204 protein-coding genes, 2 tRNA genes, 1 other RNA gene and 2 pseudogenes (1 of these 209 only partly in view) are annotated in these 225,021 nt (G+C 72.0%); 105 read left to right on the forward strand and 104 right to left on the reverse strand.

Going from position 1 to position 225,021, the window contains the following annotated elements; all coding sequences use genetic code 11:
* Positions 1-763 precede the first annotated feature (763 nt).
* The 4 genes from QSK10_RS24965 to QSK10_RS24980 are packed head-to-tail and all read right to left on the reverse strand — an operon-like array spanning position 764 to position 7,919.
* The gene (locus QSK10_RS24965; protein WP_285665422.1) at positions 764-2,608 is read right to left on the reverse strand and encodes a serine/threonine-protein kinase; all 1,845 of its coding nucleotides are present in this window, start codon (positions 2,606-2,608) and stop codon (positions 764-766) included.
* 16 nt (positions 2,609-2,624) lie between these two features.
* A complete protein-coding gene (locus QSK10_RS24970; RefSeq protein WP_285665423.1) occupies positions 2,625-4,397 on the reverse strand; it encodes a protein kinase family protein in 1,773 nt (590 codons plus the stop codon).
* 4 nt (positions 4,398-4,401) lie between these two features.
* Positions 4,402-6,147, reverse strand: coding sequence for a serine/threonine-protein kinase (locus tag QSK10_RS24975; protein ID WP_285665424.1), 1,746 nt, complete (start codon positions 6,145-6,147; stop codon positions 4,402-4,404).
* Positions 6,148-6,170: 23 nt separating this feature from the next.
* Positions 6,171-7,919, reverse strand: a complete 1,749-nt coding sequence (locus tag QSK10_RS24980) for a serine/threonine-protein kinase (RefSeq protein ID WP_285665425.1) — start codon at positions 7,917-7,919, stop codon at positions 6,171-6,173.
* An 85-nt stretch (positions 7,920-8,004) separates the two neighbouring features.
* Here QSK10_RS24980 and QSK10_RS24985 point away from each other — a divergent pair, with 85 nt between their 5' ends.
* A complete protein-coding gene (locus QSK10_RS24985) occupies positions 8,005-8,775 on the forward strand; it encodes an aminotransferase class IV (RefSeq protein WP_285665426.1) in 771 nt (256 codons plus the stop codon).
* Between the two features lie 6 nt (positions 8,776-8,781).
* Here QSK10_RS24985 and QSK10_RS24990 read toward each other — a convergent pair whose 3' ends face one another.
* The gene (locus QSK10_RS24990; RefSeq protein WP_285665427.1) at positions 8,782-9,591 is read right to left on the reverse strand and encodes a GNAT family N-acetyltransferase; all 810 of its coding nucleotides are present in this window, start codon (positions 9,589-9,591) and stop codon (positions 8,782-8,784) included.
* 58 nt (positions 9,592-9,649) lie between these two features.
* Here QSK10_RS24990 and QSK10_RS24995 point away from each other — a divergent pair, with 58 nt between their 5' ends.
* Positions 9,650-10,183 (forward strand): hypothetical protein, encoded by a 534-nt coding sequence (locus QSK10_RS24995; protein WP_285665428.1) that lies wholly within the window; start codon positions 9,650-9,652, stop codon positions 10,181-10,183.
* Between the two features lie 60 nt (positions 10,184-10,243).
* On the opposite strand, the gene QSK10_RS25000 is transcribed toward QSK10_RS24995, so the two are convergent.
* Positions 10,244-10,331, reverse strand: a tRNA-Ser gene (locus QSK10_RS25000).
* A 138-nt stretch (positions 10,332-10,469) separates the two neighbouring features.
* On the opposite strand from QSK10_RS25000, the gene ffs reads away from it, so the two are divergent.
* Positions 10,470-10,563: signal recognition particle sRNA small type (gene ffs / locus QSK10_RS25005), an RNA gene on the forward strand.
* A 28-nt stretch (positions 10,564-10,591) separates the two neighbouring features.
* Positions 10,592-12,577: pseudogene (locus QSK10_RS25010) on the forward strand (DNA polymerase III subunit gamma and tau); the annotation flags it as partial.
* Between the two features lie 756 nt (positions 12,578-13,333).
* Here QSK10_RS25010 and QSK10_RS25015 read toward each other — a convergent pair.
* Positions 13,334-13,981, reverse strand: coding sequence for a TetR/AcrR family transcriptional regulator C-terminal domain-containing protein (locus QSK10_RS25015; protein ID WP_285665430.1), 648 nt, complete (start codon positions 13,979-13,981; stop codon positions 13,334-13,336).
* Between the two features lie 170 nt (positions 13,982-14,151).
* Between QSK10_RS25015 and QSK10_RS25020 the strand changes: the two genes are divergently transcribed.
* Complete coding sequence (locus QSK10_RS25020) at positions 14,152-15,642, forward strand: FAD-dependent monooxygenase (RefSeq protein ID WP_285665431.1); 1,491 nt, start codon at positions 14,152-14,154, stop codon at positions 15,640-15,642.
* Between the two features lie 18 nt (positions 15,643-15,660).
* On the opposite strand, the gene QSK10_RS25025 is transcribed toward QSK10_RS25020, so the two are convergent.
* The gene (locus tag QSK10_RS25025; RefSeq protein ID WP_285665432.1) at positions 15,661-16,290 is read right to left on the reverse strand and encodes a LysE/ArgO family amino acid transporter; all 630 of its coding nucleotides are present in this window, start codon (positions 16,288-16,290) and stop codon (positions 15,661-15,663) included.
* A gap of 873 nt (positions 16,291-17,163) precedes the next feature.
* Here QSK10_RS25025 and QSK10_RS25030 point away from each other — a divergent pair.
* A complete protein-coding gene (locus tag QSK10_RS25030; protein ID WP_285666426.1) occupies positions 17,164-17,484 on the forward strand; it encodes a YbaB/EbfC family nucleoid-associated protein in 321 nt (106 codons plus the stop codon).
* A 12-nt stretch (positions 17,485-17,496) separates the two neighbouring features.
* Entirely contained in the window at positions 17,497-18,093 is a 597-nt protein-coding gene (recR, locus tag QSK10_RS25035) for a recombination mediator RecR (RefSeq protein WP_285665433.1), read from the forward strand.
* A gap of 31 nt (positions 18,094-18,124) precedes the next feature.
* Here recR and QSK10_RS25040 read toward each other — a convergent pair whose 3' ends face one another.
* The 4 genes from QSK10_RS25040 to QSK10_RS25055 all read right to left on the reverse strand — a co-directional run bounded on the left by QSK10_RS25040 (position 18,125) and on the right by QSK10_RS25055 (position 22,817).
* Complete coding sequence (locus QSK10_RS25040; protein WP_285665434.1) at positions 18,125-18,889, reverse strand: hypothetical protein; 765 nt, start codon at positions 18,887-18,889, stop codon at positions 18,125-18,127.
* 981 nt (positions 18,890-19,870) lie between these two features.
* Positions 19,871-20,686, reverse strand: a complete 816-nt coding sequence (locus QSK10_RS25045) for a GNAT family N-acetyltransferase (protein WP_285665435.1) — start codon at positions 20,684-20,686, stop codon at positions 19,871-19,873.
* Between the two features lie 5 nt (positions 20,687-20,691).
* Positions 20,692-21,657 carry a P1 family peptidase gene (locus tag QSK10_RS25050; RefSeq protein WP_285665436.1) on the reverse strand — a complete coding sequence of 322 codons (966 nt, stop codon included), beginning with the start codon at positions 21,655-21,657 and terminating at the stop codon, positions 20,692-20,694.
* A gap of 5 nt (positions 21,658-21,662) precedes the next feature.
* Complete coding sequence (locus QSK10_RS25055) at positions 21,663-22,817, reverse strand: MFS transporter (RefSeq protein ID WP_285665437.1); 1,155 nt, start codon at positions 22,815-22,817, stop codon at positions 21,663-21,665.
* 84 nt (positions 22,818-22,901) lie between these two features.
* On the opposite strand from QSK10_RS25055, the gene QSK10_RS25060 reads away from it, so the two are divergent.
* A complete protein-coding gene (locus QSK10_RS25060; RefSeq protein WP_285665438.1) occupies positions 22,902-23,582 on the forward strand; it encodes a TetR/AcrR family transcriptional regulator C-terminal domain-containing protein in 681 nt (226 codons plus the stop codon).
* Here the strand turns inward: QSK10_RS25060 and QSK10_RS25065 are convergent.
* Both QSK10_RS25065 and QSK10_RS25070 read right to left on the reverse strand, forming a co-directional pair.
* A complete protein-coding gene (locus tag QSK10_RS25065; protein ID WP_285665439.1) occupies positions 23,579-23,959 on the reverse strand; it encodes a hypothetical protein in 381 nt (126 codons plus the stop codon). The genes QSK10_RS25060 and QSK10_RS25065 overlap by 4 nt on opposite strands.
* 26 nt (positions 23,960-23,985) lie before the next feature.
* Entirely contained in the window at positions 23,986-24,711 is a 726-nt protein-coding gene (locus tag QSK10_RS25070) for a metallophosphoesterase (protein WP_285665440.1), read from the reverse strand.
* A gap of 58 nt (positions 24,712-24,769) precedes the next feature.
* On the opposite strand from QSK10_RS25070, the gene QSK10_RS25075 reads away from it, so the two are divergent.
* The 6 genes from QSK10_RS25075 (at position 24,770) to QSK10_RS25100 (ending at position 31,385) form a co-directional block, all read left to right on the forward strand.
* A complete protein-coding gene (locus QSK10_RS25075) occupies positions 24,770-25,315 on the forward strand; it encodes a CGNR zinc finger domain-containing protein (RefSeq protein WP_285665442.1) in 546 nt (181 codons plus the stop codon).
* Positions 25,316-25,570: 255 nt separating this feature from the next.
* A complete protein-coding gene (locus tag QSK10_RS25080; RefSeq protein WP_285665443.1) occupies positions 25,571-27,244 on the forward strand; it encodes an ABC transporter substrate-binding protein in 1,674 nt (557 codons plus the stop codon).
* A 100-nt stretch (positions 27,245-27,344) separates the two neighbouring features.
* Positions 27,345-28,349 carry an ABC transporter permease gene (locus QSK10_RS25085; RefSeq protein ID WP_285665444.1) on the forward strand — a complete coding sequence of 335 codons (1,005 nt, stop codon included), beginning with the start codon at positions 27,345-27,347 and terminating at the stop codon, positions 28,347-28,349.
* Positions 28,346-29,299, forward strand: a complete 954-nt coding sequence (locus QSK10_RS25090; RefSeq protein WP_285665445.1) for an ABC transporter permease — start codon at positions 28,346-28,348, stop codon at positions 29,297-29,299. The genes QSK10_RS25085 and QSK10_RS25090 overlap by 4 nt, the downstream gene beginning before the upstream one ends.
* 5 nt (positions 29,300-29,304) lie before the next feature.
* Positions 29,305-30,360 carry an ABC transporter ATP-binding protein gene (locus QSK10_RS25095; RefSeq protein WP_285665446.1) on the forward strand — a complete coding sequence of 352 codons (1,056 nt, stop codon included), beginning with the start codon at positions 29,305-29,307 and terminating at the stop codon, positions 30,358-30,360.
* A complete protein-coding gene (locus tag QSK10_RS25100) occupies positions 30,357-31,385 on the forward strand; it encodes an ABC transporter ATP-binding protein (RefSeq protein WP_285665447.1) in 1,029 nt (342 codons plus the stop codon). The genes QSK10_RS25095 and QSK10_RS25100 overlap by 4 nt, the downstream gene beginning before the upstream one ends.
* A 24-nt stretch (positions 31,386-31,409) precedes the next feature.
* On the opposite strand, the gene QSK10_RS25105 is transcribed toward QSK10_RS25100, so the two are convergent.
* Both QSK10_RS25105 and QSK10_RS25110 read right to left on the reverse strand, forming a co-directional pair.
* Positions 31,410-32,078 (reverse strand): hypothetical protein, encoded by a 669-nt coding sequence (locus QSK10_RS25105; protein ID WP_285665448.1) that lies wholly within the window; start codon positions 32,076-32,078, stop codon positions 31,410-31,412.
* 11 nt (positions 32,079-32,089) lie between these two features.
* On the reverse strand, positions 32,090-32,635 hold the full coding sequence (locus QSK10_RS25110) for an RNA polymerase sigma factor (protein WP_285665449.1): 546 nt from the start codon (positions 32,633-32,635) through the stop codon (positions 32,090-32,092).
* 220 nt (positions 32,636-32,855) lie between these two features.
* On the opposite strand from QSK10_RS25110, the gene QSK10_RS25115 reads away from it, so the two are divergent.
* The 3 genes from QSK10_RS25115 (at position 32,856) to QSK10_RS25125 (ending at position 34,852) form a co-directional block, all read left to right on the forward strand.
* Positions 32,856-33,590 carry an RICIN domain-containing protein gene (locus tag QSK10_RS25115; RefSeq protein ID WP_285665450.1) on the forward strand — a complete coding sequence of 245 codons (735 nt, stop codon included), beginning with the start codon at positions 32,856-32,858 and terminating at the stop codon, positions 33,588-33,590.
* 125 nt (positions 33,591-33,715) lie between these two features.
* The gene (locus QSK10_RS25120; RefSeq protein ID WP_285665451.1) at positions 33,716-33,991 is read left to right on the forward strand and encodes a hypothetical protein; all 276 of its coding nucleotides are present in this window, start codon (positions 33,716-33,718) and stop codon (positions 33,989-33,991) included.
* A gap of 75 nt (positions 33,992-34,066) precedes the next feature.
* Complete coding sequence (locus tag QSK10_RS25125) at positions 34,067-34,852, forward strand: hypothetical protein (protein ID WP_285665452.1); 786 nt, start codon at positions 34,067-34,069, stop codon at positions 34,850-34,852.
* Here QSK10_RS25125 and QSK10_RS25130 read toward each other — a convergent pair.
* Positions 34,846-35,250: a ribosomal maturation YjgA family protein gene (locus QSK10_RS25130; RefSeq protein ID WP_285665453.1), complete on the reverse strand. Its 405-nt coding sequence runs from the start codon at positions 35,248-35,250 to the stop codon at positions 34,846-34,848. The genes QSK10_RS25125 and QSK10_RS25130 overlap by 7 nt on opposite strands.
* Positions 35,251-35,493: 243 nt before the next feature.
* Between QSK10_RS25130 and QSK10_RS25135 the strand changes: the two genes are divergently transcribed.
* From QSK10_RS25135 to QSK10_RS25155, 5 genes are read left to right on the forward strand one after another with little or no spacing between them, the layout of a single operon-like run.
* Positions 35,494-35,682 carry a hypothetical protein gene (locus tag QSK10_RS25135; protein ID WP_285665454.1) on the forward strand — a complete coding sequence of 63 codons (189 nt, stop codon included), beginning with the start codon at positions 35,494-35,496 and terminating at the stop codon, positions 35,680-35,682.
* Positions 35,682-36,626, forward strand: a complete 945-nt coding sequence (locus QSK10_RS25140) for a hypothetical protein (protein ID WP_285665456.1) — start codon at positions 35,682-35,684, stop codon at positions 36,624-36,626. The genes QSK10_RS25135 and QSK10_RS25140 overlap by 1 nt, the downstream gene beginning before the upstream one ends.
* Positions 36,623-37,039, forward strand: coding sequence for a hypothetical protein (locus QSK10_RS25145; RefSeq protein ID WP_285665457.1), 417 nt, complete (start codon positions 36,623-36,625; stop codon positions 37,037-37,039). The genes QSK10_RS25140 and QSK10_RS25145 overlap by 4 nt, the downstream gene beginning before the upstream one ends.
* A 44-nt stretch (positions 37,040-37,083) precedes the next feature.
* Entirely contained in the window at positions 37,084-37,713 is a 630-nt protein-coding gene (locus QSK10_RS25150) for a hypothetical protein (RefSeq protein ID WP_285665458.1), read from the forward strand.
* A 12-nt stretch (positions 37,714-37,725) separates the two neighbouring features.
* On the forward strand, positions 37,726-38,496 hold the full coding sequence (locus QSK10_RS25155; RefSeq protein ID WP_285666427.1) for an inositol monophosphatase family protein: 771 nt from the start codon (positions 37,726-37,728) through the stop codon (positions 38,494-38,496).
* A gap of 46 nt (positions 38,497-38,542) precedes the next feature.
* On the opposite strand, the gene leuA is transcribed toward QSK10_RS25155, so the two are convergent.
* From leuA to QSK10_RS25170, 3 genes are all read right to left on the reverse strand, one after another.
* Positions 38,543-40,234, reverse strand: coding sequence for a 2-isopropylmalate synthase (gene leuA / locus QSK10_RS25160; protein ID WP_285666428.1), 1,692 nt, complete (start codon positions 40,232-40,234; stop codon positions 38,543-38,545).
* A gap of 225 nt (positions 40,235-40,459) precedes the next feature.
* Entirely contained in the window at positions 40,460-41,110 is a 651-nt protein-coding gene (locus QSK10_RS25165) for an HAD family hydrolase (RefSeq protein WP_285665459.1), read from the reverse strand.
* Positions 41,111-41,123: 13 nt separating this feature from the next.
* Positions 41,124-41,687, reverse strand: coding sequence for a nitroreductase family protein (locus QSK10_RS25170; RefSeq protein ID WP_285665460.1), 564 nt, complete (start codon positions 41,685-41,687; stop codon positions 41,124-41,126).
* Positions 41,688-41,811: 124 nt separating this feature from the next.
* On the opposite strand from QSK10_RS25170, the gene QSK10_RS25175 reads away from it, so the two are divergent.
* A complete protein-coding gene (locus QSK10_RS25175) occupies positions 41,812-42,219 on the forward strand; it encodes a hypothetical protein (protein ID WP_285665461.1) in 408 nt (135 codons plus the stop codon).
* Between the two features lie 99 nt (positions 42,220-42,318).
* Here QSK10_RS25175 and QSK10_RS25180 read toward each other — a convergent pair whose 3' ends face one another.
* On the reverse strand, positions 42,319-43,098 hold the full coding sequence (locus tag QSK10_RS25180) for a hypothetical protein (protein WP_285665462.1): 780 nt from the start codon (positions 43,096-43,098) through the stop codon (positions 42,319-42,321).
* Positions 43,099-43,447: 349 nt separating this feature from the next.
* Here QSK10_RS25180 and QSK10_RS25185 point away from each other — a divergent pair, with 349 nt between their 5' ends.
* The 3 genes from QSK10_RS25185 to QSK10_RS25195 are packed head-to-tail and all read left to right on the forward strand — an operon-like array spanning position 43,448 to position 46,255.
* Positions 43,448-44,713, forward strand: coding sequence for an aspartate kinase (locus QSK10_RS25185; RefSeq protein WP_285665463.1), 1,266 nt, complete (start codon positions 43,448-43,450; stop codon positions 44,711-44,713).
* A 4-nt stretch (positions 44,714-44,717) separates the two neighbouring features.
* The gene (locus QSK10_RS25190; protein WP_285665464.1) at positions 44,718-45,782 is read left to right on the forward strand and encodes an aspartate-semialdehyde dehydrogenase; all 1,065 of its coding nucleotides are present in this window, start codon (positions 44,718-44,720) and stop codon (positions 45,780-45,782) included.
* Between the two features lie 56 nt (positions 45,783-45,838).
* Positions 45,839-46,255, forward strand: coding sequence for a VOC family protein (locus QSK10_RS25195; RefSeq protein ID WP_285665465.1), 417 nt, complete (start codon positions 45,839-45,841; stop codon positions 46,253-46,255).
* Between the two features lie 45 nt (positions 46,256-46,300).
* Here QSK10_RS25195 and QSK10_RS25200 read toward each other — a convergent pair whose 3' ends face one another.
* Positions 46,301-46,939, reverse strand: coding sequence for a pentapeptide repeat-containing protein (locus QSK10_RS25200; protein ID WP_432705373.1), 639 nt, complete (start codon positions 46,937-46,939; stop codon positions 46,301-46,303).
* Between the two features lie 72 nt (positions 46,940-47,011).
* Between QSK10_RS25200 and QSK10_RS25205 the strand changes: the two genes are divergently transcribed.
* Positions 47,012-47,575, forward strand: a complete 564-nt coding sequence (locus QSK10_RS25205) for an alpha/beta hydrolase (protein WP_285665467.1) — start codon at positions 47,012-47,014, stop codon at positions 47,573-47,575.
* Here QSK10_RS25205 and QSK10_RS25210 read toward each other — a convergent pair.
* The 4 genes from QSK10_RS25210 to QSK10_RS25225 are packed head-to-tail and all read right to left on the reverse strand — an operon-like array spanning position 47,572 to position 51,743.
* Positions 47,572-48,063: a GNAT family N-acetyltransferase gene (locus QSK10_RS25210; RefSeq protein ID WP_285665468.1), complete on the reverse strand. Its 492-nt coding sequence runs from the start codon at positions 48,061-48,063 to the stop codon at positions 47,572-47,574. The two genes, QSK10_RS25205 and QSK10_RS25210, sit on opposite strands and share 4 nt — an antisense overlap.
* Positions 48,064-48,104: 41 nt before the next feature.
* Entirely contained in the window at positions 48,105-48,947 is an 843-nt protein-coding gene (locus tag QSK10_RS25215; protein ID WP_285665469.1) for a sugar ABC transporter permease, read from the reverse strand.
* The gene (locus QSK10_RS25220; RefSeq protein ID WP_285665470.1) at positions 48,944-50,497 is read right to left on the reverse strand and encodes an ABC transporter permease subunit; all 1,554 of its coding nucleotides are present in this window, start codon (positions 50,495-50,497) and stop codon (positions 48,944-48,946) included. Before QSK10_RS25220 ends, QSK10_RS25215 begins: the two co-directional genes overlap by 4 nt.
* A 7-nt stretch (positions 50,498-50,504) precedes the next feature.
* The gene (locus QSK10_RS25225; protein ID WP_285665471.1) at positions 50,505-51,743 is read right to left on the reverse strand and encodes a sugar ABC transporter substrate-binding protein; all 1,239 of its coding nucleotides are present in this window, start codon (positions 51,741-51,743) and stop codon (positions 50,505-50,507) included.
* A gap of 147 nt (positions 51,744-51,890) precedes the next feature.
* On the opposite strand from QSK10_RS25225, the gene QSK10_RS25230 reads away from it, so the two are divergent.
* Together QSK10_RS25230 and QSK10_RS25235 are read left to right on the forward strand one after the other, a co-directional pair.
* Entirely contained in the window at positions 51,891-52,892 is a 1,002-nt protein-coding gene (locus QSK10_RS25230; protein WP_285665472.1) for a LacI family DNA-binding transcriptional regulator, read from the forward strand.
* 24 nt (positions 52,893-52,916) lie between these two features.
* Positions 52,917-54,467, forward strand: a complete 1,551-nt coding sequence (locus tag QSK10_RS25235) for a glycoside hydrolase family 13 protein (RefSeq protein WP_285665473.1) — start codon at positions 52,917-52,919, stop codon at positions 54,465-54,467.
* Positions 54,468-54,481: 14 nt separating this feature from the next.
* Here QSK10_RS25235 and QSK10_RS25240 read toward each other — a convergent pair whose 3' ends face one another.
* From QSK10_RS25240 to QSK10_RS25270, 7 genes are all read right to left on the reverse strand, one after another.
* Positions 54,482-57,868: an NACHT domain-containing protein gene (locus QSK10_RS25240; protein ID WP_285665474.1), complete on the reverse strand. Its 3,387-nt coding sequence runs from the start codon at positions 57,866-57,868 to the stop codon at positions 54,482-54,484.
* A 69-nt stretch (positions 57,869-57,937) separates the two neighbouring features.
* A complete protein-coding gene (locus QSK10_RS25245) occupies positions 57,938-59,368 on the reverse strand; it encodes an MFS transporter (protein ID WP_285665475.1) in 1,431 nt (476 codons plus the stop codon).
* Positions 59,369-59,580: 212 nt separating this feature from the next.
* The gene (locus tag QSK10_RS25250) at positions 59,581-61,443 is read right to left on the reverse strand and encodes a DUF6345 domain-containing protein (protein ID WP_285665476.1); all 1,863 of its coding nucleotides are present in this window, start codon (positions 61,441-61,443) and stop codon (positions 59,581-59,583) included.
* Positions 61,444-61,676: 233 nt separating this feature from the next.
* A complete protein-coding gene (locus tag QSK10_RS25255) occupies positions 61,677-63,191 on the reverse strand; it encodes a COG1361 family protein (protein WP_285665477.1) in 1,515 nt (504 codons plus the stop codon).
* Positions 63,192-63,306: 115 nt separating this feature from the next.
* On the reverse strand, positions 63,307-63,972 hold the full coding sequence (locus QSK10_RS25260) for a maleylpyruvate isomerase family mycothiol-dependent enzyme (protein ID WP_285665479.1): 666 nt from the start codon (positions 63,970-63,972) through the stop codon (positions 63,307-63,309).
* A 33-nt stretch (positions 63,973-64,005) separates the two neighbouring features.
* Positions 64,006-64,668: an SDR family oxidoreductase gene (locus tag QSK10_RS25265; RefSeq protein WP_285665481.1), complete on the reverse strand. Its 663-nt coding sequence runs from the start codon at positions 64,666-64,668 to the stop codon at positions 64,006-64,008.
* Between the two features lie 18 nt (positions 64,669-64,686).
* Positions 64,687-65,388 (reverse strand): TetR/AcrR family transcriptional regulator, encoded by a 702-nt coding sequence (locus QSK10_RS25270; RefSeq protein ID WP_285665483.1) that lies wholly within the window; start codon positions 65,386-65,388, stop codon positions 64,687-64,689.
* Positions 65,389-65,480: 92 nt separating this feature from the next.
* Between QSK10_RS25270 and QSK10_RS25275 the strand changes: the two genes are divergently transcribed.
* A complete protein-coding gene (locus QSK10_RS25275; protein ID WP_285665486.1) occupies positions 65,481-66,179 on the forward strand; it encodes a DUF2306 domain-containing protein in 699 nt (232 codons plus the stop codon).
* A gap of 25 nt (positions 66,180-66,204) precedes the next feature.
* Here the strand turns inward: QSK10_RS25275 and QSK10_RS25280 are convergent, their stop codons facing one another.
* The 3 genes from QSK10_RS25280 to QSK10_RS25290 are packed head-to-tail and all read right to left on the reverse strand — an operon-like array spanning position 66,205 to position 70,371.
* On the reverse strand, positions 66,205-66,981 hold the full coding sequence (locus QSK10_RS25280; protein WP_285665488.1) for a class I SAM-dependent methyltransferase: 777 nt from the start codon (positions 66,979-66,981) through the stop codon (positions 66,205-66,207).
* Between the two features lie 40 nt (positions 66,982-67,021).
* Positions 67,022-67,531 carry a hypothetical protein gene (locus tag QSK10_RS25285; RefSeq protein ID WP_285665489.1) on the reverse strand — a complete coding sequence of 170 codons (510 nt, stop codon included), beginning with the start codon at positions 67,529-67,531 and terminating at the stop codon, positions 67,022-67,024.
* Positions 67,528-70,371, reverse strand: a complete 2,844-nt coding sequence (locus QSK10_RS25290) for an AfsR/SARP family transcriptional regulator (protein WP_285665490.1) — start codon at positions 70,369-70,371, stop codon at positions 67,528-67,530. The genes QSK10_RS25285 and QSK10_RS25290 overlap by 4 nt, the downstream gene beginning before the upstream one ends.
* Before the next feature lie 355 nt (positions 70,372-70,726).
* Here QSK10_RS25290 and QSK10_RS25295 point away from each other — a divergent pair, with 355 nt between their 5' ends.
* From QSK10_RS25295 to QSK10_RS25305, 3 genes are all read left to right on the forward strand, one after another.
* The gene (locus QSK10_RS25295; RefSeq protein ID WP_285665491.1) at positions 70,727-71,020 is read left to right on the forward strand and encodes a hypothetical protein; all 294 of its coding nucleotides are present in this window, start codon (positions 70,727-70,729) and stop codon (positions 71,018-71,020) included.
* An 88-nt stretch (positions 71,021-71,108) separates the two neighbouring features.
* Positions 71,109-71,735 (forward strand): pyridoxamine 5'-phosphate oxidase family protein, encoded by a 627-nt coding sequence (locus QSK10_RS25300; RefSeq protein WP_285665492.1) that lies wholly within the window; start codon positions 71,109-71,111, stop codon positions 71,733-71,735.
* 238 nt (positions 71,736-71,973) lie between these two features.
* Positions 71,974-73,293: a dicarboxylate/amino acid:cation symporter gene (locus tag QSK10_RS25305; protein ID WP_285665493.1), complete on the forward strand. Its 1,320-nt coding sequence runs from the start codon at positions 71,974-71,976 to the stop codon at positions 73,291-73,293.
* 505 nt (positions 73,294-73,798) lie between these two features.
* On the opposite strand, the gene QSK10_RS25310 is transcribed toward QSK10_RS25305, so the two are convergent.
* A complete protein-coding gene (locus QSK10_RS25310) occupies positions 73,799-74,575 on the reverse strand; it encodes an isocitrate lyase/PEP mutase family protein (RefSeq protein WP_285665494.1) in 777 nt (258 codons plus the stop codon).
* 143 nt (positions 74,576-74,718) lie between these two features.
* Here QSK10_RS25310 and QSK10_RS25315 point away from each other — a divergent pair, with 143 nt between their 5' ends.
* The 3 genes from QSK10_RS25315 (at position 74,719) to QSK10_RS25325 (ending at position 77,287) form a co-directional block, all read left to right on the forward strand.
* The gene (locus QSK10_RS25315) at positions 74,719-75,249 is read left to right on the forward strand and encodes a 2'-5' RNA ligase family protein (RefSeq protein WP_285665495.1); all 531 of its coding nucleotides are present in this window, start codon (positions 74,719-74,721) and stop codon (positions 75,247-75,249) included.
* Between the two features lie 69 nt (positions 75,250-75,318).
* Positions 75,319-76,803, forward strand: coding sequence for a DNA-3-methyladenine glycosylase 2 family protein (locus QSK10_RS25320; RefSeq protein WP_285665496.1), 1,485 nt, complete (start codon positions 75,319-75,321; stop codon positions 76,801-76,803).
* A gap of 19 nt (positions 76,804-76,822) precedes the next feature.
* Positions 76,823-77,287, forward strand: coding sequence for a methylated-DNA--[protein]-cysteine S-methyltransferase (locus tag QSK10_RS25325; RefSeq protein WP_285665498.1), 465 nt, complete (start codon positions 76,823-76,825; stop codon positions 77,285-77,287).
* On the opposite strand, the gene QSK10_RS25330 is transcribed toward QSK10_RS25325, so the two are convergent.
* A complete protein-coding gene (locus QSK10_RS25330; protein ID WP_285665499.1) occupies positions 77,252-78,187 on the reverse strand; it encodes a pentapeptide repeat-containing protein in 936 nt (311 codons plus the stop codon). The two genes, QSK10_RS25325 and QSK10_RS25330, sit on opposite strands and share 36 nt — an antisense overlap.
* 393 nt (positions 78,188-78,580) lie before the next feature.
* On the reverse strand, positions 78,581-81,580 hold the full coding sequence (locus QSK10_RS25335) for a hypothetical protein (RefSeq protein ID WP_285665500.1): 3,000 nt from the start codon (positions 81,578-81,580) through the stop codon (positions 78,581-78,583).
* A 157-nt stretch (positions 81,581-81,737) separates the two neighbouring features.
* Here QSK10_RS25335 and QSK10_RS25340 point away from each other — a divergent pair, with 157 nt between their 5' ends.
* Positions 81,738-83,030 carry a COG1470 family protein gene (locus tag QSK10_RS25340; RefSeq protein WP_285665501.1) on the forward strand — a complete coding sequence of 431 codons (1,293 nt, stop codon included), beginning with the start codon at positions 81,738-81,740 and terminating at the stop codon, positions 83,028-83,030.
* Between the two features lie 47 nt (positions 83,031-83,077).
* Entirely contained in the window at positions 83,078-84,337 is a 1,260-nt protein-coding gene (locus tag QSK10_RS25345; RefSeq protein ID WP_285665502.1) for an NADase-type glycan-binding domain-containing protein, read from the forward strand.
* Between the two features lie 1,490 nt (positions 84,338-85,827).
* On the opposite strand, the gene QSK10_RS25350 is transcribed toward QSK10_RS25345, so the two are convergent.
* Entirely contained in the window at positions 85,828-86,394 is a 567-nt protein-coding gene (locus QSK10_RS25350; protein ID WP_285665503.1) for a TetR/AcrR family transcriptional regulator, read from the reverse strand.
* A gap of 91 nt (positions 86,395-86,485) precedes the next feature.
* On the opposite strand from QSK10_RS25350, the gene QSK10_RS25355 reads away from it, so the two are divergent.
* The 3 genes from QSK10_RS25355 to QSK10_RS25365 all read left to right on the forward strand — a co-directional run bounded on the left by QSK10_RS25355 (position 86,486) and on the right by QSK10_RS25365 (position 88,838).
* Positions 86,486-87,040 carry a TIGR03086 family metal-binding protein gene (locus QSK10_RS25355; RefSeq protein WP_285665504.1) on the forward strand — a complete coding sequence of 185 codons (555 nt, stop codon included), beginning with the start codon at positions 86,486-86,488 and terminating at the stop codon, positions 87,038-87,040.
* A gap of 219 nt (positions 87,041-87,259) precedes the next feature.
* Complete coding sequence (locus tag QSK10_RS25360; RefSeq protein ID WP_285665505.1) at positions 87,260-87,622, forward strand: YciI family protein; 363 nt, start codon at positions 87,260-87,262, stop codon at positions 87,620-87,622.
* A 361-nt stretch (positions 87,623-87,983) separates the two neighbouring features.
* Positions 87,984-88,838, forward strand: a complete 855-nt coding sequence (locus QSK10_RS25365; protein ID WP_285665506.1) for an oxidoreductase — start codon at positions 87,984-87,986, stop codon at positions 88,836-88,838.
* On the opposite strand, the gene QSK10_RS25370 is transcribed toward QSK10_RS25365, so the two are convergent.
* Positions 88,810-89,127 (reverse strand): DUF6191 domain-containing protein, encoded by a 318-nt coding sequence (locus QSK10_RS25370; RefSeq protein ID WP_285665507.1) that lies wholly within the window; start codon positions 89,125-89,127, stop codon positions 88,810-88,812. The genes QSK10_RS25365 and QSK10_RS25370 overlap by 29 nt on opposite strands.
* A gap of 152 nt (positions 89,128-89,279) precedes the next feature.
* On the opposite strand from QSK10_RS25370, the gene QSK10_RS25375 reads away from it, so the two are divergent.
* From QSK10_RS25375 to QSK10_RS25480, 22 genes are all read left to right on the forward strand, one after another.
* Entirely contained in the window at positions 89,280-90,818 is a 1,539-nt protein-coding gene (locus tag QSK10_RS25375; protein WP_285665508.1) for a zinc ribbon domain-containing protein, read from the forward strand.
* Positions 90,819-90,984: 166 nt separating this feature from the next.
* Positions 90,985-92,508: a phage tail sheath family protein gene (locus QSK10_RS25380; protein WP_285665509.1), complete on the forward strand. Its 1,524-nt coding sequence runs from the start codon at positions 90,985-90,987 to the stop codon at positions 92,506-92,508.
* A gap of 28 nt (positions 92,509-92,536) precedes the next feature.
* Positions 92,537-92,983, forward strand: a complete 447-nt coding sequence (locus QSK10_RS25385) for a phage tail protein (RefSeq protein WP_285665510.1) — start codon at positions 92,537-92,539, stop codon at positions 92,981-92,983.
* Positions 92,983-93,435 (forward strand): hypothetical protein, encoded by a 453-nt coding sequence (locus QSK10_RS25390; RefSeq protein WP_285665511.1) that lies wholly within the window; start codon positions 92,983-92,985, stop codon positions 93,433-93,435. Before QSK10_RS25385 ends, QSK10_RS25390 begins: the two co-directional genes overlap by 1 nt.
* A complete protein-coding gene (locus tag QSK10_RS25395) occupies positions 93,432-93,590 on the forward strand; it encodes a DUF6760 family protein (protein ID WP_285665512.1) in 159 nt (52 codons plus the stop codon). Before QSK10_RS25390 ends, QSK10_RS25395 begins: the two co-directional genes overlap by 4 nt.
* 3 nt (positions 93,591-93,593) lie before the next feature.
* Positions 93,594-96,329 carry a hypothetical protein gene (locus QSK10_RS25400; protein ID WP_285665513.1) on the forward strand — a complete coding sequence of 912 codons (2,736 nt, stop codon included), beginning with the start codon at positions 93,594-93,596 and terminating at the stop codon, positions 96,327-96,329.
* Between the two features lie 13 nt (positions 96,330-96,342).
* The gene (locus QSK10_RS25405; protein ID WP_285665514.1) at positions 96,343-96,780 is read left to right on the forward strand and encodes a phage tail protein; all 438 of its coding nucleotides are present in this window, start codon (positions 96,343-96,345) and stop codon (positions 96,778-96,780) included.
* 1 nt (position 96,781) lies between these two features.
* Positions 96,782-97,537 (forward strand): CIS tube protein, encoded by a 756-nt coding sequence (locus QSK10_RS25410; RefSeq protein WP_285665515.1) that lies wholly within the window; start codon positions 96,782-96,784, stop codon positions 97,535-97,537.
* Positions 97,527-99,308, forward strand: coding sequence for a VgrG-related protein (locus QSK10_RS25415; RefSeq protein ID WP_285665516.1), 1,782 nt, complete (start codon positions 97,527-97,529; stop codon positions 99,306-99,308). Before QSK10_RS25410 ends, QSK10_RS25415 begins: the two co-directional genes overlap by 11 nt.
* A gap of 25 nt (positions 99,309-99,333) precedes the next feature.
* Positions 99,334-99,618 (forward strand): PAAR domain-containing protein, encoded by a 285-nt coding sequence (locus tag QSK10_RS25420; protein ID WP_285665517.1) that lies wholly within the window; start codon positions 99,334-99,336, stop codon positions 99,616-99,618.
* 1 nt (position 99,619) lies between these two features.
* Positions 99,620-100,051, forward strand: a complete 432-nt coding sequence (locus tag QSK10_RS25425; protein ID WP_285665518.1) for a GPW/gp25 family protein — start codon at positions 99,620-99,622, stop codon at positions 100,049-100,051.
* Positions 100,048-101,985, forward strand: a complete 1,938-nt coding sequence (locus QSK10_RS25430) for a putative baseplate assembly protein (protein WP_285665519.1) — start codon at positions 100,048-100,050, stop codon at positions 101,983-101,985. Before QSK10_RS25425 ends, QSK10_RS25430 begins: the two co-directional genes overlap by 4 nt.
* 1 nt (position 101,986) lies before the next feature.
* Positions 101,987-102,547 carry a phage tail protein gene (locus tag QSK10_RS25435; RefSeq protein WP_285665520.1) on the forward strand — a complete coding sequence of 187 codons (561 nt, stop codon included), beginning with the start codon at positions 101,987-101,989 and terminating at the stop codon, positions 102,545-102,547.
* A 10-nt stretch (positions 102,548-102,557) separates the two neighbouring features.
* Positions 102,558-102,944 (forward strand): VOC family protein, encoded by a 387-nt coding sequence (locus QSK10_RS25440; protein ID WP_285665521.1) that lies wholly within the window; start codon positions 102,558-102,560, stop codon positions 102,942-102,944.
* 272 nt (positions 102,945-103,216) lie between these two features.
* Positions 103,217-104,617, forward strand: a complete 1,401-nt coding sequence (locus QSK10_RS25445) for an HNH endonuclease signature motif containing protein (protein ID WP_285665522.1) — start codon at positions 103,217-103,219, stop codon at positions 104,615-104,617.
* Positions 104,618-105,585: 968 nt separating this feature from the next.
* Positions 105,586-106,020: a DoxX family protein gene (locus tag QSK10_RS25450; protein ID WP_285665523.1), complete on the forward strand. Its 435-nt coding sequence runs from the start codon at positions 105,586-105,588 to the stop codon at positions 106,018-106,020.
* A 277-nt stretch (positions 106,021-106,297) separates the two neighbouring features.
* The gene (locus QSK10_RS25455; RefSeq protein WP_285665524.1) at positions 106,298-107,470 is read left to right on the forward strand and encodes an MFS transporter; all 1,173 of its coding nucleotides are present in this window, start codon (positions 106,298-106,300) and stop codon (positions 107,468-107,470) included.
* Between the two features lie 188 nt (positions 107,471-107,658).
* On the forward strand, positions 107,659-108,282 hold the full coding sequence (locus QSK10_RS25460; RefSeq protein WP_285665526.1) for a helix-turn-helix transcriptional regulator: 624 nt from the start codon (positions 107,659-107,661) through the stop codon (positions 108,280-108,282).
* The gene (locus QSK10_RS25465) at positions 108,282-108,935 is read left to right on the forward strand and encodes a Pvc16 family protein (protein WP_285665528.1); all 654 of its coding nucleotides are present in this window, start codon (positions 108,282-108,284) and stop codon (positions 108,933-108,935) included. The genes QSK10_RS25460 and QSK10_RS25465 overlap by 1 nt, the downstream gene beginning before the upstream one ends.
* Positions 108,932-110,947: an ATP-binding protein gene (locus tag QSK10_RS25470; protein WP_285665529.1), complete on the forward strand. Its 2,016-nt coding sequence runs from the start codon at positions 108,932-108,934 to the stop codon at positions 110,945-110,947. Before QSK10_RS25465 ends, QSK10_RS25470 begins: the two co-directional genes overlap by 4 nt.
* A gap of 101 nt (positions 110,948-111,048) precedes the next feature.
* The gene (locus QSK10_RS25475) at positions 111,049-111,852 is read left to right on the forward strand and encodes an eCIS core domain-containing protein (protein WP_285665530.1); all 804 of its coding nucleotides are present in this window, start codon (positions 111,049-111,051) and stop codon (positions 111,850-111,852) included.
* A gap of 166 nt (positions 111,853-112,018) precedes the next feature.
* A complete protein-coding gene (locus tag QSK10_RS25480) occupies positions 112,019-112,390 on the forward strand; it encodes a hypothetical protein (protein ID WP_285665531.1) in 372 nt (123 codons plus the stop codon).
* Between the two features lie 127 nt (positions 112,391-112,517).
* Here the strand turns inward: QSK10_RS25480 and QSK10_RS25485 are convergent, their stop codons facing one another.
* Together QSK10_RS25485 and QSK10_RS25490 are read right to left on the reverse strand one after the other, a co-directional pair.
* Entirely contained in the window at positions 112,518-113,393 is an 876-nt protein-coding gene (locus tag QSK10_RS25485) for a carbohydrate-binding protein (protein WP_285665533.1), read from the reverse strand.
* Positions 113,394-113,455: 62 nt separating this feature from the next.
* Positions 113,456-114,325, reverse strand: coding sequence for a helix-turn-helix domain-containing protein (locus QSK10_RS25490; RefSeq protein ID WP_285665534.1), 870 nt, complete (start codon positions 114,323-114,325; stop codon positions 113,456-113,458).
* 252 nt (positions 114,326-114,577) lie between these two features.
* Here QSK10_RS25490 and QSK10_RS25495 point away from each other — a divergent pair, with 252 nt between their 5' ends.
* The gene (locus QSK10_RS25495; RefSeq protein WP_285665535.1) at positions 114,578-115,180 is read left to right on the forward strand and encodes a hypothetical protein; all 603 of its coding nucleotides are present in this window, start codon (positions 114,578-114,580) and stop codon (positions 115,178-115,180) included.
* A gap of 69 nt (positions 115,181-115,249) precedes the next feature.
* Here the strand turns inward: QSK10_RS25495 and QSK10_RS25500 are convergent.
* Both QSK10_RS25500 and QSK10_RS25505 read right to left on the reverse strand, forming a co-directional pair.
* A tRNA-Pro gene (locus QSK10_RS25500) sits at positions 115,250-115,326 on the reverse strand.
* Positions 115,327-115,399: 73 nt separating this feature from the next.
* On the reverse strand, positions 115,400-116,290 hold the full coding sequence (locus QSK10_RS25505) for a metallophosphoesterase (protein WP_285665536.1): 891 nt from the start codon (positions 116,288-116,290) through the stop codon (positions 115,400-115,402).
* Positions 116,291-116,315: 25 nt separating this feature from the next.
* On the opposite strand from QSK10_RS25505, the gene QSK10_RS25510 reads away from it, so the two are divergent.
* A complete protein-coding gene (locus QSK10_RS25510; RefSeq protein WP_285665537.1) occupies positions 116,316-116,774 on the forward strand; it encodes a GatB/YqeY domain-containing protein in 459 nt (152 codons plus the stop codon).
* Between the two features lie 752 nt (positions 116,775-117,526).
* On the opposite strand, the gene QSK10_RS25515 is transcribed toward QSK10_RS25510, so the two are convergent.
* A complete protein-coding gene (locus QSK10_RS25515) occupies positions 117,527-120,082 on the reverse strand; it encodes a transglycosylase domain-containing protein (RefSeq protein WP_285666430.1) in 2,556 nt (851 codons plus the stop codon).
* Positions 120,083-120,395: 313 nt separating this feature from the next.
* On the opposite strand from QSK10_RS25515, the gene QSK10_RS25520 reads away from it, so the two are divergent.
* Positions 120,396-120,710 (forward strand): WhiB family transcriptional regulator, encoded by a 315-nt coding sequence (locus QSK10_RS25520; protein ID WP_285665538.1) that lies wholly within the window; start codon positions 120,396-120,398, stop codon positions 120,708-120,710.
* Between the two features lie 158 nt (positions 120,711-120,868).
* On the opposite strand, the gene bagB is transcribed toward QSK10_RS25520, so the two are convergent.
* From bagB to QSK10_RS25535, 3 genes are all read right to left on the reverse strand, one after another.
* Entirely contained in the window at positions 120,869-121,981 is a 1,113-nt protein-coding gene (bagB, locus tag QSK10_RS25525) for an ArsA family ATPase (RefSeq protein WP_285665539.1), read from the reverse strand.
* On the reverse strand, positions 121,978-122,952 hold the full coding sequence (gene bagA, locus QSK10_RS25530) for an ATPase BagA (RefSeq protein ID WP_285665540.1): 975 nt from the start codon (positions 122,950-122,952) through the stop codon (positions 121,978-121,980). The genes bagB and bagA overlap by 4 nt, the downstream gene beginning before the upstream one ends.
* 75 nt (positions 122,953-123,027) lie before the next feature.
* The gene (locus tag QSK10_RS25535) at positions 123,028-123,480 is read right to left on the reverse strand and encodes an Rv0361 family membrane protein (RefSeq protein WP_285665541.1); all 453 of its coding nucleotides are present in this window, start codon (positions 123,478-123,480) and stop codon (positions 123,028-123,030) included.
* Positions 123,481-123,578: 98 nt separating this feature from the next.
* On the opposite strand from QSK10_RS25535, the gene sp36 reads away from it, so the two are divergent.
* Together sp36 and QSK10_RS25545 are read left to right on the forward strand one after the other, a co-directional pair.
* Complete coding sequence (gene sp36, locus QSK10_RS25540; RefSeq protein ID WP_285665543.1) at positions 123,579-123,746, forward strand: Sp36 family protein; 168 nt, start codon at positions 123,579-123,581, stop codon at positions 123,744-123,746.
* Entirely contained in the window at positions 123,743-124,198 is a 456-nt protein-coding gene (locus QSK10_RS25545) for a RidA family protein (protein ID WP_285665546.1), read from the forward strand. Before sp36 ends, QSK10_RS25545 begins: the two co-directional genes overlap by 4 nt.
* Before the next feature lie 43 nt (positions 124,199-124,241).
* Here QSK10_RS25545 and QSK10_RS25550 read toward each other — a convergent pair whose 3' ends face one another.
* Positions 124,242-125,105: an NAD(P)/FAD-dependent oxidoreductase gene (locus tag QSK10_RS25550; RefSeq protein WP_285665548.1), complete on the reverse strand. Its 864-nt coding sequence runs from the start codon at positions 125,103-125,105 to the stop codon at positions 124,242-124,244.
* A 66-nt stretch (positions 125,106-125,171) separates the two neighbouring features.
* Between QSK10_RS25550 and QSK10_RS25555 the strand changes: the two genes are divergently transcribed.
* Positions 125,172-125,738: a helix-turn-helix domain-containing protein gene (locus tag QSK10_RS25555; protein ID WP_285665549.1), complete on the forward strand. Its 567-nt coding sequence runs from the start codon at positions 125,172-125,174 to the stop codon at positions 125,736-125,738.
* A 31-nt stretch (positions 125,739-125,769) separates the two neighbouring features.
* Positions 125,770-126,582: an endonuclease III gene (gene nth, locus QSK10_RS25560; protein ID WP_285665551.1), complete on the forward strand. Its 813-nt coding sequence runs from the start codon at positions 125,770-125,772 to the stop codon at positions 126,580-126,582.
* Between the two features lie 1,080 nt (positions 126,583-127,662).
* On the opposite strand, the gene QSK10_RS25565 is transcribed toward nth, so the two are convergent.
* From QSK10_RS25565 to QSK10_RS25580, 4 genes are all read right to left on the reverse strand, one after another.
* Complete coding sequence (locus QSK10_RS25565) at positions 127,663-128,124, reverse strand: hypothetical protein (protein ID WP_285665552.1); 462 nt, start codon at positions 128,122-128,124, stop codon at positions 127,663-127,665.
* Positions 128,124-128,723 (reverse strand): hypothetical protein, encoded by a 600-nt coding sequence (locus tag QSK10_RS25570; protein ID WP_285665554.1) that lies wholly within the window; start codon positions 128,721-128,723, stop codon positions 128,124-128,126. The genes QSK10_RS25565 and QSK10_RS25570 overlap by 1 nt, the downstream gene beginning before the upstream one ends.
* An 11-nt stretch (positions 128,724-128,734) precedes the next feature.
* Entirely contained in the window at positions 128,735-128,995 is a 261-nt protein-coding gene (locus tag QSK10_RS25575) for a hypothetical protein (protein ID WP_285665555.1), read from the reverse strand.
* Positions 128,996-129,674: 679 nt separating this feature from the next.
* Positions 129,675-130,097 carry a hypothetical protein gene (locus tag QSK10_RS25580; protein ID WP_285665557.1) on the reverse strand — a complete coding sequence of 141 codons (423 nt, stop codon included), beginning with the start codon at positions 130,095-130,097 and terminating at the stop codon, positions 129,675-129,677.
* Between the two features lie 65 nt (positions 130,098-130,162).
* Here QSK10_RS25580 and QSK10_RS25585 point away from each other — a divergent pair, with 65 nt between their 5' ends.
* On the forward strand, positions 130,163-130,552 hold the full coding sequence (locus tag QSK10_RS25585; protein ID WP_285665558.1) for a MerR family transcriptional regulator: 390 nt from the start codon (positions 130,163-130,165) through the stop codon (positions 130,550-130,552).
* A gap of 427 nt (positions 130,553-130,979) precedes the next feature.
* On the opposite strand, the gene QSK10_RS25590 is transcribed toward QSK10_RS25585, so the two are convergent.
* Positions 130,980-131,555 (reverse strand): TlpA family protein disulfide reductase, encoded by a 576-nt coding sequence (locus QSK10_RS25590; RefSeq protein WP_285665559.1) that lies wholly within the window; start codon positions 131,553-131,555, stop codon positions 130,980-130,982.
* A gap of 86 nt (positions 131,556-131,641) precedes the next feature.
* Between QSK10_RS25590 and QSK10_RS25595 the strand changes: the two genes are divergently transcribed.
* Positions 131,642-132,283 (forward strand): NUDIX hydrolase, encoded by a 642-nt coding sequence (locus QSK10_RS25595; protein ID WP_432705374.1) that lies wholly within the window; start codon positions 131,642-131,644, stop codon positions 132,281-132,283.
* 44 nt (positions 132,284-132,327) lie between these two features.
* Positions 132,328-133,533: a MarP family serine protease gene (locus QSK10_RS25600; protein WP_285665561.1), complete on the forward strand. Its 1,206-nt coding sequence runs from the start codon at positions 132,328-132,330 to the stop codon at positions 133,531-133,533.
* Here the strand turns inward: QSK10_RS25600 and QSK10_RS25605 are convergent, their stop codons facing one another.
* Complete coding sequence (locus QSK10_RS25605; RefSeq protein WP_285665562.1) at positions 133,534-133,971, reverse strand: DUF4282 domain-containing protein; 438 nt, start codon at positions 133,969-133,971, stop codon at positions 133,534-133,536. It lies immediately after the preceding gene.
* Positions 133,972-134,166: 195 nt separating this feature from the next.
* Between QSK10_RS25605 and QSK10_RS25610 the strand changes: the two genes are divergently transcribed.
* On the forward strand, positions 134,167-134,859 hold the full coding sequence (locus tag QSK10_RS25610) for a Crp/Fnr family transcriptional regulator (protein WP_285665563.1): 693 nt from the start codon (positions 134,167-134,169) through the stop codon (positions 134,857-134,859).
* Between the two features lie 79 nt (positions 134,860-134,938).
* A complete protein-coding gene (locus tag QSK10_RS25615) occupies positions 134,939-135,247 on the forward strand; it encodes a hypothetical protein (RefSeq protein ID WP_285665564.1) in 309 nt (102 codons plus the stop codon).
* Here QSK10_RS25615 and QSK10_RS25620 read toward each other — a convergent pair.
* The 8 genes from QSK10_RS25620 to QSK10_RS25655 all read right to left on the reverse strand — a co-directional run bounded on the left by QSK10_RS25620 (position 135,222) and on the right by QSK10_RS25655 (position 145,600).
* On the reverse strand, positions 135,222-137,357 hold the full coding sequence (locus QSK10_RS25620) for a serine/threonine-protein kinase (protein ID WP_285665565.1): 2,136 nt from the start codon (positions 137,355-137,357) through the stop codon (positions 135,222-135,224). The two genes, QSK10_RS25615 and QSK10_RS25620, sit on opposite strands and share 26 nt — an antisense overlap.
* A 133-nt stretch (positions 137,358-137,490) precedes the next feature.
* On the reverse strand, positions 137,491-138,108 hold the full coding sequence (gene idi, locus QSK10_RS25625) for an isopentenyl-diphosphate Delta-isomerase (protein WP_285665566.1): 618 nt from the start codon (positions 138,106-138,108) through the stop codon (positions 137,491-137,493).
* A gap of 25 nt (positions 138,109-138,133) precedes the next feature.
* On the reverse strand, positions 138,134-141,640 hold the full coding sequence (locus QSK10_RS25630; protein WP_285665567.1) for an adenylate/guanylate cyclase domain-containing protein: 3,507 nt from the start codon (positions 141,638-141,640) through the stop codon (positions 138,134-138,136).
* Positions 141,637-142,380 carry an MBL fold metallo-hydrolase gene (locus tag QSK10_RS25635; RefSeq protein ID WP_285665568.1) on the reverse strand — a complete coding sequence of 248 codons (744 nt, stop codon included), beginning with the start codon at positions 142,378-142,380 and terminating at the stop codon, positions 141,637-141,639. Before QSK10_RS25635 ends, QSK10_RS25630 begins: the two co-directional genes overlap by 4 nt.
* 140 nt (positions 142,381-142,520) lie before the next feature.
* The gene (locus tag QSK10_RS25640; protein ID WP_285665569.1) at positions 142,521-143,612 is read right to left on the reverse strand and encodes a hypothetical protein; all 1,092 of its coding nucleotides are present in this window, start codon (positions 143,610-143,612) and stop codon (positions 142,521-142,523) included.
* On the reverse strand, positions 143,602-143,925 hold the full coding sequence (locus tag QSK10_RS25645) for a hypothetical protein (RefSeq protein WP_285665570.1): 324 nt from the start codon (positions 143,923-143,925) through the stop codon (positions 143,602-143,604). Before QSK10_RS25645 ends, QSK10_RS25640 begins: the two co-directional genes overlap by 11 nt.
* Positions 143,925-144,302, reverse strand: coding sequence for a YbaB/EbfC family nucleoid-associated protein (locus QSK10_RS25650; protein ID WP_285665571.1), 378 nt, complete (start codon positions 144,300-144,302; stop codon positions 143,925-143,927). Before QSK10_RS25650 ends, QSK10_RS25645 begins: the two co-directional genes overlap by 1 nt.
* Positions 144,303-144,373: 71 nt before the next feature.
* A complete protein-coding gene (locus QSK10_RS25655; RefSeq protein WP_285665572.1) occupies positions 144,374-145,600 on the reverse strand; it encodes a S8 family serine peptidase in 1,227 nt (408 codons plus the stop codon).
* Positions 145,601-145,749: 149 nt separating this feature from the next.
* Between QSK10_RS25655 and QSK10_RS25660 the strand changes: the two genes are divergently transcribed.
* Entirely contained in the window at positions 145,750-147,945 is a 2,196-nt protein-coding gene (locus QSK10_RS25660) for an SseB family protein (RefSeq protein ID WP_285665573.1), read from the forward strand.
* Between the two features lie 16 nt (positions 147,946-147,961).
* Complete coding sequence (locus QSK10_RS25665) at positions 147,962-148,339, forward strand: hypothetical protein (protein WP_285665574.1); 378 nt, start codon at positions 147,962-147,964, stop codon at positions 148,337-148,339.
* Positions 148,340-148,349: 10 nt separating this feature from the next.
* Here QSK10_RS25665 and QSK10_RS25670 read toward each other — a convergent pair whose 3' ends face one another.
* From QSK10_RS25670 to QSK10_RS25680, 3 genes are all read right to left on the reverse strand, one after another.
* The gene (locus tag QSK10_RS25670) at positions 148,350-148,844 is read right to left on the reverse strand and encodes a mycothiol transferase (protein ID WP_285665575.1); all 495 of its coding nucleotides are present in this window, start codon (positions 148,842-148,844) and stop codon (positions 148,350-148,352) included.
* Between the two features lie 242 nt (positions 148,845-149,086).
* A complete protein-coding gene (locus tag QSK10_RS25675; RefSeq protein WP_285665576.1) occupies positions 149,087-149,878 on the reverse strand; it encodes a cytochrome d ubiquinol oxidase subunit II in 792 nt (263 codons plus the stop codon).
* A gap of 10 nt (positions 149,879-149,888) precedes the next feature.
* Entirely contained in the window at positions 149,889-151,121 is a 1,233-nt protein-coding gene (locus tag QSK10_RS25680) for a cytochrome ubiquinol oxidase subunit I (protein WP_285665577.1), read from the reverse strand.
* A 201-nt stretch (positions 151,122-151,322) separates the two neighbouring features.
* Here QSK10_RS25680 and QSK10_RS25685 point away from each other — a divergent pair, with 201 nt between their 5' ends.
* The 3 genes from QSK10_RS25685 to QSK10_RS25695 all read left to right on the forward strand — a co-directional run bounded on the left by QSK10_RS25685 (position 151,323) and on the right by QSK10_RS25695 (position 155,911).
* A complete protein-coding gene (locus QSK10_RS25685) occupies positions 151,323-151,730 on the forward strand; it encodes a YciI family protein (RefSeq protein WP_285665578.1) in 408 nt (135 codons plus the stop codon).
* Positions 151,727-152,875, forward strand: coding sequence for an RNA polymerase sigma factor (locus tag QSK10_RS25690; protein ID WP_285665579.1), 1,149 nt, complete (start codon positions 151,727-151,729; stop codon positions 152,873-152,875). The genes QSK10_RS25685 and QSK10_RS25690 overlap by 4 nt, the downstream gene beginning before the upstream one ends.
* A 1,125-nt stretch (positions 152,876-154,000) precedes the next feature.
* Complete coding sequence (locus tag QSK10_RS25695; protein ID WP_285665580.1) at positions 154,001-155,911, forward strand: MMPL family transporter; 1,911 nt, start codon at positions 154,001-154,003, stop codon at positions 155,909-155,911.
* Between the two features lie 152 nt (positions 155,912-156,063).
* Here the strand turns inward: QSK10_RS25695 and QSK10_RS25700 are convergent, their stop codons facing one another.
* The 3 genes from QSK10_RS25700 to QSK10_RS25710 form a co-directional block, all read right to left on the reverse strand.
* The gene (locus tag QSK10_RS25700) at positions 156,064-156,963 is read right to left on the reverse strand and encodes a glycoside hydrolase family 19 protein (RefSeq protein ID WP_285665581.1); all 900 of its coding nucleotides are present in this window, start codon (positions 156,961-156,963) and stop codon (positions 156,064-156,066) included.
* 1,678 nt (positions 156,964-158,641) lie between these two features.
* A complete protein-coding gene (locus tag QSK10_RS25705; RefSeq protein ID WP_285665582.1) occupies positions 158,642-160,966 on the reverse strand; it encodes an esterase-like activity of phytase family protein in 2,325 nt (774 codons plus the stop codon).
* Between the two features lie 791 nt (positions 160,967-161,757).
* Complete coding sequence (locus QSK10_RS25710) at positions 161,758-162,951, reverse strand: FAD-dependent monooxygenase (RefSeq protein WP_285665583.1); 1,194 nt, start codon at positions 162,949-162,951, stop codon at positions 161,758-161,760.
* A gap of 65 nt (positions 162,952-163,016) precedes the next feature.
* Here QSK10_RS25710 and QSK10_RS25715 point away from each other — a divergent pair, with 65 nt between their 5' ends.
* Positions 163,017-163,574, forward strand: coding sequence for a TetR/AcrR family transcriptional regulator (locus QSK10_RS25715; protein ID WP_285665584.1), 558 nt, complete (start codon positions 163,017-163,019; stop codon positions 163,572-163,574).
* Here QSK10_RS25715 and QSK10_RS25720 read toward each other — a convergent pair.
* Positions 163,554-164,174, reverse strand: a complete 621-nt coding sequence (locus QSK10_RS25720) for a GntR family transcriptional regulator (protein WP_285665586.1) — start codon at positions 164,172-164,174, stop codon at positions 163,554-163,556. The two genes, QSK10_RS25715 and QSK10_RS25720, sit on opposite strands and share 21 nt — an antisense overlap.
* A gap of 93 nt (positions 164,175-164,267) precedes the next feature.
* Between QSK10_RS25720 and QSK10_RS25725 the strand changes: the two genes are divergently transcribed.
* Positions 164,268-164,666, forward strand: coding sequence for a hypothetical protein (locus QSK10_RS25725; RefSeq protein WP_285665588.1), 399 nt, complete (start codon positions 164,268-164,270; stop codon positions 164,664-164,666).
* Between the two features lie 61 nt (positions 164,667-164,727).
* Here the strand turns inward: QSK10_RS25725 and QSK10_RS25730 are convergent, their stop codons facing one another.
* The 3 genes from QSK10_RS25730 to QSK10_RS25740 are packed head-to-tail and all read right to left on the reverse strand — an operon-like array spanning position 164,728 to position 167,821.
* Positions 164,728-165,528, reverse strand: coding sequence for a sugar phosphate isomerase/epimerase family protein (locus QSK10_RS25730; RefSeq protein WP_285665589.1), 801 nt, complete (start codon positions 165,526-165,528; stop codon positions 164,728-164,730).
* The gene (locus QSK10_RS25735; protein WP_285666432.1) at positions 165,525-166,661 is read right to left on the reverse strand and encodes a dihydrodipicolinate synthase family protein; all 1,137 of its coding nucleotides are present in this window, start codon (positions 166,659-166,661) and stop codon (positions 165,525-165,527) included. The genes QSK10_RS25730 and QSK10_RS25735 overlap by 4 nt, the downstream gene beginning before the upstream one ends.
* Before the next feature lie 5 nt (positions 166,662-166,666).
* Positions 166,667-167,821 carry a Gfo/Idh/MocA family protein gene (locus QSK10_RS25740; protein WP_285665590.1) on the reverse strand — a complete coding sequence of 385 codons (1,155 nt, stop codon included), beginning with the start codon at positions 167,819-167,821 and terminating at the stop codon, positions 166,667-166,669.
* A 146-nt stretch (positions 167,822-167,967) separates the two neighbouring features.
* Here QSK10_RS25740 and QSK10_RS25745 point away from each other — a divergent pair, with 146 nt between their 5' ends.
* From QSK10_RS25745 to QSK10_RS25770, 6 genes are all read left to right on the forward strand, one after another.
* On the forward strand, positions 167,968-168,987 hold the full coding sequence (locus QSK10_RS25745; protein ID WP_285665591.1) for an endonuclease/exonuclease/phosphatase family protein: 1,020 nt from the start codon (positions 167,968-167,970) through the stop codon (positions 168,985-168,987).
* Entirely contained in the window at positions 168,980-169,633 is a 654-nt protein-coding gene (locus tag QSK10_RS25750) for a response regulator (RefSeq protein ID WP_285665592.1), read from the forward strand. The genes QSK10_RS25745 and QSK10_RS25750 overlap by 8 nt, the downstream gene beginning before the upstream one ends.
* Positions 169,634-169,642: 9 nt before the next feature.
* Positions 169,643-170,074 (forward strand): GNAT family N-acetyltransferase, encoded by a 432-nt coding sequence (locus QSK10_RS25755; protein ID WP_285665593.1) that lies wholly within the window; start codon positions 169,643-169,645, stop codon positions 170,072-170,074.
* Between the two features lie 98 nt (positions 170,075-170,172).
* Positions 170,173-170,418 carry a hypothetical protein gene (locus tag QSK10_RS25760; RefSeq protein ID WP_285665594.1) on the forward strand — a complete coding sequence of 82 codons (246 nt, stop codon included), beginning with the start codon at positions 170,173-170,175 and terminating at the stop codon, positions 170,416-170,418.
* 68 nt (positions 170,419-170,486) lie between these two features.
* Entirely contained in the window at positions 170,487-170,882 is a 396-nt protein-coding gene (locus tag QSK10_RS25765) for a RidA family protein (RefSeq protein ID WP_285665595.1), read from the forward strand.
* A 150-nt stretch (positions 170,883-171,032) separates the two neighbouring features.
* Complete coding sequence (locus QSK10_RS25770) at positions 171,033-171,701, forward strand: aquaporin (RefSeq protein WP_285665596.1); 669 nt, start codon at positions 171,033-171,035, stop codon at positions 171,699-171,701.
* Positions 171,702-171,756: 55 nt separating this feature from the next.
* Here QSK10_RS25770 and QSK10_RS25775 read toward each other — a convergent pair whose 3' ends face one another.
* Together QSK10_RS25775 and QSK10_RS25780 are read right to left on the reverse strand one after the other, a co-directional pair.
* Positions 171,757-172,935, reverse strand: coding sequence for an ABC transporter permease (locus tag QSK10_RS25775; RefSeq protein ID WP_285665598.1), 1,179 nt, complete (start codon positions 172,933-172,935; stop codon positions 171,757-171,759).
* Between the two features lie 34 nt (positions 172,936-172,969).
* Positions 172,970-173,845, reverse strand: a complete 876-nt coding sequence (locus QSK10_RS25780; protein ID WP_285665599.1) for an ABC transporter ATP-binding protein — start codon at positions 173,843-173,845, stop codon at positions 172,970-172,972.
* A 109-nt stretch (positions 173,846-173,954) separates the two neighbouring features.
* Between QSK10_RS25780 and QSK10_RS25785 the strand changes: the two genes are divergently transcribed.
* Positions 173,955-175,091 (forward strand): sensor histidine kinase, encoded by a 1,137-nt coding sequence (locus QSK10_RS25785; RefSeq protein WP_285665600.1) that lies wholly within the window; start codon positions 173,955-173,957, stop codon positions 175,089-175,091.
* Here QSK10_RS25785 and QSK10_RS25790 read toward each other — a convergent pair.
* The 4 genes from QSK10_RS25790 to QSK10_RS25805 all read right to left on the reverse strand — a co-directional run bounded on the left by QSK10_RS25790 (position 175,088) and on the right by QSK10_RS25805 (position 179,319).
* Positions 175,088-176,017 (reverse strand): alpha/beta fold hydrolase, encoded by a 930-nt coding sequence (locus QSK10_RS25790; RefSeq protein WP_285665601.1) that lies wholly within the window; start codon positions 176,015-176,017, stop codon positions 175,088-175,090. The genes QSK10_RS25785 and QSK10_RS25790 overlap by 4 nt on opposite strands.
* A 105-nt stretch (positions 176,018-176,122) precedes the next feature.
* Positions 176,123-177,832, reverse strand: a complete 1,710-nt coding sequence (locus QSK10_RS25795; RefSeq protein WP_285665607.1) for a glycoside hydrolase family 35 protein — start codon at positions 177,830-177,832, stop codon at positions 176,123-176,125.
* 350 nt (positions 177,833-178,182) lie between these two features.
* Entirely contained in the window at positions 178,183-178,740 is a 558-nt protein-coding gene (locus tag QSK10_RS25800) for a DUF6058 family natural product biosynthesis protein (RefSeq protein WP_285665608.1), read from the reverse strand.
* Positions 178,741-178,761: 21 nt separating this feature from the next.
* Entirely contained in the window at positions 178,762-179,319 is a 558-nt protein-coding gene (locus QSK10_RS25805) for a histidine phosphatase family protein (protein ID WP_285665610.1), read from the reverse strand.
* A 73-nt stretch (positions 179,320-179,392) separates the two neighbouring features.
* Between QSK10_RS25805 and QSK10_RS25810 the strand changes: the two genes are divergently transcribed.
* Positions 179,393-180,256: an NAD(P)-dependent oxidoreductase gene (locus tag QSK10_RS25810; RefSeq protein ID WP_285665611.1), complete on the forward strand. Its 864-nt coding sequence runs from the start codon at positions 179,393-179,395 to the stop codon at positions 180,254-180,256.
* A 58-nt stretch (positions 180,257-180,314) separates the two neighbouring features.
* Entirely contained in the window at positions 180,315-180,881 is a 567-nt protein-coding gene (locus QSK10_RS25815) for a hypothetical protein (RefSeq protein ID WP_285665612.1), read from the forward strand.
* A gap of 120 nt (positions 180,882-181,001) precedes the next feature.
* Here QSK10_RS25815 and QSK10_RS25820 read toward each other — a convergent pair whose 3' ends face one another.
* Positions 181,002-181,739 (reverse strand): Fic family protein, encoded by a 738-nt coding sequence (locus QSK10_RS25820; RefSeq protein ID WP_285665613.1) that lies wholly within the window; start codon positions 181,737-181,739, stop codon positions 181,002-181,004.
* A 287-nt stretch (positions 181,740-182,026) separates the two neighbouring features.
* Here QSK10_RS25820 and acs point away from each other — a divergent pair, with 287 nt between their 5' ends.
* Both acs and QSK10_RS25830 read left to right on the forward strand, forming a co-directional pair.
* The gene (gene acs / locus QSK10_RS25825; RefSeq protein WP_285665614.1) at positions 182,027-183,994 is read left to right on the forward strand and encodes an acetate--CoA ligase; all 1,968 of its coding nucleotides are present in this window, start codon (positions 182,027-182,029) and stop codon (positions 183,992-183,994) included.
* Positions 183,995-184,890: 896 nt separating this feature from the next.
* Positions 184,891-185,571: an SDR family oxidoreductase gene (locus tag QSK10_RS25830; protein WP_285665615.1), complete on the forward strand. Its 681-nt coding sequence runs from the start codon at positions 184,891-184,893 to the stop codon at positions 185,569-185,571.
* A gap of 58 nt (positions 185,572-185,629) precedes the next feature.
* On the opposite strand, the gene QSK10_RS25835 is transcribed toward QSK10_RS25830, so the two are convergent.
* The 3 genes from QSK10_RS25835 to QSK10_RS25845 form a co-directional block, all read right to left on the reverse strand.
* Positions 185,630-185,983, reverse strand: a complete 354-nt coding sequence (locus QSK10_RS25835; protein WP_285665617.1) for a hypothetical protein — start codon at positions 185,981-185,983, stop codon at positions 185,630-185,632.
* 26 nt (positions 185,984-186,009) lie between these two features.
* The gene (locus tag QSK10_RS25840) at positions 186,010-186,708 is read right to left on the reverse strand and encodes a phosphocholine cytidylyltransferase family protein (RefSeq protein WP_285665618.1); all 699 of its coding nucleotides are present in this window, start codon (positions 186,706-186,708) and stop codon (positions 186,010-186,012) included.
* A 588-nt stretch (positions 186,709-187,296) separates the two neighbouring features.
* Complete coding sequence (locus tag QSK10_RS25845; protein ID WP_285665619.1) at positions 187,297-188,304, reverse strand: LacI family DNA-binding transcriptional regulator; 1,008 nt, start codon at positions 188,302-188,304, stop codon at positions 187,297-187,299.
* 1,543 nt (positions 188,305-189,847) lie between these two features.
* On the opposite strand from QSK10_RS25845, the gene QSK10_RS25850 reads away from it, so the two are divergent.
* On the forward strand, positions 189,848-190,678 hold the full coding sequence (locus QSK10_RS25850; RefSeq protein WP_285665620.1) for an HAD family hydrolase: 831 nt from the start codon (positions 189,848-189,850) through the stop codon (positions 190,676-190,678).
* A gap of 846 nt (positions 190,679-191,524) precedes the next feature.
* Here QSK10_RS25850 and QSK10_RS25855 read toward each other — a convergent pair.
* The 7 genes and pseudogenes from QSK10_RS25855 to QSK10_RS34330 all read right to left on the reverse strand — a co-directional run.
* On the reverse strand, positions 191,525-191,965 hold the full coding sequence (locus tag QSK10_RS25855) for an Rv3654c family TadE-like protein (protein WP_285665621.1): 441 nt from the start codon (positions 191,963-191,965) through the stop codon (positions 191,525-191,527).
* Positions 191,966-192,191: 226 nt separating this feature from the next.
* Positions 192,192-192,542, reverse strand: coding sequence for a TadE family type IV pilus minor pilin (locus QSK10_RS25860; protein WP_285665623.1), 351 nt, complete (start codon positions 192,540-192,542; stop codon positions 192,192-192,194).
* Entirely contained in the window at positions 192,539-192,712 is a 174-nt protein-coding gene (locus QSK10_RS25865; protein WP_285665625.1) for a DUF4244 domain-containing protein, read from the reverse strand. The genes QSK10_RS25860 and QSK10_RS25865 overlap by 4 nt, the downstream gene beginning before the upstream one ends.
* 28 nt (positions 192,713-192,740) lie before the next feature.
* Positions 192,741-193,406 (reverse strand): type II secretion system F family protein, encoded by a 666-nt coding sequence (locus QSK10_RS25870; protein ID WP_285665627.1) that lies wholly within the window; start codon positions 193,404-193,406, stop codon positions 192,741-192,743.
* Positions 193,406-193,612 (reverse strand): hypothetical protein, encoded by a 207-nt coding sequence (locus QSK10_RS25875; RefSeq protein ID WP_285665629.1) that lies wholly within the window; start codon positions 193,610-193,612, stop codon positions 193,406-193,408. Before QSK10_RS25875 ends, QSK10_RS25870 begins: the two co-directional genes overlap by 1 nt.
* On the reverse strand, positions 193,609-194,448 hold the full coding sequence (locus QSK10_RS25880) for a type II secretion system F family protein (protein ID WP_285665631.1): 840 nt from the start codon (positions 194,446-194,448) through the stop codon (positions 193,609-193,611). Before QSK10_RS25880 ends, QSK10_RS25875 begins: the two co-directional genes overlap by 4 nt.
* A 218-nt stretch (positions 194,449-194,666) precedes the next feature.
* Positions 194,667-196,687 (reverse strand): annotated as a pseudogene (locus QSK10_RS34330) (TadA family conjugal transfer-associated ATPase); the annotation flags it as partial.
* Positions 196,688-196,939: 252 nt separating this feature from the next.
* Here QSK10_RS34330 and QSK10_RS25895 point away from each other — a divergent pair.
* Entirely contained in the window at positions 196,940-197,635 is a 696-nt protein-coding gene (locus tag QSK10_RS25895; RefSeq protein ID WP_285665634.1) for an alpha/beta fold hydrolase, read from the forward strand.
* On the opposite strand, the gene QSK10_RS25900 is transcribed toward QSK10_RS25895, so the two are convergent.
* Positions 197,632-197,997: an ATP-binding protein gene (locus tag QSK10_RS25900; RefSeq protein ID WP_285666433.1), complete on the reverse strand. Its 366-nt coding sequence runs from the start codon at positions 197,995-197,997 to the stop codon at positions 197,632-197,634. The genes QSK10_RS25895 and QSK10_RS25900 overlap by 4 nt on opposite strands.
* Positions 197,998-197,999: 2 nt before the next feature.
* Complete coding sequence (locus tag QSK10_RS25905; RefSeq protein ID WP_285665635.1) at positions 198,000-198,332, reverse strand: STAS domain-containing protein; 333 nt, start codon at positions 198,330-198,332, stop codon at positions 198,000-198,002.
* A gap of 103 nt (positions 198,333-198,435) precedes the next feature.
* Between QSK10_RS25905 and QSK10_RS25910 the strand changes: the two genes are divergently transcribed.
* On the forward strand, positions 198,436-200,736 hold the full coding sequence (locus QSK10_RS25910) for a DEAD/DEAH box helicase (protein WP_285665636.1): 2,301 nt from the start codon (positions 198,436-198,438) through the stop codon (positions 200,734-200,736).
* Positions 200,737-201,166: 430 nt separating this feature from the next.
* Here the strand turns inward: QSK10_RS25910 and QSK10_RS25915 are convergent, their stop codons facing one another.
* The 3 genes from QSK10_RS25915 to QSK10_RS25925 all read right to left on the reverse strand — a co-directional run bounded on the left by QSK10_RS25915 (position 201,167) and on the right by QSK10_RS25925 (position 202,969).
* Positions 201,167-201,349 carry a hypothetical protein gene (locus tag QSK10_RS25915; RefSeq protein WP_285665637.1) on the reverse strand — a complete coding sequence of 61 codons (183 nt, stop codon included), beginning with the start codon at positions 201,347-201,349 and terminating at the stop codon, positions 201,167-201,169.
* Between the two features lie 200 nt (positions 201,350-201,549).
* Positions 201,550-201,732 (reverse strand): hypothetical protein, encoded by a 183-nt coding sequence (locus QSK10_RS25920; protein ID WP_285665639.1) that lies wholly within the window; start codon positions 201,730-201,732, stop codon positions 201,550-201,552.
* Between the two features lie 787 nt (positions 201,733-202,519).
* A complete protein-coding gene (locus tag QSK10_RS25925) occupies positions 202,520-202,969 on the reverse strand; it encodes an NUDIX hydrolase (protein ID WP_285665640.1) in 450 nt (149 codons plus the stop codon).
* Between the two features lie 158 nt (positions 202,970-203,127).
* On the opposite strand from QSK10_RS25925, the gene QSK10_RS25930 reads away from it, so the two are divergent.
* The gene (locus tag QSK10_RS25930) at positions 203,128-203,637 is read left to right on the forward strand and encodes a hypothetical protein (RefSeq protein ID WP_285665641.1); all 510 of its coding nucleotides are present in this window, start codon (positions 203,128-203,130) and stop codon (positions 203,635-203,637) included.
* On the opposite strand, the gene QSK10_RS25935 is transcribed toward QSK10_RS25930, so the two are convergent.
* The gene (locus tag QSK10_RS25935; RefSeq protein WP_285665643.1) at positions 203,600-205,048 is read right to left on the reverse strand and encodes a sensor histidine kinase; all 1,449 of its coding nucleotides are present in this window, start codon (positions 205,046-205,048) and stop codon (positions 203,600-203,602) included. The two genes, QSK10_RS25930 and QSK10_RS25935, sit on opposite strands and share 38 nt — an antisense overlap.
* Positions 205,048-205,749: a response regulator transcription factor gene (locus tag QSK10_RS25940; protein ID WP_285665644.1), complete on the reverse strand. Its 702-nt coding sequence runs from the start codon at positions 205,747-205,749 to the stop codon at positions 205,048-205,050. The genes QSK10_RS25935 and QSK10_RS25940 overlap by 1 nt, the downstream gene beginning before the upstream one ends.
* Before the next feature lie 557 nt (positions 205,750-206,306).
* Between QSK10_RS25940 and QSK10_RS25945 the strand changes: the two genes are divergently transcribed.
* Both QSK10_RS25945 and QSK10_RS25950 read left to right on the forward strand, forming a co-directional pair.
* The gene (locus QSK10_RS25945) at positions 206,307-208,643 is read left to right on the forward strand and encodes a sodium-translocating pyrophosphatase (protein WP_285665645.1); all 2,337 of its coding nucleotides are present in this window, start codon (positions 206,307-206,309) and stop codon (positions 208,641-208,643) included.
* A gap of 806 nt (positions 208,644-209,449) precedes the next feature.
* Positions 209,450-210,439 (forward strand): PLP-dependent cysteine synthase family protein, encoded by a 990-nt coding sequence (locus QSK10_RS25950; protein ID WP_285665646.1) that lies wholly within the window; start codon positions 209,450-209,452, stop codon positions 210,437-210,439.
* Here the strand turns inward: QSK10_RS25950 and QSK10_RS25955 are convergent.
* The 3 genes from QSK10_RS25955 to QSK10_RS25965 form a co-directional block, all read right to left on the reverse strand.
* The gene (locus tag QSK10_RS25955) at positions 210,429-210,632 is read right to left on the reverse strand and encodes a PspC domain-containing protein (protein ID WP_285665647.1); all 204 of its coding nucleotides are present in this window, start codon (positions 210,630-210,632) and stop codon (positions 210,429-210,431) included. The genes QSK10_RS25950 and QSK10_RS25955 overlap by 11 nt on opposite strands.
* A 144-nt stretch (positions 210,633-210,776) precedes the next feature.
* On the reverse strand, positions 210,777-212,600 hold the full coding sequence (locus tag QSK10_RS25960; protein WP_285665648.1) for a serine/threonine-protein kinase: 1,824 nt from the start codon (positions 212,598-212,600) through the stop codon (positions 210,777-210,779).
* A gap of 86 nt (positions 212,601-212,686) precedes the next feature.
* On the reverse strand, positions 212,687-214,453 hold the full coding sequence (locus tag QSK10_RS25965) for a serine/threonine-protein kinase (protein WP_285665649.1): 1,767 nt from the start codon (positions 214,451-214,453) through the stop codon (positions 212,687-212,689).
* An 87-nt stretch (positions 214,454-214,540) separates the two neighbouring features.
* Here QSK10_RS25965 and QSK10_RS25970 point away from each other — a divergent pair, with 87 nt between their 5' ends.
* The 5 genes from QSK10_RS25970 (at position 214,541) to QSK10_RS25990 (ending at position 222,500) form a co-directional block, all read left to right on the forward strand.
* Positions 214,541-215,059 carry a hypothetical protein gene (locus QSK10_RS25970; protein WP_285665651.1) on the forward strand — a complete coding sequence of 173 codons (519 nt, stop codon included), beginning with the start codon at positions 214,541-214,543 and terminating at the stop codon, positions 215,057-215,059.
* A gap of 200 nt (positions 215,060-215,259) precedes the next feature.
* Complete coding sequence (gene topA / locus QSK10_RS25975) at positions 215,260-218,028, forward strand: type I DNA topoisomerase (RefSeq protein WP_285665652.1); 2,769 nt, start codon at positions 215,260-215,262, stop codon at positions 218,026-218,028.
* Positions 218,029-218,283: 255 nt separating this feature from the next.
* On the forward strand, positions 218,284-218,841 hold the full coding sequence (locus QSK10_RS25980; protein WP_285666434.1) for a TetR/AcrR family transcriptional regulator: 558 nt from the start codon (positions 218,284-218,286) through the stop codon (positions 218,839-218,841).
* A 366-nt stretch (positions 218,842-219,207) separates the two neighbouring features.
* On the forward strand, positions 219,208-221,319 hold the full coding sequence (tmk, locus tag QSK10_RS25985; RefSeq protein ID WP_432705367.1) for a dTMP kinase: 2,112 nt from the start codon (positions 219,208-219,210) through the stop codon (positions 221,317-221,319).
* Positions 221,316-222,500, forward strand: a complete 1,185-nt coding sequence (locus QSK10_RS25990) for a DNA polymerase III subunit delta' (protein WP_285665653.1) — start codon at positions 221,316-221,318, stop codon at positions 222,498-222,500. Before tmk ends, QSK10_RS25990 begins: the two co-directional genes overlap by 4 nt.
* On the opposite strand, the gene QSK10_RS25995 is transcribed toward QSK10_RS25990, so the two are convergent.
* Both QSK10_RS25995 and QSK10_RS26000 read right to left on the reverse strand, forming a co-directional pair.
* On the reverse strand, positions 222,497-223,045 hold the full coding sequence (locus QSK10_RS25995; RefSeq protein ID WP_285665654.1) for an alpha/beta hydrolase: 549 nt from the start codon (positions 223,043-223,045) through the stop codon (positions 222,497-222,499). The two genes, QSK10_RS25990 and QSK10_RS25995, sit on opposite strands and share 4 nt — an antisense overlap.
* Positions 223,042-223,596, reverse strand: a complete 555-nt coding sequence (locus QSK10_RS26000) for an alpha/beta hydrolase (protein WP_285665655.1) — start codon at positions 223,594-223,596, stop codon at positions 223,042-223,044. Before QSK10_RS26000 ends, QSK10_RS25995 begins: the two co-directional genes overlap by 4 nt.
* 93 nt (positions 223,597-223,689) lie before the next feature.
* On the opposite strand from QSK10_RS26000, the gene merB reads away from it, so the two are divergent.
* Positions 223,690-224,355, forward strand: coding sequence for an organomercurial lyase (merB, locus tag QSK10_RS26005; protein ID WP_285665656.1), 666 nt, complete (start codon positions 223,690-223,692; stop codon positions 224,353-224,355).
* A 51-nt stretch (positions 224,356-224,406) separates the two neighbouring features.
* Here merB and ddaH read toward each other — a convergent pair whose 3' ends face one another.
* Positions 224,407-225,021: the 3' portion of a dimethylargininase gene (gene ddaH, locus QSK10_RS26010; protein WP_349497711.1), read on the reverse strand. 183 nt of this gene lie beyond the right edge of the window; only the last 615 of its 798 coding nucleotides appear in the window; its start codon lies beyond the right edge, outside the window — the gene reads right to left on this strand; its stop codon occupies positions 224,407-224,409.

Raw genomic sequence — 225,021 nt, forward strand, 5'->3', positions numbered from 1 at the left:
CCCGACCAGGACGCTGTCCTGGACCTGGGCCTCTCTCGGAAGGGGGCTTCGCCTTGGGTTGCGGGCCGTTGTCCACGGGCTTAGGGCATGGTCGGGCTTGTTTTGGGTTGTTCTTTGCGTGCGGTGGTGCCCTTCGTCGGTCGGCCCCGGCACCATAACGACGAACCTGGGGGTGTCAAGACGGTAGAGCGTGTCTTGACACCCCCAGAACCCTCGTTACCGATTCCTTTACGGCCGACCGACGAAGGACCCCACCACCCGAAGCCGACATCTGCGCTATCGCACCAGGGGTGTGGGGCACCCTCCGCTGATTGGGGCGACACCCACCCCACCCACACGCTCCGCCCGCCAACCCACTTGGCCCACCCCGCTCACCAACTCGCTTCGGCCACCCCGCCCGCTCACCCATCTCTGCCCGCCCCACCCACGTCGCCACCGCACCCACATCGCCCGCCCTACCCGCTCGCCCCGCCTACCCGCCCTGCCCCGCTGTGCGGTTCTCACCCCGCCTAGCCCGGCCGCGCCTCACCACCCACGCTCCATCTCGCCCGCCGCCCGTCACCTGGCCGTTTGCCCCTTGTCCCGCCGCCCGGCCCTTGCCCTGTCTGCCCGCACCTCTTCTTCTCCCCACCCTCCCCGCGCCGCGCCGCATCCACCGCGCCACCCCACGCACGCCACGGGGCGAGCCCTTCGGCTCGCCCCGGTCGTCGTTCTGTCGCTCTGCCTGTCGCTCTGTCTCTCGCGCTCGCCGTTCTCCCGGCGGCTACGAAACCACCGTCCAAGGCACCCATCCGCACCCTGTCTTGCTGTCGGCGAAGGTCACCACGGCGTAGGCGTAGCCGTGGTTGATCGACGAGTCCACGGGCTTGGTGTAGTACACCTGCATCTTCTTGATCGCGGTCTTCTCCGCGACCTTCTCGGCGCCGGCCTTGGGGAGGAAGAGGGGGTCGGCTTTGCCGGTCACGTCGGCGATGTCGAGGCCGGTGACGCCGACGTCGCCGAGGCAGTTGATGACGGCGGATTTGTGGCCGTCGTCGTTGCGGACGGGGGTTGTGCCGGTGGCCTGGACGTGGATGACTTCGGTGCCGTGGTTGCGGCCGTCGCAGTAGTTGTAGTCGGAGCGCTTGATTTCGAAGGTGTTCGGGAACTGGGGGTTGGTGGAGAGGTTGAGGGCCCTCAGTTCGGAGCAGGTCCACTGCCAGGTGGCTTCGAACTCCAGGGGTTCGGCTTCTTTGGTCTTGGGGTCGTAGAGCCAGACCTGCACGAACTCCCAGGGTTTGTCGTCTTTCGCGCCCGAGCCCTGGAACTGGATGAGGCCGGCGGCGTCGAGGTCGTTGTCGCCGTCGATGTCGGCGTAGACAGGGGTGCCGGTGAGGACGTACTTGTCGGACTTGCCGTTGACGAGGCGGCCGAACTGTTGCAGCAGGTAGACGTCGGCTTGTTCGAGGTCGATGGACTTCACGCCCTCGTCCATGGGGGCCGCCGATGAGCCGCTGGGGGTGGGGTCGGGGTTGTTGGCGGTGTCCTTTTTGTTCATCAGGGACACGCCGATGATGGCGGCGGCGACGAGGACTGCGACGCCGATGACGCTGGCCACGGCGATGACCATGGTGTTGGGACGCTTCTGTTGCTGCGGCGGGGGTGGCTGGGGTGTCCACTGTGGTTGTGGGGCCGCCATTTGCGGGGCTGGTGAGTGGGGGACGCCGGTGACGGGGGTGCCGGAGACGGGGTAGGCCGCGCCGCCGGACACGGGGTAGGGCGCGGGGGCACCGGAGACCGGGTGGGGTGTTGAACCGACCGCGTTGATCTCCAGGACGCCGGTGGTCACCGGGCGGATCGCGATGCCGACGGCGTCGTAGGGGAGCGCGGGATGCACCGAGGGGACGTGGGGGAGCTCGATCGTGGAGAACTCCGCGTGCAGCTGGGCGGCGGACGGCCGACCGGCGGGGTCGGGGTTCATCGCCGCGCGCAGGAGCCCGGTGACCTGCTGGGGGACGCCGGGCAGGTCCATCACCGGCTGGGAGCGCAGGCCCGGGTTGTACGGGTCGTGCGCGAAGGGCAGCTGGCCGCCGAGGGCCACGTAGGTCGTGGCGGCCAGCGCGTAGACGTCGGTGGCGGGGCCGGGCTGCTGGTCCAGGGGGTTGAAGCGCGGGGGGATGGCGGTGGCGCCCAGTCCGGGGGCGGTGGCGTCGAGACCCGCGAGGCGGGGACGCCCGAAACCGTCGAAGAGGACAGTGGACGGTGCCACCAGGCCGTGCCGCAAGCCGTTCTGGTGCAGGGTGTCCAGGCCGAGGGCCAGCAGGGACGCGTTGCTGACGGCCTCGCCGATGGCGAGCGGGCCGGTGTGGCACAGCCGTTCGGCGAGGGTGCTCCCGGCGGCGTCGACGAGCATCGACGGGCGTCCGTCGGGCCCGACACCGGCCTGGTACACATCGGCGATGTTGGGGTGCGCGGCCAGCTGCCGGATGAGTCCCGCCCAGGGATCGAAGGTGATCGCCGAGACGGGCCGGTGGCCGATGACGCGCATGGCGGGCTGGCCGTCGGGACCGGTCTCGGGGAACAGGGCGGCGGTGTCGTCGGAATAGATGGGTGTTTGCGGCACGGTCATGTCGGGAGCCTTCGGTTCAGGAGACGGTTCCTGGCGGAATCCAGCCACAGCTGACAGAACCATCGACGGCCGTGAGCCGCGCCAGGTTCCATCCCTCATAGTCTGACCCCGGCTCGCCGGGCGCCACCTGTGAGAGTTCGATGTGGGTGTACTGCCCGGTCAGCGGCGGTGCCGCGGGATCGGGCCCGAGGAGGGGCGTGACCTTGCCGACGAGGTCGGTGCCCGCTTCGTGGAAACAGAACCCGGCCGCGCCGGTGCCGGGGGAGAGCTGGACGGGGAAGCCGTTCTTGAGTCCGTAGTGGACGGTGCCGCTCCAGGAGGTCGTGGCGAAGTCGCAGTCGGTGGAGCGGCGGGCGGCGATCTCGACCGCGTTGTCCTTCACCACCGGGAAACCGTCGTCGACGAAGTACTCGCACGGCGTCTCCATGAACGCCATGTACGGGACCTGCCGGACCGCGCCGTCCCTCCACTCCCAGAAGAACAGGGCCCGCTGGCCGCCGTCGGCGATCGCGCGGATCATGACCGCCGCGTCCAGGTCGCCGTCGGTGTCGAAGTCGCCGTACATGGGCGCACCGGCGATCTCGAAGCCGAGGCTGTACCCGAGGGACGGGTCCTTCGCCTGCGCGGTGGCCGAACCGTCGCGGAACTTCGTCGGGGCCAGGCCGGTGGCCAGCCCGTGGGTGTAGCCGGGGACGAAGTCGGCGTTCTGGATGTCGAAGCCGCGGATCCCGTCGGTGGCCGTCGAGGTGGCCGGGGACGGGCCGCCGGCCGCGGTGCCGGGATTCTCGGCGGTGCCGCCCGGCCAGTTCACGGCGGCGACGACGGCCGCGGCCGCGATCGCGGTGGCCACCGCCCCCACGGTGATCTTCAGGGCCAGCCCGGTGCCCGCCTTCGCCGCCGCCCCAGCGGATCCCGAGCCCTGGAGCGCGCCGCCGAGCGCCTGCCCGGCGATCACCCCGGCCGCGGCCGCGCCACCGGCGAGGGCCGCGCCGGAGACGGCGAGGTTGATGGAGACGACCCGGTCGTTGGCCGGACGCACCGGCGCGCCCACCGCGCCCGCCGCCAGCGGTGCCGCGACCGTTGCCGTCACCGGGATCGCGAGCCCGGACAGGGTGGCCGCGAAGGTCCCGGCGGACGGCCGCCGCGCCGGGTCCGGGTGCATCGCCTCGCGCAGCAGGCCCATCAGCCCGGCCGGGACGCCGGGGAGCTCCGGCGGGGTCAGCCGCCGCAACGCCGGATCGGCCGGATTCGCCTCGTAGGGCACGGTTCCGCCGAGCGCGACGAAGACCGACACCGCCAGCGAGTACACATCGGACGGAGGCCCGGCCGCGCCTTCCGGTGCCAGGTAGCGGTTCGGGACGGCGGCCAGCTCCAGTCCGGGCGCCGACGCGTCCAGCCCGGCGAGCCACGCGCGTCCGTCCGGCGCGATGACCACCGTCGAAGGGCTCACCGCGCCGTGCCGCAGCCCGGCCCCGTGCCAGGCCGCCAGACCCGCCGCCACCTGGGCGAACACGGCCACGGCCGCGCCCGGCGACAGCGGCCCGGAGCCCACCAGGGCCTCGGCGAGGGTGGCGCCCGAGGCGTCCACGACGAGGTCGGTGTGCCCGCGCCCGTCCACGCCGATCGAGCGGACGGCGACCAGCCCGGGCGTCCCGGACAGCGCGGTCACGGCCATGCGCCAGGCGGCCAGGGCCGCGCCGGAGACCGGTCGCTCGCCGAGGATCCGCAGCGCCGGGCCCGGAAGCGCGTGCACGCTCGCGGTGGCGTCGCGGTGGAGCGGGGCGGTCATCTGCTCAGGCCTCGATCAGATCGGCGGCGGCGACCCATCCGCAGGTGGCCGAACCGTCGGCGAGCGTCGCCGAGGCGATCACCCACTCGACGGGATCCTTGGTGTCGGGGGTGTACGCGGTGAAGGCGGTGACCTCGCCGACCTCGGCGGTGGTGCGGTCGGGTCCGGTGTGGACACCGAACTTCGGCGCGCCCTCGATGGTGATCGTCCGGCCGTCGTGGATCCAGCGGCAGCGGGTCGCCGAGCCGGGCACCGGCGCGGTCTGGGTGAGCCAGCCGTCCACGACGCCGATGACGAAGGACTCCGGGCTCAGGATCCCGGCGTCCACGCCCTGGCAGCCCTCGTAGGGGTTGGTGGACTTGACCTCGACGCCGAAGCCGGAACCGGGGGCCGGGGTGATGGCGACGACGCCGCAGATCCCGGCGACCGACTGGCTGGCCTTGGTCTCGCGGGTGGCCGGATCCCAGGTGTAGACGACGATCCAGGGCACGACCAGGCCGCCCCGGTCGGCGAGGGTGCGCTGGAGGATCAGGGCGGCGTCGGTGTCGCCGTCCCCGTCGGCGTCGGCGTACACGGGCGGGCCGCCCAGCTGCCAGCGGACGCGCCCGGCGTCCGGGTCGGTGAACTCGTGGAAGCCGCCGACCAGCTCGAACTCGTCCTGCGAATACGGGATCTTGAAGGAGTGGTTGGTGAAATCGACGTCCTCAATGGACGACGGCGCCTCGCCACCGGCGCCCGCCTTGTCGTCCCCGGCGAAGCGGTCCTTGAGGTACCAGGCGGCCACGCCCGCCGCCGCCAGCACGGCGACGACGAGGACCCCGGCGAGGATCTTGCGGCCGGTGCGCTTTCGCGGCCGCGGCGGCGCGAAGCCGGTGCCGGGCGGCGCGGCCGGGACGGGCGGGTTCTCGTCCCCGATGCGCGGCAGCGTCCCGGTGACGGCCTTGTTGACCGCCACGACGCCGTGGTTGGCGGCGCGGACGTCCGAACCGGCCACCACCATCGGCAGCGCGGTGGTGGCCGAGCGGTCGCGGACCTCCACCGTGGACAGCATGTCGCGCAGCAGTGAGATGCTCGGCCGCGTGCGGGGATCGGGGTTGAGGGCCGTGCGCAGGGTGACGATCAGTTCCGGCGGGACGTGCGGAAGCTCGGTGATGCCGCGCCGCCGCAGGTCCGGCGAGGAGGGATCGGAGGCGTAGGGCAGCGGGCCGCCGAGAGCCACGTAGGCGGTGGCGGCCAGCGCGTAGACGTCCGAACCGGGCCCGGGCTCGGCCTCTGGGGCGGTGTACAGGCCGGGACGCGCGGTCTTGACCAGCTCGGGCGCGCACATGTCGAAGCCGGTGAGCTGCGGCGTCCCGTCCGTCGTGTAGAGCACTGTGGACGGACACACGGTCCCGTGCCGCAGCCCGGCGGCGTGGGCGGTGGCGAGCGCGTCGGCCAGCGCGGTGGCGGTGCGGGCGACCTCGTCCACGCCGGGCGGGTGCGTGACCAGCTTCTCGGCGAGGGTGGTGGTGCCGGTTCCGCAAAGGACGTACGGACGGCCGTCGGGGGTGAGCCCGGCGTCGGCGACGGGCGCCAGATGGGCGTGGCGGACCGACTTCAGCCGCGCGGCCCAGTCCAGGAAGGTCTCCGGGCGCGCGGCCGGGCGGTGCCCGACCGTGTAGACCAGCGGGCGCCCGGCGGCGTCGGCGGCCTCGTAGACAGCGGCGGTGTCGTCGCTGCTCAGCCAGCGGATGATCTGGATGCCGTCCATCGCGTCACCGTATCGTCTCGGGTCTAGTCGGCATCGAGCGGAATCCAGCCGCAGGAGACGGTCCCGTCACCGGCGAACAGGCGCGCGACGGCCCAGTTTCCCTGACCGGCTGTGGTGTAGGCGATCGTGGTGAAATCCCCTGGTATTTCAGGGGACGCGGGATCGGGCGCGACGCGCGGGGTGACGGGGGAGAGGAAGTCGTTCGGTTCGTCGCCGGGGGCGAAGTTGCAGCGGTCGCCGGCGCCGAGTTTCGGGGCGGTCTGGGCGAACCAGCCGTCCTGGAGACCGAAGGTGACGGTCTCGTCGGTGAGCGCGTCCTGGGCGGGGCCGTAGCAGCCGAGGGCGGGGCTGGTCGCCTTGAGCTTGGCGGTGACCTGCTTTCCCTCCGCCGTCAGCGATGTGACCTCGCAGATGCCGTCGGCCCAGTTCTTCGCCTGGGCGGGCGCGCCGTCGGTCCACAGGAACGCGGTGAGGTAGGTGTCGCCGGTCTCGAAGCCGTCGCGGCGCAGGGCGACCACGGCGTCCAGGTCGCCGTCACCGTCCAGATCGGACTTCGCGGGTTCGCCGACGAGGGTCCAGGTGTAGGTCTGGAACTGGTCGGCGCCCTGCTTTTCGAAGCGCCCGCCGGTCAGGGTGATGGTTTCGCCGCCGCCGGGTTCGGTGAAGCGCAGGCCGGTGTAGTCGAAGGGCGGCTGGGACGGCGCCGGGCTCACCGGCGGGTTCAGCGCCACATCGCCGCCGTCGCCGCCGTTCCCGAGTGCCTGAACACCGATCACGACGGCGGCCGCGACCACGGCGAGTCCGACGACGCCCACGGCGATCTTGCCGATCAGCGCACCGGCGCCGCCCTTGGCCGCGATCGCCTTCCCGGCACCGGATCCGGCCGTGGTGAGGGCGGTGGCGACCGCCGGTGCGGCGACGACCGCGGCGGCAACGGCGATCCCGGCCGCGGCCGCCCCGGCGACGGCGATGTTGATGGACACGACGGTGTCGTTGACCGGGCGCACCTCGGCGCCCACCGCCGTCGGCGGCAGGGCCGCGATCGCGGGCGCGTCGACGGTCGCGGCCGACAGCACGTCCCGCAGCGTCCCGGCGCTCGGCCGCGCGGCCGGATCGGGATGCAGCGCGATGCGCAGGATGCCGGTGACGGCACCCGGGACGCCCGGCAGGTCGGTGATCTGCTGCCGCCTTAAGCCCGGATCGCCGGGCGCGGCGGCGTACGGGAGGACACCGCCGAGCGCGGTGTAGGCGACCGCCGCGAGTCCGTACACATCGGACGGTGGACCGCCGTCGCCCTCGGGCGCGGTGAACGCCCCGGCGGTCGCGGCGAGACCCATCTCGGGCGCGCGGGTGTCGAAGCCCGCGAGCCGGGCGGCGCCCGCGCCGTCCAGCAGGATCGTGGACGCGCACACCGCGCCGTGCCGCAGCCCCCGCGCGTGCAGCGCGGCCAGGCCGTCGGCGGCGTCGGCGATCGCGGTCAGCACCGCCTCCGGGCCCGGCGGTTCGGTGGTGAGCGCCTCGGCGAGGGTGCGCTCACCGGCCCCGGTGACCAGGTAGGGCCGCCCGTCGGCGCCGACACCGCCACTGTGGACGGTCGCCAGCCGCGGATGCGCGCTCACCTCGGTCAGCGTCCGCGCCCAGGCGGTGTAGGCCGGTTCGTCGACGGCGGCGGCCTTCCCGACGGTGTAGACGAACCGGTGCCCCGCCGCGTCGGCCGCGTCATACGTGGTCGCGGTGGCGTCTTCGGCGAGCCGCCCCAGAATCCGGTCCATCCGACCACGTTATCGGCGGGTCGCAAACCGTGGCGAAGGCCCGGGACTTGACCTTCACACCGGCCTCAAGGCTTAGCGTCGTGGCATGACGATCGCGCACATCAACGGCCGTCCCGCCACCGCCGAGCAGCTCGCGCCCCTGGCCTTCGCCGGGTTCGCGCACTTCACCGCCATGCAGATCCGCGACCACCGCGTCCGGGGCCTCGACCTGCACCTCGACCGCCTGCGAGCAGCCTCGGCGGAGCTCTTCGGGCGCGCCGAACCCGACGAGCTGATCCGCGAATACATCCGCGCGGTCCTGGCCGAGGCGCCCGCCGACGCGTCGCTGACCGTGACGGTGTCCACGGGCGAGTTCGTGCCCGACGCGCCGCTGCGGGTCCTCGTCCGCGCCGGGGACCCCTCGGACGGGCCCGCCGGGCCGCTCGCGCTGGACGTCGTCCACCACGAGCGCTGGATGCCGCGCCTGAAACACGTCGGCGAGGGCGCCAAGACGCACCTGCTGCGCACCGCGAAGGCCCGCGGCTTCGACGACGCCGCCTTCGCCGACGGCGACGGGCGCCTGAGCGAGGCGACGATCTGGAACCTCGCGTTCTGGGACGGCACGAGCGTCCTGTGGCCGCGCGCGGAGATCCTCACCGGCACCACCATGGGCATCCTCCGGCGGCGGCTCACCGTCCCGCAGACCACCGTCGACCTGCGCCCCGGCGACCTCACCGGCCTCGCGGGCGTGGTGATGAACTCGTGGACCCCGGCCGTGCCGCTGTCCCGCGTGGGCGACGTCGAGCTGGCCGACGCCGGAGAGTTCGCCGGGGTCCTGCGCGAGGCGTTCGGGCGGGAGGAGTGGACGCGGGTATGACCGCGCTCAGGCCGGCGTGAGCACGTACGGCGTCGTGGACGCCACCGCGAACAGCCCGAGCCGCCGCAGGATCGGCCTGCTGTCGTCGGAGGCGTCCACGTGCACGTAACGGAACCCCCGCGCGGCGGCGAGCCGGGCGCGGTAGGCGACGGTCGCCTTGTAGACGCCCCTGCCGCGCCACTCCGCCAGGGTCGAGCCGCCGTGGAAAGAGGCGAACTCGGTGCCCGCGTGGAAGCGCACCCAGCTGGCGCACACCACCAGGCCCCCGGCGTCCTCCACGACGATGATCACGGCCGGGTCGCCCTCGTCGCTCACCTCGTGGGCGAAGTCGCCCGGGATCCACGAGCAGTCGACACCCCACACCGCCTCCATGAGCCGCTGGATCCGCACGAAGTCGTCGTGGGCGGTGACCTCGCGGATCCGCAGCCCCTCCGCCAGCACCGGCTCCCCCGCCATGCCCGCCACCTCGCCCACGATCACCGTCTCCCGGTCCTGGGGGGCGAAACCGGCGGCGGCCAGGCGCGCGGGCAGGTCGGCCGGCTCATCGTGCCCGTGCAGCTTCCACTCCACCGGCCGGCCCAGCGCCGTCCAGTGCTCGCGCTGCCGGTCGATCAGCGCGTCCAGATCGCCGCCGGTGAGCCCGCCCAGGTCGCGGTAGGTGAGGAAGCCACGCCCGGCGTGCCGGGTCTTGCGGACCAGCGGGCCGTCCGCGTCGAGGGTGGACTTGTCATCCGGCAGGATCCGGGCACGCAGCTGCTCCTGGTAGGCCGCGAGCAGCGCGGAGGGTGTGGGGCCGTGGTCCAGAACATCGGTCATGGCCGGATGAGATCAACTCGCGCTATCGCCGCGCCATCGTCGGCACTAGCCTGATGCGATGCCGAAGCGGCGCATGTTCGTCATCTTCCACGTGCTCCTCCTGGCCGCGCTCGCCCTGCTGCTCTGGGGCTTCAGCGGGCCCTGGATCGACATCCCCGCCGTCGGCGCGAGCGTCGTGGCCCTGCTCGGGCTCGGCGCCGGCTGGCTCGTCCTGGTCACCCGGACGCGGTCCTGGTGGACGGCCGCCGCGCCCGTCCTCCTCGTCGCCGCGGTGCTGCTGGTCAACGCCGACGTGCCGCGCGAGGTCCGCTGGTCGTGCGGCGCCGGGGCCTTCAACGCGTTCGTCGCCGACCTGCCCGCCCCCGCCGACCCGACCGACCTCCCCGCCTGGGACGGCTTCACCGGCGGGCGCGACTTCGGCTGCTACACGATCCGGGAGGCCTACGCCGTCGAAGGAGGCTACGCCTTCCACCTCGACGTGGGCGGCTTCGTCTACCAGCCGCACGGCACGACCTACTGGACGGCCGTGCCCGGCCCCGCGGGTCCACGGGCGCTGGGGGACGGCTGGTACAGCTTCGTCGACGAGTTCTGAGGACGCGCCACGCCCGGGGCGGTACGGAAAAGGCCCCGTCCGATGGACGGGGCCCTCACGTGGCGGAGGATACGAGATTCGAACTCGTGAGGGCGTGAACCCAACCCGCTTTCCAAGCGAGCGCCATAGGCCTCTAGGCGAATCCTCCGCAGAGGAGAATACATGAGCGCCCGGGTGACCTCGAAAGCGGTTAACGCCGACCGCCGATTACCGCCCACTCGTCCCGATCTTGCGCGACCGGCCCCACACCCGGCACGGCGATCGCCACCGGTGGGGTACTCTGGGCGGCGCCCCTCGTGCGGCGTCATCTTGTGAACCTCCCCAGGGCCGGAAGGCAGCAAGGATAAGCAAGCTCTGTCGGGTGCGCGAGGGGCCCTTCGTTTACGGCCTTCGAAGGAGTGAACCCGCGTGGCCCTGGCGCTCTACCGCAAGTACCGGCCGCAGAGTTTCGGCGAGGTCATCGGCCAGGAGCACGTCACCGAGCCCCTGATGCAGGCCCTCCGCAACAACCGCCTCAACCACGCCTATCTCTTCTCCGGCCCGCGCGGCTGCGGCAAGACGACCAGCGCGCGGATCCTGGCCCGCTCGGTGAACTGCGCCAAGGGCCCGACGCCCGAGCCGTGCGGCGAATGCGATTCGTGTGTGGCCCTCGGCCCCAACGGCAGCGGCGCCGTCGACGTCATCGAGATCGACGCCGCCTCGCACGGAGGCGTGGACGACGCCCGCGAGCTGCGCGAACGCGCGGTCTTCGCGCCCGTCCAGAGCAAGTACAAGGTGTACGTCATCGACGAGGCCCACATGGTCTCCTCGGCCGGGTTCAACGCGCTGCTGAAACTCGTCGAAGAGCCGCCCTCGTACGTCATGTTCATCTTCGCGACCACCGAGCCGGACAAGGTCCTGCCGACGATCAAGTCGCGCACCCACCACTACCCCTTCCGGCTCATCCCCCCGGCGACGATGCGCGGCTACGCCGAGGAGCTCGTCGTCCGCGAGGGCGTCCAGGTCGAGCCGTCGGTGTACCCCCTCGTCGTGCGCGCGGGCGGAGGCTCGGCGCGCGACACCCTGTCCGTCCTCGACCAGCTCATCGCCGGCGCCGGACCCGAGGGCGTCACCTACCAGCGCGCGATCGGGCTGCTCGGCGTCACCGACATCACCCTCATCGACGAGATGTGCGACGCGCTGGCCGCCGCCGACGGCGCGGGCGCGATGCAGGTCATCGACCGCGTGGTGGAGGCCGGGCACGATCCGCGCCGCTTCGCCCAGGACCTCCTGGAGCGCCTGCGCGACCTGATCGTGCTCAACCAGGTCCCGGACGCCGGATCGTCCGGGCTCATCGACGTGCCCTCCGACCAGCTCGAACGCATGACCGGGCAGGCCCTGCGGCTGGGCCCGGCGAGCCTGACGCGCATGGCCGAGATCGTGCACGAGGGGCTCCTGCAGATGCGCGGCACCACCGCGTCCCGGCTCATCCTGGAGCTGGTGTGCGCGAAGGCGCTGCTGCCCGCCGTGGACGACTCCTCGGGCGCGTTGTTGCAGCGCCTGGAGCAGATGGAGCGCCGGGTCGCCGACGGCGTGATCGCGGCACCGGGCGCGGGATACGCGCCGGTCGCCGAGACCGCGCCCATGCCCGCCGCCGCGCCGGTGGCGGCGCCCGGCCAGTCGGCGAGGGACGCGGCGATGGCCGCAGCGGCGGCGGCGACGAAGCCGACGCCCGCTGCTCCCGCGCCGGCTCCTCCTGTGGCCGCCCCCGCCGAGACACCCGCGCCTCCCGCCCCGGCCCCGGTGGCCCCTGCGCCCACCCCGCCCTCGACCTCGGCCGCCGCGTCCAGCTGGGACACCCCCGCCGCCCCGCCCGCACCCGCCGCCGCGGCTGCGCCGGGCGCGTCCTCGGGGCGTCCGGACGCCGCCGCGATCCGCCGCTCCTGGGACTCCATCAAGGACGCCGTCAAGCGCCGCAAGCGCACCGTCGGCGCCTACCTCATGGAGGCGTCGGTACGCGACGTCGAGGGCGACACGGTCATCCTGAGCTTCAAGCACGCCTTCCACGCCACCGCGATGGGCAACGGCCCCTCGCAGCAGATCTTCATCGAGGCCCTCACCGAGGTCCTGGGCGGCAGCTGGAAGGTCCGCTGCGAGACCGGCGGCGGCCCACCCGCCCCCGCCCGCGCGGCGGCTCCCCCGCCACCACCCCCGGTGGCGGCACCCACGCCCCCGGTCCCCTCCCAGCACACCGCGCCGACACCCCCACCGGCCGCGTCGGCACCGCCGCCCAGGCCCGCGCCGGTGCACGACGAGCCCCCGTGGCCCGACGAGGAGCCTCCTCCAGAGGACATGGACGAGTTCGGCGGCGCCAGGCCCGGCGACGTGGACGTGACACCGGTCGGCACCGCCGCCGAGCGCGCGGAACGGCTGCTGAAGTCGGAGTTCGGCGCGGAGACGATGCGGGACTGAGACGGCGGGACTCGCCGTGCCGTAATGCCTGCGGCGCCCGCAATGCCAGCAGTGTCCGGTGCCCGGTCGAGTTCGTGGTGTTCGCCGGTCTCAGCGTCGTCGGCCCGCACGCGCGGGCGTTTCTCCCTTCGGCTCGCCCGCCCCGGCCGGAGCCTTGACCCGGAGCTTCGGTCAGGAGCTCTGGCCCGAAGCGTTGGTCGAGGGCACGAGACGCGGGCGATCTCGCCGCAGTGCGACCCTGCGCATGGTGGCCCGGTTTCACCACGGAAGCGCGGGCGAGCTCGCCGCAGTCTGTCCCTGTGGGGGCGGCCCGTGGCGTCACGCCACCCGCCGGATGACGGCGCATGCCCGCGCCCGACCGCACCGGGTGCACCCGGTGCACTTGCGTGCCATCACACCGACGCCTCACCCCACCCCCCCGTCGCACCGACCGCTCAAGCACGCGCCGGTCCGGCGTCCATCACCCCCTCACCACTTCCTCACACCGCGGATCCCGCGGCTCATCGCGACCGCTCGACCTCTCGCCCGCCCGTCAGGCCAGTCGGGCCCGTCAGGCCCCGTCGGTTCGCCGATTTCGTCTCGCGTGCGCGTGTTTCGCCGCCACACCCGCCGGGTAAGCGCCCACAGTGGGGTGCGGTAAGCGCGGGGAGAGACGTGGCCGCGGCTCTCCCCGCGTGCCATGTGGGTTTCTCGCCCTCGCTAAGCGCTCTCCGCGCCCCGCTCCAGCTGTGCCGCCATGCCGTCGATGATCAGCTGGACGCCGTGGGTGAAGGCCCCGTCGGTGTCCTCCGTCCACAGCTCGTCCAGGGCCGCGGCCGAGAGCGGGAAGCGCACGGGATCGATCGTCAGTGGCGACTCGTAAGGGTTCCCCTCGGTGTAGGTAATACCGATGCGCGCCTGCTCCTCGATGGTGAAGCCGATGACGAAGTGATGCAGCGCCCGGAAGGCGCGGGCGGCTTCGAAGGGCTGGAAGCCCGCGTCGCGCAGGGTCCGCATCGTGAGCTCGGTGGTTCGGTACATCGACTGATGGGTGATGTTGGTGCCCGCGAAGACACGGGCGCCGTCGCGGTACTTGAGCATGCCGCCGCGCAGGCGGCGGGCGGTGTCCAGCAGCCAGTCCTGCCATGTTTCCCCCCGTGCCGGTGATTCGAGGCCGTCGACCGCTTCGACGAACATGATCTCGGCCATCTCGTCGAGCAGTTCCTGCTTGCCCTTGATGTGCCAGTAGAGGGCGGGAGCCCGTACGTCCAGTTCCTTGGCCACGACGCGCATCGTGAGTCCCTCCAGCCCGACCTCGTTGAGCAGGCCGAGAGAAGTGCGGGCGATCAGGCGTGGGTCCAGCTTCACCGTCGTTCGTTCCTCTGTCCGCGAATCACTTGCTCACAGTGTGCTCCCGGGACTTCGCGGACCGCCCGTGAGGTCGCCGTCGAGGCGTTCCCACCTGGGCACTTGACAACTTAACACAGTTAGGGGCATCCTGAACAGCGTTAAATCCTTAACGGTGTTCAGGAGGCGTCATGACATCCACTCCCGTCCTGATCGCGGGCGGCGGCCCGACCGGACTGATGCTGGCCTGCGAGCTGCGGCTCGCCGGGGTCGACGTCACCGTCCTCGAACGCGCCGACGGCCCCACCGGCGAATCCCGCGCGGGCGGCATCCACGCCCGGACCCTGGAGGTCCTCGACCAGCGCGGCCTCGCCGACCGCTTCCTCGCCATCGGGCGCAAGCTCGCCGCCGCGCACTTCTCGGCCATCTGGCTCGACGTGTCGTCCATGCCCACCAGGCACCCCTACCTGCTGATGATCCTTCAGGCCGAGATCGAGCGGCTGCTCGCCGAACGGCTCACCGAGCTGGGCGGCACCGTCCGCCGCGGCGCCGAACTCACCGGCCTCACCCAGGACGCCGACGGCGTCACCGCCGCGCTCGCCGACGGCACCACCGTGCGCGCGGGCCACCTCGTCGGCTGCGACGGCGGGCGCTCGACCGTCCGCAAGCTCGCGGGCATCGCCTTCCCCGGCACCCCCGCCACGATGACCGCGATGCTCGCCGACGTCGTCGTCGATACACCCCCCGAGGGCCGCGTCTTCCAGGTCCGCACCGAGCACGGCGCCTACTCGCTCCTCGACTTCGCCCCGGGCTGGTGGCGCGTCATGACCAACGAGTACGACCGCGTCGCCGACCGGGACGCGCCGATCTCCTTCGAGGACGTCCGGCGGGCCCTGACCCGCATCGCCGGCACCGACTTCGGCATCCGCGACCCCCGCTGGGTCTCGCGCTTCAGCGACGCCGCCCGCCAGGCCGAGCACTACCGCGCCGGGCGCGTCCTGCTGGCCGGCGACGCCGCCCACATCCACTTCCCCGCAGGCGGGCAGGGCCTCAACACCGGCGTCCAGGACGCGGTCAACCTCGGCTGGAAGCTCGCCCTCGTCGCCAAGGGCTTCGCGCCCGCCGAGCTCCTCGACACCTACGAGAGCGAACGCCACCCCGTCGGCGCACGCGTCCTCCAGAACACCCGCGCCCAGACCGTCCTCGGCGCCCCCGGCGAGCAGACGACCGCCCTGCGCGAGGTCATGACCGACCTCATCGCCATCCCCGCGGCCAACGACCGCCTCGCCGCGATGATCACCGCCCTCGACGTCCGCTACGAACCGGGCCCCGATGCCCACGAACTCAGCGGCTACCGCCTCCCCGACCTCGATCTGCGCGTCGGCGAGCGCGAGACCAGCGCCTACGAGCTCCTCCACGCGGGCTTCCCGGTCCTGCTCGACCTGGGCCACGAGGACGGCGAGCGCTTCGCCGAGACCGCCCGGCCATGGCTGGACCGCCTCGACCACGTCACCGCCACCGGCCCCAAGACCTGGGACGTCCCGCTCGTCGGCGAACTCGACGCGCCCTCCGCCGTCCTCATCCGCCCCGACGGCCACATCGCCTGGGCCGCCGACCCCGGCGAGCCCGACCCGGCGGGCCTCCACGCGGCCCTGGAGCGCTGGCTGGGACCGGCGGAGTGAGAGATGCGCTCCGCCGCCTCAGCCCGCCGCGTCGCGGATCGCGTTCACGAACTCCACCAGCAGGATCGCGCTGAACACCAGCAGCACCACCCCCGAAGCCCGGTCGAACCACACCCGCCGCCGGTCGGTGAGAATCCCGCGCAGCCCGGCGGCGGCCACGGCCAGCACAAGGAACCACAACCAGGACGCCGAGACGGTGCCCAGCGCGAAGGACAGGCGGGTGTCCTGCCGCTGGGCGGCGATCGCGGCGCCGATGACGACGACGGTGTCGAAGATGGCGTGCGGATTCAGGAGGGAGACCATCGCGGTACGGGCCAGAACGCCTTTCACCGAGACCACTTCCCGCGCGGTCTCGACCTCACCCGAGGGCTTCGCACGCAGCGAGCGGACGCCCAGGAAGCCCAGGAACGCCGCCCCGCCCACCAGCAGCACGTAACGCAGGCCCGGGACCTTGGTGACCAGCGCGGCGGCCCCGGCCGCACCCGCGACGATGAGGATCGTGTCGCAGCACGCGGCCGCGACCACCGCCCACAGGGCGCGCGGCATCCCGACCGCCAGCCCCTGGCCGAAGACGAAGACGTTCTGCGCGCCGATCGGCACGATCAGGCCCAGCCCGAGGACGAGTCCCGTCAAGAAGGTCGCCGACACCGCTCCTCCGTCCCTCCACACCCCGTGCCCGACGCGCGGAGCATAGCCACGCGCGCGACGCGCGGCGACCGGCATCCGAGTGGGTGGGACACGGGGATGAGCCGCGACGGGAAGAGAGGCCGCTCGCCGCCGGGGTGGGACGGGGCTGGACGGGGCTGGGCCGACCGGAGGCGGCATGGAGTGGCACGGGGTCGGACGGGCACAGAGGCTCGGACGGGCATGGGGCCAGACTGGTGCGGGGCCGGACCGGCACGGGGTCGGGCGGGCATGAGGTCGGGCGGGCACGGGGCCGGACCCGCATGGGGTCGGACTGGTGCGGGGCGGAGCCGGGCCCGGCCGGGAGGTGCTCGCTGGGTGGTGAACCGATGTGGGCCCGTCCCCGCGGGTTCTCTCGGTGACCGTCCTGATGGGACGGCGCGACTCCGGTGTGGAGGCGTCTCTGGCCACCCGACCCGGCTGTCGCCGAGGCCGTGACCGGCCCGACGGGGGCGCGCCCCGCCCGATGGAACACCTCGGCCCTCACCGGCACGGCGGTATGTTCCCGCAGCGGGTGGAGCGGGTGGAGCGGGTGGAGCGGGTGGAGCGGGTGGACTGTGACCCGGGCCGGGCACTCCGGCCGCCACGCTGAGGGCACGCCCGGTTCGGCAGGGCGGTCTCGGTGGAGTGCGTTCCGCGTGAGGCGCACCAGGTGAGACCTCATGTCACCGAGCCGGCGTTCATTCAGACGGCGGCGATGGCGACGAGTGCGCTTGGCACCTCACGCCCTCACGTGTCCCTCACCCGTCCCTCGCGCGCTCGTTGGGTCGTCGGGGGTACCGGATAAGCTGCGGATGAGCGAACATCGACGGAGGGAACCGCGCCATGATGCCCGATATGCAGGGCCTGCTCCAGCAGGCGCAGCAGATGCAGCAGCAGTACGCGGAGGTCCAGGCCGAGCTCGCCGCGGCCCAGGTCGAGGGCACCGCCGGGGGCGGCGTCGTCACGGCGGTCGTGACCGGTGACGGGAACCTCGTGTCGATCAAGATCGACCCGTCCGTCGTCGACGCCGATGACATCGAGACGCTCGAAGACCTCGTCGTCGCCGCCGTGCACGCCGCCAGTGAGCAGGCGCGCAAGGTGGCCGAGGAGAAGATGGGCGCGCTCACCGCCGGGCTCGGTGGCCTGGGCGGCGGCCTCGGTCTTCCCGGCTTCTAGGCGGCGAGGAACGTGTACGAAGGCGCACTCGCCGACCTGATCGAGGAACTCGGCCGTCTCCCCGGCGTCGGCCCGAAGAGCGCGCAGCGCATCGCGTTCCACATTCTGTCCGCCGACGCCCACGACGTCGACCGGCTGTCGGACGCGCTCAAGCGCGTCAAGCAGCTCGTGCGCGTCTGCGAGATCTGCTACAACGTCTCCGAAGAGGAGCGTTGCCGCATCTGCCGCGACGGCCGCCGCACCGACGAGAACATCTGCGTCGTCGAGGAGTCGAAGGACGTCATCGCCGTCGAGCGCACCGGCGAGTTCCGCGGCCGGTACCACGTCCTCGGTGGCGCGATCAATCCGCTGGAGGGCATCGGCCCCGACAACCTGCGGATCCGCGAGCTCATGACGCGCCTGCAGGCCGGTGAGACCAAGGAGCTCATCCTCGCCACCGACCCCAACACCGAGGGCGAGGCCACCGCGACCTACCTCGCGCTGCTGGTGAAGCCGATGGGCATCACCGTCTCCCGCCTCGCCAGCGGCCTCCCGGTCGGCGGCGACCTGGAGTACGCCGACGAGGTCACGCTGGGCCGCGCGTTCGAGGGACGCCGGGTCCTGGACTGAGGCGACGCGGCCGCGACCCGGCCGCGATGCCTCACCCCAGGCGCCACTTCCCGTCCGCGTTCACCGTCACCACCGACGGCCCGGACTTCACCACGACCGTGCCCTCGTACTTCCCGATCTCGTTGACCGCGAGGTTCGGGAAGCCCGACTCCGGGTACTGGACCACCGTGAAGTTCCCGGCGCCGGAGTACGTCGCCTTCCACGTGGTCGCCCCGCCCTCGTACAGGTACACCGCGTCGGAGTCGCCGCCGGTGGACCCGTCCAGCTTCGGCGCCGAGCCGATCGGCGCGATCTTCACCGTCCAGGCGCCGTCGGCCTTGATCTCCAGGAACTTCGGCTCGTTGCCCAGGCCGCGCAGGCCGTAGGCGGTGACACCGGTGTAGCCGCCGATCGTGTTGGCCAGCAGGTCACCGGTCGGCTCGTTCTCGGCGTCGAGGACCGACAGGGAGAAGTTCGCCGAGCCCTTGTGCGTGGCGGTCACGACGGCGGCCTTCCCCGGCAGGGTGAGGACACTGTCGCCGCGGCCCTTCTCGTCCATCGCGTCGAACGTGCCGTACTCGCCATAGGACGAGGAGTCCTCCGGCGGCTCGGCGGCGTCGGCGGGACGCGCCGAACTCGGGCTGTCACCGGCCTGCCCGTTACCGGAGTCGTCGCCGAGGATGCTCTTGGCGAGCGCCCCGCACAGGCACACGACGATCACGACGACACCGCCGAGGATGATCCACTGCTTCGCGCCGGGCTTCTTCTTCACCGGCGGCACCGGAGTGGGGAACGGGGGCGGCACGGGAACTGTCATGGCGACTCCACGGGCTGGGCGGGCGCCGAGGGGCGGATGACGGCGCCGGGTGTCACACGCTATGTCGCGTTCGGACGCCGCGACAGCCGTCATTGCCGCTAACGGGTGACGGACCATCGGCCGGAATCGCGCGCCCGTGGAACCGGTGGCGGCCGGGGGACGGGCAGGGGTTTACGGCACGATCGGCCCGCCGGGCGAGCGGATCGCGAGACCGCACGGTGCGGGCCGTGACCGGGAGCAGGACATGGTGATGCGGACGCGGACGCGGACGCGGACGGCTGCGGCTACGGCTACGGCTACGGCACGAGCGTTCTCAACGGACCCCTCACCGAGAACGGCACCGCGCGAGCCCGGCGTGGCCGACGGCGGTGTTCGGCGAGGTTCTCCCGGCGCCGGACGACGCATACGCGATCACGTACCGCACCCACGTACGCGCCGGCCGTGCCGCCGCCGAGGTCGGGGACCCGCGCGTGAGCCGGTGCCGCTGATCGGGATGGGCCGACGGGATGACTCCGAGGTCGCCGGGGGTGCGGCGAACTTGGCCGGGAGTCCGTCGAGGTGGACGCGATCGCCGCCACGCGAGTCTTCCCGTTCGGAGGAGGCCGTGATCGGCCGGGCGGCGGGGTTCGCCGCGGCCGTCGTGCCTGCGGAGGAGTCCCTCGGCACGAGGCCCGGCCGCCCGGTGAACCAGGCCATGACTGGTGACGGGTCCCGCGCCCGGGTGCACGGGACGGCCGTCGGCCGGACCAGGGCACGGCCGGTGACGAGCACCGCGACCACGTGTGCGCGGCCCGGCCGCCGACCGGACTAGTCCATGGCCGACGACGAGCACCGTGCCCGGGTGTGCGTGGGACGGCCGACGAATACCGCGCCCGGGTGCGCGGCCCGGCGGCCGCCCGGACTAGGCCATGACCGGTGACGAGCACCGCGACCACGTGTGCGCGGCCCGGCCGCCAGCCATGCCCTGAGAGGTGTGAGCCCCTACGCCCCCCACACGTACGGCGTCGTCGAAGCCACCGCCAGCAGGCCCAGTCTGCGCAGGATCGGCTTCGAGTCGTCCGAGGCGTCGACCTGCACGTACTTGTACCCGCGGGCCACGGCCAGGTTCGCGCGGTAGGCGACGAGGGCCTTGTAGATGCCCTTGCCGCGCCACTCCGACAGGGTCGAGCCGCCCCAGAAGGAGGCGAATTCGGTGCCCTCGTGGAAGCGGAGCCAGGACGCGCACACGACGGTGCCGTCCTCGGCTTCGGCGACGACCACGACGGCGGGGTCGCCGGCGTCGGAGACTTCGTGGGCCATGGCGTCGGGGACCCAGGAGAAGTCGCCGCCCCAGACGGCTTCCTGGAGGCGCTGGATCTTCAGGAAGTCGGCGTGTTCGCGGACCTCGCGGATGCGGACGCCGTCGGGCGGGACGGGCGTGCGGGCGAGCCCGGCGATCTCGCCGATGATGACCGTCTCGGGGTCCTCGGGGACGAACCCGGCGGCGGCGAGGCGGTCGGTGAGGTCGGCGGGCTCGTCGTGGCCGTGGGTCTTCCACTCCACCGACAGGCCGCGCCCGCCGAAGTGGGCGACCTGGCGGGCGATGAGGGCGTCGAGGTCATCGCCGGTGAGGCCGTCGAGGTCGCGGTAGGTGAGGAACCCGCGGCCGGTGAGGGGCGTGCGGCGGACGAGGGGACCGTCCTGGTCGAGCGTGGACGCGTTGTCGCTCAGGACGCGGGCCCGGATCTGCTCCTGGTAGGCGTCCAGGAACGCCGCGGCGGCGGGGGTGTCGTCAAGATCTTCAGGGGTGCGGTCCATGGGGGTCATTGGACCACCGTCGCACGAAGCCGATCAACCGGTATACCGGGCACCACGCGGCCGTGGACGCCGACGGTCGTGCGGGCCGCGACCAGCGAGTTGAGCACCGCCTCCTCGACGGCGTCGAGCGCGGCCTCGAACAGCGGGGACAGCGCCGGGTCCGCGACCGCGCGGGGCGCGACGGTGCCGATGGCGAGCCCGTAGTCGCCGCTGCCGTGCGAGTAGGACGCCCCGACGCGCCCGAGCGCGAACACGAGGCGGCGGGACAGGCGGGTGAGCTGGCGGGCGTCGAGACCGGCGTCGGTGGCGGCCAGGATCATGCACGAGCCGTCCTCGGGCGGCTCGGTGACCTCGGCGGGCGGGAGGAACTCGGCGCCGCCCACGCGGAGGGTGCCGCCGAAGTTCGCCTGCACGAGGACGCCGAGGGTGGCGCCGTCCACGACGCGGGAGGCGGTGCCGATCCCGGCCTTGAAACCCAGCGCGGACGTGCCGGTGCCCGCACCCACCGAGCCCTCGGCGACCGGCCCGCCGGAGGCCGACTCGATCGCCGACAGGACGTCCTCGCCGGTCACCGCGCGGGCGCGGATGTCGGAGAGGAACCCGTCGTTGCACTCGCCGACCACGGGGTTGAAGGTGGTGGCGTCGTGGCGGGCGAGCATCCACGTCACCAGCGCGTCGGCGACGCGGAAGGCCGACAGGGTCGAGGTCAGCAGCACCGGCGACTCCACGACGCCGAGTTCGGCGACCTGGGTGTAGCCGACGAGCTTGCCGAAGCCGTTGCCGGCGAACACGCCGGCGGGCCGGGGACGGTCGGGGGTCGCTCCGGTGACCAGGGCGGTCACGCCGGTGTGGACGTGCGCGCCCCGCCGGACGGTGGTGTGGCCGACGGTGACGCCGGGCACGTCGGTGATCGCGTTGTGCGGTCCGGGGACGCCCGCGAAGCGCAGGCCGAGGTCTCGCGCTCTGCTCATTGCGATCACCGTACGCTGCCGCGCGCCAGGACCGCCGTCGCCGCCGCGCCCGCGGCCGTGACGCCCGCGGCGATCGCGAACGCCACCGGCAGGCCGGGGCCGGGCACGATCAGCCCGTACAGGCCGATGCCGAGGGCGCCGCCGAGCTGCTGGACGGTGTTGTACACGCCCGCCGCCGCGCCCAGGCTCTCCGGCGGGGCCTTGGTCCCGAGCGCGGCCAGCGCGGGCAGTGCCGCCCCGGCCCCGAGACCGGCCACGATCAGCCCGCACGCCAGCACCGAGTACGCCGGGCGCGGCCCGGCGCCCCAGGACAGCACGAGCCCGGCCGCGATCACCAGCAGGCCGGTGGGCACGAACAGCCGCACCGGCGCGCGGTCCATGAGGCTCCCGGCGACCGGCCCGGCGAGCATGATCGGGACGACGGCGGGCAGGAACGCCAGGCCCGCCTTCAGCGGCGACCAGCCCAGGTCGTCCTGGAAGTACACCGACACGTACGCGAACAGCGCGAACGCCCCGGCCTGCACGGTGAACGCGCCGATCAGCCCGGTGCTCAGCCGCAGCGTGAGCGGGACGCGCCCGCCGCGCGATGGGGGGACGTCCGGGATGCGCGTGGCGAGGACCGCGCACACCACCGCCACCGGCAGGTTCAGCCAGAACGCCCACCGCCACGACAGTCCCGCCACCAGGACGCCGCCCAGCACCGGCCCGGCGACCACGGCCAGCCCCGACACCGCGCCCCGGATCCCGAAGGCCGTGCCGCGCGCGCGTCCCCGGTAGCAGGCGGCGACCAGCGCCAGGGTCGTGGCGAACAGGACGGCCCCGGCGAAGCCCTGGACGGCCCGCGCGGCGATCAGGAACGCCGCCGACCGCGCCAGCCCGCAGGCCAGGGACGCCGCGGCGAACAGCGCGATGCCGCCCAGGAACGCCCGGCGGTGCCCGAGCCGGTCGGCGAGCCGCCCGGCGGGTATCTGCAGCAGCGCCATGGTCAGCACGTACGAGGTGACGACCCACTGGAGGACGCCCAGGTCGGCCCCCAGGTCGTCGCCGATCGGCGGCAGCGCGACCGTCGTGACGGTCGCGTCCAGCATGAGCATGAAGACGGCGAGGCAGATGGCGGTGAGCGGCCACCAGTCCGTGCGCGTGCGGGTCTCGGTCAGCATGACGACTCCCTAGCAGTGTTAGAGGCAAGCTAACACTGCTAGGGAGATCGGCGCAATGGTAGGTTCCGCGTCAGGAGGTGGGTCATGTCGGGCAAGTTCGGTGCGGCCTGGGAGAGCGGACGTGAGGCCGCCCCCCGCCTCGGCCGCGACGAGATCGTGCGCGCCGCCCTCGAACTCCTGGAGTCCGGCGGGCTCGACGGGTTCTCCATGCGCAAGCTCGCCGTGGCGCTCGACATCAAGTCGCCCTCGCTCTACTGGCACGTCAAGAACAAGGACGAGCTCTTCGACCTCGTCATCGACACCGTTTTCGGGCGCTGCCCGCTGCCCGGCGACGAGGACGTGCCCTGGCCCGAACGCGTCAAGGACGTCGGCATGACATGGCGGCGGGTCCTGCTGAACCACCCGGCCGCGGCGCGGCTGCTGCCCAGCCGCATCCCCAGCGGCCCGAACGCCATGCGGCTGGCCGACCACGTCGTCGGCATCCTGCTGCGCGCCGGGTTCGACGCGAAGACCGCCTCCTACGGCTACCTGACGCTGCACTTCTACGTCACCGGTTTCGCCTGCCTGGAGGTCGCCTACGTCGGGGGCGCCGCGCCGGGCACGATCAGCCTGGACGACTACGCGGGCATCCTGGCCGGCCTGCCGAGCGAGGACTTCCCCAACCTGGCGGCGGTCTCCGGCGACCTGCTCGCCGGGCACCTCACCGCCCGTTTCGAGTACGGGCTCGGCGGCATCGTCGACAAGCTCGCCAAGGAGCTCGGCTAGAGCCCGGCGGCGTCCAGGAACCCGTCCAGGCCGCCCATCACCTCGGGGTCGTTCAGCGCGATCATGCCCAGCACGGCCAGCTGCGGAGCCAGCGTCCACGGGCCGCCGTCGCCGTAGTAGGCGACGACGAACTCCATGACGATCTCGGTGTCCACGCCCGCGTCGACGTGCCGGTAGTAGGCGTTGGTCTCGACGGCGAACCGCCGGCACTCCTCCAACGTCGGGACCTCCGTGCCGAGCCTGCGCACCAGCATCAGCGCGCTGAACCCGGCGATCGAGCGGGCCAGGACGTCGTCGCCCAGCCGCGCCCGGATCGCCCCGGCGGCGGAGTGGTCGTGAGAGAGGTACGCCTTGAGGAACTCGCGCCCGTCCGACATGCGCGAAGCATAGGGCGGGCGCGCCCTCAGACCGTCCGCCAGTGCGTCATCACCCGGCCGTCTTCCACGACGTGGTAGGCGATCCCGGGAGGCGCGTCCAGCGTCGTGATGCTCTCGCCGGGCTCCCAGTCCAGCCGCAGCGTCGAGACCACGCCCGGCGCGATCAGCAGCGGGCGACCGGCGAAGGTCGAGGCGGCGGCGGTGTGGGTGTGCCCGGTCAGCACCGCCAGCACCTGATCATGTCCACTCAGGACGGCGGCCAGCTCCTCGCCGTTCTGGAGCATCCACTGGTCCACCCGGGTCTGGTGCATCCGCACCGGCGGGTGGTGGAACGCCACCAGCGTCGGGACCTCCGGCCGCTCGGCCAGCCGTGCGCCAAGCCACTCCAATGTGGACGCCGACAGCTCGCCCTCGTCGACGCCCTCGATCAGCGAGTCCAGCGCCAGGATCCGGTGCCCGGCCACCTCGTGGTCGGTGTTCAGGAAGCCCTCGGGCCCGCCCAGGACCTTGCGGTAGCCCTCGCGGCGGTCGTGGTTGCCCGGCAGGTGGATCACCGGGAACGGCGAGTTCCGCAGCAGGTCGGCGATGATCTCGTACTCGGCGGCCTCGCCGTGGTCGGCGATGTCGCCGGTCAGCAGGATCGCGTCCAGCGGGCGCTTGAGCGTGTACAGGTGGCCCAGGACCGCACGGACGCGCTCGATCGAGCGGGGATCGCCGTCGACGTGGGTGTCGCTGATGTGGGCGAGCAGCATCACGTTCTCCTAATGCTTAGGTTTGCTCTAATCATTAGGGACTGTAGGCTGCCGAACCATGGACCGCAACCTCGCCCTCGAACTGGCCGACACCCTCGTCCACGACGGGAACGGCGGTGTCGCCGACGAACTGGCCGATCCCGCCGCCCGGGACGCCTGGCTCGCCGCGCACCTGCCCGGCGCCCGCGTCGCCGTGGCGGACCTGCGCGCCCTGCGCGGGCCGGTGCGCGCGCTGCTGGCGCGGGCGGTGACCGGCCCGCCGTCCAGTGCCGACGCCGCCGGATCGCTGCCCACCGTGGACGCGGCCGTCGCGGCGGTCAACGCCGCCGCCGCGCGCGTCCCGGTCGTCCCCGTGCTCACCTGGGGCGAGGAGCCGGTCGTCGCACTGTCCACTCCGGACGGCGACGGGCTCGCGGCGGTCGCGCGCTCGCTGCTGGCCTTCCTGGCCGGACCCGACCGGGCGCGGCTGCGGGCCTGCCCGGCGCCGCGCTGCGTGCGCTACTTCCTCAAGGGCCACAACCGGCAGAACTTCTGCAAGGCCGCCTGCGGGAACCGGGCCCGGGTGGCCCGCCACTACGAGAAGCAGCGCGCCGCCACCGGGTGAGCACGCTCGCGAGCTGGCTGTCCACTGTGGGCGGCCGATTCCGGTTTCGGCGGCCGTGGCCAAGATCGACGTTACGCTCCGGGATCATCGCCCACGGTGATCGTCACAATCCAATATCAGATTGGAATGCGGTAGTTCACACCCGGTGCGCATCCCACTAACGTCCACTTAGACCACACCGGATCGGCCGATGATCTTCTGCGACGAGGTCCGCCGTGAGGGGCACAGTCACGCGAGACACAGTGAGGTGACTTGATGAAATCCCGCAAGCTCCGCGGCCTGTTAGCTCTGGCCTCCGTCACCGTCTTGGCGCTCGGCACGGCCGCGTGCGCCAAGAGTGACCGGGACGACGGCGGATCGGGCGACAAGGACACGTTCGTGTTCGGTACGCCCGGCAGCCCCAAATCCCTCGACCCCTCCCTGGCCACCGACGGCGAGACGTTCCGCGTCACGCGGCAGGTCTTCGAGACGCTGCTCAAGCACGAACCCGGCGGCACCAAGATCGTGCCCAGCCTGGCCGAGAGCTACGAGCAGTCCCCGGACGGTCTCATCTGGACGTTCAACCTGCGCTCGGGCGTGAAGTTCCACGACGGCGAGGCGTTCAACGCCGCCGCGGTCTGCAAGAACTACGAGCGCTGGTACAACTGGACGGGCACCTACCAGAACACCAACTTCTCCTCCTACTGGCAGGAGCTGTTCGGCGGCTTCGCCAAGAACGAGGACGCCAAGACGCCCGCGGCCAACTTCAAGTCCTGCGCCCCCCAGGGCGACCTCAAGGTCGTCATCACCGTCGACCACTACTCGGCGACCCTGCCCGGCGCGTTCACGCACGCCTCGCTCGGCCTGCACAGCCCCAAGGCGATCGAGAAGTACACCGCCGAGGGCAACCCCACCGGTGAGGCCGGCAAGTTCAACTACCCCGCCTTCAGCCAGACCGCCGGGACCGTGGCCGGAACCGGCCCCTTCAAGTACGCCAACTGGGACAAGGGCGCCCAGGAGGTCACCCTGGAGGCCTTCGACGGCTACTGGGGCAGCCCCAAGGCGGGCGTCAAGAAGCTGGTCATGAAGACCATCAAGGACGCCAACGCCGGACGCCAGGCCCTCCAGTCAGGTGACATCCAGGGCTACGACCTCGTCGCGCCCGCCGACGTCTCGCCCCTCAAGGACGCCGGATACCAGGTCCCCACCCGCGGCGTGTTCAACCTGCTCTACCTGGGCATGCAGCAGGAGGCCGAGCCGCTGCTGCAGAAGAAGGAGGTGCGCGAGGCCATCGCGCACGCCATCGACAAGCAGTCGATCGTGACCTCGAAGCTGCCGCCGGGCGCCAAGGCCGCCGACCAGTTCATGCCCGACACCGTCGAGGGCTACTCCACCACGGTCCCCAAGTACGACTACAACCCGGAGAAGGCCAAGGAGCTGCTCAAGGGCGCCGGAGCCGACAAGCTCAGCATCGACTTCTGCTACCCGACCGAGGTCAGCCGCCCCTACATGCCCTCCCCGCCGGAGATCTTCGAGATCCTCAAGGCCAACCTCCAGGCCGCCGGCATCACCGTCAACGACAAGCCCATGAAGTGGGCGCCGGACTACCTCGACGCCACCGACGCCGGCAAGTGCCCGCTGTACATCATCGGCTGGACCGGCGACTACAACGAGGCCTACAACTTCATCGGCACCTGGTTCGCCGTCTACGACGGCGGCTGGGGCTTCAAGAACGAGAAGCTGTTCGCCGACATGGCCACCGTCTCCAAGGAGCCGGACAAGGCCAAGCGCATCGAGCTCTACAAGGCCCTCAACGACGAGATCATGACCTACCTGCCGGGCGTGCCGCTGACCAGCTCGCCGCCGTCGATGGCGTTCGCGCCCAACGTGAACCCGCCGACCACATCGCCGCTGACCCAGGAGAACTTCGCCGAGGTCTCCTACAAGTAGGAGCCACGGCACGCCGCCCGGGCGGGCGTCCACATCGGACGGCCGTCCGGGCGCTTTCGGCGAAACGGCGGCCCGCTTCCCAGCCCAGTGGAGGGCGCACATGGTCCGGTACATCGTCCGGCGACTGCTCCAGCTCATCCCGACCCTGTTCGGGCTCTCGCTGCTGCTGTTCGCCTGGCTGCACAGCCTCCCCGGCGGCCCCGAGGCCGCCCTCCTCGACGTCCGCGCCACCGCCGACACCCGCGCGCAGGTGCGCCGCTCCCTCGGCCTCGACGAGCCACTGTGGATCCAGTACGGGCGCTTCATGAAACGCCTGGCGCAGCTCGACCTCGGAGACTCCTTCAGCACCGGGACGCCCGTGGTCGAGGAGTTCGGGCGGCGCTTCCCCGCCACCGTCGAGCTCACCGTCGCCGCGATGATCCTGGCCATCGGGCTCGGCATCCCCCTGGGCTACCTCGCCGCCCGCCGCCACGGCCGCCTGCTCGACATCCTCACCGTGTCCGGCTCGCTGCTGGGCATCTGCATCCCCATCTTCTTCCTCGGCTTCCTGCTCAAGGCGCTGCTGGCCGTCAAGCTCGGCTGGTTCCCGTCCCTGGGCCGCCAGACACCCGGCCTGGACGCCACCCGGGTCACCGGCTTCTACGTCCTCGACGGGGTCCTCACCAGAGAGTTCGACGCGTCCTGGGACGCCTTGAAACACCTGGTCCTGCCCGGCATCGCACTGGCCTCGATCCCCTTCGCGATCATCGTGCGGATGACCCGGGCCAGCGTCCTGGAGGTCCTCGGCGAGGACTACGTCCGCACCGCCGAGGCCAAGGGCCTGCGCGAGTCGACCGTGCGCCGCCGCCACGTCCTGCGCAACGCGATGCTGCCCGTGGCCACCTCGATCGGCCTGCTCACCGGCGGCCTGCTGTCCGGCGCGGTGCTCACCGAGACCGTCTTCGCGTTCGGCGGCATCGGCTCCTTCCTCGCCGAGGCCATCTCCAACCGCGACTACCCCGTCCTCATGGGCTTCATCATGATCATCGCGGTGCTGTACGTGCTGATCAACCTCGCCGTCGACCTGTCCTACAGCCTCCTCGACCCCAGGGTGCGTGTGCGATGAGCGCCAAGACCGACCGCATCGACCGGCTCGCCGAGCTCACCGCCGCCCGGGCCGACGAGGGCGGGCACGGCCTCTGGTACGAGGCCTTCAAACGCCTGCGCCGCAACCCCATGGCCATCGCCGGGGCCGTCATCGTGCTCGTCTTCGTGCTCATCGCGATCCTCGCCCGCGTACTGGCGCCCTACGAGCCCGACGCGCAGACCTGGCTCGGCGAGACCAGCACCGCCACCATGACGTTCCCCGGCGCCCGCGCCGGCAACCTCCTCGGCGTCGACCACCTCGGCCGCGACATGCTCAGCCGCCTGCTCATCGGCTCCCAGCAGTCGCTGCTGGTCGGCGTGGTCGCCACCGTCCTCGGGTTCAGCGCCGGGGCCCTCCTGGGCGGGGTGTCCGGGGCGTGCCTGGGGCTGTTCGGGACCGCCGGGCGGCGCGTGGACGCCGTCCTCATGCGCTTCAACGACATGGCCCTCGCGGTGCCCTCGCTGCTGCTGGCGGTATCGGTGGCCACCCTCCTCGGGCAGAGCCTCATCACCGTCATGATCGCCGTCGGCGTCACCCAGGTCCCGGTCTTCGCGCGGCTCCTGCGCGGCTCGATGCTCGCCCAGTCCCACAGCGACTACGTGATGGCCTCGACCGCCCTGGGCGTCCGCAAGAGCCGGATCGTGCTCAACCACATCCTGCCCAACTCGCTGGGGCCGGTCCTCGTCCAGGTCACCCTGAGCCTGGCCACCGCCATCATCGAGGCCGCCGGGCTGTCCTTCCTCGGCCTCGGCGGCGTCGACGCCGCCCACCCCGAGTGGGGCTTCATGCTCGCCGAGTCCCAGCAGTACCTGTCCGGCGCGCTCCGCTTCGCGGTGTACCCCGCCACGGCCATCATCGTCACCGCGCTCGGCTTCACCCTCCTCGGCGAGGCCCTGCGCGAAGCCCTCGACCCCAAGCTCAGGAAGTAGGCGACATGGCACTGCTGGAGGTGGAGGACCTCGCCGTCACGTTCCACCGGCGCGGTACCGAACCCGTGCGGGCGGTGGACGGGGTGTCGTTCACCGTGGCCGAAGGCCAGGTCGTCGGCCTGGTCGGCGAGTCCGGCTGCGGCAAGAGCGTGACGTCCCTGGCCCTGATGGGCCTGCTCGCCAAGCGCGGGGTGACGGTCACCGGCTCGGCGCGCTTCGAGGAGGCCGACCTGCTCCAGATGTCGCCCTCCTCGATGCGGGACATGCGCGGGGCGCGCATGGCGATGATCTTCCAGGACCCGCTGTCCTCGCTGAACCCCGTCGTCCCCATCGGCCTCCAGGTCACCGAGGTGCTGCAACGCCACCGGGAGCTGCGCGGCGACAAGGCGCGGGCCGAGGCCGCCGACCTGCTGGACCGGGTCGGCATCCCCGACCCGACCCGGCGGCTGAAGGAGTACCCGCACCAGCTGTCGGGCGGGATGCGGCAGCGCGCGCTCATCGCCATGGCGGTGGCCTGCCGTCCCCGGCTGCTCATCGCCGACGAGCCGACCACCGCGCTGGACGTGACCATCCAGGCGCAGATCCTGGAGCTGCTCAAGGACCTGGTGGCCGAGGAGGGCACCGCGCTGATCATGATCACCCACGACCTGGGGGTCGTGGCGGGCCTGTGCGACGAGATCAACGTGATGTACGCCGGGCGCGTCGTGGAGGCCGCCTCCCGGCGTCCGCTGTTCGCGCGGCCGGTGCACCCGTACTCGGTGGGCCTGCTGGCCTCGATCCCGCGCCTGGACGCCCCGCGCGGCGAGAAGCTCACGCCCATCCCCGGCTCGGTGCGCGACAACATCGCCTGGGCCGACGGCTGCGCCTTCGCCCCGCGCTGCACCCACGCCGTCGAGGCCTGCGTCGAGGGGCCGCCCGAGCTGACCCGCACCTACACCGGCCACGCCTACCGCTGCGTCAATCCCGTCTCGCGCGAGGAGGCCGAGGCGGTGGCCGCCCCGGCGGTGCTGCCCACGCCGTCCCTCACCGAGGCGACCCCCTCCGAGGAGGAGAGCTCGTGAACCTGCTGTCGGTGCGCGACCTGAAGGTCCACTTCCCCATCCGGCGCGGTGTGCTGTTCGACCGGGTCGTCGGGCACGTCTACGCCGTGGACGGGGTGTCGCTGGACGTGGCGCGCGGCCAGACCTACGGCCTGGTCGGCGAGTCCGGCTGCGGCAAGACCACGCTGGGGCGGGCGCTGCTGCGGCTGGTGCCGATCACCTCCGGGCAGGTCCTGTTCGACGGGACGGACCTGGCCGCGCTGTCCTCGGAGGGGATGCGCAAGGAGCGGCGGCGGCTGCAGATGGTCTTCCAGGACCCGATGTCGAGCCTCGACCCGCGCCAGAACGTGGAGTCGATCCTGTCGGAGGGCCTGGCCACCCACAACATGATCGGGGACCGCAAGGCCCGCCGCGCGCACATCCGCAAGACCCTGGACGCCGTCGGCCTGCCGTCGAACGCGCTGGAGCGCTATCCGCACGAGTTCTCCGGCGGGCAGCGGCAGCGCATCGGCATCGCGCGGGCGCTGGTGCTCGAACCCGACGTGATCATCGCCGACGAGCCGGTCTCGGCGCTGGACGTGTCGGTGCAGGCGCAGGTGATCAACCTGATGGAGGAGATCCAGGAGGAGCTCTCGCTGACCTACGTGGTCATCGCGCACGACCTGGCCGTGGTCCGGCACATCTCGGACGTGGTGGGGGTGATGTACCTGGGCGGGCTGGTGGAGGAGGCGCCCTCGGACGTCCTGTACGTCTCGCCGAAGCACCCGTACACGAAGGCGCTGATGTCGGCGGTGCCGGTGCCCGACCCGGAGGTCGAGGAGAGCCGGGAGCGGGTGCTGCTGCGCGGCGACCTGCCGTCCCCGGCGAATCCCCCGGCGGGGTGCCGGTTCCACACGCGCTGCCCGTGGCGGCAGGAGACCCGTTGCGACACCGAGCGGCCGGAGCTGCGGGTGGTCGGTGAGGGGCACAAGGTGGCGTGCCACTGGGCGGAGAAGATCGAGGCGGGGGAGATCGGTGTGCGGGAGGACGCGGTCGTGACGGGGTAGGGGCCCTCTACCCCGCGTCCGCGGTCAGCCGGTGGAGGCGCCGGTGCTCGGAGCCGCCGAGCCGGGGCTCTCGGCGGGTGGTCCGCCGGGCCCGGGGTCGGCGCGCTCGATGTTGATCTCCATGCCGGGGACGATCACGCAGGGCGCGACCGGGCCTTCGACCACGGTGATCTTGTTGCTGAGCGTGGTCCCGCCGTCGAGGTGGATCACCTGGAGCTCCCAGACGAGGGTCTGGCCGGGCCGCAGGTACTCGGGGCGGATCCGCCAGAAGTCGTCCTCGCCGTCCTCACCGGGCTCGACGGCCCACAGCGGGCCCGGCGGGGTGAACGGGTCGCCGACCTCGTTGCCGCGCGGGTGCGCGCACCCTTGCCCGTTGTCCAGCCAGTCGACCTCGGCGGGGACGCCGTAAGACTCCAGCTTGTTCTCGAAGCCCTCGATGTCGGCGGGCGTGAGCGCCCACTTGTCGAGGGCGATCTTGATGGAGCCGTCGGGCTCGCGCTCAACGGCGTAGGCGGCCCCGCCGCCGACCTGCGGGAGGGCGACGGCGGTGACGCCGGCCAGCGCGGCGGTGGCGAGCCCAGCGCCGAGGAGCCAGCGGCGGCGGTGGCTTCGGGGCGCGGCCGGGACGGCGTCCCGGGACGCGATGTCCTCCTTGAGGGCGGTGAGCAGCTTCTCCTGGAACGGGTCGGTCATTCTCTTTCCCTTCACACGTGGACCGGGACGAGCGCGGTCAGCGTCTTGCGGGCGCGGTGCAGGCGGACGCGGGCGGCGGTGTGGGACATGCCGAGCGCGTCGGCGGCCTCGGCGGAGGTGAGCCCGTCCACCGCGACCAGTTCCAGCAGCGCGCGGGTCCTGTCCGGCAGGGACGCCATCGCGGCGAGCGTGTCGCGGGCGGTGCGCTCGGCGTCCAGGCGCTCCTCCATGCGGGTCAGGCCGTCGCCGTCGAGCAGACGGCGGCCCGCCAGCCGCCCGGTGGCGGCCAGGTCGCGGCGGACCCTGCGGTGGTGGTCGGCGACGACGTTGCGGGCGACGCCGTAGAGCCAGCCGGTGACGGTGCCCTTGCCGGGCCGGTAGGTGTGCGCGGAGTCGATGACGGCCAGGAACACCTCGGCGGTCAGGTCCGCCGCGGTGTACGGGTCCCCGACACGCCGGGCGGCGAACCGGGCGACGCGCTCGTAGTGCTCCCGGTAGAACACTTCGAACGCCGCCGGGTCGGTGCCGATGCGGCCGGGGGCGGCCTCTGCGGTCAACGTGCCCTCCTTCCTTTAACGGTTTTTCAGCTACGGGCCGGGGTTCGAACAGTGCTTCGTACGGCGACCGCGCGGTGTTACACACGAGGTCAAGATCAACCTTCCGGACGATGCGTTACCGGCCGCGCACCCGAAATCGGTTTCAGGGCTGTTGCGCGCGCCACGTTTGGCCCTATGCTGGCCCCCGGGACCAGCCCAAGGTCTTCGCGGGAGGTGTTGGATGCGCTCCAAGGACGCGCTCATCGCGGGTGCGGTAGCCGTGGCCGCGTTCGGGTCGGTGTTCGCCGGCCTGAGCCTGATTCGAGGCGAGTTCCGCGACAACACCGTCGACATGTACCGCGATTACGACTCCGGCGAGGCCGGCGGCCGTGACTTCGCGCTGCCCGATCACGGCAACGAGATCCCGCCCAAGGCCGAGGCCCCGGCGCCCTCGGCGGAGCTGCCGCTCGTGGACGGCGCCTACACGCTGCGCCCGGCGCATTCGCTGATGTGCCTCACCAGCGGTCTGGTCGACGGGCGGACGCTGCTGATCCAGCGCGACTGCGTCCCGAAGACCGACAAGAAGGACGGCGAGAAGGACGACAAGGCGAGCGCGCCGCCGGAGGTCCCGAAGGTGCCGCTGCCCACGATCCAGCTCACCGAGACCGGCGGTGGCAGCTACCTGCTGCAGATCGCGGCGGCTCCGGGCACGTGCATGACGGTCGACTACGGCATCGGCGAGGAGGGGCGGCTGATCGGGCAGCAGGCCTGCAATCTGGGTCTGTACCACCAGCGTTACGTCCTGACCGCGGTCAAGGGCCCGGTGGCGGGTGGTTTCCAGATCCGGCCCGAGCACTCCGACCTGTGCCTGACGGTGCCCGGTGCCAGCACCGATTCCGGCGTCGCGCTGATCCAGTCCGCCTGTCGGGAGGACGCGCCCGACCAAGAGTTCATGGTCGATCCGGCGATCGTCTGAAACGCCCGCCCGACAAGGCATTTCCCCTGTAAAGCGCTCTGCGCTGTCATACCCCGCGCCTACACTGAGCGCAACCCACGGGCAATGTGCAGGACATGTGGGGATAGCTGGTGGGGAGGACGGCCATGTCCACAGAGGAGCGCGGGGGAGCGCGATGGCGGCGGCGCTGGTCGGCGTTCGTCGCCGACCGGCGGGAGGCGCTGCGTGCGCGTAGCGGCACCGATCCGGTCGAGGACCTCATGCCCGACACGGTCCTGGACCGGCCGTGGATGGACCCGCCCTCGGTCCGCTCGGGCCGCCGGGGGCGTGAGCTGATGCGGCGGTTGCGGGCTTTACTGCGCGGCCGTGTCCCTTCGGCGCTGCTGCCGTTAGCCGCCCTGGCGCTGACCCTCTCGTCCTGATTCGTCCGGGCGGGGCAGCGGGGGAACCGTGCGAATCCTAGGCTCGGTGCGGTCCACCGTGCCGAAAGGACGAGCATGGAGAACACCCCTCCCGCCGCCCCCTTCGCGTCCCTTGTGGACGCACACCGGGCCGCCCGCCCGGCCGCGCCCGTCACGCCCGCGCCGGCGCCCGTCACACCGGTGAGGATCCGCGAGCCCAAGCCGCCCAGGCCGGTCAAGGTCCGCGTGCCCAAGCCGGTGAAGGTCCGTGCGCCCGAGCACCCGAAACCCGTCGCGCCACCGAAGGCGCGCCGCCCGTCCCCGCTCCGCCGCCTCTCGCCGGACACCGGCACCTCGGCCGCCCTCGGCTGGGCCCTGCGGTCCCTGGTCCTGGTCGCCGCCCTCGGCATCACCATCGCCTTCGCCGCCACCATGGGCGGCGACAACGGTGACGGCGGCCCGCCCGACGCCGGGCGCACCGTCGAGGAGAAGCCCGCCGGGATCCAGGTCGGCGGCCCGAACGGCACGCCGAGCCCCAGCGCGACGCCCGGCGGCGCCGACGAGAAGACGAAGAACACCGGGAACGACGGCTCGCCCGGCGGTCCCGGCGACCCGGGCCAGGACCCGCCGAAGCACACCGACCCCGGCGGCACCGATCCCGGCCCCGACCCGGGCGGCGACGGTCCCTGCACCGGCCGCAAGTGCACCTTCGTGCCCAACCCGCCGACGCAGGACCCGGAGCCCTACGACCCGGATCCCGAGCCGTACCCGAACAACCCCGAGCCCTACGACCCCGATCCCGGCTACCCCTACGACCCGGGCCCGACCGGCGGCCACCTGTGCCAGGTCGACCCGGTGATGGGCACGGTCACCTGCTACTGACGGTCCTCATGAACCCGCCCGGTCCCTAGAACCGGGCGGGTTCGCCGTGCCAGGAGGTGCGCGCCGAAGGCCACGGCGGCACCGGCGGCGTACCAGAGCAGGTCCGGCGGGTTGAACGTCGAACCCAGCACCAGCCGCGCCAGGGCGTTCCCGGCGAGCCGCGCCGGGACGGGGGTGAGCTGGAAGAACTCCACCGCCCAGGAGAACCCGAGCGCGATGGCCGCCGTGATCCACGGCCGCGTCCCGGGCGCGATCACCAGGACCAGGCAGTACACGAGGACGGTGTAGAGCGCGACCCCTGAGTACTTGGCCGGATCGCCGTCCAGCGCCGCGCGGGCGCCGAGCCCGGCGAGCAGAACGCCGAATGCGGCGGCGAGTGGGAGAAGGCGGGCGCGCATCCGGCGAACTCTAGCGCGCCGGTCCGTCTATCCGACCGGAGGAAATCGCGCCAGGAGCCATTCCGGCGCGGTGGGCGGGTTTCGCCATCTGAGATTTCACTCTGGGTGTCGGACAGATCTACGACCGTCATGACCTGCGGATCTTCCCTACTCTGAGGTGCGAATCTGTACCGAAACCGGGGGCCGGAAATGCGGGATGAGACCGGGCAGATCATATGTTCGCTCAAGGACCTGGCGGGCGCGGTGCGCGCCGCCCTGTCGCCCACCCACTCGCCGCTGTCCTTATTGCGCGAGGAATGCGGATCCAGTCAGAGCGACGAGCTGCCCGTCGCCGTCTCCTGCGCCGCCTCGGGGGCCGAGGCCGTCGGGGACGCCGCGAAGCGGCTGGGCGAGGCGGCCCGCGCGCTGCGCGAGTGGCTGGAGGTGTACTGATGCCCTGGAGCCGGGTGCGCCAGGCCGTGGACGGCGCGGCCGAGGCCTTCGACCACCTCGCCGGCGTCCTCAAGGGACGCCTCGACGACACCGCCGGGGTGCGGGCCGACATCCACGAGCTGTTCGGGACCTCCTCCTCGGAACTGACGCTGGAGGCCAAGGAGCAGACCGCGGTCGCCGCGACGCGCCTGTCGGCGGCGGCCGAACGCTACGAACTGGCCGCCGGACAGTGCCGCGCGTACCTGGAGTGGGCCGATCCCGGCGGGTTCGGCGGATCGGTCCGGGGCCTGGGGAAGGCGGTGACCTTCGGCGAGCCGAGCGGCGGCAACGGCCCGGCGGGTTCGCCGCCCGCCCGCCGCGCGCTGACCGACGTCACCGAACCGCGCATGCGGGTGTTCGTCGAGCAGGGCGAGGACGGCATGGCCGACCTGCTCGACCGCGACGACGGCATCGTCGGCGAGCGGCTGCGGTACCTGGAGGCGGGCGGGCACGCGGTCGGGCGGCACGGCGGCCAGGTCACCGGCGAGCAGCTCCAGGCGCGAGCGAGCGAGGGCCTGGACCCGATGAACGGCAGTACCACCGACTGGTACCACGGGCTCGAACACAACATGCCGCGCCACGCGACGGCGTTCACCTCGAACGCCGCTCTCGTCTTCGCCGAGGCCGCCGCCGCGCATTCGCGGGTCGCGCGGGCCGAGCGGGCGGCGGCCGACGCCGAGCGGCTCGACTACATCTACGTCATCCTGCCCGCGCGCGAGGTCTTCGGCGACCGCTTCGCCCGGCACATGCACGGCTACACCCGGAAGGGCGGACCGACGCGGCCGGCTCCGACGGAGCGGACGGTGTTCGGCGAGTCGACCAAGATCGTCACCCACTACAAGCGCGAGGCCCCGGGGGAACCCTGGGTGCCCGTCAGCTGTTTCCCGAAAGCGAGCAGGACATGACCGAACCCGAGCACGGACTCAGCCCACGCCTGCTGCGCTTCATCGAGGCGTACAACGTGGACGGGAACGTGATGATGCGCGAAATCAACCACGACATCTGGCAACCGGTCTACAGAGGACTCGCCGAGGAGTTCGAGGCGGCCGTCCTGGGCGAGCGCTTCGACACCGACAACTGGGGCGTCTGCTACAACGGCGGCCTGTACGAGACCGACACGCGGTACGTGGACGGCGACGTCCGGCTGTTCTGGAAGGCGATCTTCCCCGGCCGCCCGTTCCCCGTGGGCGACCCCGAGCTGCCCATGACCCCGACGTTTCCCGACCGGGACACCCGGTTCTGGACCGAGGACGGCATCGAACCCCCTAAGCCCCACCGCCGGACCCCCGTGGATGAGTCAGGGGACGCCTCCGGGTGATCACCGATGGTCCCCGGCCGCCGTCCCTTCATAAGCTTCCGGTCATGACCACCACCCCGGCACCCCTCCCCGGCCGCTCCCTCGCGATCCCCGCCTCGTTCGCCCTGATCGCCGCGCCCGCCCTGTGGCTCATCGGCTGGATCGTCATGCGCGTCAAGGGGCACGAGGGCCCCGGCGCCGCCTGGACCGGCGCCCACGCCATCTGGGTCTTCGCGGTCCTCCTGTTCGGCGCCGCCATCGTCGTCCTGCACCGGACGGTGAAGGCCGAGACGATCGGCGTGAAGGCCATCGCCGTCACCGGCCTCATCCTCGGCCTCCTCGGCGCGGCCAGCCTGCTCGGGCAGCTGTGCCTCGACCTCTACGTCGGCCTGGAGGCCTCCACCCGGGAATCGGCCTCCGCGCTCTACGACAAGGTCTTCGACACCCCCGGCGTCGAGCTGGTGTTCTTCCAGATCGGGCCGTCCATGCTGTTCGCGGGCTTCCTGATCCTGCCGATCGTGGCCGCCGCCCGCCGGGCCGTCCCGCCCGCCGCCGCGGTCCTCGTCGGCTCCGGCATCGCCCTCATGGTCGCCGGACGCGGCTTCGACGGCGTCCTGCGCCTCACCGAGGGCCTGGGCATGCTGGTCATGCTGGCCGGGCTCGTGATCGTGGTCCGGGCGGGCGCGAAGCGCTAGCCTCCACCCATGATCAACCTCTCCGACTCCGACGTCGCCCTCGCCGCAGCAACGGCGGGGGCGGCCGTCGTGCGCGACATGTACGGCACCCGCCTCGACCGCGTCGACAAGGGCGGCGGCGACTTCGCCACCGCCGCCGACCTGGCCGCCGAGCAGGCCATCCTGGACGTGATCCGCCGGGAACGCCCCGCCGACGGGTTCCTCGGCGAGGAGAACGGCCAGATCGGCGACGCCACCGGCCGCCAGTGGCTGGTCGACCCCCTGTGCGGAACCCTCAACTACGCCGCCGGGATGCGCGTCGTCGCCGTCAACGTGGGCCTGAGCGGCGGTGCCTCGGCGGTCGCCGACCCGTTCGGCGGCGAGGTCTACTACACCGACGGCGTCACCGCCCGCGTCCGCCGCGGGGACGCCGACGAGGTGCTGGCGCCGAGCGCGGCCAACGGCCTCGTCGAGTTCAACCTGGACGCGCCGTTCCCGTCGGCGCCGGCCTTCCGGGTGGCCCGGGTGCTGGCCGACACCCGCTTCATCGAGCGGTTCCGGCCGCGCGTGGTGTCCTCCACCCTCGCGGTGGCCTGGGTCGCGGCCGGCAAGCGCGCCGCCTACCTCAGCGACGGCGGCGACCTGACCGCCTCGGTCCACTTCGCCGCCGGGCTCGCGGTGTGCCGCGACGCCGGATGCGTCCTCACCGACCTCGACGGCGAGCCCCTCGGTCCCGGGGCGCGCGGACTCGTCGCGGCCGCCGACGCCGAGACGCACGCCGCCCTCATGGAGCTGATCGCGTGACAGGAGGGGCCGAGGGGGTGCGTCCCCTCGGCCCCTCCCACCGCGCTTAGGCGGCCGCCGCCCGGTTCACGGCGCTGGCGACCGCGCGCATCGAGGCGGTGACGATGTTCCCGTCCACCCCGGCGCCCCAGAAGACGGTCCCGTCGACCGCGCACTCCACGTACGCGGCGGCCTGGGCGTCGCCGCCCGCCGCCATCGCGTGCTCGGCGTAGTCGAGGACCTCCACCTGGACGTCCACCGTGGACAGCGCGTCCACGAAGGCCGAGAGCGGGCCGTTGCCCGTCCCGGTCACCTTGTGCTCCACCCCGCCGACCGCGATCGCCGCCGAGACCACCACGGTCCCGTCGGCGGCCGTGGTCGAGGAGTGCTCGCCGATGACCACCCGGCGCGCCGGGCGGTCCAGGTACTCGGCGGAGAAGATCTCGTACATCTGCGCGGGCGTGACCTCGCCGCCCTGCGCGTCGGTGTGCGCCTGCACGACGTGGGAGAACTCGATCTGCATCCGGCGCGGCAGCTCCAGCTGGTACTCGGTCTTGAGCAGGTAGGCCACCCCGCCCTTGCCCGACTGGGAGTTGACCCGGATGACCGCCTCGTAGCTGCGGCCGACGTCCTTGGGGTCGATCGGCAGGTACGGGACGCCCCAGGTGAAGGCGTCCACGGGTACGCCCGCCTTCTCCGCGTCGCGCTCCAGGCGGTCGAAGCCCTTGTTGATGGCGTCCTGGTGCGAGCCGGAGAACGCGGTGTACACCAGGTCACCGGCGTAGGGGTGCCGCTCGTGCACCGGCAGCTGGTTGCAGTACTCCACCGCGCGCCGGATCTCGTCGATGCGGCGGAAGTCGATCATCGGGTCCACGCCCTGGCTGAACAGGTTCAGGCCCAGGGTGACCAGGTCGACGTTCCCGGTGCGCTCGCCGTTGCCGAACAGGCAGCCCTCGACGCGGTCGGCGCCGGCCATCAGGCCCAGTTCGGCGGCCGCCACGCCGGTTCCCCGGTCGTTGTGGGGGTGCAGCGACAGGATCACCGAGTCGCGGCGGGGCAGGTGGCGGTGCATCCACTCGATGGAGTCGGCGTAGACGTTCGGGGTGGCCATCTCGACGGTGGCGGGCAGGTTGATGATGAGCGGCCGCTCCGGCGTCGGGTCGATGACGTCGATGACGGCCGAGCAGATCTCCAGGGCGTAGTCCAGCTCGGTGCCGGTGTAGGACTCCGGCGAGTACTGCCAGCGGATGTCGGTGTCGGGGGTGACCTGCTCGGCGTACTTCATGCACAGCCGCGCCGCCTGCGTGGCGATGTCGGTGATGCCGTCGCGGTCCAGCCCGAAGACCACCCGCCGCTGCAGCTGCGAGGTCGAGTTGTAGAAGTGCACGATGGCGCGCTTGGCGCCGCGCAGGGACTCGAAGGTCCGCGCGATCAGGTGCTCCCGGCACTGCACCAGGACCTGGATGGTGACGTCGTCGGGGATCAGGTCCTGCTCGATGAGCTGGCGCACGAAGTCGAAGTCGGTCTGGCTGGCCGACGGGAAGCCGACCTCGATCTCCTTGTAGCCCATGTCGACCAGCAGCTGGAACATGCGCCGCTTGCGCTCGGGCGACATCGGGTCGATGAGGGCCTGGTTGCCGTCGCGCAGATCGACCGCGCACCACTGGGGCGCGCGGTCGATGCTCCTGGACGGCCAGGTCCGGTCGGTCAGGTCGACGGCGAAGGGCGCGTCGTACTTGACGTAACGCGCCACCGGCATCGGGCTGGGCTTCTGGAATGTGGCGGACAAGGCGGTGCTCCTCGGCATTGGTCGGGATCGGTTCACCGGCGTGCGGGACCTCCGCGACGGGATGCCGGCTCAGCGAGCCCCGTCGCGGCGACCAAGGAGGAGAAGTCCATGCCACATGACGGTCGCCAACGCTACGCCGACGTTCCGTGCGCCACCATCGTCCCGGGTGCTACTCCCACATCCCGGGACGATGGATCACAGCTCGGGAAGGAGGCCGATGACCTCGCGCATTGATCCGACGACGATGTCGGCGCCCGCGTCGGCGAGCCTGGTGGCGGGCACGAGAGCCGCGTGCCCGATGACGTACATGCCCGCCGCCTTGGCGCCGGTGACGCCCGCGACGGAGTCCTCGATGACGACGCAGTCATCGGGGGACACGCCGTGCTTCTGGGCGGCGTGCAGGAACAGGTCCGGAGCGGGTTTGCCGTTGGGGACCGTGACGCCCGAGTGGATCCACTCGGTCTCGAAGTGCTCGTCGAGGCCGGTGACGTCCAGGCGCAGCGCGATCTCGCCGGGGGTGCCCGAGGAGGCGATGCAGTACTGGATCCCCTCGCGCTGGAGGGTCTCCAGCAGCTCCGGGACGCCGTCGACCGGGGTCAGCTCGGCGCGCAGGATCGCGTCGAGGGCGTCCCAGTAGTCCTCCACGAAACGCTCGGGGAGGGCGCGGCCCAGTTCGGCCTCGATGTCGGGCACGCAGTCGCTCATGCGGCGGCCCATGTACTTGTCGACGCAGTCCTGGAAGGTCACCGGCAGGCCGACGGCGGTGATGTGCTCGGCGAAGACGCGGTTGGACAGCCGCTCGGAGTCGACCAGGACCCCGTCGTTGTCGAAGACGACGAGCTTCACAGCACGACTCCCATCACAGGACGATCTGGGTGAGCGGGAGGCGCGCGCGGGGCGTGCTGTCGGGGCCGCGCAGGTCCTCGGGGAGCTTGGCGGGGTCGTCGGCGCGGCCGATGGCGGCCACGACGCGCGGCTTGAGGCGGGCGTCCAGGCCGAACTCGGCGGCGAGCTTGTCGGCGTCGAAACCGGCGAGCTGGCGCACGGTGAGCCGGTCGGACAGGGCCTGGACGGTCAGGTGCGCCATGGCCTGCCCGAGGTCGTAGTCACTGTGCCCGAGCGGGCCCTTGTCGTTTTCGAGGGTGCGGACGCCGACCACCAGCAGCGAGGCGTTCTTCGCCCAGCCCACGTTCCAGTCGGTGAGGGTCGCCAGGACCCGGTCGAACTCGGGGGTGTCCTTGCGGGCCACGATGAAGCGCGAGGGCTGCGAGTTGCCGGCCGAGGGCGCCCAGCGGGCGGCCTCCAGCATCGCGGTGATCTCCTCCTCGCCGACCCGGTACTCCGGGTCGAAGGCGCGCGTGGAGTGGCGCTGCGCGAGCAGGTGGTGCAGGGGGACGGAGGTGACCGCGTTACGGTCGGGCATCGGTACTCCTAGCTGGGTTAACACGTGCCCTTCCATCCTGCCGCACCCCGTGTGAACCCCGTGCGGCCGGAACCTGTGGGCTTGCCGACAGCCGTGCGTCACGGAAGGCGGCTACGCTGCCTCGGTGACCTCTGTGACTCCCACCCCAGTCGGCGCCTGGCAGGTATCCGTGTCCGGCGAGGACGCGCCCCGGCCCACGCTCCTGATCGCCTTCGGTTCCGACGGCGTCGTGACCTTCCAGTCCAGCGCCGAAGAGGGCCTGTCCGGCCTCGGGAGCTGGAAGTGGGAGGCCGGCCACGACTTCACCGCGACCCTGCGCGCCATCGCCGAGGACGCCTCGGCGGCCCTCGACGGCGAGGAGGACGACGAGTCGGAGATCGTGGAGCTCTTCTACGAGTACCGTCTGCGCCTGTCGCTCAAGGGCGACGACCGCTTCGAGGGCGAGGCGGACCTCACGGCGAGCTACGCCGACGGTGAGGAGCTGGACGACGAGGCCGACCCGGGCCTGAAGATCGTGGGCGCCCGCTTCTGAGGCGGCGCGAACGTGGCACGGGACCGGCGCGCACCGGTCCCGTTCTTCTTTCCGCGGACGCCGCGCCGCTTCCGCCGCCGGGACCCCGGACGGCCGTGATCACCGCGCCGCGGCACTCCGCGACGGGCCCGGCTTCGCGCTCGGCGAGGGACTCGGGCTCGGCTTCGGCTTGGGCGGCGTCTTCGTGCCCAGCGGCGCGCCCTCGGAGACCTCGGCGGGCAGCGTGGCCGTCGGCGCGGCCGGCAGCGGATCGCCGACGATGCGGATGGTGCCGAAGTACACGTTGGCGGCGGTGAGCGTCCCGTCCTCGGCGAAGCAGTACAGGCCCGTGGAGATCGGCGCGGGCAGCACCACCGCGTTCGACTCCACCGAGAAGCAGGCGCCCCGGGCGTCCTTCGGCTTGTCGTCGGTGTCGATCGACAGGGGCGCGTTGCGGTCCAGGAGCACGTCCAGCCAGTCGGTGAACAGGTGCTGCACACGCGGGTCGGCGCCGTCGGGCACCGTGCCGGTGGCCGCGGCGATCCGCACGCACTGCTGCGGCCCGCCCGACAGCACGCACTGGAAGAAGCCCTGCGCGGTCCACAGGATGCTCACGTCGGCCCCACCGCCCAAAGCGCCACCGGGCACGTCGACGCGCCACGTGCCGTCCGCGGCGAGCAGGACGGTCAGGGTGCGCTCCCGGCCGCCGGACCGCCACAGGTAGCTGGCGGTGTAGTGGCGGTCCTTCGCGAGGGCCACCATCGCGACCATGGCCGCGCGGGGGGACGAGTGCCCGGGCGCCGCCGAGGACTCGGCCGGGGCGGGCGCGGGGGGCGGGGTGCAGGCCGTGAGGCCGAGCGCCAGGGCGGCGACGGCGATGGTGAGGCGGCGTGTGCGCATGTCAACCCCCAAATGACCGAAAGGCCACTATCGCACCGGTTCGTGGGTAAGTGGGGGAGGCGGCCGGGGCCGTTCACCCGGACGGGCCGGGGCCCGCCGGAAGCGCGTCACGCCGTCCGTCCCATTCACTGAGCGCACGACCCGTGGAACGACCCCAAAACCTTCTCCCCACCAGCCCCTTCACCACACGAAACCCCGCCGCCCACCCATGTGGTCGAACGATCTCAATGTGCCCCACACCTCCCCGTTACTCACGCGATTCGCCCAGGCACAGCAGGTACGCTGACCCTCGCCGACGCCACGACGACGTGGCCGTACCGGACCCACCCGCGACAGCAGAGGAACCCAGGTGGCTCTCGTAGTACAGAAATACGGCGGCTCATCGGTCCAGTCGGCCGAACGCATCAAGCGCGTCGCCGAGCGGATCGTCGCCGGGCGCAAGGCCGGGGACGACGTCGTTGCCGTCGTGTCCGCGATGGGCGACTCCACCGACGAGCTGCTCGATCTGGCCGCCCAGGTCTCGCCCCTGCCGCAGCCGCGCGAGCTGGACATGCTCCTGACGGCCGGTGAGCGCATCTCCATGGCCCTGCTCGCCATGGCGATCAACAACCTCGGCTACGAGGCGCGCTCCTACACGGGCTCCCAGGCCGGGGTCATCACGACGTCGGCGCACGGCAAGGCGCGCATCATCGACGTGACGCCGGGCCGCATCCGCAACGCCCTCGACGAGGGCGCCATCGCCATCGTCGCCGGGTTCCAGGGCGTCGCGCAGGACACCAAGGACATCACCACGCTCGGCCGCGGCGGGTCAGACACCACCGCCGTCGCGCTGGCCGCCGCCCTGCACGCCGACGTCTGCGAGATCTACACCGATGTGGACGGCGTGTTCACCGCCGACCCGCGGATCGTCCCGGACGCCCGCCGCCTGGAGACCGTCACCTACGAGGAGATGCTCGAACTGGCGGCGTGTGGCGCGAAGGTCCTCAATCTCCGCAGCGTGGAGTACGCCCGCCGGGAGCGGCTGCCGATCCACGTGCGTTCCTCGTACTCGAACAAGCCCGGCACCATGGTGTCCGGTTCAATGGAGGACCTCGACATGGAGCAGGCCCTGATCACCGGCGTCGCGCACGACCGCAGCGAAGCCAAGATCACCGTCCTGGCGGTGCCGGACGCCCCCGGCGCGGCCGCCGCGATCTTCAGCACGGTCGCCAACGCCGAGATCAACATCGACATGATCGTGCAGAACGTGTCGACGCAGGGCACCGGCAAGACCGACATCTCCTTCACGCTCCCGAAGGACGACGGCGCCGCCGCCATGGCCGCCCTCCAGCGCATCCAGGCCAAGACCGGCTTCGAGGGCCTCCTCTACGACGACCACATCGGCAAGGTCTCCCTCGTCGGCGCGGGCATGCGCTCGCACCCGGGCGTGGCCGCGTCCTTCTTCGCCGCGATCGGCGAGGCCGGGGTCAACATCGAGCTGATCTCCACCTCCGAGATCCGCGTCTCCGTCGTCACCCGCGACACCGACCTGGACGCCGCCGTCGCGGCCGTCCACCGCGCCTTCGACCTCGGCGGCGAGGAAGAGGCCGTCGTCTACGCCGGAACCGGAAGGTAGAGACATGACAAAGCCCGTCATCGCCGTCGTGGGCGCCACCGGCGCCGTCGGCACCCAGATGCTGGCCATCCTCACCGAGCGCGCCGAAGCCGGTGTCGGGGACGTGTGGGGCGGCGCCCGCCTCATCGCCTCCGCCCGCTCCGCCGGGCGCAAGCTCTCGGTCTTCGGCCGCGAGGAGACCGTCGTCGCCCTCACCCCCGAGGCCTTCGACGGCGTCGACGTCGCGCTCTTCGACGTGCCGGACGAGGTCTCGGCCGAATGGGCGCCCATCGCCGCCGCGCGCGGGGTCGTCGTCATCGACAAGTCCGGCGCGTTCCGGATGGACCCGCAGGTCCCCCTGGTCGTGCCCGAGGTCAACCCCGACACCGTCACCGACCGCCCCAAGGGCATCATCGCCAACGCCAACTGCACGACCCTGGCCATGATGCCCGCCCTGGGCGCCCTGCACCGCGAATGGACCCTCACCGGGCTGTACGCGGCCAGCTACCAGGCCGCCTCCGGCGCCGGGCAGGCCGGCATCGACGCCCTGTACGACCAGTACGCGGCCGTGGCCGGCAACCGCGAGCTCGGCCAGGTGCCGGGCAACGTCCGCGAGGCCGTCGCCGACGACGAGACCTTCGGCGCGCCGCTGGCGATGAACGTCGTCCCCAAGGCCGGATCCTGGAAGGAGGACGGCTGGACGAGCGAGGAACTGAAGGTCCGCAACGAGTCCCGCAAGATCCTCGGCATCCCGGACCTGCGCGTGTCCTCCACCTGCGTCCGCGTCCCCGTCATCGTGGGCCACGCCCTGGCCGTGCACGCCACCTTCGCCTCCGAGGTCGACGCCGACGCCGCCCGCAAGCTCCTTGAGGCCGCCCCCGGCGTCACCGTCATGGACGACCCGGCCGCCGGGATCTACCCCACGCCCATCGACGCCGCCGGAACCGACCCGACCTACGTCGGCCGCATCCGCCGCGCCCTGGACGACCCGCGCTCGCTGGACATGTTCATCGTCGGCGACAACCTCCGCAAGGGCGCCGCCCTCAACTCCGCGCAGATCGCCGAACTGGCCGTGGCGCGCGGCCTGTAGGACCACCTGGAAAAGACCGGCCCTCGGGCCGGTCTTTTTCGTGCCAGGATCGGGCGATGAGAACGCAGATCACCTTCGACTGCGCCGACCCGCACGCCCAGGCGGCGTTCTGGGCGGCCGTGTACGGCACCGCCGTGGAGGACCACTCGGCCTTCGTGGACCAGCTCATCGCCGACGGGCGCATGCCCGCCGACTTCCGGATCGTCATCGGCGGACGGTCGGCCTTCCGCGACGTGGCCGCCGTCTCCGACCCGGACAAGACCGAGCCGCGCCTGTACTTCCAGCGCGTGCCCGAAGGCAAGACCGCCAAGAACCGCGTGCACCTCGACGTCCACGTCGACCCGGCGGAGAAGGACGCCGAACGCGACCGGCTCATCGCCCTGGGCGCGGCGTTCGTGGAGAGCCACGCCGACCGGGGACCGCTCACGTACGTGATGCGCGACCCCGAGGGCAACGAGTTCTGCCTGCACTGAGCGTGGGAACCGGCCCCACCCTCCCGGAGTGGGGCCGGTCGCGTATCACCGTACGCGCAGACCCAGGGCTTCGGCGATCACCACGGCCTGCGCGCCGGAAATTGTCGCGTTCTTCAGTTTCACCGTAAGGGGATCGAGGGCGGTGAGATCGCTGTCACGCAGGTCGGCGCCGGTGAGGTCGCTGGAGTGCAGCATCGCCCCGGACAGGTCGCAGCCGGTCACCACCGCCTTCTCCAGGCGGGTGCCGGTGAAGTCGATCTCGCGCATCCGGACGCCGGTGAAGGAGCATTCACGGAGATCGGCGCCGGGCAGCGCGACGAAGGACCAGTCGCCGCCGTTGACGCGGATCGGGCGCAGCTCGCCGCGCACGAACTTGCTGCCGGTGAGCTTGCAGCCGTCGAAGACGGCGTCGAAGAGGTTGACGCCCTTGAAGGTGCAGCGCAGGAACGCGCTGTCGGTGTGCGCCGAGGCATTGAACCTCACGTCCAGGAACGTGCAGTCCTCGAAGACCACGCGCCGGGTGGACGCCTCGGTGAAGTCGACCCGCCGGAACAGGCAGTTGCGGTAGGTCTCGTCGGCCAGCTCCTCGCCGTAGCGGTCCTCGCCGTCGAAGTCGATCTCCTCGTGAACTGTCACCGGCGCAGGGTAGCCCCGGGCTGGGACATCCCCGTCGCGCGGACGCATCCTCATCCCCGGATTCCCGACACCCTAAGGAAAGGGGTCACACGCGAGCCGCGCTCTCGTTATCGTGTGCCGATGAGCAGGCACTGGACCGGCGATCCCCACCGCCACCTCGTCCTGGCCCCCGGCCGCAACTACACCGCTGACGCACCGCTCCTCTGGTTCGCCCGCGTCACCGCGCTGGACGCCGGCTGGTCGGTCACCGACCTGACCTGGGACCAGGAGCTCCTCGCGGAGAAGCCGGTGGCCCACGTCAACGACGTCGTCACCGCCGCGCTGGACGAGCGCCCGGCGGGGCTGACCGTCGTCCTGGCCAAGTCGGTGGGCACGATGGCGGTCTCGGCCGCCGCCGACCGGGGGCTCCCCGGGATCTGGCTGACGCCGCTGCTGACCAATGACCACGTCCGCGCGCAGCTGCCCGACCTGCGCGGCCCGCAACTGCACGTCGGCGGCACCGGGGACCCGGTGTGGGCCCGGGAGCACGTCCCGGGCCATCACCAGGTCCTCGAAGTGCCCGGCGCCGATCACGCGCTGCACGCGCCGGGCGACACCGCGGCGAGCCTGGAGATCCTGCGCACGGTCACCGAGCGGGTGGCGGCGTTCCTGGAGACCTGCCGGCACGGGACGGCCACGGCCTAGGCCGTGCGGACCATCCACAGCGTCGTCTCGCCGTCGTCCTCGACCCAGGAGCCGGCGTCGGTGTAGCCGATCTTGCGCAGCAGGCGCACCGAGGCCTCGTTCTCCGGGGCGACGGTGGCGTGGACGGCGTCCAGGCCGAGGGTCTCCAGGCCGTACTTCGTGATGCCCTCGGCGATCTCGGTGCCCAGGCCGCGTCCCCACGCGCCGGGGACGATCGCGTAGACCAGCTCGTGGCCGTCGACGTGCTCGTCGGGGCTGGGCTTGAGCTCACCGTGGCCGACGAAGGTCCCGTTCTCCCAGATCGCCCAGATGTCCCAGTCGGGTTTGGTCGCCGGGTCGAAGCCGCGCCGGAAGACCTCGCGGATCGGCCGGGCGGGGACGCCCATCCAGCGGGTGACCTCGGGATCGCCGAGGAGACCGGCGAAGTGGTCCTCGTCGGCGGGGGTGTAGGGACGGAATTCCAAACGGCCGGTACGGAAATCGCTCATGGGCGGACGCTACCGCCCGCCCATGAGCGGCGTCCTGTCGTTTATCCCTTGACCGCTCCCGCGGTGAGGCCGCCCACGATGTAGCGCTGGAGCAGCTGGAACACCGCCACCGTCGGGATCGCCGTGAGGAGGGTGCCGACGGCGAAGATGCCGAAGTTGGCGTCCCGGTTCTGCTCGTTGATCAGCCCGAACAGGCCGATGGCGAGGGTCTTGGACTCCGGGTCGGTCAGGAACACGTTCGCGATGAGGAACTCGTTGATCGTGCCGATGAAGGCCAGCAGCCCGGTCACCGCCAGGATCGGGGTGACCAGCGGCAGGATGATCCGGAAGAACACCTGCGCGTGCGAGGCGCCGTCCATGACCGCCGACTCGTCCAGTTCCTTGGGGACGGTGTCGAAGAAGCCCTTCATCAGCCAGGTGTTCACCCCGAGCGCGCCGCCCAGGTAGACCAGGGTCAGGCCGCTGAGGGTGTTGAAGCCGACGCCGGGCCAGACCTCGGAGACCTTCGAGAAGGCCAGGAACAGCGCGACGATGGACAGGAACTGCGGGAACATCTGGATCAGCAGCAGCGCCATCAGGCCCACGCGGCGGCCCCGGAACCGGTACCGGCTGAAGGCGTAGGCGGCGATGGCGGAGATGAACACCGAGATGAACGCCGCCGACCCGGCCACGATGAGGCTGTTGAGGTACCAGTGCCCGAAGGAGGTCTTCGCGAACAGGTCGCCCACATTGGACAGCGACACGCCGTCGGTCGGGACGAGCCCGGTCGAGGAGAGCGTCCCCTGTGGATTGAGCGCGGCCGACACCACGAAGACGATCGGCAGCAGCGAGAACACCACCGCCAGGATCGCGACGAGATGCCGCCACCAGTCGCGGCCCTTCATCGGTACACCTCCTCTTGCGCGCGGGTGCGCCGGAAACCGATCACCGACACGGTGGCCACGATCAGGAAGATGAACACCGAGCAGGCCGCGGCGAAGCCGTACTGCGCGCCTTGGCCGCCGAAGGCGAGCCGGTAGGTGTAGGTGATCAGCAGGTCGGTGGCGCCGACCTGGGAGCTGCCGGGCGCGAAGGGCGCGCCGCCGGTGGTCAGCTGGATCGCGTTGAAGTTGTTGAAGTTGAACGCGAAGGACGAGATCAGCAGCGGCGTCAGGGACACCAGCAGCAGCGGCAGGGTGACCCGCCGGAAGCTCTGCCAGGGGGACGCGCCGTCGATCTTGGCGGCCTCCAGGGTCTCGCTCGGGATCGACTGGAGCGCGCCGGTGCAGACCAGGAACATGTACGGGTAGCCCAGCCAGAGCTGGACGAGGACGACCGCCGCGCGCGCCGTCCAGGCCCCGTCGAACCAGCCGACGTCGAGCCCGAGCAGCGTGTTGATGAGCCCGAAGTCCTTGTTGAACATGTCGCGCCAGACCAGCAGCATCGCGAAGGCGGGCATGGCGTAGGGCAGCACCAGCAGCGTCCGGTAGACGGCCTTGCCCTTGAGGCGCTTCTTGTGCAGCGCCAGCGCGCAGCCCAGGCCGAGGGCGAAGGTCACCAGCACGGAGGCGAAGGCGAAGAGGAAGTTCCACCACAGCACCGACAGGAACGGCCCGCGGACGCGCTCGTCGGTGATGACCCGGGTGTAGTTCTCCAGCCCGACGCTCACCCGCCAGCCCTGCGGCAGCACCTCGCCGTCGGCGGCGGTGAAGTAGCCGGTGTCGCCGTCGGCGGTCCAGGTCTTGCCGGTGGCCGGTTCGCGGACGCAGTCGCAGGAGGCGTCGTAGGCCCGCGAGGCCACGCCCTGGTAGGCCTTGGTGAGGCCGTTGGAGCGGATGCCGCCGCCGTCGACCGGGACGGCCAGGGCGGTGATGTCGGCGCTGCGCCCGGCGGCCTGCGCGGTGGTGAGGACGGTGTAGCCGTCGGCCTCGGTGATCTTCCCGGAGAGTCCCTTGTGGACGGCCGTGGCGGGCAGCTCGCGCAGCCCTTCGGCGTCCCCGGCGAAGAACTTCCCGGTGGCCGGGTCGGAGAGGATGAACACGAGGTCCCCGTCGCCGTCGGTGGCCACGGCCAGGTCGTAGACGGGGGAGTCGGGCACCTGCGTGACCGAGGCGGTCTCGATCGCCGTGATGGCGTCGTCCTTGGTGCCCCGGTGGCCGTCGCCGAAGTTCGACGTCGAGGTGGCCACGGTGTAGAGCACCGGCGCGACCTGGAAGACCAGCAGCAGGATCGTGCCGGGGACCAGGTACTTCAGCGGCAGCCGCTTGGGCGAGAGGTAGATCCAGAAGAGGAGGGCGGTGGCCAGAGCCACCGCCCCCACTCCGATCCATGCCCGTGCCCCGATGAGGGGCACGATCGCCCAGACGGCCAGCGCGGCGGTCAGACCCAGCAGTGCGATCTTGACGAGGAGCCCGGTGAGGCTCGTGCCGCGAAACTCCCGACCGACGGTTGTCATGGGTCCGCTACTTCTTGATGGCCCCGGAGATGGCGGTGGCCGCGCCGTTCACCGTCTCCGTCACGTCGGATCCGCCCACGATGGCGGCCTCCGCCTTGCCGAAGGGGTCCCACACGGCCGACATCTCGGGGATCGACGGCAGCGGCTTCGCGCCCGCGCCGGCGGCCTGGAACTTGGCGATGTCGGGGTCGGCGGCCTTGACCTCGTCGAACGCGGCGGTCAGCGCCGGGGGACGCGGGTCGGCGGTGTAGAGGGCCTTGGCCAGGTCCTTGCCGGTGACGTAGTTGGTCACGAACTCCTGCGCGACCGCCTTGTGCTTGCCCTTGGCGGCGACGAAGAAGCTCTGCACGCCCAGGAACGGGGTGGCCTTGTCCATGCCCTTGAAACCGGGGATGGGGGTGATGTCGTACTTGATGCCCGACTTCTTCACGTCCGCGATCGCCCACGGGCCCGAGACCAGGTAGGCGGTCTTCTTGGAGGTGAACAGCGGGGTGGAGTTCTCCGAGCCGATCGAGGTCTTGAGGACCCCGTCCTTGCCGAGCGCGGAGATCTTCTCGAAGGCCTTCACCGACTCCGGCTTGCCCACGCCCAGGTCGGCGGGGTCGTAGTCGCCATTGGCCTTCTCGCCGAAGAGGTAACCGCCGGCGGAGGCGTAGAGCGGGTAGGCGTGGTACGCGTCGCCGTTCTGGCCGACCTGGAGCGACAGCAGCTCCTCGGTCTTGCCGTCCTGCTTGAGCTTCTTGGCGTCGGCGACCAGGTCCTCGAAGGTCGCGGGGGCCTCGGGCGCCAGCTCGGTGTTGCGGATGAGCGCCAGGTTCTCCATGGCGTAGGGCGCGCCGTAGATCTGCCCGTTGTAGCTGACGGCCTTGAGGGCGTCGGCGTTGAAACCGGCCTTCTGCGGGTCGGTCAGCTGGACGGGGTCGATCGCGCCGTTCTGCACGAGGTTGCCGATCCAGTCGTGGGCGCCCACGACGACGTCCGGGGCGTTGTCGCCCTGGGACGCGGTGACGAAGTTGGCCTGGAGGTCCTTGGAGACCGCCTCGACCTTGACGGTGACGCCCAGTTCCTTCTCGAACTGCGCCTTGAAGGACTCCAGCACCGGCGCCCGCTTGTCGTCGGCCCAGATGACCAGGCCGGGCTCCTTGGCGGACGCGTCGTCGCCCTTCTTGTCGTCGCCCGCGCCGCACGCGCTGACCGCCAGGGTCAGCATGGCGGCCACGGCGACGCCCACGATCTTCGCGCGCATCGTCTGTCTCTCCGTTGAGGGGGTCGGTCACCGCTGGGGGACCGGTGACCTAGGGTTCTGTCGCCGAACGTTAGCAAGAGATTTCATAGATCGAAAGAGATTGCAAGAACTTTGTTTTCGCGTTTCATAGCGGTTACAGTGCCGGGTATGCGTACGCGACTGGCCGACATAGCCCTGCAGGCCGGGGTCAGCGAGGCCACCGTCTCGCGCGTCCTCAATGACAAGCCGGGCGTGCGGACCGAGACCCGGCAGGCCGTCCTGACGGCCCTCGACGTGCTCGGATACGAGCGTCCGCCCCAGCTCAGGCGCCACTCGGCCGGTCTCGTCGGCCTGGTCATCCCCGAGCTGGAGAACCCGATCTTCCCCGCCATGGCGCAGACCATCGGCAGCGCGCTCGCGGCGGTCGGCTACACCCCCGTCCTGTGCACACAATCACCCGGCGGCGTTCCCGAGGACGAATACGTCGACATGCTGCTCGACCGCAATGTTTCGGGCATCATGTTCGTCTCGGGCCTGCACGCCGACAGCAGCGCCGGCCACGAGCGCTACCACAAGCTCGCCGACCGGGGCCTGCCGATGGTGTTCATCACCGGCTACGTGCACGGCCTGCCCGCGCCCTGCTTCTCCTGCGATGACGCCGCCGCCGCGCGCATGGCCGTGTCCCACCTGGCCGCCCTCGGCCACGAGCGCATCGGCCTGACCTCCGGTCCCGAGCGCTTCATCCCCGTCCAGCGCAAGATCGTCGGCTATCGCGACGCGATCCGCCGCTTCGGCGGCGACGAGATGATCGAGCTGTCCATGTTCGGCGCCGAAGGCGGCCACGCCGCCGCCCTGCGCCTCATCGACCGGGGCGCCACCGCGATCCTCTGCGGCTCCGACCTGATGGCCCTGGGCGCGATCCGCGCCTGCCGCGAGCGCGGCCTGTCCGTCCCCGGCGACATCTCCGTGGTCGGCTACGACGACTCGCCGCTGATCGCCTACACCGACCCGCCGCTCACGACGCTGCGCCAGCCCGTCCGGCAAATGGCCCTGGCGGCCGTGCACGCCCTCGTCGACGAGATCAACGGCCAGGCCGCGCCCCACTCCGAGTACCTGTTCTCGCCCGAACTCGTGGTCCGCGCCTCCACCGGCGCCGCCACCCGACCGTAGTTACCCCCGGAAGGACGACCCCTCGTGACCATCGGCAAGGAATGGTGGCGCAACGCCGTCATCTACCAGGTGTACCCCCGCAGCTTCGCCGACGGGAACGGCGACGGCACCGGCGACCTGATCGGCGTCCGCGACCGCGTCCCGTACCTGGCCCGCCTGGGCGTGGACGCGATCTGGCTGTCGCCGTTCTACACCTCGCCCCTGGCCGACGGCGGTTACGACGTCGCCGACTTCCGCGACGTCGACCCCCGCTTCGGCACCCTCGCCGACTTCGACGCGATGCTGACCGCCGCCCATGAGGCCGGCATCAAGGTCATCGTCGACATCGTCCCGAACCACTCCTCCTCGGCACACGAGTGGTTCCAGGCGGCCCTCGCGGCCGGGCCCGGCTCTCCCGAGCGTGAGCGCTATATCTTCCGGGACTCCCCTTCAAAGAGCGGCCCCGACGGCCCCCCGAACGACTGGCAGTCGGTCTTCCACGGCTCCGCCTGGACCCAGGTCGACGATGGTCAGTGGTATCTCCACCTCTTCGACTCCTCGCAGCCCGACTTCAACTGGGAGAATCCCGAGGTCCGTGAGGAGTTCCTGGGCGTCCTGCGCTTCTGGCTCGACCGCGGCGTCGACGGCTTCCGCGTGGACGTCGCCCACGGCCTGATGAAGGAGCCCGGCCTCCCCGCCATCGGCACACCGCAGAGCATCGAGATGCTCGGGACGACGAAGTCGCCCTACTTCGACGTCGACACCGTCCACGAGATCTACCGCGACTGGCGTCCCGTCCTCGACTCCTACCCCGGCGACCGCATGGCCGTCGCCGAGGCCTGGGTGGAGTCGCCCGAGCGCCGCGTGATGTACGTGCGTCCCGACGAGCTGCACCAGGCCTTCAACTTCGACCTGCTGATGGCCGAGTTCACCGCCGCCGACTTCCGCAAGGTCATCGACGCCGAACTCGCCATCAACGCCTCCGTGTCCGCATCGGCCACCTGGGTCCTGTCCAACCACGACCGCCCCCGCCACGTCACCCGGTACGGCGACGGCGCCCTCGGCCTGGCCCGCGCCCGCGCGGCGACCCTGCTGATGCTGGCCCTGCCCGGTTCCGCCTACGTCTACCAGGGCGAGGAGCTCGGCCTCAACGAGGTCCTCGACCTGCCCGAGGACGTCTTGGACGACCCGACCTGGAAGCGCTCCGGCGGCACCGACCGCGGCCGCGACGGCTGCCGCGTCCCGCTGCCCTGGGCGTCCACCGGGTCCTCGCTCGGTTTCGGTGCGGGCGGCTCCTGGCTGCCCCAGCCCCCGGCCTGGGCGGCGATCTCGGCCGAGGCGCAGGACGGCGTGGAAGGGTCCACTTTGGAGCTCTACCGCGCGGCGATCAAGGCCCGGCACGAGAACCCGGCGGGTGAGTCGATCGAGTGGCTGCCGGAGACGGACGGCGATGTCCTCTCCTTCAGCAACGGATCGGTGCGCGTGACGGCGAACTTCGGATCCACGCCGGTGCCCTTCACCGGGGACGCGATCGTGTCCTCGGCGCCCATTGTGGACGGAATGCTTCCGGCGAACGCGACGGCGTGGTCGCGTTAGTCCTTCGGGAAATGTCAGCCCTCCTGGGAAGTAGGGACCGCGGGGTCTCCGGGACAACCGGGGACCCCGCAGGTTTTGGTGCCGGGGCGGGCGAAGGAGAGGTGGGCGAGCACGGCGGCCACCCGGGCACGGGCCTCCGGGGTGAGTTCGTTGCTCGTGAGGTATTCGCGCAGGGCGGCGATAGCGGGGTCGCGGAGGTCGGCTTTCAGGTAGCGGCGCACGGCCATGTTGGGTTGGTCGTATTCGATCTGTGGATCGGCGAGGGCTTCGGGAAGGTGGGTTGCACCCTCGCTCGTCACGGTGTCGTCCCACCAGATGAACGTGCTGCCGAGCACGGCCCGACGCCGGAGCGCGGGTGTCAGTCGCGACAGTGGCAGGCCCTGTGCGACCAGGTTCGCGACTCGGTTGTGGATGTCGTCGGCCGGTCCGGAGATCGACGACGCAATGGCGTGCGCGAGATCGGGATCGGCCGTGATCAGTGCGCTGGCCAGGCGCAGGCGGGAGTCGTCGGAGAGGGACTCCCATCGCTCGCGGGCCAGGTCGATCGCCTCATCCGGAGCACCGGCGTTGATGAGTGTCTCCAGGGCATCGATGAAGGGCTCGGGCCCGGCTCCCACGACGGCCCGGCGCGCGAGATCGGCGGCCAGCTCCGCCCGGCCCTGAGCCAACGCGGCTTCGGCGAGTGCCGCGAGAAGCTCGGCGTTCTCGGGATGCCGTGCCAGCAGGCGGCCGAAGACCGCAGGGCCTTCTTCGTCGATCTGTGACCAGAGACCAGCGGCTTCGGCGACGGTGGCCGGCGGGGTGCTGTCCACTGCCAGAAGCCCGGAGATGAGACCGGCGGCCTGCCTCGACGCACCGGCCCGATGCAACGCGGTCGCGATCGAAAGGAGTGTCTGCACCGACATGGAGTCCCGTGCGGTGGCGGCCCGGACGATCGCGTCGGGGTCGCCTCCGGCGGCCGACCAGGCCCGGCAGGCGGCTCCGACCTCATCGGAACTGGCCGCCGGATCGGCGGCGACTCCTTCGGCGACCCTCTCGGCGAGGTCGTGGTGCCCGGCTTCGTTGAGTCCAATGGCGAGGTAGGTGCGGGCACCGGGCTCGGCCGGCCGTTCCAGCAGCGGCTCCAGGCCCGCGCGTCCGCGCAGACGCACGGTGATCACCGCCAGCTCTTCGAGGTAGCTCGTGGTCGGGCCGATGACGGCCATGACCGCGTCGAGCAGCCGATCGGCGTCCTCGGTCGCACCGAGATCGCACATCTGCTGGAGAGCGGCGCACATCGTCGCCTCGTCATGCTCCGCGATGGCCTGGTCGACGCACTCCTCCAAGAGACGCAGGGCTCGCGCGATGTCACGGCCGGGCAGGTCCTCGGCCATGGCCTTGGCGATGGGCACGCGGACCGCGATCGGAGCGTGCGGAAGCAGGCCGGTCAGCTCGGTGGCCACCGAGCCGAAGTCGGTGATCCGGCCGAGAGCGAGCAGCGCCTGGACACGCCGGTCGACGGGAAGCTCGCCGTGATCGGCGAGCCGCCGCAGCCGCCGCGCGGCGATCTGGTTGCCGTACAACCCTCCCAGCACGTCGAAGAACACGACGTCCTCGGTGAGGGCGTGCCGGACGGCCTTGTCGATCACCGCGCCGGTGACCTCTTCGCCGAGGTCGAGGCCCTCTCCGATGAGCTGCACCGCCAGACGCCGCCGCTCGTCGGCGAGCAGCAGCGAACGCAGATCGCCGCCGTGCAGCCGGTGCCAGGACAGCACCGTGAACAGCAGCAGGTTGTCATCGCGGTCCTTGTTCTCCCGGACCCACGCGGTCACCGCCTCGGGATCGGGCCCGATGGCGGCGGCGAAACCCAGTCCCGACAGGTATTCGGCGAAGGAGTGGTGCAGGAAGCGCACGTCCTCGTCGTCCTGCACGAACAACCCCGTCGCGGTGAGCTGCCGCCGGGCGGCCTTCTCGTAGACCTCGCGGTGACCCGAACCGGTCCAGTTCTCCGCGATCCATTCGGCCGCCGACGCCAGCAGCGGCTCGTCCTGGATGCGCGCCCGGCCCAGGCGCTCGATGAGGTGCGCGCGCTGCTCGTGCAGCCACACGTCCAGCTCGCCCCGGGCCTCCGAGCGTCGTCCACTGTAGTCATCGTCGATGAGGTAGCGGACGACCGTGCGGTACAGATCCAGGCGGTTGGTGGGCAGTGCCCTCCCGGGGTCGCGGGTGCTGACCACGGCTGCGATGGTGGCCAGCAAAGGGTTCCGGACGAGTTCGCGCAGCCTGCTGTCCTGTACCTGGTGCAGGTAGCGGTCGGCGTGTGCCTTCCAGTGGTCCTGGGAGTGCGACAGGTTCTGCGCGCCGAACCAGTTGGCGGCGAAGGTCTCCAGGTCCTCGCGCCGGAACGGCACCATCTCGTAGGCCCCGACGCTCTCACCGCGCAGGGGCGCCAGTTCGGCGCTCTCCAGCATCCGCGTCCCGATGACGAACCGGTACTGCTCGCTGACCCGCGCGTGATGCGCGAGGGTGCCGATCAGCTCGCGCCGGGCCTCGGCGTCGGTGATCTCGTCGAGGCCGTCGACGAAGACCAGCCAGCGCACTCCGTGCACCCTCCCGCGCAGCAGTTCGGGCGAGAAGCTGGACATGAGCCGCGAGCCGAGGGTCTTGCGGACGGCTTCGGCGAGCTCCTCGTCCCAGGGCCGTCCGCCGGTGAGGTGGCGGGCGAGTACCCGCAGCGGCATCACCGGTGTCCGGACGGCGCAGTCGCGCGGGGACAGGTCGCCCAGCCAGATCCGGGACAGCAGTTCGGTCGTGTAGTACGAGAACGTGGTCTTGCCGCTGCCGGCCTCGCCGGTCAGGAGCAGGTGGGTGCTCCGGTTGAGGGCGTCGAAGGCGGAGGTGTTCTCCACGGTGGCCGCGACGGGCTTCTTCTCGCGGAAGCGCTTCGGCCGGTCCTGCGGTGGTGGTGCCTCCATCCGCGCCTGAACCCGTTGCCGCACATAGATCGTGGTCAGCGCGGGCGCGTTCACCGCCAGCTCGCGGTAGGGCAGCAGCCGGGCCTCCTGCCGCTGGGCCTGGAGGAGCCGTTCCACGTCGGGGTCCAGGATCTGCGGGATCAGGTGCCAGGAGTCGATCCGGGAGGCCTCGCGGGCTTCTTTGGCGGCCGCGAGCTGGATGGCCTCGGCGGCCCGTCGCCAGAGCCATTCGCCGGTCTCGCGGTCATCGAGGGTGAGGCCGATCATCCGGATGAGCTCCAGGTCCACCGTCCCCTCGGCGGCGTGCAGCCGGTAGATCTTGGCGCGCATCATCGTGAAGTACTCGGTGGACGCGACGAACTGCCCGACCCCGTCGTACCCCTCGCGCTCCAAGGCTCCGGCGAACCAGTGCGCCAGTGGCTCCAGCTCAGGGATCACGTCACCCATGCCGTCCACGGTAACGAAAAGGCGGCCGTCCCCTTTGGAGGGATGGCCGCCCGGCCGGATTCGCTTCGACTACACCGCCAGGGCCACCGCCTCGGTCGCGGTTTCGACCCGGCGCTTGTGCAGCAGCCGCGCCAGGCCCGCTCCCAGCAGCGTCACCGCTCCCGCCGCGAAGGCCGCCGTCGACAGTCCCGAGGCGATGTCGGACGCCGGAGCCGCGCCGTGGACGTCGATCCCGCTGTTGGCCACCGCGACCAGCACCGCCAGGATCACCGCGCCGCCGATGAACTGGGCGGTGGAGGCCATGGCCCCGGCCACGCCCTGTCGGTCGGCGTCCACTTCGGACCCGGCGGTCATGAAGATCGGCGGGAACGCGGTCCCGGCGCCCAGGCCCCAGAGGGCGATGCCGGGCAGGAGCGTCCAGTAGGAGCCCTCGGCGGCCATCGCGGTGCCGAGGACGGCGAAGGAGGCGGCGACGCCGATCATGCCGATGGTGATGGACGCCCGGGTCCCGTGGCGGCGGACGATGGCGGGGGCGATCTTGGACGCGGCGAGCATCGAGAGCATGGACAGCGGCAGGAAGGCCAGGCCGGCCCGCAGGGTCGGGAGGCCGAGGACGTTCTGGATGTAGCCGGTGAACAGGTAGTACTCGGTGCCGATGACGCCCATGAAGATGAACACCACGGCCATCGCCACGACCAGGGACCGCTTGCGCAGCAGGCCGAGCGGCATCAGCGGGGAGGCCGAGCGGCGCTCGATCCACACGAAGACCGCTAGGAGCGCGGCTCCGGCCAGCAGGGCGCCCAGGCCGTTGACGCTCACCCAGCCGTGCTCGGGGCCGGAGACCAGCCCGAAGACGAGGAGGGTCGCGCCGATGGTCGCCACGATCGCGCCGGGGACGTCGAATCCCTTCCGCGAGGCGGTGACCGGGCCGTCGGCGTTCAGGAGGCGGGGTGTGGCCAGCAGGGCGAGGGCGATCACCGGGACATTCACGAACAGCACCCACTCCCAGCCCAGGAAGCTGGTCAGCACGCCACCGCCGAGGGCGCCGACGGCCGCGCCGGAGCTGCCGGCCATGGACCACACCGTGAAGGCGCGGACGCGGTCCTTCTCGCCGAACTCGGTGTTGATCAGCCGCAGCACCGCCGGGGTCAGCAGCGCGCCGCCGAGGCCCTGGACGGCCCGCGCGGCGATGAGGACGCCGGGGGTGGGCGCGAGTCCGCCGACCAGGGACGCCAGCCCGAACAGCGCCAGCCCGGCGGCGAAGACCCGCCGCGCGCCGAGGCGGTCGGCGGCGCGTCCGCCGAACAGGAGCAGGCCGCCGGTGGCGACGGTGTAGGCGGAGATGACCCACTGGAGGTTCTGGGACGTGAAGCCCAGCTCGCGCCCGATGGAGGGCAGGGCCACGAAGACGATGTCGAAGTCGACGGCGATGAGGAACTGGCTGGCCGCGAGGAGGGCCAGGCGCAGGCCCGTCCGGTCGCAGGTGGGGATGGTGGTCATGGCTGGTCCTCGGTCTCGGCCGGTGCCCTTGGGGCACTTTCTGTAACAGGGATGACCGTAGGTGTCCGAGGGGCGGGGGCGTAAGAAGGCAGATTTTTGTGACTCCGGCACAGCGATGTGTCCGTCCTGGTAGACGGCTCGCACTGTGACCGGGGACACGCGGGCGGCCCCGGTCGGTGGGACCGGGGCCGCGATGGGAGGAGGGATGAAGGTCAGACGGTTCCGGTGATGGACCACCAGATGCCGGTCGGCTGGATGTCGGGTCCGGTCGGGCCCTGTCCCCAGTAGTAGTCATTGATGTTGGTGACCCAGTTGCGGGCCACGGGACCGAAGGAGCGGTAGACCACGCCGTGCGGTTCCTTCAGGATCGCCATGGTCGCCCAGGCGCGCTGGACGGTGTAGGCCGGACGCAGCGTCCACCACAGCCAGCGGATCGGGAACAGGTAGCTGGCGAAGGTGCCGCCGGTGCCGCCGCCGACGCAGTAGGCGTTGGTGTGGAAGCCGTTCATCATGTGCAGGCCCTTGAAGGACCGGCCCCAGCGGCTGACGAAGTCGTAGGGGCTGCCCACGCCGCGCAGGACCTGGCAGGACTCCAGTTGCAGCCACTCCAGGTTGTAGGTGTCGCCCCACTTGGCGTCGTAGGGGGTGATGTTGTGGTCGGTCACGTTGCTCTTGAAGGTGAACGAGTAGGGCGAGCCGTGGCCGGTGTACCACTGGATGTCCACTGTGTCCACGTACCGGTTGTCCCAGCCGCCGCCGACGGTCGGGTCGCGGAAGTCGATCTCCCACGCGTTGTAGCCGCGCCAGTCGAAGGCGACCGTCTGGCCCTTGGACAGCATCACGTTGCGGAACCCGTTGGCCGAGTCCTGCGCGCACTGCCATTCGTCCACCGTGTTCTCGATGCCGGCGGTGCCGAGGGCGAAGGAACCGCCGCCGGGCGAGGACAGCCCGGTGAACTGGCCGTCGGTGTCGGCCGGGACCGACAGGGAGGCCACCAGGCCGTTGGCGTCGGTGACTTCGAGCGAGACCGTCTCGGTCTTGGCCGCGGTGTCGCGCGGGACGCGCTTGTAGGACACCGACTGGCCGGTGTTGCTGGACAGCACCGTCGTCGAGGAGCCCCAGCGGAAGGTGTAGGGCGCCGTCCCGCCGGAGACGCTGGCCGCGCCGGAGACGGTGTCGCCCTGGCGGTTGAGGCTGACCTTGAAGGTGGGCCCGCCGCCGGTGATCGCCGGGACGGTCTTCGGGGCCTGCGTGCCGTCGGAGTTGTCCACCGGGCTGCACTGGTACTGCGGCAGGACCTCGGTCACGGTGCCCTTGCCGTCGGCCTGGCGGGAGCTCAGTTCGGGACTGAGGTAGCTGAGCACGGGCGTGTTCTGCGCGGCGCCGCCGTAGACGGCCGCGCAGGCGCGCTGCGCCTCGTCGGCGGTGATGATCGCGACCTGACGTCCGGCCGCCAGCCGCCGCAGCGACTCCGAGAGCTCGGTGATCGTGCCGTCGGGGGCGAACGTGACGCGCAGACTGGCGCCCTGGCCCGCCAGCGGCAGGTTGCCCAGGACCGCGTCGAAGCTGACCGTGGTGTCGATCGGGTAGGAGCCGATGACCTTCCCGGCGTCGTCGGACAGCGTGAACGTGGAGTGCGTGACGCGCGGCTTGAGCGTCAGGCCCTCGCTCTTGAGCGCGATGTCGGCCAGCTTCTGCGCCCGGGCGAGCGCCTGCGCGTCCGGCAGCGGCTTGATCGCCTTGACCGCGTCGAGGTCGACGGCCTCGTCCTGGGTGGCGTTGCCGCCCTCGTCCTTGCCGGAACCGACGACCTTGTGCGGGACGTACTGGAACTTGTCATTGTCGGCATAGGAGAACGCGCCGTTCGGGTACAGCGCGTTGCCGATGCCGAACGTGTCGGCGAGTCGCTGGCCGTCGGCGACCGTCAGTCCCTCCTGGACCACGGAGTAGACGGTGGCGGTGAGCGCGGTCGGGGCCGCCTGCCCGGTCTGCGCCAGCGATGCCACCAGGATCGCCGCGGTCAGCCCGGCTAAGCCGAGTTTGGCCGGAGAGTGCTTGTGGGCTAAGGGTTTCATTGCATCCCCCATCGAAGGGTATCGATGTTGTCGAGGGGGACGATACGCACGGCATCCGGCCGGTCACCGTTGGCGCGGGCAGCCGGTGGGGCATGGGGGCGGGTCGAAAGGGCAGCGCTATTCACAAATAGGGGGATTCGCACGGTGACGGTGGGTGAACTTCCCGCCGTGGCGCGAGGTGCCGGTACGTCCACTGTGTACGGCCCGGGACCTTGGTCCCGGGCCGTGTCACGTCAGTCCTCGACCGAGCCGTAGAAGGCCGGGTTGCCGCGACGGCGGAAGCGCCGCAGCGCGAAGAAGCCGCCCACCGCCAGCACGGCGCCCGCGCCCGCGATGAGGGCGGTGTTCACGCCGGTCTTCGCCAGGCCGCCACCGGTGCCCGACTCGGCGCCCTCGAAGGCGATGACGGCGGTGTTGTCGGAGGTGGAGGTCTCCTTGGCGGCCTGGGACTCGCCGTGCCAGCCGTAGCCGACCGCGACCTCGCCCTTCTCGGCCAGGTCGACCTTCTTCACGTTCACCTCGACGGCGAATTCGGCCTTGCCGCCCGCCTTGAGCTCGATGTCGACACCGCAGACGACGTCGCCGCGACGGTCGCCGCCGTTGCCCTCGGCCCACCGGGTGCAGCCTTCGGGCAGCGACACCGGCTCCACGCCCTTGGGGAGCGTGAACCACAGCGCGGTCAGCGGGCCGCCGCTGCGGCCGTCCCACACGGTGGCGGGACCGTTGTTGGCCACGGTGAGCGTCACCGTGGTGCGCCCGGTCTTGGCGGGAAGCGTCGCGCCACGGGCGACGAAGTTCGCCTTGTTCACGCCGGTGACCTGGAAGAGGTTCCCCTCCCAGAAGGAGCCCTCGCCGTCGAAGACGAGCTGCCCGGGCGCGTCGGCGGGCGCGGAAGCCGCCCCGACGACGCTCAGTTCGGGGCCGGTGCCCGTGGTCGGGAGACCGTAGTCCTCGGTGCTCCAGTGCACCCAGGTGTCGATCCCGCCCGGCGCGAAGACGTCGGCGCTCACCGTGTAGGTGAACGGGGCGGAGAGCCGGTAGGTCTCACCGGGCTTCAGGGCGACCGGAAAGCGGCAGGTCACCGAGTAGGGGCTGACACCGCAGTTGGAGTACCCGCCCTTCGGGGTCAGACCGATGAACCGCAGGTGGAGCACGGGGTTGTAGATGGTGTGCTCGCCGGTGTTGGTGACGGTGACGCCGAAGCTCACCTCGTCGCCGATGGCGACATCACCGCCCGGCGCCTCGCCGATGCCGAACCGGACCGGCTCGGCGACGGTGAACGAGCGCTCGCCGGAGGCCGCGGTCGCGCCGTCACCGGCGATCGCGACCTTGATCGAGCCCGTGCCGGTCACCCCGTCGAAGGGGGTGAAGCTCAGGTCGGGGTCCCAGTCCCAGGTCAGGGTGCCGTCGGAGTACTTGACGTCACCGATGGCGCAGGTCCACACCGCCCCGGCGGCCTCACAGGCGTCCCGGCCGCTGTCGGTGAGCTTGAACGAGCCGAGATCGGCCAGGCCCGAGGCGTCCACGGTCATCACGACGTCTCCGATGACACCGCTGCCGGTGGTGTCGGCACTCCAGAAGAAGTCGTCCTCGAAGGTTCCCGAACCGGTCTCGATCCGGATGTCGTCGGTCTGCACGCTCAGGGTGGCCGTGCCGGCCGCCTGCGCGGGGGAGGCGAACACCGCGAGGGCGGTGACCGTCCCGGCCGCCGTCAGGCACGCGGCACGGCGAAGGGTATCGCGAAGCAAAGGGGCACTCCATGGTGAAAGGGCACACCGCGCCGGGCACGGCACGGTACTCGGATCACGCGTGGGGGCCGATCCCGGTTGCGGCCCGGGCGCATCGTGACCGGGCCGTGATCGGCTACTCCGTCAGGTCCTTCTCTGGCATCTCGAAAGCGTGCAGCCGCTCGATCACCCCACCCGCGTCCCCGTCCCACCCCATCCCCAGGAACTGCGCCCGGCTGCGGCGGCCCATCAGCGCGCGGGCCAGCTCGTACGGGTCGGCGGTCAGGCGCAGGGACGGGGTGCCGGAGCCGATGGTCCAGCTGGCCAGGCCCGAGTCGAGGACGACGGTGGGCAGCTCGGGTGCCCACTTGTGGTTGAGGTATCCGGCGGTGAGGTCGGCCGACCAGGTGCAGGCTTCGGGGGAGCGGTCGGCGGGGATCGTGAGGGCCCCGGCGATGTCGTTGCGGTGGGTCCAGGCGTCCTGGGCCATGAGGAGGCCCTTGCCGTCGGCGAGGATCGCGTCGATGGCGGGGCCGCCGGCGTCCCACTCCGCGCAGATCTCGGCGAGGGTGAGGTCGGCGCGGTCGGCGACCTGGCGGGCGGTCCAGTCGGGGGACGCCTTGCCGCGCAGGGTCCCGGTGCGGACGTCGGTGCAGATCCCGGCCAGGTGGGCGTAGGTGTCCTTGACGGTCCAGCCGGGCAGGGCGGGGACGGGGGTCAGCTGCGCCCGGATGTCCAGTGTGGACGCCAGGTCGATGAGGCCGCGGCGGGCGGTGGCGTACATCTCTACGGCAGTCGTCATAGCGCGTAACTTAACGACCATTAGGTCGCAATGCTATGTGCCGTTCGCCACGGCGTCGACGGCGTCCTGTACCGGCAGGTCACCGGAGGTGAGCTCCAGGGTGAGCCCGGCGGTGGCGGGACTCTCCAGAATGGACAGCAGGACGGCGGCCACGTCGGCGCGGGGCACCGAGCCGCGCGGGACCGACGGCAGCAAGTGGACGCGCCCGGTCGGGGGGTCGTCGGTGAGCGCGCCGGGGCGCAGGACCGTCCAGTCCAGGTCGCGGGCGCGCAGGTCGTCCTCGGCGGCGGTCTTGGCGCGCAGGTAGGCGGCGAAGATGTCGTCGGTGCCGGGCGGCGGTTCGGCACCGGCGCCCATCGAGGAGATCTGCACGAAACGGCGCACTGAAGCCCGGTCGCAGGCCTCGGCCAGCAGCGCCGAGGCGGCGCGGTCGACGCTGTCCTTGCGCTCGGCGCCCGAACCGGGCCCGGCACCGGCGGCGAAGACCACCGCGTCGGCGCCGGCGAGGAACTCGGCGACGGTCATCGCGTTCGCCTTCTCCAGGTCGCACAGGACGCCCTTGGCCCCGGCCTCGGCGAGGTCGTCGAGGTGGTCGGGGTCGCGGACGAGCCCGACGGCGACGTGCCCGTGCTCCGACAGCAGCCGCTCCAGCAGCAGGGCGATCTTCCCGTGGCCTCCGGCGATGACGACGCGCATGAGGTCACCTTCGCACAATCAGGCGGCCCGGATGAACGATTCCACGCCGTCCAGCAGCAGCGAGAGCCCGAACAGGAACCGCTCCTCGGCGTCGCCGGGCGCGGGCGGGGCGGTGAAGTCGATGGCGTCCATGACGGCCATGAGCTGCGGGAAGTCCCCGGCGCGACCGCGCTCGCGGAGCATCTCGGGGGTGAACATCGGCCGCCGGGCCTGGTCCTCCTCCGCGATCTGGTCGCCGACCACGCCCCGGACCTGCGCGTTGACCACCAGCAGGACCAGGAAGCGCAGCTCGGGCGGCAGGGGCATCGAGGACGCCGCGCTCAGCCCCGCCTCCAGCCAGCCCAGCTCGCGCGGGCCCATGACGCGCGGCCGCGTGACGACGTCCAGCAGCCACTGGTGGCGGAAGAACGTCCGGTGCAGCGCCAGCGCCCACCCCGTGACCGCCTCGCGCCACTCGCCGGGGAACCCGGGCGCGGCGCCGACGGCGGTGTCGATCATGAGCGCGATCAGCTCGTCCTTGCCGGGGACGTAGCGGTACAGCGACATCGTGCCCGCGCTCAGGCGCTTGGCCAGCGCGGGCATGGTGAGCGCGCCGATGCCCTCGGCGTCGGCGAGGGCGATGGCCTCGGCGGTGATCTGCTCCAGGCTCAGGCCGGGGCGGGGGCCGCGCGCCGGGGGGCGCGCGCCGTCCCACAGCAGGCCGGTCATGGCGTCGCTCATGCGGGCATCCTACGGGCTTGCGGAGTTACTGCGTATGACATACGCTGCATCCGTCTAATAGTGCGTATCCAATACGCAATTTGGGGGTCGTGATGACTTTAAGCAAGCGCTGGTGGCGGCGGCCGTGGGTCGCCCCGATGTTCGTGGTCATGGTGGCGTTCCTGGCGTTCTCACTGCCGCCCTACCTGATGGGCGGCTCGCGGCTGCCCCTGCGTGAGGGATTCGCCGCGCACAAGATCCTGCTCGACGTCCACATCGGATTCGGCATGATCGCGCTGATCGCCTGCGGATTCCAGGTGTGGCCGTGGTTCCGGGGCAAGTACCCCAAGGCGCACAAGATCATGGGCCGCGTCTACGTGCTCGGCGGCGTCCTGCCCGCCGGGCTCATGGCGCTGGTGGTCTCGGTGACCGCGCTGACCGGACCCGTCGGCCGCATCGGCAACGTGATGCTGTCGCTGCTGTGGCTGTTCATGACCTTCCGCGGCTACAAGTCGGCCCGCCGCAGGCAGTTCGGCGACCACCGCCGGTGGATGATCCGCAGCTTCGCGCTGTGCACGTCCATCGTCCTCAACCGGGTCTGGATCATCCTGCTGCTCATCGGTCTGCAGCCGTGGCTCGACACTCACTACGGCGGCAGCATGGACGCCCTGATCGGCGACGCCGCCCAGGCCTCGATCTGGCTGTCCTGGACGGTGAACCTAGCGCTGGCCGAATGGTGGCTGGACAAGGGGAAGGGCAAGGCCCGCGAGAAGCGCGGCGCGGTCCGCGAGACCGTCGGCGCCGCGAACTGAAACCGGGTGCCGGGACGGACCCCGCTCAGCGCTTGACGGCCGCCAGCCACCAGCGGCCGGGCTCGCGCAGCGGCAGCGGTCCGTCCCGCTCGATGCGCGCCTGGATCTCCGTCCACGGCCCGCTCGCCGGATCGAAGCCCGGGAACACCCACCCGGTGAGCCGCACGTACCAGATCAGCGGCGCCACGTCGGCGAACCACGTGGTCACCGTCCCGGCGCCGCCCTCCACGGTGTACAGCCGCGCCCGCCGCAGCTGCCCTACCGCGAGGTCCCGCTCCCACCCGCTCGGCGCGGGCGGGGTGAGCCCGAGGATCCGCGCCATACGGTCGATCCACACGTCGTGCACCTGCTGGGTGACGAACACCCCGCCCGGCTTGAGAACACGGGCCACCTCACCGGCCACATAGGACTCATGGCGCGCGTTGACCACGTCGAAGGACGCGTCCCGGAACGGCAGGAACGCCGTCGGCGGCTTGTGTTGTTTGACGTTGTCCGGCGCGGCGTCGACCCACACCACCGGCACCCCCACCGGCCGCAGCCGCTTTGCCGCCACCGGGACATTCGGCGCCCACCCCTCGGTCGCCACCACCAGCGGCGGACGCGCCGGGGCGAGAAGGCGCGACAGCCACTCGCCCCCACCGGTGCCCAGGTCGAGGAGCGAGTCGGCGGTGGAGGCGAGATCGGCGACGATCGCGGGGTAGTCCCACGGGTGCTCGGTGCGCATGCGATCGCCCCAGCGGGAGAAGTCCCAGCCGGAGATGTCGGCGGTGAGGCCTTCGGTGATGAGGTCGGCGGTGGTCATGGGCGCAGGCTAGGACGCGTGCCGGGACACCGCGAGCCGCTTACGGGAGCGGGACCCGGCGGTGGTCCTCGCCAGGGGCGGCGAAGGACAACCCGTTCTCGTCGAGCGCATTGAACACCGTCACCCCGGTGTCGCCGAAGTCGAAGCGCACCGCGACGGTCCCATCGGCCAGGTACCGCCCGCCGGAGTCGAAGACCAGCAGCTCGACCGCACGAAGCACACGGCCGACGAGCGCGGTCAGACACGGCTCGGCGTCAGACCGCCACGACAAGCGCGACTCACTCCACCCGATCGGCGCGGAGACGTCGGCGAGGTTCCAGGTGACGGAGAGCTCGTCGAGCTTGAAGTGGTTCAGCTCGACGCGCTCGCCCTCGAAGTCGAAGATCACCGGGCCGTCGGGGAACCAGGCGTCACGGTCGGTGTTCCACACCAGCCACGCGGCCGTCAGGCGGCGCCCGGCCAGGGCGGCCAGGCGTTCACCGTGGTCGCGGCGTACCTCGGTGCCGGGCCGCCACACGGGCTCGTACCCGGCGATGCCGTAGAAGCTCACTCCACGTCCAGCTCCGCCAGGATCTGCCCGTACCTCCCGCGCGCGTCACTGGCCGCCGCCCGGTTCCCGCCCCGCTCGCACGACTCGATCAGCAGCCGCCAGCCCTCGTCGTGGTAGCGGTCGACGCTCACGCACCGCTCCGCCGCCACCGCGGCAGCGGCCGCGTCACCCGCGGCGAGCTCCATCGACGCCAGTCCGGCGGCGGTGTCGGCGGCCGCGCGGCGCAGGTCCTCCCGCTCACGCACGACCCATTCGGCGGCGCCGTCGCCGGGCAGGAGCTCGCCGGTGTAGGCGAGCAGGACGGCCCGCAGGCCGCCGGGGGTGCGGGTGCGGCGGGACTCGGTGACCGCGCGGCGGAACTCGACGACGTCGCAGTAGCCGTCGGCGGGCAGCATCAGGCGGTAGGAGTCGCCTTCGCGGACGACGATGCGGTGCGCCCCCCGGTCCACGCCGGGTTCCAGGAGCCGCCGCAGCGAGGACACCGCCACGTGCAGGCTGTGCGTCGCCGCGGCCGGGGGCAGCGTCGGCCAGAGCGCGTCGACGAGGACGTCGCGGTGGACGGGGCTGCCGGCGTGGATGGCCAGCAGGCGCAGGAGGGCGCGGGCGCGGGGTTTGACGGCGGTGAAGTCGAGCGGGACGCCGTCGCGGAACGCCTGGAAGCCGCCCAGGCACAGGATCGCCAGGGGCGCGCGGTGCACGTGGGACGGGGTGGGCTCGGCGTCGGGGGGCGCGGCGAGCCAGCGGTCGACGAGGACCTGCGGCAGCCCGCACTCCACGGCCAGCAGCCGCGCGCGGTCCACGTACTCCACGGCGAGGGGGTCGCAGCGGGCGGCGGCGATGAGGGCGGCGACCTGGGCGCCGGGGGATCCGGCGGCGCGCGCGGTGGCGATCGCGCGGTGCGCCTCGACGTCGGCGTCGGGCAGGTGCGTGGCGACGGCGGCGAGGGCGTAGAGGGCCTGGGCCCACGATTGCAGGACCCCGGCGTCGAGGCGCCCGCAGCGGTCGACGAGCTCGGCGAGGGCGGAGGCGTCGGCGTCGGGCGATCCGGCGCGCATCAGCCAGCCGATGCCGGTGGCCACGGCCGCGCCCCAGTCGTCGCCGTCGCGCGCGCATTCCTCGCCGACGCCGACGGCGATCTTCGCCGACTGCTCGGTGCCGTCGAAGGCGACGGCGGCGCGGGCCATGCGCGCCAGCCACGGGTACTGGGCGCGTTCGGCGTCGGCGGCCAGTTCGGCCAGGCGGGCCGTGCCGGCCTCGGTGTCGGAGGTGATCAGCTCGATCGCCTGGCAGATGCGCAGGGCCAGGCCGGTGAGGTCGCCGCCGTCGGGTTCGATGGCCGCCAGGACCAGCGCGGCCTCGCCGAAGCGCCCGGTGAGGCAGTGGGCGAGGACGCGCACCAGCGGCCCGTAGGGCGCGGGGACGCGCTCGGCCTGCGCGGCCGCCATCGCCGGGTGCCGCTGGGTGGCCGCGCGCAGGCGGTTCACCCAGTGCCCGCCCTGGGGCGCGGCGGGGCCGGGCATCCACACGCTGACGCGGGAGAGGGCGGCGCGGGAGTGGGCGCGCCCGTCGTCGTCGCCGAACAGGGCGGCGCCGCGGATGAGGGTGTCGGCGGCGGCAGAGAGCTGGCCGCGGCTGAACAGGTGCTTGCCCTCGGCCAGGCGCAGCCACGGGTCCTCGGCGACCAGCCACGCGGGCAGCACGTCGCGCCACGGCTCGACGCCGTCGTCGACGATGCCCGAGCCGATGCGCGACAGCAGGCGGCGGACGGTGGTCCAGTCCTCGGCGCGCGCGTAGGCGCGGGCGGCCTCGGTGAGCGCGCCCTCCTCGACCAGCAGTTGCGCGGCGCGCGAGTGGTGGCGGCGCGCGGCCTTCTCGCCGATGCCGTCGGAGAGGGACGCGGCCAGGTGCGAGCGCAGGGCCTCGTGGTAGCGGTAGGTGCGTCCCCCGTCGGGACTGGTGGTGAACGCCTGGAGCCGCTCCAGCTCGGCGAGGTGCCGCGCGGAGTCGTGGCGGCGCAGCAGCTTGTCGCAGCGCGCGGCGGTCAGCACGTCGAAGACGCTGGTGCGGACGAGGAAGTCGCGCAGTTTCACGGGCAGCTCGGCCAGCACCGTCCGCGCCAGGTACGCGCGGACGAGCGTGGCGCGCCCGTCGAGGGCGGCCACGGCCTCGCGGCGCTCGGCGAGGGTGCGTCCCCGCGTCGACAGGTGGAACAGCTGCAACCCGGCGACCCAGCCGCCGATGCGGCGGTCGAGGGCGGCGATGTCGGCCGGCGGCAGCGGCGCGCGGTAGACGATCCGCAGCAGCTGCTCGGTCTCCCAGCTGCGGAAGCGCAGCTGCTCGGCGTCGAGGATGACCACGTCGGCCAGCTCGTGGCGGGCGAAGTTCAGCCGCGGCATCCGGCGCGCCGCCAGGATGAGGCGCAGGCGCGGCGGGAGCGTGGCGATCAGCCGGTCCAGGACCTGCTCGGCGGGTGAGTTGTCCAGGCAGTGGACGTCGTCGAGGACCAGCAGCAGCTGCTCGTCGCCGGTGGCCTCCACGGCGCGGACCAGCTCGTCCACGTCGCTCTCGTCGCGGGGCGGCGGGAGCTCGCAGGGCAGTGCCCGGCGGATGTCGGCGACCAGGCGCGCGGCGTCGGCGTGCCCCGGGCCCAGGCCCAGCCAGCCGACCGGACCACCGGTGTTGGCGCGGAAGTAGTGGGCGTAATGTGTCAGCAACGTCGTCTTGCCGAACCCGGCGGGCGCGGTGACCAGCGCCAGCGGCGCGGTCCGGACCGCGTTCAGCTGGCCGAGCAGACGGCCGCGAACCAGCCCGCTGGATTCGCGGTGCATGACGGTGTGCATCGCCCTCCTCCCTGCGCGGCCGAGCCGCCGTCCTCCCCGACAGGAATGAAGCAAGGCCGGTGGTCAACGGTCAATGGAGGGCAGCCATTGTGGACCGACCGGTCCGCTCCCGAGAGTAGCGAAATAGATACAAGATCGCCGTACCCGAACGGCCATCCAAAGCTACCGGATCGTACGCCCATCGTGCACTGGTCAATCTCCGTCGCAGTTCACGGATTGCCTGGTCAGAGACGGTTTCCGCTTACAACTCTAAAGATCCACAAGGGACTTGACAACCGGGTTATCCGTCCGGACGCCCACTTCGGGGTGGCGACAATCCGCCGTGATGTCGGCGAAACGCCCCTATCATTCGCTCATGAGTGGTGAACTGGAGACCCTGTCCACCGAAGAGCTGCGCGAACGCGCCTTCAAGCTCGCCCGGCGTCGCCTCGACCTGGGCTTCTTCTGGGACGTCATCGAGCATCTCCCGCATTCCTTCAACGCCGAGACCGACGGGTCGCCGGGTTCGGTCGGCTCGATCATCGACAACATCGTGGAGAGCTGGCAGGAATTCCACGGCCACGGCAACTACGGCGAGGAGGAACCCCTCGTCCGGGCGGCCTTCATCGACTACATCGAGAAGCACGAGAAGGACCCGAAACCCATGTGAGCACCGCGTCCCATGTGATGATCTCCCTATGGCGCCCCCACCCCGGCGCCCACTAGGGTCGAATCGTCGCCGACCCCGGGAGCGCGCCATGGGCGAGTACGCCGAGATCACCTCCGTCGAGGAGTTCCGCGAGCTGCACGGACTCCCGCAGGGCCGCGCCGTCGCCAAGGAGCACCACCGCCTCTTCGACGTCGACCGGGAGTGGCTGGCGGCGTCCCCGTTCTGCCTGATCGCCACCAGCGACACCGAGGGCAACTGCGACGTGTCCCCGAAGGGCGACCCGGCGGGCTTCGCGCACGTCCTGGACGACAAGACCCTCGTCATCCCCGACCGGCCCGGCAACAAGCGCGGCGACGGGTTCATGAACATCCTCGCCAACCCGCACGTCGGCCTGATCTTCGTGATCCCCGGGCGCATCGAGACCCTGCGCGTCAACGGACGCGCCCGGCTGCTGCGGGACGCGCCCTTCTTCGACGACATGATCGTCAAGGGCAACCGGCCGACCCTGGCCATCCTCGTCGAGGTCGAGTCGGTGTACTTCCACTGCGGCAAGGCGTTCCTGCGCTCGGACATGTGGAAGCCCGAGACCTGGAACCCCGACGTCCTGGAATCGCACGCCAGGCTCACCAAGCGGGTCATGGACACGCCCGAAACGGTCGAAGAGCTCGAAACCTACTACGGTGACGTTTACCTGGAGAAGCTGTACAAGGCCTGAGGTCCTTGAGGTGCTCGTCACCGCCCCTTGGCGGAACGCGAAAGTTCCCCTACGCTTACCGACCGTGAGGTACACCGTCATTCGTGTCTGGCTGGTGCGCCGCCGACACGTGGACAACTGCCTCGTCACCGGCGTCGCCTGTAGCTGATCGCGCCCTTTTCCACCGCGCTTGATCGCTCGACCACGCCCTTTTTCACTTCGCCGCGCCCTCGCGCGGATCCTCCCTGGAGTCACTTCCATGCGCGCTCTCCTCAAGAGAGTTCCGTTCTCCGTACAGCTGCTCGTCGGTCTCCTCCTCGGCGCCCTCCTCGGTTTCGTCGCCCGTCAGTACGACGTGTCCTGGCTGGCCACGACGCTGACCGAGATCGGCCGCTACTTCGTCGTCCTGCTCAAGCTCGCCGTCCCGCCGCTGGTCTTCACCGCGGTGGTCATCTCCATCGCCAACCTGCGCAAGCTCTCCGGAGCCGCGCGCCTGGTCGGCAAGACGCTCCTGTGGTTCGGGATCACCTCGCTGCTGGCCGTCGGCGTCGGCATCGGCCTGGGCCTGCTCACCGACCCCGGCAAGGGCGTGACCCTCGGGACGGCCGCGGCCAAGCCCGAGCACGTCGGTGGCTGGACGGACTTCCTGACCGGCATCATCCCGACCAACATCGTGGAGTCGTTCACCGAGGTCAACGTCCTCCAGATCGTCTTCCTCGGCATCGTCGTGGGCGCGGCCACCGTGTCCGTCGGCGACAAGGCCGCCCCGTTCCTGCGCCTCACCGAGTCGGTGCTGGAACTGGTCCAGAAGGCGCTGTGGTGGGTCATCCGCCTCGCCCCGATCGGCACCCTCGGCCTCATCGGCAAGGCCGTCTCCACCTACGGCTGGGACCTCCTCAAGCCGCTGGCGACGTTCTCCGCCGACGTCTACATCGGATCGCTCATCGTCCTGCTGGTCATCTACCCGGCCCTGCTGCGGTTCGTGGGCGGCGTCAACCCGATCACGTTCCTGAAGAAGGCCTGGCCGGCCATCGAGCTCGCCTTCGCCTCCCGCTCCTCGGTCGGCACGATGCCGCTGACGCAGCGGGTGACCACCGAGCGGCTCGGCGTCCCGCGCGACTACGCGTCCTTCGCGGTGCCCTTCGGCGCCACGACCAAGATGGACGGTTGCGCCGCGGTCTACCCGGCGCTGGCGGCGATCTTCGTGGCCCAGGTGTTCAACGTCGACCTCGGCGTCACCGACTACCTGCTGATCGCCTTCGTGTCCGTCATCGGCTCGGCCGCCACCGCGGGCCTGACCGGCGCGATCGTGATGCTGACCCTCACCCTGTCCACCCTCGGCCTGCCGCTGGAGGGCGTCGGACTGCTGCTGGCGATCGACCCGATCCTGGACATGATCCGCACCGCGACCAACGTGACCGGCCAGATGGTCGTGCCGGTGCTGGTGGCGCGCTCGGAGAAGACCCTCGACCTGGCCGCGTTCAACGCGCCCAGCCAGGACCTGGACGCCGAGCCGGCCGAGCCCAAGGCGGAGCCGAAGCCCGTCGTCCGGGAGCCGGAACCGGCCTTCGGCAGCTAGCCGCACGGCCCGGCCACCCCGGTGGCCACGACGAACGAAGAGCGGGACGGCCAGGGGCCGTCCCGCTCTTTTCGTTTCGCGGGAAGGGGGTCTGCGTTCCGAGGGGCTGGGGGACCGTCGCCCAGACCGCCGTGTACCGCCACACCGCCACCGGGTTCTGCGTTCCGAGGGGCCGGGCAACCGTCGTGCGACCGCTTCGGCGGCGGGCCCGGATGCCGCGCCCGAGGCGGTCCGGCACCCGAAGCGGGCTTCGAAATCGGGCGCGGGCACGAAAGAGCGGGACGACGGTGCCTTCCCGCTTCTTTCGTTTCGCGGCAGGGGGTTCTGCGTTCTCAGGGGGCGGGCGACCGTCGTGCGGCCCCTTCGGCATCCGGGCCCGGATGCCGAGCCCAAGGGGGTCCGGGGCGAAAGTGGGCCTCGAAGCCGGGCGCGGGCGCGAAAGAGCGGGACGACGGTGCCGTCCCGCTCTTTCGTTTCGCGCTCGCGTTCCCCGGCGGGCTCGCGCCTAGCGCGCGTTCAGCTCGCCGTAGTTGATCGCGTCGGCGACCGAGTCGTAGGTCCCGGACGCCGCCAGCTCCAGCGCGGCCTTACGCGCCACCGCGTAGGCGGCCTGCGCGACGCCCGAGCCCAGGCTCACGCGCGCCACACCGACCGAGGCCAGCTCGGCGACCGTCGGCGAGCCAGGCCCGACCAGCACGTTCACCGGCGCGTCGATGCCCTTCACGAGGGTCTCGATGACCGCCAGGTCACCGGTGCCCGGCACGAAGACGCCGTCGGCGCCCGCCGCGATGTAGGCGGCGGCGCGGGCGAAGGTGTCGTCCAGGTCGCCGTTGCCGCGCAGGAAGGTGTCCACGCGCGCGTTGATGAACAGCTCCGGCGAGACCGAGCGCGCGGCGGCGATCCGCTCGGCCATCTCCTCGATGGCCAGCAGCGCGGTGTCACGGCCGTGCCCGGCGTCCTCGATGTTGATCCCGGCCGCGCCCGCGGCCACGACGCCCCGGATGGTCTCGGCGACGCCCTCGGCGTCGTCCCCGAAACCGCCCTCGATGTCGGCGGTCACCGGCACGTCGACCACGGCCACCACGCGCTCGACCACGGCGATCGCGGCCGCGCGGCCCAGGTCGTCACCGTCGATGGCGCCCAGGCTCCAGGCCACGCCCGCGCTGGTGGTGGCGATCGCGGGAACACCGGTGGCGGCGACCACGCGCGCGGAACCGGCGTCCCACGCGTTGGCCAGGAGAAGCGGCGTGCCGGGGACGTGGAGCTCGCGGAAATTCGTCATGGGCGCAAGTCTCGCCGCCGGGACGCGGGTGCGCTGGCGAAAATGCGACATCAAGAGTGAGAAAGCGAACACACGTGCGATCGGGGTCGTAGATCTAACGACCGACGGCGCCGCGAGGTGACGGGGGCGTCTATCGTGCGCGCATGAGCGAAGACCAGCCCGGGTACCGCGCCGGTGACACGGCCCTGCTGATCAGCCTGCCCGAGGCGCACGAGGTGATCGGCCCGTGGGTCGCCGAGACCGGCTCGGCCGGTGTCGACGCCCACGTGACGGTGCTCGTCCCGTTCCTCGACGCGGGCGAGATCGACGACGGCGTGCTCGCCGAGCTGCGCGGCCTCTTCGCCGCGCACCCGGCCTTCGAGCTCTCTTTCGCCGGCTTCGGGCGCTTCCCCGGGGTGCTCTACCTGGTCCCGGAGCCCGCCGGGCCCGTCCACGCGCTCACCACCGCCGTGGTCTCCCGCTGGCCGCAGTGCCCGCCCTACGGCGGGATCTTCGACGAGGTCGTCCCGCACCTGACCGTCGTGCACGGCCGGGACGACGCGACCCGCGCCGCCGCCGAGGCCGCCCTCGAAGCCCGCCTGCCCGTCCGCGCCCGCGCCGAGGCGGTGGACCTCCTGGTCTTCGACGGCGAGCGCTGGCGCCCGCGCGCCCGCTTCCCTCTCGCCACCGGTTAGCGGAGGGCCCTCCACCGCGGTGTCGCAATCTCGCCAGCCATCGCCCCTGCCACGCGCGATGCTTGGCGGGTGCCAGACACGAGCGTCCACCAGGACACCGAACGCTGCGTCCGGGCCGTCCAGGCCAAGGACGCCCGCTTCGACGGCTGGTTCTTCACCGCCGTCACCTCCACCCGCATCTACTGCCGCCCGTCGTGCCCGGCGCGGCCGCCGAAGGTGGAGAACATGCGCTTCTACCCCAGCGCCGCCGCCGCGCAGCAGGCCGGATTCCGCGCCTGCAAGCGCTGCCGCCCCGACGCCAGTCCCGGCTCGCCGCGCTGGAACGAGCGCGCCGACCTGGTCGCGCGCGCCATGCGCCTGATCGCCGACGGCGTCGTCGACCGCGAGGGCGTGCCCGGGCTCGCGCGGCGGCTGGGCTACTCCGTCCGCCAGATCGAGCGCCAGCTCCTCGCCGAACTCGGCGCCGGTCCGCTCGCCATCGCCCGCGCCCAGCGCGCGCAGACCGCGCGGCTGCTCATCGAGACCAGCGCGCTGCCCTTCGGCGAGGTCGCCTTCGCGGCCGGCTTCAGCAGCATCCGCACCTTCAACGACACCGTCCGCGAGGTCTTCGCGCTGACCCCCACCGACCTGCGGACGCGCTCCAGCAGCGGCGCCAAGGGCACCGCCGGGCTCCTCACGCTGCGCCTGCCCTTCCGCGCGCCGCTGACCCCGGACAACCTCTTCGGCCACCTCGCCGCCACCGCCGTCCCCGGCGTCGAGGAGTGGCGCGACGGCGCCTACCGCCGCACCCTGCGCCTCCCGCACGGGCACGGCATCGCCTCCCTGAAACCCATGCCCGACCACGTCCAGTGCGTGCTGTCCCTGACCGACCTGCGCGACCTGGCCATCGCCATCAGCCGCTGCCGCTGGCTGCTGGACCTGGACGCCGACCCCGTCGCCGTCGACGAACTCCTGTCCCGCGACGAGGTCCTCGCGCCCCTGGTCGCCAAGGCCCCCGGACGCCGCGTGCCCCGCACCGTCGACCCGGCCGAGTTCGCCGTCCGCGCCGTCCTCGGCCAGCAGGTCTCCACCGCCGCCGCCCGCACCCACGCCGCCCGCCTCGTCACCGCCCACGGCGACCCGGTCGACGACCCCCACGGCGGCCTCACCCACCTGTTCCCCTCGGTGGCCGCGCTGCGCGAGATCGACCCGGAGTCCCTGGCCATGCCCCGCAGCAGGCGCGCGACCCTCCGCGCCCTCATCGACGCGCTCGCCGAGGGCGAGGTCGACCTCGACCCCGGCGCCGACTGGTCCATCGCGCGCGCGAGACTGTCGGCGCTGCCCGGATTCGGGCCGTGGACGGTGGAGTCGATCGCGATGCGCTCCCTCGGCGACCCCGACGCCTTCATCCCCGGCGACCTGGGCGTCAAGGTCGCCGCCGCCGAGCTGGGCCTGCCGTCCTCGCCCGCCGCGCTCACCGCCCGCGCCGCCGAGTGGCGACCCTGGCGCGCCTACGCCGTCCAGTACCTGTGGGCCACCCAGGACCACGCGATCAACCACCTCCCGGAGGACTGACGTGACCAGACACGCCACAGTGGACAGTCCAGTGGGGACGCTCACCATGGTCGCCGACGGCTCCTCGCTGATCGGGCTGTACATGGAGGAGCAGCGCCACCGGCCCGACCAGTCCGTCTTCGGCCACTACGAGGACGAGGGCTTCGAGGACGTCAAAGAGCAGCTCGCCCAGTACTTCGCCGGCGAGCGGGTGTCCTTCGACCTCGACCTGGGCCTGCGCGGCACCGAGTTCCAGGTGCGCGTGTGGCACGAGCTGCTGACCATCCCCAGTGGAGCGACGCGGACCTACGGCGAGCTCGCCGCGGACCTGGGCAACCCCAAGGCGTCCCGCGCGGTCGGGCTCGCCAACGGCAAGAACCCGATCAGCATCATCGTGCCCTGCCACCGGGTCGTGGGTTCCACCGGCGATCTGACCGGCTACGGCGGCGGGCTGGCGCGCAAGCGCTGGCTACTCGACTTCGAACGCGGGGCCGGGCTGTTCTAGCGGACTGAAGTAGCCGTCTTGGACGGTCCAGCCGGTCGCGTGGACCCGGTCGGGCCGCGCGGCCGAGGCGCCGGTGAGCTCGGCGGGGACGGGCAGGTACAGCGAGTCGAGGAACCCGGCGGCGGTGAGGTCGAGGACGCCGTCGCCGACGGTGACCTCGTGGAAGGACACCTCGCTCTGGAAGCGCGCCTCGGCCAGGCTCGCGCCGTGCGCGAAGACGGCCCCGGAGAAGTCGGCGCGTCCTCCGAAGGTCACGCCCTCGAAACCGGCGGCCTCGGCGAAGACCGTCCCCGCGAAGACCGCCGAGGCGATGGTGGCCTCGCCGAAGTCCACTCCCGGCAGGACGGCGCCGGACAGGTCGACCTCCAGTCCGGGCCAGTCGAGCGCCCGGCGCTGCACGAGCAGCAGGATCGACCGGCGCAGGTCGGCTTCGGCGGGATCGACCCGGTCGGCACCCCCGTCGCCGCCGCCGAGCGGTGCGATGACGGACGCGCCGGTCTCCACCGGTGCCGGTCGCCGCAGGTACGCGCACCACAGGCGCATCGCGTCTCCGCGCATGCGCGGCTCGTCCATGGCCACCCGGTCGACCGCCTGTGCCCCCGCCAGCCGTGTCACCGGGTCGGCGGAGCCGAAGAGCTCCACGGCCCGCACCATGTGCGCCTCGGCGTCCCGCCCGGCTCGCGCCGCGCGTGCCCGGCGGGACAGTCCCGCGGAGGCGATGGCCGCGGTGACGAGGCCGCTGGCGATGGCGATCGCGGAGATGGCGATGGTGGCCCACCCGAGTCCGGGGAGGCCGGCGAGCAGCCATACGAGGAGCCAGACGAGCACGGCGAGGCACGCGGGGCCGAAGATCACGTTGGTGAAGCCCTCGTCGTCATCGTCGTGGTCGTGGTCGGTCATGAGACCAGGGTGCCATCCGGTGGTGAATGGGATGGGCGCATGCCGCAGACGACCACGGGCCGCGGGCTGAGAAGCGAGGGTGACTCTCCACGCGGGGGAGCGTGAGGGTTTTGATCGGGTGGGGAAGCTGGGCGCGCGCGTGCGGCGGCGCAACCAACCCCCAGAGCCACGAATCACCGTGTGCCGAAGAACAAAGCCCGCCTCCGGCTCGCGAAGAGTGCTTTTGGACCCGGGGTCCAGGGGACGGAGTTCCCTGGTGGGGGTCCAGGGGGCAAAGCCCCTTGGGCGCCAGGCGGAGCCGCAGGCAGACCACGGCCGCAAGCCTCAAACACCCGAAAAGGAAACGCCGCCCGGTCTCCCGGGCGGCGCTCCCTCACTGGCTCTCAATCCGTGTCAGTGCCTGCCGACGAAGTCGGGCGGCCCCTGCACTCCCGGTACCACCTGGAACGGCGTCTTCACCGGCCCGAAGAGCGGTCCGCCGCCGTGGTTGGCGAGCAGGTCCGGCTTTCCGGCGCGTTCCCGGTTGAACACCAGGATGCCGGTGGTGAAGGTCCCGTCCTGTTTGACCTGGACGGATTCGAAGGCGCTGTTACCGCTGCTCCAGCGGAAGGTCACCGTGGATCCGGCGGGGAAGTCCTTCCCCGTGACGGTGGTGACCCGGCCGGGGCGGCTGAGGGTCGGGTTGAGGTTGATGATCGGCTGGACGATCGACACGTGCGCGGTCGACACGTCGTTGACCGGGTTGGGGTCGGTGCCCTCGACCACGTGGATCACACCGATCACGTCGTACGAGGCCGCGGCCGTCGTCCCGACGTAGTAGGTGATGGTGATCGACGCGCCCGCGGCCAGGTCGCCGAGGTTGCACGGCGGCAGGTTCGGGGCGCATGGGGCGGGGTCGGAGATGAGCGGCGCCGGCTGGCTGACCGGGAAGTCGACGTCGAAGCTGACGCCGTAGGCCTTCACGGGGGAGCCGTTGGTGATGGTGAACCGGATCGCCACGGGGCTGCCGCCGACGTGTCCGGGCGACGGGCTGACCGTGCTGGTCACCGCGATGTCGGGCGGGGACAGGACGGTAACGGTCGTCGTCGCGGAGTTGTTGGCGGTGTTGGTGTCGACCATCGGGCTGGACACGACGCCGGTGACCGGCTGGGCCCCGGGCTGGATGCCCTTGACCACGACCGCGATGTTCCACTCGCCCTGCGAGGCCATCGCGGGCCTGGTGCAGGTGAAGGTGACGGTCTCACAGACACCGCCGCCGTCGGACGAGAAGGACTGCGGTGCGAGACCGGCCGGGAACGTGAGCTTCACGGTCGGCACCGCGGTGCCGGTGCCCAGGTTGCGGACGACGAACCGGACCGTCGTGGTGCGGTTGAACTCGATGGTCGGGTTGTCGGCGGTGGCCAGGATCTGGAAGTCGGCGATGTTCTGCCAGCTCGGCTGGGTCGGGTAGTCCCCGGCACCGACGACCTGGACCTGCGCTCCGCCGACCGCGGGAATCGTGTACAGGTAGTTCGCGCCCGCGCCGGAGCCCTGGTAGGCCAGCCGCAGACCGTCCGGCGACCAGGCCGGGTCCTGTCCCTGGACGGCGGTGCCGCCGACGGAGGTGACCGCGTGGGTCACCGGGTCGACGTACTGCAGGACGCCGTTGCGGGAGAACGCGATCTGGTTCGGGTTGGTCGGCGACCAGGCCGGCCCGAGGTCGCGGCAGCCGCCCTCACCGCACGCCGAGTCGTCGGTGAGGACGGTCGGCGGGGTACCGGTGTTGAACGGGAAGACCGAGGACATCAGGTCGTTGTCGTTGCGCGGGTAGTGGGCCCGCGCGGTGGTGGGCGGAGCCGCGGTCAGGATCGGGCCCTCGCCCGGCCACTGGCGCAGCACGTAGTCGGCAACGAACGCCAGGGCGCCGTTTCCGGGCGACCAGGTGGGCTCGCCGTAGAAGGTGTAGCTGTACGGGTCGGACGTCACCGGGAGCTCGGTCCGGTTGCCCGTCGCCAGTTCCACCACGGCGATGGTGCTGACGCGTACGGGAACCTCGTCGTTCTCCAGGTCCTCGGCGTACAGGAACTCCCGCGCGTAGGCCAGGTACTTGCCGTCCGGGGACCAGGACGGGTCCACGTACGTCTCGTTCCATGCCGGGCGCGGGCCCGGGACCAGGGTCTCGGTGTTGTTGTCGAGGTTGGTGATGACGATGTCGGCCTTGTACTTGCCGCCCCGGCTGTAGGCGAGCTTGTGTCCGTCGGGCGAGTAGGACGGGCCGTCCTCCTTGGCGTCCCAGCGGGGCGAGAACTGCCGGTCGTCGGTGACGTCGGTGCGGACGGTGTGCAGGACGGAGGTCTCCACGCCGACGGTCTCGGTGGTGAAGGCGTTACCGATCTGCTGCCCGGAGAACGGGCGTCGCTCGTTCTCCTTGGGGTTGTCCGACACCGCCGTGACGGTCGGGATCTCGGCGTCCATCTTGTAGTAGAAGACGGACGTGTTGGCGGTGGTCGTCTGCGCGCCGGGCGCGGTGAACAGCAGTCCGGTCTCCTGACCGGCCACGTCCACGGCCCATTCGGCCTCGTAGGAGTCCTTCTGCCAGGTCGGGTACATCATCCGGTAGACCGTCGAGTCGCCTTCGTTGATGTAGGCGATCTCGGTGGTCTGGACGACGGTCCCGGACGCGAGGGTGCGCTGCCAGCGGTTCTTCGCGGTGAACGCGATCGATCCGCTCCACTGCCCCCACGCGGGCTGGCCGTCGAAGTACGGTCCGGAGGTCAGCCGGGTCAGCACGCTGCTGGACAGCTGGATCTTCCAGATCTGCGTGCCGGGCGCGGGGTCGTCCCGGGTGAACGCGAGGGACAGGCCGTCCGGCGACCAGGTGGGCCAGCTCTCGTCGATGGTCGCGGTGTTGGTGACGTTGCGCAGGCCGGTGCCGTCGACGTTGACGGACCAGATGTCGCGCTTGCCGCCGGGCGCGTCGAGGCGGTCGAAGGCGATGAACCGGCCGTCCTGGGACAGCGCCGGGTCGTCGATCTTCTGCGTGCCGGTCTCGGTGAGCACCTTGCGGGGCGCGGCCACGCGGTCCCAGACCCACAGCTCCGCCGGTCCCCATTCGGTCGGGCGGTGGATCCAGGTGATGAGCCCGCCGTGCGAGTCGGCGTTGCTCGTGTCGACCGGCGGCGAGGTGTCGGCGGGCAGGAACGAGGCGGTGCTGGAGCCGTTCCGCTTCGCCAGGTAGGTGAAGTTGTTGTCCACCGAGCTGTACGCCAGACGTCCGGGCGTCGGTGGATCGAACGCCACCGGCCGTGCGTCGTACGGTTGTGGTGGCGGCTCGGCGACCACGCCGGGCACGATGATCAAGGCGAGTGCGGTGGTCAAGGCCACGGTGGTCGCCACGTCGAGACGGACGCGCACGCCTATCCTCCATTCATGAAGTGAGCTCACCCGTAGCGTCACCTCAGTCACTCATGGGCAGTAAGCCGTTCGGGCAACCGGAAGGGCAGAACGATCTGCCTGTACGTGTTCCCCTAGGGCGCGGACGTGTAAGGACCCCCGTCTCTACCGTCGGCCCATGACGACGCAGGCTGCCCTCCTGGCCACCGAGCTCGACGTGACCCCGGGCGAGGCCGCGAGCCTTACCCTCAAGCTGCGTAACACCGGTACGATCGTCGAGGGATACCGCTTCACCGTCGTCGGTGCCGCTTCCGCGTGGACCCGCGTGGAACCCGCCGAGATGACGCTGTATCCCGATACCGAGGGCGAAGCGCGCATCATCTTCGACCCGCCCCGGACGTCCGACGTCCGCGCCGGCGCGGTCGCGTTCGCCGTCCAGGTCACCCCGCAGGAGCAACCCGAGACCGCCACCGCGCCCGAAGGTGTCGTCACGGTCCTGCCGTTCTCGGAGACCACCGCGGAACTGACGCCGCGCACCGCCGGGGGGCGGTTGTACGGTCGCACCGAAGTCGCGGTCGACAACCGCGGTAACGTGCCCGTCCGGTTCCACGTCACGGCCAAGGACGCCGACGACAATCTGCGCTTCGAATCCCGGCCCGACGAGCAACCCGCCACTCCCGGCCAGGCGGTGTTCCACAAACTCTCCATCCGTGCGCGGAAGCCGCGCTGGCGCGGCCCCGCCCAGACCCTGCCCTACGCCGTCGCGGTCACCACCCTCGACGACAAGGGCGAAGAGACACACCCTCCGGTGGTGCTGGACGGCTCGCTCGTCCAGAACGCGATCCTGCCGCGGAACCTGTTCCGCTGGGTCATCGCGCTGATCGCCCTGGCCGCCCTGCTGGGCGCCGGCTGGCTGTTCCTGCTGAAGCCCGCGGTCACCTCCGCCGCCCAGAACGCGGTGGAGACGCCCGTCGAGCAGCTCAAGCAGGAGGTCGCCAAGGCCAAGGAGAACGCCGACGACGCCAAGAAGGGCGTCGACGAGATCAAGGCGACCCCGCCCGTGGTGCCCTCGGCTCCCCCCACCAGCAAGCCGCCGGAGACCACCACCGCGCCCTTCTCCGGTCGCGTCGAGGTCGCCGCCAACGGCAACGCCGCCGCCACCCAGTCCTACACGGTGCCCGAGAAGACCACGTTCACCCTGACCGACCTGCTGATCATGAACCCGCAGGGCGACCAGGGCCGCGTGGACGTCGAGATCAACGGCGTGGTCGTGCACACCCTGTCCCTGGCGAACTTCCGCGACTGGGACAACCACTACGTCACCGGTCTCCAGGTACCCGAGAAGAAGTCGATCGTGCTGCGGCTGACCTGCACCACGCCCGGTCCTCGCCTCGCCGGAACCAGCAGTGACCAGTGCCGGACCTTCCTCAGCTTCTCCGGCACGACCGTGACCAAGAAGCCGGCGGCGTAGCTCACCGCGCCTCCGGTGATCACGTCCCCACTAGCAACGGAGGCACGATGACCGCCTGTCCCACTTGCGGCGCCGCGGTTGCCCAGGACGACCAGTTCTGCGGCAACTGCGGCGAGTACCTCGACTGGGGCTCATCCGCGTCCCAGCAGCAGCCCGCCGCGCCGACGCCCGCCCAGGCCCCCTACCAGGCGCCGACGCAGGCACCCGTCCAGCAGCCGGTGTACCCGCCGCCGCCCGCACAGCAGACCGGGTACGCCCAGCCGCCGGCCCCGCAGCCCGGGTACCCGACGCCTCCGCCACCCGTGCAGGGCCTGATCCCGCCGGCCGTCGCGTCCAGGGTTCCGGGCGTGCCGCAGCCGCCGTACGGGCCGCCCCAGGCGCCCTACCAGCCGCCGCAGCCCGTCCAGCCCACCCAGCCCGTCCAGGGCGGGCCCCAGGCGCCGGTGGAGCCACCGCCCGTCCAGCCCGGCAAGGTCCCGGACACGCCCGTGCGCCGGATCATGCCCGAACGCCGCTCACCCGACGCGCAGCCCTTCGAGCTGCTCTCCGAGGGCGAGGTCCGCTGCGGCCCCTGCGGTGCCGTCAACCCCGACACCCGCAAGTTCTGCAAACGCTGCGGCGCCGAACTCAAGACCGTCGACACCGTCGTCGAGGAGAAACTCTCCTGGTGGCGGCGCCTGTTCCGCCGCAAGCGCGACCCCGAGGACCCCCGCAAGTGGCACGCCGCCGGCACCCGCCGCTCGCCCCGCCGGATCCGCATCATGCGCATCATCGGCATCATCCTCGTGCTCGGGCTGATCCTGACCGCCGTGGCCCTCTGGCCCGCCCGCTCGGTGGTCGACTCGGTGATCAACACCGTCAAGGACCGCTTCACCTCGCACGTCCCCGTCGTACCCACCGAGGTGCGGGCGTCGTCCAGCGGCACCAACGCCAAACCCGAGTACGTCATCGACGGCGTCGCCGACCGCTTCTGGGCACCCTCCGGAGCGGGCGTCGACGAGTGGGTCGAGGTCCAGTTCAAGGAGCCCGTCCGGCTGACCAACATCGTGGTGTCGTCGGGATCCTCGAAGACACCCGAGGACTTCCGCGCGCAGGGCAGACCGAACAAGGTGACCTTCACGATCACCTCGAAGGACGGCAAGGTCACCACGGAGGAGAAGGAGATCCAGGACCAGCCCGACGCCCAGGACTTCGAGTTCGGGATATCGGACGTGGTGACGATCCGGATGACGATCAACAGCACCTTCGGGTACGAGGCCGGGAAACAGGTCGCCGTGGCCGAACTGGAGTTCTTCAAACGGAAGTAGCGCGGCACGAGGACATCGCGCCCCGGGCCGCCGGCCATGAGAACGCCGCGGCCCGGCCGCCGGGGGGACGGGGACGGGCACGCGGTGGAGTGACGCGATGTGAGCTGAGGGACGAACGGCCCCGCCATCGGCGGGGCCGTTCGTTCTTGGGGGCGCGCCTGGGTGTGTTTCGGCGGACGGGCCGCGGGGGCGGTGGGGCGATCGCGGCGGCCGCCGGGGCCGGGTCTCGCGACCGTGAGCGTTCCGGCCGCGGGGGCTCGGGCGCGGGTGTCGGCCGGAGGGGCGGCGGTGGGGATGGCGAGCGCGTGGGGGTGCGGCTCGCAGGCGCTTCGCCCGCACCAGACCAGGGCTTCGCTCTGGACCCACCAGGGAACTCCGTCCCCTGGATCCATGGACCCCTGGACCCCGGCTCCCAAGAGACCTCTCGCGAATCGCCGGTTCCGGCCGCACTCGGCTTGCGAGTGGAGGGCTTGCGGGTGGAGGGCTCGCGGTGTTCTCGCCCGGGGCCGCCAGGAGATGAGCGGCCGGGGTGAGGCCGTTGATGCGGGTGGGTGCGATCGTCACAGCCCACCCCACCCCAGCCCACCCCGCCCATCACCTCACCGCGCCCGGCCCCGCCTCCCCGGTGTACTCGCCACCGCGTCCTGGCGCGAGCCGCTGCCGGGCAGGCGCGCCGGTGGGCTGGTTTGTGGGGGTGAGGCGTTCGTTGCTTCATGCCGCTCTGCACTTCGTGGCGTGTCCGCCGCCGCGTTTCGGTGTGGGCCGGTGCTGGGCTGGTGTGCGGGTGGGTGGGATCGTCACACCCCACCGCCGCCCGTCACCTCGCCGCGCCCGGTCCCGCCTCACCTCCGCGGTGTGCTTGCGCCGCGTTTTGGTGTGGGCTGGCGCTGGGCGGGTGTGCCGGGGCTGTTTGTGGGGGGTGGGGTGTTCGTCGCTTCATGCCGCTCCCTTCACCTTCCGGCGTGTCCGCCGCTGCGTTTCGGTGTGAGCCGGTGCCGGGCGGGTGAGCTGTGGCGGGCCGGTTCGCGCAGGTGGGTGTTCCTCGCTTCATTCCGCCCTTCCCCGGTGTGCTTGCCGCTGCCCGGCGGGCGTGCCGGTGAGCTGCCGTGAGCCACGGTGACACGTCCCGGTGGCGGCCGGGGCGGCCCGTCAGGGGCATCGGGGCGGCGTGCGGTGACTCCCTCCTCGTGGGCTCATCCCGCCGTGCCTTGCCCGGCCGGTTCACCACCTCCGTGTATCGACGAGCCGCTCCCGGGCGGGTGTCGCCGGTGGGCCGAGACGGGTACGTCTGCAGGGCGGGATCGTGTCGCCCGACCCGCCCTGCCGTGTGATGGGGTGAGCCGTGAGTGGGCAGCCGCGCCGGTGGATCCGTGGCGTGCTGCCGGGGTGTGCCACGTCGGCGTTGGCCGGGTGGGCTTCCGAGTTGCGCTGCCCGCCGCGTCGAGCCGGGTTGTGAGGGCAGGGTCGGGGCGCGGGTCCATCACGCCCCGTCAGCTCGCCCGTTCGAGGGCTCGTTTCACCAGGTCCGCCGCGTACTTCTCGTCCACTCCGCCCACGCCGAAGAGCACGCGGGTGTACATCGGGGCGAGCACGTGGTCGAGGATCTCCACGGTGGTGATCACCGGTTCGCCGCGGTCGTGGGCGCGGGTGAGCATGGTGTTCAGCTGGTGCGAGCGGGCTTCGACGAAGGCGGCGCGGGCGGTGGTGCCGGCTTCGGAGAGGGCGGCCATGAGGCGGGGGATCGCGGGACCGGCGGGGCCGGTGATGTCGCGGGCGACCTGGGCGGCGTAGGCGGTGAGGTCGCCGGGCAGGTCGCCGGTGTCGGGGAGCGGTGAGCCGTCGGTGAGGCGGGCGAGGGCGACGTCGATGAGCAGCGCGTTCAGGTCCCCCCAGCGGCGGTAGATGCTGGTGTCGGCGACTCCGGCGCGGGCGGCGATGTCCTTGACGGTGCAACCGCCGTAGCCGCGCTCGGCGATCAGCTCGGCGACGGCGGCGTGCACTGCGGCGCGGACGCGGGCGCTGCGGCCACCGGGGCGCCGGGCGGGTTCGTTCGTCACCCCTCCAGCTTAAAGCCGCCCACTCTTGCGTTAAGGCCCGGCGGATTGTACGGTCACTAACGCAGTCTCGGACAGCTTTAAGGAGCCCGTCGTGATCATCGACCGGATCGACCGCGCCCTCGACATGACCTCCGCGATCGTCGCGGGCATCGACGGCGGTCAGTACGCCGACGCGTCCCTCTGCGCGGGCTGGACCGTCCGCGACGAACTCAACCACCTCGTCGGCGGCATGCGGATCTTCACCGCGCGGCTCACCGGCACCGACCCCGGCGGCGAGCACCACGACGACTGGCTCGGCGACGAGCCGGCGAACGCGTTCCACCTCGCGGCCGAGGCCGACCGGGCGGCGTGGCGGCGTCCGGACGCGCTGGAGGGCGTGATCGAGCTGGGCTTCGGCGCGGTCCCCGCGCCGGCGGCGGCCGCGATCCACCACACCGAGGTGCTCGTGCACGGCATCGACCTCGCCCTGGTCACCGGGCAGGAGAAGCTCGTGGACGACCAGGAGTGCGAGCGGCTGCTCGGCGAGATGCGCGCGATGGACTTCTCCATGTTCCGCAACCCCGGCATGTTCGGGCCCGAGACGGCCGTCGCCGACGACGCCCCCGGGCACCGGCGGCTCCTGGCGTTCCTCGGCCGCGCGGTCTAGCCGGAGACCCGATCCGGCGGCGGACGCGGTCAGCCGCGACGCCACTCGGCCGGGGCTCCGGCGGGGGACACGGTCCGGCCCGGGACGCCACCCGGCCCGGGATCCGGTCCGGCCGGGACACCGTCACGCCGGGGACCCGGGCGCACGGGGCGTGTCGAACCCGCCGCCTCGGCTCCGTCCCACTGATGACACCCTCGCGTCAGTGCGGAAGGAGCCGGCATGAAGTTCGTCGCGATGATCTACGGCAGTCGGGAGAAGTGGCGGGCGATCCCCGCCGCCGACTGGGCCACCGAGATCGCCAAGCAGGAAGCGTTCAACGCGCGCTACCGCGCCACCGGCGAGCTGATCGCCGCCTACGGCCTCGCCGACGCCGCGATGGCGAAGCTGGTCCGGCGGGAGAACGGGCTGCCGGTGGTCACCGACGGCCCGTACATCGAGGCCAAGGAGCACATCGCGAGCTTCTACCTCTTCGACGTCGACTCGCCCGAACGGGCACGAGAGATCGCGGCGGACATGCCCTGGGCGGACGTGGACCCGGTGGAGCTGTGGCCCGTCATGCACGGCATGGCCGAGGACGTCTAGGGCCGGGAGGACGGGCTGCCGGCACTGAGCACCGCCGCGCTGTCGATCCGCGTGGCGGGCGCGTCGGCGACTCTGAGACCCTGGAACTCTGAGACCCTGGACGTGGCCCCCGGGACCGGCCATCTCACGCCGGATCGGTTTCGCGGGAGCCGGGAGGGCTTTCAGTCACCCGCCGCCCGAGGCGCACGGGCCGAGCCGCTCACGCCGAGCCGAGTCGCACCGGCCGAACCACTCGGGCGCGATCCCTTGGACCGGCCGCGAAAACACCCCACCCTCTATCTTGAATGTAACCCCTCCTCTCACGCGCCCGATCCGGGGTACTCCACCCTTCTCACCAGGTGATTCGCCTAGCGTTGCGACCATGACGCACCCCGGACGATTCGCGCTCGGCGGCGACCTTGAGGTCTCCCGCATCGGCTACGGCTCCATGAAGCTCACCGGCTGGCCGGACGCCTCTCGCCGTCCCGACCGCGACACCGCGCACGCGGTGCTGCGGCGGGCGGTCGAGCTGGGCGTCGACCACATCGACACCAGCTTCTACTACGACCACGACGGTTTCCGCGCCACCGACCTGATCCGCGAGGCGCTGCACCCCTACCCGGCGGGGCTGCGCATCGTCACCAAGGTCGGCCCGATCATGACCGGGCAAGAGGGCGACGCCGACGACGGTCTCGCCCCCGGCAACCTGCGCAAGGCCGTCGAGTGGAACCTCGCGTCCCTGGGCGTGGACACCCTGGACGCGGTGAACCTGCGCGTCGACGGCGTCAACCCGCTGCCCGGCGGGACGCTGGAGCGCCCGCTGACCGACCTGCGGGAACTCCAGGAAGAGGGCCTGATCCGGCACGTCGGCATCAGCAACGTGCCCTTCGAGCGCTTCGAGCAGGCCAGGCAGTTCGCCGACATCGCGTGCGTGCAGAACTTCTACAACCTGGCCGTGCGCAAGAGCGAGAAGATCATCGAGGTGTGTGAGGCCGAGGGCATCGCGTTCGTCCCGTTCTTCCCCGTCTCCCGTTTCAACGACGAGATCACCGAAAAGGTGACGGCGGTGGCCGCCCGGCACGGCGCCACGATCCAGCAGATCGCCCTCGCGTGGCTGCTGCGGCGCTCGCCGAACATCCTCGTCATCCCCGGCACCGGCTCCATCGCGCACCTGGAGGAGAACGTCGCCGCGGGCGACATCGAGCTGACTAGCGCCGACCTCGCCGAGCTCGGCTGATCCGCACCACCCCGGCGTCGAGGTCGATCTCGTCGGCCCCGGCGCCGGACTCCTCGTCCTCGCGCATCATCGTCATCGACTTGCGCTGCTGGAGCTCCTGCTCCTTCCCGGGGACGATCGCGGCGTGCAACTGGTCGAAACCCGTCGAGGAGATCTGACCGGCCCGCTTGGAACCGCGCCAGGGAATCCAGCGGGTCTTGCCGGCCTTCACCGCCAGCTGGTCCAGAATCGCCAGCACGGTGAGGAGAAGGACCAGACCCGGAAGGCTCATCGCGAAGAACGCCGCCATCCATCGAGCGTAGCCTTGACGTGAGGGCAATCACAGGGGCAAACGGTGCTGCCCGATGGGGACGCTCATGGCGCACCCGAGGTCGCATCATGCGGCCTGACAAGGGCGTACACCCGGAGGGATCCTGCGAGAAAGACCCCCTGGGAGCAGCGATGGCGAATGTCTGCAGGCAGTGTGGACGGCACAATCCGGACGGGGCGCAGTTCTGCGCGAACAGCGACTGCGGCGCGTTCCTCGGCTGGGAGGCCGACGACGCCACGCCCGGCCCCGTCAGCGTCAACGCCGAGCCCCTGCGCACCGCCGCCCCGCAGAACGCCGCGGCGGGCATCAACCTCTCCGACACCACGCTCCAGGTAGAGCCCGGCGCCACGGTGGAGACCACCGCGACCGTCCGCAACGGCGGCAGCCAGGTCGAGGAGTTCGTGCTCATCGTCGTCGGCCCCGCCGCGCCGTGGGCGACGATCGAGCCCGCGCGGCTCCAGGTCTACCCGGGACAGGCGGCGACCGCGGTCATCCGCCTGGCGCCGCCGCGGCGTCCCGACACCCAGCCGGGGACGGCGTGGTTCACCGTCCGCGCCGCCTCGACGCTGCACCGGGGCCTGACCGCCGACGCGCAGGGCAGCGTCACCGTCGGCGCCTACCGGGAGCTGAGCGCGACGCTCACCCCGCAGCAGGCGCGCGGGCGCGGCGCCACCGCCCACACCGTCGAGGTGACCAACACCGGCAACGTCATCGAGCCCGTCCGCCTCGTCGGCTCCGACCCGACCGGCACGCTCATGTTCGACCTCGGCCCCGACGAGCGGCAGCTCCCGCCCGGCTCCCAGCGGGTCGGCTTCCACGTCCGCCCGCCCGGCAAGTGGCTCGGGCAGTCCAAGCGCTACCCGTTCAATGTCATCGTCGTGCCGCGCGAGCCCGCGCAGCCGATCCGGCTGGACGGCGACCGCGAGCTCATCCCCCGCATCGCCGGGTGGGTCCCGAAGGCCGCCGCCGGGCTGGTGGCCATCGCGCTGCTGCTGGGCGCCTACCAGTTCGTGCTCAAGCCGCGCCTGGCCGCCGACCCGACGCCCGGCCCGAGCGTCTCGACGCCCGCGCCGACGCCGGACGCCTCGAAGGCCCCGTCGGCCTCGCCGAGCGCCTCCCCGTCGCCCTCGGCGAGCAAGTCCCAGGGCCCGCCCCCGTTCGCCGACCCCAAGGTCACCAACGCGAACTGCTTCAACTACCCCGCCGAGCACCTGACCATCACCGACCAGGGCGCCACGGGGTGGACCCTCGACGAGAGCGGCTCGGGCACGCTGCTGACCTTCGACACCCAGGCCGACGCCGAGGCCGGGCTCCAGGTGGCCTCGCGCTACCAGAAGCTGTGCTGGATCGGGGCGAACAACACCCGTCCCGATCACTCCACATACGTCGTGGAGTACTGGCTCGGCCAGGACCCCAAAGTGCCCTTCCCACCGGAGAACGGCGCGTGCACCGCCTATGACAAAAAGGCCGTGCACTATCAGGCGGCCGGCGCCAACGGCTTCGCGCTCTTCGCCGGCGAGCAGCAGCTCCTCGGCGGCTTCCTGGACACCGAGCAGGACGCCAAGGACGCGGTGACCGTGGCCTCCGCATACAGCAAGCTCTGCGCGATCGGCCAGTGGAACGTGCGTCCCGACCACTTCGAGTACGTCACCTACTACTGGATTCCCTGAGCATCCGTTTCATGCCGGAACGCCCGCCCCGGACATTCGGCGGGCGGCCGCTCCAACATGCCCCATTGGGCACAAAAACGTTCCCGCACACACCGTCCGGTGGCCCCTGACAACAAAGGGGAGTCACCGGACGATCAATCCGAGGACACCTAGACCAGGAGGCAGCATGCCTACGTACTTGTCGCCAGGCGTGTACATCGAGGAGCAGGAGGCCGGGTCGCGCCCGATCGAAGGCGTTGGCACCGCTGTCGCCGCGTTCCTCGGGTTCGCCACGCAGGGCCCCTTCAATACACCGACCTTGGTGAGCAACTGGACGCAGTACACCCAGATCTTCGGGGACTTCGCTGCGGACTGCTACCTCGGCCAGGCGGTGTACGGCTACTTCCTCAACGGCGGCGGCAACGCCTACATCGTCCGGATCGGCGGCAACGGCCAGTCCGACGGCGCCGCGGACGCCTCCGGCCCGCAGGCGGCGCTCGGCAGCTACCGCGTGCGCGGCAAGGCGCTCCCGCCCGGCACGAACGTCACCGTCGAGATCACCGAGCCCGGCGGCGAGGACAAGCCCGCCGACCGCTTCAACGTCAAGGTCTCCCGCGACGGCCGTGTCGTCGAGACCTTCGAGAACCTGACCTTCCGCCGCGGCAAGGAGAACGTGGTCAAGGTCATCGCCGAGCAGTCGAAGACGATCACCCTGGAGGAGACCGCCACCGTCACCACCGCCCCGGCGGCCGGGACCGTGCAGCTGGTCGAGCCCGCGGCGGCCCCGTCGCTGCCCGCGCAGGTCGCCACCGACGACTACGTCGGCGACGTGTCGGACCGTTCCGGCGTCGGCGGCCTGGAGTCGATCGAAGAGATCACCATGGTGGCCGTCCCGGACCTCATGAGCGCCTACAACCGCGGCGCGGTCGACCTGGAGACGGTCAAGGCCGTCCAGCTCTCCGTCATCGCCCACTGCGAGGCGATGGGCAACCGCGTGGCGATCCTCGACCCGCCGCCCGGGATGAACGCCCAGCAGATCAAGGACTGGCGCGTCGACTTCGCCGGCTACGACTCGAAGTACGCCACGCTCTACTACCCGTGGATCAAGGTCTTCGACCCGGCCAGCGGCAGCAACGAGTTCGTGCCGCCGTCCGGCCACGTCGCCGGCCTGTGGGGACGCACCGACGCCGCCCGCGGCGTCCACAAGGCCCCGGCCAACGACGTCGTCCGCGGCGCCGTGACGCTGGAGAACACGCTGACCCGCACCGAGCAGGAGCTGCTCAACCCGCTCGGCATCAACTGCATCCGCTCCTTCCCCGGCCGCGGTATCCGGGTATGGGGCGCGCGGACCCTGTCGAGCGACCCGGCGTGGCGCTACCTGAACGTCCGCCGCCTGTTCAACTACCTCGAAGACTCGATTCTGCGCGGCACCCAGTGGGTCGTCTTCGAGCCGAACGACGACGCTCTCTGGTCGCGCATCCGCCGCACGATCTCGGCGTTCCTGGTCGGCGAGTGGCGCAAGGGCGCGCTGTTCGGGCTCACCCCGGACGAGGCGTTCTACGTCAAGTGCGACCGCGAGAACAACACCGCCGAGAGCATCGACGCCGGCATGGTCATCTGCGAGATCGGCGTGGCGCCCGTGAAGCCCGCCGAGTTCGTGATCTTCCGCCTGTCGCAGTTCTCCGGCGGCACCAGCGAGGTCAGCGAGTAACCCCCGCGTTTTCGAAAGGTAGGCGAACATGGCTCTTCCAGACCTTGACTCCTCAGTCGGCCACAGCTTCGGGCTTGAGTTCGACGGCGTCATGATCAAGAACATCACCGAGATCAGCGGCCTGAAGATGGAACAGGACGTCATCGATCTCAAGCAGAACACCGCCGACGGCAAGTACGTCATCAAGAAGCTGCCCGGCCGCCCCAAGGCCGGCGAGGTGACGCTGACGCGCGGTCTGACCGCCGACAACAGCTTCGAGAAGTGGGTCGAGTCGGCGCACTTCGGGAAGATGGCCGACGCCCGCAAGGGCGGCTCGATCATCGTCTTCGACTACGAGGGCATCGCGATCAAGCGGTACACGCTCACCAACGCGTGGCCGAAGAGCCTGGAACTGAACGCCCTCAAGGCGGGCGACACCTCCGTGCTCACCGAGAAGCTCGTCATCACCTACGAAGAGATGAAGCCGGCCGCCTGATGAAGCGCACGATCACCGCACCCCAGCAGGCGTTCCAAGGGGACGCCGACACGTCGATGGAGTCCGCGCCGGTCCGTGAGCCGCTGCGCACCGAGTTCGCCTTCACCCTGCCCCGCGGATACGTGGCCGCCGACGGCACCGTGCACCGGCACGGCGTCATGCGCCTGGCCACCGCCCGCGACGAGCTCGTCCCCCTGCGGGACGACCGGGTCCGGGAGAACGCGGCCTACCTCACCGTGGTGCTGCTGGCGCGCGTGATCACGTCCATCGGCGACGTCGACGACGTGCACGTGGGGGTCATCGAGAACCTCTTCGCCGCCGACCTGGCGTTCCTGCAGGACATGTACCGGCAGATCAACAGCGAAGGGCACACACGCGCGGCGGTCCGCTGCCCCGAGTGCGCGCACAACTTCGAGGTCGACCTGTCGGGCAGCCGCCTGGGGGAATCATGACGTACGCGACCAACCGGCTGCACGCGGAGATCGCGTACGTCGCCTACCACTTCCACTGGGGTCTCGACGAGATCCTCGACATGGAACACCGCGACCGGCTGGAGTACGTCCGGCAGATCGCGGACCTGAACAACCGGATCAACGGAGGGCGGTGAACCATGCGGTGGCCCTGGTCGAAGAAGGAGCACACGGAGGCTGAGGCGCCGTCGCCGCCCTCCGCGCCTCTCCCCGAGATTCGCGCGCCGCGCGGCGAGTGGCGCTCGCTGCCCGCCGTCCAGCGCGTCGTGGAGAGTCACCCCACGGTCAACCCGCCGGCCGATTTCGCCGCCGGGCTGACCACGCGCCGCACCACGGCGTTCCTGGGCAGCCTCGGGCACACCGTGTCCGGCTCGGCGCCCGGGGGAGTGGTGTCGGTGCAGGCCATCCGGACCTCGGACGTGTCGGACCTGCCGGTGCTGCGGGCGCTGCCCGCCGCCGACGAGTCCCGGCCCGCGCCGATGGTGCAGCGCTCCTTCGCCCCTTCGCCGTCGGCGGTCCTGCCGATCGCGCAGCCGCCGACGGCGGGCGTGGAGACACCGGCCGCGTGGGAGCTTCCGGTGGTCTCGTCCGGTTCGGACACGGCCGCCGCCACCGACGCCCCGGCATTCGCCGACGAGCCGGTCGCGCCGACCCTCGGCGGCGACATCTCGTCGTCGGCGCCGGAGCCGTCCACGGACGCGCCGGTCATCACCCACGAGTCCGCGCCGATGCCGGACACCCCCGTGGTCACCCGTCCCGTCGGCGGGCCCGTCGGGCCGCCCATCGTGCAGCGCAGCACGACCAGCATCGACCTGCCCTCGGCGCCCGCCTCGCGCCGCCGCGGCGGCCTCGGCCCGCCCATCTCCTCCAGCGTGGACGGCGCGCTCCCCGAGCACGCCGCGCCCTCACCCGAGGTGGCCCCGACACTCGGGACGGCCGACCCTTTGGGCGGTGAGACGGTGCAGCGCGCGGTGGCCACCCCGGTCACGCCGCCGCCCGTCGACCAGCCCGTCGTGCGCTCCACCCCACCCGTCGCCGAGCCGCCCGCGGTGCAGCGCCTGGCGCTGCCGGGGACGCCGGTGTCCGCGCCGGAGAGCACCGGCCCGTCCAGCTTCACCGACTTCGTGGCGGCGGCCTCGGCCCCGTCGGTGTCCACACCGGACACTCCCTCCTCCCCGGCGGCCGAGACCGCGCCTTCGGCGCCCTCCGTGCCGGACACCTCGGCGCCGCTGACCTCGGCGAGTCCGCTGACGGTGGCGCGGGCCGTGGACACGTCCACTTCTTCGCCTTCGATGTCCGTTTCGCCGGGCTCGGACACGTCCTCGGCCACCGGCGGCCCGGACCTGCCCGACCTCACCGTCGCCCGCTCGGCCGCACCCGGTACGCCGGCCGACTCGCCCTCGGTGAGCACCTTCGCGCCGCCGCCCGGCGCGCGCACGTCCGTCCCGGACGCCCCGGCCGTGTCCGGCGAGCCGGAGTTCGGCACCTCCTCGCCCGCGACCGAGACCGCGGCGGAGGCCACCGTGGACGCTCCCACTTCCGAAGGCCCCGCCTTCTCTGAAGGCTCCGTCTCCGCCGAGAGCCCCGCCGCCGAGAGCACGCCGTCCGCCGGTGAGCCCGAGGTCGTCGCCCAGCTGATCGGCGAGCGCGGCATCACCCCGCCGTCGGCGGGCGACTCCGCTTCCTCCTCGCCGGTGGGCGAGTCCGCGGTGAGCGCCGACGGGTCCGTGGGCCCGACCGTGCAGCGCAGCGCCGACACGCAGGCGGCCTCCCCGGCGCCGCTGTCGGCCCGGTCGTTCGCGCAGGACGGCACGTCCTCGCCCGCGAGCCTCCAGCGGCTCACCCCGCCGAGTGGCCCGGCCGCGTTCGAGGCGTTCGCGCCGGGCGCCGGTCCCGCCACCTCCTCTTCCTCGCCCTCGGCGGTCTCCCCGGCCTCGCCGGTGACCTCGTCGGCACCCCTGACGGTCGCGCGCTCGGTCGCGTCGCCGTCGGCGGAGCCCGCCTCCGGCGCGGCCTCGTCCGCCTCCTTCGCGCCGCCGGTCGTGGCGCGGCTGATCGGGGACCGCGGCCTGCCCGCGTCCTCGGCGGTCGCCAACCCGATCTCCTCGGCGGTGCGCCCGAACGACGGGGGCGACGGCGGAAGCGCCGCGACCGGCGGCTCCCCCGTGGCCGCCACGAGCGACGCGACACCCGTCGTCGTCCCCGTCTCCTACGGCGGCCCGCAGCTGTCGGCGCAGACCTTCACCACCGGTGGTTCGAACCCGGGCGGCTCGTTCACCGGTGGCAACTCCACGGCGTCCGGTGTGTTCGGCGCGGCCTCGCCGTCGTCGTCCTCGTCGCCGCAGTACGGGCCGGCCTCGGTGCAGACCTTCAGCGGCGGCTGGACCTCGTCCGGCTCGCTCACCCTCGCCGCGGGCAGCGGTGGGGCCACCGGCAACGGCGGCTCGATCAGCGTCCTGGGCGCGCCCTCGGCCGGTGCTTTCGGGAGTGGCGCGTTCTCCGGCGGCCCGGCCCCGGCGCCCTCGGGCGGCGCGGGTCCCCTGGTGCAGCGCGCGGCCTCGGCGCCCCCGGCGATGCCGATGGCCTCGCCCCCGCCGCCTCCTCCGCCGGTGGTGACCGAGGCTTCGCAGCCCTACTACGTCCAGCGGGCCGACGACGCCGCGCCGCCCCCCGCCGCCGACCCCCCACCGCCCGCCGCCGCCGAGCCCGCGCCCTCGGCGCCCGCCGCCCCCGCCCCCGGTGCCCCCGGGCAGGCGCAGGGAGAGGCACCCGAGGTGCTGCTCGCCAAGCTGTACGACCCGCTGCTGCGACGTCTGCGCGCCGAACTGCGCCACGACCGCGAGCGGCGGGGCATCGTGACCGACCTGTGGCACTGAAAGGAGCCGTCCCATGGCAGCGGACACCGAAGCGGTAGCGGTGAGCTTCGTCGTCAAGATCGACGACGAGAACCTCGGCGCGTTCAACTCATGCGACGGCCTGGGCGTGGAGTTCGTGATGGAGCAGCGCGAGGAGGGCGGCAATAACGGATACGTATGGCAGCTGCCCACCCGCATCAAGTACTCCAATGTGAAACTCAGCCGCCCGGTGACCAAGGCCTCGGCCAAGGTCACCAAATGGATCGCCAGCATGGCCAACGGCGTGAAGCGCAAGACGGCGACCATCGAGGCCCGCACGCTTGAGGGAACCGTCATCTCCACGTGGTCCCTGGTGGACGTGGTCCCGGTGCGCTGGACGGGCCCGCAGCTGTCGGCGGAGTCGCCGAAGGTCGCCACCGAGACCCTCGAACTGGCCCACCACGGTTTCCTCGCCCCGGGTTCGGGAGGCTGACATGTCCGGTCCGGTCACATTCACGTCCGCGGGAGGCGGCGGCGGAGCGCCGTCCAGCCTCCAGCGCGCCTACCTCGAACTGCGCGAGCCGCCCGCCGACGGCAGCACCGCCCAGCCGGGCGGGCCCATCGGCCAGATCCACTTCCAGTTCAACCCCAAGGAACTGAGCCTGTCCAAGAACGCGAAGTGGAAGCGCGACGCGCAGCGCAACGCGAAGAAGTCCGGGCCGCCGGAGTTCACCGGCTCCGACCCGGCGAAACTGACCTTGGAGATGTTCTTCGACGCCACCGACAAGATGGACGACAAGGTGGTGAAGAACGTCGAGAAGCTGTTCAACTGCTGCGTGCCCACCGACGCCTCGCGCGCGGCCAAGAAGGGCTCCCCGCCGTGGGTGATCTTCCACTGGGGACCCATGACCAGCTTCCCGTCCTACGTCGCCTCGGTGACCGCGAAGTACACCCTCTTCACCCCCAGCGGCACCCCCGTCCGCGCGGTCTGCACGGTCAACCTGGAGGAGATCTCCGGCGAGCAGGGCGGACAGAACCCCACCTCGGGTTCCCGCACCGCCCGCCGCGCGCACATCGTCACCGCCGGGGACACCCTCCAGTCCCTGTCCTACCGGACCTACGGGAACGCGAACCTGTGGCGGGTGATCGCCGAGGCGAACGAGATCACCGACCCCATGCGCATCCCGGTCGGCACGCGGCTCCTGGTGCCCGCGGCCGACGAGCTCCCGGATGGTGACAATGGCCAATGAGAGCTTCGCGAACACCCTCATCGTCGAGGTCGAAGGGACCGCCCTCCCCGCGGATGTGGCGTCCCTGCTGACCTGGGCGTGGGTGGACGCGTCACGCAACCTGCCCGACACCTGCGCGCTCCGCTTCCGCGACCCGCAGCGCGTCGCGCTGGAGAAGGGCAAGTTCAAGGTCGGCGCCAAGATCGCCGTCAAGGTCAACACCGCCGAACCCGGCGGGCCCAAGCCCCTCATGCAGGGCGAGATCACCGCCATCGAGCTCGACCTGGACGCCCACGGCAGCTTCACCGAGGTCCGCGGCCTCGACCTCGCCCACCGCCTCTACCGCGGCAAGCGCGTCGTCGCCTACCCCGACATGGGGCTCGCCGACGTCGTCCGGCAGGTGTGCGGCAAGGCCAGCGTGCCCGTGGGCACCATCGACGCCGTCTCCGGCGTCGGCGGCAAACCCAACACCCAGTTCTCCCAGGACAACGAGTCCGACTGGGAGTTCCTGTCGCGCCTGGCCGACCTGGTCGGCGCGCAGATCTCCTGCAGCGAGGGCAAACTCGACTTCAAGCTGCCCAAGCCGCCCAGCGAGGCGCCGCCGCAGTCGTCCTCGGCGACCACCGACCCGCTGGTCCTGGAGGCCAGCCGCAACCTGCTGTCCCTGCGCGCGGCCGTCACCGCCGCCGAGCAGGTCCCCAGCGTCGAGGTGCGCGGCTGGGACTTCGAGCACAAGCAGGAGATCACCGCCACCGAGACCCCGAAACTGGCCGGGACCGAGGCGTCCGGCGTGGACCCGACCGGCTGGGCCGGCAAGTTCAAGGCCCCGCCCTACCTGTCCACCTCCGCCGCCTACCACAGCCAGGGCGAGGTCAAGGCCGCCGCGAAGGCGCTCGCCGACCAGCTCGCCACCGCCGCCGCCGAACTCGACGGTGTCGCCAAGGGCAACCCGAAGCTGCGGCCCGGGCAGGCGGTCAGCCTCGCCGGCGTCGGCGATCCCTTTGTCGGCAAGTACACCCTGACCAGCACCCGCCACCTGTTCACCGAGTCCGCCGGGTACACCACGGCGTTCACCGTGTCGCACCGGCAGGAGCGCTCGTTGTACGGCGTCATCCAGGGCGGCAAGGCGCCCGGCGGGGCCGCGACCGGGCTGATGCCCGCGATCGTGTCCGACGTCCGGGACCCCCTCAAGCTCGGCCGGGTCAAGCTGACGTTCCCGTGGCTGTCGAAGGACTTCACCTCCGGCTGGTGCCGGACGGTGCAGCTGTCGGCGGGCAAGGACCGGGGTTCGTGGCTGCTGCCCGAGGTCGGCGACGAGGTCCTGGTCGGCCGCTGCGACGGCGACATGGACACCCTGTACGTCCTGGGCGGCCTCCACAACGGCAAGGACGTCGTCCCGAAGCTGTCGGCGCCCGGCATCGACGACGGCAGCGGCGAGATCAACGTGCGCGCCCTGGTGTCCCGCAAGGGGCACCGCATCGAGCTGGTCGACGGCAAGCAGGGCGAGGGCATCCTGCTGTCCACCGGGGACAAGAAGATCTTCCTGAAGTTCGACGTGTCCGGCAAGAAGATCGAGATCGAGAGCCCCGGCGAGATCAGCGTCAAGGGCGTCGGCATCAAGATCGACGCGCAGAGCGGCAACCTGGAGATGAAGGGCGCTCAAGTCAAGATCACCGGCCAGCAGTCGGCGGAGATGACCGCCACGCAGGTCAAGGTGAACGGTTCCGGGCAGGCGGAGTTCTCCGCGGGCGGCCCGGTCACCGTCAAGGGCGCGATCGTCCGCATCAACTAGTCCCGGCATAGAGAGGAGTACGGCGATGCCCATGGCGGCCCGCGTCGGGGACCCCACCGGTCACCCCGGCGTCATCACCGGACCCGGCGTACCAACCGTGCTCATCGGCGGCAAACCGGCGGCCGTGGTCGGCGACCTGCACACCTGCTCGTTCCCGCCCCCGCCGCCGCACCCCCCGACGCCCATCATCCCGCCGGGCTGCCCGACGGTCCTGATCGGCGGCAAGCCCGCCGCGCGCGTCGGCGACATGTCGGCGTGCGGAGCGCCGATCCTGCCGCCGGGCTGCCCGACCGTCATGATCGGGGGCTGAGATGGCCGAGGAGTTCATCGGCGCGGGATGGGCCTTCCCGCTACGGACCGATGCCACCGGCTCGATGGCCCTGGTCAGCGGCGACCGGGAACTGGTGGAGGCCATCCACCTGATCCTGGCCACCGCGCCGGGCGAGCGGCCCATGCGGCCGGAGTTCGGCTGCGCCATCCACGATCTCGCCTTCGCCCCGGCGGACGCGGCCACCGCCGGGCGCATCGCCTACGAGGTGCGCATCGCGCTGGAGCGGTGGGAGCCGCGCGTGACCCTGGAGGACGTCGTCATCGACTTCGACGAGGTCGACCAGGGACGGCTCCTCATCGAGATCATCTACTCGGTTCGCGGCAGCAACGACCCGCGCAACCTGGTGTTCCCCTTCTACATGATCCCCTCGGAGGAGACCGCGGAGATGCCCGCACAGGACGGTGAGCGATGAGTCTGCCCGTACCCAACCTCGACGACCGCAGGTTCCAGGACCTCGTGGACGAGGCGAAGCGGATGGTGCAGCAGCGCTGCCCGGAGTGGACCGACCATAACGTGTCCGACCCCGGAGTCACGCTCATCGAGACCTTCGCGATGATGGTCGACCAGCTGCTCTACCGCGTCAACCAGGTCCCCAGCCTGCACTACCTGAAGTTCCTCGACCTGATCGGCGTGAAACTGTTCCCGCCGACCGCCGCGCGCGGCGACGTCACCTACTGGCTGTCGGCGGCGCAGGAGACGGTGGTCCAGGTGCCCGCCGACTCGCAGGTGTCGACGCCGTTCACCGAGACCGAGCAGCCGGTGGTGTTCCGGACGGTCAAGGAGCTCGACATCGTCCCGTGCAGCCTGGCGCACATCCTCACCCAGTCCAATGGCGCGCGGCCGGTGGAACGCACCGGCGACCTGCTCGCCGGGACCGGCCTGTCGTGCTTCCAGACGCAGCCGACCGTCGGCGACGCGGTGATCTTCGGGCTGTCCGACGCGGTGCCGAACTGCGCGGTCCTGCTGCGCATCGAATGCAACGTCGAAGGCGTCGGCGTCGACCCGCGCGACCCGCCCCTGGCGTGGGAGGCGTGGAACGGGCACGGGTGGTCGGCCTGCGAGGTCGACCGCGACACCACCGGCGGTTTCAACAAGGCCGGTGACGTGGTCCTGCACGTGCCCGAGACGCACGCGCCCTCCGTCGTGGACAACCGCCGCGCCGGCTGGATCCGCTGCCGCCTCGTCGCGCCCGCCGAGGGACAGCCGTTCTACCAGCAGCCCCCGCGCCTGACCTCGGCCACCGCCAGCACCATCGGCGGGACCGTCACCGCGATCCACGCCCAGGTCGTCCGCAACGAGATCACCGGCATGTCCGAGGGCGTTCCCGGGCAGCGGTTCCCGCTCGCGCACAGCCCCGTGGTCGCCTCCGAGCAGCCGTTCAACGTGGACGTGTCCGGTGTGGACGGCTGGCAGGAGTGGACCGAGGTCACCTCCTTCGCGCGCTCCGGGCCCGCCGACAAGCACTTCACCGTCGACCGCACCTCCGGCCAGCTGCACTTCGGGCCCGCCGTCCGCGAACCCGACGGGAGCTTCCGCCACTACGGCGCCGTGCCCGCCAAGGGCACCGCGATCCGCGTCCAGGAGTACCGCACCGGCGGCGGCCGCGCCGGCAACGTCGCCCGCGGGATGCTGCGCGTGCAGCGCGACCCCGTCCCGTTCGTGTCGACGGTGACCAACCGCCGTCCCGCGACCGGCGGCGTCGACGGCGAATCGGTCGAGGACGCCTCGATCCGCGGCCCGCTGCTCCTGCGCACCCGCGAACGCGCCGTCACCGTCGACGACTACGAGCAGCTCGCCGCCGAGGCCGCCCCCGACCTCGCGCGCGTGCGCTGCGTCCCCGTCGCCGAGGACCCCGGCGCCGTCCGCCTGCTGGTCGTGCCCTCGGTCTCCGACCCCGGCGACCTCCAGCTCAACCAGCTCGACCCCGCCGAGGACACCCTGGCGCGCATCGCGTCCTTCCTCGACGAGCGGCGCTGCCTCGGCTCGCGCATCTCCGTCGAACCCCCCTACTACCAGGGCGTCACCGTCGTCGCGCAGATGCGCGCCAAGCGCCGCAGCTCGCCCGAGGCCCTGCAGACCCGCGCCATCCGCGCGCTCTACAAGTACCTCAACCCCATCGTCGGCGGCGCCGACGGCCGCGGCTGGCCCTTCGGGCGGCCCGTGCAGTCCGGAGAGATCTTCTCGGTCCTCCAGCAGCTGCCCGGCGTCGAACTCGTCGAGGACGTCCGCCTCTTCGGCGCCGACCCCGCCACCGGCAAGCGCGGCTCCGCCGTCCAGCGCCTCGACCTGACCCCGCACGCCCTGGTGTTCTCCTACGGGCACCAGGTCCGGGTAACGGAGGAGTGACATGAGAGCCGGAATCCCGGGCCTGACGACTCCCCACCCCATCGGGGAGTCGCTGCCCGCCGTCTACGCCGAGGACGAGTTCGCCCAGCGCTTCACCGCCGCGCTCGACGACGTCCTCGCGCCCGTCTTCGCCGTCCTCGACAACTGGCCGTCCTACCTGGACCCCGCCATCGCGCCCGAGGACATCGTCGACTGGCTGGCGACCTGGGTCGCGCTGCCCATCGACGACAGCTGGAGCATGGAACGCCGCCGCGAACTGGTCGCCTCGGCCGTCGAGCTGCACCGCTGGAGCGGCACGAAGAAGGGCCTCGCCGAACACGTCCGCCTGCTCACCGGCGGCGACGTGGAGATCACCGACAACGGCGGCTGCGTCTACTCCCGCACCGCCAACGGGCCCCTCCCCGGCACCGCCACCCCCGGCATCGAAGTCCTCGTCCGCGTCACCACCACCGCCGCCGTCGACGTCGCCCGCCTCTCGGCCACCGTCGCCGACGCCGTCCCCGCCCACGTGCCCACCAGCATCCGCGTCGTACCCACCGGGAGGGCCTCGGTCCCCGGGTAGCGTCGGGGACATGCGCGTATCGGACATCGTGATCGACTGCCCCGACCCGGCCGCGCTCGCGCGGTTCTACTCGGGACTCCTGAGCGGGCCCACCACCGGCGGAATCGCCGGTGAGATCGTCCGCGAAGAGGACGACTGGGTCACCGTCGACCTCGGCGGCGGCCCCCGCCTGGCCTTCCAGCTCGCCCCCGGCCACGTCCCACCCGCCTGGCCCGACCCGTCCCGGCCCCAGCAGTTCCACCTCGACCTGGAGGTGGACGACATCGACGAAGCGCGCGCCCTGGCGGAAACCCTGGGCGCGCGCTTTGTAGAGGAGCACGTGGGGGAGCGGGGGTACGGGTTCGTGGTGATGATCGACCCGGCGGGGCACCCGTTTTGTTTGTGCAGGACGGAGTAGGGCGGGGCGGTCCGTCCCACCCCGGCCCTCGCCTCGCGAGTGCGCGGCGTCCGTCCGGCGCGCCATCCCACACCCTCCTGCGGCCCGGCCCGTCCGTCCACTCACGACGAACGGCAGCTGAACCATCCTCAAGCGCCGTACGAAATGCGGCTTATTGACGAGATCGGCCGGATCTGTCAGGATGTCGGAGAAGCCCCGCTCATTGGCGCACCGCCGTATCTCGCGCGGACACGCATCACCGGGAGTCCCTTCACCCTGGCATTGGAGCGCTCATGCTCGCGCCGCTCTTTCCCGCCGCCGTCTCCCTGCCCGATCTGCTCTCGCGCATCTCCGGCGTCCGCCGCGAGGAGGGCTCGATCCTCGCCGCGCTCTCCGTCGTCCACCGCCGTGGTGATCTCGCCGCCGAGGGTTTCCCGTCGCTGTCCACCTGGCTCATGGTCCACGCCGGACTGTCCAGCGCCAGGGCCCGCTCCTGGCAGCGCGCCGCGACCGAGATGCCCTTCCTCCCCGCCCTCGCCGAGGCCCTCTCCCGCGGCGAGATCTCCATCGAGCACGCCCTGCCCGTCTTCCACGCCACCGCGCGCGGCCACCGCGAGACCTTCACCCGCGAACTCGCCGAGCCCGTCCCCTCCGACTACGTCCCAGGCCATCGCCTCCACACCCTCGACGAGGTCTTCGCCGACATCGCCCGCCACGAACTCCCCGGCACCGTCGCCGCCGCCGTCAAGGAACTCCTGTCCCGCATCGACGAGGAACGCCAGGCCCGCGAGTTCACCGCCCGCCTCGACCGCCGCCACGTCAGCCTCACTCCCACCCTCGACGGTTCCTGGCACCTCGCCGGGCACCTGGACGACCTCGCGGGCGCCACCGTGTCCGCCGCCCTCGACTCCCTCACCCGCCCCGACGGCGAAGGCGACCGCCGCACCGCCGGCCAGCGCCGTGCCGACGCCCTCCGCGAACTCGCCGAGAACCCGCCGCCCGACCTCACCGGACCCCGCCTCACCCCACCCACCGTCGTGGTCACCATCGACCACGAAGCCCTCGTCACCAAGGTCTCCGCCCTCCCCGACGCCGGACTCCACGACCGCGCCCTCACCAACCCCTGGGCCGACCTCGACGGCACCCCCATCCCGCCCGCCATCGCCCGCCGCTTCGCCTGCGACGCCCGCGTCCTCCCCGCCGTCCTGAACGGCGACGGACGCGTGCTCGACCTCGCCCGCACCCGCCGCCTCGTCTCCATCGCCCAGCGCCGGGCCCTGTCCATCGAGCAACCCACCTGCGCCTTCCCGCACTGCACGGTGTCCTGGCGCCGCTGCGAGGCCCACCACATCCATCCCTGGAGCGAAGGAGGCCCCACCACCCTCGACAATCTCGCCCACCTCTGCCCCAACCACCACGGCACCGCGCACGGCGAGGCCTGGACCTTCACCCGCATCACCGCCCCCGACCCCGAACGCGGCCACACCCCCGGCGATCTCCTGTGGACGGAGACGACCAGCGGCCGCGAGTTCACCGTCGCCCCCCGCCGCCACAAACGCCGAAAACCCACGGCACCCCCGAACCGCAGCGCGGCGACCCGGCCGAGCCCGCGCTCGATGGGAGGCGCGAGACCACCACGGGAGCGGCCACAAGAGACGGTCGCGGAGGGGCGGAAGGAGTCTGCGAAGTCATGAGGAGCTTGGAAACCCGCCACCCGAGCCACGCACGCACCCGCACCCGCCGCCAGCCACCAGCCGGACGACCCGCCCCGCCCGCCCACCCGAGTACCCGGCCGCCCGGCAACTCACCCACGCGTCCGGCTCCGCCCGCCTGCTCGCTCGACCGAGGCCCACCACCGGCCAGCCCACCCGCCCGATTCCCGCCCACCCGATCCCGCTCGCTCGACCGCTTCCCTGCCCACCCGCCGACCCCGGCAACCTGCCCACCCGGTTCCCACCAGCCACTCGCCCGGGGCCGACCGCCTCCCTTCCCATCCGCCCAGTCCCGCCAACCCAACCGCCTGATCCCCGCTCGCCCGGCGGAGACCGACTGCTTCCTTTCCCAACCGCCCGATCCCCGCCAACCCGCGCCCGGCCGAGGCCGACCCGGTGCCGTCATGTCGCCGGGGCGGTGAGGGCGTTCGAGCCGCGCACTCGCCCGCGTATCCGGGCACCCGGCATGCACTCGTTCGCGCACGGGATCCTGCGGCCCGCGTCTCGTGGTCGTGGCCTCGACACGAGCACGGGGTGGACCGAGAGGGGTTACCCGCAAGCCGATCCTGTCGGGCACGAAGCCCGAGCAGCTTCCCCATCCGCCCAAGCCCATCTCACCCAAGCCCGCCCCGCCCAAGCCCGGCTCGGCTCGGCTCGGCTCGGTTCGGCTCGGCTCGGCTCGGCTCGGCCGAGCATCGTCCGGCACTGGCACTGGCACTGGCACTGGCACCCGCACCGGCACCGATTCCGCCGCAGCGGCCATCGGGGCAACCCGCTCCGCGCCGCGGTTCCTCTGCCGGAGGCCCGTCGCGTCGGCCGTGTCCATTGTGTCCATAGCGGCCGCCGTGACCCGCACCGCTGTTCGCCCGGTCACATTCCCTCGCTCCGGCCGGTCATCCCGGTGGCCGCCCGTTCGGGCCGGTCTCGTCTCAGCGACCGGAGATCACCGCATGACATCCCGTCCCTTGGTCCGCCGACTCGTCACCGTCTTCTACTGGATCATCGCCCTGGAGTTCCTCGTCGGGGCCGTCACCAAGTACTGGCCCGGCACGGGGCCGCTCGGGTCCGATTACGCCGCCAAGTTCACCGGGTGGGGATATCCGGCGTGGGTGCGCTTCCTCGTCGGATCGATCGAGCTGGTGTGCGCGGTCCTGCTGGTGATCCCGAACCGGCGGGCGAGGTTCCTCGGCGCGGGTTCGCTGGTGCTGCTGCTCGTCGGGGCCGTGACGACCCACATCGTCAACCACGACCCGGTCTCGGAGAGCACCGCCGCTCCGCTGCACCTGGTCATCACCGCTGTCTTCGCGCTGGTCAACTGGCCCGCGCACTGGACCGACCTGCTCCCCGGGCGGCGCGGACGGGTGGGCGCCGCGACCGGCGGCTGACACCGGAGCCTGGCCGGGTGGACGGCGCCGGGTCCGCGAACGCACCCGCGCCGGGCCGTGGGGACGCACGCGGCCGCGCGCCGCCGAACGCGGCAATCGCCGTGGCCCCTCTCGCGACGACACTCTGATGGGCGAGATGGAGGTGGGTGTCCCGAGCCGTGTCACCACGGCGTGAGCCGCCCACCCACCCCGGCCGTTTCCCGACATCACCCTCCCCGCCCACTCCCTCGTCGCATCCCCGCCAGCCGTCACCCTCCACCCCGGCTTCCCTTGCGGTATGCCGAAACCACGGATCACCGTCGCCGCGCTCGCCGCCGGGATCTTCACGATCGTCACCGTGGAGATCCTGCCGATCGGGCTGCTCCCGTCGATCGCCGCCGATTTCGGCGTCGGGGAGGGCACGGCGGGCCTCGCCATGACCATGCCGGGGCTCGTCGCGGCGGTCGCGGCGCCGGTGGTCACCGTCGCCACGCGGCGGTTCGAGCGGCGGGCGATGCTGGTGGCGTTGTTGTCGCTGCTGGGGGTGGCGTGCGGGGTGGCGGTGGTGGCGACGTCCTTCTGGGCGCTGCTGGGCTCGCGGCTGCTGGTGGGGGTCACGATCGGGGGCTTCTGGTCGATCGGGACGGGGCTGGCCCCTCGCCTGGTGCGGGACGGGGGCCGCGCGACGGCGGTGATCTTCGCGGGCGTCCCGGCGGGCTCGGTGCTGGGCGTGCCGCTGGCGACGATGCTCGGCGAGGCCGCGGGATGGCGGACGTCCGTCGCGCTGCTGGGGGCGTTGAGCGGGGCCGTCGCGGTGGTCATCGCGCTCGCCTCGCCGCGGCTGCCCGCGGAGACGCCGACGAGCGCCGCCGTCCTCGTGCGGGCACTGCGGAGGAGCCCGGTGCCGCTGGCGGTGACGGTCCTGGTGGTCCTCGCGCATTTCGGCGCCTACACGTATGTGACGCCGTTGCTGAAGGCCGAGGGGGCCGCGGCCGGTCCGCTGCTGCTCGTCTACGGCGCCGCGGGGATCGCCGGGAACTTCGCCGCCGGGGCGCTGGGGCACCGCCCGGGGGTGTTCGCGGGGGCGGCGGCGTCGATCGGGTTGGCGGCGTTGGCGTTGCCGCACGTGCCGCCGGTGGCCGCGCTGGTGGTGTGGGGGTTCGCCTACGGGGCCGTGCCCGCCTGTTCGCAGCACCTGTTCGCGGCGCGGGCGCCGGGAGAGGCGGCGACCGTTCTGTTCACCGCTTCCTTCCAGGCGACGATGGGGGCCGCCGCGGCGCTGGGCGGTCTGCTCGTGGACGCCGCGGGCCCGGCGGCCGTCATGACCGCCGCCGCGCCCCTCGCGCTGGCCGCCGCGATGCTCGCCGGGCGCGCCGGGTTGGGGCCGCGCGGGCAGAGCGGGGGTGTACCCCTCGTCCGAACGGTCAAACGCGAGCCGCCCGTTAAGGCAGTCAAGGCTACTGGCGGGTAGCTCACACCGGCCTCACGCCACCCGACGAAACCGGGACGAAAAATCACCCGATCGGCTGTATCTGGCGCGATTCCTGCCCGAAAGTGCCGCCCGATGGGGCCCGGAGAGTCCGCGTTGAGTGCACGGATAGTCCGTGAGGGCATTCTGACTCCCTGGCTATGTATGAACGATCTGCCGGGGAGGCGAACATGAGCCGGGTTTCGGTCTACCTACAGGCGAACGACCCGATCTGCCGGGCGGGGCTGGCGAGCCAGCTGCGCCCGCGACCTGAGGTCCTCGTTCTCGATGAAGAAGAGTCGGCGCGCGCGGAAGTCGGCGTCGTAGTGAGCGACACCGTGGACGCCGAGGCGCTGCGGTCGATGCGCGCGCTGCGGTGCCTGGGGATCCCGCGGCTCGTCGTGGTGGCGGGGCGCATCGACGAGGCGGACCTCGTCAATGTCATGGAAGTGGGTGTCGCGGGGGTCGTGCGGCGGGCGGAGGCCACCGCCGACCGTCTCGTCTCGGTGATCACCTCGGCGGCCGTGGGCGAGGGCGCGGTCCCGCCGGACCTGCTCGGCCGGCTGCTGACCCAGGTCGGCCGCCTCCAGCGGCAGGTCCTCGGTCCGCGCGGGCTGGCCTTCTCCGGCCTCGCCGACCGGGAGATCGAGGTGCTCCGTCTCGTGGCCGAGGGTCTGGACACCGCCGAGATCGCCCGCAAGCTCGCCTACTCCGAGCGCACCATCAAGAACGTCCTGCACGACGTCACCAGCCGGCTCCAGCTGCGCAACCGGGCACACGCGGTCGCTTACGCGCTGCGGAACGGACTCATCTGATGATCCACGAGGTCGACGAGGCGTTGCGAACGCTCATCCGGGACGAAGCGCTGCGGGGAACCGACATCGAGGTGGCCTTCGAAGCGCCCACGAAGGACTGGGCGGCCCGGCGCAACGCGCCGACCGTGAACCTGTACCTCTACGACATCCGCGAGGACCTGCGACGCAAGTCGCGCGGCATGGTCAACGAATACAACACCGACGGGACGGTCGCCGCCCGGCACCTCCCGCCGCGATACGTCAAGCTCTCGTACCTCCTGACCGCCTGGACGCAGCGGCCCGAGGACGAGCACCGCCTGCTGTCGCTGCTCCTGCTGGGCTTCATCAAGTACGAGGCGATGCCCAAGCACGTGATGGGCGGCAGCATCGCCGAACTGGGCATGCCCGTGCCCATGACCGTCGCCCTGCCCCCGCCCGAGGACCGCGCGTTCGCCGACGTGTGGACCGCCCTCGGCGGCGAGCTGAAGCCCTCGCTGGACCTGGTCGTCAGCACGCCCGTCACCGGCGTCCGGTTCCCCGCCGCGGGTCCCGCCAAGGCCGGTGTCAGCCTGCACGCCGACGGCGACGAGCCCGTCCACCACTCACCCGTCGTGGGCACCGAAGAAGAAGAGGAACCACGCGTGGCGATGCGCCGGGAACGGCGGGTCCCGTGACCGTAGCCGGACGCGCGCTGCTCCAGCGCCTCATCGCGCTGGAGCAGCGCATTCGCGCCGCGGTGGCCGCCCGGCGCGCCACCGACCCCAACCCGGACGACCCGTTCCGGGGCCTGTACCTGTCCGACGCGGCCGTCGACGAGCTCCTGGAGACCCCGCGCGACCCCTACCAGGGCGGCGACCCCGACGACACCGGCGACCCGGCCTCGCGCCTGGCGCTGCTGGCCAAGGGCGCCGGGCTGTCGGCGCTGGACGTCGACCTGCTGCTGGTCGCGCTCGCCCCCGACGTCGACAGCCGCTTCGAGCAGTTCTACGGCTACCTGAACGACGACGTCACGCGCCGCCGCGCCACGGCGGGCCTGGCGCTGCGGCTGTGTGGGTACACCGAGGCGGACGCCACGGGCCGCGCGCGGCTCGACGCGGGCGCGCCGCTGGTCCGCACCGGCCTGCTCAATGTCGACGAGCCGGACCGGCCGTTCCTGTCGCGGACCCTGCGCGTGCCCGACCGCACCGTCGCGCACCTGCTCGGCGACGACCGGGCCGATCCCGACCTCGCCGGGGTCCTCGCCGGGGACGACCTGACGCGCCTGCCGTCCACGCCCGACTCCGAGCGCCTGGCGCGCGCGGTGGCCACCGGGGTGAACCTGGTGTACCTGCGCGAACGCACCGGCGCCAGCGGCCTGGCGTGCGCGGCGGCGGCCTTCGAGGCCAACGGCCTGAGCGTCCTGGGCGTGGACGCCGAACGGCTCGCCACGCTCTCCGAGGCGCCCCAGCTGATCCGCGCCGTCGTCCGCGAGGCCGTGCTGCGCGGCGCGGGCGTGGCCTGCGGCCCGGTCGACGGGCTCGTCCCGACGAGCATCCTGGAGGCCTTCGCGGGCGTCCCGGTGCCGCTGGTCCTCTACGGCACCAGCGGCTGGGACCCGCGCTGGAGCCAGCGCCCGCCGCTGCAGTCCGACGCGATGCCGCTCACCGCCGTTCAGCGCGCCGACATGTGGCGCGACGCCCTCCACGGACGCACCGCACCGCACGTGGACGCCGCGGCGGCCACCGCGCACTTCGTCCTGGGCGCCCTGGCGGTGCGCCGCGCGGCCGATGCCGCCGACATCGCCGCCCGCGTCGAGGACACCACCGTCGACATCGACCACCTGCGCTACGGCGCGCGCGGCCAGAACGCCGCCGGGCTCGAACGTCTCGCCCGGCGCATCGAACCCACCGTCGACTGGGCCGACCTGGTCCTGCCCGAGAACGTGCTGGCCGGCCTGAAGGAACTCGCCGCCCGCGCCCGGCACCGCGACACGGTGCTCGGCGAGTGGCGGATGCGTCCCGGCGGCGGTCGCGGTCGCGGCGTCACCGGCCTGTTCGCCGGCGACTCCGGGACCGGCAAGACGATGTCGGCCGAGGTCATCGCCACCGGGCTGGGCCTCGACCTGTACACCGTCAACCTCGCCACCGTGGTCGACAAGTACATCGGCGAGACCGAGAAGAACCTGGAGCGCATCTTCACCGAGGCCGCCGGCGTCAACGGCGTCCTGCTCTTCGACGAGGCCGACGCGATCTTCGGCAAGCGCTCCGAGGTGCGCGACGCCCACGACCGCTACGCCAACGTGGAGAGCGCCTACCTGCTCCAGCGGATGGAGACCTTCGACGGGCTGGCGATCCTCGCCACGAACCTCCGCGCGAACCTCGACGAGGCCTTCACGCGGCGGCTCGACGTGGTGGTCGACTTCCCCGTCCCGGACGAGAGCCTGCGCCAGCGCCTGTGGGAGACCTGCCTCGGGCCGCGCGTGCCGCGCGCGTCCGACGTCGACCTGGGTTTCCTGGCGAACAACTTCGAGCTCGCCGGCGGGCACATCAGGTCGGCGGCGGTGACCTCCGCCTACCTCGCGGCGGAGGCGGCCAGGCCCGTGGGCATGGCCGACGTCATCGGCGCCGTCGCCCGCGAGTACCGCAAGCTGGGCCGCATGTGCCTGGAACGCGAGTTCGGCCCGTACATGGAGTACGCCGCCGTCTAGCTGCCCTTTCGTGCAGTGCCTTCGGCTCCGGTGCCCCTTGCGTCACCGGAGCCGCGGGGCCACCCTGGAAGGTGGAGACACGCGAGGACAGGGGCTTCACGATGCGTGGCAGCGAACACGGACACGACCACGGCTTCGAGACCGAGCACAGTTCCCGCCCCAAGGGCGACCACCTCGAAGCCACTCCCGACACCGAACTCCTCGGCCAGGCCGCCGCGGCCGGGCGCCGTGACGTCCTCGGCCCGCCCGGAATTCTCGGCCTGCAGCGCCTGGCGGGCAACGCCGCCACCTCGGCGGTCATGGAAGAGGAACGCTCTCCCGTGCACGACGTGGTCAACTCCGGCGGCGGCAGCTCGCTGGACAACGAGACCCGCTCGGACATGGAGGGACGCTTCGGCACGTCCTTCTCCGACGTCAAGGTGCACACCGACGGCGCCGCGCACGCCTCGGCGAAGTCGGTCAACGCGCAGGCCTACACCGTGGGCAACAACATCGTCTTCCAGAGCGGCAACTACAACCCGGGCAGCGACGCCGGACGCCACATGCTCGCCCACGAGCTCACCCACGTCGTCCAGCAGCGCAGCGGGCCCGTCGACGGCAGCGACGCCGGCGGCGGCGTGAAGGTCTCCGACCCCGGCGACCGCTTCGAGCGCGAGGCCAGCGACAACGCCGACAAGATGATGGCCGAGCCCTCGGTCCAGCGTTGCGGCGACGGCTGCGGCCACGACCACGGCGGCGGCGAGAGCGTGCAGACCTACGTCCCCTCGGCCACGGTGCAGCGCGAGGGCGGCGAGGAAGAGGAAGAGACCGCCCAGACCTACGTGCAGCGCGAGGAAGAGGAAGAAGAGACCGCGCAGACGTACGTCCAGCGTGAGGAAGAGGAAGAGGCGCCCGAGCAGGCGTGACGACCGTCCACCGGCCGCGCGGACGCCCGCGCGGCCCCGTGCCGTGCGCTCGCCCGTCCGGGCGGCCCGGACGGTCCCCAATCGCTGCCCTCGGCGGCCTACCCGCGCTTGCGTCCCGTGCCCACAATGGATGACCACGAGACCCGCACCCCGCGAGGAGGAGCACGTGGCACCCAAGCCGATTCGCCGTGAGAGCGCCGATGCCGTCAAGATCCCGGCGAACCGCTGGCACCGGGTGGAGTGGGGTGGCGACGCGGTGAACGGCCCCGCGCTCTACCACGCCCTGTTCGCCGCGACCCTCCAGGACGTGACGCCCGGCTCGCAGATCCAGATCCGGACCTTCCACACCGCCGACGGGGGCAAGAGCGACCGCACCACCGTCGAGCGCATCGCCACCGACGGCGCCACGTTCATCGACATGTCCGCCGCCGAGGAGCTGCCCGAGGGGGCCGCGCTCGGGTTCGAGCTGCTCGTGGTCGACGCGGCGCACTCAACGGTGACGCTGGAGCGGGTCGCGCTGACCGGTTACCACTGGTAGAGCACACGTAGAAGGGCCGCCCTCGTCGCACTCCCATCTCAAGGGCGTGAGGACGGCCCTGCCCATCTTGTCGATGGGCACGAGAAGGGCCGCCCTCGTCGCACTCCGAGGGCGGCCCTGACCACCCCTAAACGCGCCGCCACAGCGCGGGGGTCGAGGGAGGCTCCCAGCCGACGATCGCGGTGTGCGCGATCTGGCACACGTAGGACGCGCCGCCGTAGGTGACCGTGTCGCCCACCCGGTACGAGGTTCCGGCCTGCCAGGTACCACCGGGAGCCGTCGTGGGGCCCGTGGTGGGGCCGGTCGTGGGCCCGGTGGTCGGCCCGGTGGTCGGACCGGTGGTGGGCCCGTTGACGCTCAGCACGAAGTCGAAGGCGCCGGTCTTGCCCGGGTTGCCCGGCTGCACGTTCATCAGCAGCCGCGAGTCGAAGATGGTGTCGGTGGCGTTGCGGGGCTCACCGGGGAAGTACAGCTGCGTGGTGAGGATCGGGCCGCCGGGCGCCTGGACCTTCACGTGCACGTGCCGCGTCCGGCCGGGGTAGAGGCCGGGGATGATCGTGGTGAGCTCGTAGCGTCCGTCCGGGCCGGAGAACATGTGACCGCGGAACCGGTAGGTCACGTTGTCGTAGTTCCCCGCGTTGTCGGCCTGCCAGAAGTCCAGCAGCGCGCCGGAGATGCGCTGGCAGTTGCGCCCGAAGACGTACCCGCTGATCACCAGCTTCGTGCCCTGCCCGTCGGTGATGTTGGACCGCAGGGGCGAGTTCGGCTTGAAGTAGGGGCCTTCGGTCTGCGAGATGGTCCGGTCGCCGTCCTGGCACAGCGGTGTCGGGTCCAGGGTCTGCCCGTTCGGGGTCTTCTCGCCGGAGAAGGCCGGCGCGGCGGCCATCACGATGGGCGCGGGCAGCGCGACCATGGCGGCCTTCAGCAGCGTCTTGCGGCTCATGCCCGAGCGGGGCTCGGCCGCCGATTCCTCCGCCTGGGCGGGCGTCTGCGAATCGTCCATCACGTGTCTCCTTGCCGGGGGATATCGGGCGGGTCGCCGGGGGATATCAGGCGTGATGAACGCTATTCGACGCTCTCGTCCGGGTCGATGGACTCAATCCGGGGAACGTGGTGATTTCCGATGGTCTGCCGACGGTAGTCGCCGGGGCTGACACCGGTCTCGCGCCGGAAGAAGCGGCAGAAGTAGGCCGGATCGGTGAACCCGAGGCTGCGCGAGACCTGCCCGACCGACATCTCGGTCCCCCCGAGCAGGCGGCGCGCCTCCAGGACCCGCTCCTCGCGGATCAGCTGCCCCGGCGTGCGCCCGGTGACGGTCTTGACGACCTCGGTCAGGTAGCCCACCGAGACGCCCAGCCGCGCCGCGTACGCGCCCACCGACGTCGCCGTCCCGAGGATGCGCGTGAACTCGCGGACCACGACCGTCGCCCGGTCGGCCTTCCCCGGCACGCACGCCTTGCCGGGCACCCGTCCGGCGCGCACGAGGAAGACGTGCAGGTACGCCTGGAGCACGGAGAGGAAGTCGGCCTCCCGCCGCCGGTGCTCCTCCTCCATCTGCGTCATGATCGCGGCGAACTCGCCCGCCTCGCCCGCCGACAACCGCAGCCACGGCGACAGGCCCTGCCACAGGTCCCGGTCGGCGGGATGGTCGATGAGGAAGGCGTCGGTGAACAGCAGGACCCGCCCGTCCAGCCCCGAGGCCTGCCAGTGATGCACCTGCCCCGGCGTGATGAACCCCAGGTGCGGCGGCCGCAGCCGGTGCCCGGCGAAGTCGATGACGTGCGCGCCCTCGCCGCCGGTGACCAGCATGACCTCGTAGAAGGTGTGCCGGTGGGGGTAGTCGGCGCGCGATAACGGCCCGATGGTGTCGAAGGTGCCCACCGCGACCGGTACGTCGATGTCGGGGACGCAAAGGCGGTGCAGGGGGAGGTTCATGCCGGGGACCTCGGAATCGACGGACGCCTTTGGCTGATGGGGACGGGGTCGGAGTGACGGGGGACCGGGTTGCGAAAGATTCTGTCAACGAGGTTCAAGGAAGAGGTGGACGGGCGCAAGAGGGGTGGATCACCGAATGTCCCGGCCCCGGCGCGCACACCACCGTGCCGCCCGGGTGGACGTGGCGCGTAGGTTGGCGGCGACGCGAGCCCACGCGTGCCCTCGATCGCCCCGTCGGAGGAGTGCCCACCCGTGCCCTCGGTACATCCCCGCTCGCCCGGTTCCACGATGCTCACCGTCGCCGGGTGCCTCAGCGTGCTCACGGCGGTGCCCGCCTTCATCGCCCTCGCCGGGGTGTGGGGATCGGTGCCCGTCGCCGACTCGCCGATCCTCCAGGTGCTCTTCGCCGCGCACCTCCTGGTGAACCTGCTCCCGCCGGTGGCCGGGATCGTCACCATCGCGCTGGCTCGATCGTTGAACCGGGTGCGGTACCTGATCCTGGCCATCACCCTGACCGCCGCGTCCCTGCTCGCCACCGTGATCCCGACTCCGATGGCATCCGGGCTTCCGCCGGCCGGTTGCGCATCGCTCATCGTCTCGGTCATCGCGCTCGCCCTGACCGGGCGGTTGACCGAGCGCGCCGCCCCGGCCGTCGGGCCGTACGGGGGTGAGTTCACCGTGCCCGCCGTGGCCCCTCCGGCCATCTCCGGCCCTGCCCACGCGCCCGAGCCCACGGCCGCGCCGCGGCCCGGAGCGAGCCGTGTTGGCATGGGCGCCGTCCCCGGCCCCCTCGACCCGGCCGCGCCCATCCGCCTGCGCCCGGCGTCCCCACCGTCCCCGCGCGACCGCGCCTGAGCCCCGCCCACCCGTCCCCGGGCAAGCGAAAAGGCCAGGTCATCTGACCTGGCCCTTCATTCCTTACAGTGGTCGGGATGGCGGGATTTGAACCCACGACCCCCTCGTCCCGAACGAGGTACGCTACCAAGCTGCGCCACATCCCGGTATTGCCGACAGCACCGATTTCATGCTGCCGGGCAATAGTAGCGGACGCCCGAAGGCCCCCGCCAACCGGTATCACCCACGTGGAACCAGTGTGAGCACGCTCGCCTCGGGCGGGCACGCGAAGCGCACGGGCGCCGTCGGGCTCGTCCCCATTCCGGCCGAAACGTGCAGGTACGACTCGCCGTGGCGGTGCAGGCCCTTGACGCGCGCGCGGTCCAGGTCGCAGTTGGTGACCAGGGCGCCGTAGAACGGGACGCACACCTGGCCGCCGTGGGTGTGCCCGGCGGTGATGAGGTCGAAGCCGTCGGCCTCGAAGGCGTCGAGGATGCGCAGGACCGGCGCGTGCGTCACGCCGATGCGCACGTCGGCGTCGGGGGACGCGGGACCGGCCACGGCGTCGTAGTCGTCGAGCTCGATGTGCGGGTCGTCGACGCCGGACAGCTCCACCGAGCGGCCACCGGCCTTGACGGTGGTGCGGGCGTTGTTCAGGTCGACCCAGCCGCCGCCGGTGAGCAGCGCGCGCAGGTCCTCGGTGGGCAGGGCCGTGCCGGGGCGGTTCACCTTGTGCTTGTTGAAGTAGCCGAAGGGGTTCTTCAGCACCGGCCCGAAGTAGTCGTTGGAACCGAACACGAAGGCGCCCGGGTAGTCGAACAGCGGCTCCAGCGCGCGCGCCACGCCCGGGACGGCGTCCGGGTGGGCGAGGTTGTCGCCGGTCAGCAGCACCAGGTCCGGGTCCAGCGCCGCCAGGGACGCCGTCCAGTCCTGCTTGAGGCGCTGGTTGGGCGTCATGTGCAGGTCGCTGATCTGCAGGACGCGCAAGGGCTCGGCGTCCGGTGCCAGGACCGGCACGTCGAAGCGCCGGAGGGTGAACTTGAGCCGCTCGTACAGCGACGCGTAGGCGAGCGTGGCGGCCCCGGCCGCGGCGAGAACCGTCGCGGCGGCGATAACCCTGCGCTTTCTCATGGCTTACAGGGTAGTTTCGTCACTCATGAGCACGAGCAAGGGGCAGCTGGAGACCGATCTGCACACGGCCATGAAGGCCCGCGACGAGCTGACCACGTCGACCCTGCGCATGGCCCTCACCGCCATCCGCGTCGCCGAGGTCGCCGGTAAGACCGCGCGGGAACTCTCCGACGACGAGATCCGCCAGGTCCTGCTGAAGGAGGCCAAGAAGCGCCGCGAGGCCGCCGAGGCCTTCGCCGACGCCGGCCGCACCGAGAAGGCCGAGCTGGAGCTGGCCGAAGAGGGCGTCCTGCTGCGCTACCTGCCGGCCCCGCTGACCGAGGACGAACTCGCCGCGCTCGTCGCGACGACCATCGCCGAGGGCGGCTTCACGGGCATGGGCTCGATGGGCCAGGCGATGAAGGCCGTCCAGGCCGCCGTCGCCGGACGCGCCGACGGCAAGGCCGTCTCGGCGCTGGTCCGCGCGAAGCTCCAAGAAGGCTGACCCCGCGGGCTGACTCCGCGGGCTGACCCCGCACACCACGGTGCCGCATGAAGCGGCACCGCACGAACACGCCTGACGGCCCCGGTCACCCGACCGGGGCCGCTCGCTGTCGCCGGACTTCCGGTGTGCGCGCCGAAGACCGCGCCGGACGCGGGTGCCGCTGTGACGCCCGCCTTCGAGCGGGGGAACGCCCGGCGGCGGAATCGGTGCGATCGAGGGAGTCCCGCCCCCCATCGCGCCGGTGCCGCGGCGACCGCGCGCGCGGCACACCGGGACGCGGCGAGAGCGCACCGGCCCGGATCACCCGGTCCGCCGGTCGTCCCCGACGATCGCCTTGCCCGGGCACGACGCGTCACGCTGGCCGCGCCCGTTGGTGCGCGAGGCTCGCGGCACCGCGAGCCGGTGCCCGGCGGGACCCGCCCGCACACCACCGCATCGTGGCCGGATCACCCGGTCCGCCGGTCGTCCCCGGCGATCGCCTCACCCGGGCACGACGCGTCACGCTGGCCGCGCCCGTTGGCGCGCGAGGCTCGCGGCACCGCGAGCCGGTGCCCGGCGGGACCCGCCCGCACACCACCGCATCGAGGCCGGATCGTCCACCCCACCGCGCGTCCCGCCCACCGGCCCCACCGGCGATGCCGCCAGGAGCGCGGCCCTCACCCGCCCTCCATGCGCAAGGGGCTCCCACCCACGCGACGGCCCCGGTCCGAAGACCGGGGCCGTCGCGTCGTTCTCAGCCCGAGCGAGCCGTCCTACCCGTGCCCATGCCCGTTGCCGGGACCGTTGTTGTCGTTCGGCGGCGGGCAGAACCAGGTTCCGCAGTCCGGTAAGTTCGGCCCGTCGTCATCGTCGTCGCCGGGATTGTCCGGATCGCCTGACGCGGGCGGGTTCTTCGGGCGCTCGCCGGAGCTCTTGAGGAGCTGGATCGTCGAGCCCTTCGGCGCGCGGTCGCCGGGAGAAGCGGCGTAGATGGTGCCGGTTGGGCAGTTCGACAGGTCGCCGTTGACGACCTCGACCTTGAAGCCCCGGTTGGTCATCTTGGCCGTGGCGTCCTCGACGGAGTCGCAGTTGACGCTCGGGACGTCGGTGGGGTCCTTGCCGACGATCATCTGCTCCGAGGGCGTCTTGAACTTCGCCTCGGGCAGGTCCTTCACCGCGGCCGACAGGATCTTCTCCGACACGTCGTAGTGCGGCGCCGTGGGGACGTAGAACTCCTTCGGCACGTAGTCGGGGTCGGTGTGGAAGGTGGCCAGGGCGGCGTTCGGGGTGAAGCCGGCGAACCAGAGGGACCCGTTGTCGGTGGTTCCGGTCTTGCCGGCCACGTCGCGGTTGCCCGGCAGGGACAGGGGCCCGCTGAAGGTGCCGCCGTTGCACTTGGAGGTCGAGGAGTTGCTCATGACCGGGCAGCGGGCCGCGTCGGTGGTCGCGCGGGCCACGTCCTGCGAGATCACCTGCTGGCACTCGGGGTCACCGGCGGCGACCTTGTTGCCGTCGCGGTCGTAGAGCTCCTGGATCGGGGTGGGCTTGCAGTACTTGCCCTCCGCGCCCAGGGTGGCGTAGGCGTTGGCGACCTCCATGGGGGTCGTCGCGGCGGTGCCGAGGGTGATCGAGCCCCAGGTGCCCGGCTCCTGGCACTGGAGGGTGTTGCCCTCGAAGTCCTTCAGGTTCTGGCAACCGGGCGTCGCGTGTTCCTTGTCGACGTTGTTGTGCCAGGTGATGCCCATCTTCTCCCACGTGCGGATGACCTTCTCGGCGCCGAGGCGGTCGATGAGCTGGGCGAAGTAGGTGTTGATGGACCGGCCGAAGCCCTGCCACATGTTGGCGCGGATGTCCATCCACTTGGGGTTGTCGTTCTTCGGGCACCACTTGTACTCGCCGCTGGGCAGCTTCTGGCCGCAGGTGCCGCTGCCCTTCGGGTCGTATCCGGCGCCGTACTTGAAGGACGCGTACGGCGACTTGTTGTTGAAGGTGGTGTTCAGCGGCATGCCCTGTTCCAGGGCGGTGACCATGGTGAACATCTTCGCCGTGGAGCCGATCTGGTAACCGCCGACGCCGTCGTCGTTGCTGGTGAACAGCGGGACGGTGGTGTTGGGGTAGGTGCCCTTGAAGCCCTTCGCGGCCAGCCGGGGATCGGAGTGCGGCCCGTTCTTGGAGGTGTCCAGGCTGTAGGTCCGGTTGACCGCCATCGACCGCACGCGGCCGGTGCCGGGCTCGATCACGACGGTGCCCAGGACGCGGTGGTTGCTCTTGTCCTCGTCGCGGAGGATGGCCTTCATCGCGGTGGCCTGGAGGTCGGGGTCGAGCGAGGTGACGATCTTGTAGCCGCCCTGCTTCAGCCGCGCCAGGCGCTCGGTCTCACTGGAACCGAAGGCCGGGTTCTTCTTCCACCAGTCCTTGAGGAAGTCACAGAAGAAGCCCCAGTCGTTGTATTTCTGCGGGACCTCGACGCACTCCGAGGGCGGCGGGTTCAGCTTGAACTCCAAGGGGGTGTTGCGGGCCTCGTCGGCCTGCTCCTTGGTGATCTTCTTGGTCTCCACCATGCGATCCAGCACGTGGTCGCGGCGGGTCAGCGCCTCGGTCTTGTCCTCTTTGGACGGATCGTAGGCGCCGGGCGCCTGCACCAGACCGGCGATCAGCGCGGCCTCGCCGATGGTCAGATCCTTGGGGTCCTTGGAGAAGTAGGCGCGGGCGGCGGCGTGAATGCCGTAGGCGCGGTTGCCGAAGAACGCGATGTTCAGGTACCGGCTGAGGATCTCGTCCTTGCTCAGTTCCTTCTCGATCGCCATCGCGTAGCGCATCTCGCGGATCTTGCGGGCCGGAGTGTCCTCTGTGGCCTCGAAGATCTCCTCGTCGGTCTTGGCGTTGTATTTCAAGACATTCCGCACATATTGCATGGTCAAAGTGGACGCGCCCTCTTGAACTTGGCCTCCGGCGCTATTTGCCAGCAACGCGCGCACAACCCCATGGGGGTCTACTCCGTTGTGCTGATAGAAGCGGCTGTCCTCGACGGCGATGATCGCGTCCTTCATGACCTGAGGGACGTCCTCAGAGTTCACGTTGACACGACTCTCGTCGTAGAAGGAGGTGATGAGCGTCTTGCCGTCATTGGCCAGCACCTCCGTCAGGAGGGGGATCGGCTCCACCTTCAGCTCGTCGGGCAGGTCGTCAAAGGATTCGGCGCCTGCCTTGGCCGCCAGGCCGGAAACGGCCACGGCGGGAAACGCCGCCGCCGCAACGACCAGGCCGGCCAGCAGTCCGCACACCAAAAGTGATGTGACGTTGTTGAGCAGGCTGCGGTCCCGGGGCATCCACTTCACCGCCTCAGAGTACGTGACCCGCACCCGGCCTCTGCCGGGCCGCGGGAGGGGTCCACAAGGGCCCATGACAGTGACGCACAGGCCCTCACCGGGGGTTGTGCCTTCAGGGTAGCCGTAACCGCATCGTGATCATATTGCCGCCAAGGGGTAGCCATATCCGCGCAGAGCGGGTACTGTCCGAATCCGACAGCAACAGTGTGTAACTGATCGACTACACATCCGTTCGGGGTGGGAAAGCCGAAGGGTGTTTACGTCATCAGACCTGGGGGCAAGAGGTACGAAACAAGAAGGTGGGGATGTGCCGATGGAGTTGTTGGTCGACTGGGCGAGTCAGGCCGCGTGCCGGGAAGGCGATCCGGACGCGCTCTTCGTGCAGGGAGCTGAACAGAACGCGGCCAAGAAGGTCTGCCGCGCCTGCCCTGTGCGGATGGAGTGCCTGGCGGACGCTCTGGACAACCGCATCGAGTTCGGGGTCTGGGGTGGCATGACCGAGCGTGAACGCCGCGCTCTATTGCGCAAGCACACCGATGTCCGCAGTTGGCGTCGCGTCTTCGAGAAGGCGCTGACCGAGGAGGCCACAAAGAAGGGTGGCCGCTCCCTCACGCCGAGCGGTTTCTAGTTTTCGTACACCGGTTCCAAATCACGACCACGCCGCTCGACTCGGGTACCCGGCATTCCGAGTCGGGCGGCTTTCTGCATCCACGCGCATTCTTCCCGTGCAATTCTCATCGCGCGAATTGCGTGGGAAAACCCGACTAGCACGATTCCGGGACCGGGTCAACCGGCGGCGAGCAGGTCCCCGATGTCGCGCAGGGCCGCCAGATCGTGGACGTCGCCGGCCTGCGCCTCCACCCGCGTCACCGGGATCTCCGGATGCGCGGCGGTGAAGCGGGCGGCCACCCGGGCCTCGCGGTCCACCTGCGCCACCAGGTCGGCGTGGATGCGCAGGACCCCCGACGTCACCGGCGACAGCTCCGCCTCCTCCAGCCCCTCGGCCGCGCCGAGGCTGCGCTGCACCGACAGCTCCGGCACCGCGGTGGTGTGCACGCGGTTGAGGACGAGCCCCGCCAGCGGCATCCGCTCCTCGGTGAGCCGTCCCGCGAAGTACGCGGCCTCCCGCACGGCGTCCGGCTCGGGCGTGGCCACCACGAGGAACGCCGTCTCCCGGTCCTGGAGGACCTTGTAGGTCTGGTCGGCGCGGCGGCGGAAACCGCCGAAGGTCGAGTCCAGCGAGGACACGAACGTGCCGATGTCGGTGAGCAGCCGCGCGCCCAGGATCTTGGCGATCGTGCCGGTGAAGAACGACGTCGCCGCCGTCATCACCGAGAACACGCTGCGCCCGCCCTTGGCCGGGGCCAGCAGCAGCCGCAGCATCTTGCCGTCCAGGAACCGGGCCAGGCGCTGCGGCGCGTCCAGGAAGTCCAGTGCGGACCGTGACGGCGGGGTGTCGACGACGATGAGGTCCCAGCGGTCGGCGGCCCGCAGCTGCGCCAGCTTCTCCATCGCCATGTACTCCTGCGTCCCGGAGAACGTCGAGCTCATCGCCTGGTAGAAGGGGTTGGCGAAGATCTCCTGCGCCTTCTCCTTGCTGGTGTGGGACAGCACCACCTCGTCGAAGGTGCGCTTCATGTCCAGCATCATTGCGTCGAGCCGCCCGCCGGTCGTGCGGTCCACCGTGCGGGGCGTGTTCGACAGCTCGGTCAGCCCCAGGGACTGCGCCAGCCGCCGCGCCGGGTCGATGGTCAGCACCACCGCCTCCCGCCCGTGCTTCTCGGCGGCCCGCAGCGCCAGCGCGGCCGCGGTCGTGGTCTTGCCCACACCACCGGACCCGCAGCACACGATGATGCGGACGCTCCCGTCGCCCAGCAGCGCGTCGATGTCCAGGCTCACCCCTGGCTCCCCTCGTCGGCCGTCATGAGGATGCGCGCGAGCTGGTAGAGGCCCGACAGGTCGATGCCCTCGGCCAGCAGCGGCAGTTCCACCAGCGGATACGGCTCGCCCGACAGCTCCGAACGCAGCCCCGCCTCCAGCTCCAGGCGCGTCTTGTGCGCCCGGACCTCGTCCAGCAGGCCCGTGACCACCGCCTTGTCGGCGGGCAGCCCGGCGGCGGCCAGCCCGCGTTTCAGCTCCGCCTGGGTGACCTTGGCGCCCTCCAGCGGATCGGTGCGCACCCCGTTCAGGATGATCGAGCCGACCGGCATGCCGTGCGCGGTCAGCTCGGTGATCGCGTCGGCGGTCTCCTGGACGGGCATGTCCTCCAGCAGCGTCACCACGTGCACCGCTGTCGTGGCCTTCGCGCGCAGGATCGCGGCCACGCCCTCGCTGTGGGTCTTGATGGGACCGACCTTGGCCAGCTTCGCCGCCTCCGCCGTCACGTTCAGGAACCGCGTCACCCGGCCCGTCGGCGGCGCGTCCAGCACCACCGCGTCATAGGCGCGGCGGCCGTTGACCATGCGCGTCGTGGCCTCCTTGACCTTCCCGGTCAGCAGGATGTCCCGCAGGCCCGGCGCGATCGTGGTGGCGAAGTCGATGGCGCCCAGCTTCTTCAGCGCCCGCCCGGCCCGGCCCAGCTTGTAGAACATCGCCAGGTAGTCCAGCAGCGCCTCCTCGGCGTCCACCGCCAGCGCGTACACCTGCCCGCCGTCCGGGCCGCGCGCGATCAGCCGCTCCTCATAGGGCAGCGGGGGGACGTCGAAGAGCTGCGCGATGCCCTGCCGCCCCTCGACCTCGACCAGCAGCGTCCGCCTGCCCCCCGAGGCCAGCGCCAGCGCCAGGGCCGCGGCGACCGTCGTCTTGCCGGTACCGCCCTTGCCGGTCACGATGTGCAATCGCCGGGACGGGAAGGACGCGGCTGGGGTCACCTGCGGTCTCCGTCGTAACTCGGGCGGACGGCTGATGCGACCGCGTGGACATCAGGCCCAAGGCTACGACGCGGATCAGCCCGGCGTCGCGAACCCGCACACGTACCAGCGGGGGGCCTTGATCACAGTGAAGGTCCACGTGCTCGCCTCCGTGCCCGCCGACGTGGCGCTCGACACGTCGGCGGTGACGGTGGCGTTGCCGCCGCGCTCGCCGGTCGTGAGCACCTTGTCCCAGGTGATCGCGATCTTCTCGCCGGTCTTCTGCTCCTCGGCGGTGATCGCCTCAAGGTTGGCGGTGAAGTCGGAGTCGCGGATGTCGGGGCACACGTACCGGCGCGCGGCCTGCGGGTCCCGGTCGGCCAGCAGCGCGGTGAGGAAGCCGTCCACGGCGTCCTTCGGGCTGGCCGGGCCCCGGTCGGCGAGATTGTCGATCAAGAGGTAGCCGCCCACCGCGGCGAGCGCGCAGAACGCCAAAAGCGCCGCGAGTATCGCGTAGACCCCGCCTTTCGGCTTCGTGCCGGGCTTCATCTGGTCCTCCCGAGGGCAGCCTAACGCTCTGCCGGGTTTAACGCGTCAGCCTCCGGGAACGTGACGGGCTGCAAGAACGCTTCGGTATCGTTCGCCGCATGCAGAAATGGGAGTACTTCACCGCGCCAGTGCTGGTGCACTCGACGAAGATGATCCTGGACAACTTCGGCGAGGAGGGCTGGGAGCTGGTCCAGATCGTCCCCGGGATGAACCCCGAGAACCTCGTGGCCTACTTCAAGCGCCCCAAGGGTGAGGAGAGCAAGTGAGCGTCCGCGACAAGCTCGCCGAACTCGGCCTGGAACTCCCCAAGGTCGCCGCGCCCGTGGCCGCCTACGTGCCCGCGGTCCGCACCGGCGACTACGTGTACACCTCCGGCCAGCTGCCCTTCCGTGACGGTGAGCTCCTGCGCACCGGCTACGTGGGTGGCGACGTGTCCCCCGAGGACGCCAAGGAGCTGGCCGCGGTGTGCGCGCTGAACGCGCTCGCCGCCGTCGACTCGATCGTCGGTGTGGACAACATCGTGCGCATCGTCAAGGTCGTCGGCTTCGTGGCCTCCGCGCAGGGCTTCACCGGTCAGCCGGGTGTCATCAACGGCGCCTCGGAGCTGCTCGGCAAGGTCCTCGGCGAGGCGGGCGTGCACGCCCGCAGCGCGGTCGGCGTGGCGGAGCTGCCGCTCGGCACGCCGGTGGAGCTGGAGATCGTCGCCGAGGTGCGCTAGCCCTCGGCCATGGGCCCCGGCCGCGATGGCGGCCGGGGCCTTTTCACGCTCGCTGACCGGCGTCCAGCAGCCACGTGTTGATCGCGATCGCCGCCGCGGACCCCTGCCCGGCGGCGGTGATGACCTGCGCGCGGGGGTCGATCACGTTGCCCGCCGCCCACACGCCCGGGACGCTGGTGCGCCCGGCGGCGTCGGCGGTCCCGTCCCAGCCGAGCGCGACGAGCACCTCGTCACGTGGGACCACACGCGGCGGCACGAACAGCGCGGCGCGTGGCACGACGCGCCCGGCGACGCCGACGCCGGTGAGGGTGCCGTCCTCGACGACGACGCCGTCCACAGGCCCGTCCACAACCGTCACACCCCGCCCGGCCAGCCGCGCGCGGGCCTCGCCGGGCAGCTCGGCGTCCCCGGCGAAGAGCATCACGTCGCTCGACCACTGGGTCAGCAGCAGCGCCTGGTGCGCGGGATCGGCTCCGCCGGCCAGCACGCCGATCGGGCGGTCGCGCACCTCGTAGCCGTGGCAGTAGGGGCAGTGCAGGACGTCGGTGCCCCACCGCTCGCGCAGCCCCGGGACGTCCGGCAGCTCGTCCTTCGCGCCGGTGGCGACCAGGACGCTGCGGGCGCGCAGCACGCGCGCGTCGCCCAGGACGAGCGCGAAGCCCGGCTCGGCGGCCGTGACGTGCCCGTCGATGATCTCGGCGCCGTAGCCGAGGACCTCCCGGCGGCCGATCCGCAGCAGCTCCGCCGGCGACTCGCCGTCCCGCGAGAGGAAGCCCTGCATGTGCGCGGCGGGCGCGTTGCGGGGCTTGCCCCCGTCCACCACCGCGACGCGGCGGCGGGCGCGGGACAGGACGAGCGCGGCCGAGAGTCCGGCGGCCCCGCCGCCGATGATCACTGTGTCGTACATGCGGCGAGCCTGCGCCGCTCCGAAAAGAACGGCAAATGCCGTTGCCGAAAGCGGGATGATGGGCGCATGGACTTCGCCGAGACCCTCGCCGCCGTCGGGCCCCGCCTCAAGGCCCTGCGGACCAAACGCAACGTCACCCTCGACGACCTCTCCCGCACCACCGGCATCTCTCGCAGCACCCTCTCCCGCCTGGAGAACGGCCGGCGCCGCCCCAGCCTGGAGCTGCTCCTGCCGATCGCCCGCGCCCACCGCGTCCCCCTCGACGAGCTCGTCGGCGCACCCGAGACCGGCGACCCCCGCGTCCGCCTCGCCGCCCGCGAGGTCGGCGGACGCGCCGTCATCCCCCTGACCCGCGCGCCCGGCGCGCCGAAGGTGTGGAAGTCGGTGATCCCCGCCGGGCAGACCGTCCCCGACCCCCGCGCCCACGAGGGCTACGAGTGGCTGTACGTGCTGTCCGGACGGCTGCGGCTCGTCCTCGGGCGGCACGACCTCGTCCTCACCCCCGGCGAGGTCGCCGAGTTCGACACGCGCATGCCCCACTGGTTCGGCAGCACCGGCGAGGGCCCCGTGGAGGTCCTGAACGTCTTCGGCGCCCAGGGCGAACGCATGCACGTGCGCGCCCGGTCGACCTGACCGTGTCGGTGCGGGGCCTTAGGCTGGCGCCATGGCGAAGCGGTTCGAGAAAGAGACGCGGCTCGGCCGCGTGCGGAGGGCGCGCCGCATCAACCGCGTCCTGACCGATACGCACCCCGACGCCCACTGCGAACTCGATTTCACCACCCCGCTGGAACTGGCGGTGGCCACGATCCTGTCGGCGCAGACCACCGACGTCCGCGTCAACCTCACCACACCCACCCTCTTCGCGAAGTACAAGACCGCCGCCGACTACGCCGGCGCCGACCGGGCCGAGATGGAGGAGATCCTGCGGCCCACCGGCTTCTTCCGGGCCAAGACCAACTCGCTCATCGGACTCGGCCACGAACTCGTCACCCGCTTCGACGGCGAACTGCCCCGCACCCTGGCCGAGCTCGTGACCCTCCCCGGCATCGGCCGCAAGACCGCCAACGTGGTCCTCGGCAACGCCTTCGGCGTCCCCGGCATCACCGTCGACACCCACTTCGGCCGCCTCGTCCGCCGCTGGGGCCTCACCGATGAAGAGGACCCGGTGAAGGTCGAGAAGATCATCGGCGAGATGGTCCAGAAGAGCGAGTGGACCATGTTCTCGCACCGGGTGATCTTCCACGGCCGCCGCGTATGCCACGCGCGCAAGCCGGCCTGTGGGGCCTGCACCCTGACGAAGGACTGCCCGGCGTACGGGACCGGGCCGGTGGAGCCGAAGGCGGCGGTGAAGCTGCTGAAGGGGCCCCGGGTGGCGGAGCTGGCGGAGGCGGCGGGGGTGGAGGAGTACCTGCCTGAGGCGGACCGCGTGGATGGCGCGGGGGGTTCGGGCGGCGCCGGTCGGCCGGACGCGGGGTAGCGCTGGCTGAACTTGCTTGGGCTCGGGCTGGCGTCTTGCCTCACTGCGCTTCGCCGTGCCGCCGCACCGGCTTGCTTTCTTCACACTGGGGTCCGCCTCGGCCCCGGTCTGCCGCGGATGTGCCCGCGCCATGCCATCTCGCCGCGGCGGGCTCGCCCTTTCACCGGGCTCGCACTGATTCGCTCCGCCCTGCCTCACTGCGCCTCGCCGGGCGCGTTTCCGCGCTGTCGCACTGACTCGCGCTCTTCACGCCGGGCCCGCCCCCACTCCACCGTGGATGGGCTCGCGCCGCACTGGGCCCCACCTAGCGCGGGCTCACTGGCCCCAGCCCGCCGTGCGTGGGCCTGTGCTGTGTCGGCTCACTCCGCGCTGCTCCGCCCCGCCGGGCTCGCCTTCCGGGCTGGGCTCGTGCTCGCTCGCCGGCGCTGCTCCACCCCACGCGCCATGCCGCCCCACCCCGCTCTGCGTGTGCCCGCGCCATGTCCCACCTCGCCGCAGCGAGCCGGCCCTTTCGCCGGGCCCGCGCTAACTCGTCCGGTCCTGCCGCACCCCGCCTCACTGCGCCTCGCCGTGCGTGTTTCCGCGCCGCCGCACCGCCACGCTCTCTTCACACCGGGCCCGCCTCAGCCCCCAGCCCGCCGCGCATGTGCTCGTGCCGCACCGGGTCTCACCAAGCGCGCGTTCACTCAGCCCAGCCCGCCGTGCGTGGGCCTGCGCTGCGTCGACTCACCCCGCCTCGTCCTGCGCTGCCCCGCGCACCGGCTCGGCTTCCCGTGCCGCGTCCGTATCCGCTGATCCCATCGCGTCCCGCCTCACCTCGCCGCGTCGGAGCGCCTCCCTGCCAAACCCGTCGTGCCACGGTCGTCCCCCCGCGGCCTACCCTCCGGCGCGCCGTCAGCCCCGGCCTCGCGGCGTCCGATGCCGTGTCCTACTACGCCATCTCGGCCATCTCGGCGAATCCTGTTCGGCCCACAGGGTAGGCAGTCCCGGGTTCGCCTCGCCGCCTCAACTCCGTACGCCCCACACTGTCCGGCGTACAGAATTAGTCACCCGCCGCCACCAGCCCCACCCCGTCCGCGCTCACAGCCCCGAAGCCCACTCCAGTGCCGTCTCGCCCGCCGCCGCGGCGTGGTCGCGGGCTTCGTCGGCGCGGGTGGTGGCCGACTCCAGCAGGGACATGGCCTCGCGGGCGGGTTCGGCGGAGGTGCCGTCGAAGGCCTCCTTGAGGATGGCGAGGACGGCGTCGATCTCCTGCCGGACTCCGGTGATGCGCGCGGCGGCGTCCTTGGCGGTCGCGGTGGCCGCGTAGGCGATCGCCTTCACCGCGCCGATCGAGGGCGTCCCGTCGGCCAGCGCAGTGGGAGTGGGCGGGGTCGTGCGGGGCGGCTCGGCGCGGCGGCCGGGGGTGAGCGCGCCGGCGAACACCGCGGCACCGAACGCGGCGGGCGCGATGCGCGTCCCCGCCAGGTACGGCGCGTGCCGGGGGACGGGGCGGGTCGAGTCGGTGGGTCGGGGGATGGGGCCGGAGTTCCGGTCGCGCATCAGACCGGCTCCACGATCCCCGCGCCCCACGCCACGATCTGCGGCAGATACGAGGCGATCTCGCGGGCGAAGTAGCCCGGGCCGTCGGCGCCGTCGGACGCGCAGGTCACGCAGCCGTCCCAGATCGAACCGTCCAGGTAGGAGAACGCCCACACCGTCCGCGCCGGGAAGGACAGCTCCATCAAGACCTCGCCGTCGCGCGACAGCAGGCACATCTCGCGCCGCTCGGGCAGGTTCCCGTACGCGTCGGCCGTCGGGACGAGCCGGTAGGAGCGGCAGAAGCGCTCCACGGCGGCGTCGTCGGCGAAGTCGGCCTCGACGAGGACGCCCTCGCGCAGTAAAACGTCGACCTCCGGCGCCGGATCGGCGACCGGCGTGCACCGGCGCACCAGGTCCTCCAGCGCCGCCCGGTCGAAGGCGTGCGCGGCGTGCAGCGAGGGTTCGAGATGCGCGGTGTTCCAGACCAGGACCTGCGCCTCGGTGAACTCGCCGACCTTCGGGCCCGCGTGGATCTCGAAGTACGCGGGCTCGGAATCCTCTCGCCGCCAGTCGTAGTAGGGGCCGAGGTACTTGCCGACCGCCATGATGATCCCGCCCATGTGACCGCCCCTCACAGCAATCCCCGGTATCCCCGTAACCGGTCGGCCGCCGTCGAGACCAGCCGCGCGACCTCGTCCAGCCCCAGCGCCGCCGCCGTCGCCCGGGAAGCGGCCGTCGCGGGCGCGGGGGAGGAGGAACCCTCGCCCGCGGCGGCCAGCGGAGCCGCGGCCCGCCCGCGCAACTCGACGGCCACCCGCGCCGAGAGCGCGGTGAGCTGCGTCAAGCGCGACTCGGCACCGTCGAGAGTGCGGAGCAGGCCGTCGACGTCCATGCGTGCCTCCAGTGGGGCGTGTGCAGGACGTTACCGCTTGATCACGGGATGCGCCAGATGGGCGGGAGGGGCGGGTTTGGGATGGGCGGACGGGGTGATGGCGGGCCGGGCGAGGACACGGCGGCGCGACTCCCGGCGTCGTGCGGGTCGCCCGAAGCGGGGAGGCGAGGCGGGGGCTGGCGGCACGGGGGGATGAGCGACGGGGGCCGTCCGGTCCGCTCTCGGCGAGATTTGGCATGTTCGTGCCAAAAAGCCCTTCCGGTCCGAACTCGCCGCGACCTCCTGGCGGCACGGCGCACGGCGCGGCTGACCTGGGCGAACGCTCATCGGGACGGAGCCGCGCCGTCGCGGGATTCGGACACGGCGTGTTATTTGGCGTGATGGTGCGGAAAACGCGTTCACGAGATCGGTTCGGGTGTCGGGCGAGATCCGGTCCGGTTGGCCCCCGGGGAGACCGGGGGCCGGGCTTGAGAAGGCTCGGGGGAGGGCCTGGGGAGGGCCCGGCGGCCCGGGTGGGTGAGTGTGTCGGGCGGCCCCGGGCGGGCTGGACGGCCGTGTGTCGAGCAGCCCGACCGGGCCAAGTGGACAGGGCGGAACGAGCGGGCCGTGCGGGCCGTGCGGACAGGGCGGAACGAGCGGGCCGAGTCCGGGCCCTCCGGTCCTTCCCGAGGCCGACCCCTCAAGCCCGGCGCAGCGCCCGTCGTCCCAGTGCGTCGCGGACCCCCGGTACCGCCTGCGCCACTCCCCACGCGATCTCCACCGCGAGGAATCCCCACAGCAGCCCCGGCGCTCCCTGCGCCAGCGCGTAGGCCATCCACAGCGAGAACAGCGCGCGGGCGGACGCGTCGTACAGGCCGTGGGCGGGCAGGGTCCGCCGCAGTCGCAGGAGGGCCCAGACCACCACGACCGAGCCCATCAGGTTCGCGTACAGGGTCTGCATCGGCTCCAGAGGAGGGAAGGCGCCGAGTCCGAGGGCCTCGCTCGCCCAGGTGAGGAGGCGGTGGGCGAGCGCGTAGGTCCACGGCGTCGCGAAGGCGGCGGTGATGACGAGGTCGTACCAGGCGCTGGCGCGGACGAGTCGCAGGTAGGCGGGAGTGTGCACGTGAAGCCTCCGTCGAGTGTGGAAGGACGGCTCACGCTAAAGGGTGGAGTACGCTCCAAGGTCAAATGCGCATCGGAGACCTGGCCGCCGCGACCGGCCTGAGCAGGGACGCCATCCGTTTCTACGAGAAGGCGGGGCTCCTGGACAGCGCCCGCCTGGGCAACGGGTACCGGGACTTCCCGCCCGAGGCGGTGCCGTGGCTGCACTACGTGCGGACGGCCCAGACCCTCGGATTCACCCTCGCCGAGATCGCCCGGCACGGCGAGCGGCTGCGCGATGCGCCGGACCGCGAGGAGGGCCTGACGGCGCTGCTCGCGGAGAAGATCGCGGTCATCGACGAACGGGTCGCCGGACTCCTGGCCCTGCGCGCGGACCTCGCCGAGCGCGTCGGCAGCGGCTGCGCGCTGCGGCCCGGAGAGGCGATCGTGCCGGACGCGGCGAGGCTGCTGCGGTAGGACGCCGGGACGCGCGTGGATCGCGGCGCGGACGCCCGGGCCGGTCGGGGACGCACCCGGCGCGGTGAGTTGGTGGGATGCAATGGAGGCCGCCCACTGCCCTGCCGGGCCACGTCGGCCCGCCCTACTTGGCCGCGCAGCCCCGCTCGGGTGGGCCGGGACTTGCCGAGCGTGGCGGGTGGATGGGAGGCAGTGGTAGGCGGATCAGCTGGCTCACCGCCGTGCCGGGCTACATCGCCCTGCGCAACGCCGCCCCTGCACTACTTGGTCGGGCGCCCTCGCACCGCACCTTGTGGGGTCCTTGGCCGCGCCGCCCCGCCTCCCCGCGGCCTGCCGCGCCCGGTCAGGAGGGCCAGGCGAAGCCACCCGAACAGGCGTGGACCCGAGTGCCGCCCAAGCCCCGAGCCCCCTCCCGAAAAGCCCGCCCCTAAACCCCCACCCGCACCCCAAGGTGCTCCGCCACCAGGTCCGCCAGTCCCTGCCGGGTCAGCGGCGTCCCGTTGTACACGTGCGCGACCGTCCCGTCCGCGCGCAGCAGCACCGTCACGGGGAGGGTGCGCTTGCCGGTCAGGGCGAGGAGTCTGCCGTCGGCGTCGTGGCGGGAGGGGAACGTGATCTTGAAGTCCTCGGCGGCGAAGCGTGCGGCGGAGGCGGTGTCGCTGGTGTCGACGCCGAGGACGGCGACTTCGCCCTGGGCGGCCTTGTAGAAGGCGTCGACCTCGGGCAGCTCGGTGCGGCAGGGCTGGCACCAGGACGCCCACAGGTTCAGCACGGTGGGCATGCCGTTGGCGAGGGGGGTGGCGGTCTGGTCGCCGCCGAGGCAGGGGAGGGCGAGTTTGCCGATGTCGTCGCCGGGCGGCAGGGCGCCCGAGGGGGCGACGCAGGGTACGGCCCAGGTCGGCTGGGGGTCGTCGGGAGCAGAGGAGGGAGTGTCGCCGCCGGTGCCGCACGCGGTGAGGGTGAGGGCCAGCGCGATGACGAGGGCGACGGCGGTCTTACGCATACCGCGACGGTACCGCCGGGCCCGGGAGGGGGCGTCGGGCGCATGCCGGGCGAGGGGGCGGCGGCGGGAGTACGCTTCCTCCGGTGATCGACGCGCGTGAGCTTCCCGGATGGTGGCATCCGCTCGCCGACAAGGCGCGGGTCGCCGATGGTGAGCCGTGGTCGCGGCTGGTGCCGCCGGTGGGCGAGGGCCGGGGGTCGGCGGTGCTGATCCTGTTCGGCGAGGGCGCCTATCCCGGCATCGAGGGCCCGGACGTGCTGATCTGCCAGCGGGCCTCGGGCATGAACAATCACGCGGGGCAGCCCGCGTTCCCGGGTGGCGCGACCGAGCCGTCGGACGCCGACATGATCGCCACGGCGCTGCGGGAGGCCAGCGAGGAGGTCGGCCTGGACCCGGCGAGCGTGGTGCCGGTGGCGACGCTGCCGGAGGTGTGGCTGTCGGTGAGCTCGTTCCGGGTGACGCCGGTGCTGGGGTGGTGGCGCGAGCCGCACCGGGTGCACGCCGCGGAGCCCGCCGAGGTCGCCAGTGTCACGAGGGTCCCGGTCAGTGAACTGGTGGACCCGGCCAATCGCGTGCGCGCCAAGCATCCGTCGGGCTACGTGGGCCCGGCGTTCGAGGTTCGCGACATGCTGGTGTGGGGTTTCACCGCCGGCATCCTGTCGGCGGTGCTGGACCTGGCGGGCTGGTCGCGTCCGTGGGGTCCCGGGAGGCTCGTGCCCCTCTCCTGAATGGCGGGTGGACCGTACCCTGGTCTAAACGGAGGAGGCACTGGGTGAACGGCGGCACTCTGGTCGACATCGTGATCGTGCTCCTCGCGCTGATGTTCGCCGTGAACGGCTACCGGCAGGGGTTCATCGTCGGGGTCATGTCCTTCGCCGGGTTCTTCGGCGGCGCGCTCATCGGCGTCAACCTCGCCCCCTACCTCACCGGCTGGTTCGAGGCGCCCGTCACGCGGGTGATCGTCGCGCTGGTGACGGTGTTCGGCCTGGCCATCGGCGGGCAGGCGGGCATGGCCACCATCGGCGCGCGCGTACGGCAGTCCATGCGGCGCAACGGGACGCGGACCGTCGACCACATCGGCGGCGCCATCGTCAGCCTCTTCGCGGTGTTCCTCGTCGCGTGGATGGTCGCCACGCCCCTCGCCTACAGCTCGATCCCGGGCCTGGCCGCGGCGGTGCGGAACAGCTCCATCGTGCCCATCATCAACGAGGCCGTCCCCGAGCCGGTCAAGGGCGTGTACGACGCGCTGCGCCGCACGGTCGACACCAACGGCTTCCCGGACGTCTTCGGCGGGCTCGGGCCCTCCAACCCGCACGACGTGGCCGCGCCCAACGACGCGCTCAAGAAGGACCCGGCGGTCCTGAACGCGCAGCCGTCGGTGCTGAAGATCCTCGGCGAGGCTCCGCGCTGCGACCGCCGCATCGAGGGCAGCGGATTCGTGTTCGCCCCCGAGCGGGTCATGACCAACGCGCACGTGGTCGCCGGAACCGACAGCCTGGTCGTGGAGACGGCCAAGGGGTACATCCCCGGCCGCGTCACCGTCTACGACCCGCAGCGCGACCTGGCCGTCATCTACGTCCCGGGCCTGGACGCGCCCGTCATCGACATGGCCTCGCCCGACCGGCCCGCCGCCGAGGGCGAGGACACCATCGTGCTCGGCTACCCGCTGGACGGCCCGTACACCGCGACGCCCGCGCGCATCCGCTCCTCGGGCCCGGTGCGGGGCCCGAACATCTACGACAACGGGCAGGTCACCCGCGACGTGTACGCGCTGCGCGCGCTGGTCAAGTCCGGCAACTCCGGCGGCCCCCTCATCGGCACCGAGGGCGACGTGCGCGGCAAGGTCTACGGCGTGGTGTTCGCCGCGGCCGTGGACGACCCGGAGACCGGCTACGCGCTCACCCTCGAAGAGGTGACGCCGGTGGCCGACGCCGGCCGCGGCGCCACCGCCAAGGTCGGGACCGGAGAGTGCACTTAGCTAGCCGCGAAGCTTCTTCTGGTTCACCTCGGTCGACGACGCGAGGAACTCCAGCAGCATCCGCAGCCCGAAGATGAGGAACGCCGTCATCGGCGCGCCCGCCACCAGCGCGACCACACCGGCCAGCGGGGTGCCCGCGAACCCGGCGATCACGCTCACGAGGAAGCCCACGACCAGGGCGACCAGGCCCAGGATGTAGGTCATCGAGAGGAGCGTGCGCGGGGAGTACTCGGCGAAGGTGAAGTCGAACAGGACCGTCATCGCCGTCTTCGGCGCCGCCTGCGGCGGCTGCTGCGGGACGTAGGCGTACTGCCCGGTGGGCGGCGGGGCGCCGTAGGTGGTGCCGTACTCGGCGTGCGCCTGCTGCGGCGGGACGTATCCGGTGGGCTGCTCGGGGACCTGAGGCTGCTGCGGAGCGGGTTCCTGGGGGTAGGTCATGCCCGCATCCTGCCACGCTGCCGCCAGCCGCCCGTTACCGCCGGTTCTCACCACAAGGGACGGAGGGGTGGTGAACACCCAGCTCACGCCCTCCAGCAGGGGGTGAACGAGAAAGATCGGCGCGTCCCGGCAAGTGGGCCCGTACATGCGCATAGACTCGACACGCGTCAACAGTGAGCGCAGTGGAGGTCCGCGATGGATGAGGTACTGGCCCGCGCAGGGCTCTTTCAGGGCGTAGACCCCGAGGCGGTCGACGCTCTGACCAAGGAGTTGGAGCACATCGAGGTCCGCAAGGGCCAGACGGTGTTCAATGAGGGCGAGCCCGGGGACAGTCTCTACATCGTCCTCAATGGGAAGATCAAGCTGGGGAGGCGCGCCGCCGACGGCCGCCAGAACCTGATCGCCGTCATGGGTCCCAGCGACATGTTCGGCGAGTTGTCGCTGTTCGATCCCGGTCCCCGCACCGCGACCGCCACCGCCGTCACCGACGTGCGGCTGGCGCGACTGGGCAAGTCCTCGTTGCGCCCGTGGATCACCGACCGGCCCGAGATCGCCGAGCAGCTGCTCCGCGTGATCGCCCGTCGCCTGCGGCGCACCAACGACTCGCTGGCCGACCTGATCTTCACCGACGTCCCCGGACGCGTGGCCAAGAGCCTGCTCCAGATGGCCTCGCGCTTCGGCACGCGCGACGGCGGCGTCCTGCGCGTCACGCACGACCTGACGCAGGAGGAGCTCGCGCAGCTCGTCGGCGCCTCCCGCGAGACGGTCAACAAGGCCCTCGCGGACTTCGCCGCGCGCGGCTGGCTGCGGCTGGACGGCAAGAGCGTCATCATCATGGACCCGGAGCGCCTGGCGCGACGCGCGCGGGTGTTACGGCTGGAGCGGTAGCTTCCGCTGATCGGCGAACGGCGGCCTTCCGGGGCCGCCGTTTTCGCGCGCCCGGACCGCGCGTGCCAGACTCGTCCACATGGGACTCGCCCAGGACCTCGCCGCCGGGCTCACCGCCGCCCGTGAGGCGATGCGCGACGTGCGCGGGCAGAGCCTGGCCGCCGCCGAGCGGCTGGCCGAGGCGCGCGACCGGCTCGCCGCGCTGACCGACGGGACCGCCCGGCAGGAGCCGCTGCGCGCGCTGGCCGCGCTGGAGCAGGCCGGGGAGCACCTCCGGCAGGGCGCGGCGGCGGTGGGGCGCTGCGATGAGGCCGTGGGCGGGTACGTGGCCGGCGCGCTGGGATTCCACGCCGGCCGGCCGCCTACTTCACCAGCGTCGGCGCCGTGAGGGTCTGGTCGGGTTTGCGGGCGATGCAGTAGAACGTCTTGTCGCCGCCCTCGAAGGCCTGCGTGGACGGCGGCAGCACGTCGGTGGTCCAGTCGTCGAGCTCGGCGGCGGGCACGAACTCCTTCAGCACGTCCTTCGTGCGGCAGGCCTTCTGGATGAAGTCGACGGCCGCGACGTCCTTGTAGACCGGCGCGCTCAGGTTGTCGGGGAGCTTGCCGGTGGCGTAGGCCTCCCAGGCGTGCTCGGCGGTGCAGGCGGCCTCGGTGGCCGAGGCGGCGCCGGAGTCGGCGATGGCGAAGTCGTTGAAGCAGGTGGGCTTCGGGACGCAGCCGGTGCCCTGCGCGGTGACCGCGCACTGGGCGCCGCCGTTGGGGGTGTTCCCGGCGGTGTCGGCGGGCTCGTCCTCGCTGAAAAGCGACACCACACCCCAGACGATGAGGATCAGGACGACGAGCGCCACCGCGCCGGTGATGATGAAGAACTTCGCGCGCCCGCCCTCCTCGTCCTCGCCCTTGCGGCGGTCGAGGCGGCTGCGGACCAGCTCCTTGCCGGGGATGCGCAGGCGGGAGCGCGCGGGTGCGTCGGGCCCGTACCGGGTGGGCTCGGCGGCGAAGGGCGACTCCTCGGGTGCGCGGAACCCGCCCGAGGGCTCGTGGACGTCGGAACGCGGGAACCCGCCCGACGGGTGCTGCGGCGGCGGGTAGCCCGGCGCGTCGGGACGCCGGAAGTCACCCGAGGGCTCCGGCCCGGGATAGCCGCGCGAGTGCTCCGGCGCGGGGAAGCCGCCGGAGGGCTCGGGCGGGCGGAACGCCTCGGTCGGCTCCGGACGCGGCGGCGCCGGGGAGCGGAAGCCCCCGGAGGGCTCGTGGACGTCCGGCCGGGCGAACCCGCCCGAAGGCTCGGGAGGCGGGGCCACGGGCGAGCGGAACCCGCCCGAGGGCTCCGGCACGGCGGGCGGCGCGGGGGAGCGGAAGCTCCCGGAGGGCTCGTGGACGTCCGGGCGCGGCTCCGGGATCCGGAACGGGCCGGACGGCTCGGGCGGCGCGGCCGGGCCGGGCGGTTCCGGCGTCCGGAAGGGCCCGGTGGGCTCGGGACGCGCGAACCCGCCCGAGGGCTCCGGTGAGGCCGCGGCCACGGGGAACACCGCCGTCGCCGCCTCCGCCGGGGACCGGAACGCGCCGGAGGGCTCGGGCACCTCCCGCGCCTCGGGGATCGGGAAGTCGCCCTGCGCGGGGGGACGCGGGGACGGCCGCTGGGGCGGGGCGGTGGGCTTGGCGAGGGGGACGCTGTCCAGCATCTCCCGGAACTGCTCGGCGGTGGGCCGCCCGTCGGGGTTGGACGTCATCGCCGCCCGCAGCATCCCCACCAGCAGTGCCGAGGCGCCGGTGACGTCGGGGATGGGCCGCCCGAACAGCTCCATGACCTCGCGCAGGTCGGTGATGTCGCTGCTGAACCGCGGGGGATGCCCGGCCAGCAGCGCGTACAGCGTCGCCGCCAGCGAGTAGACGTCGCTGAACTGGCTGGCGGGCTTCATCTGAAGCGTCTCAAGCGGCGCGTAGGCGGGCGTGAGGTGCCCGATGGTCGCGCCGTCGGTGCGCAGGGCCGCGTCGGTGACCACGGCGAGCCCGAAGTCGGCCAGCACCGGGCGACCGTCGCGGCGGATGAGGATGTTGGCCGGTTTGATGTCGCGGTGCAGGACACCGCGCTCGTGCGCCCCGGCGAGGGCGTCGGCGAGCTGCATGCCGATGTCCTTGACCTCGGCGTCGCTGATGGAGCCCTCGGCGTCCAGGCGGTCGGCGTAGGAGCCCTCGCACAGCTCCATGACCACGTAGGGGCGGCCGTCGTCGGTGACGCCGGCGGCGAACAGGTCGACCACGTTCGGGTGGCCGGACAGGCGCCCGGCGGCGCGGACCTCCTGCTCGAAGCGCGCGCGCTGCTCGGGCTGTGCGAAGGGCCGCTTGTCGATGCGGAGCGCGACTTCACGTCCGCCGGAGACCTGGTGCGCCCGGTAGACGGTGGTGTAGCCGCCCCGGGCGATGACCCGCAGGTCGGTCAGGTCCGGTAGGTCGGGGACGTCACCGGCGCCGGGGGACCAGAATTGTGCGCTCACGGAGGCAAAGGTAGAGCACGGCGACCAGATCATGTATCCGCCGTTTCGACTCTTATGGGGAGCATCCGTCGCGAAGGGGCGCCTTAAGTTTTTCTCATCAACGCGCGCTCCCCCGAAGCGGTGAAACCGGAGGTTACCGGGGGTGTCCGGGGGTTTCGGCGGGCGACCATCCGGCCGCCGTGGGCAGCTCCCGCGGGTCGGCCGACGGCCACCGCAGCGGGTCGGGTCCCAGGGCCGCCAGCAGCGGCACCTGCTCGGCGCACCACGGGGAGATCGCGCGGTCCCCCGACAGCACCGAAGCCGAGAACTCACCCCACGGGACCCACTCCCAGCCGTCCACCTCGTCGGCGGAGGGCACCGGGTCGGCGTCGGTGACGGTCATCGTCACCGGGCACATCTCGTTCTCCACGACCCCGTCGGGCATGACCGCGCGGTAGCGGAAACGCGGCAGCAGCAGCCGCACCTCACCGGCGGACAGGCCCAGCTCGTCGTCCAGGCGGCGGCCGACGGCGAGGTCGATCGCCTCACCGGGCGCCGGATGCCCGCAGCAGGAGTTCGTCCACACGCCCGGCCAGGTCTTCTTGTGGTGGGCGCGCTGCGTCACCAGCAGCCGCCCGGCGGTGTCGAAGACGTAGCAGGAGAACGCCAGGTGCAGCCTGGTGTCGGCGTGATGCGCCAGCCGCTTGGGGAGGACGCCGATGTCGCGGCCCTCCTCGTCGAGCAGGACCACGGACTCCTCTATGGGGGGCATGCGACCACGGTACGTCTTCGCCGGGCTACGCGACGGCGTGGCGCGCGCCTTTCAGCTTTTCGAGGAGCCGCTCGGCCTCCGCGCGATGGCTGCGCTGCTCGGTGGAGTACGTCAGGCGCACCGCCTCCTCGGCGGCGTCGACGGCGTCGGCGTGCGAACCGGTCGCCTCCAGCGCCTTGGCGTAGGACAGCTGCGCGGCCACCTTCGACGAGATGTCCTCGCCGGGGGCGTCCACCGCCCGCTTCGCCCAGCCCAGGGCCTCACCGGCGCGACCGTCGGCGCGCAGCACGTCGGCGTAGCGCGCCACCGCGTGGCGGCGCGGGTACAGCAGCGTCGGCGCGCCCAAGTGGGCGGCGATGTCGCCGTACAGCCGCAGCGCGGCGGTGTTGTCGCCGTGCGCGCGCTGCGCCTCGGCCAGCAGCGCCAGGGGGCCGGTACGGGCCGATTCCAGCACGTCGAAGGGCACCGCCAGCTCCAGCGTGGACAGGGCCGCGCGCTCGGCGCCGTCGGCGTCACCGGCGTCCAGCAGGCAGTGCCCGAGGACCGTGCGGGCCATGCCGATCAGCAGCGGATGCCCGGTCTTCAGGCCGTAGATCTCGGCGTCCAGGGCCAGCTCGCGGGCGTGATCGGACTCCGCCAGGCTGCGCGCCACGACCGCGCGCACCACCAGCGCGAACCCGCGCCCCCAGTCGTCGTCGACCCGGTCGAAGTCGCGGTAGGCCTTGCGCGCGGCGGTGTCGGCGTCGGTCAGGTCGCCCAGCTCGGCGGCCGCGTACGCGCCCACCGCCCGCAGCGTGCCCACCGCCCACGTGTCGCCCACGCGCTCACCGAAGGGCAGGAACGCCGTGGCGAGCTTGCCCGCCTCGTGCAGGCGGCCCGCCAGCAGCCGCGTGAACGCCGCCGTGCCCCGCACCCACGCGCGCCCGATCGGGTCGCGCAGGGACGCGATGCGCCGCGCGGCCTGCCCGAGCGCGTTGTCGGCGGCGTCGAAGTCACCGCGGCTCGTCGACACCCACGCCAGATGCTGGAGCGCCCACGCCTCACTGCGCACCGAACCCGTCGCGCGGCCCACGTCCAGGGCCTCGGTGAAGCGCGCCTCGGCCTCCCGCAGGCGGCCCGAGACGTAGTCGAGCATCCCCAGCCGCACCAGGACGTCGGCGCGCACCGTCGGCAGCTCCGCCCGCTCCGACAGGTCACCGGCCGCGCGCCAGATCGCCGCCGCCCGCAGCGGCTCGCCCAGGGACCGGTAGATGCGGCCCGCCAGCAGCAGCGTCAGCGCCGCCACCCGCGGCTCGCCCGGTATCGCCGCCACGAAGTCGCCGTCCAGGGACAGCCCCAGGTCGGCGGTGATCTTCTCGACGTCGACCATCGCGTCCTCGGGCCGGTCCAGGCGCAGCAGCGCCCGGCCCCGGATCAGCCGGTCGCCATTGGACAGCGGCAGCAGCTCGGCGGAACGGTCGATGAGCGCGGCGGCCTGCGCCGGCTCGCCCTGCGTGATGGCGCGCTCGGCGGCCCGCCCGTAGGCGGCCACGGCCAGGCCCGCCACGTCCCGGATCGGGTTGTCGGGGGCCAGGCCCAGCTCGTCGGCCAGCGCCAGGGCACGCGTGGCGTGCGTGGCGATGAAGTCGTCGGCGGCGTCCTCGCGCAGCGTGCCGCCCGGCGCCCCCGCCGCCGCCCACCGTGCCAGGCGCGCGTGCCGCTCGGCGCGCTCGCCCATCGCCAGGCCCAGGTAGGCGGCCTCGCGCATGAGCGGCGTGACGAAGCGGTACCCGCCGGAGTTGCGGCGGCGCAGCATGCCGCGCGCGAACAGCTCCTCCAGGTGGTGCTCGTCGGTGTGGTCGTGCAGCGCCGACAGGGCACCGTCGGGGATGGTGTCGCCGATGACGGCGGCGTCGCGCAGGACCGTCTTCGTCTCGTTGGGGAGGGCGTCGATGCGCGCGGCCAGCACGCGGGCCAGGTCGGTGGAGACCAGCTTGCCGGTCAGCGAGCCCGGCGCCAGGCGCCACTGCCCGTCCACCTCGTAGAGCAGGCCCTGCTCGGTGAGCAGCGCGACGAGCTCGGCGAGGTAGTACGGGTTGCCCTGGACGGCGCCCAGCAGGCGGTACTCGTCGTCCTCGCGCAGCTTCCCGCCGCACAGCGCGCCCAGCAGGCGCGCGGCGTCGGCGCCGCGCAGGGGCGGCAGGGTCTGCGCCTCGGCCTCCGAGATGCGCGTGAGCACACCGGCGTGCCGGACCAGCTCCGGGCGGCCCAGCAGCAGCACCAGGACCGGGCCCTGGAGCCGCGCGACGGCCGCGCCCAGCGCGTCCAGCGCGTCGGGGGTGGCCTCGTGCAGGTCGTCGACGATGAGCATCAGCGGCGACTGCGCGGCCAGCAGGTTGAACAGGTCGGCGACCGCGGCGGGCATCGCCTCGGTGTCGTGGTGCTCGGGACCGGGACCGCCGGGCCGCGCCGACTGCTCCGTCGGCGCCGGGGCCAGCCCCAGCAGGGCCAGCAGGAGGTCCACGGAGAAGATCGCCGGGGCCGGTTCGTCGCCCTTGCGGTGCCGCTCGGCAAGGCGGCGCAGCCGCTCGGCGACGGTGGCGCGGTCGTCGTCGGGGGACACGCCCACCGCGCGGCGGACGAGGTCGGCCAGCGGCCCCAGCCTGCGCCTGCGCCCGTAGGCGGCGGCGCGGACGGCGACCACGCGCACGCCCCGCGAGGACGCCCGGCGGCCCACCTCGATGCCGAAGCGGGTCTTGCCGAAGCCCGCCTCGGCGGTCAGCACGAGGGTGCGCGGCTCACCGCGGTCCACGACCTCGGCCAGGCGCCCGGCGACGATGCCCAGCTCGGCCTCGCGGCCCACAAACGGGGCCTGGTCGCCCAGGCCGGTGCGCGTGCCCGGGGCGTCGTGCAGGCCCAGGAGCTCATAGGCGGGGACCGGGTCGCGCTTGCCCTTCAGCCGCAGCGGCTCCAGCTTCCGCCAGGACGCGACGTGCTTGGTGGCGGCGACGGTCTCCTCGCTGCTGTAGACGGTGCCGACGGCGGCGGCGTCGGCCAGCCGCGCGGCGGTGTTCACGGTGTCGCCGATGACGGTGTACTCCACCGAGGCCTGCATGCCGGCCACGACCAGGCCGGTGCGGATGCCCACGCGCAGGCCGAGCGGCAGGCCGCCGCCCTGCTCGGCGTCCAGGACCCGGCGCACATTGCGCTGCATGGTCATCGCCGCCCGCACGGCGCGCTCGGCGTCGTCCTCGTGCGCGACGGGGGCGCCGAAGACGGCCATGATGCCGTCGCCGGTGAGCTTGTCGACGTGCCCGCCGTGCTCGGTGACCGCCTGCGCGCACACCGCCAGGACCCGGTCGGTGACCACGCCGACGCGTTCGGGGTCGAGGTCCTCCGACCACGCGGTGAAGTCGGACAGGTCCCCGAACAGCACGGTGCACACACGCCGCTCGGTCTCCGGGAGGGAGGCGACCGGGGACAGTGGCGCGCCGCAGCTGTGGCAGTAACGGCCGCCGGGGACGACGACGTTTCCGCAGAAAGGACAGGTCACGGTCCCCCCAACTCCTTTCCGGGGTCGATATGTTCCCGGTCACGGTGATCTTGGCCGCGTCGAAGGTACTCCAGCTGAGCCCGCACCGTCGCCTCCGCCGCGGGCCACACCGAGCGGTCCACCTCGGCATATACGACCCGGACGACGTCGATGGCGGTCTCGGCACCGGCGTCCAGGGCCGCCCGGACCTGGTCCAGCCGCTGCTCTCGGTGGGCCCGGTACTGCGCGCAGACCGCCGCCAGGGAGGGCAGAGTGGGCCCGTGACCTGGGAGAACGCTCCGGTCGCCGTATCCGGCCAGCAGATCGAGGCTGGCGAAGTAGGAGGTCAGGTTCCCGTCGGGCCACAGCACGACCGTCGTGCCCCGCCCCAGGACGGTGTCACCCGTCAGGACGGCGTCGGCGCCGACCAGGCAGACGGAATCGGCCGTATGGCCGGGTGTGTGCCGGACGATCAGCGGCAGTCCCGCTTCATTCAGCGTCTCGCCGTCTCGTAGCGGTTCGCCCCCGTTCGCGCACCATTTCGCGTCGAACGCCCGCACCGGGACGCCCAGCCGCTCACCCAGCGCCGCCGCCGCGTCGGTGTGGTCGGGATGCCAGTGCGTCGTCACGACCAGGGCGATGCCCGCCTCGGCCGTGATCGCCGCCAGGTGCTCCGGCAGCCCCGGCCCGGGATCGACCAGGATCGCCGTCGCCGAGCCCGGGGCCCGCAGGACCCACGTGTTGGTGCCGTCGAGGGTCATCGGACCGGGATTGCCCGCGCGCAACAGACGCGCCCAAACGGGCGCGTGAGGGGCTTCGGGGTGGCCGGATGTAGCGGGGGTCACGTCGAGAAATCTACGTGGCGTCGCTGACAGTTGGCTGGGATCGGGCTGGGAGTCGCTCAGTCCTCCGGGTCGTCCTTGTCGGCCCGGTTGGAGTAACCGACGTCGGCCGAGGACTTCACGACGTCCTTGGCGCCGGTGAGCTCACCGGAGTCCCAGACCTCCAGGACCCGCTCCCCGATGGTCGGCTCGGCGGCCGGCTCGGGACGCGGACCCAGCGGGCCGTGGACCTCGATGTCCTCGGGCCTGGCGTCCGGCGACAGCGCCCGCCAGGTCACCACCTCGTCGGAGCGCGCGTAGGCGGGATTGCGGCCGAGGGCCTCCCAGGTGGTCACCTCGCTCGCGTCGAACGCGGGCCTCGCGCCGGGGTTGCGCATCCCGCCGTCGAGCCGGGACACCGCCGAGCGTGCCTCGTCGGCCTTGCCGGTGAGCGCCTTCAGCTTCCCCGACCAGGCGGAGACCGCCTCGGCGAGGCGCTTGAAGAGTGTGCCGAAGCGGCCCAGGACGTCGGCCACGATCTTGATGACGGCGGTGATGGCCGCCGCGATCGAGCCGCCCGCCGTGGGCACCGCCAGCGCCAGCGCCGGGAACGCGATCTCGATGATCTTGGTGATCGCCCAGGCGATCAGGTCGATGACGAGCGAGCGGATGGTGGCGACGATGACGCCCGCCGACTCCACCGCGTTCGCCATGCCCCCGGCGAGCCCCGCGACCGCCGACCCGGCGGCGCCGCTGGCGGCGGCCGAGCCCGCGTGGGCGGCGGCGGCCTTACCCGTCCAGCCGGGCACCGCCTTGGACGTGTCGGCGGTGGCCTGGCCCAGCTCCTTGGCGATGTTGGCCCAGGTGGTGACCAGCGACTTGATCGCCAGCGGGTCGCCGGTGACCTTGTCCAGGCCGTCCCGCAGCGGCGCGATGTGCTCGATCAGGAAACCCAGCCCGGCCGAGACGATCGACTCCAGCGGGTCGATGGCGAAGTCGAGGACCTCGATGCCCACCGCCCCGGCGCCCACGATCGCGTTGGCGGCGTCGAAGTCCCCGCCGTCGCGGACGTCATCGGCGATGCCGAGCAGGAACGACACCCCCGTGTCGAGGAAGCCCGCGCCGGTGGTCAGCTCCGGCTGATCGCCGGTCACCACGAGTTCATCGCCCATGGTGACTCCGGAACTTGCGCTTCTGGGCCTCCTCGGCCTCGTCGTAGGTGTCGGCGACCCGGCCCAGCGCCTCCGGGATCGCCTGCGCCATGCTCGCCAGCGACTTCATCGCCTCGGCGACCTTGGCGAAGGACTCGGCCAGCTCGGCGGGCTTGCCCCACGCGTTCAGCAGCGGCCCGTACATCTCCGGGTTCCCCACCTGTGCGGTCGACATCGCCTCGGCGGCCTTGTCGAAACGCGCGGTGACGGCGGTGCGGAAGCGGGCGGCCTCGCCGCGCACGGCCTGCGACTCCACCTTGAAGTCCCCGGCCATCACCAGCTCCGCTTCGTCTCGTCCTCGCGCGGCATGAGCTCGTCGAACAGCTCCAGCGCGGCCGGGCCGGAGATCTCCGACAGCACCTCCCGCGAGGCCCGGGTGGCCTCGGCGACGGCCCTGCCGTAGGTCTCCATGAGCGCCGACGCCAGCTGCATCTGGGTGAGCGCCCTGGCCCGCACCCCGAACTCCACGCCCGCGAGCAGCCCGGTGGCGCCCACGGTGACCGTGACGGCCTTGTCCCGGCTGGACACCGTGACGCTCGCGGCGGCCAGCTCGCGTCCGGCGCGATCGGCCCGCTCCCGCATCTCCCGCGCCATCCGGTCGAACTCCCGGGACCAGGCACCGGGATCGTCGGCGAAACTCGGCAGCGACATGGCGCTCCTTCCCCATGAATCACCCGACGCTAACCAAACCGGGTGGGAAGGCGCTGCCCCGAGGGGTGAAATCAGTACGGACCGGGCGTGCGCCGGTGCCCCTGCCGCCGCAGCACCACCAGCGTCGTCGTCAGCGCCGCCGCCGCGACCACCGCGACCGCCACCAGCAGGACGTACGGGGTCGCCCCGGGCCCCTCCGCCGCCGCTGCCGCAGGGGCCGCCGAGTCCGGCGCGTCACCGGCCGGGGGAGCCGCGCCCGTCGCCGAGGCGCCCGGATGCGTCCCGCCGCCGCCGTCGGTGGCGGCCAGCAGCGGGTTCCCGGGCACGTGCGGGACGTCCACCGACAGCGCCGCCGCCGGGTTCACCCGCCCGAAGCCGAAAACGTCGTCGCGACCGGGTTTGCCCAGGTCCGCGGCGGTGAAGATGAGCCGGTTGATGGTGTCGGCGGCCGAGATGCCCTGGAACCGCGACTTGATCATCGCCGCCGTCGCCGACACCAGCGGCGCGGCGAAACTCGTGCCCTGGATGTCCCAGTAGCCCTGCGGGTGCGCGCTGGTCAGCCCGTCGGCGGGCGCCGCCAGCACCGTCGCGGTGCCGGTGAGCGCGCCCGACCAGAACTCACCGTCGGGCGCCAGGCCGCTCACCGCGACCACACCGGGCATCCGCGCGGGGAACCAGACGCCCTGCGCGTCGTCCTTCTGTGGATCGACGTTGCCGGTGCAGGCCACCACGACGACCTCGCGCGACAGCGCGTAGTCGATGGCCTCGCCCAGCTCGGTGGACTTGCCCACACCGCCCAGGGACAGGTTGATGACGTTCGCGCCGTGGTCGACGGCCCAGCGCACCGCGCGGGCGACGATGCCCGCGTCGTCGTAGCGGTTCTCCTTGTCCAGCACCCGGACCGGGAGGATCTGCGCGTCATAGGCCAGGCCGACCACACCGTCGGGATCGTTGTTGCCCGCGATCAGCGCGGCCACCGACGTCCCGTGCCCGACGGGGTCGAAACTGCCGTCGCCGCCCGACCCGTCGGCGCTCTCCACGAAATCGGCGCCCGGCAGGACCTTCCCGCGCAGGTCGACGTGGTACTTGTCGACACCGGAATCGACCACCGCCACGATCGCGCCGCGACCGGTCGACAGGGCCCACGCGTCACGGGCGTGGAGGGCGTCCAGCTGCCACTGCTTGTCGCGCACGCTGTCGGCGTGAGCGGGGACGGGCGCGACGAGGACGAGCAGCACGGTGGCCAGGGCGCCGAAAAGCCCGTTGGTCACACGGCGTCCCTTGCGTACGGTCCCCATCGGGTAGATAGTGGCATGCCCGTGCACGTTTCGTCCCGTGCACCGTTGATCCACCGACCGTGTGGCCGATCGTAGGGTGTAGTGACAATGCGTGTTCGCTGTACCGTGATGGCGCGACACCATTTATTAGTACTGGGGAGACGGCGGCCATGACCTGGGAGCCCGCTACCGACACCGAACGCCGGATGCAGGACGTGCTCCGGCAGGGCGACCAGGAGAGCTACTTTCTGCTGCTGTCCGGTGTCGATCTGTTCATTCCGGTCGCGCCGGGAAACTCCGCGTGGGCGACGTGGTCCACCGAGGACCGCACACACGTCCTCGCCTTCACCTCCGAGGCCGCGCTGAGGTCCTGCCTGCGTGAACACGCCGGTCAGCACCGCCGCGTGCGGCTCGAAGAGCTCGTGCACGGCTGGCCCGACGACGAATGGTGGCTGGCGGTGAACCCGGGGCTGCCCATCGAGGGCTACCTCCCCGCGTGGTTCGTCGCGCAGGTCGCCAAGGGCGACGTCTCGCTGCCGCAGGAGGAGCAGCCGGAGCCCGAGCCCTCCGCGTTCGGGGGATTCGGCTACGACGGATATCGCGCGCCCGCCGAGCAGTCGTCCTTCGGGCCGCCGCCGGTCGCCCGCGAGGACGCCCACCCCGAACTCGCCCACCGCGAGTTCCCCCGCCGTGAGCCCTCCCTCCGCGAGGACCCGCGCCGCGAGGAATCCTTCCGCGACGACTTCCGTCGCGAAGAGCCCCGCCGTGAGGACTCCTTCCGCGAGGAGCCCCGCCGCGAAGACTCCCGCCGTGAGGACACCGGGACTCTGCCGCGCCGGGCGAACCCCACGCCGCGCGTCGACGAGGACTACCACTACGGGCAGAACCGGACGCCGACCTTCGGTCCCGCGCCCGAGCCGGTCTACGCGCCCGAGCCCGACTTCGGCTCCGGGTACGCCCCCGAGCCCGACTACCGCGTCGAGCCCGCCTACACACCCGAGTACCAGGTCCCGGAGCCCCGGGTCCGGGCCGAGGACTCCTACGCCGACTACGCCCCGCCGCCGGCGCAGCCGGAGCCGGAGCGCGAGCTGCCGTTCCGCAACGGCGGCTACAGCGCCGAGCCCGGCTACGCGCCCGAGCCCTCCTACGAGGCGCCCGCCTACAGCCCGGAGCCCCCGGCGTACGCGCCACCGGAGCCGGCCTACCAGCCGGAGCCGCCGTACCAGGCCGAGCCCGCGTCCTACCAGCTCGAACCGGCCGCCTACGCGCCCGACGCCTACAGCCCGCCGGAACCGGCCTACGACGCGCCGGACGCCTACCTGTCCGAGCCTTCGGCCCCCTCGCACGGCGTGACCTCCGAGTCCGCCTACGAGGAGCCGAAGACCTACGGCCCGACCGGTCCCGGCAGCGAGGACGTCGAAGGCGAGCTGGCCGCCGCCGGAGCCGCCGGTGACACCCCGCGCTTCCTGCGCGCGCTGCTGTCCGGCTGGGTCTACGTGCCGCTGAACGACGGCGCGCCCGAGGGCGTCCGCCCCGGCGATCCCGGGTTCCGCTGGCGCACCGACCTGATAGACGGCGCGTACAGCCTGACCGTGTTCACCTCCCCGACCCGCATGGCCCGCCGCCTCGGCCCGTGCGAGTTCGTGAAGGTCACCTTCGTGCGCGTCGCCCGCAACTGGCCCGACCGCTCCTACAGCCTGGCCATCAACCCCGGCACCGAGGTCGGCGCCAACATGCCCGGCACCCAGATGCAGACCCTGCTCGCCTGGGCGGACAAGAAGGGCCTGCTGGACGCCGCCGAGGACATGGAGCGCGCCGCCGACCCCTACGCCGGCCGCCGCGACGAGTCCCTGTCGGCGGGCGGGTTCCCGCCCGCCACCGGCCAGCAGCGCAAGCTCGGCCCGACGCTGATGCAGAAGCTGATCCCGGCCGCGCAGGTGCCCTTCTACCTCCAGCGCGGCTACGACCGCGTCGCCGGTTTCGTGCACCCCGCCGAGGACCTGTCGGCCTTCGACGCGCCGGAGACCCTGCGCGCCTCCCTCGGGCTGCCGCACGACGGGGCGTCCGACGTCTACGTGATCCGGTGGATCTCGCATCGCGCCGACCTGTACCGGATCCCCTACGGCGGCAACAACGAGGACGAGATGCGCCGCATGGAGGGCTGGGTCATCGAGCCCGGGCCCTTCCGCGGCAACGGTTTCGCGCCCGGTGAGAACGGCGCGGTGGTGGCCGAGTTCAAAGTGGACTCCATCCGCCTGCCGCACGGCGCGACCATGCACCGCCTGTCCTCCATCGACGGCGACACCCTCGTCGCCTCGTACGACGCCGACCAGCAGACCTGGCTCACCGCCGAGGAGACACTATGACCTTTCAGGAGAACCGGTGACCCCTCCGGCCCATGTGGACGGTTACATCGCCCGCTGGCGCGACCGCGAGTACGAGGCGAGCCCCGACGGCGATTACATGCGGCTCTACACGCCCGATCCCGAGGACGGCTTCGGCGAGGTCGCCCCGGGCCGGTTCCGCCGCAGCGTCCCCGCGCCCGAGGTCGAGGACTTCTACTACCTGCGCACGGTCTGCAAGTGGCGCGGGGAGCCCTTCCACGTCATCGGCGAGACCGGCAACTGGCTGCGCCTGGAGTACGTCGGCGGGCAGGAGCCGGTCGCGGCCGCGCTCGGGCTCGACCGCTACGACGCCGGGGTCTACCAGGGGTGGGCCCTGCGCGACGAGGTGACCGAGCTGCACCAGAAGCAGGTCTGAGGCCCGCCTCCTAGGTGAGCACCAGGTACTGCCTGCCGTCGATCAGCTCGCGGACGGCGTCCAGGTGCCCGGCGTGGGTGGCGGTCTCGGCCATCACGTGCAGGACGGTGCGCCGCAGCTCGCGGGCCGGGAAGTTCGGGAACAGCTCCACCGGCCACCACTTCGGGAAGGCGTCCATCGCGGTGGCGGCGATGATCGCGTCGGCTCGCGCGGCCTCGTCCTCGTACAGGGCGAGGATCTCCTCGGCGGGGGTCTCCGGGCCGACGGTCCAGCCCTCGGCGCCCTCGTAGAGTTCCACGTCCTCACCGGCGACGGCCTTGCGGAACCAGAAGCGCTCGACATCCACGGCCAGGTGCTTGACCAGGCCCAGACAGGACCAGCCGGATGGCAGGACGCCCCGGCGCAGGTCGGCGTCCGAGAGGCCCTCGATCGCCTCCAGGACGTGGCCGCGCTCGGCGCGCAGCTGCCGCAGCAGGGCCTCGGTCTCGGTCATCGCGGTGGGCATGGTCGCTCCTTCGTCTCGGCTTTCGCCGGAGGATAACGGCGGGCTGCGACAGATCGGGTCACCCGCGCGCACGGAGTCCGCTCGCGTGCGCGCGGGGAGCTTCCCGCGTGGTGTGGCGGGGAGGGGAGCCCTGCCGGGGTGCCCGTAAAGGGGGACTCCACCCTCCCCGCAGGCCGGATAAATCGGTACCCGACCTGGCCCACCGCGGCCCACTAATCGCGGCGGGGGTCCACGGGCTCTTTCTACCGTCCGGGGTGTGAAACTGGCGTGATGTCACTTTCCGGAACCGCCCGGGCACGGAGCAGCCACCACATGCCCACCTGGGCGGCCAGGACCAGCGGCGTGATCACCAGCAGCGCGGGCACCAGGACGGCCAGGGTCTCCGGGTCCGCGGCACCGTCCACGAGGGACAGCCCGCGTCCGGTGGCGATGCCGGTGAGGACCATCGCCGCCGCGGTGAGCGCGAACAGCACGCGCCCGCCGACGCGGCCCGACAGCTGCCGGACGCGCGTCCCGACCGCGCCCTCGCGGGCGATGCGCAGCCCGGCGTAGCCCAGGCCGTGCGCGGCGAACAGCAGGACCACGAGCCCGGCCAGCAGGAGGCCGATCCCGCCGGGCCACTCGCCGCCCGTCCACAGCAGGAAGACGCCCCAGCTCAGGGCCACCACCCAGCTGCCGAGGCAGATGAGGACATCGCAGAACCCGTGCCACGCCGGCGATGCCGCGCGTCCCCGCGTCCACAGCCCGACGTCGCGGGCGATCCAGCCGAGCAGCAGCGTGACCACGGCCGGGAACGCGCTGGTGAGCATGCGTCCCTCCAGCTCCGGGAAGCAGCCGATGAGGACCCCGGCGGCGGCCACCAGCCACACCTCGTGGCCGAGGAAGAAGGGCACGATGCCCCGGACGACCTGGCGGCGCTCCGGCGCGTTCTTCGCCAGGAACGGCATCATCATGCCCAGGCCGATGTCGGCGCCCCCGAGGATCAGGTAACCGAGGGCGTAGAAGCCCAGCAGCGCGATCGCGGCGTGTTCCATGTCTTCTCCCTCAGACCGTGACGACGGCGTCGTCGACCGGGCCGCGCTTGGCCGCCCGGGTCAGCAGGACGATGTTCAGCACGATCAGCGCCGCGAACAGCGAGCCGAACGCGATGAGGCTGAAGCGCATGTGGCCGGGCGAGACGTCCGACACCGCCTCGGAGGTCTTGAGCAGACCGTTGATCACCCACGGCTGGCGGCCCATCTCGCGGAACACCCAGCCGGAGATCATCGCCAGGAACGGCCACGGGACGGCCATCATGAGCAGCACGTGCCAGGCCCGGAACCGGTGCACCAGCGGGCGGAAGAAACTCAGCAGCAGGCTCAGGCCGCCGAACATCAGCAGCGGCATGAACAACACCATCATCACGATCCCGGCGGTCTTGACCGCGCCGACCGGCGGGATGTAGTCGCCCGGGCCGAACCTGGCGACCGCGTCGGCCTGGAGCTCGGCGAGCGTGGAGTCCGAGCCGCTGAACGCGGCCGCCTTCATCGGCTGGTAGCCGTGCAGAGCCGACAGCTGGAGGCCGCCGAAGGTCACGGTGAACATCAGCGCGGGCACCACCATCCCGATGCCCAGCCGCAGGGACCGCGTGAACAGCCGGTGCTCGGGCGTCCGCTTGAACAGGTGGTACGCGCTGACCCCGGCGACGAAGAAGCCGCCCACGACCAGGGCGCCACCGAGGATGTGGAAGAAGGCCATGATCGCCGCCGGATTGCCCACCACCGCGCCGAAGTCGGTCAGCTTGATCTTGTCGCCGTCCATGGCGTAGCCGAGCGGGTTCTGCAGGAAGCCGTTGGTCACCAGGATCCAGAACGCCGAGGCGTAGGCGGTCAGCGTCACCACCCAGATGAAGCCCAGGTGCACCCAGCGGTTCACCTTGTCCCAGCCGAAGATCCACAACCCCAGGAACGTCGACTCCACGAAGAACGCCACGATCGTCTCCAGGGCCAGCGACGCGCCGAAGACGTTGCCCGCGTAATGCGTCAGGCCCGACCAGGACAGCCCGAACTGGAACTCCATGACCAGGCCGGTGACGATGCCCATCGCGTAGTTGATGACGTACAGGCGCCCCCAGAACCTGGTCATCCGGGTGAACGTGTCGCTCTTGGTGACCGTCGCGATCGTCTGCATCAGGGCCAGGAAGGTGGCCAGGCCGAGGGTGAGGGCGACGAACAGGAAGTGACCGCCGGCGGTCAGTGCGAACTGCCAGCGCGCCAGGTCGAGGGTCTCGGGGCTCATGCGGTCGATCGTGCGCGCGGGGTTCGGGGCCGCGCATCGGATGAGAGATGGGGTTCGGCGTACAACCCCGGTTGAGGCGCACCGCTTCGGATACCGCGAAAGTTGCGGAGAAAATCTCGCCGGAGCGTGTCGAGAAACCGTGAGCGGCTCCGTCCCAGCCGCGAACGAGGCCAGAATGGCCCTGACCCAGAGGAGATCGAGATGGCCAAGTACCTGCTGCTGAAGCACTACCGGGGCGCCCCGAAGGCGGTCAACGACGTGCCCATGGACCAGTGGGAACCCGACGAGGTCACCGCCCACATCCAGTACATGCGCGACTTCGCCACCCGCCTGGAGGGCACCGGCGAGTACGTCGACGGGCAGGCCCTGTCCCCCGAGGGCACCTTCGTCCGCTACGACGGCGAGGGACGCCCCCCGGTCACCGACGGGCCCTTCGCCGAGACGAAGGACCTCATCGCCGGGTGGATGATCATCGACGTCGAGACCTACGACCGCGCGCTCGAACTCGCCGCCGAACTGTCCGCCGCGCCCGGCGCGGGCGGCAAACCCATCCACGAGTGGCTCGAAGTGCGTCCCTTCTACGGCGTGACCGCCACCGCCACCGAGTGAACGACGCGCTGCTGCGGGACCTCGTGCCCGCCGTGATCGGCGTCCTCGTCCGCCGCGGAGCCGACTTCGCGGCGGCCGAGGACGCCGTCCAGGACGCCCTCCTGGAAGCCGTCCGCGTCTGGCCCGAAGACCCGCCCCGCGACGCGAAGGGCTGGCTGATCACGGTGGCGTGGCGGAAGTTCCTCGACGCCACCCGGGCCCAGACGTCCCGCCGCCGCCGCGAGGAGGCCGACGCGCTTCACGAGGCCGTGGCCCCCTCGCCGCCGTCCTCCTTCGACGACACCCTCCAGCTCTACTTCCTGTGCGCCCACCCGTCCCTGACCCCCGCCACCGCCGTCGCGCTCACCCTCCGCGCGGTCGGCGGCCTCACCACCCGGCAGATCGCCGAGGCCTACCTCGTCCCCGAGGCGACGATGGCCCAGCGCATCAGCCGCGCCAAGCGGACGGTGTCCGGCGTGCGGTTCGACCAGCCCGGGGACGTGGGGACAGTGCTGCGCGTGCTCTACCTCGTCTTCAACGAGGGCTACTCGGGTGATGTCGACCTGGCGGCCGAGGCGATCCGGCTCACCCGCCTCCTGTTCGCGCTGGCGCCGGAGCCGGAGGTCGCCGGGCTGCTGGCGCTGATGCTGCTGCACCACGCGCGGCGACCGGCGCGGGTGGTCGGTGGGCGCTTGGTGCCGCTGGCGGCGCAGGACCGGTCGCTTTGGGAGACCCGCATGATCGCCGAGGGGGTCGAGATCCTTCAGGCGGCCCTGGCGCGGGACCGGCTCGGGGAGTTCCAGGCGCAGGCGGCGATCGCGGCCCTGCACGCGGACGCGCGGACGGCGGAGGAGACGGACTGGGGGCAGATCGTGGAGTGGTACGACGAGCTCGTGGGGATCACCGGGAGCCCGGTGGCGCGGCTCAACCGGGCGGTGGCGGTGGGGGAGGTGGGTGGAGGGAGGGCTGGGTTGCTGGCTTTGAGGGGGGTGGATGCTTCGCTGCCGCGGTATGCGGCGGTGGTGGGGTACTTGCGGGAGAAGGAGGGGGATTTGGTGGGGGCGCTGGAGGCTTATGGGGAGGCGGTTCGGGTGGCGGGGAATTTGTTGGAGCGGGAGCACTTGCTGCGGGAGGTGGCGCGGGTTGGGGGGAGGGTTCGGGGGTGATTCTTGGCCTGGCCTCGGCTGCAGTCCCAGCCCGAGCCCGAGCCCCAGTCCCAGTCCGAGCCCCTGCGCCAGCCCGAGCCCCTGCGCCAGCCCGAGCCCCAGCCCCAGCCCCTGCGCCAGCCCCAGCCTCAGCCCCAGCCCCAGCCCCAGCCCCAGCCCCAGCCCCAGCCCCAGCCCCAGCCCCAGCCGTCGCGAGCCTCGCTATCACACCCCCTGTTGCGCCACCTCTCCCGTCGCCCTCACCCCGAGCCCGTCTCCCCGCGCTTCTTGCCTTCCCCCCACGGGTCGCCCTCGCCCGATCACCTGCATCGGCGCTATTTGACGGTCGCCGTCTGGTCAGGGGTTTCACCCCTAGGACCCGACCAGGGGTGCGGCCCCTGGACGCCGGACCTCTCTCGGGAGGCGTCTCCTCCTCTGGCCGGCCATATCGACGCTGAACGCAGAACCCGGGGGTGTCAAGACGGAAGAGCTGTCTTGACACCCCCAGAACCTGCGTTCTCAAGAACACGTCTGGCCGACCGACGGAGGATCCACCTCTCCTATCCCGAGACAGCCCCCGCACAAGCTGGTCCCGGGCCCGTGTTGTCGTGCGGCCTGCGGCTTGTCTTCGGCCCGGCTCTAAAACAACAAGCTCCGTTTGGTGCCCGGGTTCTGACCCCGTAGCCAGCCAGTCACCTACCCGGCTCAGTTCCACCGCCCTTGCCCTCGCCTCCACCTGCGCGTCGCCCCCCCACCCCCACCCCCACCCCCGCACCCGCTTCCAACCTCCGCCGTCCCGCTCGGGTTCGTCACGTCACCCCGCATCACTTTCGTTCCCCCTAGGTGCCGTTCGTACCTCCGCTACGACGAGGGGTGTACGAAACCCACTAGTGCCGCAACCGGGTTCGTACGGGCATTCACCACCGCAGGGCGATGTATTCGGGCAAGCCGTCGGCCGATGGTGTCGTCATGAGCAGTACATCGACCCTCAGTTCTGCACCCACTCGTCGGCTCGGTCGCATGGAGCGGCTGGCGGGGTGGGCCATGCGGCATCGGCGGCTCGCGCTTTTGGCGTGGGTGGTCGTGGTTGCCGCCATTACCGTCGCGGCGCAGGTCGTGGGCGGGGATTATCGGGATGACCATTCGTTGCCGGGGACGGAGTCGCAGGCGGTGGCCTCGGTGTTCGCCGAGAGCGGGCGGCCGGATGTGGCGACGGTGACGGTCGTGGTGGAGTCGGATGATCTCGCCGGGGCGCGGTCGCGGGTGGCGGCGATGCTGGCGGAGGTGGACGGCTTGCCGCATGTCGCGGACGTGACCGATCCGTTCGCCGATCCGCACGCCATCTCCGACACGGGCCGGATCGCTTATGCCACGGTGACTTTGGACGCTGCGGCGCGCGACATCGGCTATGACGATGCGCGGGCGATCATCGACACCGCCACGAAGGCCGAGGGGGCCGGGTTGCGGGTGGAGTTGGGCGGCGACGTCGTGCGCTCGGCCGAGGCGCCCGCCGGGGGTGCGGCCGAGGGGGCGGGGATGCTGGCGGCGCTGGTGATCCTGCTCTTCATGTTCGGTTCGTTGCTGGCGGCGGCGGTGCCGTTGCTGGTGGCGGTTTTCGCGGTGGGGAGCACGCTGGGGCTGATCGCGTTGGCCTCGCACGTTTTCACGCTGCCGAGCTACATCGTGCCGCTGATGATGCTGGTGGGACTGGGCGTCGGCGTGGACTACGCGCTGCTGATCTTCACGCGGTTCCGCGGTGAGATCCGCAAGGGCGCCACGCGGGACGAGGCCACTCGTGTCGCGGTGGACACCGCGGGCCGGTCGGTGCTGTTCGCCGGGGCCACGGTGATCATCGCGTTGCTGGGGTTGCTGGCGCTCGGACTCGGTTCGCTGCAAGGAGTCGCGGTGGGTGTCGCGCTGACCGTGCTGGTCACGATGCTGGCCTCGGTGACGCTCCTTCCCGCGCTGCTGACCGTCCTCGGTGGACGGATCGAGAAGGCGATCCGCAAGCGGGCCGACCGGGATCACGGACGCCGGTGGCGGGCGTGGGCGGGACTGATGCAGCGGCGTCCGGTGCTGCCGCTGCTGCTGGCCGTCGGTGTCCTCATCGGACTGTCGGCGCCCGCGCTGGCGATGCGGCTCGGCTTCGCCGACGCCGGCACGGAGGCGGCGGCCTCGACGTCCCGGCAGGCCTACGACCTGCTCGGTGAGGGCTTCGGGCCGGGTGTGAACGGGCCGCTGATCGTGCTCGCCGACGGTGACGGCGCCGCGGCCTACGCGCTCGTGTCCGATGTGGACGGCGTGGCCGACTCGGTGCCGCCGCGGCCGATCTCGGCGAATCGCAGCATGATCCTGGTGTTCCCCGACAGCGAACCGCAGTCGGCGGAGACCGCGCGGCTGGTCGACCGGCTGCGCGAGGCGTCCGGCGGGACGTACCTCGTCGGCGGCGCCACGGCGGCGGCCGTCGACTTCGCCGCGGCGGTGAGCGGGCGGATGCCGCTGTTCCTGCTGGTCGTGGTGGGACTGAGCGCGCTGCTGCTGATGGCGGTGTTCCGCTCGCTGCTGATCCCGGTGAAGGCCGCGATCCTGAACCTGCTCAGCATCGGGGCGTCCCTCGGGGTGGTGACACTGGTGTTCCAGCAGGGCTGGTTCGGTGTCCCCAAGGGACCGATCGAGGCCTTCGTGCCGGTGCTGATCTTCGCGATCGTCTTCGGGCTGTCCATGGACTACGAGGTCTTCCTCGTCTCGCGGATGCACGAGGAATGGCGCCGCACGGGAGACGCGCCCCACGCCGTCCGCGAGGGCCTGGCCACCACCGGCGGTGTCATCACCGCCGCCGGGGCCATCATGATCGTCGTCTTCGGCGCCTTCGTGCTCAGCCCGGACCGGATGCTCCAGCAGTTCGGGCTGGGCCTGGCGGTGGCGGTCCTGCTGGACGCGGTCGTCATTCGGTGTCTGGTGGTCCCGACGGTGATGCGCCTGCTCGGGGCGCGGGCCTGGTGGCTGCCGCGGTGGCTGGACCGGATTCTGCCGAGAGTGGCACTGGAGAAGGAGTGAGCGAGGAGTAAGCAGAGGAGAGGGAGGGCGAAGGCCCGGGGCGCGCACCCCGGGTCTTCGAAACACCCGGGTCCAGATCGGACGGAGCCCTCGCGCGGCGTTTCCGGTGGGAGCACCGGAAAGGCGCTCCCACCGTCCGTCCACTCAGGACGTCAGCAGTACAGGTTCGCGCCCGGGTCGACCCCGAGCGTCGTGGTGAAGGCCCGGTACCGGTCCACCCGGCTCTGCACCTGCGCGGGGTTGCCGCCGTTGCATTCGAGGGAGCCGTTGATGCTGCGGATCGTCTCGCCGAAGCCGCGCCCGTTCACCATCGCGTTGTGCGCGGTCATCGTGCCCGGCCCGTTCTGGGTCATCCAGTACCAGAGCGCCGTCTTCCAGGCCACGGCCGCATTGCGCTCGACCTGGTAGGGATCGGCCAGCAGGTTGATGCCGAGCGCGTCCCCGGCCGCCTTGTAATTGAAGTTCCAGGACAGCTGAATCGGCCCGCGCCCGTAGTACGCGGCCTGCCCCGCCGGGCATCCGTAGGGCTGGGAGGCATCGCAGTAGTGCGGGTAGTTCGCCGTGTTCTGCTCGACGATGTAGTACAGCCCGCCGGTCTCATGCGAGACGTTGGCCAGGAACGCCGCCGCCTCCTGCTTCTTCAGCGTGTCGCTGCCGGTGCCGGCGAATGCCGGGAACGCCTGCATCGCGGTGGTGAGTCCACTGTAGGTGTAGAAGGGATTCCGGTTGGGGAACATCTGGTTGAACTGAGCCTCGCTGACCACGAACCCGCCCGGAGTCCCCGGATCCGGGTCGCCGCCCCCACCGCAGGTTCCCTTGTCCTCCCACACGCCCCACTGTCCCGTCGTCCCGGGCTGCTCGCCCTGCGTCCACCACTTGGCGCGCCAGTTGTGACTGCCGTACGAGACGACGTTGTTGCCGACATAGACCGCGGAGGAACTCCACGCCGCCGCGCAAGCCGGAGCGGCGGACGCGCTGGCCGGCACGACTAAGGCCGCGACTCCCGCGACCAGGGCGACGGCGAGGACGCCGAGGGTGCGTAACTTCGACATCGGTGTCACTCCTAAGAGTATTTATGGATGGATTCTTTAGAAAATAGCAACGCCGGAGGGGCGGAACAAGGGTTAACACGGGCTAACGCGCCGTTTCTGGACGGCGGGAGGGTGGGGATGGGGTGGGACGGCTGGTGCTGCACGCGGACTGGACCGAGCGCGAACCCGAACCCGAACCTGCACCCGAACCCCGGGCACAGCCTGGAGCACTGGCCCGAGGTGGCAGCCTCGCACTCGCACTCGCGCCAGGCTCAGCCTGAGTCGCGCCATGGCCCTGGGCCCGAGGCACGGCCCCGGCCCAGCCCCAGCCCCGGAGTCTGAGCCGGAGTCGGCGTTGGAGCGCGCATCGGCACCTCACCCCGGACCCCGGCTTGAGCCTCACCGTGAGCGTGAGCCCGAGGTGCGGCCGGGCCGCTCCCGAGCCCGCACTCCCGCACCCTGCACCCTGCACCCGCCTCAGTCTGAGTCGCGCCATGAGCCTCAGCCTGAGGCGCGGCCGGGCCGCTCCCGAGCCCCCCCACCCCCCGCCCGCCTGAGGCGCAGCCGTGCTGCTCCCGAGCCCCACCCCCACCTCCACCCCCGTGTGAGCCTCACCGTGAGCGTGAGCCCGAGGCGCAGCCCGGGCCGCTCCCGAACCCGAGTGCACACTCGCACCCGCCCCAGCGTGAGCTGCGCCATGAGCCTCAGCCTGAGGCGCAGCCGGGCCGCTCCCGATCCCCGTCCCTACCCCCGCCCGCCTGAGGCGCGCCATGAGCCCCAGCCTTTGGCGCGAGCCCAACCCGGCCCCCGTGTCCGTTCGGGGGTTCTGGCGGCTTCTGTTGCGGTGCGCGCCGGCATGTGCGATGCGGCAGCGCAGCGAGTTCGCGGGCGGGTACGGGGCCGGAGATCCCGCCCGAGTCCGGATCTCACGGCCGCCGACCCGCCCCAAGGCCGCCCGCACACGAACCTCCCGTCGGCGGAGCCTCTCCACGTGCGGCCCTTGCCGCCCTGTGGCCCGATCCCCGATCCCATAGGGCGGGGTGGTGGTTGTTCTGGCGGCTCGCCGGTTCGCTTCACCCCGGCGTGCGCACCGACACCCGCACTCGGTTCCGGGGTGGCGACTACGCGATGCCACAACTGGCAGCACGCCTGGCCGCGCTGGACACCTGACCGCCCTCGACACCTCGGCGCCTCGCTGCGGGTGAGGCTCGCCCGCAGGCCCCGCCGAGTCCGAGGAGCAGCGTCTCGCCTCCTCGTCCCGGCGCCTATCTGAGCCTTCGCCCGATGCGTGCGTCCGCCAGCCCGGTGGTCGGGCCGTCTCGACGTTGATGGGCCTCGCATATGGCCTCCGCCGGTCGGGAGCCCCAGCCTCAGTGCGCCTCCCCTCGCCTCGACCCGCGTCTCGGAGCCGCCATGGCGGTGCCCCGCTTCCGGTGGCGTGGCGCTGAGGCCTCGGCGTGCTCGGCCGCGGTGTCCGTTCGTGTGCCCGGGCTCCGTCCGTGCGTCGTGGCGGGCACGGGTTCGGGTGCGAGCCGCCCGCCGACTCGATCCGCCGCGCCCATCGGCACCGCGGGCACACCGTCGACATGGGCGGCGCTCCCAGCTCGTACATCGCCGTGAAGCCACCGAACCGCCCGGGAAAGCACGCCCGCCCCGGCGTGAGCGCCGGGGCGGGGAGGGTGGGGTCGTGCCGGGCCGGTTACCAGTAGCCGCGGATGCGGCGGCGGCGCGCCAGGAAGAACATCCCGCCGCCGACGATCGCCGCGACCACCGCGGTGAGGGCGATGAGGAAGGCGTTGGTTCCGGTGTGCGCCAGGTCGTCGCCGTCGTCGCCTCCGCCGGGGCCGCCGAAGAGCTTCGAGGCGCGGCCGAGGCGCATGAACAGCGTCTCGCCGGTGGCCTCGGAGACCGCGTCGTTGTCGGTGACGGCGAAGACGTCGCCGTTGCCGGAGATCGCCAGGCCCTCGACCTTGTCCTGCGTCCAGCCGTGTCCGGCGGTCATGCGGGGGAGGAGGTCCACGGCGAGCTTCTTGGACACCGCGGGCAGGGTACCGTCGGCGACGGGGGTGACGGTGGAGACGTCCACTTTGTACACGCGCTTGACGGCGGCGTTGGGGCCGCGCTGGTTGTCGCGTTCGATGACGAGGAGCGTCTTGGCGTCCAGGGCGGTGATCTCGCTGAGGCCCACGGTCACGCCCTCGGCGGCTTTGTCGAGCTCGTAGGACACCCAGGTCCACTTCTTGGCGGCGACCTCGTAGCGGCCGAGGCGGGTCGCGGTCTCCTTGCCGACCGGACGCTGCAGCGCCACCCACACGACCTCGTCGGCGCCGGTCCCGATGGCGGTGACGCCCTCCAGGCCGTTGTCGCTCATGCCCGCGGCGATCGCCTCGGGGAGCGGGATCTCCTCTTCCACGTCGCCCTTGTGGTTGACGCGGACGAGGAGGTTCGGGACCTGCTTGGACGGCTTGCCCTCGCTGGCCAGCCAGAAACCGCCGCCGGGCCGGGCGAAGATGCCCTCGCCGTCATAGCCGACGGGCTTGCCGTCCTTCAGGACGGGGATCGAGGCGTCGATCAGCGCGGGCGTCGCCGACACGTCGATGCTCAGGATGCTGGTGCGCTTGTAGGCGGAGTCGGTCACCGCGAACAGGCGGTTGCCGTGCGCGGGGTCCGCCGACAGGCCCGACAGGGTCCCCCACGGCAGCGGCTGCGGGCCGCCGGCCTTTGCCACGATCGACGGGAACGACGGGGCTTTCTTGCCGAAGCCGTACAGGGACACCGTGGAGCGGATGCCGTGCGCGGGGTCCTCGGTCTCGCTGGACACGACGAACAGGTCGCGGCCGGGGACGGCGACCAGGCCCTCGGGGCCGTTGGTGACCGGCAGGATCTGCGTGAACACCGGCGACGACGGGGTCGTCATGTCGTAGACGGCGACGAAGTTGCCGCGCTCGGCGCCCACGAACAGGTACGGCTTGCCGCCGAAGGTCGCGTACGCGATGCCCTCCGGTTCGACGCCCTTCTTCGCGGAGCGGTCCTCCGGGTAGAGCCCGTGCCGGATCGCCTCGTGTTCGAGGGAGGCGCCGGCGGTGTAGACGACCTTGCCGGAGGTGTCGAAGACGGTGAAGTCGCGCGAACCCCCCTTCCAGTCGCCCTCGTTGGCGGTGGCGATCAGGCCGTCGCCGACCCACGTCACCGCGTCGGGCTCACGGCGGGCCGTGAGCGTGCCGGACGGGTCGATGACGCCGTCCTTCTTGGTGTCGACGCCGTTCAGGGTCACCGAACCGGCGGAGAAGTCACCGGTGACGGCGGCCTTGGCCACGTCGATGAACACGATGTGGTTGTTCTCCTGGAGCGTCACCGCGGCGATGCCCTTGGAGTTGATGGAGACGTACTCGGGCTCGGGGTCCTGCGGCGCGATGTCGGCCAGGCCGGTCACCTCGACCTTCTTGAGCGAGTAGTCGTCCAGGTTCACGATCGCGACGAACCCGGCCGGGAGCTGCGGCAGGTCGCCCCCATTGAGTTCCTCGTCGCGCTCGTTCTCGATGGCGATCACCGCGTACTTGCCGGACTTGTCGACCGCGATCGAGTCGGGCTGCCCACCGAGCTGCACCGTGGTGAGCTTCTTGTGGCTACCGGCGTCCAGGACGACGAGCTCGCCCGCGGTGTGGACCTTGTCCGCGCCGGTGTTGACCACGGCCAGGATCCGGTTGCCGGTGGCCGCGACCGAGGTCGGCTCCCCGTTCAGGGGCAGGACCCCGCCGGGCTTGGGCTTCCCGGTGTCGGTGATGTCGACGAAGCCGAGGCGCTTGCCCGGGCTGTCGGAGTAGACGAGGGTCTTGCCGTCGGGCGTGACGGCGGAGATCTCGGCGGCCGTGGTCTGCGAGGCGTCGGAGTTCAGGTACACCGGGAACGTGGCGAGCCGGTCGAAACCGGCGGTGTCGGCGGCCTGGGCGGCGGACACGGGCACGATGGCGCTCGCGGCGATGCCGGTCGCACCGGCGAGCAGCATCATGAGGGGCCGGGTCAAGCGGGGCAGGGGCAAGAAGGGTCGTCGCACATGGTCTGTTTAGTGAAACCCGGAAAGCGGGCGGTGAACGACGGATTAACGAACCGGCAAGCGAGGGCGGTGACCTCGGCGAACTCCGGCATTAGGGTCGGCGGTGACGGCTGGGATGAGGGGGACGGGTGCGGCGCAATGGGGTGAGGCGACGCCGGGCCGCTGATCCGGCGAGCCGCCGGGCCGAGGAGCGACCGGGCCCGCGGGCCAACTGGGGGCGCGAGAAGGCGGGTTTCCCAGCACCAGCCACCAGCCACTGGGCCGCCGGACCGCCGAGCTGCTGGGCCACGGGTGTTCGAGCCGCCAGGCCACCGGGGCACCTGGGCACTGGGCCGAGCCAGTGAGCCGGAGTGGCAGCGTGGTGGACGGTCGTAGGGCACGGCCGTGTGGTGATGCGGCAAAGGGCGATCGCCGACCGCACGGGACGGCACCGCCGCAGACAGATGGAGCAGGTGTCCGAGGCCCGCCGCGCACGTGGAGTCTGCGCGGGCGTTGCCGCGGCGGACTCTCGGTTGGCGAACGTACCGGCCGAGCTGCTCCGGAGCGCGCCATGCCGAATGCCGATGCCCGGAGCCGGATCACCACGGCGCCGATGACCCGACGCGCCCGGACGACGGGCGCGCTCGTCACGATCGGCGTGCCCGATCCGGTCACACTCGGCTGGGCTGGGCTGGGCTGGGCTGGGCTGGGCTGGGCTGGGCTGGGCTGGGCTGGGCTGGGCTGGGCTGGGCTGGGCTGGGCTGGGCTGGGCTGCCCCCGCCTCAACGGCGATCGCCGTTGACCCCGGTGTACGCGGGGATCGCGTGTGCGGTCCCGCACCTCTCCAGCACCGCCGCCGCGCGGAGCACGCCGGACTTCACGACCCCATTCCGCACCCTCCTTCCGAATCCGCTGCGCGGCACCATGAGCCGCACGTTCATCCCGATCTCCTGCTTGCGGCGGACCAGGGGCCGCATGCCCTCCTCGTACGCCCGCAGCGCCTCGCCGAGCCCGCGTCCGGGCACGGCCAGCTCACCGGCGAGCCGGTAGGCGCCGACGAGGGCGAGTTCCGCGCCCGCGCCGGAGGCGGGCGAGGCGCACCAGGCGGCGTCGCCGACGAGGACGACGTGGCCGCGCGACCACGTGTCCATGTCGACCTGGGCGAGGGCGTCGAAGTAGAACTCGGGATCGGCCAGGGCCATGGCCAGCAGCCGGTCCACTTTCCAGCCCACGCCGGTGAAGGCGTTCCGGATGAGCGCCTTCTGCGCCTCGACGTCACGGTGGCCCACGGCGATCTCATCCTGGGCCCGGAAGATGAAGTACGCCTTGGCGCCGTGATGCCGCGCCGAACGCCACACCCCGGCCATGCGCCCGGGTGTGTTGTACATGGTCACCCAGGCGTCCTCGGCGAGGCCGGGATCGGCGTCGGCGAAGGCGAAGTAGTGCCCGCGGTGGCGGACGTGCTCCGCCGAGTCCCCGAAGGCGAGCCCACGCGTGTTCGAGTGCATTCCGTCGGCGCCGACCACCAGGTCGAAGCGCTCGGCTTCGCTCGCCCGGCCGTCGGTCGCCGGGCTTCTCGACAGCGTCACCTTAACGCCGTTCAGGTCCTCACTCACATCAACGATCGACTCCCCGAATCGATACGCGACGCAGGTGGTGGCCTCGTGGAGGAGGCGGACGAGGTCGCCGCGGGGGATCTCGACGCCCTCGCCGGCCGCGAAGGGCATGCGGGCGACGGTCCGGTCGCGCGCGTCGACGAACTTCATCCCGCGCACGTCGGTGGCGTGGGCGGCCACGGACGCCGTCAGCCCCATCCGCTGGATCACCTCGGCCGCCGCGCCGCGCACGTCCACGCCGTTGCCGCCGGTCCGGACGCCGGGCGCGCGCTCGACGACGGTGACCTCGTGTCCCGCCCGCGCCAGCCAGTACGCCGTGGTCAGGCCCGCGATGCTCGCCCCTGAGATCAGCACGCGCATGCCGAACTCCCTTCCGCTAAACTGGAATCCGTATTCCAGTTGAGTATGTGGAAGGTGCGTTCCAGATGTCAAGCCCCCGTCGCGCCGACGCCGTCCGCAACCGCGCGCTCGCCCTGGAGGCCGCCACCGCGCTACTGTCCGAGCCCGGCGCGACCCTCACCGTCGAGGCCATCGCGGCGCGCTCGGGACTGGGCGCGGGCACGGTCGTTCGCGCCTTCGGCGGCAAGGACGCCCTCATCGACGCGGCGGTGGCGGCGCTGCTCGCGCCCGTGGTCGCCCGCGCCGGCGAGCTCGCCGCGTCGAAAGCGCCGGGGGAGGCCCTGCGCGCCTTCCTCGCCGAGCTGATGGACTTCCAGGCCGCCCACCACGGCCTCAGCGCCGGGCTGGACGGCCTCGACCTGCCCGGGACCACCGCCCGGCGAGCCGATCTCGAAGCCGCCGTCGGCGATCTCATCGCCCGCGCGCAGCGGGACGGCGAGCTCCGCGACGACCTTCCCGTCGGCGCGCTCACCGTCCTCATCGGACGGACGGCCTTCGCGGTGGCCCGCGACGGATCGCCGGAACTCTCCGCGGCCTACCTCACGGTCCTGTTCGCCGGACTGTCACCCGTGCACGGACGCTAGCCGCTCCAGTGCCTCGTCCAGGTAGTCGGCCAGCTCGCGCGCGGCCGCGTCCAGGTCCCCTGTGGACAGCAGCTCCAGCAGTCGCTCGTTGCGGGCCAGGTAGGGCGCGTGGAAGTCCTCGGGCGTGGCGATCCCGTGGAACGCCAGGCGCAGCTCGGCGGCCAGCCGCGCCACCAGGGCCCGGTGGAAGTCGATGTTGGCCGAGGCCACGCCCGCCCAGTCGCCGGACGCCGCCCGCTCCCGGGCCCGCTCGACGGCCGCGCCCATCGCGTCCAGCCCGCCGGTCCCGCGCACGGCGGGCAGCTCGATGACCCGCCGCAGCCGGTAGATGTCGCGGACGTCCTCGGCGCTGGGCCGCCGCACGAACACGCCCCGGTTCAGTTCGTGGACCAGCAGCCGCTCGTGCGACAGCATCCGGAAGGCCTCGCGCAAAGTGTTGCGGGAGACGCGAAGCGCGCGGGTCAGCCGGTCCTCGGGCAGCCGCTCGCCGGGCCGGACCGAGCCGTCGGTGACGCGGGCGCGCAGCAGCCGCGCGATGCGCTCGGGCGCGCTGTCGCGGGCGGCCTCGTGCTCGCCGAGGGCGGCGATCCAGTCGCTCAAGTGGACCTCCTGCGGGCATTGTAGGTCTTGAGGATCGTTCTACGATCCCCTACGGTCGGTCCGTCCATAATGGAACCTTCGACGGAGGCGGCAATGGGCGTTTCGGTGCGCTACGCGCGTTTCTATCCGATCAGCGGCCTCGTGCTGGGCGGCCTGTCTTTAGTGCTGAACCTGTGGGTCCTGCTGCTCGGCGGCGGGCTCACCTCGTTCTGCGCGCTGATTCCCGGCGCGCTGTTCTTCTACTTCGGCGTGACCGGCTGGAAGAAGGAGTACTTCTCCTACTACCGGGGCACGATCACCGTCGGGGCGATCCTGGGCCCGATCACCCGCGAGATCCCCAGTGGGCGCGGCGGGACGATCGTGGTCCGCGACGGGCGCATCCGCCTGCTGCGGGACGGAAAGGAGCGCGGCGCGGGCGTGGCGAAGTGGGCGTCGTACACCCCCGACTGGGACAAGGCGGTCGCGGCGATCCGGAGCGAGACCAAGGGCTGAACCGGGAATGGCGCGGCCCCGGATACGGGACCGCGCCATTCCCTCCAGGGTGGACACAGGTCTAGTCGACGAACTCCCGGTAGGCGGCCGCGGTCTCGGCGAAGACCTCCGCGCCGGGCCGCGCCCACAGCTCGTCGTTGAACAGCTCGACCTCGATGGGGCCGTCGTACCCGGCGGCCAGCACGGCCCCGGTGATCCGGCGCAGTTCCACGCAGCCGGTACCGAGCTGCCCGCGCCCGGTGAGGACGCCGGCCGGCAGCGGCGTGGTCCAGTCGGCGACCTGGTAGGACGCGATGCGCCCGGCCGCCCCGGCGCGCTCGATCGCCGCGTACAGGCCCGGATCCCACCACACGTGGTAGGTGTCGACCACGACGCCGACCTGCCGGGACGGGAACGGCCCGGCCAGGTCGAGGGCCTGGTCCAGTGTGGACACCACGCAGCGGTCGGCGGCGAACATCGGGTGCAGCGGCTCGATCGCCAGCGTCACCCCGGCCTCGCCCGCGTAGGGCGCCAGCTCGGCGAGCGCGTCGGCGACCGTCGCGCGGGCCCCGTCGACGTCCCTGGATCCTTCGGGGATCCCGCCGGATACCAGCACCAGCACGGACGTGCCGAGCGCGGCGGCCTCGTCGATGGCGCGGCGGTTCTCGGCGATCGCGCCGGGGGACGTGAAGAAGCCGCCCCGGCACAGGGTCGTGACGGGCACGCCGGTCGCGGCGAGTTTGCGGACGGTGCGCTCCAGGCCGTACTCGGCGACGGGCTCGCGCCACAGGCCGATCCCGGCGCCTTCGCGGGCGCAGGCCTCGATGGCCTCGCCCTGGTCCCAGAACTTGGCGGTGGCGTGGTTGAAGGAGAACCGGCTCATCGGGCCACTCCGGCCACGGTGAGCAGGGCGCGCATCTTGGCGGCGGCGGCCTCGGGGTCCGGGTAGAGCCCGGCCTCGTCGGCGAGGACGAAAAGCCGTGCCAGGTAGGGGATGTCGCGCGCGTTCTCCAGTCCGCCGACCATGCGGAAGGCGTCCTGGTGCCCGGCGAGCCAGGCCAGGAAGACCACGCCGGTCTTGTAGTTGAAGGTGGGCGCGGCGAAGGTGTGCCGGGCGAGCGGGACGGTGGGGTCCAGGATCGCGCGGAATCCCGTGGCGTTTCCGGCGTCCAGCTCGCGGACGGCGGCGGACGCGTGCGCGGCCAGCGGGTCGAAGATGCCGAGGAGGGCGTGGCTGTAGCCGTGCTCGTCGCCTTCGATGAGTTCGGGGTAGTTGAAGTCGTCGCCGGTGTAGCAGCGGACGCCCGCGGGCAGCCGGCGGCGGAAGGCGATCTCGCGCCCGGCGTCCAGGAGCGAGATCTTCACGCCGTCCACTTTGGACGCGTGCGCGGCGATCAGCTCCAGCAGCGTGCCGGCGGCCGTGCCGAGGTCGGCCGAGCCCCAGTATCCGGTCAGGGCCGGGTCGAACATGGGCCCGAGCCAGTGCAGGATCACCGGGCGGGTGACCTGCGCGAGGAGGCGGTCGTAGACGGTCAGGTAGTCCTCGGGCCCGCGCGCGACGGAGGCCAGGGCCCGGCTGCACATCAGGATCGGGACCGCCCCGGCGGCGTCCACGACGGCCAGCTGCTCCTCGTAGGCGGCGATCACGTCGTCCAATGTGGACGCGCCGGTGAGCTGGTCGGTGCCCGCGCCGCAGGCGATCAGCCCGCCGTGGGCGCGCGCCTCGGCCGAGGAGCGCTCGATCAGCTCCCGGGTCGCCGCCCAGTCCAGGCCCATGCCGCGCTGCGCGGTGTCCATGGCCTCGGCGACGCCGAGCCCGTGCGACCACAGGTGCCGCCGGAACGCCAGGGTGGCGTCCCAGTCGAGCACCGCCGGGCGGCCGGGTCCGTTGTCCGCCAGGGGATCGGCGACCACGTGCGCGGCGGAGTAGACCGTGCGGGACGCCAGGGGCCCGGCCCCCGGCGCCGGGGCGGTCTTCCCGCCGAGCGTGTGGAGCGTCCCGTCCGGCAGGCGCACCGCCGTCACAGCGACAGCTCCGGCAGCTCCAAGCGGCGGCCCTGCGCGGCGGCGGCGAGGCCGACCTCGGCGAGCTGGACGCCGCGCGCCCCGGCCAGGAAGTCGTGCGACCAGGGGGCGTCGTCGACGACGTGGCGCAGGAAGTTCTCCCACTGGACCTTGAACCCGTTGTCGAAGTCGTCGTTGTCGGGCACCTCCGTCCACTGTGCCCGGAAGTCGTTGGCCTCGGGGATGTCGGGGTTCCACACCGGCTTCGGCGTCACCGAGCGGTGCTGCGCCCGGCAGCGGCGCAGGCCCGCGACCGCGCTGCCCTCGGTGCCGTCCACGTGGAACTCGACCAGCTCGTCGCGGAAGACGCGGGTGGCCCAGGAGGAGTTGATCTGGGCGACGGTGCCGTCGGCGAGCTCGAAGATGGCGTAGGCGGCGTCGTCGGCGGTGGCGCGGTAGGCGCGCCCGGACTCGTCGACGCGCTCGGGGATGTGCGTGGTGACGTGCGCGGAGACGGCGGTGACGGGCGCGAAGATGTGCTCCAGCACGTACTGCCAGTGGGCGAACATGTCCAGCACCATGCCGCCACCGTCCTCGGCCCGGTAGTTCCAGGACGGGCGCTGCGCCGACTGCCAGTCGCCCTCGAAGACCCAGTAGCCGAACTCGCCGCGCACCGACAGGACGCGGCCGAAGAAGCCGCCCTCGACCAGGCGCTTGAGCTTGCGCAGGCCCGGGAGGAAGAGCTTGTCCTGCACCACGCCGTTCTTGACGCCGGCGTCGCGGGCCGCGCGGGCCAGGGTGAGGGCCTCCTCGACGGTGGTCGCGATGGGCTTCTCGCAGTAGACGTGCTTGCCGGCCTTGATGGCGGCGGTCACCGCGGCCAGCCGGTGCTGGGTGGTGAGGGAGTCGAAGTACACGTCGATGGACGGGTCGGCGAGCACCGCGTCGAGGTCGGTGGTGTGGTGCTCGATGCCGTGCCGCGCGGCGATCGCGGCGACCTTGGCCTCGTTGCGGCCGACGAGGGTCAGCTCGGGCCAGATGACGCTGCCGTCGGCCCGGGCGACGCCCCCCTGCTCGCGGATGGCCAGGAGCGACCGGACGAGGTGCTGCCGGTAGCCCATGCGGCCGGTGACGCCGTTGACGGCGATGCCGACGGGGACGCGAGAGGTCATGAGGGGCCTTTCGTGAGCAATTTGGAAAGCGCTTTCACGCCGGTGTGGAGGGTAGCCGGGCGGGTCGCGAGAGGTCAAGGGCAACCTTCACGGCCCGTCACCGCGTCCTACCAGTGCCCACCCCTGACCGCCCATCAGGAGAACAGATGCCCGCCCCTGAGAACGCCGCTGTCACACCCTTCCGCCACACTCGGGATGGCGGCGCGGGCCGTCCGCCAAGAGCGGCCCGCCCGTCCCTCACCGCGCTGCTCGCCGTCCCCGTCGCCCTGACCACGCTGTTCGCGCTGGTGCGCCTCACCGGCACCGAGGCCACCTGGCCGCTGCGCATGGCGGTCGCCTACACCCCGTACCTGGCCGCCGCCGCGCTCGTCCCGCCGCTGCTCGCCCTGGCCCTGCGGCGACGGCGGCTCGCGCTGGCCGGATGCCTCGCGCCGGTGGTGCTGGCGGCGCTGCTGGTACCGCGCGTCCTCACCGACGGCGCGGTGGTCGGCGTGCCCCTGCGCGTGGGCAGCGCGAACCTGTACTACGGGGAGGCCGATCCCGCGGCCGTGGTCGCCTTCGCGCGCGAGGTCGACGTGCTCTCGGTGCAGGAGCTCACCCCCGAGGCCGCCGACGCCCTGGACGCCGCCGGGCTCGGCGAGGTCCTGCCCCACCGCGTGCTCACGCCCGGTCCCGGCGCCACCGGCACCGGGCTGTACGCGCGGCGTCCCCTCACGCCCGCCGACGCCCCGCCCGGCCGGTTCGCGATGACCGCCGCCGTGCTGGACGGGGTGGAGTTCCTCGCCGTGCACACCTCCGCCCCCTACGCCCCCGGGCTCGTGGACGACTGGCTCGCCGAGCTGGCCGCCCTGCCGCGAGCCGACGGCGTGCCCCGCGTCCTGGCCGGCGACTTCAACGCGACCCTGGACCACGCCGCCCTCCGCGCCCTCCTCGACTCCGGCTACACCGACGCCGCCGAGGCCACCGGCCACGGCCTCACCGGCACCTGGCGTCCCCACTCCGGCGACCACGGGACCGTCCTCGGCCTCACCCCGCCGCCGGTGGCGCTCGACCACGTCCTCGTCTCCGGGCTGGGCGTGGCGTCCCTGCGCTTCGCCGATCTGCCCGGCGGCGACCACCGGGTGCTCGCCGCGAGCCTGGCGTTGCCAGACTGGGCACATGATTAAGGCGCTGCTCGCCGATGACCAGACCCTCGTCCGGGCCGGATTCAAGTCCATCCTGGAGGGCGAGCCCGACATCTCCGTCGTCGGTGAGGCCGCCGACGGGGAGCAGGCCGTGGCGCTGGCCAAGCGGCTGCGGCCCGACGTCGTCCTCATGGACATCCGCATGCCCAATCTCGACGGGCTGGAGGCGACCCGCCGCATCGTGGCCGACACCGACGTCCGCGTCATCATCCTGACCACCTTCGACCTCGACGACTACGTCTACGGCGCGCTTCGCGCCGGGGCGAGCGGGTTCCTGGTGAAGGACACCGAGCCGATGGAGCTGCTGCACGGCATCCGCGTCGTCGCGCGCGGGGACGCGCTGCTGGCGCCCTCGGTGACGCGGCGGCTGATCGGGGAGTTCGCGCTGCGCGTCAAGCAGCCCGATCCCTCGCCGCGCCTGAACGCGCTCACCGACCGCGAGCGCGAGGTCATGGGGCTGGTCGCCGAGGGCCTCAGCAACGACGAGATCGCCGCGCGGCTCGTGCTGTCCCCGGCCACCGCCAAGACCCATGTCAGCCGGATCATGACGAAGCTGGACGTGCGGGACCGCGCCCAGCTGGTGATCCTGGCCTACGAGTCGGGCATGGTCCGTCCGGGTTGGACGTAAGCTCGCCGAATGTCTTTCAAGGACGCAGTGGTGATCTCCACCGATCCCGCCGACATCGACCTCGACTGGCTGCACGAGCGGCTGTCCACCGACACCTACTGGGCGACCGGGCGCACCCGCGAGCGCGTCGAGCGCGCGGTGGCCAACGCGGTCCCGTACGGGGTCTTCCTGGACGGGCGGCAGGTCGCCTTCGGGCGCGTGGTCACCGACAAGACGACCTTCGCGTGGCTTTCCGACGTGTTCGTGGACCGCTCGGCGCGCGGTAGGGGCATCGGGAAACTGCTCATCGACCGCATAATGACCGATGTGGAGGAATGGGGCCTGCGCCGTATGGTGCTCGCCACCGGCGACGCCCACGACCTCTACCGGCGCTACGGGTTCGATGCCCATCCCAAGCCCGAGCAGTGGATGGAGAAGGTCTGGCCGGGCAATCCGGCATAGCGTGAGGGCCGTCACAGGTGTGAGTCCTGAGTGGGGCGTCGTTCCGTTGTTAGGAGGGTGGCCGGACCCGACGGCCGCTCGCGGACGAAGGAGTGCCCATGTTCGTTTGTGCCGATGTCGCCGTGCGCCGCGCGATCCTCGCCGAGCTGGTCGCCCCGGCGCGGCCCGGGGGGTACTTCCAGTACCGGGTGCGCGACGGGGTCCTCTACCGTCGCGAGTGCGCCGGCGCCTCCGGTGGCTTCGCGCCGGTCCGCCCGTGGGAGCCGCTGGCGTCCACGCTGCGGCACCCACTCGACGCCGGCCGCGGCTTACCTCCCGTGGAGCCGGAGTGGGCCAGGACGTGACCCGTCCCTCAATGCTTTGTGGACGTCATTCTGGACGGGTAATGTCCAGAATGACGAAAGGAGCCGTCATGGCCCTCCGGATCGAAAACCCCACCACCCTCCACGACCCCCGCCCCTTCGGCTACTCCCACATCGCCCACGTCTCCGGCGACCTGGTCCTCATCGCCGGGCAGTACGCCTCCGACGCCGAGGGCCACCCGGTCGAGGGCGACTTCGCCGCCCAGGTCGAGCTCGCCTTCGCCAACCTCGGCAAGGCCCTCGAAGCCGCCGGGCTCGGCTACGAGCACGTCGCGCAGCTGCGGACCTTCATCGTCGACCACGACGTGTCGCCGCTGGAGGTGCTGGGGCGGAAGATCGGCGAGATCTGGGGCGACACCCCGCCGGTCCAGACCCTGCTGGGCGTGGCGAAACTGGCGCTGCCCGGGATGCTCTTCGAGGTGGACGCCACCGCCGTGCGGCCGTAGGGCGGTCGCGAGCCGGAACGGTGCGCGCACTGTCACTTTTGGACAGTCGGTGACAGACTGGAGGGGAGGTCGCACGGTACGCCCACGGTCGCCCGGCCGGTTACCGCGCGTCCTCGTTAGAACCGGCGCGTTCTACCCCGGAGGTGGACCATGGGTCCGAACTCAATCTCGCGCCTTTCAGCCGAAGGGCTCGGCACACTCCTCCTCACCTACACCCTGGCCTTCGCCAGCGCTGGCGGCGTCGACACCGCCATCGCCTCCGCGGGGGCCCTCGCGTTCCTCTACTGGCTGCTCGCCGGCGCGTCCGGCGCGCACTTGAACCCGATCGTCTCGCTCTCGCTGGCCGTGCGCGGCAAGCTCGGGTGGGTCGACGCGGCCCTCTACACCGTCGCGCAGCTCGTCGGCGCGCTCCTCGGCGGCCTGCTCCTGTGGGCGTCGGCGGGCGACGCGGTCAAGCCCGCGTTCCTCGGCACGTCGGGCGAGGTCGCCTCGGGCGACCTCGTCAAGGCGCTCGTCGGCCTGGCCATCGGCGCGTTCCTGCTCGTCGGGGCCTACGTGGCCTTCGAGGGCGCCGAACGGCTCCTGGCCGGACTCGCCGTCGGCACCGCCTTCGGCCTGGCCGCGCTCACCGGCGCGACGGGCGTCAACCTCGCCAAGGTCGTCGGCGCGGACCTGACCTACACCATCTCGGGCGGCTCGGTCGCCTGGGCGTCCATCTGGGTCTGGATCGTCGGTCCCCTCGTCGGTGGCGTGCTGGCCGCCTTCGCGGTCCCGTGGGTCACCTCGCAGATCCCGTCGGCCACCGCCGACGCCGAATAGCGCAAAAAAGTAGAGAGGGACCCCTTCGCAGGGGCCCCTCTCCGACGTCCGAAGCTCAGCCGCGCAGGGCGTCCATGAGCTTCACGCGCGAACCCATCCGCCACACCGCGCGCCGGTAGATCCGCGCGCCCAGCGCCAGCGTCCCGACCACCGAGGCCGCCAGGATCACCGCGCTCAGCAGCTGCTGCCACAGCTCCACCGAGCCCGAAGCGCTGCGCATCGGCATCATCATCGCCGAGAACGGCGGGATGTAGGACAGGACCGTGGCCAGGGTGCCCTTCGGGTTGGACGCCGACAGCAGCGCCGCCAGGTAGCAGCCCACCATCAGCATCGTCAGCGGCGTGATCGTGGAGTTCGAGTCCTCCTGCCGCGACACCAGCGAGCCCAGCCCGCCGGCCATCGAGGCGAAGAACGCGTACCCCAGGATCCACCAGCCGAGGGTGCCCATCAGGACCGCCGTCGTCCCGGGCGGCAGGTCCGGCATCAGGCCCGAGGCGTTGGCCGCGCCCAGGCCCGCCGCCAGCAGCACCAGGACGTTGATCAGCCCCAGCACGCCCAGGCCGATGATCTTGCCGCCGAGCAGCTGCCACGGCCGCAGCGTCGACAGCAGGATCTCCACGATCCGGCTCGACTTCTCCTCGATGACGCCCATCGCCACGAACATCACCGGGTACATCAGCATGAAGAACAGGAAGATCACCAGGATCGTCGCCACGCCCATGCGCGCCGAGGCCTCGTCGGCGTCCTCACCGACCGACTCCTGCTTCAGCGGCGCCACACCGGCGGTGGCCTGCGCGATCTGCGCCGGGTTGAGCCCGGCGGCGTCGAGGGCCTTGGCGGTGGCGACTTCCTTGTAGGCGGTGTCGATGGTCAGCGACAGCTCGGTGGAGACCCCGCCGTCGGTGATCATCGTGCTGGCGTCGATGACGGCGGCGTCCACGTCGCCGTTCTTCACCGCCGCCTGAGCCGAGGCCGCGTCCGGGTACTCCTTGACCTCGATGGCGGCCGAGTCGCCGGTGATGGACGGCGGCTTCACCGACTTCAGGGCCGCGCTCATCGCGGCCGAGTCGGAACCGGCCACACCGATCGTGTAGGAGTCCGGGCCGCCCAGCAGCTTCGGCAGGAACGCCAGCACGATCACGGCGATGGCGCTGACCAGCAGGCTGATCAGGTAGCCCTTCGAACGGCCGCGGACGGAGATCTCACGCCTGGCGACCAGCAGCAGGCCCTTCACGCGACCGCTCCCTTCAGGATGGTGGGACAGGTGCTCATGCGACGGCCTCCCGGAAGATCTCCACCAGCGTCGGCTCCTGCCACCCGAAGTGGCCCACGCGCCCGGCGTTCATCGCCGCCTTCAGCACCGCCTGGTCGTCGGTGGTCTCGATGAGCAGCGCGTCGTCGTCGGTGCCCACGACCCTGCCCGGCAGCCCCTGCTCCCAGCCCGGCGCGGCGTCGGCGACCTCGACCTTGAGGATGCGGTGGCCCTCGCGCCGCCGCAGCTCGTCGACGGTGCCCACGGCCACCATCTTCCCGGCGGCGATGATGCCCACCGAGTCGCAGATGCGCTCCACGAGGTCCAGCTGGTGGCTGGAGAAGATCACCGGGACCCCGGCGGCGTTGCGTTCGGCGAGCACGTCGGCCATGGTGTCCACCGCGAGCGGGTCCAGGCCGGAGAACGGCTCGTCCAGGATGAGGACCTCCGGGTCGTGCACCAGCGCCACCGCCAGCTGCACCCGCTGCTGGTTGCCCAGCGACAGGTCCTGGACGTGGTCACCGGCCCGTTCGGACAGCCCCAGGCGCTCCAGCCACGACGCGGCGGCGCTCTTGGCGGCCGCCGGGGTCATGCCGTGCAGCTCCCCGAAATAGGCGACCTGGTCGCCGATCTTCATCTTCGGGTAGAGCCCGCGCTCCTCGGGCATGTAACCGAACCGGCGGCGGTCGTCGAAGGCGAGGGCGTGGCCGCCGAAGCGGACCTCACCGGCGTCGGCGTTCAGCACGCCCATCGCGATGCGCATGGTCGTCGTCTTGCCCGCGCCGTTGGCGCCGACGAACCCGAACATCTCGCCGTCGCGGACGGTGAAGGTGACACCGTCCAGCGCGACCTTCGCGCCGTAGCTCTTGCGGAGCCCGTCGATCTCCATCATGGATACACATTGACACGCCGATCTTGACGGCGCGTCTTCCTTGCGGAGGTAGTACGTCCCCCCTCACGGAACGAGACGGGGTCCTCCTGCCGGATGAGAAACTTCCCAGATGGTCGTCTGGAAGCTTCAGGGTCGCCTCGCCGACGCCGCCATCGCCGCCGGTGTCGGGCTAGCCGTCCTCATCGTCGCCCTCGTCGGCCTCGGCTACGACGCCCCCGAGGCGAACGGGTGGCTGGCCTGGCCTCTCATCGTCATCTCGGCCGCCGCCCTGTACTTCCGGCGCTCCCAACCGCTGCCCGTCGCGCTGGTGACACTGGTCTGCTGCGCGCTCTACTACCCGCTGACCGGCCCCGACGGGATGATCATCCTGACCTTCCTGGTCGCCCTCTACACCGTCGCCGCCGACTACTCGCTGCTCGCCGCCAGCGTCCTGGCCGCCGCGCCGCTGCTGGCGATCATCCTCGTCGAGGCCCGCTCACAGCTGCGGCACCTCGACGACGTCGCGATCTTCATGCTCGCCGGCTGGCTCGTGGCCATCATCGCCGCCGGCGGCGTCGTCCACAATCGCCGCGCCTACCTCGCCGAGGCCGAGCAGCGCACCCTCGCCGCCCGCCGCGTCCGCGAGGAGGAGGGACGCCTGCGCGCCAGCGAGGAGCGCCTGCGCATCGCCCGCGAGCTGCACGACGTCATCGGCCACAACATCTCGCTGATCAACGTGCAGGCCGCCGCCGCCCTGCACCGCCGCGAGTCCGGGCAGGCCCTGGACGCGCTCGCCGCGATCAAGGACACCAGCAAGGAGACCCTGCGGGAACTGCGCGCGACCCTCGGCGTCCTGCGGCAGGTGGACGAGGCCGCGCCCGTCGCGCCCGCGCCCGGCGTCGGCGACCTGCGCGCCCTCGTCGAGCGCACCGCCGCCACCGGCCTCCACGTCGACCTCGACCTGCCCGGGGGCCCGCCGCTACCGGCCGAAGTGGACCTGGCCGCCTACCGCATCGTCCAGGAGTCCCTCACCAACGTCACCCGCCACTCGGGCGCGACACGCGTGAGCGTGCGCGTCACCCGCGACGAGGACGCCGTGCGGCTGGAGGTCGCCGACGACGGCCACGGCCCCGGCGAGGCCACCCCCGGGCATGGGCTGCGGGGGATGGACGAACGCGCGCGAGCCCTCGGCGGCAGCTTCAGCGCGGGCGCCGCCGAGGACGGCGGATTCCGGGTGTCGGCGGTGCTGCCGGTGCGGCGGGACTAGATCTCCTTCACCCAGCGCAGGATCTCGCCCGTCACGATCTCCGGGGCCTCCAGGTGCGGGAAGTGCCCCACGTCCTCCAGCAGCCGCCACTCGTAACGGCCCTTCACGTACCGGCCCGAGCCCTGCGCCGTCCGGGGCAGCACACAGGTGTCGAACGCGCCGTGCAGCTGAAGCGTCGGCGTCATGATCGGCTCCTGCATGAGCCGCACGAACCGCCGCCCGGCCACCCGGATGCCCGTCCGGAACACCCACCGGTAGGCCTCCAGCGCGCAGAACGACACCTGCGGGATCTGCATCGCCTCCCGGCACCGGCGGGAGTACTCCACGAAATCGGCCGTGCCCGCCCACCGCGGGCCCGCCCAGTCGCGCAGGAACCGGCCCACCATGCGCGCGCCGTCCTTGGTGATCACGTGCTCGTAGCGCGGGATCTGGAAGCGCAGGATGTGCTTGGACGCCGCCAGCTGACCCCGCGGGTCCACCGCCAGCGCCGTCCGCATCCGCAGCGGATGCGCGGCGCCGACCACGATCAGCCGCCGCACCATCTGCGGATGGAACGACGCCGCCGTCCACGCCAGCAGCCCGCCCAGGTCGTGCCCGACGATGACCGCGTCGCGCTCGCCGAGGGCGCGGATCAGCCCGGCGACGTCGCTGGCCATCGTGTACGCGTCATAGCCGCGCGGCGGCTTGTCGCTGGCGCCATAGCCGCGCAGGTCCATCGCCGCGACGCGGTAACCGGCGTCGGCGAGGGCCTCCATCTGCTTGTGCCACGTCCACCAGAAACCGGGGTAGCCGTGCAGCATGAGGATCAGCGGGCCCGTGCCGAGTTCGGCGACGTGGAAGCGGCTGCCGTTCGCGTTGACGAACCGGTGCCGCCAAGGTCCGTCGATGAGTACATCCGACTCGTCGAATGTGGTGGCCCGCGTCATGGTGAACAGCCTACGAACGCGCGACACGCCTGTCCTGAGAAGAGGCTGAGAGGAGGCTCACCCCGGAACCGGTGAGCCGTCCCCGTCTGTGCGCATATGCGCAGGTCAGCCCAGGTCCGGGCCGCTCTCGAAGCGCACGCGCTTGTCGGCGACGTCCGTAGGGTGCATTTCCAGGACGACGACCTCGTTGCGGCCCCGCTTCACCAGGGGCCACGGGGTGTAGAGGGTCTTCTGCGGCCCGGCGTTCCAGTAGCGGCCCAGCAGGAACCCGTTCACCCAGACGTAGCCCTTCACCCAGCCCGGCAGGGCGAGGAAGCCGTCGGCCGGCTCGGCGGCGTCGAAGTGCCCGCGATGGAAGCCCGGGCCCGCTTCGCCAGGAATGTCAGACCCCCACGGTAGACCGGAGATGTCGTCGAGTTCCAGGACGCGCGTCTCCCACCCGTGGAGCTGCTGCAGGCGGTGCCGGACGCCCGTGACGCCCTTGTGCTCGCCGACGAAGGGGCCGTAGTTGACGCGGCCCATCGACTCCACGATCAGTTCGAGCGTGGCCGACTCCGAAGGCGAGGTGAGGTCCAGCGAGGTGTTCCCGTCGCGCTCCAGCACGGCCAGCTCGACGCCGTCCAGGTGGACGAGCGCGCGGTCGTGCAGGCCGTCCACGGTCAGCGTCTGCGTCTCGCGCGGTCCGCGCAGGTCGTGGCGGTAGACGACGACGCCGTGGTCGATCCCGAGCTCCTCGAAGGTGAGGGGGACGGGGGAGACGCGCGGCTCGCCGGTGAGCGCCGCCCGCAGGGGCAGGCTCTCGGCGAGCTCCACCGCGCCCGCGGGCAGGACGGGGGCGGGCGCGGGCGGCTCGGCGTCCAGGGGCAGGTGGCGGCCGATGACCTCGCGGAACAGGCGGTACTTCTCGGTGGCCGCGCCCCGCTCGTCGATGGGCGCGTCGTAGTCGTAGGAGGTGACGGTGGGCTGATAGGTCCCGTCGTGGTTGGCGCCGGCCCAGGTGCCGAAGTTGGTGCCGCCGTGGGCCATGTAGATGTTCACCGACGCGCCCGCGTCGAGCATCTCGGCCAGGACGCCGGCGGCGTCCTTCGGGTCGCGGGTGTGGTGGGGCTCGGTCCAGTGGTCGAACCAGCCGTTCCAGAACTCCATGCACCACGCGCGGTCGTCCGGGCGGCGCTCCTTCAGCTTGGCGAAGGCCTCGGCGGGCCGGGAGCCGAAGTTGACGGTGGCGGGCACGCCGGGCACGGTCCCGCCGGTGAGCATGGCGTCCTCGGGCCCGTCGGAGGTGAACAGCGGGACGTCGATGCCGCGCGCCTTGAGCCCGTCGGCGACGTGCCGGAGGTAGCCGAGGTCGCTGCCGTAGGAGCCGTACTCGTTCTCCACCTGCACGGCGAAGACGTTCCCGCCGCGGGTGACCTGGTGGGCGGCGATCTTCGGGACGAGCACGTCGAACCAGGCGTCCATCGCGGCGAGGTAGCCGGGGTCGACGGTGCGCGGCGCGCGTCCGGGCAGCCACACGGGCAGGCCGCCGTTCTCCCACTCGGCGCAGATGTAGGGGCCGGGACGCACGATCGCCGCCAGGCCCTCGTCGGCGGCCGCGCGCAGGAAGCCCTCCAGGTCGGCCAGCCCGGTGAAGTCGAAGACGCCCCGCCTGCGCTCGTGGAGGTTCCACGGCACGTAGGTCTCCACGGCGTTGGCGCCCATCGCCCGCAGCATCCGCAGGCGGTGCGACCACTGCTGCGGCAGGACCCGGAAGTAGTGCAGGGCACCCGACACGATCAGACGGTTCGGGTCGGAGAAATCAGCGGTAGTCAACACGATCGGACACTGTACCGATGTTCCCCCGCACGTCAACGGGGCCACGGGGAACCCACGGGGCAAAAAACGTGAAAAGGGATCAGGCGTGAGGGTTCCGTACCGGTAGGTAACGGCGTACAAAGAGAGATGCGGACCTCGCGCAACGTCCCCGGGACACGTTCCCAGACTGTTGAAGTGGAGCTCCGTGCACGGCCGCCAGGTACCCACGCGCGACCAGCCGCGGGAGGCGCGATGTGCCGGTGAACCGACAGTGGTGCCGGCACTCGATAAGAGCGCACGCATGGTAGCCAGGAATGGACGTGCCACGCGAGACGGCGCCCCGGGAACATCCGGGGCGCCGTCGTCTCGTCCTAGACCCCGTACTGCGCGCGCACACCCTCGATGAGCGTCGTCCGCGAGGTCGCCCGCCCGAACCGCCGCACGTCGTAGTCCGGCGCGAACGGCGGCTCCAGCGCGTCCAGCTCCCCCACGGCCCGGCCCAGCTCCACCAGGTCCGGCTCAACGCGCTCCAGCTGCGCCTCGATCCGCCGGACCAGCAGATGCTTCTGCATCATCGTCCCGGGCGTCACCGAGCGCACGCACACGAACTGGCCCGACAGGTACAGGTCCCAGTCGTCCTCGCCGACCGAGGACACGAACAGCTCGCGCAGGCCCTCGCCCAGCAGCCCGGGCAGCGCGAGATAGTCCGGGTGCACCATCTCGGCGCCGTCCGAGCGCAGGTAACCCGGCAGCGGCAGCTCACCGGCGAGCATCCGCGCGCGCAGGCCGTCCGGCGTCTCCTCACGGCCCTCGCAGACCTGCTCAAGGGTGCGGAACCACTCGCTCACATAGGCGTCATCGGCTTCGGTCATCGGGTGGTCGCCGTTGATCTCGCGGAAACGGGCGGCGACGGCGGTCTTCAGATCCATGCCCCGACGCTATGGCCGCCCTCATTCGCCGCCCGCCGAAAGATGCCCGGTGTAGGCGATCCGCACCGGACGCAGGTCCTCGATCGTGGTGACCGCCCCCGGTGGCATTCCCTCCTCCAGCAGGAGTGCGGGCACCCCTTCGTCGCCGACGAGAGTGCGCAGGAGATCGACCGTGACGCCACCATGCGCGGCCGCGATCACCGTCCCCTCGGCCTCGCGCAGGAAACCCAGGAACCGCTCGCCCGCCGCCCGCGAGGACTCGCCCTCCGCCGGGACGTGATCGCGGTCGGCGGTGCAGCGCGCCCAGTCGGCGAGGAAGTCGCCGATCGGGCGCGTCCCGTCCCAGTTCGCGCGCTCCCGCAGCCGCTCGTCGAGCCGCACGTCCAGCCCGAGCTTTGTTGCGAGCGGCGCGATGGTCTGCCGCGCCCGCAGCAGCGGACTCGACCAGAGCGTCACGCCGGGCGCCGTGGAGAAGTGGCGGGCCACCGCCTCCGCCTGGGCGAAACCCGCGTCGGTCAGCCCGGGATCGCCGGGGACGGGCAGTTTGGAGCCGTGCTGCACGATGTGCACGATCGTCATGCCGGTCAGTCTGCGGACGTCCCGGGCCGCACGCGAGGCGATTTCGCCGCACCCACCACCAAAGGAGCCGCGCATGTCCACCACCATCGGCCTCATCGGCACCGGCTACATGGGCGCCGGAATCGGCCGGGCCCTCCGCGAAGGCGGCGCGCGCGTCGTCGCCACCGTCGCCGGGCGCTCCCCGAGGTCCGGCCACCTGGCCACCGCGGCCGGAATCGAGCTGCTCCCCGGCCTCGACGACGTCCTGGCCGCCGCCGGCGTCGTCCTCTCGATCGTCCCGCCCGACCACGCGGCCACCGCCGCGCGCGAAGCCGACGCGGCCGCCCGCCGCGCGGGCGCGTCCCCGCTCTACGCCGACCTGAACGCCGTCGCGCCCGGCACCGTCCGGGCCATCGAATCACTGATCGCCCTCGACGTCGTCGACGGCGCGATCTCCGGCGGCCCGCCGAGCGCCCCCGGCGGCACCACCGTCTACCTCTCCGGGGCCCGCGCCGCCGAGCTCGCCGGGCTCCCGTGGGGCGGGACGGTCGTCCCCGTCGTCGTCGGGCCCGAGGTGGGCGCGGCCAGCGCGGTCAAGATGTGCACCGCGAGCGTGTACAAGGGCCTGGGCGCGCTCATGGCCAACGCCCTGTCCACCGCGGGCCACTACGACGTGGCCGATCACGTCATCGCCGACCTGCGCGGCGGCGTCGGCGACCCCGTCCGCAAGGTCGCCGTATCCGCCGCCAAGGCCCACCGCTTCGTCGGCGAGATGCTCGAAATCGCCGCCACCCAGGAGTCCGCCGGGCTCTCCCCGGACCTCTTCCGCGCGATCGCGGGCGTGTGGCGCGCCGTCGACGGCACCGAGCTGGCCGCCGGCGAGCCCGAGGACGTCCCCGGCGAGCTCGACGCACATCGGGTGATCAGGGGACTGCGGACGCCGCGCGCCACCTCGTAGAGTGGCGCGGCGGCCGTAGGCTGCGCCCGACCCCCTCCTCCGGCGACGAAAGACCCCCATGGAAGCGAACACCCTCGCGGCCGCCGACATCGACATGTCGAGCAGCCTCTTCAACGGCATCCTCATCGGCTACGCCGTCTGCGGCATCATCTTGATCCTGCTGGCGGCCATCGGCGGCAAGGCGAGCGCGGGCAAGCGCTGGACGCTCGGTGTCGTGGGCGCGATCATCCTCGCGATCGTCTCCGGATACGTGATCTTCGACTGGCACACCATGTGGATCCCCTCCGGCAAGGGATTCCTGTGCGTGACCATCGGCCCGATCGCGCTGATCATCTGGGGCATCGTGGGCCTGTTCAAGGCCGACGGGCACGACTCGTCCATCCCGCCCACGCAGCCCCCGAACGCGCAGCAGTGGAACGCGGCGAACCCGCAGGCGCAGCAGTGGGGCGCGCCCCAGCAGGCTCCGCCCCAGCAGTGGGGCCAGCAGCCGCCTCCGCCGCAGTACCCGCCGCAGCAGTACCCGCCCCAGGCGTACCCGCAGCAGCAGCCCTACCCGCCGCAGTACCCCCAGCAGCAGCCGCCGCCCCAGCAGTGGGGCCAGCAGCCGCCGCCTCCGCCGCGCTGATCACCCGAGAGGAGACAGATGATGCTCAAGCCCTGGCACATCCTGACGGTGCTGTGCGTCATCGGGGTGACCGCGATCGTGGCGGGCCTGATCGTGATGATCGTCAAGCGCAAGAGCTAGTCACCCGACGCGGGCGCAGACGGTCTCCATGACCTCGCAGCCCTCCTCGACGGCCGCGGCGTAGTGCCGCAGCCAGGACCGCACGCCGTCGCCGGTGCCGGTCGCGAACGCGTTCACCGAGCCGAGGTACTCCGGCTCGCGCGCGGCGTGACCGGCGTCCACGGCGATCAGCCCGCGCGGGTCCAGCCCGCGCACGGCCAGCACCAGTTTCGCCGCCGCCCGCGCGACCACCCCGTTGCCGCCGTCGAAGGCGCCCAGCGCGATGACCTCGGCCTCCACCACGGCCGCGAGCAGCAGCGCGGGGGCCTCGGTCTCGGTCGCGGCCAGCTCGCACAGCTGCGTGAACCGCGCCGCCCCGGCTTGCGTGAGCGCCGACGAGGGACGCCCGAGCCCGGCGTCCGGAGCCACGCCCCGCGCCGCCAGGACGTGCAGCCGCGCCAGCGCCTGCCTCGGGGCCTTCTCCCAGACGCCGACCAGGTTCGGCAGCTCCGCCGCCACCCGCAGGGCGCCCTGGACCACCGGGTCGGTCACCGTCCCCGAGCGGACCTCCTCCACGTCGTAGGCGGCGCCGTCGAGCGCGGCCGAGGCGACCGCGTCCAGCAGCGAGACCTCCGTGGCGACGGTGGCGCCGTGCTTGCGCAGCGTCCGGTTCCACAGGGCCTTGTCGACGCGCGCCCGCGCGGCGTCGAGGGCGGGGGAGACCTCGGGGAGGTCGAGCAGCGGAGTCAGCGCGGACATGCCGCGACGTTACCGCCCGGTACACGGGACGGGGCGGGTGGCGTCGGCCGCGCCTCCGGCGTCACACGCGTCACTCTTTACCATCGCGCCCCGAACCGGCCCGGGCCAATCGGGACGAATCCAGTTGATCTTGCACGTTGATGCTCGATGGCGAGCGCTACCTGTCACCCATGTGCAACCTCCGTGCTATCCGTGCTCAGGCGGGGCGCGCTAGTGTCATGGGTCATACGACGGACATCACGCCGATCCGCCGGCGCACCGCAGCTCGACCAAGGGAGCCCGCTGACATGACCGACACGCCGCAGGAGACCCTCGCCAACCTCCTCACCGAGACCCGGCGTTTCGACCCGCCCCCGGCGCTCGCGGCCACCGCGAACGTCACCGCCGCCGCCTACGAGCAGGCCGCCGCCGACCGCCTCGGCTTCTGGGAGCAGGCCGCGCGCCGCCTCCACTGGGGCACCGACTGGGAGCAGACCCTCGACTGGACCAACCCGCCCTTCGCGAAGTGGTTCGTCGGCGGCGAGCTCAATGTCGCCTACAACTGTCTCGACCGGCACATCGAGGCCGGCAACGGCGACCGGGTGGCCATCTACTGGGAGGGCGAGCCCGCCGGCGACGAGCGCGTCATCACCTACGCCGAGCTGCTCACCGAGGTCAAGAAGGCGGCCAACGCGCTCACCGACCTGGGCGTCGTCGCCGGTGACCGCGTGGCGATCTACATGCCGATGATCCCCGAGGCCGCCGTGGCGATGCTGGCCTGCGCGCGCATCGGCGCCACGCACTCGGTGGTCTTCGGCGGCTTCTCCGTCGACGCCCTCTCGGGCCGCATCAACGACGCCACCGCGAAGGTCGTCATCACCGCCGACGGCGGGTACCGCCGGGGCAAGCCGTCGGCGCTGAAGCCGACCGTGGACGAGTCGGTCGCGCTGTGCCCGTCCGTCGAGAAGGTCCTCGTGGTCCGCCGCACCGGCGAGGACGTCGCGTGGACCGACAAGGACGTCTGGTGGCACGACGCGGTGGGCTCCGCGTCGGAGGACCACGAGGCCCAGAACTTCGGCGCCGAGCACCCCCTGTTCATCCTGTACACCTCGGGCACCACCGCCAAGCCGAAGGGCATCCTGCACACCTCCGGCGGCTACCTGACCCAGGCGTCCTACACCCACCACGCCGTCTTCGACCTCAAGCCGGAGACCGACGTGTACTGGTGCACCGCCGACATCGGCTGGGTGACCGGGCACTCCTACATCGTCTACGGCCCGCTCTCCAACGGCGCCACGCAGGTCATGTACGAGGGCACCCCCGACACCCCCCACCGCGGCCGCTTCTGGGAGATCGTCCAGAAGTACAAGGTGACGCTGCTGTACACCGCGCCCACCGCCATCCGCACCTTCGCCAAGTGGGGCGACGACATCCCCGCCCAGTTCGACCTGTCGAGCCTGCGCGTCCTGGGCTCGGTCGGCGAGCCGATCAACCCCGAGGCGTGGATCTGGTACCGCGACAACATCGGCGGCGGCAAGACCCCCATCGTCGACACCTGGTGGCAGACCGAGACCGGCTCCATGATGATCTCGCCGCTGCCGGGCGTCACCTCGACCAAGCCGGGCTCGGCCCAGCGTCCCCTCCCCGGCATCGCCGCCGACGTCGTCGACGACGAGGGCAAGTCCGTGCCGAACGGCGGCGGCGGTTACCTCGTCCTGCGAGAGCCGTGGCCGTCGATGCTGCGCGGCATCTGGGGCGACGAGCAGCGCTTCATCGAGACCTACTGGTCGCGTTTCGACGGCATGTACTTCGCCGGTGACGGCGCCAAGCGCGACGACGACGGCGACATCTGGCTCCTGGGCCGCGTCGACGACGTCATGCTCGTGTCCGGCCACAACATCTCGACCACCGAGGTCGAGTCGGCCCTGGTCAGCCACCCCAAGGTGGCCGAATCGGCCGTCGTCGGCGCCACCGACCCCATCACCGGGCAGGGCATCGTCGCGTTCGTGATCCTCGTCGGCTCCGCCGAACCCGACGACAACCTGACCACCGAACTGCGCAACCACGTCGCCCACACCCTCGGCCCGATCGCCAAGCCGCGCCAGATCATGCTCGTCCCCGAGCTGCCCAAGACCCGCTCCGGCAAGATCATGCGCCGCCTCCTGCGCGACGTCGCCGAGCAGCGGTCCCTGGGCGACGTGACGACGCTGCAGGACTCGGCGGTCATGGAGCTGATCGCCTCGGGCATGAAGACGGCGAAGTCGGACGACGAGTAGGACCCTTTGTAGGACGCCGGGTAGGACGCGGAGTGACTCGCGGGTTTCGGCCCGCCGGGTGACTTCGGTGGCTTCGACGGCTCCGACCGCCTGAGCGGCCGGTGTGACTCGTGGGCCGCGCACGGGGATTCCCGTGCGCGGCCTTTCGCTTGCTTTCTCAAGCGGGTCGCTCGCGTGAGGCCGCTGCGACGCGACCACCCCGGTCTCTTGCGTGCGAATCGGCCTACGGGCCCCGGCGTGCGCGAGACCGGGGCTCGTGTCCTTTCGGGCCGCCGCTCGTTGATCCAGATGAGGCACGCGGCACGACGCCCGCACCGTGACGGTGGGGCGTCGGCATCCCGGCACGCGTCGCCGTCTCGGCCGTCTGACGTATCCGTGAGCGCGCTGTCCCGTCATCGCCTGTGGTGGGCCTCGTCCCACTGTGTCAGGGCGGCACCGTCCATACTCGACACTCGCTGATCGGCGCCTCCGCCGAGCCGTTCGCCACACCTGGGTCCCGGGCTCGCCGGTGGTCGCCGTCTCGGCCGCCTGGCGCGCTCCTTGCGAGCGCCATCCCGCCATCGCCCGTGGCCTTGCCGTGTCAAGTCGCGGCACCGTCCACACCCGACACCTTCCGATCGCCCCCCGTGCCAGGCCGTGTGCCGCACCCGCGGCTCCGCCGACAGTCGACGCCGGTCGTCACTGTCACGCCCGTCCGGCCTGTCCCGTGGGCGCGCCGCCCCTCCATCGCCTGTGGCGGAGAATCGTCCGCCGCGTGGTCCATGTCGTGCCGTCACCGTCCACATCCGCGCTGCCCGCCCGCCACACCACCGTCCGCTCCCCACACCCACCGAGCCGCACACCACACCCGCGCGACCTCGCCGTCCCGTCCGGCACCCGGCTGGTTCGATCACCGCATGGACTTCGAGGGACTGAACGTCGCCGTCACCGGCGCGGGCCGTGACACCGGGCACCTCCTCGCGACGGAGTTCGCCCGTCGTGGCGCGCGCGTCTTCGCCGGGGCCCGCTCTCTCTCGGCCGCCGAGGAGACCGCAGCCACGACCGGCGGCGAGGGCTTCGCGTGCGACCTGGGCGATCCGGCGTCCGTCCGCGCCTTCGCCGAGGCCGTCGCCGCCCGCACCGAGCGGCTCGACGTTCTGATCAACAACGGCGCGCCCTACCTTCACGGCGACCTGCTCGACGCCTCCGACGAGGACATCGCCGCCACCATCACCGCCGGGGCCACCGGCACCGTCCTGCTCACCCGCGCGCTGCTGCCGCTGCTGCGCGCCTCGGCGCGGCCCGACATCGTCACCCTGGTGTCCGCTGCCGGGGAGCCCGGGCAGCACAGGTCGCGGGCGCACCCGGCGTTCTACGCGGCCAAGCACGCCCAGTCCGGCTTCACCGAGATCCTGTCCGACCGGCTGCGCGCGGAGGGCGTCCGCGTCATCTCGCTCTACCCGCCGGACTTCGTCCAGCGCGGCGAACGCGTCACCGGCGCCGCGCTGACCGCCGCGTCCGTCGTGGACTGCGTGCTGTTCGCGGTGGGACAGCCGCGCGACTGCTTCATCAGGGAGTTCCGCTTCGAGCAGGTGTGAGACCACCTGACACGGACGTGAACACGGGCGAGTCGCCGCATCTTGCGCGGGTGGCACCTCACCCCAGCTGCAGCGCCGCCCCGCACACCGGGCAGTACGCGACCGTGGCGATCGAGTTGACCGCCACGTCGCAGGCCTGGCACGTACCTTGCGTCCCCACGCCCGGCTGCGTCACGTACCGCGCGTCGGGCCAGGCGACGAGCGCGATGTCGGCCTCGGTCGACTGGGCGCGCTCGGGGCGTCCCTCGGCCCACACGGTCGCCTCGGCGAGGACCATGGTGGTGCGCATGTCGCCGGTCTCGGTGAAGTCCTGGTGCCTGGGCAGTACGCGTGACAGCACGTAGATCAGCGCGCGCGGATCGAGCGCGGCGAGCTGCTCGGCGAGGGCGTCGTACGGGTGCGGAGCGGACATGCGCGGATCGTATCGGCCGCGCGAGGCTACCCGCGGGTCTCGATCTCGTTGGCGCGTGTCAGGTCCTCGGCGAAGTCGACCTCGACGACCCCGAACGCGGAGATGTCGACCGGGCGGATGCGCACGCCCTCGGCGATCGCGCCCTCCAGCCCGGCCTCGAAGTAGTCGGTGTCCTCGACCAGGTCCAGGTGCCGGACGACCGTCGCGCGATCGGCGGGCGCCACGTAGTTGATGCCGACGGCCTCCCCGAGCCCACCGGTGACCTGCTTGGAGAGCGCGTCGATGAAGCCGTCCGCGCCGAGGGTGTACTTGACCTCCTCGTCGGCGACCTTCTCGGTGTTGACGCACACGAAGCTGCCGCCGTCGCCGATCACCCGCACCAGCGACGGCAGGAGGCCCGGCTCGAACACGACGTCTCCGTTGAACCACAGGACACCGCCCTCGGGGGCCAGCCGGAACGCCTTCAGCAGCGACTTGGAGGTGTTCGTCTGGTCGAAGAGCTCGTTGTACACGAACACCGCCTCACCGGCGGCGGCCTCCATGATCTGCTCCATCTTGAAACCGACCACGATCGAGATGTGCGCGTCCGGGAACGCCGCGGTGATGTGGTCGAGCTGCTGCCGGAGGATGCTGCGGCCGTCCGCGAGCGTCGTCAAGGGCTTCGGGTGGGGACGCCCGAGCCGCGTTCCCATGCCGGCGGCGAGGATGACGACGTTCAATGCCATGCGGATCTCCCAGCGGGTGATGGTGAAGCGGTGATCCACCACGCTACCCGGCGTTCACCCGGTCCCCGGGGTCCCGGACCACCCGTGGCCCGGCCGAAGATGCCGCAGGACATGGGGACGCCGTGCCCGCACCGGGCCCGGCGCTACCGGTGGCCCGGCCGAAGATGCCGCAGGACGCGAGGACGCCGTGCCCCGGCACCGCGAGTGGGCTGGTGGTGCCGTTCGACATGCAGATGCTGCGCCTGAACCGCACTCCGGTACTACCGGTGGCTCGGCCGGTGGCGCCGCTGGATATGGGGGTGCTCCACCGCACTGTGCCCCGGCACCACCAACGGCCCGGCGGTGGTGCCGTTGGATCGGGGGTGCTCCACCCCACCGCACCCCGGCACCACCAACTGCCCGGCCGTGGTGCCGCTGGGCATGGGGTGCTCCGGTACCAGTGCCGGTGGTGGCCGATCGGTAGCGCGGGCGGACTTGGCGATGCCATGGCATCGCCTCACCACCGGCGGCCTCGGCTCACCGGCCTCGTCCCGCCTCGCTCACGACCGTCCCATGCCGCCTCGTGGTCGCGGGGCCGTCGCGGTCGCGCTATCCCGCGTCCAGCACTCGCACCGAGTCGCGCACGACCAGTTCCGCCGGAGCGTCCACGACACCGTCGTCCGGGCCCTCCAGGGCCAGTCTCAGGGCCTCCTCGCCCATCCCGGCCAGTGGCAGGCGGACGGTGGTGAGCGCGGGCGAGAGGTCGGCGACCACGGGCACGTCATCGAACCCGGCCACGGACACGTCGTCGGGCACCGCGATCCCGCGCTCCCGCAGCGCCGTGCAGAAACCCGTCGCCATCACGTCGCCGGTCACGAACACCGCCGTCGGTCCCGGCGTGAACTCGCGGCCCGCGCGGTAACCGCCGTCCCGGCTGAAGTCGGCGTGCAGGACGACCGGCGCGGGCAGTCCCGCCAGGCCCTCCGTGAAGCCCGCCAGCCGGTCGGCGACCGTCAGCAGGCTCGGCGGTCCCGCCACCACCGCGAACGACCGGTGCCCGGCCGCCACCAGGTGCTCGGCGAGCTTGCGCGCGCCCGCCCGGTTGTCCGGCCGCACGACCGCGCCCGGCAGCCCGTGCTGCCCGACCGTCACGACCCTCGCCCCACCCGCGCGCAGATCGGCGAGCTCCGCCGCCAGCGCCGCCTCGGCGTCCTCGTCGCTGGTCCGCGAACCCACCAGGATCGCCGCCTGCGGACGATGCGCGCGCAACGCGGCCAGATGCTCCGCCTTGACCCGCGGATCGTCCCCCGTGTCGGCGATGAGCACCCGCACCCCCTTGGCGTCGGCCGCGGCCAGCACCCCACCCGCGATCGCGGCGAAGTACGGGTCGGAGACGTCGTGGAGCAGCAGCGCCACCGTCCCCGAACTCTTCCGCGCGAGCGCCTGCGCCTGCGCGTTCGGGGTGTACCGCAGCTCACGAGCGGCCGCGAGGACCTTCTCGTGCAGGGTCTTGGTGACGCGATGCCGGGAGCCGTTCAAGACCCGTGACGCGGTCGCCGGGGAGACCCCCGCGAGTGCGGCCACGTCCGCGAGCCGGGCCTGCCGCTGGTTGGACATCTGCGCAAGTTAGCACCCCGCCGCGACATGACGGGCATGACCGCAGGTGAGCTGCGGACGGGAAGGGCCGGCGCACCCACGACGATCGGCCCGCGGCACGGATCCGGCCGTCGCTTGACCGCATGGTTCACCGCGGTGCCGAACCGGCCATCGGCCCATCGCTGGGTTCGCCAAGGTGCCCATGCCGCCACCGGCTGATCGCTGGGTTCCTCAGGGTGCCCATGTCGCCGTCGCGTGACCGCTCGGCGCGCCGCAATGTCGATCCGGCCGTCGCGCGATCCCCGGGTCCGCCAGGGCGCCCATGCTGCCACCGGCCGATCGCTGGGTTCGCCAAGGCGCCCATGCCACAGTCGCGTGACCGCTCGGTTCACCAGATTGCCCGTGTTGCCGTCGCGTGACCGTTCGGCGCGCCGCAGTGTCGATCCGGCCGTCGTGCGATCTCTGGGTTCGTCAGGGTGCCCGTGTCGCTGCCACATGACCGCTCGATTCGTCGCAGCATCGATCCAGCCGCCGCCCCATGACCTGATCTACGGCGGCTGGTCCGTCGCAGCACCGATGAGGCCGCCTCATCACCTCGCCGCCGTCCCACCACGCTCGGGCGCACCCGCGATCCCATCGGCCGACGCCATGCCGTGCTCTCGCCACCCACGCCGCGCCTTCGTTGCACCGCGACCCGCCTCCCGAGCGCTGCTTGCGGGGCACCCACCTCCAGCAGCTCGGGGAGTGCGGCGGCGTGGACGGCCGCGACCTGCCTCCCGCTCTGCTCACCGCGCCACCACAGCGCGCCCACCGCACATGCCGCTCCGCCGAGCGGCCTTCGGGAACTCGCCGTGCCGGCAAGGCTCATCCCATCGCGCATCGCGCATCGCTCGGATCATCACGGCGCCGATGTGGCCGTCGCGCGACCGCCCGTCCGCCGTGGTGTCGATCCGGCGGTCCGGCCGTCGAGGAGTGCCATGGGGTCGTCGAGTCGTCGAGTCGTCGAGGCCATGAGGCCGTTCGTCCCATGGCCGCACCATGAGCGCGTCCCGCCGCCCATGTCCGTCGCGTGCTCGTGCGAGCGAACGCGGCGGGGCCGGGGCCGGTGTCGCCCCCGCTCGTGTGCTTGGTCTCGGAGGGTCGCCCGGAGGCACCGGCGGTCGGGGAGCGCGGGCGAGGCGGCGTCCATCGGCTCGGCTCGGCCGTCGAAGATCGAAAACATGATCTGCGCCACTTTTCAGTGACTGATGACCCTCTGTCTACAAAGGAGTCACAGGTGGGTGATCTTGGCCGGAGTCGGCCGGAATAGAGGACGGCCCCTATCGGGGGGGAAGACAGGGGCCGTCGGGGGGTCCGGCTCCGGGGGGGATGCGAGCCAGACCCGCTCAGCGGCCACGGGGGGAGGCAACCGCTGAGGGTTCATGCACGCGGCTCAGGTTGGAGATGAAACCGCGTCACTTGTGTGTACCACAAGGATGCCCGAAGATGCACCCCGCCGTCGACCCGTGAGCGGGTACGTGGCACGGCACACGGCCGTTTGTCTACCCCTCATAGACTCTTCGCCATGGCAGGTAGCGCCGCGTTCTTCGACCTTGACAAGACGGTCATCACCAAGTCGAGCGTTCTCGCGTTCGGCAGACCTTTGTACCAGGGCGGCCTGATGAGCCGCGGTGCGGTGTTGCGCGCTGCGTACGCCCAGCTGGTCTACAAGATCGCCGGTGCCGACGAGGACCAGATGGCCCGTACCCGCGACTATCTCGCGAAGCTGTGCGCGGGCTGGCCGGTGGAGCAGGTCAACCAGATCGTGGCCGAGACCCTCCACGACCTGATCGACCCGTACATCTACGCCGAGGCGGCCGCCCTCATCGAGGAGCACCAGGCCGCCGGACGCGACGTCATCCTCGTGTCGGCCTCCGGCGAGGAGATGGTCCGCCCGATCGGGCAGCTCCTCGGTGTGGACGACGTCATCGCCACCCGCATGGTCGTCGCCGACGGCCGCTACACCGGCGAGGTCGAGACCTACGTCGCGGGCCCCGTGAAGGCCGAAGCCATCACCGCCTTGGCCGCCGAACGCGGATATGACCTCTCGGAGTCGTACGCCTACTCCGATTCGGTGACAGACGTACCCATGCTGGAGACGGTCGGACATCCGACAGCCGTCAACCCCGACCGCGGACTCCGCAAGGTCGCTGCCGAACGCGACTGGCCGATGGTGACCTTCAAGCACCCCATTTCGCTGCGGAAACGCTTCGCCAGCCTCCGCGAGAAGCCCGCCATCCCGACCGCGACCCTCGCGATCGGCCTGGGAATCGCCGTCGCGGTGGGGCTGATCTGGTACGGCAAGCGACGCAAGGCGGCGAGGCTCCGCGCGACGGCCGCCTTAGGGACGGCCTGAACGGCGACCAGAACGGCGAACAGAGGACGATTCGCTCACCGACCTGATGCTGCAACGCCGGACTGGCGTGCAGCGATGCAGGTCAGGAAGGGGTGCTCCCCGTGCGCGCGGGGATGAGCCCCCATGCGGGTCATCGTCGGTCGCCATCACGCAGTGCTCCCCGTGCGCGCGGGGATGAGCCGGCGTACACCGTCCGCAAAGGCGTCGACCGGACGTGCTCCCTGTGCGCGCGGACGGGCTCGCGTGTACGGAGTGGGTGGGCCACGAGGCCGGGTGCTACCCACTGCTGTGGGGTGGGCCGTCGATCTCGGCGCTGAGGTGGCGGCCATGCCTTCGCCGTCGGCGCGGGCGTGAGCCCTCACCAGCCGCGATCTCATTGCTGCGTACCCGTGCCCCCGTGTGCGTGGAGTGTGCCCCGAAGGCGACCTCACGGCGGCTCGATCGCCTCATCTCGGCCTCGGTGCGATCGTGCCCAGCACCGTCGGCCGCCTTCGGGGGTTGGCCCGCGCGGCGCCCTTGGGCGTGCTTGGCGGGATCGTCGTGCCGGAGCTGCCGGCGGGTCGCCTGGATGTCTCCGGCCGATCCTCCCGTGGGAGGCGTGACCCAGACTCCGGCGGCGCGGCGGTCCTGTCCGTGCGCTCGATCGTCCCAGCCCTGGCGGTGTGCCCTCATGGGCGCCGCGCGGGGGTTCATGCGCGTCCCTGAGGCGGGGCGCGGCTCCCCTGGCCCGGGATGCGGGCGGGCAGGGGGCGGAGGGGTGTTCTCCGCGAGTGGTGGCGTGGCGGGCTGACGGGGGTGGGTGCGGTCACCTGGCTCCTCTCGGCTCACGGCCGTGTCTCATGCGGGTCATGTCTCGGTCGCGGTCTCCGGAATGGGCGCGGGCTCCGGTGGAGTCGTCTCCTCCGGTGCGGCGGGTCCCGCTCGCGATGACGCTTCGGCGGTACGCGAGCCCAGGCCCGGGAGGGGGATGTCGACGCTCATCGACACGGTGGTGACGGCGTCCAGGCCGTCGACGGCGCACCTCATCAGGCGGCCGCCGTTGGCCTCGGCGATGTGGAGGGCGGAGGCGCAGGCGAACTCCTGCCCGGCGAGGGCGTGAGGTGCGGCGGCGAGGGCGGCGAAGTCGGCGGCGGCCTGGGCCTGGTGGCGGGCGATCATGGCGGCGGCGATGGCCGCGACGCCGATCGCGAGCAGCAGGACCGCCAGGCCGATGCCGATGGTGATGACCGAAGCCGATCCCCGGTCGCCCTTGACCGCGTCAGCCCGGCCAGTGCCGCCTCGTGCCATCGGGGTGGGGCACGGGTCGGGGACGGCTCGCAGCGGCGGAAACGGGCCCGGCCCGGGCGCGGCGCGGGCCGGTGGGCGTGGATGGGGACTCGGTGAGCCCGGGCGCCTCCGCACGGCCATGAGCGGTCTGGCGCGGGGCACAGGGCCGTCGAGCGGGTGGCCGTCGAGGCGGTGGCGGCCGGGTTTCGTGGATGCCGGGTGCATGGTGCGGGTCCTTTCGGGTGCTTCAGGTGATCGCGCCGGGTTCGGTGGCGGCGACGGCGTCGCCGGAGACGCGCAGGGGCGGGAGGAGACCGCCCAGGAGGGGGACGTCGGCGGTGACGGCGGCCGTGACGGTCTCGGGTCCGGCCTGGACGGAGACGGTCGCGCCGGGCGGGGCGCGGAGGCTCGCGGCGTGCTCGGCGGACTCGCCCCGTGAACCGGCGAGGGCGGCCTCGCGGGCGGCGTCCAGGCAGCGCATGCGGGTGCCGACGGCGGTGATGGCGGTGACGCCGGTCAGCAGCAGGAGGACGGCGACGGGCAGGACGGCGGCGAACTCGGCGGCCACCGAACCGCGCTCGCCTCGGCGGACGGTCATTGGAGGGCCTTCTCGATCAGGTCGGTGATGGCCGAGGCGACGCCGGACGAGGTGACCACCTTGAGCAGCAGCCCGGCGAAGGCGACGGCCGCGATGATCAGGACGGCGTACTCGGCGGAGACGGCTCCGCGTTCACCGCGGAAGCGGCGGGGACGTGTGGGTGGGCGCATGGAATACCTCCGGGTGTGCATCGGCATGTCAGGCGGGAAGGACGTCGCCGAGGACGGCGGCGACCACGGGGACGAGTCCCATCAGGACGAACGCGGGCAGGAAGCACAGGCCCAGCGGCAGGACGATGAGGACGCCGGCGCGTTCGGCGGTGGCCTCGGCGGACAGGGCCGCCCGTTCGCGCAGTTCCCCGGCGAGGCGGCGCAGACCGCCCGCGAGGGCCGCGCCCGAGCCGCTGCTGCGGACGGCGGCCCCGGCCAGCCGGGACGCGCCGGGCAGGTCGGTGAGCGGCCGCCAGGCCGCGGGTGTGTCGCCCTCGGCGTGGAGCGCGGTGGTGACCCGGGACAGCCGCTCGGCGAGCGGGCCATCGAGCGCGGAGGCGACCGCGCCGACGGCGGCGCGAGTGGTCGTCCCGGCGGCCAGGCACGCCGACAGCAGGTCGAGCGCGAAAGGCAGGTCGGCGGCCGCCCGGCGGCGTTCGGCCAGGACCGGCGCCGGGACGCGGGTCCGCAGGACCCAATCGGTGAGGACGCCCGTCACGCAGCCCAGGACGAGCCCAGTGGCCCCGCCCACGAGGGCGAGGACCGCCAGCCCGGCCAGGCCCGCCGTCGCTGCTCGCCAGGGCCCACCGCGCAGCCGTCGGGTGAGCGGTGGGGCCTCGCCGCGCATGCGGCGCAGGCGCGCGATGGGCCTCATCACCGCCGCCCGGGAGGTCGCCCGGCTCCGGGGCGGAGACCGGGTGGCCGCGTCGGAGCGGGACGGTGGGCGGGACGGACGGGAGTGTCGGAGGAGGGCGGTACGGGGAACAGGACCTCGGCGTGCCAGGGCGAGAACAGGTGCCAGGGCCAGTGGCCCTCGCCCTCGGGCTCATCGGCCCCGGCCAGGATGACATGCGTGTTCATGACGTGACCTCCATGGGTGTGGACAGCCGCCGGGCCCAGAGCAGGCCCAGGATCTGCAGGACCACCGCCGCCAGCGCGCAGACCGCGCCCAGCGGGGTGTGGAAGAGGACTTCGGTGACATCGCCGCCGAGAGCGGACCCGAGGGCGAGCCCGGCGAGCGGCAGCGCGGCCAGCAGCCCGGTGCTGGCGCGGGCGCCGCTGACCCGGACGGCGGCGCGAGAGGCGGCGCGCTGGACGGCGTGCAGGTCGGCTTCGAGCCGGTCGAGGATCTCGGCGCAGGGCGCGCCGGTCGCCTCGGCGACGGTCAGCGCGGTGGTGAGGCGGCGCTCGGCGAGTGCCGCGCCGGGATGGTGGGGCAGTCGTGCCAGGGCCTCGCGGGTGGCCCGGTGTGCGGGTGCTCCGGCGCGCAGCTCGGCGGCGAGCTCGCCGATGGCGCGGCGGGCCTCGTCGCGGGCGGCGGTGACCCGGCGTTCGCGCCGGGCACGGCGGACGGCCAGCAGCAGCGCGGACGCGTAGATCGCGGCCAGGAGCCCGGCGACCGGGCCGTGCCAGAGGGCTCCGGCGATACCGGCGGCCAGGGCGGCCCACGCGAGGGCGGCATCCGACTCGACGGGGAAGCGCGCCGCAAGGTACCGGTGGAGGGACGGGGCGGGCCGCGCCGGACGCAGCGCGGCCAGCCGCCGCCGCTCGCGCGAGGGCAGGGCGAGGACCGGGCGCCGGGGCCCGGTGGAGCGGTATCTGGGTGTCGTGGGCCGGGTCGTGTCCGGGAGCCGCCGTACGGCCGACGAGGACGGCCGGGTGACGCGTGGGGCGGTTCCCTGCGGGATGGGCCGCACCGGCGCGGGCGCGAGCGTGAACCATGAGGGCCGGGCCCGGGGCGACGCCGGGCGCGGGTGCTCGTGAGCCGCTCCCGCCACGGTGGCCAACGGTTCCGCTCGGGAAGCCCGGGACGGCGAGGCGAGCGCTGTCCGCGACGAGGCCCGCCGTCGGGCGTCCTTCGCACCCGGCTCGGCGCCGACCGGAGACGACACCCCGCGCGGGCGTTCCCTCGGCGTCAGCATCGCCCCTCCTCCAGCACTGCCGGGACCGCCACCCCGCGCGCCCGCAGTAGCCGCGCCACCTCCGGCGCGGCCGGTACCGCGCCACCGTCGCGGCGCCAGGCGGGGACCACCCGGACGCTCTGCCCGTCGGGAGCCAGCCGCAGCAGGCTCACCTCGTGCAGGACGCGTCCGCTGGGCGTGCGGCGCAGGTGCAGGACCATCCGCAGGGCGGCGGCCACCTGCGCGTGCAGCCCCGCCCGGTCGAGACCGTGCGGCAGCGCCAAGGCCTCCAGCCGAGCCGGGACGTCGGCGGCGCTGTTGGCGTGGACGGTGCCCGCGCCGCCGTCGTGACCGGTGTTGAGCGCGGTGAGCAGCTCGGCGACCTCGGCGCCGCGGCACTCGCCGACGATGATGCGGTCGGGCCGCATGCGCAGGGCTTGGCGGACGAGGTCGCGCAGTCCGACGCGTCCGGCGCCCTCGACGTTGGCCGCGCGGGCCTCCAGGGTGAGGACGTGGGGGTGATCGGGGCGCAGTTCGGCGGCGTCCTCGACGATGACGATGCGCTCGGTGTGCGGGACGAGGCCGAGGAGCGCGCTCAGCAGGGTCGTCTTGCCGCTGCCGGTGCCGCCGGTGACCAGCAGTGCCAGCCGGGCGGTGACGAGGGCGGCGAGGAGCTCGGCGGAGGCCTCGGTGAGCGTGCCGGCCCCGGTGAGTTCGCGCAGGGTGAAGGCGCGTGAGCGGAACATCCGCAGTGACAGGTACGGCCCGCCGACGGCCACCGGTGGCAGGACGGCGTGCAGCCGCGAGCCGTCGGCCAGGCGCGCGTCGACGTAGGGGTGCGCGTCGTCGAGGCGGCGTCCGCAGTCGGCGGCGAGGCGCTGCGCGAGCCTGCGGACCGCCTCGGCGCCGCCGAGGTCGATCGGCACGCGCTCCAGCCCGTCGCCGCGGTCGAGCCACACCTCGTCGGGCCCGTTGACGAGGACATCGGTGACGTCGGGGTCGCAGACGAGCGGATCGAGGACGCCCGCGCCGATCATGTGAGCACGCCCCCTTCGGCGAGCAGGCGCGTGCACATCGACAGCAGCGCGCCCTTGGGGCGCAGCCCGTCGAGGGTGCCGCGCCGGACGCGGTCGTCGAGTTCGGACTCCGACTCGTAGGTCTCGCGCAGGGGCAGGCCGAGGGTGTCGGCGACCTCGGTGACGGGGACGCGGTCGGCGTCGCGGACGATCAGCTCCGGCGCGTCCCAGTGCGGCCCGTAGGCGGCGAGGACGGCCCGCGCGGCCCCGCTGCCCTGGACGGTGCCCCGGGCCACGAGATAGGCCGTGGTGCACCGCTCGGCGGTGCGGGTCGCGGCGGCGTCGGGGTGCCGGGGCAGGTCGGCGACCACCACGTCGTAGATGTCGCGGGCGGCGTCGAGGGTCTTGTCGAGCAGCTTCGCCGGGACCGAGGCGGGCGCGGCGGGCCTGGTGGCCAGGACCGCCAGGCGACCGTCGTTGACCAGCTGACTGGGTTCGAGGCTGGGCCGCTCCAGCCCGGCGAGGTCGGGCCAGCGCCGCCCGGGCCGCGCCTCCCAGCCGATGAGGAGGTCGAGTCCGCCGCCGAGGGGGTCCAGGTCCAGCAGCAGCGTCTGCCGTCCGGCCCGCGCGGCGGCCAGGGCGAGAGCCGCCGCCAGGACACTCGATCCGGCGCCCCCACCGCCGCCGACCACGCCGATGACGGGGACGGGCGGCGGCGCGGGAGCGAACCAGCGGGCCAGCAGCACCCGCGCGGCGGTGACGGGGGCGACGCAGGACGCGCCCAGCCGCATCGCGGCCGTCCACGGCGGCCGCTGGTCGCTCGGCGAGGGCGGCAGCAGGACGGCCACGCGGTCGTGCGGCGGCGGTTCGGCGTCGGCGCAGGCGGGCGCGGCGTCATGGCCGAGGACGACGCAGGGCGCGCGGGACCAGTGCCGCCTGGCCTCCTCGAAGGTCGGCGCGACGAGCGGCTCGGTCTGCGCCGAGTCGCACAGGCGCTGGAGCTCGTCCAGGAGCAGGCGGTCGGTGGTGATGACGAGAGGGCGGTTTCGTGCGGACATCGGATCATCGCCTCCGGAATCGGATGACTTCGGGTGATTCCGAGCTTTGACGATCTCCGTCAACCTGGCAAACAGGACCTTCCCGGACCTGTGGATAACTTGTGCATTGTGGATGAAAATACCCACCCGGGTATACGGCCTGTGGATAACTCACGCGTGGTCCGGACCACACTGGACACGCGGTGTCGCAACGGTCGCCTAGGCTTCCCCTCCATGACGACTTTCGTGCTCGTCCCCGGCGCCTGGGGTGGCGCGTGGATGTGGGAGCCGGTCACGCGCGAACTCACCGCCGCCGGGCACACCGTCCACGCCGTGACGCTCCCGGGCCTGCACGCCCACGGCAGCGAGGAGCGGTCCTCGATCACCCTCGACGACCACGTCGCCTACGTGCGCGGCCTGCTGGACGAGATCGGCGAGACCGGCGTCGTCCTCGCCGGGCACAGCTACGCGGGCATCGTCGCCGGGCTGGTCGCCGCCGCCGAGCCCGAACGCGTCGGGCACACCGTCTTCGTCGACGCGAACGTGCCGGTCGACGGGCACTCCATGATCGACGGCTGGTCGCCCGAAGGGCGCGCGCACGTCACGGCCGCCATCGAGGCCAACGGCGGGCTCTGGCCCGTCCTGTCCGCCGAAGACCTCGACGGGCAGGACTTCGACGACGCGCGGCTCGCGCTGTTCCTCGGGCGTTCCCTGCCGCATCCGGGCCGCACGATCTTCGGCGTCGCCAAGCCGGAGCGCCCGCTGACCGAGCTGAGCGCGACCTACATCAACTGCACGCTGAACGGCGAGGACCCGAACCCGGCCGCCGCCCCGTACCGCGACGTGTGGCGCTTCGTCGAGCTGCGCACGGGCCACTGGCCGATGCTCACCAAGCCCAAGGAGCTGGCCGCGATCCTGCGGGCGGTCTAACGCCAGTGCAGGACGACCGTCGTGCCCACCCCGTTGATCCCCGGGGTGGTGCGCAGGTCGCTGACCAGACCCGACAGCAGCGCCATCGCCACGGGGTCGGCGCTCTCACCGGCGGGCGCGCGGTCGCTCACCCGCACGGTGAACCCGCCCCCGTTGCCCTCGCACTCCAGGCGCACGGGCTCGCGCAGCCCGTGCCGCTGGTGCCGGGCGACGGCCTGCGCGCAGGCCTCACCGACGGCGAACCGGACCTCGTCCAGCGCCTCGCCGCGCACGCCGGCCTGCTGCGCGGCGGCTCCGGCGACGAGACGGACCGTCCGCACGTGGGCCGGGGCGGGGGTGAAACTGACCCGCACCACCGGCATCGTCACGAACCGTCCGGACTCGCCGAGTCCTGAATGTCGAAGACCTGGTCGAGACCGGTGAGCCGGAAGATCTTCAGGATCCGTTCCTGGTCGCAGAGAATGACGAGCGTCCCGCCGACCTCTCGCAGCCGCTTGAGCGTCCCGACGAGCACACCGAGTCCGGTCGAGTCGAGAAACTCCACGCTGTTCAGATCGACGGTCAGGCGCCGGACCCCGTCGGAGACCAGGTTGCGCAGATGTTCGCGCAGGCCGGGGGCCGAGTAAAGGTCGATCTCTCCACGGGCCGCGACGACCGACCGGTCACCGTCGGTCCGCGTGGACAGCGCGAGTTCCATGGACACCCTCCCGGATCGGAACGCGGCGCGCGAGCGCCGCAAGGACACGTTACCGGCAGACGGCCTCGGGCGATCCGGACCCGCTGTGTCAGGCTCGTTATTCATGAGCGAGGTCTCAGTTCCCGCGCGTCTCCTGGAGCGCCTGCGGCAGGCGCGGACCGGCGACGCGCTGCGGCACGTTCGCCGCATTCCCCCGCGCCCCGGACGGGTCGGCGAGTGGCCCGCGTGGACGCCCGTCGAGCTCCGCGAGGCCCTCGCCGCGACCGGCGTCGCCGAACCGTGGACGCACCAGGTCGCCGCCGCCGAGGCCGCCCACCGGGGCGAGCACGTCGTCGTCGCCACCGGCACCGCGTCCGGCAAGACCCTCGCCTACCAGCTGCCGACCCTTTCGGCGCTGCTGGAGGACGAGTCGGCGTGCGCGCTGTACCTGTCGCCGACCAAGGCCCTGGCCGCCGACCAGATGCGCTCCCTCGGCGAGCTGGGCCTGACGTCGGTCGTCGCGGCCGTCTACGACGGCGACACCCCCTATGAGCAGCGCGAATGGCTGCGCAGGCACGCGCGCATGCTGCTGTCCAACCCCGACATGGTCCATCACGGCATGCTGCCCCGCCACGAGCGGTGGGGACGGTTCCTGCGCCGCCTGAAGTACGTGATCGTCGACGAATGTCACACCTACCGGGGAGTATTCGGCTCGCACGTCGCGCTGCTGCTGCGCAGGCTGCGCCGGGTGGCCGCGATCTACGGGGCCGACCCGGTGTTCCTGCTGGCCTCGGCGACCACCGGCGATCCGGCCTACACGGCGTCGCGGCTGGTCGGCGCGCCCGTCACGGCGGTGACCGACGACGGTTCGCCGCGCGCGGGGACGACGTTCGCGCTGTGGGAGCCGCCGATGCTGCCCGACATCACCGGCGAGGGCGGCGCGCCCGTCCGCAAGTCCACCTTGAGCGAGACCTCCGACCTGCTCACCGACCTCGTCGTCTCCGGCACGCGCACGGTGGCCTTCGTCGGCTCCCGCCGAGGCGCGGAGTTCGTGGCGCAGATGACCCGCCGCGGACTGTCCGACGTGGACCCCGACCTGCCCGACCGGGTCGCCGCCTACCGCGCGGGGTACCTGCGAGAGGAGCGCCGGGAACTGGAGGAGCGCCTGCGCGAGGGCGACATCCTCGGCCTGGCCGCCACCAACGCGCTGGAGCTCGGCGTGGACATCGCCGGGCTCGACGCCGTCGTCCTGGCCGGCTACCCCGGCACCCTGGCCAGCGTGTGGCAGCAGGCCGGACGCGCGGGCCGCGCCGGACGCGAGGCGCTGGCCGTGCTCGTCGCGCGCGACGACCCGCTGGACACCTACCTCGTGCACCACCCCGAGGCGATCTTCGACCGCCCGGTGGAGGCCACCGTCCTCGACCCGGCCAACCCATACGTCCTGGCCCCGCACCTGGCGCGCGCGGCGACCGAGGCGCACCTGACCGAGGAGGACGTCGAGCTCTTCGGCGGTGAACCCGCCCGCCGCGCCCTGGAGTTCCTGGTCGCCGACGGGCTGCTGCGGCGCCGCCGCGCGGGCTGGTTCTGGACGCGGCACGACCGGCCGGACGTGTCCCTGCGCGGCACGGGGGGTGAGCCGGTCGCGGTCGTGGAGACCGAGACCGGGCAGCTGCTCGGCACGGTCGACGCGGCCTCCGCGCCCTTCCTGACCCACCCGGGGGCGGTCTACCCGCATCAGGGCCGCACGTACCTCGTGGACGCCCTCGACCTCGACGACGCGGTGGCGATGGTGACGCCCGCGAACCCCGACTGGACCACCCATCCCCGCGACGTCACCGACCTGGAGGTTCTGTCGGTGACCAGGCGCGTGGACGCCGGGCCCGTCGCCGCCTACCTCGGCGAGGTCGACGTGACCGGGCAGGTCACCTCCTACCAGCGGCGGCGCCTGCCCAGCGGGCAGATCATCGACGAGACGCCCCTCGACCTGCCCGCGCGGTCCCTGCGGACCGTGGCGGTGTGGTGGACGATCGCCCCGTCGGCGCTCATCGACGCCGGACTCGCCAAGCCCGACTTCCCGGGCTCCCTGCACGCCGCCGAGCACGCCGCCATCGGCCTCCTGCCGCTGGTCGCGACCTGCGACCGCTGGGACGTCGGCGGGCTGTCGACCGCGCTGCACCCCGACACCGGCACGCCCACGATCTTCGTCTACGACGGGCACCCCGGCGGCGCCGGTTTCGCCGAGCGGGGATTCGAGGCGGTGCGAGCGTGGCTGACCGCGACGAGGGACGCCATCCGCGCCTGCGAATGCTCCTCGGGCTGTCCTTCGTGTGTGCAGTCGCCCAAGTGCGGCAACGGGAACGAGCCCTTGGATAAGCCCGGCGCGCTGGTCGTGCTGGGGGTGCTGCTGCGGAGCCTGCCCGCGTAACCCGGTTCGGCGCCGGTCGTTGTACCGGGCACAGGACCGACGGAACCGGGATACCGGACCCGCAGGTTCGCGGCGGAAGAACGTGGAGCCACGGGCGCGATCGGCCCGTTCGGTGCGCTCCACAGGTGCCCGCCGAAACACCGGCGCCGCTCATCCCCCGACGATTCGACGTCATCGTCCGGGCCCGGCGCCGTGATCATCGGCCGAGTCATGGCCGGGACCACCGCCGGAACCACCACCGAAGGACTGCCGGGAGCACCGCTGGCAGTACCGCCGGGGTGGGGCCGCGTGGGCGGTTTCGCGGGGGCCGTGGTGGACCTGGTGACACGGCCGATGACGGTGGGGCCGCGCGGGCGGTTTCGCGGGACGGCCGGTCAGGCGTCCCGTGGGACCGGGCGGCCCGCTTGGAACCGCCCGGTGGGTTCGCCGGTCAGCCGCCGTAATACGGGACGCACTGCCAGCCGCAGTTGCACTTCTTGCAGCACAGGCACTCGCCCGGGCCTTCCGTGCACTCCATGACATCGCACTGACCCTGCTCATCGCAGCAGGCTCCGGCTTCGGCTCGGGGGACGAGCCGTTCGACTAAGGCGTCGGCGATCGCTTTCAGGAACATGTGTGGGCTCCCATCGGGCGGGTGTGTGCGGCCGATACCGCACGGTGACGATCGTGTGGTGTGGCGCGGCGGAAGTCGCCGCTGACTTTCGCGTGAATCCGGATCGAGCGCTCAGACGATGAACAACGTGGGCCGTGTGGACGACGTGAGCGTTCGCGCGGATGGAGAGGAGGAGGTGGGACGTCCCCGGGACGTGCCCGTTAAGGGATGTAGCAGGATCCGCAGATCAGCCTGCAGCTGCAGGAGTAGCAGCAGAGCTTCACGGAGATTCCGTCGGCGCAGTCGTAGGTGTCGCACAGGCCGCGGTCCTCGCAGCAGGCTCCGGCTTCGGTCCGGGGGACGAGCCGTTCGACTAAGGCGTCGGCGATCGCTTTCAGGAACATGTGTGGGCTCCCATCGGGCGGGTGTGTGCGGCCGATACCGCACGGTAACGATCGTGTCATCTCACCGAGGGGAAGTCTCTGGTCACTTTCGGCGCGAATACGCACCGAGAAGTCACGAATACGGACCGAGCGCTCAGACGCTGAAACTGCCACACAGACGCCATTGCCATCGGCACGGGCGCGGGCACACCGACGCCGGATGCCGTGCGGGCCGGGACCAGCGCGCGTGGAAGGAGGTGGGACGAGCACGCCGGACTTGAAGTCTTCGCCGTGCGGGGAGCGAAAGGCGCTACCGGTCTTGGGGTCGGGGTGCCGAAGTACCGGGTGCCGAAGTACGGAAGTGCGGAAGTGCCAAAGTGCCGAGGTGCCCGGGTACGAGGTCACTGCGGCATGCGGCGGTGCGGGCTGTCATGGGCCCGGGTGCCTGCCAGACCATCGCACCTCACGAGTGCCGGGGTCTCGCTGCTGAGATCTCTCCGGCCGGTTCGCCAGCAAGGGTTCGCCGCGGCTAGGCCGCCGGCCGGCTCGCCGACGATGCCGACCCTCGCCGACCAGTTCGCCATCGAGGTTTCGCCGCCCGGGCGGCGAAAGAAAGGAGGCCACGGCCGCCGACCCGAAGGTCCGGCTCGATCGCGCCAGTCCGGTCGCGCAGTCCGATCGCCAAGTCCGATCGCGCGACCCGGTCGCGCAGTCGGATCACCTGGCCCGGTCGCGCAGTCCGATCGCGCGGCTCGATCGCCCAGTCCGATCGCCCGGTCCGCTCACGCAGTCCGATCGCGTTCGCCCGTCAGGGCCGGACCTTGCCCAGCAGTGCGGCCACATCCGCGCTCACCGGTGTGGGGAGTTCGCCGTGGGGCGACCACACGGCGGCGTCGTGCTCCTCGGGGTCCAGCCTGATGTCGCCCGCGTCGACGGTGAGGTTCCAGTTGTGCTGGCGCATGAGGATTCCGCCGCGAGAGACGTAGTCGAAGGAGCCGAGGTATTCGCCGACCGCGGACACCGTCAGGCCGGTCTCCTCGAAGACCTCGCGGGCCAGCGCGACGTAGAGACCCTCGCCGGGATCCACCTTGCCGGAGGGCAGTTCCCACTGCCCGCCCATGTAGTCGGAGGCCGCGCGGCGGATGAGCAGCACCCGCCCGTCGCGGGCGATGACGCCGCCGACGACCTGCTGCTCGATCCCGTCGCGCTTGTCGCGCAGGACGAGGCTCTCCGGGTCGGACGGGGTGGTATCGGGCATGGTCGATCCCTTCGCCGGTGAACCTGTGAGGGTAGTGGGTCCACGTGACGCGGGGGTGACTCCGGGTCGACGGTCCCACACGGATCGGCCCCCACGGGCCGATATGACGGACCACCCGACTCTGGCCGGGGTGGCACCCTTTGGGTATCAATGACGGCGTGGAAGTCCTCTGGGCGATGCCGCCGCTGCTGACCCTGCTCGTGCTGCTCGCCCGCGCGATGTTCCTGCGCGCGATCGGGCGCTCCCCGGGGGCGATCGACCCGTCCTTCCACTTCGACGCCAACCGCGAGATCGTGCGGCTCATGGACGCCGACGAAAAGGTCGCGGCCCTGGTCGCCGAGGTCAACGGGGAGCGCGATCCGCTGGGCGCGGGCAGCGTCCTGATCGCCGAGGGCGTCATGCAGATGAACACCGACCACACCCGCCACATGCGCATGGTCTACCTCGGGCTGGCGATGGCGCTCACGGTCCTGTGCTCACCGCCGATGCTGGCGCTGTACCTGCTGTTCTTCTGGACCTGGCTGTGGCCGACGCTGCTGTGCTGCGCCGTCACCGTGGGCGGGTTCCTGGTGGGACTGCGGGCGCTGCGGGAGATCGACCGCTGGCCGCTGCTCGGGAAGCGCTGGATCCTCACGCGGGCGGGACGCGAAGCGGCAGCAGCACTCTGAACGTCGCGCCCTCGCCGGGGGCGGTGTCCAGGCGGACGCAGCCGCCGTGGGCGGTCACGATCGCCGCGACGATCGACAGGCCCAGGCCGGTGCCGCCGGAGGCGCGTGCGCGCCCGGCGTCGGCCCGGTAGAGGCGCTCGAAGACGTGCGAGGCGTGCTCGGGTGAGAGCCCGGGACCGCCGTCGGCGACTTCGATGACGGCGGCCTCGCCGGACGGCGTCGCGCCCACCTGCGTGATGAACGGGCGCGAGTCGGCGTCCGTCGTGCCCAGGCGCACCGTCACCGGCGTCCCGGGCGGGGTGTGCCGCAGCGCGTTGCCCACGAGGTTGGTCAGCACCTGCCGCAGCTTCGGCTCGTCGCCGGGCACGGTCACCGGCGCGAGTTCGCCGTCCAGGGGCTCGATGCCGATGAACCGGCCGGGCTCGCGGACGTGTGCGTCGCGGACGGTGTCGGCGGCGACGCCGAGGAGGTCGACGGGCCGCCGCTCCATCGGGCGCTGCTCGTCCAGCGAGGCCAGCAGCATCAGATCGTCCACGAGGAGGCTCATGCGGGCCGCCTCGTCCTCGATGCGTCCCATGGACTCGTCCAGGGCCGCGCCGGGCGGCGTGCCGCCGCGCCGGTACAGCTCGGCGAAGCCCTTGATGGACGTCAAGGGCGTGCGCAGCTCGTGGGAGGCGTCGGCCAGGAACCGCCGCAGCCTGCCCTCCGAGGCCGCCTGCTCGTCCATGGCGTGCTGGATGCGGCCCAGCATCGTGTTCAGGGCCCTGCCCAGCCGCCCGGTCTCGGTGTGCGGATCATCGTCGGGGACGCGCCCGCCGAGCCCGGGGGAGTCGGTGGGCTCGCCGTCGGCGATGCGCTCGGCGGTGTCCTCCATGCGCGTCAGGGGCCGCAGCCCCAGCCGGACCACCCGGGAGGCGCCCAGGGCGAGCCCGGCCAGGATCAGCAGGCTCACGCCGCCGCCGATGAGCAGCAGCCGCGCCGTGGTCGCGTCGGCGCCGTCCAGTGACACCGCGAGGACGGCGATGTCGCCGTTGTCCACGGGCGCGACCTGGACGCGCCACCCGCCGACGGTGACCGGCGGCTTCCCCACCAGCGACACGGGGTCGGTGATCCCGGAGAGCGGGCCGGTGGCCGGGGCGAGGGTGAACTTGTAGGCGCCGGTGGACGAGTAGACGTCGGTGTGCTCGTTCTGCCGCCCGAACGGCGGCATGGAGCGGAAGCGCAGATCGTCGGACGGCAGGTGCCGCGCGGCGCGCGCGGCGTCGGCGAGCTGCCCGTCGACCTGGTCGACCAGGTAGGTGCGGAGCAGGACCGCCGCCGTCCCCAGCGCGAGGGTGAGTGCCAGCGCGGTGATCGCCACGATCGTGACGACCATGCGGGCGCGCAGGGTCCAGTGGCTCCAGCGGCGCATCAGGTGCCCCGGGGCGTCCGCAGGGCGTATCCGACGCCGCGGACCGTGTGGATCAGCGGCGGGTCGAGGTGGTCGATCTTCTTGCGCAGGTAATAGACGTAGGACTCCACGATGCGGCCGTCGCCGCCGAAGTCGTAGTTCCACACGCGGTCCAGGATCTGCGCCTTGGAGACCACCCGCCCGGCGTTGACCATGAGGTAGCGCAGGAGATTGAACTCGGTGGGGGACAGGTCGATGTGCTCGCCGCCGCGCCGGACCTCGTGGGCGTCCTCGTCGAGCTCCAGGTCGGCGTAGCGCAGGACGCCGTCGTCGGCGCCGGTTCCCTTGGCGCGGCGCAGGATCGCCTGCACCCGCAGGATGACCTCTTCGAGGCTGAAGGGCTTGGTGACGTAGTCGTCGGCGCCGACGGTGAGTCCCGCGACGCGGTCCTCGACGGCGTGCCGGGCGGTCAGGAACAGCATCGGGACGTCGCGGCCGCCCGCGCGCAGCCGCCGGGCGACCTCGAAGCCGTCCACGTCCGGCAGCATCACGTCGAGGATGACCAGGTCGGGGGAGTAGTCCCCGGCGACCGCCACGCCCTCGGCGCCGCTCTCGGCGACGCGGACGTCGAATCCGGTGAGCCGGAGGGTCGCCGACAGCAGCGCGCCGATGTTCGGTTCGTCGTCCACGACCAGGACCTTCGTCTTCGCCGGCTGGTTCACCCGTGCTCCTCACTCCGCGCGACTGCCTCAGGTGTACGGCGGAAACCTCAATGCGAGCTCGGAACCACCTCGGAGCGCCCTCGGAGGTGATCGTATGCCCTGGTATGGGTGGGTTCAGTGGAAATGTCGCAGCCGTCGCGTACGGTACGGATCGTCGGGTTCCGGCCCGGCCGCCGCCACCGGCCCGCCTCCCCGTCCCGCCTTGTCCTCACCCTCGGTCCCGTCGTCACCGGTGCCGCGGACGTCCCGTGAGCACCTCATCCACAGTGGACTGCGCGATGTGGGCGGCGCCACATTGATCACTTTCTATGGTCTAGATCTCCAAGTCGGCTAAGGCAAGTGGAAGACGATCTTCCGATTCCCATGCTCACCTGCATGATCATCAGAGAAGGCGATCAAGGTTCATGCAACTAGATCATGGCCATGACGCGCGGAAACCACCCCGTGCGGATGTGACCTTGCGCACCGAGTCCCGATAGACTCCGTCGGTCGTATCGCGGAGCCGTCACCGACGGTTCTCCCGCGAACGCTTTCTTTAATCGGTATCTGGAGGACGGATGTCCCAAATGTTGCTCGCCAAAGGGGACGAGCCCGGGGTGATCAGCCTGACCGGCGCGAATTTGACCTATGTCATCCTCGCCGCCGTGGTCGCGTTGGTCGCGCTGGCGTTCGCCGGTGCGCTGGTCAAGGCGGTGCTCGCCACCAGCACGGGCACCCCGAAGATGCAGGAGATCGCCGGTGCCGTGCAGGAGGGCGCCTCGGCGTACCTGCGACGGCAGTTCCGCACCCTCGGCATCTTCGTCCTGGTCGCGGTGGCGCTGCTGTTCGCGCTGCCCGTCCACGACGGCGGTATCGAGGTGCGGATCGGCCGATCGGCGTTCTTCGTGGTCGGCGCCGGTTTCTCGGCGTTCATCGGCTGGGCCGGCATGTCCCTTGCGACGCGCGCGAACCTGCGCGTGGCCAGCGCCGCCCGTGAGGGCAGCCGGGAGCGGGCGATGTCGATCGCGTTCCGCACCGGCGGCGTCGTCGGCTTCCTCACCGTGGGCCTCGGCCTGGTGGGCGCCGCCGGTGTCGTGCTGATCTACAAGGGGAACGCGCCCACCGTCCTCGAAGGTTTCGGGTTCGGGGCGGCGCTGCTGGCCATGTTCATGCGCGTGGGCGGCGGCATCTTCACCAAGGCCGCCGACGTCGGCGCCGACCTGGTCGGCAAGGTCGAGCAGGGCATCCCCGAGGACGACCCCCGCAACGCCGCGACCATCGCCGACAACGTCGGCGACAACGTGGGCGACTGCGCCGGTATGGCCGCCGACCTGTTCGAGTCCTACGCCGTCACCCTGGTCGCCTCGCTGATCCTCGGCAAGGCGGCCTTCGGCGACTACGGCCTGGTGTTCCCGCTGATCGTGCCCGCCATCGGTGTCGTCACCGCCATCATCGGCGTGTTCATCACCCGCCTGCGGAAGTCCGACAAGGACGGCATGGCGCCGATCAACCGCGCCTTCTACATCTCCGCGGCGATCTCGGCGATCCTGTGCGCCGGCGCCGCGCTGCTGTACCTGCCCAAGGACTGGAAGTCCATCGGCGTCGAGGGCGTGTCCTCGTCGGTGTCGCCGCAGGTCGTCGCGATCGTCGCGGTCATCATCGGCATCGTGCTGGCCGGTGTCATCCTCGGCCTGACCGGCTACTTCACCGGCGTTGGCTCCAAGCCCGTCGACGACGTGGCCAAGACCTCCGGGACGGGCCCGGCGACCGTGGTCCTCTCGGGCATCTCGCTCGGCCTGGAGTCGGCGGTCTACACCGCGCTGGTCATCGCCGCGGCGGTGTTCGGGGCGTTCCTGCTCGGCGGCGGCAACCTGCTCATCGCGCTGTTCGCCATCGCGCTGGCCGGTTGCGGCCTGCTGACCACCGTCGGCGTCATCGTCGCCATGGACACCTTCGGGCCCATCAGCGACAACGCGCAGGGCATCGCCGAGATGTCCGGTGACATCGACGAGGAGGCCGCTCGCACCCTCACCGACCTGGACGCCGTCGGCAACACCACGAAGGCGATCACCAAGGGCATCGCGATCGCGACGGCCGTCCTGGCGGCGACCGCGCTGTTCGGTTCCTACGGCGACGCGATGAAGGACTCCCTCCTCCAGGCGGGTGAGGAGCTCGGTCAGCTGAATCTGCTGATGAACCTGGCCGACCCGCGCAACCTCGTCGGGCTCATCATCGGCGCGGCCGTGGTCTTCATGTTCTCCGGCCTGGCGATCAACGCCGTGTCCCGCTCGGCGGGCGCGGTGGTCTACGAGGTCCGCCGCCAGTTCCGCGAGAAGCCGGGCATCATGGACGGCACCGAGCGTCCCGAGTACGGCAAGGTCGTCGACATCTGCACCCGGGACGCGCAGCGCGAGCTGATCACCCCCGGTCTGCTGGCGATCCTGGCGCCCATCGCCGTCGGCTTCGGCCTCGGTGTCGGCGCCCTGGCGGCCTACCTCGCGGGCGCGATCGCCTGCGGTGTGCTGATGGCGATCTTCCTGGCCAACTCGGGCGGCGCCTGGGACAACGCGAAGAAGATGGTCGAGGACGGCTACCTCGGCGGCAAGGGCACCGACGCCCACGCCGCGACCGTCATCGGCGACACGGTGGGCGACCCGTTCAAGGACACCGCCGGTCCCGCGATCAACCCGCTGATCAAGGTGATGAACCTCGTGGCCCTGCTCATCGTGCCAGCCGTGGTCGCGATGTCCTACGGCTCGGCGAAGAACACCGGAGCGCGCATCGGCATCGCCGTCGCCGCCCTCCTGATCATCGCCGCCGCCGTCGTGTGGAGCCGCAGCAAGCCGATCTCGGTGGCTGAGGACACCGAGGAGGCCGAGGCCCCAAAAGCTGAGAAGGTCGGCGCGGACGCGTAAGACCGCTCGACCCCCCGGTTGAGGTGAAGCCCCGGTCCGAGAGGACCGGGGCTTCGTCGTGCCAGCCCACGAAAGGGGAGTGGCGAGGCGGAGAAGCGGGTGGAGGAGAGGACCGACGCCGCTCAGAGAGCGACGCATGCGAGACGCCACGGCATGCCAAGGCGCGAGGGTGACCACCCACGCGGGCGCGAGTGAGGGTTTTGATCGGGTGGGGAAGCTGGACGCGCGCGTGCAGCGGCGCAACCAACCCGGTCGGCCACGAAGGACCGTGTGCCGAGGAGCCAAGACCGCCTCCGGCTCGGGAGAAGTGTTTTAGGTTCCGGGGTCGGCGGGGACGGAGTTCCCTGGTGGGGATCCAAGGGGCAAAGCCCCTTGGGCACCAAACCGAGAAGAAGACAAGCCACGGCCACACGCCCCACACAGGGAGACGTGGGAAGGATGAGCCCCACAAGCCGGGACTGGCCGCAGCCCGGGGCGTGGCGACTACCGGCTGGGGGAAGTGTTTCCGTCCCGGGGGCCAGGGGCAAGGCCCCTTGGGCACCAAGCCGAGAAGAAGACAAGGCACGGCCATACGCCCCACGCAGGTAGAAGTGGGGGAACGAGAATCGCTGAGCCGCTCAAGAGCGGCGGAAGCCAGCCCACAAGCCAGGACCAGCCGCAGCCTGAGGCGCTGTGGCGACCACCGGCTCGGGCGAAGTGACCCGCCTCAGGGCCTAGGGGGCGGAGTTCACCGGTAGAGGCAAGAGCCCGGCATGAGGTGGTGAATCTCGGTGCGGGCCTGCGCCAGCCCCTTGTACCGTCACCCCGTGACCGCGCGCTTCTGGATCGCCGCCGCCATCGCCCGCCTGCGCGCCGACACCACCTCCGCCCCGCGCCTGCACGTCCTTCCGCCGCTCGGCGATGTCGAGGTCCTCGCCGTGGACGAGTCCGTCCACCCAGGTGGCATCAAGTACCGCTCGGTCCGCGACCTCCTGCTGCACGATCTCCGCGAGGGCCACCTGCACCCCGGGACGCGCCTGGTCGAGGCCTCCGCCTCCAACACCGGTGTCGCCACCGCCCACTTCGCGCGGTTGCTGGGCCTGCCGCTCACCCTCGTCGCGCCCGCGCGAACTCCACGCGAGCGGCAGGCGCTTCTGGCGTCAATGGGGGCGGAGCTGCTGCTCACCGACCGCCCGGCGGCCATGTACGACATCGCGCGCGAGCAGGACGGTCACTTCCTCGATCACATCGCCCGCGCCGGGACCACCGCCGCCTACCGTGAGGACGGGCTGGCGCGGGTGCTGGCCTCGCTGAGCCCGTCCCGGATCGTCGTGGGCGTGGGGACCGGCGTCACCTCGGCGACGATCGCGCGGTACCTGCGCCACAGGGGCTCGCGCGCGAAAGTGGTGGTGGCCGACGCGGAGAACTCCGCGTACTTCCCGGGCTGGGCCTCGGGCGTCCGCGACTACGGGACGGGGGTGCCGTCGCGCATCCCGGGGATCGGGCGTCCTCGCATGGAGGCCGCCTTCGATCCCGATCTGGTGGAGTACGTGATCCCGGTGCCGGACGCCGGGAGCGTCGCGGCGATGCGCTGGGCCCGCGAGGTCACCGGTGTGCCGGTGGGACCGTCGACGGGCGCGAACCTGTGGGCCGTGCGCGAACTCGCGCGCAGGGGGATGAGCGGGCCGATCGCCACCGTCTTCGCCGACGCCGGCTACCTCGACACCTTTCACAACCCGGGGTGGGTGGCCGGGAAGGGGATCGCCTCAGGTCCTGAAGCGGGAGTCCCCTTCCCGTGGTCTGCGACTACACCGTGACCGTGCGGGCCGAGCCCTCGGACGGGATCAGCGCCCAGAGGATGGCGTAAGCGATCACCTGCGAGCCCGGCAGCAGCAGGGAGGCGATGGTCAGCAGGCGGACGGTGGAGACCTTCAGCCCGAAGCGGTTGGCCAGCGCCGAGCAGACACCGGCGACCATGCGGTCGTTCGCGGGACGGACCAGGGTCTTCATGTGGATCACCCTTTCTCGGTGGGATGTATCCATGATCGGGTTCCCGGGGGCCGGATTCCTCGTGCCCGAGGATGGCTCGGCCCGGAGCGGGCCCCGATGACCTGGCCCTTAAGGGTGGGTGTGGGTCCACCGGCGGAAGTGGACTTAGACCATCCTCCGCCACACGCGCCGCACGTAATCGGTGATGCCGGGGACGTCGGTGCCGTTGCCCCACAGGCGCGTCAACAGGGCGGCGCCGTCGGTGGGGCGGACGGCGGGGTCCTTGTCGAGGGTGGAGCGCACGACTGCCGCGAAGCCGGGGTCGAGACGGTCCATGTAGGACAGCAGTTCCTCGCTGGGCGGGTCCATCAGGATCTTGCGGGTGATGGCGGCGATGTCCGGCGCGTCGAAGGGGCCGTGGCCGGTGGCGGCGATGACCAGCAGGCAGCCCCAGGCCCACACGTCGGCGGCGGGGCTGACGTGGGCGCCGCGGAACTGCTCCGGGGCCATGTAGGCCATGGTGCCCAGGTGGGTCCCGGTGCGGGTGAGGCGGGTGGCGTTGCGCATGTGGACGATGCCGAAGTCGATCAGCTTCGGGCCCGCCGAGGTGAGCATGAGGTTGGACGGCTTGATGTCGCGGTGGACCATGAAGTTGCGGTGCAGGCCCTCCAGCGACAGCGCCAGCGCGAGCCCGAGCGCGTGCAGGGCCTGCGGGTCGCGGATGGGCCCGACCTCGTAGACGTAATCGTCGAGGGTCATGCCGTCCAGCAGCTCCATCACCATGTACGGCCGCTGCCGGTCGATGCCGGAGCCGAGGATCCGGACGGTGAAGGCGCTGTCGGTCATGGCGAGCGTGTCGGCCTCGCGCTGGAAGCGGATGAGGTCCTTCTGCGCGCCGACCACGGCGACGGTCTTGAGGGCCACACCGGCGTTGGTCCAGGGATCGCGGGCCACGTACACGGTGCCCATGCCGCCGGACCCGAGGCGCTCCCGGATCTCGTAGCCGCCGATGCGGCGCGGGTCGTCCGGTGACAGCGGGGACGTGCGGGGCGGTGAGGTCAGCGGCCCGGTCGCGGGCGCGGGATCTTCGGCGAGGGGCGCGTCGATCACCGGGATCTCCTCGGTGGGAAAGTCCGGCACATAGTCCGCCGGGGACGCCGGGGACGCGGGGGCCCCGGACGGCGCCGGGCGGGGGTGGCCGCGCAGGCGGAGGCGCCCGTCCTTGTCGTCGTAACGCAGGTAGCGCTCGGTGAGCTCGGCCGGGGGGCCGACGGGACGCAGCAGCGCGGGCAGGACCACGCATCCGGCCAGCTCCCACACCGCGATGAACATCAAGGCGCCGAAGGGGATCACCAGCAGCGCCGGCACGAGGACGACGGCGAGCCCGAGCAGCGGCCGCCGCCGCGCCGGGTCCCAGTCGAGGATCCAGCCGGGCAGGGCCCGGGTGCGGGTCTGCCGGTCCTGCCACGTGACCGCCAGCCACCACACGAGCCCGCAGGCCAGGGCGCCCACCACGACGCGGACGGGGCTGCCGTGGCCGCTGAGGAGCTGCCAGCCGGCCGAGATCAGCGCGACGGGGGAGTCGCGGGCCTCGGCGGGCCCGCCACCGTCCAGATAGGACGCGGTGAGCAGCGCCCACAGCGACAGCCCGAAGGCCAGCGCCACGGCCCGGTCGGCGAGGCGGAAGCCGCGGCGCGCCCGGCGGTAGCCGTCCAGGCGGACCAGCTCGGCCTCGGCGGCGCGGCTGGAGTAGCGCTCGGCGGCGCGCACGCCGACCACGATCGGCCACGACACCAGCTCATTGCGGCGCCCGGCCAGCGCGATCGTCCACAGTGGAATCGTGGCCAGCCGGACCAGCACGGCGGCGACGATGAGCGTCCACGTCCACGAGACCGGCGAACCGAACCAGCCGAACTCCCCCAGCAGGGCACGGACCCCGTCGAGGACCCGGCCGGCAGGTACGCCGAACGCGGCCAGCAGCTCCGTCACCTTCAGACCTTCCCGCTCCTCGCAGCGGACCGCCCGAGAACCCCAGTGGCCGCACCATACCGTGTCGGTGTGGCCGTCGTGTCACCTCAGGTGGCCATTTTTCCCGCGATCAGTCGCCATCCGCGTGCGATGTGGACCAACGGTCTACCGTCCGGGCACAGTCCGTCGATGAGCGCGGCCCCGTCGGCGGGACGCTTCTCGGCGACCTTGTCGAGGGACCGGGTGACGAGCTCGCCCAATTGGGGGTCTATCGCGCCGATCCGCCCCAGGATCTCGGGGTCGGGCGGCTGGCTGATCACTTTATGGGTGGTGCGCGGGATGCTCTCGGCGTCGAAGGGGCCCTTGACGCTGGCGGCGAAGGCCACGCAGCACGCCCAGGCCCACACGTCGGCGGCGGCGGTGATGCGGGAGTCCTCGAACTGCTCGGGCGCCATGAACGCGAAGGTGCCCAGCTGGACGCCGGTGTTGGTGAGCCGCGTGGAGCCGGGGATGAAGGCGATGCCGAAGTCGATGATCTTCGGCCCGTCGGAGGTCAGCATGATGTTGGCGGGCTTGATGTCGCGGTGGACGACGCCCAGGTCGTGCAGGCTGCGGAGCCCTTCGGCGAGCGCGATGGCGAGGCTGCGCAGGCCCGCCGGTTCGAGGATGGGGCCTTTGATGTGGGCGTAGTCGTGCAGGGTGAGGCCGTCGAGCAGCTCGGTGACCAGGAAGGGCCGGTTGCGGTCGACGCCGGAGTCCAGGACCCGCGCGGTGTAGGGCCCGTCGGCCAGGGCGAGGGTGTCGCATTCGCGCTGGAAGCGCTCGCGCTCCAGTGCCGAGTCGAGGATGAGCCCGTTGGTGGTCTTGAGGGCGACGGTGGTGGACGTGCCGGGGCGTCGCGCGAGGTAGACGGTGCCCATGCCGCCGGCCCCGAGGCGGCCCAGGACCTGGTAGCCGCCGATCGCGTGCGGGTCGCCGGGCAGCAGCGCCTTCCCGTTGGGGTGCGGGGGAACCGGTGGCGGCGTGTAGGGGGCCATGCTCGGTACGGGCGGCATGCCGGGGTGCATCGCCACGACGGGCCGGACGCGCGGCGTCCCGACCAGCGGGTCGATCTCCACGAAGCGGTCCCAGACCGCCTCGGGTTCGCGGACGCGGCGGGTGACGGCGGGGAGCAGCAGCGCGCCGATGAGCGTCCAGACGGTGGCGGTGACGATCGCGGCGAAGGGCATGAAGAGCAGGCCGCCGACCACGAAGGGCGCCAGTTCGAACTTGGTTCCCTTGCCGTGTCCCCAGTCCAGGGCCCAGTCGGGCATCCGGTTGCCGCGCAGGAGGCGCTTGTAGAGGTAGGCGGCGCCTGCCCACACGACGGCCCCGCCGGCCACGGCGAGCAGGACGGGCCACGGGTCGGCGACGTCGAAGACGTCCCAGAAGGTGTTGGTCAGCGCCAGCGGTTTGCCGTGCACAGTGGACTTGAGGCCGATGCCGCCGGGGTCCTCGCCCCAGCGCACGGCCCACCACAGCGCGGTCGTGGACACCAGGACGCCGCCGCCGATGAGCCGGTGGAAGTTGCGGGCCTGTTTGTTGAGGGGGTGGGTGCGGTCCATGGACTTGCGGACGCGGTCGGCCTCCTCGCGCGGCAGCCGGTGGGCGGCCAGTGAGGCGCGGACGGGCGCGGTGACCAGCTCGTTGCGTTCGCCGGTCACGGCGGGCAGCCACAAGGGCAGCGTCACCGCGCGCAGCAGCACGGCCGCGCCGAGGACGACGGCGATCCACGCCGGAGGGTCGCCCAGCCAGGGCACGCGTTCCAGCAGCCACTGCGCGCCCTGCAGCAACCACAGGCCGGGCAGCCCGAGCACGGCGAGCAGATCGGACACGGCACTCCTCCCCAGGGTCCTCGACGCACCATAGCGCGTGGGTGCGACCGCCACGATCCCGCGAATGGTCGGCGGTAGGTTCGACGCGTGCGCAGACGTCTCCTACTCCTCCTCTCCGTGCCCCTTCTCTTTCTGGCCGCGTGCGGCGCCGAGGCGATGACGGCGAGGGACTGGGCGACGTCGGTGTGCGGGACCCTCGGGCCCTGGCGGACCCGCATCGGCGAGCTGACCGGTGGCGCGCAGGCCGCCATCAAACCGGACAGCACGCCACAGACCGCCAAGGAGGAGCTGGTCAAGCTCATTCAGGGCGCGGCCGGGGCGTCCTCGACGGCCCACGACTCGCTCGCGAAGCTGCCCGCGCCGGACGTGGAGGGCGGCGCCGGTGTCCGCGACACGTTCGTGGCCGCGCTGGCCACCGCCCGCGACGCCTACGGGCAGGCCGCCGCCGAGCTGGGCGGGCTGGACGCGTCCGCCGCCGACTTCTACGACCGGGTGAGCGCGGTCATGACGCGCCTGAACAGCGCCTATTCGGCCGGTCCGGACCCCTCGTCGCTGGACTCGAAGGAGCTCAAGGAGGCCTTCGACACCGTCCCCGAGTGCCGCTGAGGACCGCCGGTTTCAGGCGTGGATCGCGGTGATCGACGGGAATAGGAGGTATACGGAGCTGCCTTACGGCATATTCGCGTTGTACCGTGCCAGTCGGAGTGGAGGACGTCTTCGGTGGTCGCCATGAACACGGCTGGTCGCCGCGTTACCGTAGACAACCGGTCCCAGTGACGAAGCAGTACCTACAAGTGGGGTAAGTAGTGGCCCGATCCGCCGGCACCAAGCGCCTGGTCATCGTCGAATCACCGGCGAAGGCCAAGACCATATCCGGCTACCTCGGGCCGGAGTACATCGTCGAGGCCAGTCTCGGGCACATCCGGGACCTGCCGCGTAAGGCCGCCGAGATCTCCGACGATCTCAAGGCCAAGGGCTGGAACAGCCTGGGCGTCGACGTGAACAACGACTTCGAGCCGCTGTACCTGGTCAACCCCGACCGCGAGCAGCACGTCCGCAAACTCAAGGCGCTGCTGAAGGACTCCTCCGAGCTCCTGCTGGCCACCGATGAGGACCGCGAGGGCGAGGCCATCGCGTGGCACCTGATGCAGACGCTCAACCCCAAGGTGCCGGTGCGGCGCATGGTGTTCCACGAGATCACCAAGCCCGCGATCGCGGCCGCCGTGGCGAATCCGCGCGAGATCGACCAGTCCCTTGTGGACGCCCAGGAGGCCCGGCGCATTCTCGACCGCCTCTACGGCTTCGAGGTCTCCCCGGTGCTGTGGAAGAAGATCATGCCGCGCCTGTCGGCCGGTCGCGTCCAGTCGGTGGCGACCCGCATCGTCGTGGAGCGCGAGCGGCAGCGGGTCAAGTTCCACGCCGCCGACTACTGGGGCATCACCGCCGCGCTGCGCACGTCGGGCGCGGAGACCTTCGCCGCCGGGCTGGTCACCTTCGACGGGGACCGCGTCGCCACCGGTAAGGACTTCGACCCCGACACCGGACGCGCGCGCGGCAACGTCGTCCACCTCGACGAGGCGGGCGCGCGGGGGCTGGCCGAGCGGCTGTCGGGCGTCCCGTACCAGGTCTCGCGCGTGGAGGAGAAGCCGTACCGCCGGCGTCCCTACGCGCCGTTCATCACCTCCACGCTTCAGCAGGAGGCGTCCCGCAAGCTCCGGCAGTCGAGCGCGCAGACGATGCGCATCGCGCAGCGACTGTACGAAAACGGGTACATCACCTATATGCGTACCGACAGTACGAACCTGTCGGAAACCGCCCTCGCGGCCGCGCGCCGCCAGGTCGCCGAGCTGTACGGGCCGCAGTACGTGCCCGCCGAGCCGCGCCGCTACGCCCGCAAGGTCAAGAACGCGCAGGAGGCGCACGAGGCGATCCGCCCCGCCGGCGACTCCTTCCGCACACCCGGCGACGTGGCCAAGGAGCTGTCCTCGGACGAGCTGCGCCTCTACGAGCTCATCTGGCGCCGCACGGTGGCCTCCCAGATGACCGACGCGGTCGGCAACTCCGTCTCGGTGCGCGTCAAGGCGACCTCGACCACCGGTGAGGTGTGCGAGTTCGGCGCCTCCGGCAAGACCATCACCGACCCGGGCTTCCTGAAGGCCTACGTCGAGTCCCTCGACGACGACGCCGAGGACGCCGACGACGCCGAGCGCCGCCTGCCCAACCTCGCCAAGGACCAGGCGCTCACCGCGGACGGGCTCACCGCCGACGGGCACCGCACGCAGCCGCCCGCCCGCTACACCGAGGCCTCGCTGGTGAAGGCCCTCGAAGAGCGCGGCATCGGCCGTCCCTCGACCTACGCGTCGATCATGCAGACCATCCAGGACCGCGAGTACGTCTTCAAGCGCGGCCAGGCCCTCGTCCCGACCTTCCTGGCCTTCGCCGTGGTCGGGCTGATGGAGCAGCACTTCACGCGCCTGGTCGACTACGACTTCACCGCCGCGATGGAGGGCGAGCTCGACGAGATCGCCGCCGGCGACGCCGAGCGCCTGGAGTTCCTGCGCCACTTCTACTTCGGTGGCGCCGCCGCCGAGGGCACGGTGGCCTCCGCGGGTGGCCTGAAGGCCCTCGTGGACGACCAGATGCCGCAGATCGACGCGCGCGCGGTCAACTCCATCCCGCTGTTCACCGACGAGTCGGGCCGCCAGGTCGTGGCCCGCGTCGGCCGCTTCGGGCCCTACCTGGAGCGCACCAAGACCGGCCAGGAGCCCGGCGAGGGCGAGCGGGTGTCCGTCCCCGACAGCGTCGCCCCCGACGAGCTGACCGCGGAGAAGGTGGAGGAGCTCTATAACGCCCCCGCCGACGAGCGCGAGCTGGGCGAGGACCCCGCCACCGGCGAGACGGTGATGCTCAAGTCGGGCCGCTACGGGCCCTACGTCACGCGCGGCGAATCGACGTCCTCGCTGCTCAAGACGCAGGACCCGGCCGAACTCACCCTCGCCGACGCGCTGCGGCTGCTGTCGCTGCCGCGCGTGGTCGGCGAGCTCGACGGCGAGCCGGTCGAGGCGGCCAACGGCCGTTACGGGCCCTACGTCAAGAAGGGCAAGGACTCCCGTTCCCTGGAGAACGAGGAGCAGCTCTTCACCGTCACCATCGAGGAGGCCGCGGCCCTCTTCGCGCAGCCGAAGAAGCGCGGCCGCGCCGCCGCCCCGCCGCTGAAGGAGCTGGGCGACGACCCGGTGTCCGGCAAGCCGATGGTGGTCAAGGAGGGCCGCTTCGGGCCCTATGTGACCGACGGCGAGACCAACGCGTCCCTGCGCAAGGGCGACTCCGTCGAGGAGATCACCACCGAGCGCGGCTCGGAGCTGCTGGCCGACCGCCGCGCGAAGGGCCCGACGAAGAAGGCCGTGAAGAAGACCGCGGCCAAGAAGGCGACCAAGACCGCCGCGAAGAAGACCACCGCGACGAAGAAGACCGCCGCGGCGGCGAAGAAGGCGACGAGCGCCTCGGCGCTCGGGGTGAAGAAGGTCGTGAAGAAGTCGGCGGCGAAGAAGGCCGCGGCGAAGAAGACGACGTAGCCGGACGGCCCGCGCCCGCGGGCCGCCGGTACCTCATTCGTGATCACCCGCGCGCCTTATCGTGCAAACCCCCTCAAGTCCGGCATGATGACCGGGTTGGCAAAGCCTGTCCCTTTCGCGTCCCCCCGGGCGCGCCAGGGCTTACGTCGCGCAGGGGGCACGACGGTGAAAGTTAGCGGTGACACTCAGGTGGCGCGCCGGGCTCCGCTTCGGCGGGTACCGGTGCAGGAACGCAGCGCGGCACGGGTCGGGCGCATGCTCGACGCGTGTGCGGCTCTCGTCGACGAACTGGGATATGAGGGACTCACGACGACGCTCATCGCGCAGCGCGCAGGCGTCGCCATCGGGTCGGTGTACCAGTTCTTCCCCGACAAGCGCGCGGTCGTCCAGGCCCTGACGGTGCGGCACCTCGAAGCCTTTTTGAACAACCTGAACACGCGTCTGGACGCCCGCCTCGGCGATGGCGTGGCGGACTGGTGGGCGATCGTCGACGCCGTCATCGACGAGTACATCCACATGCACCGGGCCGAGCCGGGTTTCCGGACTCTCCACTTCGGTGACGTGGTCGACGTGCATCTGCTCGACGCCGACCGCGACAACAACGACGTGATCGCGCAGCGGCTCCAGGAGCTGATCATCGACCGGCTCGGCCTCGTCGACCGCCCGGGCCTGCGCTTCGCGCTGGCCATCGGCGTCGAGACCGGCGACGCGCTGATCAACCTGGCGTTCCGCCGCGACCCGGAGGGAGACAAGGAGATCCTGGACGAGGCGAAGGTCCTCATCCGCGACTATCTCTCGCGCCACGTGAACTGACCGGCGCGGCGGCCGCCCAAGGGCCGTCTCAGCCGCGTCTCAGCGATGGCGGGTTCTACTGGAAGCGGCCCGGGCACCTCGCGCCCGGGCCGCCACCGTACCGCCCCGCCGCCACGCGGCCGGCTCTCCGAATTCCCCCACCGGCGATGGTGGCGGGGCGGTCTGGAACCACTTCTTCCCCGGCGAACGCCGTCCGCGTGACGCGCGGCCTCCCCTTCGGGCGATACTCGACGTGTCGGCGGCAGCGGCACGCCGACGCGGCGCCCGACACGCGGGAACGCCCCGGTGCCGACCCGGTCACGGGAGCCAATAGGCTCGCATGAGCCGTTTCGCGCACCGGCACGGAGGAAGGGACGCGCCCAGGACATGTCAGTCGCGACAGATCTCCGCGCGATCCTGCGCATCAGACCGTTCCGCCGCCTGTGGGCGGTGCTCGGCCTGTCCGCCTTCGGCGACTGGCTCGGCCTGCTCGCCGCCTCGCTGTTCGCGTCCAACCAGGTCGAGGACGCCACCGCCAAGGGCCTCGCCTTCGGCTCGGTCATCGCCGTGCGCCTGCTGCCCGCCCTGGTGCTGGGCCCGCTCGCGGGGATCTTCGCCGACCGCTGGGACCGGCGGCTCACCATGGCCGTCTGCGACACCTTGCGCTTCGTCCTGTTCTTCTCCATCCCCCTCGTCGGCCTGTGGGTGGGCGGCGGCGTGCCCGCCGTCGGCTATGCCGCGATCGCCCAGTTCGCCATCGAGGCGGTGGCGATGGTGTGGATGCCCGCCAAGGAGGCGGCCGTCCCGAACCTGCTGCCCCGCGCGCGCCTGGAGGCGGCCAACCAGCTCACCCTGGTCACCACCTACGGCCTGACGCCGGTGCTCGCGGCGGGCGTCCTGGGCCTGCTGACCAGCTTCGACGACCAGCTCTCCAGCCTGGGGGCGTGGGCGGAGGCCACCGACCTGGCCCTCTACTTCAACGCGTTCACGTTCCTGGCGGCCGCGATCACGGTGTTCTTCGCGATCCCCGAGCTCAGCCAGCGCCGCAACGGCAACCACCCGCCGGGGTACAAGCCGGAGAAGAAGCCCTCGATGCTCGCCGAGTTCGCCGACGGCTGGCGTTACGTGGGCCGCACGAAGCTCGTGCGCGGCCTGGTCCTGGGCATCCTGGGCGCCTTCGCCAGCGCGGGCGTGGTCATCGGCACCGCGAAGTTCTACGCGCAGGCCCTCGGCGGTGGTGATGCGACCTTCTCGACGCTGTTCGCGACGATGTTCATCGGCCTGGGCCTCGGCATCGCCCTCGGTCCGAAGCTCGTCGGCGCGCTGTCCCGGCGCCGCTGGTTCGGGCTGAGCATCATCCTGGCCGGGTGCGCCGTCGTCGTGGACTCCGCCGCCCCGCACATCGCCTTCGCGCTCCTGGGCACCGCGGGTGTCGGCGTGGGCGCGGGCATGGCGTTCCTGTCGGGCATCACCCTCCTCGGCGGCGAGGTGGACGACGACGTGCGCGGGCGCATCTTCGCGTTCATCAACACCGCCGCGCGCGTGGTCCTCATGGTCACCATCGCCGGCGCGGGCCTCATCGCCGGTTTCGGGCTGGCCCGCCGTTTCGACTGGGGTCCCTTCCACATGGACCTGTCGGCGACCCGGTTCCTGCTGCTGGCGGCCGGGCTCATCGGCATCGCCACCGGTATCACCGCGTTCCGGCAGATGGACGACAAGCCGGGCGTGCCGGTCCTGCGCGACCTGTGGAGCTCCATCCGCGGCCGCCCCCTCAGCCTGGGCGAGCCCGCCACGGGCACCGGGCAGTTCATCGTCTTCGAGGGCATCGACGGCTCCGGGAAGTCCTCCCAGGTCGTCAAGCTCGCCGCGCACCTGCGCCTGGCCGGGCACGATGTGCTGTTCACGCGCGAGCCGGGCGGCACCGAGATCGGCCGCCGCATCCGCTCGCTGGTCCTCGACCCGACCGCCGGGACCGAGCCGTCCCCCCGCGCCGAGGCCCTCCTGTACGCCGCCGACCGCGCCCAGCACGTGGAGACGGTCGTGCGCCCGGCCCTGCACGAGGGCCAGGTGGTCATCTCCGACCGCTACGTCGACTCCTCCATCGCCTACCAGGCCGCCGGGCGCGGCATGGCCGTCGAAGAGGTCGCGTGGCTGTCCGACTGGGCCACCGCCTCCCTCAAGCCGGACCTGGTGGTCATCCTCGACCTCGACCCGATGATCGCCCAGGGTCGCATGAAGGGCCGCTCCGAGGCCGACTTCATCGAGAAGGAGGACCTGGAGTTCCACGAGAAGGTCCGCTACAAGTTCCTCGACATCGCCGCCGAGAACCCGCAGCGCTACCTCGTGGTCGACGCGACCCTGTCCGAGGACGAGATCTTCACGATCGTCCGCGCCAAGGTCGACGAGCGGCTGCCCGCGCCGCCGCCGCGCGGCAACGACGTCCCCGACCCGCTCGACGCGCTCCTGGACGAGGAACCCGCCGCGCGGGAGGACGCGTGAGCGCGCCGGTCTTCGACGACCTCGTCGGCCAGGAGGCCGTCGTCGACCTGCTGGGCCGCGCCGTCACCGCCGCGCAGAACGTCCTGGCCGGCACCGGCGGCGACACCTCGGCGATGACGCACTCGTGGCTGTTCACCGGGCCCGCCGGGTCCGGGCGCTCGGTGGCCGCCCGCACGCTGGCCGCCGCGCTCCAGTGCCCGCGCGGGGGCTGCGACGCCTGCTCCGCCTGCCACACGACCCTCGGCGGCACCCACGCCGACGTGCGCTTCGTCGTCCCCGACGGGCTGTCGATCGGCGTGAACGAGATGCGCGCGCTCATCGCCCGCGCCCAGAGCGCGCCCACCCAGGGCCGGTGGCAGGTCCTGCTCATCGAGGACGCCGACCGGCTCACCGAGGCCGCCGGGAACGCGCTGCTGAAGTCCATCGAGGAACCGCCGCCGCGCACGGTGTTCCTGCTGTGCGCGCCCTCCGTCGAGGACGTGCTGGTCACCATCCGCTCCCGCTGCCGCGTGGTGGCCCTGCGCCAGCCCGCGCCGGACGCCATCGCGCGCCTGCTCGTCGACCGCGACGGCATCGACCCCGCGATCGCGGCGACCATGGCCTCGGTCGCCCAGGGGCACGTGGGCCGCGCGCGCCGCCTGGCCAGTGACGCCGAGGCCCGCGAGCGCCGCTCGGCGGTGCTGGCCGTCCCGCGCCGCCTCACCGGCGTCGGCGCCTGCTTCGACGCCGCCGACGCGCTCATCACCGCCGCCGAGACCGAGGCCGAGGCCGCCACCTCCGAGGTCGCCGCCCGCGAGAAGGCCGACCTGGAGACCGCCCTCGGCAAGGGCGGCAGCGGCAAGGGCGCGTCCAAGGCCACCCGCGGCACCGCCGGGGTGGTCAAGGACCTGGAGAAGCGCCAGAAGAGCCGCCTGACGCGCGCGCAGCGCGACTCTCTCGACCGCGCGCTGGTGGACCTGGCCGCGTTCTACCGCGACGTCCTCGTCAGCCGGCTGGGCGCGCGCGTCCCGCTCGTCCACACCGACCTCGCCGATGCCTCCGAGGCGGCCGCGCGCGCGTTCTCACCCGAGAGCGTCGTCCGGCGCATCGACGCGATCCTGGCCTGCCGCGACGCGATCGACCGCAACGTGAAGGCCCGCATCGCGGTGGAGACGATGATGCTGCACCTGTGGCGGAGTTAGCCCCAGATCTCGTCCAGGAAGTCCTCCACGGCCGCCACGACACCCGCCAGGGCCGTCACCGAGGCGGTGAGGGGACCCGGCACGATCAGCCCGTGGTCGGCCTCGGCGACCTCGTGGACGCGCGGGCTCAGCTCCCGCGCCAGCCCCGGATTCCACGACCGGTCGGCGGTGCCGCCCACCAGCAGCGCGGGCGCGGTCGCCGCGCGCAGGCCCGCCACGACCTCCTCACGGTGCAGCAGCGGGTTCATCCAGATCGCCGGGCAGCCCCAGCGCGCGGCGTGCGCGGCGGCGAAACTGCCCAGCGACCGCCCGATCACCAGCGGCCGCGACGGCCCGTGCTCGGCGAACCAGCGCGCCAGGTCGACCTCGGCGAACGCCGGAGCGTCGGCCGGGTCCGCGATCGCCGGAACGGACGGGTCGGCCCGCGTCCACCACAGCGGCACCAGCTCACCGCCACGCCGCGCGGCGGCCTCGGCGGGAAACGCCAGGGTCGGCACCATCGGGCCGTTCATGCCGCCCGGGACGACCAGGACGCGGCGGGTCACGCGACCGGCCAGACGTGCGCGTCGATGAACGCCTCCACGGCCGCCACGACGTCCCCCAGGACCGCCAGGGACGCCTGGAGCGGCCCGTCGACGTACATCCCGTGGTTCGCGCCGTCCACTTCGAACACGTGCGGCGTGAGGCTGCGCGCGAGCTCACCGTCCCACAGCCCGTCGGCGGTCCCGCCCACGAGCAGGAACGGCGCGGTGGCCGCCCGCAGGCCCGCCACGACGCTCTCGTGGGTCAGAATCGGCGTCAGCCAGATCGCCGGGAGACCCCACTTCGCCGCGTAGGGCGCCGCGCTGGAACCCAGCGACTTGGCGATCACCAGCGGCCGTGCGGGCCCGTGCTCCTCGAACAGCGGGCCCAGGTCGGCGTCGGCGCGCTCCAGCGCGCTCGCCAGGTCACGGCCCGCCGAACCCGGCGTCACCTGCGTCCACCAGTGATGGTGAACGGTGGCCCCGCGCAGCTCGGCGGCGTCGGCGGAGTACATCGGCAGCGGCGCCATCGGGCCACCCGTGCCGCCCGGGATCACCAGCGTCGAACGTGTCATCCCGCGAACCTAGCGCGGCCACCCTCCCATGTCGCCCGGGTCACCGTCCGCAGGACAACTACTCTGTGCGCTCACCCGCTAATGTCGGGCCGCATGGCAGCTGATCTCGCGGGGATCCGGACCTTCGTCTACGAATGGTTCGCGCGCACGGGAGCGCCCCCGGCTTTAACCGACATCGGACGCGCGCACGGACTCGACGACGCCACCGCGCTGGCGTCGCTGCGCAAACTCCACGACGCGCGCCTCGTCGTCCTCGACACCGCCCGCCGCGACATCGTCATGGCCCACCCGTGGGCCAGCGCGCCGATGGGCTTCATCGTCGCCGGACCCGAACAGAAATGGTGGGGCGGCTGCGTCTGGGACTCCTTCGCGATCCCCGCCCTCGTCGGCCGCACTTGCCTCATCGCCACCCACTGCGGCGGCTGCGGCGCCGCGCTGGCCCTCGACGTCCGCCCCGACCGCGCGCCCATCGAGTCGTGGGTGGCGCACCTGCCCGTCCCCGTCCTGCGCATGTGGGACGACGTGGTGGCCACCTGCTCCTCGCAGCTGATGTTCTGCTCGGCGGCCCACGTCGACGAGTGGTGCCAGCGCACCGGCACACCGCGCGGCGAGGTCCTGGACCTGCGGAACCTGTGGATCCTCGCCACGCGCTGGTACTACGGCCGCCTCACCCGCGAGTACCGCCTGCGCACCCCCGCCGAGGCGGGGGTGTTCTTCGCGGGCATCGGGCTGACGGGGGAGTTCTGGCGGACGGAGTAGCCGCCCTGTCGTACCTTCGTGCGATCTTCGGGGATGGGGGCCTTCAGCCGATCAGAACCGCAGCTCCGAGATGCAGCACTTCACCGAGCCGCCGCCCTTCTTGAGCTCCGACAGGTCCACCGGCACCACGGTGAACCCGCGCGCGCTCAGCTTCGCCGCCATGCCGCGCGCCTCGGCGTTCAGGAACACGTTCACGCCGTCGGAGACCAGGTTCAGCCCGAACGCCAGCCCGTCGGCCTCGTCGGCGACCACCGCGCCGGGGAACAGCTGGCGCAGCATCTTGCGCGAGGACGCCGAGAACGCCTGCGGCAGGTACGTGATCGTGTGGTCGTCGAGGACGGCCAGCGCGGTGTCCAGGTGGTAGAAGCGGTCGTCGACCAGCTTCAGCGAGATCACCGGGCGTCCCAGCGCCTCACCGGCCTCGGCGTGCGCGCGCGGATCGGTCCGGTACCCGTAACCGGCCAGGATCAGCCCCGGACCCGGGACGTAGGCGAAGTCGCCCTCGCCCTCGTTGGTCTCCGTCGGCGCCACGAACCGCCAGCCCGCCGCCCGGAACCACTTCTCGTGCGAGGCCGCTTCCGGCTGCCGCTGCGGGTACCGGAACCGTGCCCCGTACACCGTCCCGTCCACCATGAACGCCCCGTTGGCCGCGTAGACCATGTCCGG

The organism is Actinorhabdospora filicis (assembly GCF_030269765.1).
In the GTDB taxonomy this organism is placed as follows: Bacteria; Actinomycetota; Actinomycetes; order Mycobacteriales; family Micromonosporaceae; genus Actinorhabdospora; species Actinorhabdospora filicis.

What these genes read in the sequence shown, in the direction of transcription:
- QSK10_RS24965 (WP_285665422.1), bottom strand. Translation starts at nt 2,608, where the DNA reads ATGACCGTGCCGCAAACACCCATCTATTCCGACGACACCGCCGCCCTG.
- QSK10_RS24970 (WP_285665423.1), bottom strand. Translation starts at nt 4,397, where the DNA reads ATGACCGCCCCGCTCCACCGCGACGCCACCGCGAGCGTGCACGCGCTT.
- QSK10_RS24975 (WP_285665424.1), bottom strand. Translation starts at nt 6,147, where the DNA reads ATGGACGGCATCCAGATCATCCGCTGGCTGAGCAGCGACGACACCGCC.
- QSK10_RS24980 (WP_285665425.1), bottom strand. Translation starts at nt 7,919, where the DNA reads ATGGACCGGATTCTGGGGCGGCTCGCCGAAGACGCCACCGCGACCACG.
- QSK10_RS24985 (WP_285665426.1), top strand. Translation starts at nt 8,005, where the DNA reads ATGACGATCGCGCACATCAACGGCCGTCCCGCCACCGCCGAGCAGCTC.
- QSK10_RS24990 (WP_285665427.1), bottom strand. Translation starts at nt 9,591, where the DNA reads ATGACCGATGTTCTGGACCACGGCCCCACACCCTCCGCGCTGCTCGCG.
- QSK10_RS24995 (WP_285665428.1), top strand. Translation starts at nt 9,650, where the DNA reads ATGCCGAAGCGGCGCATGTTCGTCATCTTCCACGTGCTCCTCCTGGCC.
- QSK10_RS25020 (WP_285665431.1), top strand. Translation starts at nt 14,152, where the DNA reads ATGACATCCACTCCCGTCCTGATCGCGGGCGGCGGCCCGACCGGACTG.
- QSK10_RS25030 (WP_285666426.1), top strand. Translation starts at nt 17,164, where the DNA reads ATGCAGGGCCTGCTCCAGCAGGCGCAGCAGATGCAGCAGCAGTACGCG.
- QSK10_RS25040 (WP_285665434.1), bottom strand. Translation starts at nt 18,889, where the DNA reads ATGACAGTTCCCGTGCCGCCCCCGTTCCCCACTCCGGTGCCGCCGGTG.
- QSK10_RS25045 (WP_285665435.1), bottom strand. Translation starts at nt 20,686, where the DNA reads ATGGACCGCACCCCTGAAGATCTTGACGACACCCCCGCCGCCGCGGCG.
- QSK10_RS25050 (WP_285665436.1), bottom strand. Translation starts at nt 21,657, where the DNA reads ATGAGCAGAGCGCGAGACCTCGGCCTGCGCTTCGCGGGCGTCCCCGGA.
- QSK10_RS25055 (WP_285665437.1), bottom strand. Translation starts at nt 22,817, where the DNA reads ATGCTGACCGAGACCCGCACGCGCACGGACTGGTGGCCGCTCACCGCC.
- QSK10_RS25060 (WP_285665438.1), top strand. Translation starts at nt 22,902, where the DNA reads ATGTCGGGCAAGTTCGGTGCGGCCTGGGAGAGCGGACGTGAGGCCGCC.
- QSK10_RS25065 (WP_285665439.1), bottom strand. Translation starts at nt 23,959, where the DNA reads ATGTCGGACGGGCGCGAGTTCCTCAAGGCGTACCTCTCTCACGACCAC.
- QSK10_RS25070 (WP_285665440.1), bottom strand. Translation starts at nt 24,711, where the DNA reads ATGCTGCTCGCCCACATCAGCGACACCCACGTCGACGGCGATCCCCGC.
- QSK10_RS25075 (WP_285665442.1), top strand. Translation starts at nt 24,770, where the DNA reads ATGGACCGCAACCTCGCCCTCGAACTGGCCGACACCCTCGTCCACGAC.
- QSK10_RS25080 (WP_285665443.1), top strand. Translation starts at nt 25,571, where the DNA reads ATGAAATCCCGCAAGCTCCGCGGCCTGTTAGCTCTGGCCTCCGTCACC.
- QSK10_RS25085 (WP_285665444.1), top strand. Translation starts at nt 27,345, where the DNA reads ATGGTCCGGTACATCGTCCGGCGACTGCTCCAGCTCATCCCGACCCTG.
- QSK10_RS25090 (WP_285665445.1), top strand. Translation starts at nt 28,346, where the DNA reads ATGAGCGCCAAGACCGACCGCATCGACCGGCTCGCCGAGCTCACCGCC.
- QSK10_RS25095 (WP_285665446.1), top strand. Translation starts at nt 29,305, where the DNA reads ATGGCACTGCTGGAGGTGGAGGACCTCGCCGTCACGTTCCACCGGCGC.
- QSK10_RS25105 (WP_285665448.1), bottom strand. Translation starts at nt 32,078, where the DNA reads ATGACCGACCCGTTCCAGGAGAAGCTGCTCACCGCCCTCAAGGAGGAC.
- QSK10_RS25115 (WP_285665450.1), top strand. Translation starts at nt 32,856, where the DNA reads ATGCGCTCCAAGGACGCGCTCATCGCGGGTGCGGTAGCCGTGGCCGCG.
- QSK10_RS25120 (WP_285665451.1), top strand. Translation starts at nt 33,716, where the DNA reads ATGTCCACAGAGGAGCGCGGGGGAGCGCGATGGCGGCGGCGCTGGTCG.
- QSK10_RS25125 (WP_285665452.1), top strand. Translation starts at nt 34,067, where the DNA reads ATGGAGAACACCCCTCCCGCCGCCCCCTTCGCGTCCCTTGTGGACGCA.
- QSK10_RS25130 (WP_285665453.1), bottom strand. Translation starts at nt 35,250, where the DNA reads ATGCGCGCCCGCCTTCTCCCACTCGCCGCCGCATTCGGCGTTCTGCTC.
- QSK10_RS25140 (WP_285665456.1), top strand. Translation starts at nt 35,682, where the DNA reads ATGCCCTGGAGCCGGGTGCGCCAGGCCGTGGACGGCGCGGCCGAGGCC.
- QSK10_RS25145 (WP_285665457.1), top strand. Translation starts at nt 36,623, where the DNA reads ATGACCGAACCCGAGCACGGACTCAGCCCACGCCTGCTGCGCTTCATC.
- QSK10_RS25150 (WP_285665458.1), top strand. Translation starts at nt 37,084, where the DNA reads ATGACCACCACCCCGGCACCCCTCCCCGGCCGCTCCCTCGCGATCCCC.
- leuA (WP_285666428.1), bottom strand. Translation starts at nt 40,234, where the DNA reads ATGCCGGTGGCGCGTTACGTCAAGTACGACGCGCCCTTCGCCGTCGAC.
- QSK10_RS25170 (WP_285665460.1), bottom strand. Translation starts at nt 41,687, where the DNA reads ATGCCCGACCGTAACGCGGTCACCTCCGTCCCCCTGCACCACCTGCTC.
- QSK10_RS25180 (WP_285665462.1), bottom strand. Translation starts at nt 43,098, where the DNA reads ATGCGCACACGCCGCCTCACCATCGCCGTCGCCGCCCTGGCGCTCGGC.
- QSK10_RS25190 (WP_285665464.1), top strand. Translation starts at nt 44,718, where the DNA reads ATGACAAAGCCCGTCATCGCCGTCGTGGGCGCCACCGGCGCCGTCGGC.
- QSK10_RS25195 (WP_285665465.1), top strand. Translation starts at nt 45,839, where the DNA reads ATGAGAACGCAGATCACCTTCGACTGCGCCGACCCGCACGCCCAGGCG.
- QSK10_RS25200 (WP_432705373.1), bottom strand. Translation starts at nt 46,939, where the DNA reads ATGCGTCCGCGCGACGGGGATGTCCCAGCCCGGGGCTACCCTGCGCCG.
- QSK10_RS25205 (WP_285665467.1), top strand. Translation starts at nt 47,012, where the DNA reads ATGAGCAGGCACTGGACCGGCGATCCCCACCGCCACCTCGTCCTGGCC.
- QSK10_RS25210 (WP_285665468.1), bottom strand. Translation starts at nt 48,063, where the DNA reads ATGAGCGATTTCCGTACCGGCCGTTTGGAATTCCGTCCCTACACCCCC.
- QSK10_RS25215 (WP_285665469.1), bottom strand. Translation starts at nt 48,947, where the DNA reads ATGAAGGGCCGCGACTGGTGGCGGCATCTCGTCGCGATCCTGGCGGTG.
- QSK10_RS25220 (WP_285665470.1), bottom strand. Translation starts at nt 50,497, where the DNA reads ATGACAACCGTCGGTCGGGAGTTTCGCGGCACGAGCCTCACCGGGCTC.
- QSK10_RS25225 (WP_285665471.1), bottom strand. Translation starts at nt 51,743, where the DNA reads ATGCGCGCGAAGATCGTGGGCGTCGCCGTGGCCGCCATGCTGACCCTG.
- QSK10_RS25230 (WP_285665472.1), top strand. Translation starts at nt 51,891, where the DNA reads ATGCGTACGCGACTGGCCGACATAGCCCTGCAGGCCGGGGTCAGCGAG.
- QSK10_RS25240 (WP_285665474.1), bottom strand. Translation starts at nt 57,868, where the DNA reads ATGGGTGACGTGATCCCTGAGCTGGAGCCACTGGCGCACTGGTTCGCC.
- QSK10_RS25245 (WP_285665475.1), bottom strand. Translation starts at nt 59,368, where the DNA reads ATGACCACCATCCCCACCTGCGACCGGACGGGCCTGCGCCTGGCCCTC.
- QSK10_RS25250 (WP_285665476.1), bottom strand. Translation starts at nt 61,443, where the DNA reads ATGAAACCCTTAGCCCACAAGCACTCTCCGGCCAAACTCGGCTTAGCC.
- QSK10_RS25260 (WP_285665479.1), bottom strand. Translation starts at nt 63,972, where the DNA reads ATGACGACTGCCGTAGAGATGTACGCCACCGCCCGCCGCGGCCTCATC.
- QSK10_RS25265 (WP_285665481.1), bottom strand. Translation starts at nt 64,668, where the DNA reads ATGCGCGTCGTCATCGCCGGAGGCCACGGGAAGATCGCCCTGCTGCTG.
- QSK10_RS25270 (WP_285665483.1), bottom strand. Translation starts at nt 65,388, where the DNA reads ATGAGCGACGCCATGACCGGCCTGCTGTGGGACGGCGCGCGCCCCCCG.
- QSK10_RS25275 (WP_285665486.1), top strand. Translation starts at nt 65,481, where the DNA reads ATGACTTTAAGCAAGCGCTGGTGGCGGCGGCCGTGGGTCGCCCCGATG.
- QSK10_RS25280 (WP_285665488.1), bottom strand. Translation starts at nt 66,981, where the DNA reads ATGACCACCGCCGACCTCATCACCGAAGGCCTCACCGCCGACATCTCC.
- QSK10_RS25290 (WP_285665490.1), bottom strand. Translation starts at nt 70,371, where the DNA reads ATGCACACCGTCATGCACCGCGAATCCAGCGGGCTGGTTCGCGGCCGT.
- QSK10_RS25295 (WP_285665491.1), top strand. Translation starts at nt 70,727, where the DNA reads ATGAGTGGTGAACTGGAGACCCTGTCCACCGAAGAGCTGCGCGAACGC.
- QSK10_RS25300 (WP_285665492.1), top strand. Translation starts at nt 71,109, where the DNA reads ATGGGCGAGTACGCCGAGATCACCTCCGTCGAGGAGTTCCGCGAGCTG.
- QSK10_RS25305 (WP_285665493.1), top strand. Translation starts at nt 71,974, where the DNA reads ATGCGCGCTCTCCTCAAGAGAGTTCCGTTCTCCGTACAGCTGCTCGTC.
- QSK10_RS25310 (WP_285665494.1), bottom strand. Translation starts at nt 74,575, where the DNA reads ATGACGAATTTCCGCGAGCTCCACGTCCCCGGCACGCCGCTTCTCCTG.
- QSK10_RS25315 (WP_285665495.1), top strand. Translation starts at nt 74,719, where the DNA reads ATGAGCGAAGACCAGCCCGGGTACCGCGCCGGTGACACGGCCCTGCTG.
- QSK10_RS25330 (WP_285665499.1), bottom strand. Translation starts at nt 78,187, where the DNA reads ATGACCGACCACGACCACGACGATGACGACGAGGGCTTCACCAACGTG.
- QSK10_RS25340 (WP_285665501.1), top strand. Translation starts at nt 81,738, where the DNA reads ATGACGACGCAGGCTGCCCTCCTGGCCACCGAGCTCGACGTGACCCCG.
- QSK10_RS25345 (WP_285665502.1), top strand. Translation starts at nt 83,078, where the DNA reads ATGACCGCCTGTCCCACTTGCGGCGCCGCGGTTGCCCAGGACGACCAG.
- QSK10_RS25360 (WP_285665505.1), top strand. Translation starts at nt 87,260, where the DNA reads ATGAAGTTCGTCGCGATGATCTACGGCAGTCGGGAGAAGTGGCGGGCG.
- QSK10_RS25365 (WP_285665506.1), top strand. Translation starts at nt 87,984, where the DNA reads ATGACGCACCCCGGACGATTCGCGCTCGGCGGCGACCTTGAGGTCTCC.
- QSK10_RS25370 (WP_285665507.1), bottom strand. Translation starts at nt 89,127, where the DNA reads ATGGCGGCGTTCTTCGCGATGAGCCTTCCGGGTCTGGTCCTTCTCCTC.
- QSK10_RS25375 (WP_285665508.1), top strand. Translation starts at nt 89,280, where the DNA reads ATGGCGAATGTCTGCAGGCAGTGTGGACGGCACAATCCGGACGGGGCG.
- QSK10_RS25380 (WP_285665509.1), top strand. Translation starts at nt 90,985, where the DNA reads ATGCCTACGTACTTGTCGCCAGGCGTGTACATCGAGGAGCAGGAGGCC.
- QSK10_RS25385 (WP_285665510.1), top strand. Translation starts at nt 92,537, where the DNA reads ATGGCTCTTCCAGACCTTGACTCCTCAGTCGGCCACAGCTTCGGGCTT.
- QSK10_RS25390 (WP_285665511.1), top strand. Translation starts at nt 92,983, where the DNA reads ATGAAGCGCACGATCACCGCACCCCAGCAGGCGTTCCAAGGGGACGCC.
- QSK10_RS25395 (WP_285665512.1), top strand. Translation starts at nt 93,432, where the DNA reads ATGACGTACGCGACCAACCGGCTGCACGCGGAGATCGCGTACGTCGCC.
- QSK10_RS25400 (WP_285665513.1), top strand. Translation starts at nt 93,594, where the DNA reads ATGCGGTGGCCCTGGTCGAAGAAGGAGCACACGGAGGCTGAGGCGCCG.
- QSK10_RS25405 (WP_285665514.1), top strand. Translation starts at nt 96,343, where the DNA reads ATGGCAGCGGACACCGAAGCGGTAGCGGTGAGCTTCGTCGTCAAGATC.
- QSK10_RS25410 (WP_285665515.1), top strand. Translation starts at nt 96,782, where the DNA reads ATGTCCGGTCCGGTCACATTCACGTCCGCGGGAGGCGGCGGCGGAGCG.
- QSK10_RS25415 (WP_285665516.1), top strand. Translation starts at nt 97,527, where the DNA reads ATGGCCAATGAGAGCTTCGCGAACACCCTCATCGTCGAGGTCGAAGGG.
- QSK10_RS25420 (WP_285665517.1), top strand. Translation starts at nt 99,334, where the DNA reads ATGCCCATGGCGGCCCGCGTCGGGGACCCCACCGGTCACCCCGGCGTC.
- QSK10_RS25425 (WP_285665518.1), top strand. Translation starts at nt 99,620, where the DNA reads ATGGCCGAGGAGTTCATCGGCGCGGGATGGGCCTTCCCGCTACGGACC.
- QSK10_RS25430 (WP_285665519.1), top strand. Translation starts at nt 100,048, where the DNA reads ATGAGTCTGCCCGTACCCAACCTCGACGACCGCAGGTTCCAGGACCTC.
- QSK10_RS25435 (WP_285665520.1), top strand. Translation starts at nt 101,987, where the DNA reads ATGAGAGCCGGAATCCCGGGCCTGACGACTCCCCACCCCATCGGGGAG.
- QSK10_RS25440 (WP_285665521.1), top strand. Translation starts at nt 102,558, where the DNA reads ATGCGCGTATCGGACATCGTGATCGACTGCCCCGACCCGGCCGCGCTC.
- QSK10_RS25445 (WP_285665522.1), top strand. Translation starts at nt 103,217, where the DNA reads ATGCTCGCGCCGCTCTTTCCCGCCGCCGTCTCCCTGCCCGATCTGCTC.
- QSK10_RS25450 (WP_285665523.1), top strand. Translation starts at nt 105,586, where the DNA reads ATGACATCCCGTCCCTTGGTCCGCCGACTCGTCACCGTCTTCTACTGG.
- QSK10_RS25455 (WP_285665524.1), top strand. Translation starts at nt 106,298, where the DNA reads ATGCCGAAACCACGGATCACCGTCGCCGCGCTCGCCGCCGGGATCTTC.
- QSK10_RS25460 (WP_285665526.1), top strand. Translation starts at nt 107,659, where the DNA reads ATGAGCCGGGTTTCGGTCTACCTACAGGCGAACGACCCGATCTGCCGG.
- QSK10_RS25465 (WP_285665528.1), top strand. Translation starts at nt 108,282, where the DNA reads ATGATCCACGAGGTCGACGAGGCGTTGCGAACGCTCATCCGGGACGAA.
- QSK10_RS25475 (WP_285665530.1), top strand. Translation starts at nt 111,049, where the DNA reads ATGCGTGGCAGCGAACACGGACACGACCACGGCTTCGAGACCGAGCAC.
- QSK10_RS25485 (WP_285665533.1), bottom strand. Translation starts at nt 113,393, where the DNA reads ATGGACGATTCGCAGACGCCCGCCCAGGCGGAGGAATCGGCGGCCGAG.
- QSK10_RS25490 (WP_285665534.1), bottom strand. Translation starts at nt 114,325, where the DNA reads ATGAACCTCCCCCTGCACCGCCTTTGCGTCCCCGACATCGACGTACCG.
- QSK10_RS25505 (WP_285665536.1), bottom strand. Translation starts at nt 116,290, where the DNA reads ATGAGAAAGCGCAGGGTTATCGCCGCCGCGACGGTTCTCGCCGCGGCC.
- QSK10_RS25510 (WP_285665537.1), top strand. Translation starts at nt 116,316, where the DNA reads ATGAGCACGAGCAAGGGGCAGCTGGAGACCGATCTGCACACGGCCATG.
- QSK10_RS25515 (WP_285666430.1), bottom strand. Translation starts at nt 120,082, where the DNA reads ATGCCCCGGGACCGCAGCCTGCTCAACAACGTCACATCACTTTTGGTG.
- QSK10_RS25520 (WP_285665538.1), top strand. Translation starts at nt 120,396, where the DNA reads ATGGAGTTGTTGGTCGACTGGGCGAGTCAGGCCGCGTGCCGGGAAGGC.
- QSK10_RS25535 (WP_285665541.1), bottom strand. Translation starts at nt 123,480, where the DNA reads ATGAAGCCCGGCACGAAGCCGAAAGGCGGGGTCTACGCGATACTCGCG.
- sp36 (WP_285665543.1), top strand. Translation starts at nt 123,579, where the DNA reads ATGCAGAAATGGGAGTACTTCACCGCGCCAGTGCTGGTGCACTCGACG.
- QSK10_RS25550 (WP_285665548.1), bottom strand. Translation starts at nt 125,105, where the DNA reads ATGTACGACACAGTGATCATCGGCGGCGGGGCCGCCGGACTCTCGGCC.
- QSK10_RS25555 (WP_285665549.1), top strand. Translation starts at nt 125,172, where the DNA reads ATGGACTTCGCCGAGACCCTCGCCGCCGTCGGGCCCCGCCTCAAGGCC.
- nth (WP_285665551.1), top strand. Translation starts at nt 125,770, where the DNA reads ATGGCGAAGCGGTTCGAGAAAGAGACGCGGCTCGGCCGCGTGCGGAGG.
- QSK10_RS25565 (WP_285665552.1), bottom strand. Translation starts at nt 128,124, where the DNA reads ATGCGCGACCGGAACTCCGGCCCCATCCCCCGACCCACCGACTCGACC.
- QSK10_RS25570 (WP_285665554.1), bottom strand. Translation starts at nt 128,723, where the DNA reads ATGGGCGGGATCATCATGGCGGTCGGCAAGTACCTCGGCCCCTACTAC.
- QSK10_RS25575 (WP_285665555.1), bottom strand. Translation starts at nt 128,995, where the DNA reads ATGGACGTCGACGGCCTGCTCCGCACTCTCGACGGTGCCGAGTCGCGC.
- QSK10_RS25585 (WP_285665558.1), top strand. Translation starts at nt 130,163, where the DNA reads ATGCGCATCGGAGACCTGGCCGCCGCGACCGGCCTGAGCAGGGACGCC.
- QSK10_RS25590 (WP_285665559.1), bottom strand. Translation starts at nt 131,555, where the DNA reads ATGCGTAAGACCGCCGTCGCCCTCGTCATCGCGCTGGCCCTCACCCTC.
- QSK10_RS25605 (WP_285665562.1), bottom strand. Translation starts at nt 133,971, where the DNA reads ATGACCTACCCCCAGGAACCCGCTCCGCAGCAGCCTCAGGTCCCCGAG.
- QSK10_RS25610 (WP_285665563.1), top strand. Translation starts at nt 134,167, where the DNA reads ATGGATGAGGTACTGGCCCGCGCAGGGCTCTTTCAGGGCGTAGACCCC.
- QSK10_RS25615 (WP_285665564.1), top strand. Translation starts at nt 134,939, where the DNA reads ATGGGACTCGCCCAGGACCTCGCCGCCGGGCTCACCGCCGCCCGTGAG.
- idi (WP_285665566.1), bottom strand. Translation starts at nt 138,108, where the DNA reads ATGCCCCCCATAGAGGAGTCCGTGGTCCTGCTCGACGAGGAGGGCCGC.
- QSK10_RS25635 (WP_285665568.1), bottom strand. Translation starts at nt 142,380, where the DNA reads ATGACCCTCGACGGCACCAACACGTGGGTCCTGCGGGCCCCGGGCTCG.
- QSK10_RS25640 (WP_285665569.1), bottom strand. Translation starts at nt 143,612, where the DNA reads ATGGGCGATGAACTCGTGGTGACCGGCGATCAGCCGGAGCTGACCACC.
- QSK10_RS25645 (WP_285665570.1), bottom strand. Translation starts at nt 143,925, where the DNA reads ATGGCCGGGGACTTCAAGGTGGAGTCGCAGGCCGTGCGCGGCGAGGCC.
- QSK10_RS25650 (WP_285665571.1), bottom strand. Translation starts at nt 144,302, where the DNA reads ATGTCGCTGCCGAGTTTCGCCGACGATCCCGGTGCCTGGTCCCGGGAG.
- QSK10_RS25655 (WP_285665572.1), bottom strand. Translation starts at nt 145,600, where the DNA reads ATGGGGACCGTACGCAAGGGACGCCGTGTGACCAACGGGCTTTTCGGC.
- QSK10_RS25660 (WP_285665573.1), top strand. Translation starts at nt 145,750, where the DNA reads ATGACCTGGGAGCCCGCTACCGACACCGAACGCCGGATGCAGGACGTG.
- QSK10_RS25670 (WP_285665575.1), bottom strand. Translation starts at nt 148,844, where the DNA reads ATGCCCACCGCGATGACCGAGACCGAGGCCCTGCTGCGGCAGCTGCGC.
- QSK10_RS25675 (WP_285665576.1), bottom strand. Translation starts at nt 149,878, where the DNA reads ATGGAACACGCCGCGATCGCGCTGCTGGGCTTCTACGCCCTCGGTTAC.
- QSK10_RS25680 (WP_285665577.1), bottom strand. Translation starts at nt 151,121, where the DNA reads ATGAGCCCCGAGACCCTCGACCTGGCGCGCTGGCAGTTCGCACTGACC.
- QSK10_RS25685 (WP_285665578.1), top strand. Translation starts at nt 151,323, where the DNA reads ATGGCCAAGTACCTGCTGCTGAAGCACTACCGGGGCGCCCCGAAGGCG.
- QSK10_RS25700 (WP_285665581.1), bottom strand. Translation starts at nt 156,963, where the DNA reads ATGTCGAAGTTACGCACCCTCGGCGTCCTCGCCGTCGCCCTGGTCGCG.
- QSK10_RS25710 (WP_285665583.1), bottom strand. Translation starts at nt 162,951, where the DNA reads ATGCGCGTGCTGATCTCAGGGGCGAGCATCGCGGGCCTGACCACGGCG.
- QSK10_RS25715 (WP_285665584.1), top strand. Translation starts at nt 163,017, where the DNA reads ATGTCAAGCCCCCGTCGCGCCGACGCCGTCCGCAACCGCGCGCTCGCC.
- QSK10_RS25725 (WP_285665588.1), top strand. Translation starts at nt 164,268, where the DNA reads ATGGGCGTTTCGGTGCGCTACGCGCGTTTCTATCCGATCAGCGGCCTC.
- QSK10_RS25730 (WP_285665589.1), bottom strand. Translation starts at nt 165,528, where the DNA reads ATGAGCCGGTTCTCCTTCAACCACGCCACCGCCAAGTTCTGGGACCAG.
- QSK10_RS25740 (WP_285665590.1), bottom strand. Translation starts at nt 167,821, where the DNA reads ATGACCTCTCGCGTCCCCGTCGGCATCGCCGTCAACGGCGTCACCGGC.
- QSK10_RS25745 (WP_285665591.1), top strand. Translation starts at nt 167,968, where the DNA reads ATGCCCGCCCCTGAGAACGCCGCTGTCACACCCTTCCGCCACACTCGG.
- QSK10_RS25750 (WP_285665592.1), top strand. Translation starts at nt 168,980, where the DNA reads ATGATTAAGGCGCTGCTCGCCGATGACCAGACCCTCGTCCGGGCCGGA.
- QSK10_RS25755 (WP_285665593.1), top strand. Translation starts at nt 169,643, where the DNA reads ATGTCTTTCAAGGACGCAGTGGTGATCTCCACCGATCCCGCCGACATC.
- QSK10_RS25760 (WP_285665594.1), top strand. Translation starts at nt 170,173, where the DNA reads ATGTTCGTTTGTGCCGATGTCGCCGTGCGCCGCGCGATCCTCGCCGAG.
- QSK10_RS25765 (WP_285665595.1), top strand. Translation starts at nt 170,487, where the DNA reads ATGGCCCTCCGGATCGAAAACCCCACCACCCTCCACGACCCCCGCCCC.
- QSK10_RS25770 (WP_285665596.1), top strand. Translation starts at nt 171,033, where the DNA reads ATGGGTCCGAACTCAATCTCGCGCCTTTCAGCCGAAGGGCTCGGCACA.
- QSK10_RS25780 (WP_285665599.1), bottom strand. Translation starts at nt 173,845, where the DNA reads ATGATGGAGATCGACGGGCTCCGCAAGAGCTACGGCGCGAAGGTCGCG.
- QSK10_RS25785 (WP_285665600.1), top strand. Translation starts at nt 173,955, where the DNA reads ATGGTCGTCTGGAAGCTTCAGGGTCGCCTCGCCGACGCCGCCATCGCC.
- QSK10_RS25790 (WP_285665601.1), bottom strand. Translation starts at nt 176,017, where the DNA reads ATGACGCGGGCCACCACATTCGACGAGTCGGATGTACTCATCGACGGA.
- QSK10_RS25800 (WP_285665608.1), bottom strand. Translation starts at nt 178,740, where the DNA reads ATGGATCTGAAGACCGCCGTCGCCGCCCGTTTCCGCGAGATCAACGGC.
- QSK10_RS25805 (WP_285665610.1), bottom strand. Translation starts at nt 179,319, where the DNA reads ATGACGATCGTGCACATCGTGCAGCACGGCTCCAAACTGCCCGTCCCC.
- QSK10_RS25810 (WP_285665611.1), top strand. Translation starts at nt 179,393, where the DNA reads ATGTCCACCACCATCGGCCTCATCGGCACCGGCTACATGGGCGCCGGA.
- QSK10_RS25815 (WP_285665612.1), top strand. Translation starts at nt 180,315, where the DNA reads ATGGAAGCGAACACCCTCGCGGCCGCCGACATCGACATGTCGAGCAGC.
- QSK10_RS25820 (WP_285665613.1), bottom strand. Translation starts at nt 181,739, where the DNA reads ATGTCCGCGCTGACTCCGCTGCTCGACCTCCCCGAGGTCTCCCCCGCC.
- acs (WP_285665614.1), top strand. Translation starts at nt 182,027, where the DNA reads ATGACCGACACGCCGCAGGAGACCCTCGCCAACCTCCTCACCGAGACC.
- QSK10_RS25830 (WP_285665615.1), top strand. Translation starts at nt 184,891, where the DNA reads ATGGACTTCGAGGGACTGAACGTCGCCGTCACCGGCGCGGGCCGTGAC.
- QSK10_RS25835 (WP_285665617.1), bottom strand. Translation starts at nt 185,983, where the DNA reads ATGTCCGCTCCGCACCCGTACGACGCCCTCGCCGAGCAGCTCGCCGCG.
- QSK10_RS25840 (WP_285665618.1), bottom strand. Translation starts at nt 186,708, where the DNA reads ATGGCATTGAACGTCGTCATCCTCGCCGCCGGCATGGGAACGCGGCTC.
- QSK10_RS25845 (WP_285665619.1), bottom strand. Translation starts at nt 188,304, where the DNA reads ATGTCCAACCAGCGGCAGGCCCGGCTCGCGGACGTGGCCGCACTCGCG.
- QSK10_RS25850 (WP_285665620.1), top strand. Translation starts at nt 189,848, where the DNA reads ATGGCAGGTAGCGCCGCGTTCTTCGACCTTGACAAGACGGTCATCACC.
- QSK10_RS25855 (WP_285665621.1), bottom strand. Translation starts at nt 191,965, where the DNA reads ATGGCACGAGGCGGCACTGGCCGGGCTGACGCGGTCAAGGGCGACCGG.
- QSK10_RS25860 (WP_285665623.1), bottom strand. Translation starts at nt 192,542, where the DNA reads ATGACCGTCCGCCGAGGCGAGCGCGGTTCGGTGGCCGCCGAGTTCGCC.
- QSK10_RS25865 (WP_285665625.1), bottom strand. Translation starts at nt 192,712, where the DNA reads ATGCGCCCACCCACACGTCCCCGCCGCTTCCGCGGTGAACGCGGAGCC.
- QSK10_RS25870 (WP_285665627.1), bottom strand. Translation starts at nt 193,406, where the DNA reads ATGAGGCCCATCGCGCGCCTGCGCCGCATGCGCGGCGAGGCCCCACCG.
- QSK10_RS25875 (WP_285665629.1), bottom strand. Translation starts at nt 193,612, where the DNA reads ATGAACACGCATGTCATCCTGGCCGGGGCCGATGAGCCCGAGGGCGAG.
- QSK10_RS25895 (WP_285665634.1), top strand. Translation starts at nt 196,940, where the DNA reads ATGACGACTTTCGTGCTCGTCCCCGGCGCCTGGGGTGGCGCGTGGATG.
- QSK10_RS25900 (WP_285666433.1), bottom strand. Translation starts at nt 197,997, where the DNA reads ATGCCGGTGGTGCGGGTCAGTTTCACCCCCGCCCCGGCCCACGTGCGG.
- QSK10_RS25905 (WP_285665635.1), bottom strand. Translation starts at nt 198,332, where the DNA reads ATGGAACTCGCGCTGTCCACGCGGACCGACGGTGACCGGTCGGTCGTC.
- QSK10_RS25910 (WP_285665636.1), top strand. Translation starts at nt 198,436, where the DNA reads ATGAGCGAGGTCTCAGTTCCCGCGCGTCTCCTGGAGCGCCTGCGGCAG.
- QSK10_RS25915 (WP_285665637.1), bottom strand. Translation starts at nt 201,349, where the DNA reads ATGTTCCTGAAAGCGATCGCCGACGCCTTAGTCGAACGGCTCGTCCCC.
- QSK10_RS25920 (WP_285665639.1), bottom strand. Translation starts at nt 201,732, where the DNA reads ATGTTCCTGAAAGCGATCGCCGACGCCTTAGTCGAACGGCTCGTCCCC.
- QSK10_RS25925 (WP_285665640.1), bottom strand. Translation starts at nt 202,969, where the DNA reads ATGCCCGATACCACCCCGTCCGACCCGGAGAGCCTCGTCCTGCGCGAC.
- QSK10_RS25935 (WP_285665643.1), bottom strand. Translation starts at nt 205,048, where the DNA reads ATGCGCCGCTGGAGCCACTGGACCCTGCGCGCCCGCATGGTCGTCACG.
- QSK10_RS25945 (WP_285665645.1), top strand. Translation starts at nt 206,307, where the DNA reads ATGTCCCAAATGTTGCTCGCCAAAGGGGACGAGCCCGGGGTGATCAGC.
- QSK10_RS25955 (WP_285665647.1), bottom strand. Translation starts at nt 210,632, where the DNA reads ATGAAGACCCTGGTCCGTCCCGCGAACGACCGCATGGTCGCCGGTGTC.
- QSK10_RS25980 (WP_285666434.1), top strand. Translation starts at nt 218,284, where the DNA reads ATGCTCGACGCGTGTGCGGCTCTCGTCGACGAACTGGGATATGAGGGA.
- tmk (WP_432705367.1), top strand. Translation starts at nt 219,208, where the DNA reads ATGTCAGTCGCGACAGATCTCCGCGCGATCCTGCGCATCAGACCGTTC.
- QSK10_RS26000 (WP_285665655.1), bottom strand. Translation starts at nt 223,596, where the DNA reads ATGACACGTTCGACGCTGGTGATCCCGGGCGGCACGGGTGGCCCGATG.
- merB (WP_285665656.1), top strand. Translation starts at nt 223,690, where the DNA reads ATGGCAGCTGATCTCGCGGGGATCCGGACCTTCGTCTACGAATGGTTC.